This window comes from Geminicoccaceae bacterium, from assembly GCA_020638465.1.
In the GTDB taxonomy this organism is placed as follows: Bacteria; Pseudomonadota; Alphaproteobacteria; order Geminicoccales; family Geminicoccaceae; genus JAGREO01.
The window spans coordinates 519,044-749,729 of record JACKIM010000002.1 but is presented as its reverse complement, the minus strand read 5'-3'; the positions used below and the strand labels follow the sequence as shown (position 1 = coordinate 749,729).

Below are 230,686 nucleotides of genomic sequence, written 5' to 3'. Positions count from 1 at the left end.
CGGTCACATCCGGCGAGGTGGTGACGATCCTCTGCGCAAGAATGCTGTCCGACCTGGCCAGCCCATCGAGGATCTTGCCGAAACCGGTCTGCGTCGAAATCTCGGCATCGTCGAGACGTACCGCCTCACCCACCGGAATGCGGCCGGCTTCCAGACGGCGGCGGCCGCTGGCAAAGAACGGTACACGGTCGAGAAATGCCTGCAACTCGTCTTCGTCGTGGCCCGTCGCCTCGAACCGGTCCCACTCATGCCCCTCCCGAACCCCCATGGCCTTGCGGAAACCGTCCATCTGCTGCGGTGTCATAAGTCCGGCATGATTGTCCTTGTGGCCGGCCAGCGGCGTACCGTGCCCCTTGATGGTATAGGTGACGAAGACGGTCGGCCGGTCATGATCCACCGCATTGAAGGTGTCGACCAGCGTCTCAAGGCAGTGGCCGCCGAGATTGGTCATCAGTTCCTGCAGCTGGTCATCGCTGCGCCGCCCGATCAGCGCCGTGGCATCGCCCTGATCGCCGATCTCGTCGAGCAGGCGCCTGCGCCATGCCGCTCCCCCTTGGAAGGTCAGCGCCGAATAGAGGGCATTGGGACAGTTGTCGATCCACCGGCGCAGGCGCTCACCACCCGGCTCCGCAAAGGCCTGACGCTGTAGTGCACCATGCTTGACCAGCACCACATCCCATCCAAAGGCCCGGAAGATCGCCTCGATGCGCTGGTAGAGTCCCTCATGCACCACGCCGTCGAGCGACTGGCGGTTGTAGTCCACGACCCACCAGCAATTGCGCAACCCGTGCTTCCAGCCCTCTTGCAGGCATTCGTAGATATTCCCCTCGTCGAGTTCGGCATCGCCGACGAGCGCGATCATCCGGCCTTCCCGACGCCCGGCCGCCCATGGCCTCGCCCGAAGATAGTCCTGAACCATTGATGCAAAGGCGGTAATCGCCACGCCGAGACCGACCGAACCCGTCGAAAAATCGACGTCGTCGATATCCTTCGTCCGGCTTGGATATGACTGGGCGCCGCCATATCCCCGGAATGCCTCGAGTTTCTCGCGGGTCTGCTGGCCCATCAGATACTGGAGAGCATGAAAAACCGGCGAGGCATGCGGCTTGACCGCCACCCGATCTTCCGGCCGCAGGACCTTCAGGTAGAGTGCCGTCATGATCGAAACCATCGATGCCGACGAGGCCTGATGACCGCCGACCTTGAGCTGGTCAGCCTTTGGCCGGATGTGATTGGCGTGATGGATCGTCCAGCAGGCAAGCCAGAGAACCTCTTTTTCCAGCGCCCTCAAGATGGCATTGTCGTCCATTGTCGAATCCCTCCCCGTTCAGCGAAACCCGCCGATCCGTTGTAGAGCGTTTCGTCACCCACCGGAACGCCGCGGATCGACATTGCGCCACCGGTGCAGCCATGCCCACCACGATCCTTGACCCCGACCGGTGCTTGTCTACACAGAAGGCCCGTTTTCATCCCGCGACCTTTGACCAGATGCGGCCCGCGCCGGAGACCGTTCTTGCCGATATCGTTGAAGCACCTGTCCGTCAGCACCGTGTCGGCGGGTTTCCTTTCCGCCCTTGTCGGGACGGCGTCGTCGTTCACCATCGTCGTTCAGGGACTGACATCGATGGGCGCCTCGCCGGGACAGGCGACTTCCGGCCTGATGGCGGCCTCCCTGGCCATGGGCCTGTGCGCCATCCTCCTGAGCCTGCGCAGCGGTCTGCCCGTCAGCATCGCCTGGTCGACACCGGGCGCCGCCTTCCTCGCATCGCTGGCCGCTCCCCAGGGCGGCTTCGCAACGGCCGTGGGAGCCTTTGTCGTCACGGCCCTGCTGATCATCCTGGCCGGACTGTGGAAGCCCCTGGGGCGCGCCGTGGCCGCCATTCCCACATCGCTGGCGAGCGCCATGCTGGCCGGCGTCCTCCTGCCGCTCTGCCTGGCGCCGTTTCATGCGATCGCACAATATCCTTTTCTGGGTCTGCCGATCTTCGCCGTCTGGCTGATCGTCAGCCGGTTCAACAGGCTGTTCGCCGTACCGGCGGCGGTGGCCACGGCCGCGATCCTGATTGCCATGCAGTTCGGCGACCAGCTCGAAGGAGCCAGCCTTGCCTGGTCGGGCCTCGAACTGACCCGTCCGCAGTTCTCGCTGCCCGCGATCACCGGCATCGCCCTGCCGCTCTTCATCATCACCATGGCCTCGCAGAACATCACCGGCATCGCCGTGCTGGCCAATTTCGGCTTTCATCCAGCGCCCGGACCGTTATTCAGCTGGACCGGGCTGTTCAGCCTCGCTGCCGCTCCCTTCGGCAGTCACGGGGTCAATCTGGCGGCCATCACCGCGGCCATCTGTGCCGGCGAGGAAAGCCACGCCGATCCCGCGCGCCGCTACTGGGCGGCGGTGATCGCCGGCGCCATCTACATCGTCTTCGGTCTCGGCGCGGGCTATGCCGTCGCCTTCATGGGCATCGCCCCGCCGGTGCTGATCGCTGCCGTGGCGGGCCTCGCACTCTTGGGTGCGATGACATCATCGCTGATGGGAGCGATGGCCCGCCCCGAGGACAGGCAGGCCGCACTGATCACCTTCCTGATCACCGCCTCGGGGCTGACCTTCTTCGGCATCGGCGGAGCGTTCTGGGGGCTGCTGGCCGGCGGAGCCATTCTCCTGCTTGAGCGCTGGAAAACGTAGACTCACCACGGGCCCGCGAGGATATTCAGCCGTTGAACCACCAGCGCTCGGCGTTGCGATGGCCATCCAGCTCCCAGTTGTTGGCAAGCTGTTCGGGCAACCCGACCCTGCTGCGCACGGCCTGGGTATAGGCCATGAAGAGAGGGATCAGCGCACCGCCATCGTCACTGCAAAGCTGTTGCATTTCCACATACATCTGACGGCGTTTGGTCGTATCCAGCTCGGCGCGGGCCTCGATAAGGAGAGTGTTGAAGCGTTCATTGTCCCAATGCGACTCGTTCCAGTCGGCACCCTTGGAGTAGACCTGCGAGAACATCCAGTCCTCGGTGGGACGCCCGCCCCAGTAGCTGGCGCACCAGGGCTTTACCAGCCAGACGTTCGACCAGTAGCCGTCATCCGGTTCGCGCTGCACCTTGATCTCGATCCCGGCGGCCTGAGCAGACTGGCTGATCAGCTCCGCTGCATCGACCGCACCTTCGAAGGCCGAATCGGCCGTGTGCAGGGTCACGGCGAGTCCATCGTGCCCGGCCTGCTGCAGGTGCCATTTCGCCTTGTCGGGATCATAGGGACGCAGTGGCAGTTCTTCAGGTGTGGCGCGATAGATGTTGGCCGGCCCGATCGGGCTGTCATTGCCGACCTCACCCAGTCCCTTGAGGATCTTCTGCAGCAGCTCCTCGCGGTCGACCGCATATTTGATCGCGAGGCGGATATCGACATTGTCGAAGGGCGCCACGTCGCAGAGCATCGGAAAGGTACAGTGCTTGTTGCCGTTGGTCGGGACGACCGCGATGTTCGGGTCGCGCTTGAGCAGGTGCAGCGTCTTGAGGTCGAGATTGGCGATCGAATCGAGTTCGTCGGAGCGCAGGCCGTTGGTCCGGGCAGCCACATCGGCAATGAACAGGTTTTCGACCGAATCGAAATAGGCCGCGTTTTCCTTCCAGTAATTTGGAAATCTCTTTGTGATGGTATTCACGCCGGGATCGAAGTTCTCCAGCATGTAACCACCGGTACCGACACCGGACTGCCAGTCCATCGTGCCGTCGTCCCTGGCAGGACAGACCGCCAGGTGATAATCGCTGCAGATGAACGGAAAATCGGCGTTGCCGCCATCGAGGTCAAAGACCACCCAGTCGCCATCGATGCGAATGTCGGTAATCGCCTCGACGATGCCCTTGGCGGCCGATCCTGCATCCTCGCCCCGATGATGGTTGAATGAGGCGACGACGTCCTCGGGTGTCAGACTCTTGGCGTTGTGGAACTCGACACCCTTGCGAAGCTTGAAACGCCACCGGGTGGCGTCGTCCGATGCCTCCCAGCTTTCAGCGAGCTCGCCGCGCAGCGAACCGTCGGGCGCCACCTCGGTCAGACAGCTGCGCAACTGGCCGAAACTGACGTTGATCATGTAGGAATCGAGGATTTTCGCAGGATCGAGGACATCGCCGGAACTGCCGCCGGTGAGCGCCTGACGGAAGGTGCCGCCCTTCTGCGGCGTGGCCGCGCGGACAGCATCGAAGCGCCCGAGCGCGAGCGCTGCCGCCGTCCCGAACACCATCGACTGGCGCACGAAATCGCGCCGGGAAATACGTCCCTGGCTTGCCAGCGCATCCAGCGATTTCACTGTCAACATGCGTTCCTCCACGGGTGATTTTTGCTTCCCATCATGGACTAGGCAGTTTGTCGGGAATGGACAAGGAAGATCACATCCGGGTGAGCATTTGCCAAGTGGGAATGAAGCCGCTAGCCTCCTGCACAAGACGACCAAGACAAGTAAACAGTCGGGAAACCGGGAAGAACCATGCACCCAATCCTCAAGATGGTGTTGCAGCGCCTTGGTCTGGGCGTTCTCACGTTATTCGTTGTTTCTCTGATTATTTTTCTGGGAGTTGAACTACTTCCAGGTGATATTGCTCAGGAGATTCTCGGACAATCCGCGACACCGGAGACGGTCGCCGCCCTGCGTCGGGAGATGGGGCTCGACCTGCCCGCCTACGTCCGTTACTTCGACTGGCTGGGCGGCATGCTCCATGGCGATTTCGGCCGGTCTCTCGCCAACAAGCGCGAGATATCCGAGTTGATCTCGATGCGCCTGTGGAACACGCTGTTCCTCGCCGGCCTCACTGCCATCGTCGCCGTCCCGATCGCCCTGACGCTGGGCATCCTGGCCGCCCTCTACCGCAACAGCATCTTCGATCGCACGATCAACGTCCTCACGCTGTCGTCGATCAGTTTTCCCGAGTTCTTCGTCGCCTACATCCTCATCCTGTTCCTGTCGGTGAAGCTCGGCTGGTTCCCGTCGATCTCCAACGTCAGTCCCGACACGCCGTTTTTCGAGCGCATCTATCGAAGCGTCCTGCCCGCCCTGACGCTGACGCTGGTGATCACGGCGCACATGATGCGCATGACCCGCGCCGCCATCATCAACCTTCTTGCGAGCCCGTATATCGAGATGGCGCGCCTCAAGGGGATACCACCGGGAAAGGTCATCGTCAGGCATGCCGTCCCCAACGCCCTGGCACCGATCATCAACGTGGTTGCGCTGAACCTCGCCTATCTCGTGGTTGGCGTGGTCGTGGTCGAAGTGGTGTTCGTCTATCCCGGACTCGGCCAGCTCATCGTCGATTCGGTGAGCAAGAGGGACCTGCCGGTGGTGCAGGCATGCGCCCTCATCTTCGCGGTGACCTACATCCTGCTGAACCTGCTGGCAGACATACTCTCGACGGTCACCAATCCGCGCCTCCTCCATCCGCGTTGAGATCTGCATGCTGCGTTTACTCAAGTCCGCCCCGCCCACGGCATGGTTCGGCATGCTGGTCATCGCGACCTACATCGTCGTTGCCGTGTTTGCTCCCGTCATCGCGCCCTACGGCGAAACCCAGATTGTCGGGCCGGAATACGACCTGTGGAGCGAGGCCCATCCGCTCGGCACCGACAATCTCGGCCGCGACATGCTCACGCGCCTCATCTACGGTGCGCGCAACACGGTGGGCATCGCCTTCGTCACCGCCATTCTCGCCTTCGTACTGGGCGGTCTGGCAGGGCTGCTGGCAGCGACACTGGGAGGCTGGATCGACCAGCTTCTCTCGCGGCTGGTCGACATTCTCATGGCCATACCACAGTTGATCTTCGCGCTTTTGATCCTCACCATCGTCGGCACCTCCATTCCCGCAGTGATCATCGTCATTGCGGTGCTCGACTCGACCCGCGTGTTCCGGCTGGCGCGTGCGGTGGCCATGAACATCGTGGTGATGGATTTCGTCGAAGCCGCCAAGCTTCGCGGCGAGGGCCTCTGGTGGATCATCCGTGCGGAGATCCTGCCCAATGCCATGCCACCACTGGTGGCCGAGTTCGGCCTGCGCTTCTGCTTCGTGTTCCTGACCATCTCCGCCCTCTCCTTCCTCGGCCTCGGCATCCAACCGCCTACCGCGGACTGGGGCAGCATGGTTCGCGACAATGCCACACTGATCACCTTCGGCGATGTCACGCCGCTGCTTCCGGCGGGGGCCATCGCCCTCCTGACCGTCGGCGTGAACTTCGTCGTCGACTGGTTCCTGCACAAGACAAGTGGGCTCAAGGATGTCTGAGTTAAACAATTCCGCGAGCGAACGTCCGGTTCTCCTGCAGATGACCGGCCTGCGCATCGAAGGTCGTACCGAACAGGGGTGGAACGAGATCGTCCATGGCGTCGATGTCACCCTGCGGCGCGGCGAGGTCCTGGGACTGATCGGCGAATCCGGTGCGGGCAAATCGACGATCGGGCTTGCCGCCATGGGTTACGCACGCGACGGTTGCCGGATATCCGGCGGGACCGTGGTGTTCGACGGGATCGAGCTCACCACCGCCAGTGATGGGGAAAAGCGTCGGCTGCGCGGATCGCGGATCGCCTATGTCGCCCAGAGTGCGGCGGCGGGCTTCAACCCCGCGCACCGGCTCGTCGACCAGTACTGCGAGGCTCCGGTGGAGCACAACATCACGAGCCGGACGCAAGCACAGCATGAAGCCATCGACCTGTTCGGACGTCTCAGGCTGCCCGACCCGGAGGGAATCGGTTTTCGCTATCCGCACCAGGTTTCCGGCGGGCAGCTGCAACGGGCGATGACGGCCATGGCCATGGCCTGCAAGCCCGACCTCATCATCTTCGATGAGCCGACGACGGCTCTGGACGTCACCACCCAGATCGAGGTGCTGGCAGCCATCCGCGACGTGGTCGAGCAGTTCGACACGGCAGCCATCTATGTGACCCATGACCTTGCGGTCGTTGCCCAGATGGCCGATCGGATCATGGTGCTGCGGCACGGCAATCTCGTCGAGGAGAACGAGACCCGGGCCATGCTGGCTTCGCCGGCGGAGGACTACACCCGTGCCCTGCTGGCCGTGCGCAGCTTCCGCAAGGAGACGAGCGAGGCTTCCTTGCACGATGTACCAATTCTCGCCGTGGATAATGTTACCGCTGCATATGGTGACATACCCGTTTTGAAGAATGTCAGCCTTGCGATCCACAAGAAGAGAACAGTGGCCGTTGTTGGCGAGTCAGGGTCCGGCAAGAGCACGACGGCCCGTGTCATCACCGGCCTGCTGCCACCGCGTTCGGGGCGCATCCTGTTCAAGGGCGAACCGCTGCCAGCCGACTACCGCCAGCGCAGCCGCGACCAGCTGCGCCACGCCCAGATGATCTACCAGATGCCGGACACCGCGCTCAATCCGAAACAGCGGATCCGTGACATCATCGGCAGACCGGCCGCCTTCTATCTCGGCCTGTCCGGCAAGGCGGTAACCGAACGCGTGCGCGAACTGCTGCGGCTGATCGAACTGGAACCGGATGACTATATCGACCGCTTGCCGACCGAGCTTTCGGGCGGACAAAAGCAGCGGATCTGCATCGCCCGCGCACTCGCGGCAGAGCCCGAGCTCATCATCTGCGACGAGGTGACTTCCGCACTCGACCAACTCGTAGCCGAGGAGATCCTCAAGCTGTTGCAGAGTCTCCAGGACGAACTCGACCTCTCCTACATGTTCATCACCCACGATATCGGTACCGTACGGGCGATTTCCGATGATGTCGTGGTGATGCTGCAAGGCGAAGTCGTGGAGCATGGTCCGCGCGACGAGATGTTCCGCCCGCCCCATCATGCCTACACGGAGCTTCTCCTCTCGTCGGTTCCGGAAATGGACCCCGACTGGCTGACGCGATTACTCGAAGAACAGTCGGGGAAATAGCTACAGACGCGAACAGGGCGGCATCAAATAACGAATGCGTTGCATCGAATTCGATCGCATTCTATGAAATGATTGCTTCAACCGTGGAGACTAATCGTGCCGACAACTATTCGACGCCTGTTTCTCTGGACAATAGCTCACGTTAACAATTTCTGACACTGGAAGGCGTTTCATTCCATTGGATTGCCCTCTCAAAAGTGACAGGCCAGAAATGATAACAACAGATGTATGCGACAACGCTTCCGCTGGTAAGCTGCCCGGTTCGAGCTATCACTTTCGCGTCATCGCCGGTCCGACGATCGACATTGGCCGTGCCCCGATTGAACGGACTTCCCGCCATTCCGCGATATCAGTACCGCGCATTCGCGACTTCGCTCCCATTATTTTATGCCAATTAGCGAAGTTGCCTACGCTAACTAGTCGGAATTATTCTACATGTGAACAGATGTTACAGATGAAGACAGATGTATCAAGCGAGGCGAACGAGAGCCATGAACAAGTACTCGCCAGAAGCGTGTCTGTTGCTGGCTGACAACATCTACCAGCAAGAGAAAGATCCGGTGTCTGATGTCGATGACAAGAACCGCAATCCCCAACTGGGGAATTCATCCGGCAGGGGCCCCAGCTCCATGATGACGTCGTCGAACGACGCCCGGGAGATGAAGGAAAATTTCCGCAGGAATGTTCGCAAGCACTGTTCAGCCCCTGGTTCCATTGCCCGTATCTGTCGCAAGGCCGGCATCAACCGGCAGCAGTTCAACAAATACCTGAACGGTCATTCCCTTCCCTCGCTGTTGACCGCGCAGACGATCGCCAATGCCCTTGGCGTGCGCATCGGCGACCTGCTGGCCGGCGAGGGAGATCACCGCCGACAGCGCCACTCGTTCGATGCCCTGAGCCATTCGCTCGTTTCATCGAAGATGAACATCTTCACTCCGGGGTATTACCTTGAGATCAACCGCTCGGAGGTCGTCCACAACTACGTCCTGATCTCCCTGTCATCCGTCATCTTCGAGAATGGGAACATGCGCTACAGGCGCAAGTCCCCGATTCAGAACATCAACGGTTCATCAATGTTGTGGAGCTATGACGGCGTTGCCTACAATACCAGCAATTGTGGGAACATCTTTTACATCAACTCGACGATCCGCCTCTATTTCGGCGCCTACCTGCTGGAAGCGGCGAGCCTCTACAACAAGGATCTCGTCGGCATCAAACTGGCATCGAGCAGCAATCCGCGCGGTACACCGTTCGCAGCACCGATCTATTTCATTTACCTCGGCGAGAAGCCCAACCTCTTCAGCTTCCGCAACCAGATCGGCCTGCTGCACGAGGAGGCATTGCCGTCCCGGATTGCCAAGGCCGTACAGATCCTCGACGAGGTCATCGGCCAGGATGCCGGCATGCTGAAAGTGTCGGCCTGACAGACAACCCCGGCTTTTCCAGTTCAAGGTTGCCCTCAAACTCCGTCGGGCCGTCCTCGCCATTCCCCCCGAGGATGCAGGCCCTGCGGATTTGGGCCCGGGCGTTTCCCGATCCGCCAAGAGAGAGATGCCCGGGCTCCTTCTTTCTTTACAACCCGCCTGTCCGGACCGTTCCTTACCGAACTGCCCCCTCACGCCATATGCCAACGCCGAGGGGGCGGGCATTGCGGAACGAACCGGATTTACTGGCGGCGCATGGCGGCGTCATGCGCGGCAATTGCCCCCAGATTGAGAATGTCTGAAACAGTGGCATTCATCGAGATGATCTGCACCGGTTTTTCGAGACCGGTCAGAACCGGCCCGATCACCGTTCCGCCCCCGAGCTGCCGGAGAAGCTTGGAGGCGACATGGGCCGTATGCAAGGCCGGCATGACCAGCACGTTGGCCGGTCCGGTCAGGCGGCAGAACGGATAGAGCGCCATCAACTCGGGATCGAGCGCAACATCGGCCGCCATCTCGCCGTCATACTCGAAATCGACCTTGCGCCGGTCCATTTCGGCAACGGCGTCGCGCACCCGTGCCGCCTTGGAGATACGCGGGTTGCCGAAGGTGGCAAACGACAGGAAGGCGACGCGCGGCACGAACCCCATGCTCTTGGCAAAGGCTGCCGTCTGCACGGCAATGTCGGCCTGTTCTTCCGGCGTCGGCAGTTCATGCACGGTCGTGTCCGCGATGAATACCGTCCGTCCCCGCGCGACGATGATGGTGATACCGAACATGCGCTGGTCCGGCATTGCGTCGACAACCAGACGAATATCCTTCACCACCGTATTGAACCGTCTCGTGAGGCCGGTGATCATCGCATCGGCATGGCCATGCGCCACCATGCACGCACCGAACACGTTGCGGTCCTGATTGACCATGCGCTGACAGTCACGGAACAGCATGCCATTGCGCTGCTGGCGGTTGTAGAGGTAGTTCGCATAGCGCGTATTGTGCTCGGAAATGCGGGCATTGTGGATCTCCAGCCCCTCGGGCTGACTGATCCCCATACTCGCCAGCGCTTCGAGAACACGCTCCTCGCGCCCCACCAGCACCGGCGTACCGAGGCCGCTGTTGCGCCAGGCGATCGCTGCCGAGAGCGTCTTCTCTTCCTCGCCCTCGGCAAACACCAGCCTCTGCGGCTCCGCCCGGACCCTGTCGATGATCATCTGCATGCGGCTCGCCGTCGGATCGAGACGGGAACGCAGATTGTCGCGATAGCGCTCGCTGCTGACCAACGGCCGGCGCGCGACACCGCTTTCAATGGCAGCCTTGGCGACCGCCGGCGGGACGTGAGTAATCAGACGCGGGTCAAAAGGTGTCGGAATGAGATATTCCCGCCCATAACGCAAGCGTTTGCCCTGATAGGCCGCCGTCACCTCCTCCGGCACCTCCTCGCGCGCCAGCGCGGCGATGGCATAGGCTGCGGCGATCTTCATCGCGTCATTGATCGTCGATGCCCGCACGTCGAGTGCGCCACGAAAGATGTAGGGAAAGCCCAACACGTTGTTGACCTGATTGGGATAATCGGAACGACCGGTGGCGACGATCGCATCGTCGCGAATCTCACGGGCCTCCTCGGGCGTGATCTCCGGATCGGGATTGGCCATGGCGAAGATGATGGGATCCTTCGCCATGGAGGCGATCATCTCGCGCGAAAAGGCTCCCTTTACCGAGAGTCCCATGACCACGTCGGCATCCTTCATCGCGTCGGCCAGAGTGCGCGCATCCGTCGCAACGGCATGGGCCGACTTCCACTGGTTCATGCCCTGCTCACGGCCCTCGTGGATGACGCCGCGGGTGTCGCACAGGATGACATTGTCGTGCGATACGCCCATGGCCTTGATCAGCGAGGCCACGGCAATTCCCGCGGAACCGGCACCGTTGATCACCATGCGGGTCTCCGCAAGCGTCCGCCCGGTGAGATCGATGGCATTGACAAGGGCGGCCGCGGCAATGATCGCCGTACCGTGCTGGTCGTCATGAAAGACCGGAATGTCCATGCATTCGCGCAGTTGCTGCTCGATGATGAAGCATTCGGGCGCCTTGATATCCTCGAGATTGATTCCGCCGAAGGTCGCGCCGAGAAGCCGGACACAATTGACGAATTCGCCGACATCCTCGGTCGAGACTTCAAGATCGATTCCGTCGATATCGGCGAAACGCTTGAACAGGACGGCCTTGCCCTCCATCACCGGCTTGGCGCCAAGCGCTCCCAGATTGCCGAGACCAAGAACGGCGGTGCCATTGGAAATGACTGCTACCGTGTTTCCCTTGGCCGTATAGTCATAGGCTTTTTCGGCGTTCTGCTGGATTTCCAGACAGGGGGCCGCGACGCCGGGAGAGTAGGCCAGCGACAGGTCGCGCGAGGTTGCAAGCGGCTTGGTCGGAGCGATCTCGAACTTGCCTGGCCGGCCGCCGGAATGCAGCGCCAGCGCTTCCTCGCGGGTGACTCGCCCGCCCGAATCCGATCCCGATGCCACGCGTATGGTCTGGTCTGAGCCGCTCATGACGTCCTCCACTGTCTTCTTGTCCCCGTTCTAGCCGGGTTTGCATGACGGCTACAACAACGCGGACAGGAACTCGCAGGTGAACACGGCATGAAAAGCACAAATATGGCTCGTCAAGCCCTCGTATCGCCCCTCATGGGCGTTCCCGGGATTCGCGGACAGGGAAGCAGTGGAACCCGTCCCGTTCAGAACCCGGAGAGGATGTCGACGGCTTCGAGGACCTTGCCGGTGGCCCTGCCAACCCGAACGATGGCGCCATCGACCACGCCGTAATAGCTGTCCTCCGGCGGCGGTGGCAGACTGTCCCGCAGGCGGCGGGGCAAGGAGCCGATCCGGACATCGGCCGGCAATATCTCGCCAACCTCGTAGCGTTTTCCGGCCTGTCCCGGCGGCAGGCAGCCGTTGTTCTTCCTGGCAAGCCCGGGAGGACAATGCCCGCCCCTGGCCTCGGTCGCGTAGTAGCCGCGCACGCGTTCACGCACCGCCTGATCGAAGACACCATGCCCGGAGGTGACTGCCTGCCCGGGCATCTCCGGCTTGCCATGCTGCCCCTTGCCCTGTCGATCCTTGTCAAGGGTCACCAGCTTCTTGGGCATACCGACGTTCTCGGGCTTGCCCTTGGCCAGCGCCGGGCCGGCCAGGATGAACAAGGTAGCGGTGAGAAGCGCGAAAGAACGGACCATGCGAGCCTTCTTCGGATAAATGACAAAGCCCTTACATGGACGACAAAGGTTAAGAAAACGTTAACCGGACAGCCATTGCGGACCGCGGGCGCCTCTCCGCTCACGATCCCCCGTCGCCGGCCAGACGCTTTCGGGCCTCGGCCGGGTCGGTGGGCAGGACGGCATCGAGAAGCCTTTTCGTCACGTCATGTCGCGGTGCGGACAGGACGGTGCGGGTCGCGCCCTCCTCGACAATCCGGCCATCGCTGAGCACGGCTACCCGGTCCGTGAGATGGGCCACCACCGACAGATCGTGGCTGATGAGCAGATAAGCCATCCCGTAGCGCTGGCGCAGGTCGACCATCAGGTTGAGGACCTGCGCCTGAACCGACACATCGAGAGCCGATACCGGCTCATCGGCAATCACCAGGTCGGGACGGGCGACAAGAGCACGGGCAATGGCGATCCGCTGGCGCTGCCCCCCCGAGAAGGCATGCGGATGTTTCCGCAGGTCATCGGCAGAAAGTCCCACGGCTTCAAGAGCCTCGACCACCCGCTCGCGTTTGCGCCCGGCTGTTTCACGGTCAAGATGGAGCGCCTCGGCGACGATGCGCTCGACATTCATGCGCGGATCGAGTGAGCCGTAGGGGTCCTGGAAGACCATCTGCACCCGTCCACGACGAACCACCCGTCCGGAGGTCGGCTGATCGAGACCGGCAACGATACGCGCCAGCGTCGACTTGCCGGACCCCGATTCACCCACGATGCCCAGACTTTCGCCTGCCGCAAGGCGTAACGAAACGTCATCGACCGCGCGGTGGACCGGTGCGGGCGCCACAAGGCTCTGCCGCGGCAGCCGATAGTCTCGGACCACATGGTCGAGTTGAAGAATGGTTCCATTCCTGCCGCTCACGAGCCGCTGGTTCCTGCAGGATGAAAACATGCGGCTTCATGCCCCGACGCAACCCGCCACATGGGCGGCTCCTGCACATGGCAGACAGGGGAGACGCGTCCACAGCGCGGGGCGAAGGCGCAACCGCGCGCACGTTCCCCCGGACGCGATACCGTACCAGGTATGACGTGCAGCCGCTCGCCGACACGCAGAGGCGACGGCAGAGCATCGAGCAATCCCCGCGTGTAGGGATGAGCCAGCCGCTTCAACACCGAATCGGTTCCCCCCGCCTCCACGACCTGCCCCGCATACATGACCATCATCCGTTCGCACATGGCCGCCACCACACCGAGATCATGGGTAATAAGCAGCAGGCCCATGTCGCGTTCGCGCACGACATCGCGAATCAGTTTCAGGATTTCGAGCTGGACGGTGACATCGAGCGCCGTGGTGGGTTCATCGGCGATCAGAAGGTCGGGTTCGAGAGCCAGCGCCATGGCAATCATGATCCGCTGCCGCTGCCCGCCGGAGAGCTGGTGCGGGTAAAGGTCCGGCGAAAAGCGCGATGTTGGCAGCCCGACGCGGTCCATCATCGCCCGCACCGTTGCGGCGATCCGCCCCTCGCTCACGGTCCGGTGCAGGCGCATGCCCTCGGCGATCTGCCTTCCCACCGTCATCACCGGGTTGAGAGCGGTCATCGGCTCCTGGAAGATCATGGCGATACGACGCCCCCGGATCGCATTGCGCTGACGTTCATCCAGCCGCAGGAGCTCAGAGCCGTCGAAGCGGATCGAGCCGCCGGCCACCGCACGATCCGGCAACAATCCCATGATCGAGAGGGCTGTCATCGACTTGCCCGATCCGGACTCTCCCACGAGCCCGAGTACGCTGCCACATTCCATCGAAAACGAGACGTTCGATAGAATTGGAACATCGCCAATACGAACGCCGAGATCGCGAATTTCGAGAAGGGTCATGACCATCGTCTCATGCCCGCTCCCTCAGGGTCGGATCGAGCAGGTCGCGCAGGCCATCGCCCAACAGGTTGAGACCAAGGACCGAGAGCACAATGGCCAATCCGGGGAAAATCGCCAGATGGGGAGCAAGATACATGAGCGTCTGCGCCTCGTTGAGCATCTTGCCCCAGGAGGGATGAGGCGGCTGGGTACCCAAACCAAGATAGGAAAGTCCTGCTTCGGCGAGAATCGCCAATGCGAACTGAATGGTTGCCTGCACGATGAGGATCGGAGCGATGTTGGGCAGGACATGCTCGACGATGATACGCGCGCCCCCTTTGCCCGCGAGCCGGGCCGCCAGGATCATCTCGCGGGCCATGACCGCCATCGAGGTGCCACGCGTCAACCGGGCGAAGACCGGAATGTTGAAGATGCCGATGGCGATCATCGAATTGACAGCACCGGGGCCGAAAATGGCCGTGATCATCACGGCGGATAACAGGGCCGGGAAGGCGAATGCGAAATCGCTCATCCGCATGATGAATTCGTCGACCCAACCGCGCCGCCACGCGGCCACAGCGCCCAGTGGAATACCGATGCCGGCACCAACGGCGACAGCGATGACGGCAACGAGAATCGAGTTGCGCGCGCCCACCAGCATCATCGAAAAGACATCGCGCCCGAGCTGGTCGGTGCCGAGCCAATGCGATGCCGCAGGAGGCTTCAGCTTGTTGGCGATGTCGATGGCGGCGAACGGATAGGGCGTCCAGACGAGCGACAGCAGGGCCGCAGCGAGCAGCAGCATGCCGAGGACCAGTCCCGTCACGAAACCTCCATGCCTCCACCACGCCATCTCAATGGCCTCCGCTGCGCAGGCGCGGATCGAGCCACAGATAGAGAAGGTCAACGATGAAGTTGACGATCACCACGGTCGCAGCGAGCAGCACGACCAGATCGCGCACGGTGATGAGATCGCGCTGGGCGATGGCCTGGAAGATCAGGCGGCCGATACCTGGCAGATAGAAGACATTCTCGATGATGATCGTACCCGCCAGAAGAAACGAGAATTGCAGCCCCATGATCGTGACGACCGGGATCATCGCATTCGGCAGGGCATGGCGCAGCAGCACCTGCCGACGGTCAAGTCCCTTCGCCCTCGCGGTGCGGACATAGTCCTCACGCAGGGCCTCAAGAACGGCCGAGCGCGTCAGGCGCGCGAGAATCGCCGCCTGCGGCAGGGCCAGTGCGAAGGCCGGCATGAGCAGCGATGCGAGCCCTGCCCAGAAACCACCATCATATCCAGCAAATCCACCCGCCGGCAACCATCCCAATTGGACAGAAAACAACAAAATTAGAAGGATGGCGAACCAGAAATTGGGGATGGCCACCCCCAGCTGACTCAACCCCATGAGCAGCGTATCGAGCAGCCGTCCGCGATGCGCCGCCGCCCATGCCCCCACGGGAAGGGCGATTGCCGTCGAGATGACGATCGCCATCACCGCCAGGGGCAGGCTCACCCACAACCGCTCCGCGATCAGATCGGCCACCGGCACGTCATAGGTGTAGCTGCGGCCGAGATCACCGCGCATCAACTCGCCGAGCCACATGACGTAGCGTTCGGCCACCGGAAGATCGAGGCCCATCTCCCTGCGCAGCGCCGCCAGCGTATCGGGCCGCGCGTTGACGCCGAGGATGACCGCTGCGGGATCGCCCGGCAACAGCTCAAGCACCACGAACACCACCAGCGATGCTGCCAGCAATGTCAGGATCAAGGTCAGGAATCGACGCGCGAGCAGAAGCGACAAGGATGGAATGTCCGCGATCGTGGCGTTCTTCGGCCACCAAGCTGCCACCATCGACGCGTCAAGACTACAGGCGATTCGCACGCATGCCTCGCGAGCGCGCTGTCGTCATGGCGCCGTCATGCTGGTAGACCAGAGCCGTGACCGTGCGTCATGCCGCAACCCCGAACGTCAGAGGAGACCTGTCCTGACCGTCACCCCCTCCCGCCTGCGCCTGGATCAGCTCGTCGTCGAACGCGGCCTTGCCGGGACGCGCAGCAAGGCACAGGCCCTGATCATGGCCGGGGAGATCTTCAGTGGCGAACGGCGCATGGACAAGCCCGGCACGATGGTCGCCACCGACGCTGACCTGCGACTGGCCCATGAAGGCCCCTCATGGGCCAGCCGCGGCGCGCTCAAGCTCATCGAGGGGCTCGACCGCTTCGCCATAGACCCTAGCGGGCTCATCGCCATCGACGTCGGAGCATCGACCGGCGGCTTCACCCATGTGCTGCTGGAGCGCGGAGCCCTGCGGGTCTACGCTGTCGATGTCGGGCATGGACAACTCGACTGGCGATTGCGCAACGATCCGCGAGTGGTCGTACTGGAGCGTACCAATGCGCGCCATCTGAGCCGCGAACAGATACCAATGGAACCCGCACTGGTCGTGTGCGATGCCAGTTTCATCTCGCTGACCAAGGTCCTTCCGGCTGCACTGGCCCTGTCCGCCGGCGATGCCCGCTGCGTGGCACTGATCAAGCCGCAGTTCGAGGCCGGACGCAGCGAGGTCGGCAGGGGTGGCGTGGTTCGCGACGAGACCGTCCGCCAACGCGTGTGCGAGAAGGTCCGGGAATGGCTGGAACTCGCCGGCTGGACCGTGGATGGAATTGTCGAAAGCCCGATCACCGGGCCGAAGGGCAATCACGAATATCTGGTGGCGGCGAAAAAGACGCCAGCAGCGGAGAGCCGCAATCCGATTTGCTTAACCGAACCTTGACCATTGCCCTGCTATGATCGTGCCTCGTTCGTGGCAGTACGGGGAATTGAACGGAAGATGGGCTGGCTGCATCTCGGTTTCGGGAAAAGGCGCGCGACGGATCGGTTGGGGGCGGGTGAAATCAGCGGGCACGATGCAGCGGCTGCACCGCCGTCGCTGATGGCGAGACTTGCACAACCGTTCCGCATGGTTCTGAAGCGCTGGAACAAGGCCGAGGCAACGATCACCGACGGCTTTGACGATCCGTTCCTCGATGCCGCGCTGACCGCCATGCGCACCATGAACGTGAAGCCCACCCCGGCGGCCTATACCCTGTTCTACACTCATGTTTCCGGTGAACGCCTCCCGCTTTCCGAGGAAATTCGCCGGCTGAAGACGACCGAAGAACCGGTCACGCCGGTTCTGGTGGCCGAAATGTACGAGCGCCATTTCGGTGCCGAACAGGTGAGCCAGACTGCCTACGAGGCAAGCCGCAATGTCGAGCGGCTGCTGGGCGTCGTGCACGAGACCCTCACCAGCGCCGGCGACAGCACCGCCGATCACGGCGAACGGATATCTGCCCTGCATGATGAACTCAAGCAGCAGGACAAGGTCGCCGAAATAAGAAGGGTAGTCGAGAGCATCCTTTCCGAAACCGCAAGCATGCGCCGGTCGATCACCAAGCTCGAACGCCGCGTGGTCCACAGCGCGGCCGAAATCGCGAGCCTGCGCGACCACCTCGAACAGGTTCAACGCGCCTCAAATTCCGATCCCCTCACCGGCGTCGGCAACCGCAAGGCACTCGAAATGGAGCTCAAGCGAGCAGCCAGGGACTCCATCGCCAGCAAGAAGCCATTCAGTCTCCTGATGGTCGACATCGACCATCTCAGGCTGTTCAACGAGGAGTTCGGCCCCCAGATCGGCGACGATGCGCTCAAGCTGGTTGCCAGAACCCTTTCCAGCGCCGTCAAGGGACGCGATCTCGTCGCTCGTTTCGGTGGCGAGGAATTCGGCGTCGTTCTCGCGGAAACTCCTCTTGAGGGTGCAATGAAGCTTGCCGAGATCCTGCGCGGCCAGGTGGAATCCGTCCACGTCGACGGCAAGGATACCACCTGCAAGGTTCGCCCTGTCACCATCTCCATCGGCGTAGCCCAGTATCGAGAACCCGAACCGCTGAAGCGGGTGGTGGGTCGCGCCGATCGCGCCCTCCACCGCGCCAAGGAGGAGGGCCGCAACCTGGTCCTGAGCGAGCGCGACATCGAGGTCCACGGACGCCCGAAAAAGCGCTCCAAGACCCCGGCCTGAGCATGGCGATACGATGATACCAATCGAGTCCGTCAGGGAATCCGCTGGCCCATAGAGGTCTGGTAGAGGTCGAACCAGATCTCGCGATCAAGATTCCCCGCCAGTTCGACGGCCCCCAGCAACGACCTGAACCGCTCGATGCGGGTCGTGCCGATGACGGCTACGGGGACGGTAGGATGGTGCATCGCCCAGGCCAGCACGAGAGTGGCCGGATCGCAGCCCAGCCGGCCGGCATAATCCACGAGTTTCTGCCGGAGTTCAGGGCGAGCTTCATCGCCCAGCGTGGCCGCTGCCGCCAACGGCGACCACAGCATCGGTCGCCAGCCCGTACGCTGGGCATGATCGAAGGTACCATCCATCAGCGCCTTGCCATGTACCAGTGAATGCTGCACCTGGTTGGTCACCAACGGCGCATGCATGTGGGCCTGCAGCATTTCCATCTGCGACGGAGTGAAATTGGATACGCCGGCATGGGCAATCAGTCCTCCGGCGACCAGTTCATCCAGCATGCGACCGACGGCAGGCGCATCGAACAACGGATCCGGACGATGGATGAGAAGCAGGTCGAGCCGCTCGACACCGAGCAGCCGCAGGCTGCGCTCGACGGAGGTCCGTACATGTATTGCAGTGGTATCATAGTGGCGGATGCGAGTCTGGGGCCTACCGGGCGATACCATCTGGATACCACATTTGCTGACCAGTCGAACCGCCCTGCGCCGCTCGCCGAGCAATGCGGTGGCACGGCCGAAATGCTCTTCCACACCATGCTGGCCGTAGATATCGGCATGGTCGAACCAGTCGATACCGCAATCGAGCAACTGGTCGATGAACCGCGCCAGCCCCTCGACGCTGCGGGTTTCCTCCGATTGCAGCAGACGCATCGCACCAGCGACGATCCGGGTCATCGACGGCCCACCCTCGCCCACCGTCACCTTTTCCAAGGCTTGTCCCCCTTTGTTTTCACAGCGATATAATGGAATTTCAGCAGTAGCGCTCAACGCCGACGTTCTGGGCTTCCGAATAACGGTCGCCATGGGCGAAACCGACCGGCAGCAGCCGTTCGATGGCCTGCATGTCGCCGGCATCCAGGGCGATGTCCGCCGCAGCCGCATGTTCTTCCAGATGAGCCGGAGAACGCGTACCGGGTATGGGGATGAGATGATCGCCGCGATGCAGCAGCCACGCCAGCGCCAGGCTGGCAGGTGCCATGGACCTTTCGCGTGCAAAGGCTCTGAAGCCCTCGACGAAGGCAAGGTTGGCGGAGAAATCCGGTTCGAGGAAACGCGGGTTGTTCTTGCGGAAGTCGAGTTTGTCGAACGTGGCCGGATCGGGTGTACGACCGGTGAACATCCCCCGCCCGACGGGCGAGAACGGAACGAAGGCGATCCCAAGTTCCTTGCAGGTCTGGACCATCCCCAGTTCGGGCAACCGGGTCCACAGCGAATATTCACTCTGGACAGCCGTCACCGGATGCACAGCATGAGCGCGCCGCAGCGAGGCCGGGGCAATTTCGGAAAACCCGATGCCGCCGATCTTGCCCTCCTTGAGGAACCGCACCAGCGTCTCCATCACCTCCTCGATGGGCCGCTGCTGCTCGCGACGGTGGATGTAGTAGAGGTCGACATGCTCGACGCCGAGCCGCCGCAACGAACCTTCGAGCATCTCGCGAAGATAGGCCGGACTGTTGTCGAAGGTTCGCTCCGTGCTGCCCGGAGACCGCCTGATACCGCCCTTCGTGGCAATCCGGAAGCGACCGGGACAATCCTTGATGAAACGACCGATGATCTCTTCCGAGACACCGGCACCATAGACATTGGAGGTATCGAGGAAGTCGATGCCAAGATCCAGCGCACGGGACAGCGTCGCATGACTCCGCGCCTCATCGGTCGGGCCATAGGAACCGGCAAAGCTCCAGCATCCGAGGCCGACAGCCCCGACCGCCACCCCGTTCATGCCCAGTCGTCGCCGCTGCACCCTGTTTTCCTCCCGCTGCCAGCATCCATCGACGGACACTATATCCGTGTTGCCGGATACTGACGAGCGTACAGGGAACGATGAAAACCACGGAAACGGCGCGATGCACGGCCGCTCATGCGGCCTGCGGGTTCAGCGAATCGACCACGGCGATGTGTCGGGCGATGTGGCGTCCCGCCAACTCGCCGTGAGTGAGCGGCAGCATGTGCCCGGCATGGCGAAGATTGGCGGGCATCGCGGTCGGCATGTTGCCGACAATGAGTTCGGCAATACGCCGCGTTGTCGCCGGCGTATGGCTGCCGGTGAGGATGAGTGCGGGGGTCGGGATCCTCTGCAGGTCTTTCGGACGCAACGCATCCTGCATGGTCGCCCAGAACTCGCCCACGACCATGGGCATGCGGGCGGAGAGCGCATCGCGGCGCCGGTCCGACATGACTCCCCAACTGCACCGACCGTTCCAGTAGTCGCAGAACCGTGCGGCCGCCATGGCCATATCGCCACTGGCGACCCGACTGCCGACATCATTGGCCAGAGCTGCGGCTTCGCCGAAAAGGCGGCGATCACGCAATGCCCGATTGCGCAGCAGATGAAAGGAAACCGGCTCGATCAGGGTGACGCTGGAAAAAAGGTCCGGCGCGTCGTGGGCGGCGCGGAGAGCGACGGCGGCACCAAACGAATGGCCGACCAGATGCGTGGTCGACCGACCGCCCCAGCATCGGGCCTGGGCGATGACCCGGCGGGCTTCGGCTTCCAGGGACATGGGCGCAGCCTGCGGAACGTCACCACCCCGGGAACGCATCCAGCCTACGGAAGCATGGACAAAGCTGACCCTTGCACCTTCCAGCTCGCGCTCGATCTTTTCAAAGATGCGCGGTGTAGCCCCGGATCCCTGTACGGCGACGACGCGTCGTGCAGGAATGCCGGTCGTGGCAGGCGGCAAGTGGACAGGCCAATGTTTGAGGCTCATCCTCACTCCAGATATATTCGACAATCCACGAACGTAACGAACAGTCCCAGGGCAGATCAATTACGACAACCCGGATGTCAAAATCCGTCATTCACCAAGACATCGTCCTGACATCGGAAGGACCTTTCGAGACTATTGACGACAATCTTGTTCATTTGTTCCGGCATTTTTGCGTGAATTGCGCGAAAAATTCATCCCGGTTTCAGGAATTTGACTCGAATACGAGGATTTTTCCCGCATGAATTTTATTCGTGATTTTTTATATCGCCTAATGCGTTAAATAGAATATTCTCCACCGGAACAAAATACCATTAGAGATAATTCCACGACATCGAACTTGTACAAGATTCGAAATGCTGGCCTCGGACACCAGTCGCCGCTATCACCAGCCTGTCACAATGAGAAGTTACCCCGGCAGCGGGGCGAAGCCCGTGGAAGCGGTTTCGCAAGATCGAGGAGGAACCTATGCGAAAGAACGGTGTTGCGCTGGTGGCCGGTACCGTCGCCGTGCTTGTGTTCGCGACGGCAGCCGAGGCGAAGACGCAGTTCCAATGGTGGCATGCCATGTCGGGCGTCAACAATGAGCGCGTCGACAAGATCGCCTCCGATTTCAATGCTTCACAGGACGAATACGAGATCGTTCCAACCTACAAGGGCAACTACACCGAAACCATGACGGCCGCCGTCGCGGCCTTCCGCGCCGGTGAGCAGCCGCAGATCGTCCAGGTCTTCGAGGTCGGCACCGCGACGATGATGAAGGCCGAGGGGGCCGTCTATCCGGTCTTCGAGCTGATGGCGGAAGCCGGCGAGCCCTTCAACCAGAACGACTACCTGCCGGCCGTGGTCAGCTATTACACCACAGCCGACAACAAGCTCCTGTCGCTCCCCTTCAACAGTTCGACACCGGTGATGTGGTACAACAAGGACGCGTTCAAGGCGGCCGGCCTCGACCCGGACAACCCTCCAAAGACATGGCAGGAAGTCGGCGAGGCATCGAAGGCTCTCAAGGCCAGCGGCCTGCCTTGCGGCTTCTCGGTGGGCTGGCAGAGCTGGGTGCTCGTGGAGAACATGTCCGCCTGGCACGATCAGCCCGTCGGTACAAAGGGCAATGGTTTCGAAGGTACCGACACGGAACTGGTCTTCAACAAGAATGCCATCGTGCCCAAGCTCATCGCCCAGCTTGCGGAATGGCAAAAGGACAAGACCTTCGACTACGGTGGCCGACGTGGCGACAGCCTGCCCAAGTTCACGACCGGTGAGTGCGGCATGTGGCTGAACAGCTCGGCCTATTACGGATCGATCAAGGAACAGGCCGGGTTCGATTTCGGGATCACCATGCTGCCCTACGACAGCGATGTCGTCGATGCGCCGCAGAACTCGATCATCGGCGGCGCCACGCTCTGGGTCCTGAAGGGCGGAACGCCCGAGCAATACAAGGGCGTAGCGAAATTCTTCAATTACCTCTCTTCGCCGGAAGTACAGGCCTGGTGGCATCAGGAAACCGGCTACGTGCCGATCACCCTGGCGGCCTCCGAGCTCAGCCGTGAACAGGGCTTCTACGACAAGGCCCCCGGCGCCGACACCGCCGTCAGGGAACTGAGCCTGAACATCCCCACCGAAAATTCCAAGGGTGTTCGCTTCGGCAATTTCGTGCAGATCCGCGACGTCATCAACGAGGAGCTCGAAGCGGTCTGGGCCGGCAGCAAGTCAGCCCAGGACGCGCTGGATACGGCTGTCGAGCGCGGCAACGAGCTGCTGCGCAAGTTCGAACGCTAGGACTGCGGCGGGAACATCCCCGAGAACGGGGCGTTCCCGCCAACTCCGCTCCGCGTGGAAAAGCGTATCGTCTTCCGTCATCGATGGCTGCCCTACCTGCTGGTGGCACCGCAGGTCGTCATCACGATGGTGTTCTTCATCTGGCCGGCCAGCCAGGCCCTGATGCAGTCGATGCTGGTGCAGGATGCATTCGGTCTGTCCACCGAATTCGTGTGGTTCGAGAATTTTGAAATCCTGCTTGCCGACCCCAACTATCTTCATTCCTTCGGCGTCACGATCGTCTTCAGCGCAGCGGTTGCCTTCTTCGGTCTTTCCATCGCCCTTCTGCTGGCCGTCATGGCCGACCGGGTGGTGCGTGGAGCCACCCTCTACAAGACCCTGCTCATCTGGCCCTATGCCGTCGCACCGGCGGTGGTCGGCGTGCTGTGGCTCTTCATGCTCAATCCCACCATCGGCATGGTCGCCTACGCATTGGACTCCGTGGGCATCGACTGGAATCACCAGTTGAACGGCACCCATGCGATGATCCTCATCATCGTCGCCGCGGTATGGAAACAGGTATCCTACAATTTCATCTTCTTCCTGGCCGGTCTGCAGGCCATCCCGAAATCGCTGATCGAGGCCGGAGCCATCGACTGCGCGGGACCCGGTCGACGTTTCTGGACGATCCAGCTGCCGCTGCTCGCCCCCACCACATTCTTCCTTCTGGTGGTGAATGTCGTCTATGCCTTTTTCGAGACCTTCTCGATCATCGACGCAACGACCGAGGGCGGGCCAGCACGGGCCACGAACATCCTCGTCTACAAGGTTTTCCACGACGGTTTCCAAGCCCTCGATCTGGGCAGTTCGGCAGCTCAGTCCGTGGTCCTGATGGCCATCGTCACCATGCTCACCGTGCTCCAGTTCCGCTATGTCGAAAAGAGGGTGCAGTACCAATGATCGAGCGGCGCCCCTGGCTGGACGTTATCGCGCACCTCGTTATCCTGTGTGGCATCGCGCTGGTCGCCTTTCCCATCTGGGTGGCGTGGGTCGCCTCCACCCATGCGCCCGAGGCGCTGTTCAGGGCACCGATCCCCATCCTTCCGGGTGGGCACATGATCGAGAACTACCGTGCCATCCTGGTCGATGGCAGTGAGAAGGCGGGCGGCGGGCCCATCGGAGCGATGATGCTCAACTCGCTGATCATGGCAGTCGGTATCGCCGTGGGGAAGATCGCCATTTCGTTCCTTTCGGCCTTCGCCATTGTCTACTTCCGTTTCCCACTCCGGATGCTGTGTTTCTGGACCATCTTCCTGACACTCATGCTGCCGGTGGAAGTCCGGATCCTTCCGACTTACGAGGTGGTTGCCGATCTGGGACTGCTGAACAGCTATCCGGGCCTCATCATTCCGTTGATAGCTTCGGCAACGGCAACCTTCCTCTTTCGCCAGTTTTTCCTGACCGTGCCCGACGAACTGGTGGAAGCGGCCCGCATCGACGGAGCGGGACCGCTGAAATTCCTCAAAGATATCCTGCTGCCCCTGTCACGCACCAACATGGCGGCGCTGTTCGTGATTCTCTTCATCTACGGCTGGAACCAGTATCTGTGGCCCCTGCTCATTACCACTGACGAGACGATGTACACCGTGGTCATGGGGATCAAGCGCATGGCCGAGGTAGCCGAGTCGCTGCCGCTGTGGAATGAGGTGATGACCGTCACCATTCTGGCGATGATCCCGCCTGTGGCGGTGGTGGTCGGAATGCAACGGCTGTTCGTCAAGGGCCTCATCGAATCCGAGAAGTGAAGCATGGCCGAAATCAGCCTCGACAACGTCAGGAAAGTCTATCCGGGTGGCGTGGCAGCCATCCAGGGCATCTCGCTCGACATTGCCGATGGCGAGATGATCGTTCTGGTGGGACCGTCAGGTTGCGGCAAATCCACGTTGCTGCGAATGGTTGCTGGCCTGGAGACGGTGACATCGGGCGAAATCCGCATCGCGGGGAAGCGGGTCAACGACCTCGAACCGGCCGATCGCGACATTGCCATGGTTTTCCAGACCTATGCCCTCTATCCTCACATGACGGTATTCGACAACATGGCCTATGGGCTGCGCAACCGGGGCACGGCTACGGCCGAGATCGACAGGAGGGTGCAGGAGACCGCACGGACCCTGCAACTCGACCATCTGCTCCAGCGGCGCCCACGGCAGCTTTCGGGCGGTCAGCGTCAGCGCGTGGCCATGGGTCGCGCCATCGTGCGCCAGCCGGCAGCCTTCCTGTTCGACGAGCCGCTGTCCAATCTCGACGCCAAGCTACGCGTGCAGATGCGTATCGAGATACGACGATTGCAACGCAAGCTGACAACGACCAGCCTGTACGTGACCCATGACCAGCTGGAAGCGATGACACTGGGCGATCGCCTGGTCGTGATGAATGGTGGCAGGGTGGAACAGGTCGGCACGCCTATGGAAGTCTATTCCCGTCCCGCCTCGGTATTCGTTGCCGGTTTCATCGGATCGCCGGCCATGAACATTCTCGATGCTCAGACCATTGGCAAAGGTATCAGAATTACCGCTCAGCCCGACACCGTCTGGACCGGCCCGAACGGCACTCCCGCCCTGCCGCAAAACCTGCGTCTGGGAGTGCGCCCGGAGGATCTGTCGATCGCAGCTGCCCATGAAAGTGCCGATACGACGCCAACCGGTACAATTTCGCTGCGGCTGACAGTGACAGGCGTGGAGCTCATCGGTCATGAGAGCTTCATACACGGCCTGCTCGACGATGGTCACAGCGAACTGGTAGTCCGGATACCGGGGCAAGCCTCGTTCGAGTCGGGCACGAAGCTGATGGCTCAAGCCCGCGCTTCGGCCTTTCATGCGTTCGATGCGGACCGTGGTGCGCGTCTCGCCCTTGCCTGAGGCCGATCCTGGCGTAGGTTGGTGGCTGACGGACACCACAAGTCCACCGCGCGGGAAAAGGCTCATGAATTATGCCACCTTCGGTCAGCGTGTACTGGCCCAGATCATTGACCTGTTGTGGATGGTGCCGATGGCCCTCATCCTGCAGGTGCTTCTCTACGGGAACGCGGCCTTCGACCCCGACCTTCACGCACGATACGGGGCGGAACTGGTGAGCTGGACGGTTCCCGCCGTGATCATCATCGATCTGTGGATCCGCTATCAGGCAACGCCCGGCAAGATCGTGATGCGAATCCGGATCGTCGATGCGGCGACGGGCGGAGCTCCCACCGTGTGGCAGTATGTCAGTCGTTACGCCGGCTACCTGATCTCCGGACTCATCCTCGGTGTAGGCTATCTGTGGGTCCTGTTCGACGAACGAAGACAGGCCTGGCATGACAAGATCGCGGGCACTGTGGTGGTCCTGGCTGACTGAACCCGGCAAGAAAAGGAACATAAAAACAATAACTTGATGTGAATATGCAGCCAAGTATCTGAATGGGCTGCGAGATTGGCCAATTTATTTTCACATGAAAAATATGTGTGAAATTTTATATATTGACTTTTTGATGTGAAATAATCCATCCATCGCGCATACAGTGTGCAATGGCTCGGAGACGCCCATGCGCTACTATCCGGTGTTCGTCGATCTCGACCGCGCGCCCGTGCTCGTGGTGGGAGGGCAGGAAGCGGCGGCCCAGAAGGTCCGCCTCCTGCGCAAGACCCGTGCGCGGATACGCGTGGTCGCCGACCGCCCGTGCGAAGAACTCCACCAGCAGGTCATGGCCGGCACGATCGAGCATCTGGCGTTGTCATTCGAACCCGCGCTCGTTGACGGTTGCCGCCTCGTCTTCGCGGCCACCGGCGACCGGCTGCAGGATGCGGCCGTATCCTTTGCCGCCCGTTCGCGCAACATCCCCGTCAATGTCGTGGATGCTCCGCAAATGTGCAGCTTCACCACGCCTGCCATCGTCGACCGCGACCCGGTGGTGGTGGCCATTGGCACCGAGGGTACAGCGCCGGTGCTCGCCCGGCGCATCAAAGCACAGCTTGAGGCACTTCTGCCCTCGCGTCTCGGCACGCTCGCGCGGATCGCCGGCAGGTTGCGTGACCGCGCCTCCCTCCTTTCCGGGGATGGCAGCCTGCGCCGCAAGGTCTTCGAACGTTTCTTCGACAGCGATATCGCCCGCAACGTGCTTGCGGGACATTCCGATACACTCGAAGAGCCCGACCTGAGCAGCATCGACGCACTGGCAGCACGAAGCGCAGAACCCGGCCGGGTGACACTGGTCGGCGCCGGTCCGGGTGATCCCGACCTCCTCACCTTCAAGGCCATGCGCGCACTTCAGGAAGCCGATGTGATCGTCGTCGACCGGCTGGTTCCCGATGCCATAATCGAGGTTGCCCGCCGTGACGCCCGGCGTATCGCCGTTGGCAAGACACCCCATGCTCCCTCGACCCGTCAGGAGGACATCAACGCCATTCTCGTCCGCGAGGCCCGCGCAGGACATCGCGTGGTGCGTCTCAAGGGCGGCGACCCGCTGATCTTCGGCCGGGCCGCCGAAGAGATCGAGGCCCTCCAGGCGCATGGCATCGAGGTCTCCATCATTCCCGGCATCACCTCGGCACTGGCCGCAGCCGCCAGCGCGGGGGCCCTGCTCACGGAGCGCGATGCCGCCCGGTCGCTTACCATCTTGACCGGTCATGCCAGCGACGGTCCGGCGCAGCATGACTGGGCGACCCTGGCCCGCCCGGGACAGGTCCATGCGATCTACATGGGCATGGGCGCCGCATCATCGATCGAACGCGGGCTGCTCGATGCGGGCATCGATCCGGCGACTCCCGTCACCATAGTCGAACGGGCGACACTGCCCGACGAGAACATCGTGCAGACCCGGATCGACGCGCTGGCACGCACTGCCACAAGCGGGAACGTCAGAGGTCCCGCCATCATTCTCATCGGCGCACGCGCGCTGCTCGCCCGTCCTGCCGCCCTACCCCAGCTTGAGGCCGCCTGATCCATGAAGATCCTCACTGCCAATCACCTCGCAACCGGCGACGTCGTCTACCTTTCCACCGATGGCTGGCGTCCGTTCGTCCATGAGGCACGAATTGCCGACAATGACGACAAGGCCGACGAACTGGTCTCGCGCGGCAACAGCGACGCCCGGGCCAACATCGTGGTCGAACCCTATCTCATCGAGGTGGAATGCCACGGCGATCTCGTCGTGCCTGTTCATTATCGTGAAAAGTTTCGCGCCTCCGGCCCGTCGGTACGCACCGATCTCGGCAAGCAGGCCGTCAGGCAGGGATAGCAGCGCATGTATCGCTATGACGAGTTCGATCACCGCTTCGTCGAGGAACGCACCGCACAGTTCCGCGATCAGGTCAGGCGCCGGCTGGCCGGCGAGATCACCGAGGACGAGTTCAAGCCGTTGCGGCTGATGAACGGTCTCTATCTGCAGCTTCATGCCTACATGCTGCGGATTGCCATTCCCTATGGTACGCTCAATGCCGCGCAGATGCGCAAGCTCGCGGACATCGCCGACTGCTACGATCGCGGCTACGGCCACTTCACGACGCGGCAGAACCTGCAACTCAACTGGCCGAAACTCGAGGATGTACCCGATATTCTCGACGAGCTGGCGTCGGTGGAGATGCATGCCATCCAGACGTCGGGAAACTGCATCCGCAATGTCACCACCGACCAGTGGGCCGGAGTGGCCGGCGATGAGGTAATGGACCCGCGTCCGTGGTGCGAACTGCTGCGCCAGTGGTCATCGCTGCATCCCGAATTCAGCTACCTGCCACGCAAGTTCAAGATCGCCATCACCGGCGCTCCGCATGACCGTGCGGCGGTGAAGATTCACGACATTGGCCTGCGCATGTGGCGCAACGCGGCCGGCGAACCCGGTTTCGAGGTGATCGTCGGCGGCGGCCTGGGACGCACCCCCATCATCGGCAAGACAGTACGGGAATTCCTCCCGGTCGACGAATTGCTGCCCTATGCCACCGCCATCGTGCGCGTTTACAACCGGCATGGGCGACGAGACAACAAGTACAAGGCCCGCATCAAGATCCTTGTCCATGAGCTGGGGCTCGACGCCTTCCGCGAGCAGGTGGAGGCCGAATATGCGGCCGGCGATCATGCCGAAGGCATCGCCATCGCCCGCGACGAGATCGAACGCATCCGCACCTATTTTGCGCCGCCACCCTATGAACGGCTTCCGGAACGCGATGCTGCCCATGATGCAGCCGTTTTCGCCGACAAGGATTTTGCCCTGTGGGTACGTAGCAACGTCGCCCGCCACAAGGTACCCGGCTACGCCATCGTCAATATCTCGCTCAAGCCGATCGGCGGTATTCCCGGCGATGCGACATCCGACCAGATGCGCACAGTGGCCGACCTCGCCGGCTGGCATAGCCACAACGAGATCCGCGTGACCCACGAGCAGAATCTCGTCCTTCCCCATGTTCGCATAAGCGATGTCCATGCCGTATGGCAGGCCCTGGAGAAGGCCGGTCTGGCCACACCCAATCTCGGACTGGTCTCCGACATCATCTCCTGCCCCGGCATGGACTACTGTGCCCTTGCCACGGCCCGCTCGATCCCGGTGGCACAATCCATCAGCCGCCGCTTCCAGAGCCTGCAACGGCAGCACGAGGTCGGCGAGATGAAGATCAAGATCTCGGGCTGCATCAATGCCTGCGGCCATCACCATGTCGGTCACATCGGTATTCTCGGCCTGGAGAAGAAGGGCGTGGAGTCCTACCAGATTACACTGGGAGGAAATGCCGACGAGGACGCGGCGCTGGGCAAGATCCTCGGACCGGGCTTTGCCTATGACAGAATCACCGATGCCGTTGAGACGATTATCGAGACCTATCTGGCCGGCCGCACCTCACAAAAGGAGAATTTTCTCTCATACTATCGTCGTGTCGGTGTGCAACCCTTCAAGGAGGCGCTCTATGCCACTGCTTAAAAACGGAAGTTTTGTCGAGGACCGCTGGATCCATGTGGCGGACGATGTCACGCCGGCCTATGGCGCCCGCGTCATCGTGACCTACGAGCGGTTGCTCGGGGTCGAGGGCGAGGACCTGTTCCAACGGGGATGCTGCGTCGGCGTGGTGGTCGAACCACATGAACGGGTCGAGGCGCTGGCCCCCTGGATCAAGTGGCTTCAGGTGATCGCCCTGCGCTTCCCGAAATTCTCCGACGGAAGATCCTATTCCTCCGCCCGTATCCTTCGGGATCGGATGGGCTACCAAAACGAACTGCGCGCCATCGGCAACGTGCTGGTCGACCAGTACGCATTCATGCGCCAGTGCGGCTTCGATTCCTTCGAGATTGCGGAGGGTCGTGCTTTCGAAAGCTGGCACAACGCCAATATTGACATGACCCTGACCTATCAGCTCGACAGTAACGCCATCGATCCCGCAAACATTCTCGAAGCCCGGCATCGCCACAAACGTGCCGAGGCAGCCTGAACGACCGGAGCCGATACGTCATGTGGGCGAAGGACGGCCCATGCATGACGGCCTGCCAGCGACCGACGCATCGATCCGACAAATCATGCCGGCTCAGAGCCCGCCGCGATGGTGGATAGCCACCAGTTGACCGCTCAACGGCGCGAGGTCGTAACCGGCCCGCGCTGCAAGATCGACCAGTTGATCGGCCGCAACGTCCGGCGCACTGGCCAGGGCCCACAGGTTGCACGACCGGGTGCCCGTACGGCAATAGGCGAGCACCGGTCGTTCGGCCGATGCCAGCGCCTCGCGCATGGCCACGACATCCGCGGCCGTCATGCCACCAGAAATCACAGGCAAGTAAATGTATTTTAATCCATGAGCGCTGGCGGCAGCCTCGGCACGATCCGATGACATCTGCCCGGAACCCTCGCCGTCCGGGCGATTATTGATGATCGTGCGGAACCCCTGCTCCCTTGCCTGGACGAAATCCTGCTCGACCAGTTGAGGGGCGACGGAGAAAGTATCATCAAGCCTGCGAAAATTCGAAGCTGACATCGGCATTCCCACCTTGTTGCAAGCCCTGACGGTCAGCGTCACCGCTGGCCCTGCGGTGCATGAAAAATGTCAGACAGTCGACCGCCAATTCCATGACCGCCTTCTTACGCCGGTAACGACACGCGATGAAGAGAGAAACAACCCCACACGTCATCGATCCCGGGTCAGTTCTTTTCCCGCTGCCGTCCGAACCCGATGGGAAAGGGTGCCCGCCGGCAGGCACCCTTCTCACTCAAGACGGGAACAAAGGATCAGGCGCCAACCATCTGATGGAGACGCTGAACGGTACCGGCATCGAGACCAAGACCGTTTGCGAGTTTCTGCAGGTATTGCTCCTCGGCCTGAGTATCGACCTTGATGGCGAGAAGCGACGCGGCATAGACCTGTGCCGCCACCTGGGTGTTGGGAACCTCACTGATGAGCCCTTGAAGGTCGAGGGGCTTGGACATCTCCTGAACGACGAAACTGCGCTCCTCTTCGCTGATGCCGCCTTCCTCCAGCTTGCCGACGATGCGCTGCATTTCGTCATCCTGGATCTGGCCATCTGCCTTCGCTGCGGAGATCATCGCCTTGAGGCACAATTCGGCCGTCTGCGGTGCAGCCATCTGCTGCGCTTCATGCTCGGTGATCTGCACCGGCTGCGCCTGAGCCGCTCCCTGGCCTGACTGTCCGTGTTGCCAGTTCTTCAGGGCAGACAGGGCAAGCGTCCCCAGCAGCGCCATGGCACTCCCGCCGATCGCCCCCTTGACGGCACCGCCACCACCACCTAGCAGGGCACCGGCAATGGCACCGATGCCACCGACCTGCGCATTACTCATGCCTCCCGACCCGCCGGAAGACTTGCCGCCGAGCAGGCTGCCGAGCATGTCCCCGAGGCCACCGCCCCCCTGCTGGCCACCGCCAAGCATCCCCGCCAGACCGCCCAGTCCGCCGGCACTCGACCCTCCCTGTCCACCACCCCCAAGAAGGCCGCCGAGGATCTGTTCGAGGCCGCCTCCCTGGCCGCCGATACCGCGATCGCCAAGGGCATGGGTCAGACGGCCCTGTGTCTGGCCGGACATGCCTTGCTGCAACAGCTGGCCAACGATGTCTCCGAAATTCATACTTGCTCTCCACGTCGCCCGCTCATCCGAACAAGCGGCTCCGATAGGGGTGTTCCCTCGAAAAGGTTCGTGTGACGATGGTCTTGGCCTGGCGCGGTACAATTATCGTTGCCGGTCTGCATACCAGCAGATTGGCCGTCGGTCGACGCCGATGACCATCGCGCGGTCACACTGCATGGTGCCTGCAGGGCTGAAGACGATACCGCGATACGACCAATCCTCAGCCATCCTTCATCAGCACATTGAGACGCATGGGTTGGTTGAACACCATGCCCTGATCGCAAGGAGTTCCCAATTCGCGATACAAACATTCCATGGATTCACGTACAGTGTGGAGTTTTTCGGCCCGCTGCGGATCGGCGGCCAGCAGATGCCCGATCACTTCATCGAGCGAGGTCTGAACCAGATGGGTGTCGTAGTGGATTTCATGCGTCTGCCTCAAGCCGTGGCCAACCGCGCGGCGCAAGGCGGCCAGAGCGTGGCCGCGGATCCCGGTCTCGTCCTCAAGCGGCTGCATGAGACGAAAATGCCGGCCTTCGGCGAGCGGCTCGACCACGACGATTCGTCCCTGTGCCTGAACCACCCGGGAAGCCTCGGCGATGGCCCGATCCATCATCGCCACCGGAACGTGATGCAGGCTGTTGAAGAACAGGGCGATGTCCAGGCTCTCGTCGGCCAGCGGCAGGCTTTCTGCCATGGCAGCAATCGAAGGGCGCAGGGCCGCCTGGGGATCGATACCGACCGCATTCATGCCCTGCTTCCTGAACCAGCCCGCCAGCGCCCCGCGTCCGCAGCCTATGTCGACGATTGCCCCCTCCAGCGGAGCGACAACCTCGCGCAGGACTTCGGTGTGACGGCGAAGAGGATAGTCCACGGTGCGTCCATTCTCCGGGCAAGGTTGATGTTCGGCCCGACAAGGCCTACAGCTTGGTTCCACGTTGGTTCAATGACAATCTTCAGGACCCGATAGTCTTGCGTGGAATGCTTTTCACCATTTTCGTTCTTTTCGCGTTGCTCATCTCCAGCGCAGCCGTGGCCTGGTATGTGTGGACCGAGATCGGCGATGTCGAGATCGGCCTGCATGGCCAGATCGCCCTCCTTGCCGGCGTATCGGCGACATTCCTGCTCGGCGTGGGACTGATGTGGCTGGTTTATTACAGCCACCACAAGGGATATGACGACGAAGCCGGGCATGACTGAACCCGTTCGATCATTGACGGACGCGTACTGCTACCCCGAACCGCCGCCATGGCTAGTGCCGGAGACCATGCAGCCATGCCATTGAGTATTTTCACCCTGCTGTCGGTGGCAGTCGGCGGAGCCATCGGAGCGGTCAGCCGCTATCTCGTCTATGTGACCGTGGCACGCACCATCGGCACCGGCTTTCCGTTGGCCACGCTGGTTGTCAATATCGCCGGTTCGTTCGTGATGGGCGCCTTTGTCGAACTATCGGCAACCCGCCTGCAGGTTACACCGGAGGTCCGCAGCCTGATCGCTGTCGGCCTGCTCGGCGCGTTCACGACGTTCTCCACCTTCTCCCTCGACGTGGTGGTTCTCTACGAACGCGGGCGGCACCTGAGTGCAGCCGCCTATGTCCTGATGTCGGTGGTCTTCTGCATTGCCGCCCTTGGCCTCGGCATGGCCGCATTCCGGCGATTGTAGCCACGACACGACAATCGCCGGGGCATCGGGAGTACAATGGCACCGACCCGGGAAATGGAAAATACAGACATTATCCCGTAATTACACACTCTCGAAATGGCATCACGCGAGGTCATCGCGTTTCGCGGATGCGCTCAACTTTCGTTATTTTTATATTATGATCCAGACACTTATTTATTTGCCATCCTACATTGGAAATGCGATGCCATGCTGTTAAAAAAGCAATATCATTTTGAAAGGGTCCAATCGACTGCTTGAGAGGCAGATCGCCAAAATGTCCAGCGACCGCGCCAAGAGACACTCCCACGATACGGACGGGCCGTCTCCTGCCGATCCCCGGATCGGAGCGGATCAGTGGCGCCGGCGCGCTTCCAACCTCGCCATTGCAGCCGGTATCATCGGCTATCTCAGCGGTTTCATTCCGGCAATGGCCGATACCAATTTCGATACGGCATTCCTGAACCATCTTGCCGTTCGAGGGATATCCTGCGCATTCGCAACCCTGGCACTCCTTGCCGGCATCATCATTACCCGGCCGACAAGCAAGCTTCCGTGGATCATGCTCCTGATCCTGATTGCGAGCTTCACGCTGAGGCCGCTGACGATGCATACCGGCCATATCATGCTGTGGAATGGCTGGCTCATATTCATGATGCTGGCCCTCCAGGGCGGTGCGGCCGTGGCAGCACTTGCAGCAGTCATACGGTTACGCAAGACCGACAGCATCACCGATACCCGGCTCGAAGTCGCGATCATCCTGATTGCCTATACGGCAGTGGTCATTCCCTTCGTGGCCGTTCCGGGCTGGATGGCATATGACCTCCTGCCGCTTGCCCTTGGCCTGGGCGTGGTGGCTCCGGCCGGATATGTCTTCATCACCGGGCTCGTTGCCCGTTTGATCTTCATCGATATCCTGCGCGGCCGTGCCTTTCGGCTTTTGATGGCCGGATGGCTACTCATGATCGGTGGCGACGTGATTGTCCACAACGTCATCGAACTCTCGGGATGGGCCATCGGCGCGGCAGCATTCGATGTCTATCCGCTCTCGTCCTTCCTGTGGGTGGCCGCCTGCCTCGCCCCGTCGGCCGAAGATATCTCCAGACCGGCGACTGAAGCTCGCGGCGACTGGTCCGCGATCCGGTCGTTTGCCATCGTGACCGCTGCGGCCCTTCCGCTGGTCGTCGGAATATTTGCCGATGATGCCAGCATGGTGGAGGAAATGATCGTCGCCACCCTTGGCATCGTCATCCTGGTGCTGCTGATCATTCGAGCACGCATCGCCGTCGCCGCATACGCAGAGTCGGAAAAGAGCCTGATCGAGCTGTCCCGAACCGACCCGCTCACGCGATTGCTCAACCGTCGCGGCCTGATCAACCATGCCATGACGGAAACACGCCCGATCGGCGTCGCCTACATCGATATCGATGGCTTCAAGCTGCTCAATGACGTTCATGGTCACGACTATGGCGACCGATTGCTGATCGAGGTCGGACAGCGCCTCGACAGCATTGCGAAGCCCGTGGTGGCCACGGCACGCATCGGCGGTGACGAGTTTGCGACATTGTTTGCGAACACGTCGAAAGGAGCCGTCGACCAGACGCGCCGCGCGATCGAAAATGCATTCAAGGCCGAATTCCTCATGTGCGACCGGCCTGTGCGCGTGACGGCCAGCACTGGTCTTGCCACTGCAGACTACAGCGGCCATGCAGACGATGCCCCGCCCGCGCCGACACGACACGAGCTCCTCGAATTGCTGCGCAAGGCGGACATCGCGCAATATTACGCCAAATCGAGTGGAGGCGATTGCAGCCGTTACTACACGGAGGCGATGCACGTCGAACGGGCACGCCAGGAACGCATCATCGACGCCCTCAAGGTCGTCGGAAATGACGACCTGTTCTACCTGGACTATCAGGCTATCGTCGATCTTGGCGGCGGAGAAATCGTCAGTGCGGAAGCGCTCGCACGCTTGCACTCGCCTGATCTCGACAACGTCTCCCCAGACGACTTCGTCCCCTTGGCGGAAAAGCATGGATACATCAACGCGTTGGGTGACTGGGTCTTCCACTCCGTGCTGACCTCCGTCGAGCTGGCCGTCGATACCCTACCCGGAAACTTCCGCATATCGGTGAATGTTTCGCCCCTGCAACTCGGATCGGACCATCTGGTCCATGCAGCCCTGTCCGCTGCCATCGACAAACCGGAGGCTGCGGCCCGGATCCGGATCGAAGTCACCGAATCGGCCTTTGTCGATGACGACAGTCTGGCACGACTGACAAAACTCAAGAAAGCTGGCTATTCCATTGCGATTGATGATTTCGGCAGCGAATACGCATCCCTGCAATATCTTGCCCGCCTCGATGTCGACACACTGAAGCTCGACCGGTCGTTCACAAGCCTGATCACCACCGAGCTGCGGACGAGGAAGATCGTCCAGCACATCATCGATCTGGCGTCTGAAATGAACATCATCGTGATTGCCGAAGGAATCGAGACGGCGGCCCAGCACGAAACCCTCGCCTCGATGGGCTGCCATTTCGGTCAGGGATTCCTGTGGGACCGTCCTGCCCGCAGTCTTGATCGGATTCTGGCAAAGTATCGGGGCGGCCCCTCACCCTGGCGGGCCGGTACACGGATGGCGCAACCCACGCCGCCTGTCCAAAATCCGGCAAATACTATCGGAGCGACAAGCATGATCCGACGTCACCCATCCCGCTCGGGCCCTACCTGACGAATGGATCGAAACAGGGTGAGTCTTCCGCAAACGGTTCACACCTTGGAACCGCCTTTGATCCATGACGGTTCGCCGTCGGGTTCGATCAGTTCGATGATGCCGTGGGCTTGCGGCCTCAGGTCGATAGTCGCGGGTTCACCGGTGCAGGTCACCGCAATCGCGGGAATGCAGGGAACAAACGATACAGGCAGGTTGATGACCGCACGGCAGGCAGCCTGGTTCAAGATTGCGATGCGCCCCCGTCCGGTCATCAGCAGCCAGCTGCCGTCCCCCGTGCGTCGTGGCTCGATGCCGCTGAAGGCTGCATAGCGTCGCGCCGCTTTGTCCGCATCCTCGACGCAGATGGCAATATCGCTCAGCGATTGCCAGCCATTCGCCTGCGGAGACCATGGCGGGCACCAGACATATTCAGGTGTGTGGTGCTGGCAAATCTGGATCCTCCCCTCGGACATGGCATTGGGAGGCACGCGCACTACCGAGAACCGTGCCACGGTGTCGGCATCCGGCTTCCCCTCGATTTTCACGGGGCGTTGCAGATTCACCAGAGGCAGGGGCTCGAAACCTCCAGTCTTGAGGCGCTCATGGTCTGCTTGCGCATTATCGCTACCGAATGCGATCAGATGAAACCCACGGTACCGATCGATTCGCTCGCGCATCTGCGAGGCCAGCGGTGAATCAGCGATCGGCGTCAGGAATTCGAGATAGCCTCGGGACAGAACCGCGAGCCGGTTGGCAGTTCCGGCAGCCGCAGGCTCACCGTCTGGCCCACGGTTGTACTGCGGCGTGAAGGGTGTCAGCCGCAGACCCAACCCTTCGAGCCGCTTTGCCAGTGCATCCAGATTATCAGTAAACAGTCCCACATGGTCGATTGTCAGTTTCGGCATGTTCTCCCCCATTTCCCGGCTTGTCGTCATGCTCTGCTCTCCCAGTCAAATCCGACGCTGCATGCAGGCAGCCATGATACGAAAGGGCATGGATACCGGCGGGCGCGCATTCACGCCGTGCGCAAGACGGTGGTCGGCCAGGCGGGCAAGCGTGAAGGCAGCCATGGCCGTTCGTGGCGGCGGGCGGCCAGCGCGGGCCCGCCGGAGATAGTTGCCGGCCTTCTCGCGGTCCCGGGGATCGCCACTGAGCGACAGGCTGTATGCAGCACCGACGGCCGAAGCGCGCCGCACCAGACCCGCGTCGCCAACTCCCAGCGTTTCGGCAAAAAGCCGCTGGAGCCTCGCCGCGGTACGCGTGGCAACCGACGCATCCACGTCTCCTGTCCGCTCGGGCATCTCGAGCATCGACGAGAACAGGTCGATGAGATCATAGAGGCCATCGCGATTCAACGCGGCGATATCCAGCAGGTCGGGCAGAAAATCAGGCCCCGCACGATCATTTGCCGCGAGCCGATCGCGCCACCATTGCAGGCGGATCAGGCCAAGGAAAGGTTCGCTTGCAAGGTGGGGAATTCTTCGCAGTTCATGATGAAACAGGATGAGTGCGGTCAGCTGTCGTCGCGATCCAGCGGGCATGAAGGGGACCGTTGCGATCGAGATGTAGCGGTCGAGATCACAATCGGCCGCGGCTTCGGCCATGGCAGCCGGGTTTGAATTGCGCTTGTCCTGTTCAACTGTAATGTTCCCGCCCATGAAACCCGTAACCACCTCGAACCGAAATCGTGCCCGCGACAACCTCGCACGCCTGACATTCGGCCGGGACAGCCTGATCTGTCATGAGGCCCGAAACTTCGGCCAGGCCAGGCAGGAGTTGTTCGTTGCCACCTATATGGCGATGCGGATGATCGATGACCATGTCGATCATCAGCCGGCTTGCGATCGCGGCCCTGAAAGCCCGACCCTGGCACGCATCGCGTCGTGGCGCGAGAATATCCGCACTGCTGCATCGGGAATCGCTCCCGGGACCCACGACCCGCTCGAAGCCGATATACTGTTCGAACTTTCGCGCACCCTGCCCGGCGCGGACCTCGGCCCGCGCCCCTGGGATGCCCTGGCCCTGGCCATGCGAGCGGATGCACTCGGACAGCTGATGCCGACATTCGAGGATTTTCTCGCCTATGCGGAAGGTGCCACTGTGGCGCCGACCTATGTCTTCACCTGGCTGCTCGCCGCCGACGACAGCACATGCAATCTGTCTTCGAACACGAGCAATGAGGAAATCTGGGATCTTGCCCGCCCGTTGGGAATCAGTTGCTATCTCACGCACATCATGCGCGACCTCGTGCAGGATGCCCGCGCCGGCCACAACCTTCTCACCATTCCACGGGAATTGTGGGACGATCTGTCGGATGATCGCGAGGCGCTCGCAAGCCGGCTTGCGGGAGAAGGTGCGCGGGAGGTGATAATCCTCCGCCATCGCCTGTTCGAACGATTGTCGACTTTCGCCAATGCCACGAATGAGGCACGCAACCGGCTGATGCAGATTCTCGCCCCGGAGAACCAGCTCATTCTCAAGCGAATTCTTGCTCATTATGCGAATTGTGCCATTCAAATGACGTCTTCGCGAGGAAATGAACGGCATATCCGCGCTGAAACCTGACCCTTGGGCCTTCCCACAAGCGCCCATTGCTCCTATCTAGCGGGTTGGAGACCGCTATTTCCATCACGATCGAAAAGATGAGGAAACCATGGCATTCGAGCTCCCAGACCTACCGTACGACTATGAAGCGCTGGCTCCCTACATGTCGTCGCAGACCCTGCACCTGCACCACGACAAGCATCACCAGACCTATGTCACCAATCTCAATAACCTGATCGAAGGCTCGGGACTCGAAGGCAAAAGCCTTGAGGACATCGTCGTTGAGAGCTCCAAGGACCCGGCCAAGGCGGGTATCCTCAACAATGCCGGTCAGCACTGGAACCATTGCCTGTTCTGGCGGGTAATGAGGAAGGGCGGTGGCGGCAAGCCCGGCGGCGAGGTTGCCCGTCGCATCGACAACGATTTCGGCGGCTACGACAAGTTTGCCGAGGCGTTCAAGCAGGCTGGCGCCACCCAGTTCGGTTCGGGCTGGGCCTGGCTGGCGCTGGATGGCGACAAGCTCAAGGTGACGAAGACCGCCAACGGTCTCAATCCGTTGGTCGATGGCATGATCCCCCTGCTTGGTATCGACGTATGGGAGCATGCCTATTACCTGGATTACCAGAACCGTCGCCCGGAATATCTGGCAGCATTCCTGAACAATCTGGTAAACTGGGAAGCGGTCGAAGGCGAACTCGCCAACGCCACCGCCTGATCCCCGAAGTCCTGCCGGCCATTTGGTCGGTCGCTTCGATCGAAAACGGGGCCGGCTTTCGGCCCCGTTTGCCTGTCGAGGATGATATTGCTCATGGATCTGCACAAGACACTCATCGCCCTGGCACTCACGATGGCCATCAGCGGTTGTGCCGCGACGTCAACGAGCATTGCCAAGCGCAATCTCGATGTGCAGACGAAGATGTCGGACACCATTTTCCTGGATCCGGTGAGACCGTCGGCAAGAGTTGTCTATGTCGAGGTTCGCAATACCTCCGACAAGCCTGACTTCGACATCGAACGCGACATCATCGAAAAATTGAATGTCAACGGCTTTCGGGTGACGGGCGACCCGGATCGTGCACAGTTCATGCTGCAGGCCAATGTGCTACAGGCCGGGAAGACCAGCCAGACAGCCGCCGAGGAAGCCAATCGGGGTGGGTTCGGCAGTGTCCTCACCGGTGGGGCCGTCGGCGCCGCTGCCGGTTGGGGTCTCGGCAAGGCCGGTGGCAAGGATAGCGTCTTGACGGCCGGCGGTGCATTGCTTGGCGCGGGTATCGCCACAGTGGCCGATGCATTCGTGCAGGATGTCACCTATTCGATCATCACCGATATCCAGATCTCGGAGCGCGTGGCCCCTGGCGATTATGTGAGCCAGGACGAGGAACTGAAATCGTCTCAGGGATCGAGCGGTTCGATCAGCCAGTATTCGAGCGGTCAGGGCCGATGGAAGCGCTATAGAAGCCGTGTGGTTTCCACGGCCAACCAGGCCAATCTCGACTGGCCGGATGCGGCGCCACAACTGGTTGATGGTCTCACCCGTTCGATTGCGGGCATTTTCTGAGTCCGGCGATACAGGGTGCACCGAGCCGGATGGCAAACTCCCCGACGGAAATCCGCCATAGCAAATCTTCAACTATCGCGTCAGATTTGCTATGCCCTTGTCAACGTTCAGGCTCGATGGTTCTTTCCCGACATGTCACGGAACTGCCCGAATTGCGGTGCTCAGCTCGAAACACGTATTCAACGGTTGAAAATCGTCACCTGTAACTATTGCGACAGTGTCGTCATGCTTGAGGACGATGCCTTGCGACTGGCCGGCAGGAGCGGCACCATGGCCACCGTACCATCGCTCATCGAGATGCACCGGAGCTTTTCCTGGCGTGGTCGCAGTTTCACACCGATGGGGCATGCGCGGATCGATTACGAGCATGGCTTCTGGGATGAATGGTGGGTGGTCGAACACGGTGATGGCGTCTGGATCAGCGTCGACGAAGGCGATCTCGCCTTCGAGCGCCCCCTTCCTCACGACTCCATCCAGCTCGACGACTGGTCCCGCATGCGGCTCGGCAACGGTATCGTCGTCGCGGGTCGAACACTGGTTGTCAGCGAGATCGGCACGGGCATCGTGCGTGCCGTGCGCGGCGAACTGCCGGAAGTTCTCATGCCCGGCCAACGCTTCGATTATGCCCATTTGAGTGGCCCGCTGTCGCAACTGGTGACCATCGAAAACGAAAATGGCGACATTACCGGCACCGATGGATTATGGGTCGATCCCTTCGAGATCGAGATCGCATGATCACCGCTCCGGAAACTCTGCGATCAATCCAGTGCACTTCCTGCGCGGCACCCCTGCCGCTTAAAGGGGGGCATCAGGTACGCAGCCTCGTCTGTTCCTATTGCGGGGCCGTAATGGATGCACATGCCGACTTTGCCATCCTGGCCCAGTATCGCAATCTCGAACGTCCCTCGAGTCCGTTCGGTATTGGCATGGAGGGGCAGATCAAGGGCGTACCGTTCGCAATCATCGGCACGGTCGCTTATCGTAGCCGCGATGAGTGGGGTGTGTATGACTGGGTCAGTTACCAGATCTTCTCCCCCACCCACGGTTATGCATGGCTGACCTGGAACGATGCCCATGTCATCTTCAGCCGACGGGTTCGTGACCTGCCCGATCCGCCCGTCTTGTCAGACTTCCATCGCAAGGGCACTGTGACATTCCGTGACCGGATCTACAGGCAGTACGAGCGCTACGAGGCGAACATCACGTTCGTCGAGGGTGAACTGACCTGGCTCGCGCACCTCGGCGACACGACAAGTATCGTCGAAGCCATCTCCCCGCCCTTCGTCTTCGAATACGAGCAATCCGGCAGCGAGCTTGAATATACTCTATCGGAATATATCCCTCGATCCGAGGCTGAAGCGGCATTTGGTGTCGATCTCGGCGCCTCACGCAGTGCGGACATTCACCCCGCCCAGCCCTTCGAGGAAAGTGCCTTCACCACGGCTATTGCCAGCGTCGGTCCGTTTGCCACAGCCGCAGCCCTATGCGGCCTGCTCATGACATGGGTCATCGGAGGCGGAACGGTCGTCTTGAATGACAGTTTCGGCAACCCTGCCAGTGGACTCAGCCCGCTTTCCTTCGAAATCCATCGCCCGAATCAACTTGTGAATCTCGAAATGCGCTCACCGGTCGACAATGGCTGGGCCTATTACGACGTGTCCATAGAAGACGACGAAGGCGAACCCATTCTCGAACTGGGATCCGAGATTTCCTATTATCACGGCTATGACGATGGCCATTGGAGCGAGGGATCGCAAACGACCTCCACACTCTTTCGCGTTCCGGCCGCCGGTCGGTACAACATGGAGATCGAGCTCGATCCGGAAAGCGTCCAGGTGCCGCCGCTGCAGGTCCGGATCCTCGAAGGTGCGATGCCCCGGCGTTACTTCACAGGCTTGCTGGCAATCTCGATCCTTTGTATGGCCATGCCTGCATACAGGCGGTGGAAATTCGAGAAGAAGCGCTGGGACGACACCGATGACTAGACTCGTGGCGACCGTCTTCATCGTGATAACGGCCGGTGTAACCTATGCCACCTGGTACGGTGTGGGGGCTGAAAGCAGTACGGTGGTCCGCAGCGTCCGCTCCGGCAGTCTGGGCAACGGCACAAGTTTTGGCGTCAAGTAACGGGTAGAGGTTCCATGGATATCCTCGACGGCATCAGGTTGAGCGAGTTGGTCGCCACGATTGTCTACACCTTTCTGGGGTTCGGGCTGTTCCTCGCCTGTTTTTGGATTCTCGACAAGATCACCCATTTCTCGATCCAGAAAGAGTTGATCGAGGACCAGAACATCGCCCTTGCCATCCTCATGGGCGCGGCCGCGATAGCCCTTTCGATCATCATCGGCAACGTCATCCGATAACCCGCGAACAACCCTGATCGTGGATGCCAATCCCTACCTGCCGCTGCTCGTCGCGACTTTCGTCATCGCCACGGCGGGTCTGGTCTACGAGTTGATCGCCGGGACCGTCTCCAGCTATCTGCTGGGCGATTCGGTCTATCAGTTCTCGCTCGTCATTGGCCTGTTCATGTCGGCCATGGGCATTGGTGCATGGCTCTCGCGTCATGTCGAACACATCGAATCGGCCTTTATAGTGACCCAGGTGGCGTTGGCAACGGCCGGCGGACTCAGCGCATTGGCATTGTTCAATGCCTTTGTGCTGATCGACAATTATGATGCGCTGCTGTTCACGCTCTGCATACTCATCGGGACGCTGGTCGGACTGGAGATTCCGCTGGTTCTTCGGATTCTCGAACGTCGCGCCGAACTGCGTATCAACATCTCCAACATTCTCACCGCCGACTATATCGGCGCACTCGCTGCGGCTCTGCTTTTTCCATTGGTACTGGTGCCGCAGCTGGGGCTGATCCGCACCGCCCTGGTGTTCGGACTGCTGAACCTCGCCACAGCCCTGCTGGCTGCGCGCCTGTTCCACCTGCCGCGAACCCTTTGGTTGATCCTGCCCAGTCTGGCCGTCCTGTGCACGGCCTTCGTCAACAGCGAGCGCATGGTCGGCTTCATCGAGGCAAGGCTGTTCGATTCGGAAATTATCTTCAGTGAGGATACCCCCTATCAGCGACTGGTGGTTACAGCGGAAAGGGACCGCGTGCAGCTGTTCCTCAATGGCAACCTGCAATTCGACACGCTGGATGAATATCGCTATCATGAGAGCCTCGTCCATCCCGTCATGTCGCGAGCAAGTCGCCGCAACAATGTGCTCATACTGGGTGGCGGCGATGGGATGGGCGCGCGTGAGGTGGAACGTTGGCCTGACGTCGATCATATCACCCTGGTCGATATCGATCCGGTGATGACATCCCTTTTTCGTGACAATGACCGGCTGGCTTCGTTGAATGGCCGATCCCTGAACGATCCGAGGGTGGAGATCGTCAACGAGGATGGCTGGAAATTTCTCGAAAGCAACGATCAGCTCTACGACGTCATCATTCTGGATCTGCCCGATCCCCACGACCTGCAGATTTCGCGCCTCTACAGCCGCAGCTTCTACAGCCTGCTCGCCGGACACATGTCGCATGACGGGTTGCTCGTCACCCAGGCAACGTCGCCGTTGTTTGCCCGGGAGGCGTTCTGGTGCATCGAGGAAACCCTGGGAGCGACGCTTTCCCCCTTGGACAAGGGAGAGACGTTCTACACCCTCCCTTACCATGCCTATGTCCCCAGCTTCGGCGAATGGGGATTCGTCATGGCCGGCATGCGTATTCCGCGCAATCCGCATGCCGCCATACCGGATGGATTGCGCTTCTTCGAACCATCAATGTTCGAAGAGATGCAGTATTTTCCTGACGATATGGCGAAGGTCGATATTGAGGAGAACACCATCATCGACCACCCGTTGCCAGCCTATTATGAAAAGGGCTGGGACCACTGGTTCCGCTGACAGCACTGCCCAAGTCATGTCAACAATGGTCAGCATGGATATGAAGTCAGAACGGAGGTCCGGACTCCATATCCACCCTGCTCAGTCGTAGACCATCACCGAAGGATTGGTCGCCGTCGTGCTGCTGTGTCCGCCGCGCATGGCATCGAAGAACTCCCTTCCGACGCTGCGCCAGGCCTGTTCGAGGGGGTCATCCCAGGCCTCGCCAATCATCTCGGCCAAGAGCGAGATCCATGACTGCGCCAGTGTATCGTAGTCCCGGCTGCGCACCCCCAGAACGGCCAGATCCCGACCGGAATTGCGCAACATGGGTTCGATGTTCTGCCAATAGAGAGCACATCGTGCCGCCTCAAGCAATGCGATCGCCAGTTGCTCCGACGGCTCTCCACGCAATCTTCCGGCAAGCTCCGGAAGTGATTTTCCCACTCGGTCGACAAGCCCGGCAGCGAGCACGCTTCGTTGACCGGCAAGAAGAACGAGACTTCGACGCAGATGATGATAGTCGACCTGATTCATTGTTCCGGGGTCCAGCTTGATCCATGCGGGATCACCATGCACCCAAGGGGTTTAAATGTTCGTGAACCCCGAAGCCGATTCCGGCCTGCCAACGTCGAGCGTGACGATGTCACCCATCCCGGGATCGAAGACAGCGTCCGAGCATCGCAACGGCCTTTTCGCCCGGCACATGGACCAGATCCGAGATCTTCATCATTCCAAGACTGTCATGAAAGCGTAATGATCGTGGATTGGGCGGCAGGGTATTCACCTCGCAGAACAACCATTGGGCATCATCCGCGAAATCCTCGACGAAACGATCATAGAGAGCTCGGCCTGCCCCCAGGCCACGTGCGGCCTCGTCGATCATGATCCGGTCGACATAGATGAACCGATCGTAGCGCTGGTTGAACCAGAGATAATTCGGACTGCGATAGGCAGCGCCTTCACGCATGCCGAGCAATACACCCACCGGACGATCACCCATGAATGCCGCTCCCAGCCAGTGCGGCATCGCAAGGCGCTCCATAAGCCCGGCATGGTCCATGCTCCCTACCTCGGGAACATTGGCAGCGTTGATTCCCAGTATCCAGTCGTGAAATTCCGGGCCGATTCGGCGTACAGTCACACTTTGTCGCGGAATTTTACGCGAATCAGACACTTCTTCTCCTCAAATCCCAGAATATTCGAGCTGGTCCCGAAGAAGGCCCAGTTCGGCTACTTACCAACGCGTATCAATCGGGATCAAGCCAGACCTTTTCGAAATGCATTTCATAGGCCGGATGCATAGCATCATTGTGAACACCGGGCACACAGTGTTTTGACAGTGATTTCCAATAGGGCTGGATAATCACACCCGATCTTTGAAGAATAAGTTCCAGATCCCTCATGACTTCCCGACGCCTGTCAGCATCCGCGATGGACATGGCCTGCTTGAGTTTCCTGTCGAACTCCGGATCGCTGAACCCCGTCTCGTTCCACGACTCGCCGGTCCTGTAAGCCAGTGCAAGCACCTGAACCCCAAGCGGGCGCATGTTCCAGTTCGTGATCGAAAAAGGGTATCGGGTCCAATTATTCCAGTAGATATCTCCTGGATAGACGGTACGGCGCACATTGAACCCGGCCTCACGCAACTGAACCGCAACCTCGTCAGCCGTATCCCGCCTGTCCTCGTCGTCGATGGAAACGAGCTCATGTCCGAAGTCGAGCTGCCCCGCTTCGGCCATGAGCGCCCTCGCCTTGTCGAGATCGCGCCGGACTCTCGGCAACTCGGCGTATTCGGGGTGTATCGGACTGACATGATGGTTTTCGGCGACAACCCCGAACCCCCTGCAACTCGACATGAGCACCCTCTCGTTGTCGACGGCGAACTGTAGGGCCTGCCGGACACGGATATCGTTGTAGGGCGATTGATGGATGTTGGTACGGATCACCACGGTGTCCGCCGATACGGCATCATGCCGTGTCAGGCCGAGCGCATCCATGACAGCGATGTTTTCTCCCGTTGTCTCGTAGTTCGTATGGATATCTCCATTTCGAAAGGCGGCCGCTATGGCCTGCTGATCGCTACCGAAGTCGATCCACTCGATACCGTCGAGAAAGACGTCACCACCCCACCAGCCTTCGCGACGACTGACAGACGCCGATATCCCCATATCGAGATGATCGAGCTGAAACGGTCCGGTGCCGACAGGCCATGCCGAAAGCCTGGCACCAGTACGGTCGAAGTCGCGATGAACGATCAGTGCAGGATAATCCGACATCCCGGGAATGATGGTGATATCGGGAGATGACAGATGAAGCCTGAGTGTATGGTCGTCAACCCGCTCGACCGCATCTGCGTAAATGCGGTCGGTCTTAGGGTCAATCAGCGGTGTCATGCGCCCGGCCATCGAATTTCCGGGGACAGTCCGGTCACACCAGCGTTCGATGTTGAAGATCACGTCATCAACATTGAACGGATCGCCATTGCTCCAGGTGACACCCTTGCGCACATGCAAGGTATAGTCCCGCGCATCGTCACTTATGTCCCATGATTGGAGCAACCATGGCTCGAAGGTGAAGCTGGTCGTGTACCGCACCAACGGCTCGACGAATTGCCGGGCGATATTGGCCATCTCGGACCACGCGAAGACTCGCGGGTCTCCAAGCGGACGAACCCGCATGGCGACCTTCAGCACCCCGCCCCTGACACCGGACGAGGCCTGAGCCAGGCTCGGTACCGCCTGGCCGATCAACCCATATGCCGCTGCGGTGGTTGCACCAAAGGCTGTCGCAAGTGCAAGAAACTCGCGCCTGTTCAGCCTTCCCGCATGGATATCCTGCCTGAAGATGTCGATGAACGGATGCCGTCCCGAAGATTTATCCATGTCATGGTCCCTGCAATCACCGTTTCATACTGAAGGCAACGAACCACAGCACCATACCTTCAGCATCCCGACAGGATAACCAATGCTGGTTTACAAATCATGGATACGGATATCTTTCCCCGACAGGAGATATGCGGCTGTCCGCTCCATGCCGCACGTCACGGGGATATTTGTCAGGCAAACCACCAACGCTGGAACGAGCGGGCACCGTCGAGTTCCCAGTTCCCCGCGAGGTTCGGGCCATGCAGCAGGTTCGAGCGGCGAGCATAAACCCGATTGCGGAAGAACGGCACGATGGCACCGCCATCGTCGCGGCAGAGTTGCTGCATCTCGCGATACATTTCCGTTCGCCTGCCATTATCGAGTTCGGCCTTGGCCTCGTCCAAAAGCATGTTGAAACGCTCGTTGTCCCAATGGCTTTCGTTCCACGGGGCACCTTTCTTGTAGGCCAGCGAGAACATCACATCAGGCGTCGGCCGCTGCCCCCACTGAACCACCACGAACGGCTTCTTCAGCCAGACATTCGACCAGTAACCGTCATTCGGTTCGCGTATCACATTGATATCGATACCACATGCCGCAGCACTCTCCTTGAAGAGAACCGCCATGTCGACCGCACCCGAGAAGATGAAATCGGCCGTCGACAGATCGACCGCCAGCTTGCTGAGCCCGGCCTGCTTGAGGTGGAACTTCGCCTTGTCGGGATCGTAATGACGTTGTTCGAGGTTGGCCCAGTATGGCAATGACTGGCCAATCGGGTGGTCGTTTCCGACGGTACCATGTCCCAGGAGGATCTTTTCGACGACCGCGTCGCGATCAATGCCAAACTTCAACGCCAGGCGAACATTGACATCGTCGAACGGTGCGGTGTCGCAGAACATCGGGATCGTGACATGTGCCCCGCTCGGAACCTCGTCGACCTCGATGTTCGGATCGCGCCCCAGCAGTGCCACCGTCTTCAGGTCGACATCGCTGATGGCGTCGAACTCTCCGGTCACGAGTGCGGTCTGCCGCGCATTGACATCATTGACCACCGTGGTCACGACCGAATCGAAGAAGGCCTGATTCTCGCGAAAATAACCGTCATGTCGGGACAGTTCCGTACGCACCCCCGGGTCGTGCGCCTCGATCTTGTAGGGTCCTGTCCCGATGCCACTTTCCCAATCGACATTTCCTTCGCCATCGGAAGGCATCATCACCAGGTGATAGTCCGACAGGAGATAAGGAAGATCGGCATTGCCGCTTTTGGCTTCGACGATCAACGCATGTTTTCCGTCGGCACGGATGTCTTCTATGTCTTCCAGCAATGGCTTCGCCGCCGAAGGCGAATTCTCCTTTCGATGGAAATTGAGCGAATCGACAGCATCGCTTGAGGTGAACTCCTTGCCATTGTGAAACTCCACTCCTTTGGCGAGTTCAAACCTCCAGGTTCTTGCCCCGTTGGAGGCTTCCCAACTCGCAGCCGCATCCGGTCCTATCTCGTTGGTATTCGTGATTTCGGTAAGATAGCTGCGCATCGCGTGGTTCAGCTGGATCATGTAGACGCTTTCCGTCGTCCCGGGATCAAGCTTGTCGGTGGTATTACCATCATGCATGCCAACGCGATAGTTGCCTCCCCGCTTGGGCGTCTGGGCTTCGACACTGCTGGCCCACATTGCAGTTGCTGCACTCACGGTCATGCCTGTCGCCAGCGCATCCCGCATGAATTGTCGCCGGCCGATCGTTCGCGAACGACCGCGTTCGATCAGATGGTCAATGAAGAGGTCTTTGGAATTCTGCGTCATGTTTGACACGTCCTCTTGGAAGAGTGGTCATTCATGCGACGCGATCAGACGCGTCACGCGGAGGCGCTACCTGGTACGCAGGCAATCGCTCGAACCCTATGTCATGGGCGGCATGACGTCAAATCTGCCCGGGAAGCCCCGATTCAGCGGTGCCCGTGTACAGGAGACATCTCAAACATTGCGCAGGCGCTCCGGCGTGCAGATGGAACGTTGGGTCGCTTCGCGGATGAACGATACGATCTCCATGACCCGGGGGCGGTCGGCAAACAGTTCCGCAACTTCGGCCAGCCTGTCGGCAAACGTTCCCTCGCTTTCGAACATCATGCGGTAAGCCTGACGCATGACGATGATTTCATCATGGCCTATGCCCCGACGTTTCATGCCGACCGTATTCAGGCCCGAAAGATGCGCACGGTTGCCCATGACCGAACCATAGGGAATGACATCGCGCTCAACCCCGCTCATGCCGCCGATCATGGCATGGTGGCCAATCCGCACATATTGGTGGATGGCAGACAGGCCACCGAGAACCGCGTGATCTCCGACATGGACATGACCGCCCAAGGTGGCATTGTTCGCCATGACCACATGATTGCCAACCTGACAGTCATGAGCAACGTGGGTTGTGGCCATCAGCAGGCAATCCGTCCCGACGCGGGTGACCATGCCACCGCGTTCGGTGCCGGGATTCAGGGTTACATGCTCGCGGATCACCGTGCGTGCGCCGATGAAGAGTTCCGACGGTTCACCACGATATTTCATGTCCTGGGGCGGCTGGCCGATGACTGCAAAGGGATGGACCCGGCACTCCTTGCCAAGCTGCGTACGGCCATCAATGACGACGTGTGAAATCAGCCGACAGTCATCGCCGAGAACGACATCGGGGCCGACGATGCAATAGGGACCGATCTCTACCCCCGGCGAGATTGTTGCACGAGCATCAACAATCGCCGTCGGATGGATAGATGTCATTTCATGCGTCCAGCACCTTGGCTGTAAACAGGGTCTCGGCCACCACATCGTCCCCGACCCTCGCCGTGCCCGCAAAGCGCCAGATACCGAGTTTCTGCCGTTCCTTGCACACCTCGAAGCGAAGCAGCACGCCCGGCCTGACCGGCCGGCGGAAGCGGGCCTGGTCGACGGCCATGAAGTAGACGCCGTCGCCCTGCCCCAAACGGTTGCGCGACGACACCACCAGGACAGCCGCCGTCTGGGCCATGGCCTCGATGAGCAGCACTCCGGGCATGATCGGGTCACCGGGGAAATGGCCCTGGAAAAATGGTTCGTTGAGAGTGACGCCCTTGATCCCGACGGCCCGTTCGAAGGCGGTCATTTCCGTGACCCGATCCACCAGCAAAAACGGATAGCGATGCGGGATACAATCGATGATCTGATGTGCCTCAACATCGGCGAGCACGGTCCCCGGCTCGAATGCTGGCTCGGTCATGAGAGTTTTTCTCCGTTCTTTCGTTCAAATCCCGACAGCAACCGACGCAATACCGCAATCTCGCGACGCCAACGACCGATCGGCTGCGCCGGGAACCCCCCATACACGACACCATCCGGAACGTCTCTCGTCACACCGGAACGGGCAGCAAGCCGTACGCCCGAACCGATGCTCAAATGCCCCGCGACCCCGGTCTGCCCTCCCAGGACCGATCGATCACCAACCTCGCTGCTTCCCGACAACCCCGTCTGGGCAACGATCACCGCTCCGGTGCCAATGCGCACATTGTGGGCGACCATCACCAGATTGTCGATCCGACTATGGGCTCCGATCACGGTATCCTTGAGGCTGCCCCTGTGAATGGTCGTATTCGCACCGATCCGCACGCCATCCTCGACGATAACACGACCGAGTTGGGGAATATCCTCGAATGGAAACTGCCCCATGGCAAAACCGAACCCGGCTTCGCCAATGACCGCGCCGGCCTGAATGACGACATCATCGCCGATCAGCGCATGACTGACCTTGGCCCCGGCCCCGACAGCGGTTCGCGCACCGATGACAACGCCGGAGCCGATGACCGCATGAGCCGCAATCCGTACCCCTTCCCCGATTTCGGCCCCCGCGTGAACGACGACGCCCGGAGCCAGGTGAACACGCTCATGAACAACGGCATGACGATCGACGAAAGCCTGCCCGAAGCGTTCATCGCGTTTGAAAGGCATGTCCCGTGGGCAGGGCTCCGGATGAAACGCCCGGGCAATGCGACCAAAAGCCATTTGCGGGTCAACGACGACAATGGCCAGTGCCGAAGGCGGCAGGCTCGAACGCTGTCCTTCCGCCACGACGATCAGGCCAGCCCTTGATACCGCTGCCATGTCACGATAGCGCGGAGCAGCCAGGACGGACACATCGTCCGGCGCAGCATCGTCGAGTGCTGCGACACCGTTGAACGGTCGGTTTACGGTCTCCCCGCCAACCAGAATTCCGCCCGAATGGTGCAATAACTGCGGCAAGGCCAGAGGCCCCGAATGACCGAAAAACCTCGGGTCGGCCATCGTCAGTCGGCGCTGGCGTCAGAAAGCTTCACATCGGGCAGTTTGGCGTCGAGCCGTGTCAGCACTTCCTCGGTCAGATCGATGCGCGGCGAAAAAAGGAGCACGCCCGAGCTCGGCAACACAACGTTGAAGCCGGCCCGCTCCGCCAGATCGCCTACTACCTCGATCAGGGTATTGCGCACCTGGGAAAGGGCTTCGGACGAGACATCGTCAAGCTGGCGTCGCCGTTCCTGGACCATTCGCTGGACTTCGCCGACATCGGCCTCGAACGCCTGCCGCTTCTCTGCATAGGCTTCGGCAGACAGGATCGTCCGCCGCTTCGTCAATGCCTTGTCCTCTTCATGCAGACGCTGCTCTTCCCTGGCGATCTGGTCCTGGTAACGCTTTCGGCGCGCCTCGACCTGGTTGCGTATGCTCTGGGCTGCCTTGGCATCTCGCAGGATACGCTGATAATCGATCACCGCGGCAACAGCCGGCTCCAGAGGCTCCACAGCCTGCGCCATGGCCACTGCAGGCAACAAAGTCCCGACAAGCCCCACAACGAGAAAGAGGAGTCGAACCATGGGTGTTACCTCAGAACCTTGTGCCGAATGAGATTCTGAAACTCTCTGTCTGGTCTTCATCCTTCTTGACCACGGCCTGCGCAAAGTCGATCGACAAGGGGCCAAGCGGCGAAAGCCAGGACAAGCCAATGCCCGCACCGACCCTCGGATCGCTGTTGTCGATCAGGGTCGGACCGTGCACGTCGATTTCATGCAATGAACCGACATCGACAAATGTGCGTCCGAACATTCTCAACTCCTCGGGCAGCCCCAGAGGGAAACGAACCTCGGCCGTTCCCGTATAGTACAAGTTCCCTCCCAGCGAGTCGTCCGTCTCCGAGTCGCGCGGCCCGATGCCGCCTGCCTTGAATCCGCGCAGGCTCGAACCACCGATGAAGAAACGGTTGGACAAATGAACATCCTCGCCAGTCAAGCCGTGAATGTAACCGAAACCCGCGCCCAAATTCAACACAACGTCAGGGTAAATCTGATAGTAGTAATCTGCACGGCCCTCATTCATGATGAATTTGTTGTCACCGCCGAGTCCTGCCAGTTCCTGATCGAGCCGCAACAGGTAACCTTCAGATGGAAGAAAGCGAGTGTCACGCAAGTCATAAGTGAACGTTTCGCCTATGGAAGATGTTATACGACTGCCTTCCTCTTCACGGATGAACACCGAAGCTGAATTCGAGACACTTTCGATCTTGTCCTCGCGTAGTGTGTACCGGACCGAATGGTGCAGATGTTCGGTGAGCGGATAGTCGGCACGAAGCACGCCGCCGGTCGATGTCTCGTCGAACGAACTTTCCGATTGAAAATCGGTCCTGCGCCGGAAGACGTCGATTCCCGCAGCCAATTCCCGATCGAGGAAATAGGGATTGGTGTAGCTGAACTCGACGTCCTGCCGACGGCCTGAAACGGTAAGGTTCGAGGAGATGCTGTTTCCCGTACCGAGAAGATTGCGTTCGGTCAGACGGATATCGAACAACGGACCATCGCTGGTCGAAAAGCCGGCACCGAACGAAAGTTCACCTGTCGATCGTTCCGAGACCTTGACATTGATGTCGATGCGATCGGCAGCCGCAGCCTGACTGGTGGTCACATCGACACTGTCGAAATAGCCCAGATTGCGAATGCGTTGCTGCGAACGCCTCAGCAGCGCCACATTATAGGCATCTCCTTCGGACAACCGCATCTCGCGACGGATCACTTCATCCAGCGTGCGGACGTTCCCGGTAATGTTGATCCTGTCGACATAGACCCGCTGCCCCTCGGCGATCGAATAGGTAATCGCGATCGTCAGCGCATCGCGATCAATCTGCGTCACCGGATCAATATTGGCAAAGGCGTAGCCCAGTTCGCCGGTCTTGTCGGTGAGCGCCTGGATGGTACTTTCCACCTGGTTGGCATTGTAGACCTCGCCTTCCTCGGTCTGGACCAGTGATCGCAGGTCATCGAGTGAAAGGTCACGTATGGAGCTTTCGAGATCGATCTTACCGAAATGGTAAAGGTCTCCCTCGTCGACCGTGAACGTGATGTAGAAAGCACTGCCATCCGGCGTAAGTTCAGCGATGGCCGAAACGACCGCGAATTCGGCATATCCCCGTTCGAGATAGAAACGACGAAGCAATTCCTGATCGAAGGCGAGACGGTCGGGATCGTAGGTATCCGCGCTGGACAATATCCGCCAGAACGCGCTTTCCTTCGTCTCGATCACACCCCGCAGGGTGTTGTCCGAGAACTTCTCGTTACCGATAAAGCTTATGCCGGCGACCTTGGTCTCGGGACCTTCCTCGATCTCGAAGACGAGATCGACACGATTCTGGTCAAGTTCGATGATCTTTGGATTGACCTGCGCGGCATAGCGACCGTTTCGTCGGTATAACTCAAGGATGCGGGATACGGCTGTCTGCACACGCGCTCGGGTGTAGACCACCCGTGGCCGGATCTGGACCTCCGATTCGAGCACGCTATCCTCGATACGGAGATTGCCTTCGAACGCGACCCGGTTGACGATCGGATTCTCGACCACCGACACGACGAGATCATTCCCCGTCCGGCGAATGACCACATCGTCGAACAAACCGGTGGCAAAGAGATTTTTCAGGGAATTGTCGAGCGCTGTCGAATCGAAGGTATCGCCGCGATGTATCGACAGATAGCTTTCAACTGTGGCATCTTCGATACGCTGGTTGCCTTCAATGATGATGTTCTGAATGCGGTCGTCAGGCGATTCCGCCCGAACTGGAAATGCAATCGGAAGTTGGGTCGCAAGGAACAGCAAGGCTCCGATAACAGATAGCATACGACGCATGATTGAACCCATGTCTCCAGGCCACGACTGAAAGCACTCCCTTGCCGAGATATAGGGGAGTGGCTCGCCCGCGGCGGAAACCCGGCCATTGGCCCGGAGACGCAGGTGCGTTCAGGCTTCGAATGCGGTTAAAAATCCGCGCCCAGCCTTTGAAATCAGGAGATGAGTCCAGTCACGAACGATATCACGTCAAGATGAACGAGATCGTTCCAAGTGGCGAAAACCATAAGACTCAACACCATCGCCAGACCGACCCGAAAGGCGATCTCCTGACTTCTCTCCGTCAATGGCCGCCCGCGTGCGGCCTCGATGGTGTAGAGCACGATATGACCGCCGTCCAGCATCGGGATGGGGAACAAATTGATCAGCCCCAGATTGATTGAAAGGACCGCTGTGAACCATATGGCGGGAACCAGACCGTCCTGTGCGATCTCTCCCGACATCTGGGCAATGCGCAGCGGGCCTCCCAGTTCGTCCGCACTGCGGCTGCCGACAATCATCTCGCCCAGCGCCTTGAGGGTACCGACGACCATCTTGCCGGTTTCGGACACGGCCTCGAATACGGCCATCCCCGGCGAACTCGTCCTGAACTCGATGGAGTTGCTGGTTATACCAACCAACCCGACCCGGTGCACCTGACCGAAACGATCCTCGATTTCCTCAAGGGCCGGCGTCACGGTGACATCGAACTGCGTATCCCCGCGCCTGACCGTGAACAGCAGAGGCATCTCGGCTGCCGGCCGCACATATTCCTGCAGATCCTGAAAACTCGAAATTGCCGCGCCATCAACCGCCACGATACGGTCTTCCGGAAGCAGACCTGCCTCGGCAGCCGGACTGCCGTCCCGGATCTCCGCCACGACTGCCGGAGTGTACGGGCGGCCACTGATCATGAACAGTCCGGCAAGGACGGCAATGGCGAAGATGAAATTGGCTGCCGGTCCGGCAACGACGACCGCCATCCGCTGCCACACCGTCTTTGCCGGAAAACTGTCCGGATCCTCGGCTGTCGCGGCATCCGCAGTCGCACTGGTGGCATCGGCGTCACCCAGCATCTTCACATAGCCGCCAAGGGGTATCCAGCTGACCTTCCAGCGGGTGCCATGCCGATCGTTGAAGCCGAAAATCTCCTGCCCGAAACCGATAGAGAAAGTCTCGACCTTGATGCCGTTACGCCGTGCGACCCAATAGTGACCGTATTCATGAATGAAAACGACCACGGACAGGATAACGACAAAAGGAATCACATAAGTGACGAACTGATGGACCAGGTCCATGTGGGCCCTTTCCCGGATCTAGACAAAGATTGAGGTGTGACGTTCGACCCTTGCCCCAGCATGACGACGTCCGGCCGCATCGTAGGCCAGGACTTCTTCAAGAGACGTTAACGAGCCCCCGTCTGCCTGGGCAAGCACGTCCTCAACGATGGCCACGATATCGAGAAAGCCGATACGTCCCGCGACAAATGCAGCCACCGCAATCTCGTTGGCCGCATTGAACAGGATAGGAGCAGGCCCACCCGCGTTCAAGGCCTGCCGCGCCAGGCGAAGAGCGGGAAAAGCCTCGTCATCGGGCTTCTCGAAGGTCATCTGGCCAAGCGCCGCCAGATCGAGTCTTGCAGTGCTCACCGACAAACGCGACGGCCAGCCCAGCGCATGAGCGATGGGGACCCGCATGTCCGGCGGGCTCAATTGTGCCAGCGTCGACCCATCCTTGTACGTGACAAGACTGTGAATGATCGATTGCGGATGTACGACGACCTCCACCGAGGTTTCATCGACATCAAAAAGATAGCAGGCTTCAATGAGTTCAAGAGCCTTGTTCATCATCGTGGCACTATCGATGGTAATCTTGGTACCCATGGACCAGTTGGGATGGGATAATGCGCTCTCCAGCGTCGCACCGGCCATCCGCTCACGCGTCCAACCGCGAAAGGGACCGCCCGATGCCGTCAGGGTCAATGTTTCCACAGAACTTGAACATGATCCTTCAAGAGATTGAAATATGGCACTATGCTCTGAGTCGACAGGAAGCAATTTTGCACCATGCCTGCTAACTTCGGCGAGCAGTAACGGTCCGGCACAAATAAGACATTCCTTGTTGGCAAGACCAATCAGGGCACCCCGTCGAATGGCCGCGAGTGTCGGCGCCAGACCGGCTGCTCCCACGATGGAGGCCATCACGAATGCGGCATCAAGTTCCGCCGCATCGACAATGGCCTGCTCGCCAGCCATCGCTTCGATGCCCGTTCCCCCAAGAAGACTTTCCAGCCTTGGCAACAGATCCAACTGCCCGATTACCGCCCTTTGGGCACGGAACTCAATCGCCAGACTTGCCAGTTCCTCGACACGCCCCCAGGCTGTCAGTGCTACCACCTTGTAGAATTCCGGCGATTCGCGGATGACTTCAATGGTGCTCCTGCCCACCGACCCCGTCACACCGAGAATCGTCACGCTGCGTGGATGGTCAACCGATGGCGGCTGGACATTTCGGGTCATGCAACACCTTTGGTAACGAGGACGAGGGCCAGCGCGGGCAGGGCCAGCATGTAACCATCGAGCCGATCAAGAAGTCCGCCATGCCCGGGAATGATACGACCGCTGTCCTTTACTCCGGCGCGCCGTTTGAGCCAGGATTCGAACAGATCGCCACCTTGGGCAATCAACGCAAGGACACCGGCCAGAAGAGCTGCCGAATACCAGGTGAAGCCGATCAGGTTGCAGGCGATGGTACCCACGGCCATGGCCGACACGAGACCACCGACCAGACCCGACCATGTTTTTCCGGGGCTGATCTTCGGCGCAAGCTTCGGGCCACCGACCGACGAGCCGACGAAATAGGCACAACTGTCCGTCACGATAATCACCACCACAAGCCAGACGACGATCTCGAGCCCCCGCTGGTCATCACGCAACCACAACAAGGAGAGAAATGGCAATCCCAGATAGATTCCACCACAAATGCAACTCATACGCTGACGAAGCCCTCGATATCCCAACAGGGCAACCGACAAGGCCATGACCACCAGAAGCACGATCAGACCGGGCAGGAGCCCGTCACCGCGCCAGCCGTCGAAACTCGACGCGAGGGCGAACAGAACGACAACGAGAACGGGTGCTGCAGCAACAAGCACATCGTCCCGCCAGCTTGGTGCTGACTGCGTCAACCGGGTCCACTCATGCGCGAGTCCGTACAGGAGAAACGGGAGTACACCCGCCAAGACCCAGCCACCGAAGCCGATTTCGACGGCTGCGATCAAGGCCACGACCGCACCGCCGAACAGGCGTTTGGGAAGGTCCGGCCTCACCGGCTAGCCTGAACGGGCGCCATAGCGGCGCTCACGTGCTGCATAGCGTTCGATCGCATCACACAGATGTTGCTCGGAAAACTCCGGCCAAGCGATATCGAGAAACACGAATTCGGTGTAGGCAAGCTGCCAGAGAAGAAAATTGCTGATCCGCTGTTCGCCGCTGGTGCGAATGAGGAGATCCGGATCCGGCACACCGCGAGTATAGAGGAAACTGGCGAACGTCTCTTCATCAATCAATTCCGGGTCGAGTCTTCCGGCCACCGCCTCCCGGCCGACTTCACGGGCCGCCTGCACGAGTTCGTCACGCCCCCCGTAACTCAACGCCACCATCAAGGTCAGCCGCTCATTCGCCTCGGTCTTGGCCTCGGCCCGCTCGATGAGATTCCTGATGTCGGCATCGAGACGGCTACGGTCACCGATGATCCGCACACGCACACCATTGGCATGAAGGGCGTTGATCTCCTTTTGCAGATAGAACCGCAAAAGGTTCATCAGTTCGCCAATCTCGCCAAGCGGCCGGCGCCAATTTTCCGACGAAAACGCGTAGAGAGTCAGATACCGTACGCCGAGTCGACAACACCCCTCGACAGCCCGGCGCACCGATTCGGCACCCTGCTTGTGGCCATAAATCGGCGGCATGCCACGTGCACGCGCCCAGCGCCGGTTCCCATCCATGATGATCGCCACATGAGCCAGCGGAACTGCACCACCACCCGGATTTCCTGCGACCATGGCTGGAGAACTCAACGCATTCGGCCTCAAACCGTCTTGATATCCTGCTCCTTACCTTCGAGCAGCTCATTGATCGTCTGGATATGCCTGTCCGTCAGAGCCTGAACCTCATCGGCCCACATCTTGTGCTCATCCTGCGATATTTCGCCATCCTTTTCCATACGCTTGAGCTGGTCCATTCCGCCGCGGCGAACGTTGCGGACCGCCACGCGGGTCTCCTCGGCATATTTATGGGCGACCTTGACCAGTTCGACCCGGCGCTCCTCGCTGAGCTCGGGAATGGGCACGCGAACCAGCTGACCATCGGCCGCCGGATTGAGGCCCAGAGAAGCATTGCGAATAGCCTTCTCGACCGCCTTTACCAGCCCCTTGTCCCATACCGAAACGGATAACATCCGCGGCTCGGGAACACTGATACTGCCGACCTGGTTGAGCGGCATTTCAGCGCCGTAAGCCTCGACCACCACGGGTTCGAGAAGGCTCGCGGACGCACGTCCGGCCCTCAGGCCGGCAAATTCCTTGCGCAGCACATCAACCGCACTATCCATGCGCCGTTCGATGTCGTCGAGATCGAGCTCACCCTCGCTCATGACCGTCCTCCCATACCCGTTTCTTCGGTTATGATCGTATGCGGCTCCTCACCGCGAAGAACCCGGGCGAAGGCACCGGGTGCGTGGACCGAAAACACGATGATGGGGATATGATTCTCGCGCGCAAGGGCGATTGCGGAAGCATCCATGACCTTGAGATCGTTGGATAATACTTCGAGATAGGTCAATCGTTCCAGACGACGGGCACCAGGGTCCTTTTTCGGATCGGCCGTATAGACGCCATCGACCTGCGTACCCTTCAGCAGAAGGTCACAGCCCATTTCGGAGGCCCGCAGTGCTGCTGCCGAATCGGTGGTGAAGAAAGGATTTCCCGTCCCGGCGGCGAAAATCACGACCCGCCCCTTCTCCAGATGCCGAACCGCGCGGCGACGGATATAGGGCTCGCATACCGCCGACATCGGTATGGCAGACATCACCCTCGTGGGAATGCCAGCCTGTTCGATAACGCTTTGCACGGCGATCGCATTGATGACCGTCCCCAGCATCCCCATGTAGTCAGCGCTGGTCCGTTCGACACCGGCTTCAGCCAAAGACGCACCACGGATGATGTTCCCGCCGCCGATGACGATGCAGATTTCAACGCCCAGAGCATAGGCTTCGGAAACATCGCCCGCGAGCTGCCGCAGGACGGCACGGTCATGACCGAATCCCTGACGGCCCATGAGCGCCTCTCCGGACATCTTGAGGAGCACACGCCGGTGACCTGTCTTCGATGCCTCGCCGTCGCTCATTCTTCTTCGTCCAATCCGTCCCGTTCGAACCACCGCCGCCGCATGGCCCGTCATAGATAGTCCACGACGGGCCATATATGCAAACGGGCCAATCAGCTCGTCAGCTTGGCAACCTCGGCAGCGAGATCGTCTTCCTTCTTCTCGACACCTTCACCCAGAGCCATCCGGACAAAGCCCTTGATCTCGACATTCCCGCCAATGGACCTGGCCGCATCGGCCACCGCCTCCTTGACCCGCTTGTCCGTGTCGATCACGTAAATCTGCTCGAGCAACACGCTCTCTTCGTAGAACTTGCGCAGGCGTCCCTCGACCATCTTGTCGATAATGTTCTCGGGCTTGCCTGACGCCCGTGCCTGCTCGGCCAGAACGTTGCGCTCGCGCTCGACGACAGCCGGATCAAGCCCATCGACATTGACTGACTGGGGACTGGTGGCGGCGACATGCATGGCTATCTGACGCCCCAGATCGGCTATCTTTTCCGCGTCGCCAGCCGACTGAAGAGCTACCAGAACGCCGATCTTACCCAACCCGGGAGCTTGCTGGGCATGGACATATCCAGCCACGGCACCCTGATCGACTTCGAGATAGTCGGTACGGCGCAACTGGATGTTCTCGCCAATGACCCCCACCGCATCGGCAATGCTGTCGGCCACGCTCTTGCCCGTGGATGGCAGCACCTGTGCGGATAATTTCTCAAGATCGCCGCGAGCCTCGATGGCCACACCGGCGATCGATGTCACCAGATCCTTGAACTGGTCGTTGCGGGCAACGAAGTCCGTCTCGGAATTGACTTCGACGACCGCGCCGCGCGTGCCATCGAGAGCTACGGCGACAAGCCCTTCGGAGGTTACGCGACCCGACTTCTTGGCGGCGGCGGCAAGGCCCTTCTTGCGCAACCAGTCGACGGCGGACTCCATGTCGCCACCCGTTTCGCCCAACGCCTTCTTGCAGTCCATCATGCCCGCTCCGGAACGCTCGCGGAGCTGCTTGACGAGAGCAGCAGTGATCTCAGCCATGATATTCGAATCTCTTTCGATAGATGAAGTGCAGGTTCAGGGGTCAGCCGGCGGCCTGCGCCTGTCCGTCCTCCCCTGCAGATACCGGATGCGAAACCGGATCGGATTCTTCGGCGGGAGCGGCCTCGACCACATCCTCGCCAACAAGCTCCTCGACCTCGCCCAGATCGACACCGCTGGCCGACATCTCGGCCTGAATGCCGTCGAGCACGGCCGCGACCATCAGATCGCAATAAAGGTTGATCGCACGACTCGCATCGTCGTTGCCCGGGACCGGATAACGGATACCTTCAGGATTGCTGTTGCTATCCAACACCGCGACAACGGGAATACCCAGCTTGTTGGCCTCGGCAATCGCGATCGACTCCTTGTTGGTATCGATCACGAACAGGATATCGGGGACCCCCCCCATGTCCTTGATGCCACCGAGAGAGCGTTCCAGACGCTCCTGCTCACGCTGAAGCTGCAACAACTCCTTCTTGGTAAAGCCGCTCTGACTGTCGCTCAGGCGACTCTCAAGCTCGCGCAGACGGCGAATCGAATTGGAAATGGTGCGCCAGTTGGTCAACATGCCGCCCAGCCAGCGATGATTGACATAATACTGACCACTACGGGCAGCTGCCTGCGCCACCGGTTCCTGTGCCTGGCGCTTTGTCCCGACGAACAGAACACGACCACCACCGGCGACCACGTCGCGAACCGTCTTGAGCGCGCGATCCATCATCGGCACGGTCTGGGTCAGGTCAAGGATATGGACACCATTTCGCACACCGAAGATGTACTCGTCCATGCGCGGATTCCAGCGCCGGGTCTGGTGGCCGAAGTGAACGCCAGCCTCAAGCAGCTGACGCATCGTGAAGGTCGGGAATGCCATGATCGTTCAGTCCTGTACCGGTTGATCCACCGCGGGTGCTGGATCCGGAACATCCGGACACCGGTGAGTGCCGCAGGGCTGCGACCCACCCGCGTGAGAGGTCGGCGTCTATGTAGGCTCACAATCCCGCAAGCGCAACCCCACCGGGCATCATCGTCACAGCCGTCAAGGCCGCACCGGGCTGACCGCATGGATCATGCAGTCGGCCTGACGCAGTTGCTCTCCGGCGATAAACGGCGGCACACAAACAGTCCAGCCGGAACCGGATGCCTAGATTGATGCCAGCAGATCTTCGCGACCCAGGGTAAAATCACTGTCGATCCACTGTTGTTCCATGTCGCGCAAGACCTTTCCGACAGCAGGTCCGGGCGTCATGCCGAGGGCCAGCAGATCCTTGCCGCTGACGGGCACGGCCGGATAGCGGAAATCGTCGAGTACAGCCCGTGCCGCATCAAGGCCGGCTGAATCGAGCCGTTGCCGGGCATAGGCCACCAGCAGCAGCAGCCTCGCCCGCACGGCGCCGATACCGTAGGCCCAGGCGCGAAGCGCGGCATCCGTTTCGCCAAGCGGCGGCAGATCCGCTGTGCAGCCAAAAACGAGATCGTCACTCTCCTGCCGCGAAAACCTCAGACGTTCACAGAAGGACGCCGGATCGAGACGATCCCTGACCAGCACGACCGCCCTCGTCAGCCAGTCTGCTCCCCTTGCGGGGCCGTCGAGATACTGCAGGCCCGCAAGATCCCCGTCACCCCCGAAAATGCGGGTGAACACTCCGGTCGCCATCATCGGTGCAATGGCCCCGCTGGCAAATTCGTATGCCAGCATACGGCGAATCTCCGCCGCGATGCGTTCACCCGAAAGCCGGTCGAGTCCACCAAGATGGCTCGCGACGGCGTCCACAATAGCAGGGTCGAGCGGCTCACGGGCATAGCGCGGCAAGAAGCGAAACAGGCGCAGGATGCGCAAATAGTCTTCGCGAATGCGGGTTGCCGGATCGCCGACGAAGCGCAACCTTCCGGCACGCAGGTCTTCCCGACCGCCGAAATAGTCGTGAATGCGACCATCAGGCTCGCAACTCATCGCATTGATGGTGAAATCCCGCCGGGCAGCATCCTCGGCAAAATCGCCGGTATATTCCACAACCGCATGTCGACCGTCGCATGCCGTGTCGCGCCGCAGTGTGGTAACCTCGAAAGAAGCCCTGCCCAACAGCACGGTCACAGTGCCATGCTTCAGTCCCGTGGGAATGCTGCGATCGAACAAAGCCATCACCGCCTGCGGCAGAAGACTGGTGACAATGTCGATATCGCCACCTGAGACCACCCGGTCGAGCAGTGCGTCACGCACGCAGCCCCCCACGAAGCGGGCCCTGCCGCCCGCACCGGCGATCCGGTCGAACAGTACGGCACTTTCCGGTGTCCGCAGCCAGGAAACACGTTCTTGAGAAAGGAATTCAGGGTTCTCGGACATGGCCCGGCACGATCAGTCCGTTTTCAACATGGGGAGGAACGTAAATTCCGTTCGGAGAGCCTTCCGTCTGCAGCCCGAGAGCAAACAGCGCCACCACCACGAACCCGAGGCCAGTAACGGTCAGCACATACCAGGGCGTATCGTCGAGAAAGTCCCGTCCGTTGGACACCAGCCAGCGCCATCCGAAATAGGCCGCAAATGGAACGAGAAAGGGCAACAGGTACTGGAGCAGGATTCGCAGCATGTGAAAATGGCCCGTTTAATGGCAAGAACAGCCTGTTCAGGTTTGTCCGTTAAGCAGGCGGCTGAAATTCACCAGCATGCCGGCCGTCGCACCCCAGATATAATGAGGACCGTAGGGTATGGCCCAGAAATGTCGGCGTACACCATCGCGCAGGAAGGAATCACGCCGTTGATTGGCCGGATCGATGATGTAGGCGAACGGCACCTCGAAGAGTTCATCCACTTCGAACGGGTCGATCGAAAAATCTACTGGCGGCCTGATCCAGCCCACGACCGGATGAACCCGAAAGCCGGTCACCGTGTCATAGGTACGGAGCCCGCCGAGGATATCGACCGCCTCTGGATCGAGGCCCACCTCCTCCTGCGCCTCGCGCAGAGCGGCTGCCGGCGCATTCGGGTCTTCCGGCTCCATGCGGCCACCGGGAAGGCTGATCTGCCCCGCATGGGCATTGAGATGAGCCGTGCGCCGGGTCAGGATCAGCGATAGCCCGTCGGGACGATCTACGATGCCGATGAGCACTGCCGCCGGGGTAAGGCGTGTTCGCTGCCGGTCGCGCGATTCATCACCGGCGATGTGATGGCTCGACACGTCGCCAGCCGCTTGCCGGATGATCAGGCGAAGCTCCTGCGCCGTCAGCCCCCCCGCCCCTCTCAACGAGCACCCAGCACATGGAACGTGCCGCAACTCCACACCCCGATTTCTCCCTCATGTTCAACGGCCATGTCGGCCATTTCATAGAATACGGCCCGGGCGACCCGGCCTTCGAGCCGGTCGCGGATCGTGACATAGGGCGCAAGGCCGCCTCCGTGGGAACGTTCCCGCATGACCAGGGGATATCGATCGTCGATGGTGACCCACTCGTCGGTATTGCTTCGCAGCCGGATTATCTGCCCATTGCAGCCGGTCTCACCTTCGAGTGCGAGTTCCAGCAGCACGAAAGGTACATCCTCGACTTCGATACGCCCCTGTTCCACAGGTGTGACCAGCCAGTAGCTGCCGTCATCCGCCTTGCGCAGAATGGTGGAGAAAAGCCTGACCAGTTCGATGCGTTCGATGCGCCGCCCTTCGTGAAACCACTGCCCACGCGAATCGATACGCATGTCGAAATGTTCGCCGTCGCGACCACTGGCAAGGAGGTCGCGCAAGATGCGGTCAGGATCGAATGCGCGCTTCATGGCGAAGGTGAGTCCACGAGATTTCGTCCGGGGCACGCTTGCATTAACGTGAAAACAAAACACTCTTGCTCTATTTATAGACGAGATACACATGATACCAGCCCCGCATTTGTGTGAAAGGCTGGTCATGCGGAACATCCTGGAAGGCGTGGGCGACGATGAGGAGCAGGACGTGAACGACGTGACAACCGACCAGCTTGAGCGGCAGCTCGACGATGCCGTCGACGTGCTGGGCCGCGTGCGCGCCGAAATCGGCAAGGTCATCTTCGGTCAGGAACGGGTGGTCGAGGAATGTCTCATCACCATTCTCTCAGGCGGCCATGCCCTTCTCGTGGGCATACCTGGCCTGGCCAAGACGCGATTGGCGGCAACTTTGGGAACCGTGCTGGGACTGGCTGAGAAGCGCGTGCAATTTACTCCCGATCTGATGCCCTTCGATATCTTGGGATCGGAGGTTGTCGATGAACTTCCCTCAGGCGAGCATCAGTTCCGGTTCATCAAGGGGCCGATCTTCAGCCAGCTGCTGATGGCTGACGAGATCAACCGGGCGAGCCCACGCACGCAGGCAGCCCTGCTTCAGGCGATGCAGGAGGGCAAGGTCACCGTCGCCGGAACCGACCATCCGCTGCCGGTACCGTTCCATGTGCTGGCGACCCAGAACCCGATCGAACAGGAGGGTACCTATCCCCTTCCCGAGGCACAGCTCGACCGTTTCCTGCTGCAGGTCAACATTGACTATCCCTCCCCCGAGGCCGAGCGGAAGATGATGATTGCCACGACCACCGACAGCGAAGAGGCCGTCGGTCGGGTCATGGACGGGAATGCGCTGATCGCGTTGCAGGCACTGGTGCGCCGGTTGCCGATCGGCGAACGGCTGATCGATGACATTCTTCATCTCGTACGGGCCGCCCGTCCGGGTGCCGGAGCGGATGAAGAACTCGCCCGCCATATCGCCTGGGGGCCCGGCCCCCGCGCCAGTCAGGCCCTGATGCTGGCCGTGCGCGTGCGTGCGCTGCTCGATCAGCGTCTCGCTCCGTCACGCGAGGATCTTCGGGCAATGGCACCCCCCGTCCTGCGTCATCGCATGGCGGTGACCTTCGCCGCACGTGCCGAGGGCATCGGCGTCGACGATATCATCGAGCGGACCTGTGCCAGGGTGCTGGCCTGACGATGCCCGTTGAAATCCGCTCCTCTCTTTCCCGGGACGGTCTCGATGCCATCCGTGCCCGCTCGCAGGTCTACGGAGACCGCCTGCCCGGGCTCCTCGTCGAGGCCGAACGCGTCGCATCGACGGTCATCCAGGGCATTCATGGCCGCAGGCGTACCGGCACAGGCGAGACATTCTGGCAATACCGCCCCTACCAACCGGGTGAACCGGCCACGGCCATCGACTGGCGCCAGTCTGCACGCTCGCGTCATCTGTTCGTCCGCCAACAGGAATGGGAGGCAGCACAGAGCGTATGGTTCTGGGTCGATCAATCGGCATCCATGCGCTTTCGCTCGATCGCCTCCACCGCCTTCAAGCACGAACGCGCACTGTTGATCGCCCTGGCGCTGGCCAACCTGTTGGTTCGGGGCGGCGAACAGGTTGCCGTGCTGGGCTCGGATCACAGGCCGTCGGGGGGACGCCATGCCGTGGAGCGCCTGGCACAGGATCTCCTCGACGCGGCCATGCGCGATGAACCCCTGCCTCCCGTCGCACGCCTTCCCGCGCACGGCCGGCTGGTAATGCTGTCCGACTGGCTTCAGGCTCCCGAGGAAGTGGAGACAAGCCTGCGCAACATCGCTTCGCTGACGGTCACATCCGTACTCCTGCAAATCATCGATCCGGCCGAGATGGAGCTACCATTCAACGGCCGTACGCTGTTTCGCGGGCTGGAAGGGGACGGCGAAGCGCTGTTTGGCAGCGTGCGTGACATACGCCAGCGCTATTTGCAGTTGTTCGACGCTCACAGCAACCGACTTGCCTCCCTTTCGCGAAAGCTCGGATGGACCGTGCTGAAGCATCGAACCGACCGCCCGGTTCTCGGCGGATTGTTGCCGGTCTACGAACTCATGAGCGCTGCAAAGGGACATTGAGGCGATGCTGACACTGGGACCGCTCGCATTCGCCCATCCCTGGCTGCTGATGGCCCTTGCCGGATTGCCTGGGCTCTACTGGCTGCTGCGCTTGACCCCGCCGGCGCCAAAATCCGTCCATTTTCCGCCGCTAAGGTTGCTGCTGCAACTGGTTACCCGTGAGGAGACACCGGCTCGCACACCCTTATGGTTGCTGCTCCTGCGCATAGCCGTGGCGATGCTGGTCATCCTTTCCGTGGCCCGGCCGGTGCTCAACCCGGCCCCGGCCCTGGAAGGCAGCGGACCGGTCGTGATCGTTCTCGATGACGGGTGGGCAGCGGCATCCCATTGGAATCAGCGAATATCGACGCTGGACACCGTTCTGGTGCAGGCAGAACGCGACAATCGGGAAATCGTTCTCGTACGTTCCGCTCCCGGCGAGAACGGAATTGCTGTCCAGCGCTTCGATGCCATCACGGCGCGCGAAAGTCTGGTGGGCCTCGAACCTCGCCCATGGCCCGTTGATCGGGCAGCGACGGGCCAGGCGATAGCCGAGTTGGCCCTCCACGAAGCGACCTCGATATGGCTGACAGACGGACTGGTTGCCGGTGAGGCGACACCGGGCCCCGCCATCCAGCTTGCGGAACAATTGGGTCAACTCGGATCGCTGACGATCGTGACCCCCGCCGATGGAGAACGCGCGATCCTCCTCGACGTACCTGAACCTCAATCCCAAGGACTTCTGCTGTCGGTGGAACGGGCCGGCAGCGAGGGCGAACGGCCTGTCAGCCTGAACGCCATCGGGCCGGACGGCGAGGTTCTCGCACGTGTCAGGGAGAGTATTCCCGATGGCGACAGACAGCTCGACATGCAGCTCGACCTCCCGGCCGAACTGCTCGGTCACGTGGCCCGCATAGAAATAACCGGCGAGGAGTCGGCCGGTGCCACGGTGCTGTTCGACGAGCGCTGGCGGCGGCGAAGCGTCGGCATCGCTGCACCGTCGCAAAGCTCCGTCGCGCAACCCCTGCTGGCGGAGTCCTATTATCTTTCGCGTGCCCTGTCGCCTTTTGCCACGGTAAGGGAAGGTTCCGTCGAGGAGTTACTCGACCAGCCCATATCGTTACTCGTGTTGACCGACCAAAAACAGATCGAGTCTCACGCCCGTTCCCTGCTCGATCCCTGGATGAAAGCCGGTGGCGTGGTGCTGCGCTTCGCCGGTCCGAGACTTGCCGATGGTGATGACGATTTTGTACCGGTCCCGCTGCGTCATGGGGATCGCAGCCTGGGCGGAGCACTTTCCTGGTCGACTCCTCTGATGATGGCCCCCATACCCGCGGATAGCCCGCTGGCCGGTATCGACATCAGTGACGAGGTGACCGTCACTCAGCAGGTGCTGGCCCAGCCTTCCGCCGAACTCGCCGGTGCCACACTTGCCAGTCTCGAAGATGGCACCCCACTCATCACCGGCAAGCGCATCGGCGCGGGATGGTTGATCCTCGTGCACACGACCGCCAACACCGCGTGGACGAACCTGCCACTGTCGAGCGTTTTCATCGACATCCTGCGCCAGATTCTCGCGATGGCACCGGGCGCGGGCGGTCTGCAATCAGGGTTGATGCGAATCGATCAGGTACTCGATGGCTTCGGGCGCCTGGTCGACGCAAAGGTGGATATCGAACGAATTGATGGACGAGACTTTGCCAGCCAGGTGGCCGGCCCGCTCACTCCACCGGGCTTGTGGGCCCCTGCCGACAGCCTCGAAACCACGAACGAACATGCGCGTGTCGCCCTCAATATTCAAACCGCCATCCATGGTATCGAACCCATGGACCTGCGTGATCTTGCCACCCATTCCCGGAGATACGACGCCGCGCAGGAAACCGACCTGCTACCCTGGCTGTTGGGCATTTCCCTGCTGCTGGCCATGGTCGATCTCACCATTTCCTACGTCTTCCGCGGCATTCTGCCCGAACCTGCACGCATGTCGCGAACAGCCTCGATCGCGATCGTCGTCGCCGTGGTGCTTGCGAGCGCACCATCCGTGCAGGCCCAGGAAGACGATACGGCAAAGCTCACCTCGATGACACGACTGGCCTATGTCCGGACAGGACTGCGCGATGTGGATGACATGAGCCGGGCAGGCCTTGTCGGGCTGGGCCTCGTGCTGGAGCAACGGACGACGATAGAGACCGGAGACCCGGTCGCGGTCGACCTCTACTCGGACGATCTCGCCCTGTTTCCGTTACTCTACTGGCCAATATCGCCCGAACATCCGCGAATCCCCGGAGAAGCGATCACCCATCTGGACGACTACATGCATCATGGCGGGCTGGTCCTCATCGACACCGGCGATGCCGCCCGCATGCTGCCCGGCCAGACCGCCGCAGGTCCGGGCGAGTTGCGATTGCAGACGATCCTGCACGATCTCGATATCCCACCGCTCGAACCGGTGCCGCAGGATCACGTGCTCACCCGGTCATTCTACCTGCTGCAAGATTTTCCCGGCCGCTTCACCGGCCGGCCTGTATGGGTCGACCAGACTCCCTCGGGCATCAACGATGGCGTCGCCAGCATGATTGTCGGCTCGAATGACTGGGCTGGAGCATGGGCAACCGATGAATATGGCCGTTCTTTGCTACCCGTCGTGCCCGGTGGCGAACGCCAGCGGGAGATGGCACGTCGGTTCGGTGTCAATGTGGTCATGTATGCCCTCACCGGCAACTACAAGACCGATCAGGTCCATGTGCCGGCACTGCTTGAAAGGCTGGGTCAATGAGTTCGAGCGAGATCAGCATCGCACCCTATCTACCCGTGTGGCTGCTGACGACCCTTGCATTGGCTGCCATCGTTCTGATCGGCGTCGGATTGCTCAGGAATGCCCGAGGCTGGGTCTGGAGAACCCTCTTCTTCGCCATCGCGCTCACCATGCTGCTCAATCCGCAGATTATCACCGCCGAACGCGAACCTCTCGACGATACGGTCTTGATGCTGGTCGATCATAGCGCCAGTGCACGCATCGATGGACGTGACAAGCTGATCGAGAATGCGCGCCTTGCGCTGCACAAGAAGCTCGACGACATCAGGGGGATACGTGTCGAGGAAGTGATCGTCGACGATGACCGGAACGAAGGCAGCGCCTTGTTTGCAGCCCTTCGCGCCAGGCTCGCTGAAATCGATCGAACCCGGCTCGGCGCAATCGTCGCGCTCACGGACGGCATTGTCCATGATGTTCCCGATGATCCCGGCAAGCTCGATCCGGGAACACCATTCCATGCCCTCATTGCCGGCCGGCCGGACGAAACCGATCGCAAGCTGGTGATCGAGAAGGCCCCGACTTTCGGATTGCTCGAAGAGCCGCTGGCGATCGTGCTCAAGGTCGACGACTACCCGCAGCCAAGTGCAGCCGGCATACCCGTCACTCTTCGCAAGGACGGGGAAGTTTTCGAACAGATCCTGGCCACTCCCGGCGAATCGATCGCTGTACCCATCAATCTCGACAAGGCCGGAAAGAGCGTGATCGAAGCCGAAGCGGCACCGATGGATGGGGATGGCGAACTGACCCTGCTCAACAACCGCGCCACGGTGACGATCAACGGTATTCGCGACCGTTTGCGCGTGCTGCTCGTCTCCGGACAGCCCTATCCGGGCCTGCGCGTCTGGCGCAACCTGCTCAAGGCCGATCCGGCGGTCGATCTGGTTCATTTCACGATCCTGCGTCCTCCGGAAAAGCAGGATGGAACGCCGATACGCGAACTGGCGTTGATCGCATTTCCCAGCCGTGAACTGTTCGAAGTCAAATTGCCGGAATTCGATCTGGTCATCTTCGACCGCTACGCCCGTCGAGGGCTTCTGCCACTGGTCTATCTCGACAATGTCGCGCGATATGTCGAACAGGGCGGTGCATTGCTGGATGAAGCCGGTCCCGAATTTGCCGAAGCGATGAGCCTCTATCGCACGCCGCTTTCGCGTGTACTGCCCGGTCGCCCTTCAGGTGAGATTTTCGAACGAGGCTTCAAGCCAGCGGTCACCAGGGACGGTACATTGCATCCGGTGACGGCCGGTCTGGGCGATCCAGAAAACTGGGGCCGATGGTTTCGGCAGATCGACATCGAGAACGATCGTGGACGTACTCTGATGACCGGTGTCGCGGACCGCCCGTTGCTGGTGCTCGACCGGGTCGGTGAAGGCCGAGTGGCACAGCTCCTGTCGGACCAGGCCTGGCTGTGGGCCAGGGGATTCGAGGGAGGCGGTCCGCAGGCCCCCTTGTTGCGGCGGTTGGTACACTGGCTGATGAAGGAACCAGAATTGGAGGAGGAAGCGCTTTCGGCACGCGCCGAGGGGGACGGCTTGACCATTGAGCGACGCAGCCTCGAAATCACTGGTGACAATCGCACGGTGACAATGACGGCCCCCTCGGGAAAGCAATCACAGGTTGATCTTTCCATAGATGAAAATGGCATCTTCACTGCATATGTGCCCGCCACGGAAGATGGAACCTATCGCATCGTCGATGGTGATCTCGTGGCCTACGCCTCGCCGAGGCGACTTTCCCGGGTCGAGCTCACCGAACTGCGCGCCACAGGAGATGAACTCGCCCCGGTTGTCGATGCTACCGGTGGTTCGACCCGGTGGCTCGATGTCGACGGCATACCTGAATTCCGGATTGTCGGTGACGGAAGGGCCAGCGCCGGCCGCGGCTGGATCGGCATCCGCGAACGCAATGCGCACAAGGTGACCGGTGTTACTCAGAAGGCCCTGCTGCCCCCCTTGCTGGCACTGATCCTGCTCGTCGGAACGCTGTGCACGGCGTGGTGGCGGGAGGGCCGCAACTGACGGATTGCCAACAGTCGGAAAACCACAAAACCACATCGACCGTTTGGAACCGGATGTCCGGTTTGGCCTCACATGCGGGCCAGGACAGCCCCCCAGGCAAAACCGCCACCCATGGCGTTCATCAGCACGAGATCACCATTTCCGATTCGTCCATCGCTGCACGCGGTATCGAGAGCCAGAGGGATGGATGCGGCCGAGGTATTCCCATGTCTTTCCACCGTGACGACCGTCTTTCCATCGGCCAGCCCCAATCGCTTGCCCACCGCCTCGATGATGCGGATATTGGCCTGATGCGGAACAAGCCAGTCGACATCGGCAATGGTGAGCCCCGCCTGTTGCAGGACCTCGCTGGCCGCACCGGCAAGGCGGCCAACGGCATGGCGGAAAACCTCGCGTCCGTTCATGCGCAGGTGACCGGCAGTACCTGTGGATGATGGACCGCCGTCGACATAGAGTTCATCGTAGTAACGCCCGTCGGCCGACGCCGTACAGGCAAGAATGCCCGCATCGTCGCTGGCAGAGTCAGCGGTGAGCACCACGGCACCAGCGCCATCGCCAAACAATACGCAGGTACCGCGGTCTTTCCAATCGAGGATGCGCGAGAAGGTCTCCGCACCGATTACGACGGCAAGATGAACCTGTCGCGTACGGATCAGGCTGTCCGCGAGCATCAGGGCATAGGCAAAGCCGGCACAGACCGCCTGCACGTCAAACGCCATGCATGGTCCTACCCCGAGTTTGCGCATGACCGCCGTTGCCGTCGCCGGGAAGGTATGGTCAGGAGTGGCGGTGGCCACGATGATCAGGTCGACGGCACCAACCTGAACACCGGCGCGCCGCAACGCTTCGCGGGCGGCATTCGTCGCAAGATCCGAGGTCAGTTCGCCCTCGGCCGCAACATGCCGCTGGGCAATGCCGGTACGTTCGCGAATCCAGCTGTCCGAAGTATCGAGAGTTTTCGAAAGTTCGTCATTGGTCAACACCCGATCGGGCAGGTAGGACGCGACCGAACGCAGAAGGGAACGGGTTGTCTGGCTCACCGTGCAGCAGCATCCGCAGAATTGGACTCCGAGACGAGTGCGCTCATCTCCTCGATAATGCGCTCATTCGTTCCCCGCCGGGCAATATCGGCCGCGGCCTTGATCGCCGTGGCGAATCCAACGGCGTCGGTACCACCGTGGCTCTTGACCACAACACCGTTCACACCGAGGAACATGGCTCCATTGTAAAGCCTGGGGTCGAATTTTGCGCGCAGGCGGCGCAGCGCCCTGCGCCCGAACAAATAAGCGACCTTGCCACCGAGAGAACTTCGAAATGCATCGCGCAGGGCACCTGCATACAGTGAGGCGGTGCCTTCCGCGATCTTGAGTGCCACATTGCCTGTAAAACCGTCGGTAACGATCACATCGACCGTACCGTCGATCACGTCGTTCCCCTCGACGAAGCCCGCATAATCGATATCGAGGCCACTGTCTCGAAGAAGTGCCGCGGCCTCACGCACCACATTGTCCCCCTTGACCTCTTCGGTTCCGACATTGAGCAGGGCAATTCTCGGTTTTTCGATATCCAGCACTGCCCGTGCATACACTTCCCCCATTACAGCGAACTGGAGCAGGTTTTCGGCACTGCAATCGACATTGGCCCCCAGATCGAGCATCACCACGGGCCGCTGCCGCGACGGCAGGACCGACGCAATGGCCGGGCGGTCGATGGATGGCAGGGTACGCAGCACAACCTTGGCCATGGCCATGAGTGCACCGGTATTACCAGCCGACACCGTCGCCGCAGCCTTGCCATCACGCACCGCATCGATAGCCAGACGCATCGAACTGTTGCGCCCCTGTCGCAGGGCGACGCTGGGCTTGGCATCGCCGGCGACATATTCCTCCGTGTGCAACAACTCGCACACGGACCTCAGTTCGGCATGCTGGTCGAGCATAGGCTTCAGCCTGCGCTCGTCACCAACGAGGAGGAACCGGATATCCGGTTCGCGCTGATGGGCCAGGGCCGCTCCATCGATCACCATCTGCGGGGCATCGTCGCCACCCATGGCATCCAGGGCTATGATCAGGCTCATCCGTTCAGTGCCCGCCGTCACGCAAGCTGCGCAGCCTGGCAAACGGGCCGTTCGGATCAATATTGTCTTCCTGAAACCTCCGCATCATCTCATCGGCGCCCGGCGAGCGGGGATAGGGATCGAGTGAAAGGGAAAGTTCCTCGACGGCTATCTCACCCACATCGAGCAGGCCGTTGACCAAGGGTTCGGGCTCCTCATTGTCAATGCCTACAACGATCTCTTCATCCTCCCCGGCATGGTCTCCATCGTCGTCCGAACGACCGCAGAGGCTGAAATAGCGTTCAATCGGAATCTCCATGATCATCGCCACGGGATCGAGCGTGACCACACAGGTCTGGGTGGCGTCGATCTCGAGATTACCTCGCAGGATGACGATACCCTCTCGGGGACCGTGCGAGAGATGCAAGCGGGCTTCGAACCGGCCCAGACCGGCAAGGTCGAGCCTGCGGGCGATTGAAGCCCGTTCGACCGGATCGGCGAAAATCTCCATCGTTCGCCCAGCTACCGGCAAATCCTCAAGTGAAGCCAGTCGCGTCAGTTCATTCATTTCCGGCCGACTCCGCTCAAGCCTGCCATGGCATCATCGCAAAACCACCTTGAAGCGACCACAATGCAGCTTTGCCTGCCCGCAACCGGCGAACAGAAGCGACCTGGTATCGCACCCGTCATGTTCTTCGCCCTTTTCGCACTTTGGGAAAGACCGTTAGGCATTCGCCTCAACCGGGTCAATCACTTTGCCTTTGCTCGGGAAGAGTTCCCATTTCAAGTTGTCCGAATGGCCACTCGTTCAATTTTGAATCATAATCGATCACTGCCCGGGCAACCCCAGCCATGTCGTTCGTGGTAGCGATATTTCTCCGGATCGTCGCCGTGAGTGCTACCATATCTTCATTGGCAAGTGCCATTTCGAGATGTGCTGTCTGCGCGATGAATGTGGCAGCCGCCCTTTTCACGTGCTTACCCACGGAAAGGTCGCCAACACCCTGCTCGCGAAAATTGCGATCGATATCGGCAAACATCAGGTCGAACAGCGCCTGCGCGAGTTCTTCACCCCTTGCGCCATCGCGTTTCAGCCGACGAATGACCAAAGCGGCGGTGATCATGATCATCTCAAGCCGGCCATCACTTGTATCAGGTACACCAAGGTGCGAATAGAAAAACGAACGTCGTGCTTCACGCACGACATCAGTGTATAATCGAGCCGCGCAGTCGCGCAACCTCGTGCGGTCCCTGTGCTTGCTCCAGAACCGGTAAAACCACCCTGCTTGTCTCAATCAACTCATCCGTGCTAACGCGCGATCAATCCTGGCAGATAAAGGATGCACAACTTGCTCCACCGAGACGTTGGTCCAGTTTCGACAGCGGGAAATAGCCGGCGCGTGGCCTTTCTCCGCCATGCGGGCATCGCCCTTTCCCTGGCGGTGGTGATGACGGCATGTACGCCCACGGTCAAGCTGCATGGCTATCGGCTCGACCGGCAATTGCTTACGGAAGTCGTCCCGGGCGAGACCTCGAAGGAGGAGGTGCTGCGGGTCATGGGGTCGCCTTCGTCCATTGGTACGTTCGATGACAATGACTGGTATTATGTTTCCCAGACTACGGAACAGGAATCATTCTACCAATCGGAAATCACGGCACAGGATGTGGTGGTCATCGCCTTCGATGAGCGGGGTATCGTCAACCGCATCGATCAACGCACCCTCGATGATGCCGTCGACGTGGTACCGTCGTCGGACGAGACGCGCACGCTGGGCAAGGAACTTTCCCTTGTCGAACAGCTGGTCGGCAATATCGGTCGTTTCAGCGATCGTGATGGACCGGTTGGCGGCAATTGACCATTTGCCATCTTCTCCACGGTGATGAATGACCTTGTCCGATCGTGGATATGCGAAAAGGCCCGGTCCTCATCGACCGGGCCTTTCTCCACTTGGCAACCTGCCGTATTTCCCGATCAGTGGCCGACGCTGAGCGCTGCCAGGATGATCAGGGCTACAATATTGATGATCTTGATCATCGGATTGACGGCTGGGCCGGCGGTGTCCTTGTAGGGATCGCCGACAGTATCGCCGGTAACGGCCGCCTTGTGCGCCTCCGAGCCCTTCCCGCCATGATGGCCTTCCTCAATGAGCTTCTTGGCGTTGTCCCAGGCACCGCCACCTGATGTCATCGAGATGGCGACGAAGATGCCTGTGACGATGGTCCCCAGAAGCATCGCACCCAGGGTAGTGAAGCCCTGCGCCTGACCGGCGATACCGGCGATGACGAAATAGACCACCACCGGAGCAAGAACGGGCAGCAGCGAAGGAATGATCATTTCCTTGATGGCGGCCTTGGTGAGAAGGTCAACGGCGCGGCCATAATCAGGCTTCGACGTACCGGCCATGATCCCGCTGTTCTCGCGGAACTGCCGGCGTACCTCCTCGACAATCGAACCGGCTGCCCGGCCCACGGCCTGCATGCCCATGGCACCGAACAGGTAGGGGAGAAGACCGCCGATGAAGAGACCGACCACAACGTAGGGATCGCTCAGTGAGAAGTTGATATTCAGATCGGGGAAGTAGTGCCGCAGATCCTCGACATAAGCTGCGAAGAGCACCAGTGCGGCAAGACCTGCCGATCCGATGGCATACCCCTTGGTCACGGCCTTGGTGGTATTGCCAACGGCATCCAGCGCATCCGTCGTGACCCGCACCTCGGCCGGAAGCTCGGCCATCTCCGCAATACCACCGGCATTGTCAGTGACCGGACCGTAGGCGTCGAGCGAGACGACGAGACCCGTCAGGGCCAGCATGGTTGTTGCCGCAATGGCAATCCCATAGAGCCCCGCCAGCAGATAGGCAATGAGGATACCGGCACAGATCACGAGGACCGGCATGGCGCAGGCTTCCATGGAGATGGCGAGCCCCTGGATCACGTTCGTGCCGTGGCCGGTGGTCGACGCCTGAGCGATGGACTTCACCGGGCGATATTCCGTGCCCGTGTAGTATTCGGTGATGAACATCAGCGCACCGGTAACCGCAAGGCCGACGATGGTGCAGAAATACGCGTCCATGCCGGTAAATACCGTACCGGTATTGGTCGTGTATTCGGTTCCGATCCCGAGAACCAGTGCGGTGAAGGGGAAGAGAGCCACCAGTGAAATGCCGGCAGCTGCCCAGAACCCCTTGTAGAGCGCCTTCATGATGTTGTTGTCGGAACCCAGCTTGACTAGGTAAGTGCCGACGATGGATGCGATCAGGCAGATTCCGCCGATGATCAGAGGATAGACCATAAGGGTGGAGGACGACTCACCGGTGAAGAAGATCGCCCCCAGGAGCATGGTTGCGACAACGGTCACCGCATAGGTTTCGAACAGGTCGGCTGCCATGCCGGCACAGTCGCCGACATTGTCACCGACATTGTCAGCGATCACGGCCGGATTGCGTGGATCGTCTTCCGGAATTCCGGCCTCGACCTTTCCGACCAGATCGGCACCGACATCAGCACCCTTGGTAAAGATGCCGCCACCCAGACGGGCGAAGATCGAAATCAGCGAAGCACCGAAGGAAAGACCCACGAGGGCCTCGAGAATCGTGCGCTGTTCCGCACCGAAGATCAGCAGGGCGCCGTAGTAGATGGCCACGCCCAAAAGGCCCAGGGCCACCACCAGCATACCGGTGACGGCGCCTGCCTTGAACGCCACGTCAAGCCCCTTCGCAAGCCCCGATTCCGCTGCTGCCTGCGCGGTGCGGACATTGGCTTGCACCGATACATTCATGCCGATGTAGCCGGCACAGCCCGACAGAACGGCACCGATCAGATAACCGATACCCACCGGAATACCGAGAAAGACCGACAAGAGCAGGAAAATGACCACGCCGACGCCGGCAATCGTCATGTACTGACGGTTCAGGTAAGCGCGCGCGCCCTCCTGGATGGCGCTGGCAATCTCCTGCATGCGCGGATTGCCAGCCGGCATCGCAAGCACCAGATTGCGGGTGACCACACCATACGCGACCCCCGCAAAGCCACACCCCACCACGACCACGAAAAGGAACCACTCAAGCCCCGACATACGTTCTCCCTCGATAGTCCTTACCGGCCGGCCCTGACTTGGTCGTTCCGGTGTGCTGACAGAAAAACCGGTAGCGGCCCGAAAGATCGGAGGACCGAAACCTGTACCCGCCCTGCCGTTTAACCTCGTGGATGGGTGATGTCCATCGCCGACCGCGTAAATCCGGTTTGAAGTTGCCGGGCGATAACGCATGGAATCGTGGACTCAATCCACGAAACAGTCCCTCTCAGACTGGGCCACTCGCCTCTGTCACAAAGTGGCAGGCAAGAAACCGTCACGACCGATCCCTGATGAGATCGGCCATCATCGCTCGCTCCTCCTCCGTCAGATCGACAAGAGGCGAACGCACCGGGCCGGGCCGAAAGCCGCGTAACGCCACGCCCGCCTTGATCGCCGAGACGGCATAGCCGGCCTTGCGATCGCGGATCCTTGCGAAGGGATAGTAGAAGTCGCGCAGCATCGCCTCGCATTTTTCATCGTCATGAGCCTGAAATGCCTTGTGGAATTCCAACGCCGTTCGGGGAACGAAATTGAAGACAGCCGACGAATAGGTGTCGACCCCGGCTCCGTGGAAGGCCTGAGCGAAAAGCTCATGCGTCGGCATGCCGCCGATATAGGCCAGCCGGTCACCGTTCTCGATGGTGATGCGCCGCACTGCATCGATGTCGCCGGTACCGTCCTTAAACCCGATGAGGTTCCGGCAGCTTTCGGCCAACCGCGCCAGTGTCTCGGCCGACACACGGCTCTGGCCGCGGTTGTAGACGATGACGCCCATATTGGTAGACTGGCAGACGGCGCGGATATGCGCCTCGATCCCGTCCTGTGGCGCACTGATGAGGTAGTGCGGCAAAAGCAGTATACCGTCACCACCCGCTGCCTCGATGCCGCGTGCCATCTCGCACGCAAGCTTCGTGCCATAGCCACAGCCGGCAAGGATCGGCGCGTCGGGCTGCACCTGCTTGGCGGTCTTCACGATGTTCACGACCTCGGCAGGCGTCAGCGAGAAAAGCTCTCCCGTCCCACCTGCGACAATGAGCCCCGCGACCGGATAGGTCGAAAGCCATTCGAGATGTTCCGAGAATGCCTCTGGGTCGAATGTGTCGTTCTCGTCGAACGATGTCACTGGAAAAGACAGGAGGCCGGTACGGATGATGGAACGCAGTTCGTCTGGAGCAATCATGGAATCGTCTTCTTTTCAACGGTCAGGATCATCGAAGCGGCACCGCATCGTCACCCTTTCAAGTCCTCTGTCAGCAGTGCCATGGGGACGTCCTGAAATGACACGGGCCGCAGGAAACGACGGATGGATAGCGTTCCGACGGAGGTGTGCCCGAAGTTTGTCGAGGCTGGATAAGGACCTCCGTGAACCATCGCATTGCAGACCTCGACGCCAGTCGGAAAGCCATTGGCGAGTACCCGGCCGGCTTTCCGCTCGAGAATGGGCATCAGGCGCTGGCCGAGACCGGTGTCGGACTCGTCAAGATGCAGCGTACAGGTCAGCTGTCCTTCAAGACTGCGGGCGACTTCCTCCATCTCGTTTGCATCCTTCACCCTCACGATCAGGCCGAGGGGGCCGAAGACCTCCTCCCCAAGCGCGTGGTTGGCAAGCCAGTTTGCCCCGGTCGTGGCAAAAAGATAGGGCGTGGCTGTTCTAAGATCGCATGTCGAGGTCAGCACCGCCTGTACGCCGCTGGTTCCGGCAATGCGGTCACGCCCCTGCCGGTAGGCAGACGCGATGCCGTCAGTCAGCATGGTCTGGCCAGACGTGGGATCCAGCGCCTCTGTCGCAGCCTTGGTGAAGGCTGTCGCGTCAGGCCCCTCTATGACCACGACAATACCGGGATTTGTGCAGAACTGGCCCGCACCCATCGTGAGGCTTCCAGCCCAGCCTCTGGCGATCTCCGCCCCCCGCGCAGCTAGTGCGCCCGGCAGCAGGAACATCGGATTGACGCTCCCCAATTCCCCGAAGAACGGAATGGGATCCGGGCGGCCCGCACATAGATCGAAAAGCGCGCGCCCTCCAGCAAGCGAGCCCGTGAAACCCACGGCCCGTATCAAGCGATGAGTGACGAGGGCAGTGCCCACGTCACGCCGCCCCCCTTGAATGAGGGAGAAGGTCCCGGGATGAATACCGCAGGACTTGATCGCGGCATGCACAGCCTCCGCCATGACCTCGCTCGTGCCAGGATGGGCGGAATGCCCCTTCACCACGACCGGGCAGCCAGCGGCAAGCGCTGCCGCCGTGTCACCTCCGGCGGTCGAGAAGGCGAGCGGGAAGTTCGAGGCTCCGAAGACAGCCACCGGACCGATGGGGCGCTCGACGAGCTTGATATCCGGTCGCGGTAGCGGCTGACGGTCGGGCAACGCCGGGTCGTGGCGGCGGTCGAGATAGTCGCCCTTGAGAATATAATCGGCAAAGAGCCGGAGCTGACCGGTCGTGCGGGCCCTCTCGCCCTGCAGCCGGGCTTCCGGCAAGCCAGTCTCCGAACTGCCGATCGCGGTGATCTGGTCACCCCGTGCCTCGATCTCGTCGGCAATGATGTTCAGGAAGGCCGCACGATCCTCGCGCGATGAATAGCCATATGACCAGAATGCCTCTTCCGCGCCTTGAACCGCACGATCCACCAGATCCACCGTACCAACGGAGAAGTCATGTGCGTCCCCGTGCGCCGGCTCCGAGGAAAACGTCGCCCCACCACCGACCCATTCGCCCGAAACCAGATGACGTCCATGAGGTGTGAAAACCTTGTCAAGCATGTCCTCGATCCTTCCTTCAATCATCGCCTGGCAGAGTGGGCCCATTCCGTTCCGGCAGTTCAGGTGGCGCCATGTGATAGCCACGCCCTTCGTAATCGAAACCGTGCAGCCTGTTTTCGGCCATGGTCCTGTCCACCGGGCTGGCGTAATAGGCGCGAATTTCGCGTATCCTTGTGATGTCCTCGTTGAAGGCGTACCACTCATCGCCGCGCAGTACTTCGCCGATGGCCGTCTTCCAGTGTGTCCACTCGATCACCGCTTCACGTCCGTCGGCCGCACAGAGCACCTTTTCGATGGTCCATTTCGAGCCAAGTGCCTCGACGCATCGCACCCATCCATCAGCGACCGCCCCGGCTCCCCGCCAAGGCGCACCCGGCAAACCAGGCGGGAAATAGTGCGTCCCGTCGGGTGTAAAACAGTCGATCAGACCCTGCCGGTCGCCGGCATTGCACATATCGAAATAGTGCCGGATCAGTGCCTCGGCTTTTGCAGCGGGAGTCATAGCCTGTTGCCCGCCTTCTTCCATGCCTCGAATTCGGCCAGAGTCGCCTCGTTTGCAGGGTAATTGCCCCATAGCGGCTCGCCCGCATCAATCTTCGTGAAAAGGAATGCCTCGCGCAGTTCCTGCTCGCACCCCTCCTCGGCCACCTCGGCAGCGATCGCCCGGGGAATCACCGTCACACCATCGGCATCACCAACGACGATGTCACCCGGATAGACGGCCACCCCGGCGCAACCGATCGGTTCATTGATCCCGACCGCACGATGGAACGCGGGCCGTGTCGAGGCGGTATTGGCCCGGGCGTAGGCGGGGAAAGGCATCTGCGCGATCTCCGCCCCGTCGCGGAAGGCGCCGTCGGTGACCGCGGCCGCGACTCCCTTGCGCATCATCCGGGTCATCAGCATGTTGCCGGCCGATGCCGCGCGCGGATCGTTGCGGCTATCAATCGTCAGGACCTGCCCCGCTTCGATGGCTTCTATGGCCTCCCATTGCAGATTGTCCTCACCGCGCTTCCTCAAATCACCAAGATCCCAGTCCTTGTCCTCGCGCGAAGGGATGAAGCGAAGCGTGAAGGCTTCCCCCGCGAAGCGGCCCGCATTCCTGTTCATAGGCGTGATGCCCACGAGAAACTGCTGACGGTAACCGCGCCGGAAGAGTTGCGTCGTCAAAGTGCCCTGACTGCATTTTCTCAGTTTGTCGAAAATGTCGGACTTGATATCAATCATCGTCATACTGCCTGCAATGGACTCGTCGGATAGCTAGAGCGAATGTTGCAAGATGTTCATCCTTCGTGCATGGCATGGGAAGAGACCGATAACTGTCTCACCGACTTGACCTGCCCGGCAGCAAAATTCTCACAGACGGTCATCTTGCATGCTTCCTCGGCAATCTCGTCGACGATATCATCGAGGAAGCCCCCGACATTGCCGCGACCGGTCATGAGCTCTTTCTGTTATCCTGTTCCATATGTCGCCCTTCATTCCTTGACAACCTTGCCCGTCGACCATGTACCCTGCGTCCAATCGCGCGCCTGCCCGCTGAATGTCAGGCCAAGCCCCGGACCTGCAGGCACGGCGACACGCCCGTCCCCGATCTTCAGCCGCTCCTCGAAAAGCGGTTCGAGCCATTGGAAATGCTCGATCCATGGTTCCTCGGGAAAGGCTGCGGCAAGATGGACATGCAGTTCCATTACCCAGTGCGGCGCAATCTGTACACGACAGGCTTCGGCCATGGACATGGCCTTGAGAAACGGCGTCACGCCACCGATGCGCAGCGCATCGACCTGGCTGATGTCGCAGCCGCCAGCCTGTACCAGCTGGTTCGCCTCCGCCAGCGAGGTCAACATCTCGCCGGTAGCGATGGGCGTAGCCAGGGAATCGGCCAGCATCCGGTGCCCCTCATAGTCGAGTGCGTCGAGCGGCTCCTCAATGAAACCCAGCCCCAGGTCGTCCACAACCTTGCCAAACTGTAGCGCGTAACTGCGGTCCCATTGTTGATTGGCGTCGATCATCAGCGGAATTTCGTCGGGAAGGTGATTGCGCAGCATGACGATCCGCTTGAGATCTTCCTGCCCGTCCGGCTGGCCGACCTTCATCTTGATCCCGCCGATGCCCATCCCGATCGAACGGTCGGCGGCGGACTTGATTTCGGCAACGCTGGCCTGCAGATACTGACCTTCGGAGTTGTAGATGCGCAGGCTGTCGCGATGCGCACCCAGCAGTTTGGCCAGAGGCAGGTCCGCTCGTTTCGCCTTCATGTCCCAGAGCGCGGTGTCGAAAGCCCCGATCGCCTGGTAGGACATGCCCCCGCGCCCGAGGCTGTTGGTCTGCCAGCGGAGAAGCTCCCACAGCCGATCTATGTCATTCGGATCATGCCCCATGATCCGTGGCGCGATCTCGCAGGCCAACGCGAACATTCCCGCTCCGCCAGCGCGCAATGTGTAGGAAAAGCCGATACCCTGATGCCCCGTCTCGCTGACCGCCTCGACCGCGAGAATATCCACTGCCGACAGCGGCGACTGGCGTCCCGTCAGTACCTTGGCATCGGACAGCGCAAATTTCAGCGGAATCACAATATGGCTGACCTTCAACCCGGCAAGCGCGTCCTGGCTGGCAGGGCCACGTATATTGCTTCCAAAGGGTTGGCGGGCGGGTATACGTCGCCTGGAAAGATCGAGTGCCATCAGTTGATCGCCGATTCTGGAATGGAATCACAGGATTTGGAACGAGGAATGGGCTCACTGAACTCCTGCCCGGAATCCTCTTGGATCATGTGGGAACAGTGACTGAACGATCCGAGATCGTCGCGTGCCATCCGACGGGCCGATCCCCGTTTCTCGTCGTTCTTCCTCACCGTCAGGCGCTCCCGATGCTCTTCGCCAACCCGAACATGATGAAGCATATTGCCCCGGCGACCACGAACCCCATCACATAGGGCCAAACCCCATAGCAGTTCATATCGTCCTTGCTGTCGCGTCCGATCATCTCAACACCTCACTTCGCAAGTACTTCAGGTAGCCAAAGAGCGATCTGGGGGAACATCATCACCAGCACCAGACCAAAGATCTGCAGGGCGATGAAGGGCAGGACCGAAATGAATATCTCCTGCAGGGTCACGTCCTTGGGAGCCACCGACTTCAGCCAGAAACAGGCCGGGCCGAAAGGTGGCGAAAGGAAATAGATCTGGATGTTCATCACGAAGAGTATGCCGAACCAGACCTTCGCCTGATCCGCAGTCAACCCAAGTTCCGGGGCAAGCGACATGACCACCGGCGCGAAAACGGGTACGGTGATGAAGACGATCGCAATCCATTCCATGAACGTGCCGAGAACGACGAGAACGGCCATCATCACGATGATCGTACCCATCGCCGGAAGACCAAGACCGAGGAAGATATCGCGCATGTACTGGCCGCCACCGACGAGGTTGAAGATGCCGACGAAGCTGACCGCCCCGAGCACCAGCCAGACGATCGTTCCCACCGTGGCCATCGACCCGACGAAGGCCGGTTGCAGTATTTCCCAACGGAACTGATTGCGAACGGCAGCCACGAACATCGCGCCAATGACGCCGAGTGCGGCGGACTCCGTGACCGAGGCAATGCCGGCGTAGATCGAACCCATTACGCTCGCTATCAGGATGATGCAGAGGATCACCGCCGTCATCCGCTCTTTCGACAGCCTGTTCTCCTTGCCGGTCATCTTCGCAACCTCGGCGGCGGTAGGAGCGAGCGAATGGTTGAGATTCACGCGGACGAGGACGTATCCGGCATAGAGAGCGGCAAGCATCATGCCCGGCACGGCTCCGGCCATGAACAGATCACCGATGCCGACCTCGGCCGAGAGGCCATAGACGATCATGATGATGGAAGGCGGGATGAGCGTGGCGAGCGCACCGGACGCACAGATCAGGCCGATGGTCAGCCGCCTGTTGTAGCCGAGCCGAAACATCTGAGGCAGGGCGACAAGCCCCAGCATCACGATCTCGCCGCCCATGACACCGGACATCGCGGCGAGGATCACCGCGACGACGACTGTCTGCACCGCCACCCCACCGCGCAGGTTGCCCGCAAAGATCGACATCGCATCGAACAGATCCTCGGCGATGCCCGCACGTTCAAGGATCGCCGACATCAGGACGAAGAACGGAATTGCGACGAGCGAATAGTGTTCGAGAAGCCCCGCAGCATTGGTTGCGACAAGGTAGAGGCCGCGTGGGCCAAAAAATGCGATGGCCATCAGGACCGACACGATGAGCGTGACGATACCAAGCGGCATCCCCGTCATCATCAGCGCAACGAGAATCGCGACCATGACAAGCGAGATGAAGCCGAGAGAATGACTGCGCATGTCAAGTGCGGCAGAAGGATCCATCGCCGTCGATATGGCGGTGAACCAGTGCGTGACCATCCCTGCCACGCCGCCATCGCCACCCAGGAAGGCGACGATATGGGCGATGAAGTAGATGAGCATGACCGCAGCGACAATCTTTACCACAAGCCGCCACTTACCGGTGACATGGCGGTGCAGGTTCGCGGTGAGCTGGGCGAGGTAGAGGAAGCCGCCGACCATGAGGAGTGACTTCAGCATCATCGGCATGGGCGAATTGAAGGCAGAGCCCGTACGCTCAACTTGTGCAATGGAGGAATAGGCGCGGATGCTCGCGTCGCTAAGGAGCAGGAACAGCGCGATGATCCCGACGATCATCGCAAAGAGATCAAGCCACCAGCGCCCGAGATCACCCGCAAGCTGATGGAACACAGTGATACCGATATGACGTTGCTTGAGCGTGATATAGCCTGCCGACCCCATCCATGCGGCAGCACAGAGAACCATGACGACTTCGAACGCCCAGAACGTAGGCGCATGCAGGACGTAGCGGGAGAAGACCTCCCACAAGGTGGCACCCGCGGCAACGACATAGACCATGCTGATGCCAAGGCCGGAAAAGTGACTGATATGATCGACGATGCCGTAATCACGACGGTCGAGCACCACCTCGTCATGCAACGGATCGTCGGCTGCGATCTCGACCTCCGTATCTTCGATATCGACGGCTTTCGAACTCATGGCACTCCCCTGCCTGCCCGGCCCCGTTCCCCGAAGCTGACGATGAGGGCGGCAGAACCGCCCGGATGCCGCGTCCGGCCGAGACCGGCCGAACACGGTGGTCGCAAGCTTATTCCTTCAAAAGCCCGGCACTCTTCATGTAGTCGACCTCGGAGTCGTAGGTTTCCTTGGCGAGCTCCGACGATGCCGCGAAGTCGGCCCAGGCGCCCTGGGCGATTGCACGAAACTTGTCACGTTCCTCCTGCGGCCAGTCGATGATCGTGAGATCGCCGGCGGCCTTGTCACGCGCGACAAGCCGACGATCCTCCAGATCGACCGCACGGCGCAGATCGTTGTAGGCGGACTCATACCAGACCGTCAGGCAGGTCTGCTCTGCGGGGCTCATGGCATCCCAGGCTGTCTGGCTGACGGTGAACTGCAGCACCGGCGTGGAATGAATGCCGGGGAAGATCGGAAATTTTGCGACCTTGTGCAGACCATTGGCATCGTTGTTGGCGTAGGCGGAGTTGTCGGCAGCGTCGATCACGCCTTTCTCGAGTGCCGTGTAGACCTCCGAACCAGGCAGGGACACCGGCGCGGCCCCCGCACGCTGGAACACGTCCGCAGCGAGTCCTTCCGGCGAACGCACCTTCACGCCCTTGAAATCGGCCACACTCTCGATCGGCACCTTGGAGACGAACGCCTCCTTGGCATAGGCACCGCAGCCGACGACATGAACACCCGGAACGTATTTGTCGTAAAGCTTCTGCAGCATCTCCTTGCCGCCGCCATTGGCACAGTAGTTCTGGATCTGATCGGCCGAGTCCCAGGCCGCGATCAGATCACCCATCAGCGCGAAGGCCGGATCCTTGCCGGCGAAATAGTTGATGGAGGTAAGGTCGCCGTCGAGAATCCCCATCGACACCGCTTCGGGCGTTTCGCGGTGCGGTACCACGGATTCGATCGGCAACAGTTCGATCTCGAGCGATCCGCCCGTCATCTCCTTCAGTTTCGGCACCCAATGCTCATTCAGGTAGGCGAGCGAGAAGTGACTGGCGGTCGCCGAGGTCTGAACCTTCAACGATTTCGCATCCGCCGCCGACATTGCCGCGACGAAGACGGCGAGCGTCGCGATTCCAGTCGTCAGGCTGCCCCTGAGCGCCTTGGCTTTCATATTTTCCTCCCTCCAGGTCTTGCGTCCAGCGGAGCTGGCCCGCGGGTAGCATGCTGATATATTAGTATCTCAGTTGAATCAATCGGCTTTCGCTCATAATCTCGGTAGCAATATCAACCACCCGCACTTGTTTTCAGCGAAGCGGAGACATGCAGCCGGAAGTCGGAATGAACCGGATCGACACCGATATCGCGGAAGCCCTTGCACACACCACCTCACCGGGGATCTCTGGTACTCTACACGGCTCAAGAGCTTCTCCAGCAGTCCAGCGGGTCTATGGAAGACTGCGTGAACGGATCATCAGTCTTGATCTGCCACCAAATACTGTCCTGTCGCGTGCCAGTCTTGCCCGTGAATACGAGGTCAGCCAGACACCGTTACGCGAAGCCCTGCAGAAGCTGGAAGCCGAAGGTCTCGTCCACATCTACCCACAATCGCGCACCATGGTATCGAGACTGGTCACATCGGAGATTCACGAGGCGCATTTCCTCAGGGTCGCAGTCGAAACCGAGGTAATGCGGCGGCTCTGCATTTCATGCGATCCGGCGGTCATCAAGCGCCTGCAGACGATCGTGACCATGCAGGAAACGCTGGCCCGAGATCCCGAAGAACTGCAATCGTTCCAGAAGCTGGACGACATCTTTCACCAGACCCTGTTCGCCGCTGTCGGCCAACCCGGGCTGCATGGCCTCTTGCAATCCCGGTCCGGTCACCTCAATCGTCTGCGTCGCCTCGACCTGCCGGGGTCGGGGAAAATCGCGCACGTTCTCCAGGACCATCGTACCATCATCGGCGCGCTTGAAGCCGCCGATCCGGAAGCGGCTCAGGACGCAATACGTGAACATCTGAGCCAGACGGTGAAGCGGGTCGAAGTCCTGCGTGCCGAAAAACCCGAGTATTTCGCCTGATCTCGCGTTTGCGGGGTAGCGCGTGGACTGCACGCCGCCCTTGCCATGAAACCAAACGACATTGATCGTCGCGAGTTGGCAGGTTTCAATTGAGGCCATATCGTCAACACTATGGGAATTTCTACATGTAGATCTGTTCAGGCCGTCAACATATCCATCCCTTGCCAACCATCGACATTTCCTCCGAGGCAAGAGGTGACACATGCAGATCGGCAACAGCAGTACAGGTTACGGCATTGTGCACATTCTGCTTCACTGGAGCATCGCCGCACTGGTCCTGTTGACGGCATTGGTCGGCTTCAGGATGGGCAATCTGCCACGCATGGATCCGTCCACCTTCGAGACCTACAATTTCCACAAGAGCCTCGGCATCACCGTGCTGGGGCTCGTCATCGCACGATTGTTGTGGCGATTCGTCCACGGGACACCCGGACTTCCAGCTGCGATGAGCCCTTACGAACGTTGGGCGGCCGCAATCGTCCACCGGGCGCTCTACGCACTGATACTGCTCGTACCCCTGCTGGGCTGGTTCGACACTTCTGCGGCGGCCATTCCGGTCAACTGGTTCCGGCTTGTCACCCTTCCGCAGCCGATACCTGCCGACAGCCGACTTCAGGAACTCCTGGGCACCCTTCACGGCCTTGCAGCCTGGACCTTGCTGTCACTTATCCTCCTGCATGCCCTTGCCGCGCTCAAGCATCAATTTATCGACAAGGACAATGTCCTGCGGCGAATGATTGTGCCAGAACGATCAAACAGGTGAGGAGAGCCTGCCCACCCGCCCATGCCTGGCCCCGGCTTTCGCCGTCAGCAACCCGGAGATCCGTCTTGCTCAAAGCCCTGCTCGCCACCATGACACTGCTGCCGATCACAGCCGCAGCGCAAAACTGGATCGTCGATGAAGCCGCCAGCCGCATCGGCTTCCGTTTCACCCAGATGGGATCCCCGGTCGAAGGGCAGTTCGACCATTTCGGGAGCGACATCCGGTTCGACCCGCAGGCTCTTGATGACGCCCGGGTCCGCACGGAAATCGAGGTCGATAGCGTGAATACCGGTAATGAAGAGCGCGATTCCGGCATCCGCAGTCAGGCCTGGTTCGATGCATCGAACAATCCGCAAGGATTGTTCGAAAGCATACGCTTCGAGGACAAAGGCGATGATCGCTACGACGTGCGTGGCAGGCTCACGCTGCGCGGGACGACTCGCGAGATCATCCTTCCCATGACCATCCGCATTGACGGCAGGACCGCGAGGGCGGAAGGTTCAGTGACGCTCGACCGGCAGGACTTCGGCATCGGTCAGGGAGACTGGGCGAGCGACAAGGTGGTGGGTTATGAGGTTCCTGTCGACATCGTGATCGTCGCCCACCGGCCTTGATCACCACTGGCGGTCATTGGATGAAAAGATACCGGGGTCGAGAATGAAGCTGACGCAAGGCACCATCGAGCAGGCCCGCAAGGTCGTCTATGCCTCCATGCGGCCCACACCGCAGATTGCCTGGCCCCTGCTCGCCGAGCGGGCTGGCTGCGAGGTCTGGGTCAAGCATGAGAATCATACGCCGATCGGAGCGTTCAAGATCCGCGGCGGCCTCGTCTACATGGACTGGCTCAAGCGCAACCATCCGGAGGTCACGCGCGTCATCACCGCCACCCGTGGCAATCATGGCCAGAGCATAGCCCGCGCGGCGACAGCCCTGGGGCTGGCTTCGACAATCTATGTTCCTCGCGGTAATTCGGTCGAAAAGAATGCCGCCATGCGTGCCTTCGGCTGCGATCTGGTCGAATTCGGCAGCGATTTCGACGAAGCACGCGAGGAATCAGCGCGCAGGGGGGAGGAATTGGGGGCATGGCCCCTGCCCTCGTTCGACGAGCGACTGGTCGAAGGCGTTTCGACCTACGCTCTGGAACTGTTCGAAGCTGTCAGCGATCTGCATACGGTCTATGTCCCCATCGGCATGGGATCGGGCATGTCGGGACTGATCGCTGCGCGCGACTTTCTCGGCCTGTCGACCAGGATCGTTGGTGTCGTCATGGAACAACTGCCCGCCTATGCGCTGTCATTCGAGGCCGGCGAGGTCGTGACGACACCAGCGGCCTCGACCATTGCCGACGGGATGGCCACACGCGTGCCCCATCCCGACGCGCTGGCGATTATCCGTGCGGGCGGGGAACGTGTCGTCAAGGTGAGCGAGGAGCAGGTACGTACAGCCATGCGTCACTACCTCACGGATACCCACAATCTGGCAGAAGGCGCCGGAGCGGCTCCGCTGGCCGCCCTCCTCTGCGAGCGTGAGGCCATGCAGGGCAGGAAAGTCGGCGTGATCCTCTCCGGTGGCAATGTCGACATGGAGTGGCTCAGACCGGTCATCGCCGGGGAATGATCTCCGATCGGCCGCAATGGCAATCAGTCAACCGTTTACGATCTGAACGAACGAATGAGTGCCGCAGCTGCAACCAGCGACATTGCCGAGGCAAAGATCGCATTCCATACTGACAGGGAAAGTCCCGCGAAGGAGAAGGCCACCTGATCGCAGGTCGGCGGGGCCGATGCAAGCTGTGCGCGCAGTTCATCGACCGTCAATGCCGTCACCGAAGAACTACAGCCCTCAGGCAGGGCGAAGATACCGGCCTCTACCCCACCGTGGAACCAGGCAATGGAGGCATCCGTGATGAACAACATGAGTACCGCCACCAGGCCGAAGCGCCACCATCCTGCCATTGCGGCGATCAGTGCCACGGGGATGATGGCGAAATAGGGATAACGCTGCAGCCAGCACAGATGACAGGGTTCCAGCCCGAAACCATATTGCAGGACGTAGGCGGACAGGAGCGCGCCGGCTGCAGCCAGCGCCGAAAGGATGAGCGTTTTCCGTACCATGGTCAAAGCAGCTTCAACAATGCAAATCCCCCCACCAGAAGGACAAAGAAGACAACCGTGAGAAGTCCCAGATAGCGCTCGATGAACGACTGGATCTGCGGTCCCCAATACCAGATCAGTGCCGCAACGATGAAAAAACGCAGGCCGCGGGCAAGGATCGAGGCGATCAGGAAGACACCGATATCGAGCGCGCTGACACCACTGGCGATGGTGATCACCTTGTAGGGAAACGGCGTTATCCCGGCACCGAACACAATCCAGGCGCCGTACTCGTTATACATTCCCTGAAATTCGGCGAACTTGTCGAGATAGCCGTAGAACTGCAACAGTGGCTGACCGATCGTATCGAACAGCAACGCTCCGATGGCATAACCGGCAAGACCGCCAAGCACCGACGAGACCGTGCAGACCGTGGCGATCTTCCATGCCTTCTCGCGCTGGGCGATGATCATGGGAATGAGCAGGATGTCGGGCGGTATGGGAAATATCGAGCTCTCGATGAACGAAACGAGAGCAAGACTCCACATTGCATGCGGAGCAGACGCCTGCCGCATGGTCCAGTCATACAGGCCTCGTAGCAAGGCACCACCTCAACATCCATGACGATCCAGTCCCGCCCTTAGCCTTTCGTTCGCCCACAGGCAAGTGAATGACGCTGGGGTTGATGTCATTTGTTCTTATTTAACCATATGCATATAATCGAATAGGCATGGTGCATCAATTCGAGGCAATGACATGTTTGTAGCCGATATCCTGTCCGGTTCCGGCTTTGTCATGGTGATGGTCGCACTGGCCGTCATCATCGTCTTCATGGGCGTGAAACCCGTACCGCAAGGCGAAGAATGGACGGTCGAGCGCTTCGGCCGGTACACTCACACCCTTCGCCCGGGTCTCAACCTGATCGTGCCGCTGATCGACCGCATCGGCGACAAGCTCAACATGCGCGAACAGGTGCTCGATGTCCCCTCCCAGGAAGTCATCACGCGTGACAATGCCATGGTCACGGTCGATGGCGTGGTGTTCTTCCAGATTCTCGATGCCCCCAAGGCCGCCTACGAGGTGACATCGCTGGAACTTGCCATCCTCAACATCACCATGACCAATATCCGCACGGTGATGGGTTCGATGGATCTCGACGAACTGCTTTCCCGACGAGATGACATCAATGCCAAGCTGATGATCGTCGTCGACGAGGCAACCACTCCCTGGGGTGTGAAAGTCACCCGCATCGAGATCAAGGACATCACGCCGCCACAGGATCTCGTCGATTCGATGGCCCGGCAGATGAAGGCCGAGCGCGACAAGCGTGCGAACATCCTTGAGGCCGAGGGCTTCCGGCAGGCTGCAATCCTCAAAGCCGAAGGTGAAAAACAGTCCGCCATCCTCAATGCCGAGGGCGAGAAGCAGGCGGTCATCCTCAGCGCGGAAGGCGATAGGGAGGCTGCGTTCCGCGAGGCCGAGGCCCGCGAGCGGCTGGCCGAGGCCGAAGCCAAGGCCGCCGCCTACGTATCGGCTGCGATCAGCGAGGGCAATGTCCAGTCGATCAATTATTTCATAGCGCAGAAATACGTCGAAGCCCTCACCGCATTTGCCACAAGTCCCAATCAGAAGACGCTGATCCTGCCGATGGAGAGTACCGGTGTGATCGGGTCGATTGCCGGCATCGCCGAGATCGCCAAAGAGGCATTCGGCAAGGATGCCGTTCCGCCCATTCCCGGGAGCTCCGAACCGCGTGCGGCACGTCCACCGGCAACGCCACGTCCATGGGGCAGTGACACGCCATGAATTTCACACTCTGGCACTGGCTGTCACTAGGTGGCATTCTGGCCATCATCGAGATCTTCGCACCGGGATTTGTCTTCATCTGGTTGGCAATCGGCGCCTTCCTGACCGGTGCTGTTGTCTTTTTCGCTCCCGAGATCGACTGGCAAACCCAGGCGCTGATCTTCGCGGCTCTGGCGCTCGCCAGCATTCTTGTCTGGCTCGCCCTGCGCCGCCGTGTCGAAAGGAACAGCGACCAGCCCAATCTCAACAAGCGCGGCGACCGACTTGTCGGGCAGGTATTCGAACTGGTCGAGACCATCAGCGACGGTCGTGGCCGGATCCGCGTCGGCGACGGAACCTGGCTGGTCAGTGGCCAGGATCTGCCGGCGGGAACACGAGTACGGGTAATCTCCGTTCAGGGAGCCGTACTGGAGGTCGAGGCCGCCACCCCCGAGTGACCGGATGTCCGCTCCGTAACCCGTCACATCATTTCCTCGCCAAATGATCGATGACCATTGCAGGCGAATTTTGTTTGGTCTATGGTATACCACATACGGTAAGACCATGACCTCACGGAAAGGGGGTCAGGCTCGAAATCAGGGAACGGCAATGCCGACAAGGCTGGACATACAGCCCATTCAGGAAAGTTTCAGCCTCAAGGATCATATCTACGAGGTGCTGAAGAACGGCATTACCGGCATGGATATTTATGCCAGTGATGCGGATCTGCGCCTGGATGAGCGTCGCCTGGCCGAGCAGATGTGCATCTCGCGTACCCCGATCCGAGAGGCTCTTGCCCGCCTTGAGCAGGAAGGACTGGTCAACATCATCCCCCGCCGTGGCGTTTTCATTGCCCGCAAGTCGGTACATGAAATTCTGGAGATGATCACGGCGTGGGCTGCTCTTGAAAGCATGGCCGCCTCGCTGGCGACTCATCACGCGAGCAACGAGGAAATCGCCGGGCTGCGCGAGCTGACGGGCAATCCCAACGGTCGCATCGACGAGTACTCCCAGAAGAACATCGCCTTTCACCAGCGTATTCTCGCCTTGTCGAAATGTGGCCTGCTGTCGAGCATGGCGGCCGGTCTCTTCCTGCACATGCGGGCGATCCGCGCACGCACCATGCAGGAAGACGACCGTGTACGCCGTTCGGTGGTCGACCATATGCACATCATCGAGGCACTCGAGGCCCGCGACGGCGAACTCGCCTCGCGGCTGGTACGCGAGCACACCATGAACCTTCACGCCCATGTCGAACAGCACTGGGTTGAACCCGAGAGCACGCCATAACACTGCCGGGATCAAGACTTTCCCGACGGTTGAATTGAGAGGAATGATCATGTCGGATACAGCAAGCGATACACTGGCGAAGAAGACCACCGACGGAAGCGTCATCTCCGGAGGCCATCTTGTGGCGCGTGCTCTCAGGAACGAGGGCGTGGACACGATCTTCACCCTTTGCGGCGGTCACATCATCGACATCTATGATGGCTGCGTCGACGAGGGCATCAAGATCGTCGATGTCCGCCATGAGCAGGTAGCAGCCCATGCCGCTGACGGCTATGCCCGGCAGAGCGGCAAGCTCGGTTGCGTCGTGACGACGGCTGGCCCCGGCTGCACCAACGCCATGACCGGCATCGCCTGCGCCTTCCGTGCCGAGACGCCGATGCTGCATATCGGCGGCCAATCGTCGCTGACCCAGCACAAGATGGGTTCTCTGCAGGACCTTCCCCATGTCGACATGATGTCGCCGATCACGAAGATGGCGGCCGGTGTCTTTTCCACCGAGCGGATTGCCGACATGGTGTCGATGGCTGCCCGCGAGAGCTTCAACGGCGCCTATGGCCCGAGTTATCTTGAAATTCCGCGTGACATTCTCGACCGAGAGATTCCGCTGGATAAAGCGGTTATCCCCAAGCCGGGACATTATCGCTTCTCGACGAAGTCCATCGGCGATCCCGCCGATATCGAACGGCTGGCCGATATTCTCGTAAAGGCGGAAAGGCCGGCGATCCTGTTCGGTACCCAAGTGTGGAATTGTCGTGGTCACGAGCAGGCCGTGGCCCTTCTGCGCCAGCTCAACATTCCAGGCTATTTCAACGGATCGGCCCGTGGAATCCTCCCTCCCGGCGATCCGCACTACTTCAATCGCACCCGCAGTCTCGCCTTCAAGGAAGCCGACGTCATCGTCATCGTCGGTACGCCGTTCGACTTCCGCATGGGCTATGGCAAACGCATCCGCAACGAGGCGACGCTGGTCCAGATCGACCAGTCCTACGCGACGGTCGGCAAGAACCGTGACATCGATCTGGGTCTCGCCGGCGATCCGGGGGCGATTCTCGCTGCCGTCGCCGCTGCCGCCTCCGGTCGCGCGGACAACGGTGCCGCCCGCCGCCAGGGCTGGCTCGACCATCTTCGCGCTGCCGAGGAGAAGGCCACCGAAAAGCTGATGCCGCTTTTCCTGTCGGACAAGAGCCCCATCCATCCCTATCGGGTCGCATGGGAGATCAATGAGTTCCTCACCGATGACACCATCTATATCGGCGACGGCGGCGATGTGGTGACAATCTCGGCCCAGGCGGTTCAGCCCCGGGCTCCGGGACACTGGATGGATCCGGGTGCACTCGGTGCACTGGGCGTCGGTACCGGCTTCGCGATTGCCGCCGGCTGCGTCCATCCGCAAAAGGAGGTGCTCTGCTATTACGGTGACGGTTCGTTCGGCATGACAGCCTTCGACATGGAGACCGCGAACCGCTTCAACGTTCCCTACATCGCCGTCGTCGGCAACAATTCGGCCATGAATCAAATCCGCTTCGGCCAGATTACCAAATACGGCGAACAGCGCGGCAATGTGGGCAACAAGCTGGGCGACGTTCCCTTCTCGAAATTCGCCGAGATGCTCGGCGGCTATGGCGAGGAAGTGACCGAAGCCGATCAGATCGCCCCCGCCCTGCGTCGTGCGCGCGAGGAGGTGAAGAGCCGCGGCAAGTCGGCTGTCATCAATATCTGGGTCGATCCCAACGAATATGCACCGGGCACCAAAGCCCAGACCATGTACAAGTAATCGGGAGCCCTGCGCATGAAAGCACTCGAAGGCGTTCGTATCCTCGACATGACCCATGTCCAGTCGGGGCCGACCTGCACCCAGCTTCTCGCCTGGTTCGGCGCGGATGTGATCAAGGTGGAGAGGCCGGGTGTCGGCGATGCCACCCGCGGTCAGCTTCAGGATATTCCGGGTGTCGACAGCCTCTATTTCACGATGCTCAACAGCAACAAGCGATCGATCACGCTCGATACCAAGAGCGAAGCAGGCAAGAAGCTGTTTGCCGAACTGATCAAGAGCTGCGACGTGATGGTCGAGAATTTCGCCCCGGGTGCCATCGACCGGATGGGCTTTCCATGGGAGAAGATCCAGGAAATCAACCCGCGAATGATCTATGCCTCGGTCAAGGGCTTCGGACCTGGTCCCTATGAAGACTGCAAGGTCTATGAGAATGTTGCCCAATGCACGGGAGGTTCGGCCTCGACCACGGGCTTCGACGATGGCCCACCGGTCGTCACCGGTGCCCAGATCGGCGATAGCGGCACGGGCCTGCATCTGGCGCTGGGTATTGTCACCGCCCTGTTCCAACGGGAAAAAAGCGGTCGCGGGCAGCGGGTACTGGCCGCCATGCAGGACGGTGTCCTCAATCTCTGCCGGGTCAAGCTGCGCGATCAGCAGCGTCTTGCCCATGGCCCTCTCAAGGAGTACCCGCAGTTCGGCGAAGGCAAGGAATTCGGTGAGGCCGCACCTCGCGCCGGCAATGCCTCGGGCGGCGGTCAACCCGGCTGGATCGTCAAGTGCAAGGGCTGGGAGACCGATCCCAATGCCTACATCTACGTCATCACGCAGGCGGCCGTCTGGAAATCGATCTGTGACGTGATCGGCAAGCCGGAATGGAAGGATGATCCGGCCTACGCCACACCACCCGCGCGCCTCGACAAGCTCGGGCACATCTTCGACACGATTGAAGGATGGACCAAGACCAAGAGCAAGTTCGAGGTCATGGATATCCTCAATCCGCTCAACGTGCCGTGCGGTCCTATCCTTTCGATGAAGGAAATCGCCGAGGAACCATCCCTGCGGGACACGGGAACGGTTGTCGAAGTCGATCATCCCACACGCGGCAAATATCTCACCGTCGGCAATCCGATCAAGCTGTCCGATAGTCCCGCCGATGTCCGACGTTCCCCGCTCCTGGGCGAACATTGCGAGGAGATCCTCAAGGGTCTCCTCGGTTATGACGACAGGCGCGTCGCCGAAACCTGGGAGTCGGGTGCCATGGGCTCGAAGGAACAGACGCAGCAGGCAGCGGAGTAGGTCATGCGTATCGTTGTTCATGGCCAGCAGGCCTTCGGCAAGGCGGTGCTGGAAAAGCTCCTGGAGCGCGGCGAGAATGTCGTGGGCGTGTTCTGCGCCCCCGACAAGGAGGGGCGCCCACGCGATCCCCTTGCCGAATTCGCCGAAGAAAAGGGATTGCCCCTGCATCAGCCCACGTCATGGAAGACGCCCGAAGCGCTTGAACTGATGCAGAGTTTTGAGCCCGACGTGTGCATCATGGCGTTTGTTACCCTGTTCGTGCCACAGCCGGTCATTGACGCTCCTCGCCTGGGGACTTTCCAGTACCATCCCTCCCTGCTGCCGCTGCATCGCGGTCCGAGCTCGATCAACTGGCCGATCATCCAGGGTGCGACCCGGACCGGACTTTCCATTTTCTGGCCGGACGAAGGGCTCGATGAAGGTCCCATCCTGATGCAGAAGGAAGTGGAAATCGGCCCCGATGACACGCTGGGTTCGATCTATTTCAAGAAGCTCTTCCCGATGGGTGTGGATGCATTGATCGAAAGTCTCGATCTGGTTCGCGATGGCAAGGCGTCACGGGTCGATCAGGATCACACCCGGGCGACTTATGAAAGCTGGGCCGGGAAGAAAGCCGGTGCGGTCGACTGGTCACTGCCGGCTGCAGCGGTCCACAACCGCATTCGTGGCTGTGACCCGTCGCCCGGCGCCTGGACGATGTCGGGCGATACCGAGATCGCCCTGTTCGACAGCACCCGCGGCGGCGCGAGCGAAGGAGATCCGGGAACGGTCGTAGCCATCGACGATGCTGGCATGACAGTCGTCTGTGGCGACAAGGGCACGGTGATTCTGGGTCGCATCCGACCCAAGGGCGGTGCCAAGGAAACTGCCGTGCAAGCTGCAGGAAAAGTCGGTCTCGAGAAAGGGGCCAGGCTCGGTTCGGCCCAATAGAAGCGGGCGCAAGTCAAACAAGGGACGCAAGTCATGGCCAAGTCAGACATCGAGATCGCCCGCGAGGCGGTCATGAAGCCCATCGCTGAAATTGCGGCGAAGGTCGATATTCCCGAATCGGCACTGGAACCCTACGGCAAACATATCGCCAAGGTCAGCCTCGACTTCTGTGATGAAGCCAGGTCGCGCGACACCGGCAAGCTCATACTGGTCACAGCCATCACCCCAACACCGGCAGGCGAAGGCAAGACAACGACAACGGTGGGCCTTACCGACGGCCTTTCCCGCATCGGCAAGAAGGCCATGGCCTGTCTGCGCGAGCCGTCACTGGGTCCATGCTTCGGCATGAAGGGTGGCGCCGCCGGTGGCGGCTATGCCCAGGTCGTACCGATGGAGAACATCAATCTCCACTTCACCGGCGACTTCCACGCCATCGGCTCCGCACACAATCTTCTTTCGGCACTGATCGACAACTCGATCTATTGGGGAAACGAGCAGAAGATCGACTCCCGTCGCGTGAGCTGGCGCCGCGTGATGGACATGAACGATCGTGCCCTGCGTTCGATCACCAATTCGCTGGGCGGTGTCGCCAATGGCTATCCGCGCGAGGACGGCTTCGACATCACGGTGGCATCCGAGGTCATGGCGGTGTTCTGCCTGGCTGACGGCATTGCCGACCTCGAACGTCGGCTTGGCAAGATGGTGGTGGCGCAGACCCGCGAGCGCGACTACATCACCGCTGCCGACATGAAGGGTCCGGGGCCGATGACCGTCCTTCTCAAGGACGCCGTCCAGCCCAATCTCGTGCAGACGCTCGAAGGCACGCCAGTGTTCATTCACGGCGGTCCATTTGCGAACATCGCCCATGGCTGCAATTCCGTGATGGCTACCAAGACGGCATTGCAGCTTGCCGACTACGTGGTGACGGAGGCCGGTTTCGGTGCCGATCTCGGTGCCGAGAAATTCTTCGACATCAAGTGCCGCAAAGCCGGGCTGAAGCCCCAGGCCGCCGTGGTCGTCGCCACGATCCGCGCGCTGAAGATGCACGGCGGCGTCGCCAAGGATGCGCTTGGAGCCGAGAATGTCGAAGCGGTGAAAAAGGGGCTCGCCAATCTCGAACGCCATATCGAGAATGTACGCAAGTTCGGCATCAAGCCCGTTGTCGCCATCAATCATTTCGTCACCGATACCGATGCGGAGCATGAGGCGGTCGCCGCATTCTGCCGGGACAAGCTTGGTGTCGAAGCGGTCACCTGTACCCACTGGGCGAATGGCGGCGCCGGTACCGAAGAGTTGGCGAAAAAGGTCGTGGCCATCGCCGATAGCGGAGAGAGCCAGTACAAGCCGCTCTATCCCGACGATATGCCCCTGTGGGACAAGATCGGCACCATCGCCAAGGAAATCTACCGGGCATCCGAAGTGACCGCCGACAGCAAGGTCCGCGGGCAGATCAAGGAGTTTCAGGAACGTGGCTTCGGCCATTTCCCGATTTGCGTGGCCAAGACCCAGTACAGCTTTTCCACCGATCCGAACCTCAAGGGTGCGCCCTCCGGCCATTCCCTCAATGTCCGTGAGGTCCGGCTATCCGGAGGAGCCGAGTTCATCGTCGCGATCTGCGGCGAGATCATGACGATGCCGGGCCTGCCGCGCGTACCGGCGGCTCACTCGATTCATATCGATGATGCCGGTCTCGTTCAGGGTCTGTTCTGAAGGACGATTGCGTGGGGATCCGGTCAGTTGCCGGATCTCCACATTGCGTCAGCGGCGAAACCTGCGAAGAATGCCAACCGCATTCGACGATCGGTCTTCGAAGTGGGGAGAGAGGGTGTCATGACGATCCGAACCGTTCTGGTTCCGGTACGAGGCGACGGCAAGGGCGAAGGCGTGCTCGATCACGCCCTGTTCGTCGCCAGGCCATTCAATGCTCACATCGATGTCGTTCATTGTCGCCCTCGTCCGCAGGACATCCTGCCCTTCGGATTCTATGTGCCGGCAGCCCTCAAGAAACAGATCGCCAGTTCGGCAATCCAGGTCGCCGACGATGAGGAACAGCACCTCAAGACGATCTTCAATGCCTACTGCCAGCGCAACGGAATGGAGCCCGAGACCTCCCGTCCGTGGCCACTCGACAGGTTGTCGGTGTCGTGGCGCGAGGAGACCGGCAAGATGCCGGATGTCGTCGGCAGTCTCGGCCGGCTGAGCGATGTCATCGTCATCGCTCGACCGGATCCCAAGGCCAATATCGGCTTCAATACGCTGCAGGGCGCCCTGTTCGACGCAGGTCGCCTCGTGCTGATCTGCCCGCCCCGGAAGCCGGAGATGGTGGGCAGGTCGATCGCCATCGGCTGGAACGGCACGACCGAGGGAGCTCGTGCCATTGCAGCCGCCCTGCCGGTCCTGCGCAAGGCATCGAGTGCTGCAATCCTGGTCGGTGACATCGGCGAGCGGAACGCTCTCGATGCTGCGGCATTGCAGGACTACCTGCAAATCCACGAGGTCACGACGTCCGTCCATATCTTCAAGTCAAAGGAAACGGCCGTCGGCCAGGCATTGCTGCGCGAGAGCGTGGAGGCTGGAGCCGATTCCCTGCTGATCGGTGCCTATCACCACAGCCTGCGAAGGGAGCTCGTGTTGGGTGGCGTAACCCAGCACATCGTCGAAAATGCGCAGATACCGGTCTGGATGGCTCATTGACCGGCAGTCGGATACTGCTGTTTTCTCAGCAAGAATTACCGCACCCGATGACAGTCATGGGTATGGTAGCGTGTGGCCCGGCCGATTGACCGGTTCGGCTACTGACAATCAATGAAGCAAAACTCAGGGAGAAGTTGAATGAAGAAGCTCAACGTGACGGCCAAAGTGTCGACCTTGGGAATTTGCCTCGTGGCGACCGCCATGGCCGCTGCGGGTGATGCCCAGGCGGAGTGGCAACCGCGCAAGCCCGTCGAGCTCATCATCATGGCAGGGACCGGCGGCGGTGCGGACCAGATGGCTCGTTTCATCCAAAGTATCATCGACGAGAAGGGATTGTCGCCACGCCCCTTCATTCCCATCAACAAGCCGGGCGGATCCGGTGCCGAGGCCCTGCGTTACATGCAGGACAAGGCCGGCGACGACCACACCGTGATGATCACGCTGAACAGCTTTTATACGACCCCCATCATCCAGCCAAATCTCGGTGTCGACATTACCAAGTTCACGCCGATCGGGCGCATGGCCCTTGATACCTTCCTGTTGTGGGTCAATGCCAAGAGCGACATTCACACACTTGATGAATATGTCACGGAGGTGAAGGCAGCCGGCAAGAACTGGAAGGTCGGCGGGACCGGCTCGGGACAGGAGGACTCGATCCTGACGGCCATGATGGAGGCCGAGTTCGGCTATGATGTCACCTATATCCCCTTCTCCGGGGGTGGAACGGTTGCCAAGAACCTTATCGGGGGACATGTCGACTCCACCGTCAACAATCCCTCCGAGCAGAGCGAGTTCTACCGGGCGGGGGAAAGTCGCCCGATCGTACAGTTCACCAGCGAACGCATGGAAGCCTATTCCGACATTCCCACGGCCAAGGAAATGGGGCACGACATCGAATACTACATGCAGCGTTCGATCAATGGTCCGCCCGAAATGTCGGCCGAAGCGCAGCAATGGTACATCGACCTGTTCAAGGCCGTATTCGATTCGGACAACTGGCAGACCTTCTGCTCCGACGAGGGCATCTACTGCGACAAGTGGATGGCGGGTGCCGACCTGGCCGCGTTCAACGAAGTCCAGTTCGAGCGCCATAAGCAACTGATCGACAAGGTCGGTGCTGCCGCCATCACCGGCGAATAATCGACCGCTACCGACCCTTCGGGCTCGGCATCCGCGACAGCCTTGCCGGCTCGAAGCCGTCGGTAAACTTCGAACGGGAAATCAGGAACGCTTCTCGACAAGCGGCATCGCGAGCAGCTGGTTGCAGCCGCCCGGTTGCGCTGTCTGTCCAATGGGTGACCAGGATGAGTGTCAGAACTGCTGAACTGCTCATGGCCCTTCTTCTCACGGCGGCTTCGATCGCCCTGATGTTCAAGAGTGCCGAGCTCAACATCGGATGGGTCAAGGATCGGGGGCCAGGAGCCGGCGCCTGGCCATTCTGGCTCTCGACCATCATGCTGCTGTCGTGCCTCGCCATCCTCTGGCGCTGGTTTCGCGGCACCAGCGAGGAATCCCGCTCCGATGCGCCCTACGTCACGCAAAAGACGCTCTATCTGGTCGGGACGGTCGTTCTCGCATTGGTCGCCCTGCTCGTCGGCACGCAGTATATCGGCCTGTACCTCTCGCTGGTCGTGTTCATGCTCTTCTTCCTGCGGATCATGGGGCGGCACAGCTGGACTTTGACATTGATCCTGAGCCTCGCCACCCCTGTCGTCATCTTCGGCTTCTTCGAGTGGGCCCTGCAGATCCCGCTGCCCAAGGGAATGTCCGAACCGTTGTTCTATCCCATCTACGACCTGATGTACTGAGCGGGAGATCCTGACGATGGAAAGCATACTCATACCGCTCATGGGAGGTTTCGCCGAAGCCTTCCATCCGCTCAACCTCTCCATGCTCATCCTGGGTTGCGGCGTAGGCCTGTTCATCGGTGCCATGCCGGGACTGGGAAGCGTCAACGGTGTGGCCATTCTCCTTCCGGTGACATTTCTCGTTCCGCCCAATGCCGCCATCATCTTCCTGGCAGCCATCTATTATGGCGCCATGTACGGGGGGGCGATCAGTTCGATCACGCTCGGGATACCGGGAGCATCGACAGCCGTCGCCACGGTGTTCGACGGACGGCCGCTGGCGGTGGCCGGCAAGGCCGATCAGGCGCTGGTCACCGCCGCCGGCGCCTCGTTCATCGGCGGAACGGTCTCGATTGTCCTGTTCACCCTGTTCGCACCACCGCTTGCGAGCTTTGCCCTGCGCTTCGGTCCGCCGGAGGAGTTCGCGCTGATGATCCTCGCCTTTGCGACATTTGTCGGACTAGGCGGCGACGATATACCAAAGACGATCTTCTCCATCTGCGTCGGTCTCGTCCTGGCCACCGTCGGCGTCGACATCATCACGGGCAGCCCGCGCCTGATCTTCTTCGACATCTCGGGCTTTTTCCATGGCGTCAACTTTCTCGTGCTGGCCATTGGCATCTATGGTATCGGCGAGATGCTGTGGACCCTGGAGCAGACCCAGGGCGACGTGATGATCCACAAGGTGAAGTCCGGATTTTCCTCCATCATGTCCCATCTTGGCAAATTCCGCCACTTCCTCGGGACAACTTTCCTCAGCGGACTTCTCGGTTATTTTGTCGGCATGTTGCCGGCTGCCGGTGCGACACCGGCTTCACTCATGGCCTATGGCTTGTCGAAGACCTTCTCCAAGGATCCGGACAGCTTCGGCCGGGGCAATCCCGCAGGTGTCGCCGCTCCCGAGTCGGCGAATAATGCCGCCTCGACCGGGTCCATGCTGCCGATGCTGACATTGGGCATTCCGGGATCTCCCACCACCGCTATCCTTCTCGGCGGCATGATCATCTGGGGCCTGCGTCCCGGACCGCTGCTCTTCACCGAACACCCCGATTTCGTCTGGGGTCTGATCGGCAGTCTCTATGTGGCGAATCTTGTCACACTGATCATGAACCTCGCCTTCATTCCCCTGTTCATCCGGGTTCTTCAGCTCCCCTTCACCATTCTCGCTCCGATCATCTTCATCCTGTGTGTCGTCGGCGGCTATGCCCCGTCCCAGACCCTGCACGATGTCTGGCTGATGCTCGGCTTCGGCATCATGGGCTACCTCCTGCGCAAGCTGAACTATCCGGTGGCCCCCGCCGTCCTCGCCATCGTGCTCGGGCCGCTGGCCGAGAGTTCGTTACGACAGAGCCTGCTCAGCTCGCAGGGCGATGCGTCGATCTTCTTCACCCGGCCGATATCCGGCATCTGCATGTTGATCGCCCTGGCACTGGTCCTCTATCCGGCATTCCTGAACTGGAAGCGAAAGAGGGAGGCTGCAACTGCCTGAAATGGCGTCACGACCTGACGGTCCGAATGGCCTCCCAGATGCGATGGGGGGTCATCGGCATGTCGATCGAACGTACACCCAGCGGCGCCAGCGCATCGAGTACCGCATGAACAACCGGAGCCATGGCTCCGGTCGGCGACAGCTCACCGGCTCCCTTGGCACCCAGCGGGTTCATGCCCGTGGGCGATGGCGCGAAATGACAGTCGAACATCGGCACATTATCGGCTCGCGGCATCGCATAATCCATGAATGTGCCATTGAGCAGCTGTCCCGCCTCGTCGTAGATCGCCTCTTCGAGAAGAGCCTGCCCTGCTCCCTGCGCAATACCGCCATGGATCTGGCCGCTGCCGATCAGCGGATTGAGAACGCGGCCGATGTCATCGACACCGCCGAAGCGTTGCAGTGCGACCGCGCCTGTCTCGGGGTCGACTTCGACCTCGGCGACATAACAGCCATTGGGAAATGTGGCATTCGGGCCGGAATAATCGCAACCGGTCGAAAGTTCCACCCGGTCGGCAAGTTCGAACAATGTGATGGACCGATCCGTCCCGGCAACGGTGAAGCGGGCAGCCTCGAAGGTAAGATCGACCGCTGCTGCCTCCAGCGCTGCTGCAGCCTGCTCGCGAGCCTCATCCAACAACATTTCGGTCGTTCGAACGATATTGTGGCCGGCGATGGTGAGCGAGGAGGATCCTCCTGTACCGCCACCATCTGCCAATATGGACGTATCACCCTGGCGAACAACGACCCGCGATGGGTCGATGCCGAGCCGCCCGGCAACGATCTGGGCGAAAACGGTCGCGTGCCCCTGTCCGCCCGCCTGGGTACCGGTGAGCAAGATTATCCGTCCGTCGGCATGGACTTCGAGCACCGAGCGCTCATTGGCAAAACCGCCCGAGCAATGCATGTGCATGCCGATCCCGATGCCGCGCAGGAGCCCCGCCTTCAGGCTTGCATCGCGTCTTGCGGAGAAACCGGCAAAGTCGGCCACTTCGAGTGCTGTTTCGAACAGAGCTGGAAAGTCGCCGGATTCCAGGACCTGTCCCATCGGCATGGTTCTCGGCAAGCTGTCCTGCTGCACGAGATTGCGCCGCCGCAATTCGATCGGGTCGATACCGCTCACCCTTGCAGCCTCATCGATCACCCGCTCGACGGCGTAGACGATCTCGGGTTTGCCGGCACCCCTGTAAGCATCGACCGGCACGGTGTTGCTGTAGACCGCGCGCACGCGTGCCGCGAGCGCATCGAAGGCATAGGTATGGCCGAGGACCTTGGTCCCGCTCGTGCTGGGCGTGAAGACCGCGAAGCCGGCCGTATAAGCACCCATGTCGGCGACATTGTCGACGTGCAGCGCAATGAACCGCCCCTCTTCGTCGAGGCCGATCTCCGCTTCGAGCCATTGGGCGCGGCCATGGGCATCCATCAAGGCGGCTTCACGGCGCTCCCCCACCCATTTGACCGGCCGGCCGGTCAGCTTCGCCCCCAGCAGGCACAGGGCCTGTTCGGGATAGGCCTGCAGCTTGATGCCGAATGCGCCGCCGACATCGGGCGTACGGACGGTGAGCCCGTCACGTTCGATGCCGAAGACCGGGGCAAGCATTTCCAGTTGCTTGTGCGCCCCCTGGCTGCAGGTGAGCAGTTCCATGTGACCGCTGTCAGCGTCGACGCGGGCCAGTGCGGCACGTGGCTCAAGTGGATGGACAACCAGTCGCTGGCTCGGCGTCGAGATACGGACCCGCCAGCGTGCGGCAGCCATGCCGGCTTCGAGCCTGGCCATGTCACCATGTTGCCACAGGTAGACCGTGTCATCGTCGGGAGCTTTGCGAAAGTCCACCAATCCGGGCAGGGCATCGATCTCCACTTCGACGAGAGCCGCGACATCACGGGCGGTTTCAAGGTCATCGGCCACCACCATGGCGAGGATTTCCCCGACATGACAGACTTCGCCACGAGCCATGACCGGCCGTTGCCGCGTGCGCTGACCGGGCATTTCTCCCAGGGCAGGAAACGGGTTCAGCGCCAGCACCGCATCATCCATGCAGGTCGCCACCAGGCGCAGCCCCGGCACATCACCGATCGCATCCGTCGACACGGAACGGATGATACCCCGCGCCACATCGCTACGCACGAAAACGGCATGTCCCTGATCCGGCCAGTCGAAATCGGCGGTATACCGGCCCTCACCGCGCAGAAGTCGCTCATCCTCGAGGCGGGGCACCGCTCGTCCTATGAGGTCATTGCTCTCGACCGTCTTGAGAAGATCACTGATAGTGGCGATGGGCATGGGCAGTTCTTTCAAATCGACTACAATGGACTACGCCGTCGGCGTGATGGATCCTACACATTCGCTATCCAGCGAAACAGCACAGCATACCTGTTCGGAAAATCGTGAGGAGAGGCAGCATGGCAAGCGTGACCGTGCATTCGGGTGGTCAGGAACGCAGGATCCATCCCGGATCGGGCCGCCGCAAGGCACCTGATCATGGCAAGGGACGGCAGCTGGAGGATCACGCGCTCGTCGAGGTTGCCAATCTGCTGGGAACGCGCCCGCGCTCGCGGGATCTCCTGATCGAGCATCTGCATTTGCTGCAGGACGAATTCCGGGGCCTGCATGCCAGGCACCTTCACGCCCTGGCCGAGCTGATGCGCCTGCCGATGTCGGAAGTTTATGAAGTTGCCTCGTTCTATGCCCATTTCGACATCATTCTCGACGGTGAGCCCGACCCGGCCGAGCTGACCATCCGTGTCTGCGACAGTCTCTCCTGCGAAATCAGGGGCGCGCGCCAATTGCTGACAGCGCTGCAGGACGAGGCCGACGGCCGCAAGCTCCGCGTGGTCCGCGCTCCGTGCATGGGACGTTGCGACGCCGCACCGGTGGCCGAGGTGGGCCATGCCTTCGTCGACCATGCAACTGCCGATGGTGTCATCGAGGCAGTCCGTGCCGGACATGTACATACGCTGATTCCGGACTATGTCGATCTCGGCGACTATCGCGATAAGGGCGGCTATTCCCTGCTGGAGACTTGCCGCGCGGGGGAAAGGAAAGCCGGGGATGTCATTGCCGAACTGAAGGATTCCGGTCTGCGCGGTCTGGGGGGAGCCGGTTTCCAGTCGGGCCTCAAATGGGAAATTGTACGCAGACAGAAACATCCCCGGGTGATGGCGGTCAACGGCGACGAGGGCGAACCTGGTACCTTCAAGGATCGTCACTATCTCGAAAGCGATCCGCATCGCTTTCTCGAAGGCATGCTCATCGCCGCCTGGGCTTGCGAGATCGCGGATGTCTATATCTACATCCGTGACGAATATCCCGCCGCCATGGAAATTCTCAAACGCGAGATAGCGGCCATTGAATCCCGCGGAATCACTGGCAAAGTGAAGATTCACCTGCGTCGTGGCGCCGGCGCCTACATATGCGGCGAGGAAAGTGCCATGATGGAGAGCATCGAGGGCAAGCGCGGACTGCCCCGGCACAAGCCGCCCTTCCCTACCGAAGTCGGTCTGTTCGGCAAGCCAACACTCGCTCACAATGTAGAAACTCTCTATTGGGTGCGTGATATTGTCGAGAAGGGTGCGAAATGGTTTTCATCCCACGGTCGCAACGGCCGCAAGGGCCTGCGTTCGTTCTCCGTCTCCGGCCGTGTCCGCGATCCCGGCGTGAAACTTGCACCGGCAGGCATCACCATCCGAGAGCTGATCGACGAATATTGTGGAGGCATGGAGGAAGGTCACGAATTCAAGGCCTACCTTCCCGGTGGCGCATCGGGTGGAATTCTCCCTGCTTCGAAGGATGACATCCCGCTGGATTTCGACACATTGCAACCTCATGGCTGCTTCATCGGATCGGCTGCAGTTGTCATCCTTTCCGACCGGGATAACATGCGTGATGTGGCGCTGAACCTGATGCGTTTCTTCGAGGACGAAAGTTGCGGCCAGTGCACGCCCTGCCGCAATGGAACCGAGAAGGCTGTCATGCTGATGCAGAAACCCAAATGGGACATCCAGCTTCTTGAGGAACTCTCGACGGTGATGATGGATGCCTCCATCTGCGGTCTCGGGCAGGCAGCGCCCAACCCGCTCCTGTCGGTGATTCGCCACTTCCAGGACGAGCTTTCGGCGACGGCCGGCGCGGGAGAAACGGCATGAGCGAAACTATCACCTTCACCATCGATGGCCGCGAGGTCAAGGCGGCGGCAGGCGAAAGCATCTGGCAGGTGGCACGACGCGAGGGCATCGAGATCCCGCATCTCTGCTACAGTCCCGAGCCCGGCTACCGTGCTGACGGCAACTGCCGGGTATGCATGGTCGAAATCGAGGGCGAACGCACGCTGGCAGCATCCTGCATGCGCATGCCGACCCCGGACATGAAAGTCGCAACCCGGGGCGAACGGGCAAAAAAGGCCCGCGCCATGGTCATGGAACTGCTCGTCTCCGACCAGCCGTCGCGTGAATCCTCTCCCGATCCGGACAGCAAGTTCTGGCAGTGGGCTGATCGACTCAATATCGAGCACAGCCGGTTCGAGGCCGGCAACCGCACCGAACGCGATATCAGTCATGTGGCGATGGCCGTCAACCTGGATGCCTGCATCCACTGCGGACTGTGCGTCCGGGCCTGCCGCGAGGTCCAGGTGAATGACGTCATCGGCATGGCCTATCGCGGACATGGTGCCAAGGTTGTGTTCGATTTCGACTCGGTCATGGGCCAAAGCACCTGCGTTGCCTGTGGCGAATGTGTCCAGGCATGTCCCACCGGCGCCCTGATCGAAAAGTCCCTCGTCGACGATACCGGCAAGCGGACCCAATGGGCAGATCGCACGGTCGACTCGCTCTGCCCGTTCTGCGGCGTCGGATGCCAGACTACGGTCCATGTCAAGGATGACAGGATTCTCATGGTCGATGGCCGCAACGGCCCCTCCAACGAGAACCGGCTATGCGTCAAGGGGCGCTTCGGCTTCGACTATGTTCATCACCCGGCACGGCTGACGACACCGCTCATCCGCCGTAAGGACGCGCCAAAGCGCTGGGACATCCAGATCGCCGATGGCGACTGGTCGTCCATCTTTCGCGAAGCGACATGGGAAGAGGCCCTGGAAGTCGCGGCAGGCGGTCTGCGCACGGTTCGCGACCGCGCCGGTGCATCGGCCATGGCCGGTTTCGGCTCGGCCAAGGGCTCCAACGAAGAAGCCTACCTGTTCCAGAAACTGGTACGCACTGGCTTCGGCACCAACAATGTCGATCACTGCACCCGCCTGTGCCATGCAAGTTCGGTGGCGGCACTGATGGAATGCGTCGGCTCCGGCGCCGTCTCCGCACCCTTCATGGCTGCCAACGATGCGGAACTGATGATCATCATCGGTGCCCGCCCGGCGCAGAACCATCCGGTTGCGGCGACCTATTTCAAACAGGCTGCCAAGCAGGGCAAGAAGCTCGTCATCATGGATCCGATCCGCCAGCCGCTGGCCCGCCATGCATGGAAGAACATGCAGTTCAAGGGGGGCACCGACGTCGCGATGCTGAACGCGATGATCTACACCATCATCGAGGAAAACCTCTACGACGAGCAGTATATTCAGGCGATGACCGAGGGTTTCGACCTCCTGCGGGAGCGGATCAGGCCGTTCTCTCCGGAAAAGATGGCCGATGTCTGCGGCATCGATGCGCCGACGCTGCGCGAGGTGGCGAGGGCCTATGCGAAGTCCGAGGCATCGATTATCTTCTGGGGCATGGGAGTTTCCCAACATGTGCACGGCACCGACAATGCCCGCTGCCTGATCACCCTGGCGCTGATCACGGGCCAGATCGGCCGTCCGGGCACCGGGTTCCATCCGCTGCGCGGCCAGAACAATGTCCAGGGTGCGTCGGATGCAGGGCTCATTCCGATGGTTTTCCCCGATTACAGGTCTGTGGAGAACGTGGAAATTCACCGCCAGATGCAGGAATTCTGGGAAACGCCGCTCGACGACAAGCGCGGTCTGACCGTGGTGGAGATCATCAATGCGATCCATGAGGGCACCATCAAGGCCATGTATGTCGAGGGCGAGAATCCGGCCATGTCCGATCCCGACCAGAAACATGCCCGAGAGGGTCTCGCCATGCTGGAACATCTGGTGGTCCAGGACATCTTCCTGACCGAGACGGCCTGGCAGGCCGATGTCGTGCTGCCGGCATCAGCCCACGCCGAAAAGCTCGGGACCTTCACCAATACCAATCGACAGGTCCAGATGGGCCATCCGGTTGTATCTCCTCCCGGCGATGCACGACAGGACTGGTGGATCATCCAGGAAGTCGCCAGGGGTATGGGCATGGACTGGAATTATGCCGGTCCGGCAGAGGTATTCAGCGAGATGGCCCAGGTCATGCCATCGCTCAGTCATATCAGCTGGGCAAGGCTGGAGCGTGAGGACTCCGTCACCTATCCGTGTCCGGGTGACGACCAGCCTGGCAGCGAAATCGTCTTTGCCGAGAGTTTCCCCACGGCGTCCGGCCGGGCAAGGATCGTACCGGCCGATGTCCTGCCGCCGGACGAGCTTCCCGACGACGACTACCCGCTCATCCTCACGACGGGAAGAATGCTGGAACACTGGCACACGGGTGCCATGACGCGCCGAGCCAGCACGCTCGACTATCTGGAACCTTCCCCAACTGTCGGCATCAATCCGAAGGAGCTTGCCCGTCGCGGTCTCCGGGCCGGGTCACAGGTCAATGTGTCCACGCGCCGGGGCAGTATAACCCTTACCGTGCGAGCCGATCGCGATGTGCCGCCGGGCGTCCTGTTCATCCCGTTCTGCTTTGCCGAGGCGGCTGCCAATCTGCTCACCAACCCGCAACTGGACCCGTTCGGAAAGATTCCTGAATTCAAGTTCTGTGCCGCCAGACTGGAAAATTTCGAGGACGTTGCTACCGACTGATGGCCACACATTACCCAAGGACAACAACAGGAGAGCCATGAATATCGCCATGTGGTCAGGACCGCGCAATCTGTCGACTGCCATGATGCGCAGCTTCTCGCAACGAACCGATTGTACGGTCGCCGATGAACCATTCTATGCGGCCTATCTGCAGGCGACCGGCCTCGACCATCCGATGCGGGACGCGATCATTGCCGCGGGCGAGACCGACCCCGCAACAGTTATGGCCCAGTGTGCCAGCCCCGGCCCGAAGGCACATTTCTACCAGAAGCACATGACCCACCACATGCTGCCGCAATTCGATCTCGGCTGGCTGGGATCGGTTCGCAATGCCTTCCTCATCCGGCATCCTGCGCGGGTCGTCGCAAGTTACAACGCCAAGCGCGAGGACCCGACGCTCGATGACCTGGGCTTTGTCGAGCAGGAACGCATATTCGAGCGGGCCTCGGAACTGGAGGGACGATCACCGCCGGTCATCGATGCGGCCGATGTTCGCGCAAATCCGCAGCGTGTGTTGGGTGCCTTGTGCGAGGGACTTGGCATCGCGTTCGATCCAGCCATGCTGAAATGGCCTCCCGGTCCCCATCCCGACGACGGTGTCTGGGGATCGCATTGGTACAAGGCCATATGGGAGTCGACCGGATTCGCGCCGCCAGAGACAGGAGAACATTCCATCCTGCCCGATAATCTGCGAAGGCTCGTCGATCAGGCCATGCCGATCTACGAGCGCCTGAGCCGCTACAGGATCGGTGCCGACTGACACCGATCCCCGTATCCGTGTCGACGAATCTCAGCCGCGTGGACGACTTCGCGGTACAAATACGTGGCCCGTCACCGGCCTGACACTCGGCGTGGGCATATCGCTGGCGACAGGCACCGTGCCGTTTTGCGGGACCGTCTCGCCCGTGCCGCGATCGCCGGCCGAGTAGCCCGACGACGGCGCCACCGAAACGGCCGGCCCCGGTTGTTGCATCAGGGGTTGCGGGTCGGCGTCGAGCGGGCGCCCCATGCCATCCGCCCCATCCACCGGCAGCGGACGCATCGAGCGCATCCGCGCACGCAGTTCCTCGCTGACATTCTTCGCATCCTCGGCATTGCGGATGATCTGCGGTGTGATGAAGACAATGAGCTCGGTTCGCGACGCCTGATTATCGGTCGATTGGAAGAGTTCGCCCACGGCGGGAATATCGCCGAGCAAGGGTACCTTGTTGTTCGACCGACTCTCCGAATCCTGGATGAGGCCGCCCAGCACCACAGTCTGCCCGGACTGGACATTGATCCGGCTGGTGATCTTGCGCTGGGAAATGGTCGGCGTGAGACTGTCCGAACTGGTCGTCTCGCTGGCCACGCGCGAGACCTCCTGCGCCACTTCGAGAGCCACGATATCGTTCGAACTGATCCGCGGCTTCACTTCGAGAATGACGCCGGTATCGCGATATTCGATGTTATTGACCACGGGCGCGTTGGTATCGTCGACACTGACCGCACTTCGCGTGGTGATCGGAACCTCATCGCCGACATTGAGCACGGCTTCGCTGTTGTCCTGGACCACGATCGAGGGCGAACTCAGGACCTTAACATCGGTAATTCGCGACAATGCATCAATGGTGACATTCGACGACCCCGGCGTCATCACGAAGTTGAAACCGGGAAGCTGTGCGAGCGGATTGAGCAGGTTCGGGTCGATGACACCGCTGCTGGTCGGCGTGGTCGTGTTGAACCCGGCCTTCACCGAGCCGGTATTGAGGTAGTATTGCACACCGTAGCGGAGCCGGTCGTTGAGCGTCACCTCGGCAATCGTCGCCTCGATCAGGACCTGCAACGGCGGCTGGTCGAGACGGCGCACTGTCTGCTCTATCATGTCGTAGGCTTGCGGCGTCGCGCGAATCAGAAGGGTATTGTTGAGCGGGTTGGCAACGATCTTCACCCCCTGCAACAGATTGGGGCCGATTTGCGCCCTGGTGTCACCGGATGACATGTCGCCGGCAATGTCATCGGCTGCCGTGACGTCGACCCCGGCGGGTGCGGTATCGCCTCCCGGAGCGTCGGTTGCGTCGATCGGGCCCGCGAGTTCCGGAACATGCGGCTGAATGGTCGTGGCGGTGGACGGTGAGCTTGCCGCCGAAGGTTCATAGGTGCTGAACGTCTGATTCAAAATCTCGGCGACTTCAGCCGCCGGAACGTGCTGCAGCTGATAGACGAAGAACTGGATACCGACGACATTGCCACGGTCCAGGCGCGTCACCCATCGCTGGACTTCGACGACCTGCTCCGGCTGGCTGGCGATGACGAGTACGGCATTCAGGCGCGACATCGGCATGAAACGGACCGTCTCGCTGGCGGTCTGATTGCCACTCAGCGGGTTGACCAAAGCTTCCAGCTCGGGGATCACCGCCTCGGGTGAGGCCATCTTCAACGGGAAGATTCCGACCGAACGACCGGCCATCCAGTTCACGTCGATCTCCGACAGGGTATCGAGTACCGCCTGTCGCTCTCCGCTGCTGCCGACGAACAGCAACAGGTTGCGATTGTCGTCGGTGCGTATCTGGTCGGGACGGGTCAGCAACGGCTGAACGAACTGGGCAGCAGCCATGGCACCGATATAGCGCAGTGGCACGATGGTGACACCGGTGCCGGGAGTGGCATGCGGTGGCGACGATCCTCCCAGCGGCGTGATCTCGGACAGACCGCGTGCCATGTCCTGCAGCAGCACGGCATAGCTGCCGTCGGGATTGCGGGACAACCCTGCACCATGCATCTGCAGGGCCGTCTCCAGGACCCCCAACAACTGCTGGTCGTTCAGCGGTCCGCTGGACGAAAGAACGACCTGGCCCGTCAAGGTCGGATCCAGCGTGTAGGTGACACCCAGAATGTCGCCAAGGATAACCTTCACCACCTCGCGCAGTTCGGCGCCATCGAAATTGATCTGAACGCCATCAGCAACGCGCTCGACCTCCTCGTTTTCCTTCGCACGCAGATTTCCCTCGTTCAGGAACACCTGAGGCCTGGCACTTCCCGCGGGCACGTCGCTTGCAGGCAGGGTCGACTGCTGCTGCGCCACCCTGCGGCTGGCGGGAGGCTCGAACGATGTGCCTGCGATCTTTTCCTCGACGGCCGAAGAACGCGGAGCATACTGGTCGCAGGCTGCCAGCAGGAGCATGGCCGCAAGAACGGCCAAGGTCGGCAACGAGCGAAGTAGACTGGGAAGACGCATTGGATCCCTATCGAATGCTTGTTATCTTTACCAGACGCCCGGACAGCAACAGTTATTCCGCCATTCCGTGCGACATCTGGCGAACCGCCTGAATGGCCGTCGCGCGGCGTAGCCGACCCAGAGTGGACGCCGACCCGGTACGCATTCCACAACAACACCATCGAATGCAAGGGTCGTGCGCGCTACCGACACCGTTGTATCGTCTCGCAGCATTCCAGACAACAAGGATACGTTGAAGACAATGACATCGAAGAAACCGTTTGGTGATCCCGTTTGTGCGGTCAGGGAGGCTCATCAGAAAAGCTGACGTAGCCTAAAACGTGAGATGGAAAGATCCGGTATCCAGCTAACGTTTTGATATACAATGATACACAATTGACAACATCCTCGACTTATGCCTTTTTGCGTCGTCCAAAATCAAGACTAAACAACCAGGAGTTGATCGTGCCCAGGACTCCCTCAGTTGCCGCAGGAATGGCAAAAGTCCCCTTGTGGTTCGGCGCAACTGTCATCGCGCTTGTGCTGGCTGCATCTCCGGCCGAGGCCGTAACCAGTATCGTTCTCAAGCTCCGCGCCGAGAATGGCTCGGACTTCTCACGCTACAAGATCCGGATCAACAATGAGCTCGTGGCCGACGCCAGGGTCACCAGTTCAGCCTGGACCGAGGTGAGCTTCATCGTCGACAGCGTCAGGCCCCTGGATCGCAATCAACTCGCGATCGAACATTACTACGATACCGATAGCCGTGCCCTCCATGTCGACCGGATCAAGGTCAATGGCGCGGTCTTCCATCCCAGCGATGGAATTCAGGATGCGGGGCCCCAGGACGGCAGGAATCTCCGCACGGGAAGCCATGCCGGTCATTTCCCGTGGAATGGAATCCTGCGCATTGACCTGCCTGCAGAGATCCTTGGCACGAAAGCGGCGGGCGGTGATGCCGGTCAATCCGGTCCAGAGCCTGCGCTTGACGTCAGCGACTCGTCGCAACCGGCTGTGGTCGAGAATATTTCAAGCGATGGCAGTGCCTATTTCCGTCCACCGGAGCCACTTCCAAACCTGCGGATCTACAATGTCCAGCCAAGCGGTCGGCAGAGTGTCAATGGCGGGCCCGACGAGGATCTCCTGCTGGTCAGCCCCAACCGAACGATCGACGGAAAGTTTCTGCTCGAAGTCAATGGCTTTCGTGGAATTTACTGGATCGGTGCGACATTCAACCCACAGCCCATGGGATATCTGATTTCTCCCAGGGGCAAGAGGGTGAATGGTGTTGGTGCGCTTGTGCGGATCCGTCCCCATGCGAATTCGAAGGACCGGCCGTTCGTCTATCTCGATCGGATGCGATTGAAGACGGACAATATCACGTTTGGCGACTTTCTCCAGGTTGGTGGGGCAGCGAAGATCGGCAACTGGAGCTACTGGCCCGACCTCTATCGCTGCCGGATGAAAGCCGACCCGCTGTTCGGCTGGGCGACCTATCATGGCGGATCATTCTCGAGAAATGTATCGAAAAGCGATTTCACCAAGCTCGACATGGGTGGCATTCATCATTCCTATGCCGCACGAATGGACATCACCTGGGGATATCAGGGTGAATACGTCATTCCCACATGGGCGACCAACTACAAAGGCTACAAGGGACCCGATGGCAACGGTCGTGCCGAATATTGGGACTACGTCGCCCGCGCCGCCACCAATCCCGCAATCGGATCCGTGCCCCAACCCAAGACTTTCTTCCTCGCACGCAGTTCCTCGGAGGTCGTCGCCGGCGAGAACCACACCTTCGTCTTTCACGAGGGCGGAAGCGATGGCCGCGGGGTCTTCAGTGTTCCCGTGGGCAATTCCGGTTCCGCCAAGCCAACAGTTCATCCGGGCGGTGGCGCCTACGCGCCAAAGGATCACGGCACCTATCTGTCGTGGCCGACAGGCTCGCAATATCCCTTCGTCATAGGTCGGCTCAAGAATGGCGCAAGGCAGGCCGTGCCCTCTGTCGTCTCCGAAAGCGAGATCGGCTTCAAGCATCGCGTCTCCAGCCGTACGACCTTGCTTGCCGCCATTCGCGCAGGGTGCGGGCGCAACTAGCGTGTCCCGGCCAAATCCGCTCGACCCGTCGCTCCAGGTCCTTGAACTGTCGTCGTATTCTTGCCGTTCGGGGAATTTCACCTGAACGGCAAGAATGCTGGAACGATCAGACCGCTACTGGCAGGACCGGTCAAGAGTGCATTGTTTATCGGAAAGTTGACGGAACCCGCCAGTCGGTTGTTGCGAAGGTGGCAACGATCACGATATCCATCCATTCCGTTGCCGCCTCGCTCGCGTTGATCGTACCATCGACATGAAGCACGTCTCCCACCACCGGGGATCACTCCCCGACAGCAACTTGCAGGCACTGGGTTGAGCACTCGAAGCCGTCACGATGAGCCGACTTTCGTCGAGCTCTTTACACCAAAACTGGTAACCGTGCTGCGCGAGGGCTATGGCCCGGGCGCTCTTCAAGCCGATGTCATGGCCGGCCTCACGGTGGCGATCGTCGCCCTCCCGTTGTCGATGGCCATTGCAATCGCCAGCGGCGCAAGCCCTGCCCAGGGGCTCTATTCGGCAATCATCGGCGGGTTCATCGTCTCGCTTCTCGGTGGCAGCCGTTTCCAGATCGGGGGGCCAGCCGGAGCTTTCATCGTGCTGGTCTCGGCCACGGTACAAAACCATGGCATGGATGGCCTTCTGCTGGCGACATTCCTTAGTGGCATCATCCTGACGATCGGCGGCTATCTCCGGCTCGGGTCCTATATCAAGCTCATTCCCTACCCGGTCACCGTCGGCTTCACCGCCGGTATTGCCGTCATCATCTTCACAAGTCAGGTCAAGGAGATCTTCGGTCTGACACTGAGCGGACATGAACCGGGGAACATCCTTGAGAAGTTACCCGTCCTGTTCGCCGCGCGCGATACGATGCAACCGGCCGCGATGATGCTGGCGCTGGCGGCCATTCTCATCATCGTCGGTCTCAAACGTTACCGCCCTGGCTGGCCCGGCATGCTGATGGCAGTCATGGTCACGGCCCTGGCGACAGCCTTGCTGAACCTTCCCGTCACCACCATCGGATCCGCCTTCGGCGGCATTCCCTCAGGTCTGCCCACCCCTACCCTCCCCGATCTGCGCGTCGAGAAGATCATCGAGGTCCTGCCCAGTGCGATATCCTTCGCCCTTCTCGGCTCGATCGAATCGCTGCTGTCGGCCGTTGTGGCCGATGGCATGAGCGGACGGCGACACCGCTCGAACTGCGAACTCGTGGCTCAGGGTTTCGCCAACATGGCAGCCAGCCTGTTTACCGGTATCTGCGTGACGGGAACCATCGCGCGTACCGCCACCAATGTCCGGGCGGGCGCACGCGGTCCGATATCCGGCATGCTGCATTCCCTGTTCCTGCTGGCATTCATGATCGTTGCCGCCCCGCTTGCGCGATTCATTCCACTGGCCGCTCTGGCGGGCGTGCTTGCGGTGGTCTCGTGGAACATGGTCGAAAAGCACGCGTTCGCGCTGTTGCTCAAGGCATCGCGCGGTGACGCTGCCGTGTTGCTCTCGACCTTCCTTCTTACCGTCTTTCGCGACCTCACCGAAGCGATCATTGTCGGCTTTGCGCTGGGATCGTTGCTCTTCATCAACCGGATGTCGAAGGCAGCCGCCGTCCAGACCGACCATGGTTTCATCGCCGCAGATCGGGCAGACAACAGCAATGGGGGACGAGTACCCTATGATGAAGGTGTAGCAAGCGACCCGGATATCGTCATATTCCGCATATCGGGAGTTTTCTTCTTTGGTGCTACCGGTGCCATCGGTACCGTGCTGGACCGCATTCCCGACAGTCACAAGGCGCTGATCGTCGATCTCGCGGCCGTTCCATTTCTCGATTCATCCGCTGCCAACACGATCGAGGGGCTGGCGCTCAAGGCCCGTGCTCACGGCAAGGTGGTCTACCTCACAGGCGGATCAGCAGACATTCTCGCCTATCTGAAACGCCACCATATCACAGAACCGCTGGTCCGCTTCGCCGATACCATCGACACGGCCAGACAACTGGTCCATGCAGATCTTACACAATCCGGGCATGACTGAAACTCCAGCCACCGGTTTTCGTGGCAACTGCCGAACGGCCATCCCTCTTGCGGCACAGGCGTTATTTGTCAGCAACCTGGAAATAGTCCGCGTGGCCAGGCTATCGAGGTTCGGATTACGAAGTCGGGGAAGTAGCTTCCGCGAAGGACGGGCGACCGCCACCAATGCCGAGGAAATCGGAGCAGCCGCGCCGTCGCAGCGCTTGTCGGTTAACCTACCACTTCCTCGCTACTGCAAGGAGCGCAACTGGCTTTCAAGTTTTCCATTTCCCGTACAGGGTTGATAGAATTCCTCGTTGATAAACGGATTATGATAGCGGCCATGATACTTGATCGTGAACATGGTCGACGATCCCTGTTCCCGGGGTTCGACCATGGCATCAAGACCGATGCGCACTTCCTCGACCCGGGCAAAGGCGAAACGCTTGTCATGATCATCTATCGGAGTGGGCTCAGCATCCGGGCAATTGGCATAAGCCAGGGCGGAAGGCCCGCTTAGCGACGCCGTTATGCTCGGGCTGTCAGAGGTATCGGTACCGGGCTGGACCTGCTTTTCAATCGTAAAGCCCAGTTGTGTCAGATCATCCTGCAATGTCTGGAGGCGGGCGTCTGTCGGATCTGATGACGAAACCTCAAAGATCGCCGGCGCTTTGGTCGATTGCACGGACTGGCATGCGGCAAGTGGCAGCATGACCGCCGTCACAGCCAAAACGGCCGAATGTCGAAAAAACCTTTTCATGGCGTATTCCCCCTAAATACAATGCTATCTGCGTGTCCACTGAACCGCTGATTCTGGAGTTGATCGTTGATATGTGTCAATACGATCAATAACAGCTTTGGCAGTGTGATCCATGATCCTGATCGCCGTCACCGAGAAGGACTTTGGACTCCCCCCACCAAGTTTTTGATGTTACAACCTCGCCACGAGGAAAAGCGCGCTTTTGGACTCCGAGGAGTTAATGACAAAAGCGTGAAAAATTTAAATGATTTCAAAGATATGCGCGCCTAGCTCAATTGGTAGAGCAGCGGACTTTTAATCCGCGGGTTCAGGGTTCGAGTCCCTGGGCGCGTACCAACAAAATCAAAGAGTTACATCGATTTTTATACAACTGAATGTTCGTTTGGCTACCATTTTGGCTACCACGATTCAGTTTCTGGCGAACCTTCAGGCTTTCGACGAGGTTCGAGTTTCTGGCAATCTCGGAGGAATGCGCATTGAACAGCAATCCAGCGACCTTCAGCCCAGCCCGCAAATCGATCCCCCTGGAGCTTCCGGCCAATCTGCGGGAAAGGCTGATTGGTGCGGGACGACGTGAGCTGACTGAAGCGCAAGTTGCGCGAATGGTGCATGCCCTTGAGAGCTATTCTACCACTGTGAACATTGGATCACAGCTGGCGACGAGCCCCGAGATTCGCGAGTATCTCCTGGCTCTCAGAAATGCCTGCCGGGAATTGGAACAGCGTATCGGAGCCGGAGGTAAATCACTTGGCTGCGACGCCATGGCGGATGCGATGCTCGGTGCAGACCAGCTTGAGGCGCTCCACTTGCTGCTGGCACAGCTGACCCTGAAATGTGATGCGGCCCTCCGCGACCTCAAACCGGTCGACAATCGCGATTTCGCCGGTTTTACAGGTTTTGTTGTAACTGTAGCGATGATCTTCCGGGAGGCAGGTGGCAAAATTACGGCACAATCCAATCAAGCGCATACCGACACGCCATTTGTAGCATTGATTCAGCAATTGCTTGATTGTTTCCCGGAGAAACCGACACGGCCAGAGTCGAGGGTTATCGTACATCGAAAGAATCTTGGTAAGGCGCTTCTCGATATCATCCAAAAACATCGAGACAATTTTAGTTAGTTTTTAACACTCTACCCCCTTCGAAAAATCTTGGGTCGAGTGATTATCCATACTGATTTTGTAGTCGTATGTGGGCGGACATCAGTAAACCTGAGAGGTAAATGATGCCCACAAACGAACTTCTGCAAACGATCATGGAACCTGAAGCTATCTCTGTTGCGGAGGCCGCGCGACGAGCAGGCCTTGGTCGCTCGACCTTTTATGAGGCGATTGCCCGAGGTGACGTACCAACCATCAAGCTTGGCAAGCGCCGACTGGTACGGCTCGAAAGCCTGCGGGCCTGGCTACGAGAACTGGAGCAGCTTCAGGCCGTACGTCCGCAGGTGCGGTCATGACGATTCGCACTGAAGTGATCACCGGGCCGCTGCGGACCATCCGCACGGCCTGTCCTGCTTGCAACAAAGGACCTTACGACACGGCGCTGGCCATTACCTCGAAGGGATGCGGCGGCTTCGTCTGGTTTTGCCACCGTTGCGGCATGCGCGGCGCCGCGCGCGGCGACAACAAAGGGGGACTCACTTCTTACCGTCAGTCGAAGTCCCATGACCCTCTGAGCGAGCCATCACGACAAAAGCGAAGGATGGACAAGATATGGCGCAAAAGCCTGCCGATAGGGCCGAAATGCATCGCCGCTCGCTATCTGCAGGCAAGAGGATGCATTCTTCCTCCTGACGATTCGGATCTCCGCTGGCACCCTCGCCTGTTCCATCCTTCCGATTGGTACGGTCCCGCTCTCGTCGGGCGCGTTACGCATGCTGTGAGCGGCGAGCCAATGACGCTGCATCGCACTTGGCTCGCTCCTGACGGCAACGGCAAAGCACCAGTCAAACCGACACGGTTGATGTTCAAAGGACTGCCGAAACGTCAAGGCGTGATCCGCCTTTGGCCAGAAGAGAACGTGACCGAGGGGTTGGCAATCGCGGAAGGTATCGAAACGGCGCTCACGGTGGCCCTGGGTTTTGTTCCGGTCTGGGCCTGTATCGATGCCGGCAATCTGGCGGTGATGCCCGTTCTCAAGGGTGTAGAATCGCTCACAGTCGCTGTCGACAACGATCATGCCGGCCACAAGGCCTATGACGAGGTTTCGAACTCATGGAAGGCTGCCGGCCGCGAAATCCGTCGCTGGATTTCAGATCGATCCGGGATGGATCTCAACGATCACTATGGAAGGGGTATGTCTGATGAGCCCCAATGACATCATCCGTGCCGACGCTGACCGACTTCCTGTCGACCGGATAAATCTATTGGTTGGTGAGGGAATCCGCGAAGCCCCAGCTTGTTCCTGGCCAGAACCGGATATGACAGTACTGTCGGCGAACCTTGAGTCTGCTCCCGAGTTCCCGGTTCATGTCTTCGGTCGTTTCTGGTCGCAATTTCTTATCGATTCCGCGATCTGCTCCGGTGCGGCGGTAGAATTCGTCGCCATGCCATTGCTCGCTCTCGCGGGATCGCTCCTTGCAAATGCCCGGCGGGTTCAGGTCTGGGACGGCTGGGTAGAGGCTCCGATCATATGGACAGCGTTGGTTGGCTTGCCTTCGACCAACAAAAGTCCTGCCATCGACCGTGTACTGGACATAGCGATGCAACTGGAGCAGTCGCTCAACATCGACTACGAGGATCGTCGGCGGAGATACGCAACCGAGCGACAGGCGGCTGAAATTGCCCGTGCAGTATGGGAAAAGGCGGTTACAACCGCCGTCGAACAGGGAAGAGAATCTCCACTGCTACCTTCGGAGGCCATCATTCCCACCCCACCTGCACGCCATCGCATCCGCCTGATTGATTGTACAATCGAGAAGGCTGCACGGCTGGCCGCAAGCAACGGATGGGCTCTACTGCAATGTCGTGATGAGCTTGCCGGCTGGTTGGGTAACATGAACCGCTATAGTGGTCACGGAGGGGATCGTGCGTTCTGGCTTGAGGCGCATCGCGGTCGATCCTTTGTGGTCGATCGCATGCGCGACGACGAGCCGGTGATCGTACCATCCCTTGGCATCAGCGTCGTGGGCGGAATCCAGCCCGAGCGACTTTCTGAGTTGCTGCTTGCCACCAGCGATGACGGGCTTGCTTCGCGATTCCTCTATGTCTGGCCCGAGCGGATCGATCCTATCCGGCCGGACCGATCACCGGACGCTGAACTCGCCATAAGAGCAATGGAAAAACTCGTGATGTTACCTGTGGGAAGCAAGGACGACATTGCTCGACACAAAATCCTTCATCTTTCGCCACCAGCGGTTGATGCGGTCGTCCGCTGGCGTCAACATTGGTCTGACATGGAAGGACGGACAAGTGGCCTGATGGTTTCCTGGCTTGGAAAGCAGGCCGGAAACTTGCTTCGTGTCGCGATCATTCTCGCATTTCTTCGCTGGGTCGGCGACGAATGGAATACACCAGAGCCGGCAGAGATCGGGAAATCAATCGTCGAGGACGCTGCCGCGCTGATTGAATCCTCACTGCTTCCCATGGCAAAGCGAACGTTCGGAGAGGCCTCGCTTCCCGAACAGGAAAAGGACGCGTGCTACCTGGCACGTTGGATTTGCTCTCACGCCGGGACAATCGAGATCATCAATCTGCGCACGCTCAGAAGGAAACGCGTACTGATGACCAAAGAAGCGCGGCGCTACGACGCTGCTGCAACCGAGCTCGTCGAGGCAGGCTGGCTGCGCACAATGCCGACCGCAAGCGGCGGTCGGCCGCGGAAGGAGTTCGAGGTCAATCCAGGGATCATTGCGCAACTGCGCGTTTCCGGTCGCGCCGAATCCGAATAATCCCCTGTGCCAAAAGTGCCAAATGGTGCCAAAAGGATCTTTTGGCACCATTTGGCACTTTTGGCACAGGATCGGTCTACGTTTCATACCTGCTTGAGAACAAACAGGATCAATGGAATAGACTGATCGCGCGGGCACTCGTCCGGTGGTTGTTCGAGAAGACCGACCTTTCGACTGTGTTGTACGATGGCGCCGACCTGTTCCCCGAAGTGAGGACGCGGTTTGCAGAGCAAGCAGCCGGAAGCAACGTTGCGATGTGTGCATTTTTGGTTATATTGAATACGCAAAAATTCTCTGGAGCCATTTCATGTCCCGCACCACGACCATGACCGTACGCCTGAGCGGAACGCTCAGTGACTTTGTCGCTGCTAATGTGGGGGAGAATGGCGCTTATGAAAATGTCAGCGAGTATATTCGCGATCTGATCCGCCGCGACAAGGAGCGGATGGAGGCACAGGCATTCGACCGCCTGAAGACCGAATTGGAGCATGCCTTCTCCGCACCGGATTCGTCCTATGAGCCCCTCACCGCGGCTGAGGTGATCGCCCGCAACCGGTCCTGACCGGATGGCCAACATTCGCATTCAGCAGGCGGCATCGTTCCGCCTCGACGAAATCTACCGCTACACCCGGGGTCGATGGGGACCAGCTCAGGCCGACCGATATATCACCGGGTTGTTCGCAGCTTTTGACAATATCGAGTCCCGCGGTGTCACCTCCAGACCTATTCCGGCCGAATTCGGTGTCAACGGCTATTTCTTTCGCTACGAGAAGCACTTCGTCTACTGGCGATGGCTTGCAAACGGAGATATCGGCATCGTCACGATTCTCCACGAACGCATGCACCAGATCCCCCGCTTCCGCGAGGATTTCGGGCTGGAGTGAGACAAAGGCTGCGTCTGGTGGGCGCTACCATGACGCCTTGATACACGTTGATCTCAACGCATCCATGCAATGCTGGGCTATTTGTCAACTTCGCATGAGCCGTATTCCTTCCCTTGATGTTGCTTGTTCTCAATGGAAAGTTCCACCTCCTGATGACCTCATCCCTGCGTGCGCAGGGGAGCCTACGCGCGTTCCCGCTTAACTATGGCTGACACGGGTTCATCCCTGCGTGCGCAGGGGAGCCGGTGGCGATGACGACGAGGACATCGTCGACGAGGGTTCATCCTTGCGTGCGCAGGGGAGCCCGCCTTGACCCCAAGACGCGCTTCGCGCTGGAGGGTTCATCCCTGCGTGCGCAGGGGAGCCGGCGAAAGCCATCTCCACGACGTCGGGTTTCGGGGTTCATCCCTGCGTGCGCAGGGGAGCCGGTCTGAGCTTGCCAAAGTAGAAAAAAGGCTGGGGTTCATCCCTGCGTGCGCAGGGGAGCCGGTGTCGTCATGATCACTCTACAATTTCACCCGGGTTCATCCCTGCGTGCGCAGGGGAGCCTAGCCATAGATCCCGTTGCGCTCCTTATAAACAGGTTCATCCCTGCGTGCGCAGGGGAGCCTATGGCTATGTCGGGTCGACCGTGGACCTTGTGGGTTCATCCCTGCGTGCGCAGGGGAGCCCGATCAACCGCGACCTGACGGCCATATCACGTGGGTTCATCCCTGCGTGCGCAGGGGAGCCGCAGATGCTTCAGCTCTTTTACCTCCTCGACAAGGTTCATCCCTGCGTGCGCAGGGGAGCCCCTGCTCGTCGTCGCCGATATCGCGGGAATAAGGGTTCATCCCTGCGTGCGCAGGGGAGCCGCTTTGTTGCTCCGCTGGATCTGCCACATGGTGGGTTCATCCCTGCGTGCGCAGGGGAGCCTAGCGGGTGGCGAATCCAGTGAATTCATCAGGGGGTTCATCCCTGCGTGCGCAGGGGAGCCGAAAGCGTATGGACCGTCACAGACTGCTTTGGGGGTTCATCCCTGCGTGCGCAGGGGAGCCTTGCCTTGCGGCTTGGGGTCTCGGCCCGGACGGGGTTCATCCCTGCGTGCGCAGGGGAGCCGGGTACCCAGTCTCCACGACCGTCTTGGCCGCGGGTTCATCCCTGCGTGCGCAGGGGAGCCGTGTAGCCGCAGCCGCGTTGTCCCAGTGCTTGAGGTTCATCCCTGCGTGCGCAGGGGAGCCGCCGGCGTTTCGCTCTTTGTGTTCCGAATGACGGGTTCATCCCTGCGTGCGCAGGGGAGCCGATAGCCGCGTCGTTCATGCCTCGAATGATCAGGGTTCATCCCTGCGTGCGCAGGGGAGCCGCCAGCGGGTAAAACCCGGTGAGCCTCTTTGCGGGTTCATCCCTGCGTGCGCAGGGGAGCCAGTCTAGGCCTGCAAGATGGAGGACATCCCTCGGGTTCATCCCTGCGTGCGCAGGGGAGCCGTGGCATTAAGCTGCGTCACTGTTCCGGTGTGAGGTTCATCCCTGCGTGCGCAGGGGAGCCGCGCTGTCATCGATCAAATTCAGCGCAGGCGGGGGTTCATCCCTGCGTGCGCAGGGGAGCCGGCTCGTCAGTATTCAGCATGTGGCAGGCGTAGGGTTCATCCCTGCGTGCGCAGGGGAGCCCACCACCGCTCAGAAAAGGCGGTGGACGATGGGGGTTCATCCCTGCGTGCGCAGGGGAGCCGAGCCCATGGAATAGAGCAACCCGGCAGGAGTGGGTTCATCCCTGCGTGCGCAGGGGAGCCAGTGAGATGGAGCGACATAGGTGACGAGTGTCGGGTTCATCCCTGCGTGCGCAGGGGAGCCGGGCAGACTCTCACTATCTCTGACGGCGTCTGGGGTTCATCCCTGCGTGCGCAGGGGAGCCTTAGCAGCAATCTGCGCGATTGACCAATCACCGGGTTCATCCCTGCGTGCGCAGGGGAGCCGCAGATATCGTCGTCGACGGATCGGCGACTGAAGGTTCATCCCTGCGTGCGCAGGGGAGCCAGAATTTCACACCCGGCGCGGCGGACTTCAGTGGGTTCATCCCTGCGTGCGCAGGGGAGCCTTCATCGATATGGATACACGGCGCAAGGTATTGGGTTCATCCCTGCGTGCGCAGGGGAGCCGATAGGAAACCACGCGGCCAATTCTACTGATGGGGTTCATCCCTGCGTGCGCAGGGGAGCCTGGGCTACCCGACCGAGAGAATTACAGATGTGAGGTTCATCCCTGCGTGCGCAGGGGAGCCACCACCACATCATTGAAGATGGAGGGGTGACTGGGTTCATCCCTGCGTGCGCAGGGGAGCCGAGCCAAACGGGCTGCCGTCCGGCGGCTCGGAAGGTTCATCCCTGCGTGCGCAGGGGAGCCCCCTCGTGCCCGTTGGTGCCGACGGTCCCGACGGGTTCATCCCTGCGTGCGCAGGGGAGCCATTGCTCTTGTCCATGGTGTACCCGAGCCACCGGGTTCATCCCTGCGTGCGCAGGGGAGCCGTCGTCGATCAGGTCGACGCGGAAACTGGAAAAGGTTCATCCCTGCGTGCGCAGGGGAGCCGGCCATCTACCTCAACGCGATTGTCCATTCCAAGGTTCATCCCTGCGTGCGCAGGGGAGCCCGCAGATTCAGGTGTGCGCCCTTCGGATATCGGGGTTCATCCCTGCGTGCGCAGGGGAGCCTCGCCGCGCTGTGGTCCGGTTTGATATCTATGGGGTTCATCCCTGCGTGCGCAGGGGAGCCCACTCGCTAATCGTCACAAAACCTTAACGTGCGGGTTCATCCCTGCGTGCGCAGGGGAGCCACGACGAATGGCCGTGGGATGACCTCGGAAACGGGTTCATCCCTGCGTGCGCAGGGGAGCCCATGAGTCTGTTTGCGGAGTATGACGGTATGGGGGTTCATCCCTGCGTGCGCAGGGGAGCCTGGCTCGCTGTCCGTCACCACGCCCATCGACAATGGTTCATCCCTGCGTGCGCAGGGGAGCCGGAAGCAGGGGGTGTCGGATCTACTTGATACTGGGTTCATCCCTGCGTGCGCAGGGGAGCCGGTTCTCGGGTCAGCCTCATCAAGCCGGCCATTGGTTCATCCCTGCGTGCGCAGGGGAGCCGACCTCCTCTTTCGTGCGACGAAGGATGCAGGGGGTTCATCCCTGCGTGCGCAGGGGAGCCTGGGGTACGCATCCCCTACGCGACGGGGAGTAGGGTTCATCCCTGCGTGCGCAGGGGAGCCCGAGTGGACGGCGCGGCGTTCGCCGGAAGCTGGGGTTCATCCCTGCGTGCGCAGGGGAGCCCCGGGGATGTATGAGATCCGCCCGGCTCGGGAGGGTTCATCCCTGCGTGCGCAGGGGAGCCTGGATGACGATCCGGTCACCAGACGACGCCCCGGGTTCATCCCTGCGTGCGCAGGGGAGCCCCGGGATTGAGTTTCGGGAGGATACTGTCACGGGGTTCATCCCTGCGTGCGCAGGGGAGCCTCCGTACCGACAAGCCCCGTGGCATGCGCGACGGGTTCATCCCTGCGTGCGCAGGGGAGCCATGCCAAAACAAGCGATACCTTAAACAAACAAGGGTTCATCCCTGCGTGCGCAGGGGAGCCTGCAGGCCATGGCAAGTACTTGCATTGCCTATGGGTTCATCCCTGCGTGCGCAGGGGAGCCTATCACGTGCGCGGCCTTTGATGAAAATCGAGGGGTTCATCCCTGCGTGCGCAGGGGAGCCGATGCCATTGATCTAGCGAAATCAACCTGTTTGGGTTCATCCCTGCGTGCGCAGGGGAGCCCTGCATCGGTAGCACTCTCAATCGTCCTGACGGGGTTCATCCCTGCGTGCGCAGGGGAGCCCCTCGCTGCAATCACCATCGTTGCGATGGGCGGGGTTCATCCCTGCGTGCGCAGGGGAGCCTCGAATTGTGCCAGTGAGGCGAAGATATTGAAGGGTTCATCCCTGCGTGCGCAGGGGAGCCGTGTTCGTTTGCAGATCGAGAACGGGCGCGCGGGGTTCATCCCTGCGTGCGCAGGGGAGCCGACAAAGCCGTCTTCGCCACCGACGAATACAAGGGTTCATCCCTGCGTGCGCAGGGGAGCCTAGACGTTCAGGCCGGCCCGAAGAACACCCCAGGGTTCATCCCTGCGTGCGCAGGGGAGCCTCTGGGGCTTAAATCACTGAATGGTCTACGATGTCAAAGAGCATCGACGCGTATAAATATCAAATTTTACACGTCACAGTTGTAACCAGGCCGCCATCAAGTTCCGCGAATGTTCGATCCGGCAGACCGAGTGTGGCGATGCCTTGTCCGCATGGTTCGCCTGAATCGCGCCAAGTCATGACGATGGAGCTACCACCGAACTGTTCGTACCACTCACGAAGTACGGTCCAGACACGTTCACGAACGGCTCTCGACATGCGGGGAGCCGTGTAAACACCCGGAGCGATCTCCAGCATACAGGAAGCGAGGAAGCCACGGAAGCGGTCGGCGACGTTGCTTGTAACGATGACGACCATCATTTGTCCTCCTCGAAGAGCTGCTTGATCCGCTCGATGAGTGTATCGACCAGCTTCTCCTTGCGAAACGCCTCGCTGGCAGCACGGCGTATCTCGCGTTCCAGCAGGAGAGCAGGATCATCGAGGCAACGTCTCGCTGTGGCAAAGGCGACCGGCACGGTTACGGTCGTGCGGACGAGATCGGTGATGTCGAGGATGAATGCCCGTGAGCTGTCTTCGTGGATGAATCCGAGTTGCGGAATGGTGGCGGTTGCCGCAACCGCAATGGAGGCAGCAGCCTCGACGCAGGTGACGGCGTGATTGATCGCCTGATTGGGAATGTCGGCAGCATTCGGATTCTGACGATCATATCGACGGCCCTTCCATGGAATGCCGTGACGCTCGGCGAGGAGCTGATAGGCTTTCTTGATACGTGCACCCTCGATTCCTCTGAGCACATCCGCGTCCTGATGCGGAAGCACCTCATCGAAACGCCAGACGAACATCCGCCGGGCCATGGCGATGCGCGTGTCGGGATCTGCCCACATGCGCGCGTGCCGCCGGGCCAGACGGCTGTCGTCGGGGCCGAAGGGCTGGGCCGTGTAAAAGCGCGTCCCGCCCGATCCGATGGCGAGCAACGCGGTTCCGTGACGGGCGAGAAGGCGAAGGGCATCGTGACTGACCGATCCGCCGGGCCCGAGCAGAACGGCCGAGACTGTCTGGAATGGAATGGCATATTCTCCCGCATCCAGATGTTCGCTTGCCGCTCCCACAAAGCGCAGTGTGCCATCCTCGACGAACAGCCTGCCGCGTTCGAGCCACACCAGACCGTGTCGGTCGACATGTGGGATTCGGGCGGTTTCGAGGCCGAGACGACCGGGCAGTGTCATGGGATCACCTTGTCCGTCGCAAGAGCAATAGGCCGTAACCGAAAGCACGATGCCGGCCGATACCTCTTGCAAGAAGATTCATGAACGCATCGGGTTCGATCACTTCGAGGCGACCGTCGATGACCGCATCCGGTCTGCGCGCGGCCTTGCGTTTTCCCGCCATGAGCTGCCGTGGCGGGCCGTCTGCAGTCCCGGTTCGGCTTTGGGGGGAGGCATGCCGGCGGCGCGTGACCCCGGCAAGATGGAAACGCACAAGCCCTGCATCGATCAATCTCGCCCCACCCGACGCGAGCCGCTCGGCCAGCCACCGCAGATAGACATCGGCCCGGTCGATCTTCTCATCCGCCGGGATGCCGAGAGTGGCGTGCAGGAACGCATCGAGTTCGCGCGATCGGCCGCCATCGCTGCTGCGGGTCTGCACGATCGGACAGACACGGGCGGAAAAGCCGAAGATACCCGCCGGCGAAAAGCTGTCGGGCAGGCGCTTGGCGGCAAGCCCCGAACGGGGGAAGATCGAACGGACAGGCTCGCTCGCCCGGGCGAGATTGTCCGCGAGAACCTCGTCGCTGACGGCCGAATACCCCAGGATGTGGAGGCTTTGATTTTGTCCCGCAGCCCCTGTCTGATCCGGTTCGAACACCCGAAAGGGCTGCGGCGCATCGCTGGAGAAAGCCTGACGAAGAGCGAGGTGCCAGAGATAACCCGGATCGGCGGCCGGCAGGCGTTGATCGTGGGCAAAGCGGGCGAGTGCGCGGGCGTCGGGCCGGATCCGAACGAGATACAGACTCATGATCCCTCCTCACCTGCAAGCGATTGTGGCGGCGATGACAGGCGTATCTCCCGCCGCCTGCTGAAACCGGCATGAAATCCGAGGCGCCAGTCGCGGCGGTCAGTGACCGTGATCGAGCGGCCGGCAGGCTCGTTGGTGTCGTCCTCGGTCTCGATCGGCCCTTCGCCCGCGAAACGATCCAGCGCCGCCGCCAGCGATTCGGCATCGACAGTATCGTACAGGATCCGGCTGGCGGGTGGACATCCCTTGCGGCCAAGGAACAGCGGGCGCTCGGGCCTGAGCAACGCATCGGCGACAGCCTGCAGGCCGGGTTGTTCCCCGGCCGGATCGAGCGTGAGCGCCACCATCACCCTGCTGTCGGCACGATAATGCCGATAGCGGAGGGCCGGACCGCTATAGGTGTCGCCGCCGCCATGTCTCTCGCCGCGAACGCCGCGCGTCGTCCAGATCGGATCCTGCTTGCTCAACTCGGCGGTCTGGAAGTCGACGATCCCCCTTCCCTCCCGATCCAGCCGCGCGGCGAAGCGCAGCCGTTCCTGCAGTCTCGTCAGCAGATCGACATCCCCGTGCTCATAGCCGAGCGCATTGGCGATCAGGCCGGCAAGCAGCGAACGGCCCGGCAGCCTCCGGGTCGGGCAGATTTCGTCGATGGCCGTATCGCCGAAACTCATCAGCGGGCCGCAAAGTTCGAGAATGAGGCAGCGCATCAGCCATCTCCGGCGATCGCAGCGGCAACCTCGCGCGCAAGCTGGCCGAAACCGACGGCCGCTGCCTGTCCGGCGGTCACATCGTGGCGGGTCGACAGCCAGCGCCTGGCGCTGCTTTCATACATCTTGTCGATAATCTGGATATGGCCAGAAATGGCGTCAGCGGCCCTTGCGTCAAGCGGACAGCCACGCACGGGCGAGATGAAGGCATTGGCGAGCGTCCGCGGCTGCTCGTTACCCGCCTCGACCAGAACCAGCGAGGCGTAGTCATAGGGTGCGGTCGAGCCCTTCTTCGCGCCAGGCGTGACCTTGGCGATCAGATGCAGGAGCGATTCCACCGTCTTCGCGGCGAGGGTTCGATCCGCGTCGAGCCATTCCGCGCGCCGGCAACCTTCGAGATTGGAGACGAGCAGCGGAACATCGACAACCACATAGCCGTAATAGACCCCCGACGTCAGATCGGCGGTGTTGAGGTGCCCAGCACCCGAGCCTTGCTCCTCGGCCTGCAGATCGTCCACAGCGGTAAAATAGTCGGGCTCGGAGGCCTGCTCGTCGACCGTAAAGGCGTGGGCGACATGCACCGCCGCGTCCACCCGGGCATCACGGTCGCCGGAAACGAAGCGGCCGAACATGGCGGCATCGATACCCGCACCGGCGCGCAAGGCGTGGAAGTTGGCCTTGAGCGGCTTGAGCTCGTCTTGAATGGCCTTGTCATCCCCGCCCGCAACGCCCGCGACACGCCGCGCCTCACTTGTCAGATAGTCGATCTCCGGCCGCCCGAGAACGACGAGTTCCCCCCGTTCGAGATTGATTTCCGCCTCCTTGCCCCTGGCTGCTTTCGCTTTCTTGCTCTGGCCGTAAAACAGCGCCTGCATGGCGGCCAGAATGGTGTCCACCGTTTGCGGATCGAGCCCCTCGGCAACAAGCGGATCGCGTATGAGCACCTTCCACGTCCGGCGCGAACGCGTCGAGGTGCCGATTGCCGGATCGATCAACCCGAGCGCGTGATCGTCATCGGCCATGCGCCAGTGCCGCTTGAGGCATTGCGAGGAGATTCGCAGCCGTTCGACGCCGCCGAAGGGAAGCCGCTTGGCAAGACCGGCATCGTCGCGATTGAGGAGCGTGCCCGGATAGCTGTGCAAGGTGTGGATCTGGATGAACTTCGGAACGTTCATGCGGCTTTTTCCTCGGCTTTCTGCTTGTGAAATTCCTGGCGGTAATAGTCTTTGGCAATGTCGCGGCGGATCTTGCCGGCACCCTCGCGATAGAAGGCCAACGCGAAGATACCGTACCAGTTGAAACACCCGTCTTCGCCCTTGCTCGCCATGAGCCTTGCAAGGCGCCGAACCTCGCCGGGCAGATCTCCACGATCGCTGCGAAGCAGACGCAAGAGGCGCATTTCCGCCACGGCGCAATCGGCGAGTGCGGTGCCGAGCGAACGCCGGTTTTCACTTCCATGGAACGGGAATGCGATGGCCATTCCGTTCACGGTCACGGCCAATGCACGCTCGGCGGCAGGATTGCCGAAGGCATCCGGTGCATGTTCCTCAAGCAGGAACCAGAACGCACCAGCGTCACGCTGCTCGACATCGAGGCGGCGAAGCGCTGCGAGACTGCCCGCCGGATATGTTTCACGCGCCATGTGAAAAGCCATTCCATGCACAGCCTTCCGCCATCGGTCGGTTTCCTCATGCAACGGCACTCTCCTTTTGTGATGTTGGAAAATAATCCTTGAAATTCCGGTAAAAGAAGCTTTCGAGCTTGTCTTCGGCAATCGCGAGTGCCTTGATCCGGCGCATGCCGGCAATTGGCAGAGAAAGTGCGGCGTCAGCAAAAGTCTCGCGCGCAACGGTTTGAAGGAAGCGCGCCCAGCGTTCATGTGAGCCAGTCTCGACAATCGTGAAGAGATGGTCGAAGAAATGCTCGTCGATCCGCAAATCAGCCCGCTCGAGCCAGGGCCGCGCCCAAGCCTCCGCCGTTTGGTCGCCGAGCTTCACATCGCGCTCGCCTCCCTGAACAAGGGACATGAGTGGAAATTTCAGGACCGGATTCTGGAGCCTTCGAGCATTGTCGATCATCTCCCTGGCGAGTTCCGCCGCGCGATCCTTCTGCGCCGGATCGAAGAGGGTCTTCCACTGGTCGGCATCGGCGATCGGCACTTCGCGACGATGGTGGCCTTCTGTCGTGCCCTGACCGCGCGAGAGCACATCGAACCTCGCGGTCATCGGCACATTGTCCACACTCTCGTGCCACTCGAGCAGAAACGGCCGCTTCCATTCCCGCCCCTCGAACAGCACAGCACTCATCACCCGGTAGGCCGGCTTCTGATTGTATGCAGCTCCCTCCTTCGCCAGATTGACCGGAATCCACGGGTCACCGACATTGCCTTTGAGTTCCTTCGCCGCAATCCGTGCGACCTTGCTGCCAGCGGCCTTCGCGACGATGCGCCCTTCTCCCGCTCGCCCCAGCCTGACGCGGCGGCAGATCTCGATGAACCACGGATCGAGCTCGTTCAATCCAAGCTGGCGTTCGCCGTCCCAAGGGCGGCACCAGAGCAGTGCTGTGCCGTCATGCTCGGCGAAAGCATCGTATTCACGCAGCTGCGCCTCGCGATTATCCAGCAGCAGGCCCACATCCCGCCGCCAGTGCGCACCTGCACCGCCTTGCGGAACGAGGCCGACGAGCGGCCGCGTGGCAAAGCCTCCGTTCATGCGGGCGACACCATAGTTGCCCGAACCGAGGAAACCTCCTGTGGTCTGCAGCAACACCAGCGCAACGACCCACGCGGAAGCATCGGCATTTTCGGCCGTCGCCTGCTTCACGCCGTGGTTCTTCGACGTCACCAGCACATCGAGATCGTCGGGCGTTTGAATGGTCGATTTGTACGGATCGGCACTTCCTGCCGGTATGGGCGGCTGCATGAACGCCGGTTCGTGCAGATCATCGACGACCAGACGCCAGGGCTCGTCATCGGGCCATTCGGGCGTCAGCCCGCGCAGAATTTCGCGCCAATGGTCCGGATCATCGGAAATATCGCGCGATCCCGAACGATGCAGGGCGAGCGCCGCCAGCTGCACCATGAACGCATGCCACGGCATCTGCTGGTGCGGCCGCAGAAACGGCAATTCCCGCACATCGTCGCGAGCAAAATTTGCGAAAAGGCCGGGGAGGTCTGTCACCTGCGGGCCGCTTTCCCCGCAAAGCGATGGTAGCAAAGGGTCGCTCAGCAGATTCATCGATCCGGTTCCTTTGCGCGAGAGAGCCCATGCCTCCCGTATGCGAGTGTTTGGTCGCCCAGCTTCAGGGTCTCGTCGCCGATAACCTCCAGAACCGCCTCCTCCTCCGGCAGATCATCGGGTGCCATCCAGCGCGGCACCCTGAGATGGGTAAGCCGATTGCCGAAGGGGGAAGTAAAGGGACGGTCGAGCGGAAGCAGGAGATCGCGAAGCCCGAGACGCGTTGCCAGCTTCTCGGCGGAATCCGGCCATACCGTCTTCGAAAAGTTCAGGCTGTAATCGATGCTGTTTGCCTTGCCGAAGAGGCCTTGCTGGAGATTTCTCCCGAAATGATCCTGCCAGCTCGACATCCACGAAGGCCCGAGCTCTTCCGCCAGGTTCCTCAGGATCCCGGGATGGGTTCCCTGCTCGACCAGTCGGCGATTGTCGGCCGGTATGCGCCAAACAGGCATTTCGGCAGCCAGCCGTCTCGAGGCTTCGACCGAAACAATATTGCTGTAGGCGCCTTTTGCACCGATCCCGTGCCGGCCCCGATGCAGAAAATCCGACAGGTTTTCGACATCCGGCACCAGAACCACGCATCGAGGCGTCGCGAAACCGGACGGACGATCGCCGCGAACATGCCGGTGCAGGCGCCCGATACGCTGCAGCAGCACATCGACAGGAGCGAGATCGGTAATGAGCAGATCGGCGTCGACATCGAGCGATTGTTCGAGCGTCTGGGTCGATACGACCAACGCCGCGCCCGCCGGCGCGCTCTTGCCGAAGCGCGCTTCGACAGCAAGATCCAGCAAGCGCCTGTCTTCGGCCGCGAACCGGCCATGATGCAGCGTCGCCATGCCTTCGACCCGGAACAGCGCAGGATGATCGGCCACGAGGAGCCTCTCGATATGTTCCTGCGTCTCGACCGCGGTTGCCACGCTGTTGCGCAGGACGATGACACGAGCACCATCCGCGGCGGCCGCCGCCGCAAGCTCCGCCACCGCACCCGGATCGTCCATCAGCGGCCGCGGCTCGATCGCCACCGCCTTTTCCGCGATCGTTTCGCGAATATCAACCGGATCGCGGTAGTTCGGCGTGATGCGCGGATAGGCCGTGGTCATCGCCTCATGCGCCGCCGGCGGCGTACGCATGCCGTTCACGAGACGCTCCCGTGTGCCTGAACCGAGCGTCGCCGACATCAACAGCACATGCCCGCCGCATGCCCGGAACAGGTCGATCAGCCGCTCGCTCAGAACCGTCATGTAGCTGTCGCTGGCATGCACTTCGTCGATGACGAGCAGATGCCGAACGAGGCAAGCCGCACGAAGATGGGCATGTTTGACGGCCAGCGCTGCCATCAGCGCCTGATCGATGGTGCCGACCGCGAAACCCGCCGCCATGTAACGCTTGGGCTGCTCGGCCGCCCAGCGCGCACCCGACCGATCTCCCGTTTCGTCATCGCTCCACTGCACGCGAAAATCCGGCAGGCTTTTGCCCTTGGCCTCACCCATCCGGAAATATCCGGGCACGGCGAGCAACGCTTCGACCGTGCCCGCGCCCCAGGTCCGGTTCAGCCATTCCTGCATGCGCCCATGCAGTTGGACAGCAGCGGAACGGAGCGGGACCGCAAAGTAGCAACCATCGACCCGGCCGGCTGCCATGAGACGGCTGGCCCAACGCAGTGCTGCCTCGGTCTTGCCCGATCCCGTCTCGCTCTCGATCAGCACGACCGAGCCTGAACCGTCCGGCAGATCGAGCCCGTCGATCGCGGCCTGCGCGGGCCTCGGGGACGGGACTGCAAACTGGAGGCTGAAATCCACAAGCGGCGTCGGCACCGGCGGCGTGAGAAAACCGATGTCCCGCAATACCGTCTCGGCGCGAGCTTTCGCGAATGCCGGGCGCGGCGGATCGCCCGTCTCGGAGAACCGAAACCATGCGCTGTTGGAGCCGATCCAGTCGGCGAGCATGAGCAGGCCGGCAAAAAGGTGCTGAAAGGCCGGAGCGCCGGGCAATGCCGGAGCCTCGATCCCGAAAGCGCCCGTAAACTGCGCTCGCCCGGCCGCCGCCAATGCTTTCAGCTGCGCAAACGGAAGCCCATTGTCAGCAAGCCAGCTCTCGACCAGATAGCCATCCGAACCCGGACGAAACTGAAGTTCCGGAATCTTGCCATGATGCGCGAACACAGCCTCGAGATAATCGCCAATCGCACGTCCACCCCAACGCTGAAGTTCCGGCAGGTCGACCGCTTTTGCAAACCTGTCGAACAGCCGGTCATCCAGCAGTGGCCGAAGCGCACTGAGATGCCCCACCGGACGTACGGGATGATCCAGACACCTTGCCTGAAACCCGGCGGAACATTTACCCAGATCGTGCAGAAAGGCGAGAAACGCGAGACGCTGCTTTTGAACCGGCCCCAGGGGTGCTGAACCAGCAGCACGGGCGAGCCTTTTCTCAATGATCGGGACGTCGAGCAGGACAGCGAGAACACAGGCCACATCGAAACTGTGATCGACGAGCGGATGCCACTGCGGCTCGGCAGCATCACCGCCCGCAAGCTTGCCCCACAGATCTCCCGGTCCGGGACAACCTTTCACGGTACAGCTGACAACAGATCGCGGGATAGCCGTACGAACCGGCCAGCCTTCCCGAACGCCCGGAGTGCGCGAGTATCCTGCATCAACTCATCTGCGAATCATTTCTCCACCCGATCAACGTAAAGGCTATCCACTTTGGCATTTCCGTCAACCGGAGAATCGCCACAGTCCCGGTGACGGCACTCGCCGTTTCTGCGACTATGAACAGGAACGACAGTCAACAGCGAGCCCATCATTCCTGCATGAACCGGACGAGGGAACGAAGTCGTGACCGAACAGATGAATACTGCTCCAGCTGAACAGATTTCAGCCCGGGTGTTTCACGAAATCATGTCTTGCAATAATTCCACGATGTTTTTCTTTCAAGTCATGCACGCTTGACGATATACGTCAGCCTTCTTGTGATATCCAAGCTTTCGATGCACCTCAAGTTCAAAAGAAGCCCTGACAACAGGCAGACAAAACTTTTCCCAAACAATCCACTCTACATTATCCTGCCATCCAAGATGAATATTTAACCATTTTCTATTTATTTGATTTTCAATATCACTAAATATTTCTACTTGAAAAGTCCCACAATTTCCTCGAAAAAAATACGACCGAATATTCTCTGTTTCTTCAAACTCAGGACTTCCATTAAATGCACTTCCAAAAAGCTGACCCTCTAATCTTTTCATTACCGATAAATCTGCTATTATATCTAAATCATTTGGTTTTATTTTAATACCCCTCATAAATAGAGAAAACGAACCGAGGATTGCCCAATTCCCCATTTCCAATTGTATTTTATCAAAAAAACCCTCCACCTCCTCATATTGCCTCATAGTTATTCGAATTTCATACTTGCGAACTTTCTTTGCCAAGAAGCGTTGAGGGGTTCGCGATATCGATTCCAGATCGGATCAGGTACGACAGGAACCATGGAATCGGCTATACAGAATTTTGTAAATATATTTGCAAGAAAATCGCATCGATTATTCTCTAAACTATAAATATCACGATCTATTTCCCTCATCATTCGAGATGATTGACACCAAGCAAGCGTCTCGGACACTAGGTCAGTCGCAACAATAGCAGATAAAAATACGACAAAAATTTGAGCCAACCCGACATCATTGAATGGGATAAGGATAAGAAGAATACTAACAGGAACTAATATGATAGCAAAAGTCACACACCCATATAGATAGAAGCATTTTTGAAATATTGATGTGTTAAAATGGGCATCTTCAGCGATTATAAAAGCAAACCTTTTGCTAGAATATTGTAACGATTCTGCTGAATATTTCGATCTATTATTATTGCATTCTAGATTTCTATCTTTTTTTATTTTGTTTAATATCAAAGTATCTACATTTTTTATAAGATGCGAATAGTCAATATCCAACGGTTTGCCAAAGGCAAGATTAAGGCGCGATAAACGATTAAAATCTCGCGCCGTAGAGCAATATTGATATAAAATAGATCTACAGAAGATGATGAAAAATTGAATCAAAATGGCTAGAATAGCCAACGAATATACCACCTTTTTTTCAAGGAACAATGAAATAATAGCCAACAATACGACGATAAATTGAGCTAACCATTTATATCTCTGTATTATTTTAGCTTTTTGAAAATATGGCCCGACAAATAGGCGCGGATCAAAATTATTTTGAAGAATATTTTCTCCATTAGTAAATATCCCCCGGCAGAGCCGGGGGCTTTGGTTGAGAGCCGCTCAAAGCGGCGGTTTGCGGCGCTGCGCGGCCGCAATCCGTTCGCCGCCTGAAGGCGGCATGTTCAGGGTAACAGCGCGAGTTGATCGAGCCGGCGATCTTCCTTCTCCTGATTGCGAATGTAGTCGCGGATGACCGTTTCGTCTCGCCCGACCGTGCTGACAAAATATCCTCTTGCCCAGAAATGTTGGCCAACGAAATTGCGTCGGCGTTCGCCATAAACACGGGCTAAGTGAATGGCGCTCTTCCCTTTGATGAAGCCGACGACATTGGAGACAGCATATTTGGGGGGAATGGCGAGCATCATGTGGACGTGATCCGGTAGCAGATGACCTTCTATGACCTTGCTCTCCTTTTGTTTGGCTAGCTGTCGAAAAACCGCGCCGAGATGTGGGCGCAGGCCTGTATACAGCGTCTTGCGTCGGCATTTCGGGATAAAGACGACATGATATTTGCAGTCCCAAACGCTGTGACTTAGGCTCTGATACGTGTCCATCGCTGACGTTCCTTCCGTATGCGTGGTGGCAAACGAAAGAAACCCGGCGATGGACTGCCGGAAACGTCAAACTCGGGCTGCCGCCCCGGCATAGCCGGGGGATCTCCTATTTTAGTTTAGTCATAACCTAATCTCCCGAAATCAAGCCTCTCAACTGTAGAAATTAGAGTTATCCGTGGCGGAAATCAACCCAGCATACTCGCTCCTGATCGTTCGTATGGAGCACTCGAAGACGAGCCCCGCCTTCGACCGGCTGGCCCTGGCATCCGCAAGCGGGGAACCGCCCGACACGCTCGTCATCTCACCGGATGAGTACAATTTCTCCGGAACCGGAAGGCGGGTTCTCCGGCTTGCCGCGAATATCGCGGGCGGCTGGCATGGTGGAGCCCTGCCCCATCGAGGTTTCTGGGGACACGGTACCCCGCTGCCTCGCCTCGAAGAGGTCTTGCACTTCCTGTCAGACCACGCCTGAAAAGCATATCGTTCTCGCCGGATCCAGTGCAACGATATCTGGCTTCATGTCACCGCACGCACCGGCCACGTCTCAATCCGCTTCCTTCAGCGGATGCTGTCCGGACATACTATTCGTCCAAGCCTTTGGACACCCTGAGTCTCAATCCACTTCCTTCAGCGGATGCTGTCCGGACTCGCTGTCGGCGACTACTGGTTCGCAGAGTTGATGTCTCAATCCGCTTCCTTCAGCGGATGCTGTCCGGACAGTCCCTCTGCATCCCATTGATTCGAAACGCTTTCATGGCGTGTTTTCCAAAGGGAAGGTCATTTTTTCGATTCGCGCCCCTTCCTTCATGGTCCTTCCTGCAAAATCTTGCTCATTTCCCTAGCAAAATCAAGATGATTGAGGAATTCCAAGGGGAAAATGCCCTGTAAACCGTCGATTCACTCATTCGGATAGTCCGGCAGAAACAGGAAATCGTCGTGGCCCACCTGATCGCTGACCCGATTTCCAGCACGTCCGACATTCGGTGCATGAGGCCCCGCACCTTCGCGGTAGGTCTCGCAACTCGCACGTTTCTTGATCGCCTGATAGGCATCGAGAGTGCGTTTGGCACGATCCTTTTCGTCGCCGTATTCAGGGAAGCGAAGTGCCGATGCCACGGCCTTGCCAACCGCCGGATTGCAGGTGGCGAGCAATGCGCGGATGTGCGGCAACGCGTCGAATGCTTCGACGCTACCGGCGACATGCTCCTTGAACGCCGTCACGCAGGCATCGAGATCAGCGACAGGCTTACCGTCGATGTTGGCGATCAGCGTGTGCCCCGCGATCTCGACCCTGACCTGTCCGCAACCGAAAGCCTTCGCCCGCCCGATCATGTGCCGAAGCTCCGGTCGCCCGGCGCTCCAGCGGCCCGGATCGATGGCAAAAAGAATGGCGCCGAACTCGGCGGGAAGAACATTGTGCAGTCGGACGGTTGAAGTGAAGGTGAGCGGGCGACCATCTTCCCCCTCGTTGTGGAGAAAGAGCAGATCATTCCCTGTCCGGCTCTCGCCACTCGATGGAGGACGCGGCCATTCATTGACGGGAAGACGCTCCCCGCGCACGGGATAGCGCTTGCGTCCGGCAAGGCGCGCGCGAGGGTTCGACCAGTCGACCGGATGCTGAATATCGTGAGAAAACCGCTCCGGGCGCAAATAGTACGGAAAGAACGAGGGGCGGGGTTTCATGGTGACGACATTGGGAACGCCCTTCTCCCGCGGCTCGCAGCTTTTGTCGAGAACGGCCATTCCGATGCGAATCCGTGAGCGCCAGGCCCGCTCCCGACCCTTGCCATTGCTGGATGCCGCCTCCTTCTGCGGTACATGCCCGAACAGCGCCTGAACGAAATCCAGTTCGTTGTCGGCAAGCGCCTTCTGGCTCAGGTCGCGAACCTCGTGGACGGAAAAGACGTGGGGGACACGGACAAAGCGGGTTAATGACATGAAGAACTGAGCGGGCCCGCCGCGCCCTCTGGACGCACTGGCGGGATCTCCCCGGAAGAAGACCGGAACTGCCTGACCAACCTCGAAGTGCGGTTTCCAATATGACCAGTTTTCTTCTGCCGGTCCGCTATGGTCAGCCCCATCTTTCGGCTGTATGGCGATAAATGCCTCGACTGCGGCCGCACTCAGTTCCCAAGTCTCGATATTGCCATCAAGAAACGCAACCTCACGCACCTTGTTCGCCGTAATTGGCGTGCCTGCTTTTCGTTCGTCGATCGCCGTCTTGATCGCGCCCGCGACAACGAGCGTTCCTTTTACACCTTTCAGATGTGAAGAAAGCGTACCTAGATCAATAATGCCGGCCAGCCCGCCTTTGTCGAGCGCATCCATCCGGTCATGCAGGCTCATGCAATGCCAATCACCGCGATTCCCCAAACCGAGCTTCGCGACAATGTCATCGATGAGGATTTTCTCGTGTTCGACCTTGACCTTGGTCAGCCGATATTTTCCAACTCCGACTTTCTGAAGCCACCCGGCAAAGGGGAGTTTTGCGGTGATCCACTGACCATTCGGCCTTTGCACCTGAACCGGAATGTGGGCCAGATCATCGTCGTTGATCGCTGCCTTGGCCCATGTTGTCGCCTGGAAGTCCCGGATCCCGAAGAGATCGTCATCAATGAGATCGAGGTGGGCATTGGTCGCCGCTTCCAGAAAGCTTCGAAACAGCCCACGCTGCGACGCCGCAGGAATGATGTGTCGATCGTTGAATTTCACCGGCTCGTTGTTGTTGGCACCGCCTATCAGCATCGGCTGTTCGAGTTGCCACTTCAGCTCGATCGTCCCGCAGATGCCATCCTTGTGCGGGCGACCGAGATCCGGACCTTCCTTGTCCCACGGCGACGGAACAACCGTCGTGCCCAGAGGAACGAAGGAATAAGGCGCTCGTCGTGGTGGCTGTTGCCCGGCTGCGGCAAGAAACTCCTCTCGCGTTACCATTGTCAGCACGCCTCCACCGTAAACCAGCCAAATCCCTTCGAACCGCCGTGGCCGAGTTCAAGAATGTGGCCGTCGGTCAACTGATTCACCAGCTTGCGAAAAGCGGTAGCATCGCTGTCTTTTGAACGGGCGGGATCGAGCGAAAGATCGAGTTCGAATGTGACGTTCTCGAAGACCTCCTCGGTGAATAACCGCTGATCCATTGCACCGCCCGTGAACCTGTCGATGGATACCGATTTCAGGCAAACTGTCCCGCTTGTTCCGACGGGCTCGAGACGGTCAACCCTGATGAGACCACGCCACCCGCTGACGCCAAATAGCCTTTCTGTACTCGTAAGCTTGGAAAGTTCCGAAGAATTGACGACTGTTTTTCCCATGTCGTCGCAAGGCAGGACGTCATCTTCTTCGCTTTCCACCGATCTCATTTGCTCGAGTTCGGCGAACCAGGATGCCGCTGACCGTAGGGATCCCAAAAAAGACGAAGGCCACAGATGGGGACGCCCGTTGCGCCGAAGCGGTTTCGTGACCTCGCGATTGTCCTCGCCTTCAGGAACCTTGGCCCGGATCGAAATGAATGGGCCGTCGCAGATGAGCCTCAACTTGGCACGATGGGTGGTGTCATCACTTGAGCAGGGCTTCGACGCGATCTCAGCGATCCTGCGCTCGACATCCGGGCTGGGCTTTGGAACCAGCGAGAGAGTGCTGACATCAATGGCGTATGCGGTACACGACATCGCCTCAAACACCAGACGTCCCGCCCCATGCCGCCTGTCCGCACCGATGGCAAGCCCATCAGGCGACCATAGAGGGGCGAGCAGACTGGCGACCTGAACGATCAGCGCATCGCGCTCGGCTGCATCCTTGCCCTCCCAGAAGAGAGTGAGTCTCCCGCCAAATTCCGGATCGGCTTCGATCCACTCCTGATTGTAGAGCTTCTTGTCGTCAACGCTGCCCGTCTTGCGGTTGATGGCATTGCCGGTTCGAATATAGCCATGGTCGACGAGGCAACCCTCCTTGGCCAGCTCAAATGACTGGCCGTCGCTGTTCTCGTCGACCCGAAACATCCCGATCCATAATCGCGCAATATTGCTGTCGCCGGGCTCATTTCCACTCTTGCCGAGAAGATCTTCAACCTCCTCCAGTTCAAGTCGCGTGGCCTGACGCAGTGCGCCTTTCAAGCCGGTCGACGTCAGGACCGGACAATCCGCCGAGTCCCTGACGATCTCCGAAAATTCGGGTATCCCGTCATCTTTCGGATCGCCGAGTTGTTCTTTTTGTGAAAAATGACCGCTGCCGATATGCAGATCGCTCAGGAGTTTCAGTTTCAGCCCGATTTCCAGTCGCTCGCCGAACATCATGGCTCAACCCTCACGGGATTTTTGAACGCACGGTGATCTATGGCGTTGAGCATGACTTCACCGTAGCCGTTCTGGCATTCGAACGGAAAATCCTCCCAGGTTCGGTCGCTCAGCCACGATGCCGGCGGAAGGCCACGCAGCAGAAGATCCTCGACAGCGAACTCTGACTTGTCCGGTTCGACAAGGAATACACTGCCGGGATCCGTCAACAGCCAAGGTTCGACACGGTCGCACCGGGGCGGATAGCGGAGGGCGATGTAACCGCCTTCGAGGTGCTGGGTCGCAAAGTAGTCAACGAGCCGGTAGCCGAGACCGTTCCAGTAGGCTTCATAGTCGCACTTGAGCGGTTCCCCCTTCGACAGTCGCTCGACATCGTTCAGCACGGCCGGCGTTTGCAAGGTCAGCGCGAACGGACCGTTGGTGCGCAATCGTTCCCTCTTGTCCTTTTCGTCACAATACGGCTCCGCCGACGTTATCCAAAGACGCGCACCGGTCTTGCCCAGACCGACAATCCCCTGTTCCAGTAGGGCAACGATCTTCATTTGTGCGGCAGCATCGATCCCGTCGGGGAAGAGAAGCCGCCCCGTCCAGCGAACACCCTTGTTCTTGACCGCTGCAACGGAAAAGACCTGCCCCGCTTTGGCCTTGAAATCGTAGGCTGCCGAGCCCCGGTGCGAGTCGATGGCCGTTCGCGTGCGGACGTCACAATCAAGCTTATTCCATTTATTCTTGAATTTTTCCCCAATATACCAAGCGTCTTTATGCTTCCAATCGCGAGCAAATGCCCATCGAGCCGCCTCGTCGTTGATCGTCAGATCGTTACTGGCACTCCTGCCGAGATGGTCGGCAACATATGTGCCTGCATTCCCCATGGAGGCAACTGCCAAGGAAAGGGGAAGATACCGAAGTGGAAGCATGTCATCGCCAAGGACCGGGAAGGCATGACCGACAGTCATCGCGGCCAGCAACTTGCTCGTTTCCTCACCCAGCAAGTTCGCGCACTGCAGGTTTCGGGCGATACAGCCCTTGATTGCCCCGCCGGGGATAACCTTGTCACCGGAGAACAGGTTGTCGGATTTCATCGCACCGCCAACAGCAATCGGGCGGTCAGCTTCGTAGGTCACCTTGAGCACACGATCGACATGCCTGGAAGTTCCGAGCATGACGGGCACCATTTCGCCGACTTTCGATCCAACAACCTTCCCGAAGCCAACCGACTTCATGGCACCGATGGCGGGCACGAGTTGGAGTGCCGCATCAATCAATTGCCTGACACGATCCGGATCCGGACCTTTGTCACAGGGAAGCAGCCTCAGGATGCCGCGAAAAGTGACCGGCGTGCCTATGGGAAAAGGCATGCCGACAAAGGCGAGATATCCTTCCTGAACCGACCCGGTTTTCTCATCGACCCGAATCCGAGCATAGCTGGCTCTCGCTGCCGGCATTCGCCGCAAGCCGGTTTCATCGATAACCAAGTCTTCAAACAACAACACACCGCGCTCGGGATCATTCGATACGCGCCAGTCTTTGCGCGTTTTGCCTTCCCGTTTTTGCGATTCCGAACCCAACAAGGCGTCAATCTCCGCCTGCAGGCCAGAAACCTTGTCACCGAGACACTCCAGCGCACCCCGCACGACACCCTTCACCAGCGTTGCCGGCAGAATCTCCTTGTTCTCCGCATTGAGGGCGAGCGGCATGTCGATGCTCGCCCGGTCAACCACCATTCCCCGCGTAATGAAGGGGCTCTCCAGCGTCAGGCTGACGCTCATCTCGTGACGGAGAACAGTCATCATGCCGCGTCTTTCTCGACTGCCTCGTTCTTGGCAGCAGGAATGTCGATGACATAGTCGGCGAGACTGAGGACGTGATGCATTGCAATGAAAGGCCAGTCGGCGGCGCCATGAGCGAGGAGGTCGCTCTCGCCGCACAGGCTGGCAGCATGTCGCCATGCATCAGGGAAATCCGACAGCCTGTTCTTGACGTACTCGGCCCACTTTCCGGCGTCGGCATGCCCACTATCGAGCTTCAGGACATTGCTGACCCGATCCGCCTCACCATCCGCCGAAAAGTTCTCCGCATCGACATAGAACCGATGCAACTGGCTTCTGCCGACATCCCTCGAAATGGCACTGAATTCCTGTGTGATTTCCTCCCACCGCCCCCCATCCAGAGCGAACGCTCCGGGATTGTCATCCACCAGCTCACCAGCAAACATACGCCACCTGATCGTCGAAGGATCCATCTCGGCCTGATCGAGCCCCTCAAGCGCCATGACCTGGACCATCGAGCGCTCATTGTCGGCGCTTTTTGCGGCATCACTCAGGCTTGATGCCATCTCCCGCAGATCCCGGATCGGGGATTTGTGGTGCGCGAAGGCCATTCCGACGGCAAACGTCACCTTCTGTCCGGGATCGGACGATCCGGGCGCGAACGGAACGCGCATCCCGGCAAATATCTGCAAGAGCTTGCCGACAAGACTCCAGCCCAGCCATGCGGGACATACAAGACAGACTTCGTCGCCGCCGAACATGAGCGTCTCGAAGCGCAGTTCCCGACCCTTCGACCGGTGCCGCCAAGCCCAGTTCTCTTCGCGCTCCAGCAACCAGTTCAACAAATCGGCGAGCAGGAGGCCGCCATTGGCAGTCAGTACGCGGCTTGCCCGTCCGTAATGTTCGATTGTCTCGTTGAGCCTGCCGACGGCCGCTGTCTCCCGGCGAATGCCGAATTGATTGCCGTCGAAATAGATGACAGCGAGCTTGTTGCTGACATTGGGCGGCAGATGCTCCGGCGGAACGTCGACCATCTCCTGGAAACTGCCGGCCAGCGCAACACCCTGACGCTCAAGCGCCTCCCGCGCCTTGGCCAGACGCGCGAACCTACCGTCAGCACTGTCCACGCCGAGCATCTTGAGCGCATCGACCGCGCGATCGATCTCCCGAATATAAAGCTCCGTCTTGATCTCGCGTCCATCGCAACGCCGCTCTGAAGCGCTCGACGAAATCGGCCGGCCATCCTGCTCGAGCAATGCCGGTTGCCGCTTCATCGTGTAGGCGCAGAATGCCGTTTCCGCCCCGACATCAGCCCCGCCGGCAACAAAACGGCTGATGCTCCAATGCTGCAACTGGGTTCGCCGCAGGCGGCTGTCGAGCATCCGGAGAATGTCACGAAGGCCGGTTTGCGAGCGCGGGCCTGCGGCGACTTCGGACTGATCCACACTGGACCATGCGAAGGTGAACCAGCGCGATGACGGAATTTCGCTCAGACACCGGTTGATCTCGTCACCAACGGTTTTGACACTGTTAGTCCACGGAGCGGCCTTCTCGTCCTTCGGCCAGTAGAAACGCAAATATTCTTCTGTCCGCTCGAGTGACCAGCTTCTGCGGGCATCCTCGTCGATCCGCTCATGCAGCTCTCGCGCCGCTTCGTCGAAAGACACTTCCGTCGATCGTCCGGCAGCCGTCTCGCACAGTTCGAGCCAGCGCGCCTTCTTCATGCCATGCGGTTGCCCGCGCGGCCTCTCTCCTGTTGCCTCGCCAGCATCGTAGGAGAGCCGCAGAACAAACTCCGATGCCGCGGAATAAAGCAGGGTCGCTTCGGGAAGTCTGGCGAGATCTTGCGCAACACGATCGACGATGACAAGAAGCTGCGCCGAAGAACCACGAATGACACTCAGATCATTACTGTCGAATACGGTCGCGCTGAAATTGACTGCCGCAAATTTGACCCAAAGCCATGCCACCGTCTGCCTCCCCAAGGCCAGAACCATAAAACGACATGAGGGCAATTCATTTTAACCTGAACGCTAATCGCTCCTACGCACGGGGTCAATCCGCTTCCTTCAGCGGATGCTGTCCGGACGGCGTACTTGGTGTTCTGCAGGGCATCTACCCGTCTCAATCCGCTTCCTTCAGCGGATGCTGTCCGGACATAATTGCGGAGGTAAAAGCGGCGGAAGGAAAGTCTCAATCCGCTTCCTTCAGCGGATGCTGTCCGGACGTCTCGCTGCGCTTCAAACACGAGACCGACGAGGTCTCAATCCGCTTCCTTCAGCGGATGCTGTCCGGACAGCCTCTCCACAAACCCTTGGCCTGCTTCGATTTTCCATTGCCCTTTCCAAAGGGCGGGCGATTTTGGCGGTTCGTCTACGATCTCCTTCCCCTGATTCGTGTTTGATGGCAGACGGTAAATGATGTTACATCAATTGCTTACCGGATTTCCAAGCGGAAAAGCCAAATTAATGACCGAAATTCCACCGTGGGAAACCTCGCCGACTATGACCCTTCGACGGGAAGGGATCAACCTTTTCGAGCAGGCGACGCGGCTCGATACACTGGAACAGGCATGGCGTCGCGTGCACGCCAATCACGGCTGTGCGGGCACCGATGGCGTCACGGTCGAGCGTTTTGCCGAGCGCGCGTCACAGCGTTTGCTCGGTCTCTGCAACCGCCTTCGCGACGGAAGCTATCACCCCGAACCATTGCGCGTCTTCGATGTGCCGAAGGGCAATGGCGAGTTCCGGCGACTGGCCATCCCGTCCGTGCCTGACAGGATCGCGCAGGGTGCTGCAGCACAGACCCTCATGCCGCTACTGGATCGGGAGTTCGAGCCGAACAGCTTCGCCTACCGGCCCGGCCGTTCGGTCAACCAGGCTGTGGCCGCTATCCGCAAGTATCGGGACGAGGGTTTCGTCCATGTCGTCGAGGGAGACATCGAGCGATATTTCGACCAGGTGCCGCACGATCGCCTGCTCGACCGGCTGGAAACGACGATCCGCGGCTTTCACGGGATGAATGCACTGCTCGACCTCGTCGCACTCTGGCTCGAATCGGCCGGCGTCGATCTCGATACGCCCGGTCTCGGCATCCCGCAGGGTTCGCCACTCTCCCCGCTGCTCTCCAACCTGTATCTCGACTGTATCGACGCCCATTTCGCCGACAATATGACCGGTCTGCGGATGATCCGCTTCGCCGATGATTTCGTCATTCTCTGCCGGCGGGAGAAACGCACCCGGGAAGCACTTGCGCAGATGGAGAAGCTGCTTGCCGAACAGGGATTGCGTCTCAATCCCGACAAGACGCGCATTGCGGATTTCGATCGCGGGTTTCGCTTCCTCGGCAATCTGTTCGTCCGCTCCATCGTCATGCCTTCGAAGGAAGATGCGGGATCGGGCGACCGTAACGAGAGCCTGCAACTGCTACGCTGGATTGCGGGCGAAGATGCGGCAGCGGACGAAAGGGAGGCACTCGAGGAGAAGCGCCGCGAAGCCGGTCTCGATGCCGGCCTGCGGATCCTCTATCTGCACGAAACCGGACGGGTTCTCGCCACCCGGCAATCCCTGTTCACCGTCGAGACACCGCAAGGCGAGCTTGCCGGACGGCGGGAGATACTTGCCATCCCTTGCGATCGGATCGACCGCATCGAAATCGGTCCGGCCGCGAGCGTCGAAGAGGATGCATTGCGGCTCGCGCTGCTTTCCGGAACACTCTTGCACCATGTCAATGGGGTGGGCGAGACCATCGGCGTCACGGCCTCCCCTTCGAGCGACCACGGCGGTCTGCATCTCGCCCAGGCAAGGATCGCCCTCGATGCTGAATTGCGCCTCGACCTTGCCCGACGGATCGTCGATGCCCGTATCCGCAACCAGCGCGCCACACTCAACAAGCTCAACCGCAAGGTGCGCTCGAAAACGGTGATCGGCGCTTGCAAGGATCTCGGCACCCTGATCCGCAAGCTGCCGATTGCAACCGACGTGCCAGCGCTTCTCGGCTACGAGGGAGCGGCCGGTGCCACTTACTGGCCGTCGCTCGCCTTGCTGGTCAAACCCGCATTTGCCGTCAATGAGCGGCGTTTCAAGCGGATCCGCCAGCCTCCGCCCGACCCGTTCAATCTCGTTCTGAACTATCTGTCATGGCTGCTCGCACGCGATGTCGGGACCATCGTTCGCCGCCATGGCCTGCATCCGGGCTTCGGCGCCCTGCATTCGGCAGCGGACGGGCAGGATGCCTGCGTCTACGATCTCATGGAGATCTATCGGGCGTCACTGGTCGAGGGGCTTGCCGTCTATCTGTTCAACAACCACAAGCTCGACGAGGTACATTTCGAGATCCGCGAGAGCGACGGCGCCCTGCGTCTCGCCAAGGACGGACATCGGTCGATCATCGGCGGATATGAGGAGCGGATGAAGCAGGCCATGAAAAGCCGCCGCAGCGGGCGGAACCTGCGCTGGCGCCGCCTCATCGAGGAAGACGTGGTCGCGTATGCCCGCCATTGTCGCTCGAACGGGATCGGCGATGCGGCCTTCAGTCCCTGGAGGGTGGATTACTGATACCGGAGCTATGAGATGGCCACCGCGGAAATGCTCACCGTCTTCACATATGACATCGCCAACGACAGGCGGCGACGCCGGATCGCGAAGATCCTCGAGGAAAAACTGGCGCGCGTTCAGGAAAGTGTTTTCGAAGGGCGGCTGACGGCAAGGCAGGCAGATGCGATTCGCAAGCGCATCGAAGCATTGATGAAGCCGGATGACAGTCTCCGCGTCTACGCAATCGCGAAGGATGCGCTCCCGCGCTGCCACCAAACGGGCGGCGTCCCGGTTCTCGACGACAGCGACTACTGGCTGCTTTGAACCACCCGCCTTCATTCAAGGCCGGTATAGTGATACCGGCAGGCGATGATATCCAGTCCTGTGCCTGTGTGGCGGTATACCAGCCGGTGTTCCTCCGTGATCCTGCGGCTCCAGCATCCGGACAGCTGACCACGAAGCGGTTCCGGCTTGCCGATGCCATCGCCGGGCGACCGGGCGGCTTCATCGATGAGGCGGTTGACGCGGGCGAGCATCTTTGCCCCCTGCCGGGTGCCAGCCTCATTCGCCCATTCGAGATAGTCGGACCATGCCCGTGAGGAAAAGGTGAGCGTCATGCATCCATGTCGGATGGCCGGAGCAGGTCACGCGCTTCACCCTTGCCCGCATCCAGCTCCCGCAGGGAATCCAGAAGATGCGCGGCGTTCTTGGGCGAACCAAGCAGATAGAGGGTTTCGCGCCAGGAATTGAAATCCGCCTCGGACATGACGACGAAATTCGACGCACCCGTGCGGGTGACCAGCGTCACGTCGACGTCGTCGACAAGCCGGTCGGCTTCGGCGGACATGTTCTTGCGAAAGTCGGTCGCGGAAATGGTGCGCATGACGAGCCTGCTTTTCTTGAAGCTCATTGTGTACGTTATCGCGTACATTTCTTCAAGCGCAATGTTCACGCTATCCGGCCTGTCGACTGAGCCCACTGACGCTCATCCAGACAACCGGGTTGAGTCTCAATCCGCTCCCTTCAGCGGCTGCTGTCCGGACATTGCTCGATAAAGCCAAGGCTGAAGGTGACAGTCTCAATCCGCTTCCTTCAGCGGATGCTGTCCGGACAAATATACGGACCGTTCGCGCTCCTTCGCGCGGTCTCAATCCGCTTCCTTCAGCGGATGCTGTCCGGACCGATTCAGCTGGCGTCTCGGGCAGATAGAAGTCTCAATCCGCTTCCTTCAGCGGATGCTGTCCGGACTGGTTGCAGGGCCGTCATCCGTGGCGCGAAGTCTCAATCCGCTTCCTTCAGCGGATGCTGTCCGGACCATTGGAAGAATTCAAGTATCGCAATTATCGTCTCAATCCGCTTCCTTCAGCGGATGCTGTCCGGACAGCTCCTCCACAAACCCTTGCACAGCAAAGATTTTTCATCCACCTTTCCAAAGGCAGCATCGATTCCGGTTTTCAGTCTGCACCTCCTTCCCTTCAATTTTGCCTGATCTTCCGATCATCTGCCTGAAACAGATAGCAAATCTGTGTTTCCAAAGGGAAAGGACTGAATCGGGCCTTCCTTTCCACCCGCAAACTATGCACCCCGATGTTCTTTCGGGCAAGGATTCAGGATACCGGCAAGCATTTCGAGCGGATGTTTTTTCCGGCACACTGAATATGTCACGCTGGCACGGGAGGAAGATGTGGTCATGTCGACGATCGAGGCAAGACTGGCGGCACCGGCGAGGCGGTTGACACCCGAAGAACTTGCATCGACGTGGTTTGTCGCGTGCGCCGGGCTTCGCGTCGCCGGCTCCGGCGGTCTTGCGACGGACTGGCGCTTTCTTGGCAAGCTGCGCGGCGCGCTCGGCGAGGTCCTCCGCCGGTCCGCATCCGACGATGCCATCGCCGGCCGACCATGCCCCTGGTCGCATCCCTGCGGCCTCGACGTGCTTTTCCGCTGTCAGGGACACATGACCGGTGCGCTCGAGATACCGAAGCCGCTGCTGATTTCGGCCGACGCCGTCGGAGGGGATCTGATCGTGCGCATTCAGCTTGTGGGCTTTGCCAGCGACTGGCTGGAAGAAGCGCTTGCTGCGATGGTGCTGGCGGTTCGCGAGAGACTGCGGCCCTTGCGCGGAAGAGAGATCGTTGATCGTTCGGTTCATGTCTTCGAAGCGATTGAAACCCCGCGACCAGCCGACGAAGTCATTCTGCGTTTCATCACACCACTTGAAATCGCCTTCAGGAACGGCGCGCCGGCTCATCCGCGCGATGCGATCCGCAGCCTGATCCTCAGCATGGGCAATCGCGTGAGCGGAATGGCGCGCTGGCAGGATGCGGAGATCGAAGCGGACTGGAAAGGGATCGCCGAAGATGCAATCGGCCTGGATGTCTCGGTTCTCGGCGAAACAAGTGACGATTGGCGGCGATATTCGAGGCGGCAGCAGCGCTGGATCCCGATGAGCGGCGACCGGCCAGTTCTACTCCTGCGCGGCAATCTCGACCGGATCGCACCGCTGCTTGCACTCGCCCAGACCATTCATGCCGGACGCCATGCATCACTCGGCATGGGCAGATTTGAACTGTTGTCGTCCGATGAATCTACAATCGCACCGGATCGGCTTGCGATACCTCACTCCGGTCTGAATGCGACGCCTGTTGGCTGATGTGTTCGACCTCAACCGCCCATGCCTCGAGGGCCTGCCGTTTCTCATCCTCATAGGCATGCCTTTGATAAACCCGCGCCAGAGGTCCGGCTGTCGATGTCGCATGGTTGAGCACGCGCTCGACGATGTGCGGATCGAAACCGAGCCGGGCCATGCCGGTCGCCGCCGTTCGGCGCAAATCATGTATTCGCCAATCCTCGACACCGCAAAGCTCATCGATCCGCCGCTTGGCGACACTCCAGCCATTGATCGCGCGCGCAGGCGTCCGTCCCCAAAAGATGAACTGATCGCTTGCGGGAAGCCGGTCGAGAATGGCGAGCGCAGAGCTGGACAGGGGAACGAGGTGTGGCCTGCCGCTCTTGTTGCGCTCGCCCGGTATCGTCCAGATGCCGTTTGAACGATCCACCTCATCCCAACGCATGCAACTGACTTCTTCGCGCCGCTGCCCGGTCAACAGTAGTATCTGCACGGCTGGCCCGATGGGAAACCTCATTGTCAGGCAGGCGCGCCAGACATTTGCGATCTCCACCTCCGAAAGCACGCGATCACGAGGACGTTCCTTTGCCGGAGGCCGGATCCCCGCAGCCGGCGAATGTTCGATGACCCCGCGCTCGACACACCACGTCATGAAACGCCGTGTATGGGCCAACGTGCGATTGGATCCCTGAGCCATGCCGTTTCGACGCAACGAATCCAGCATGCGTACGATATCGGGGCGTGTGACCGCCGAAATCGGCTTTGTTCCCAGCCGCGACACCAGGTGGTTTTTCAACCGTCCGGCTGTGTCCTTCCAAGACCGTTGATTGGGCTTCGCGTGAAGCTCAATATAGGCTTCGACAAGTTCGCCAACAGTTGAACGACCGGAAAAGCCTGCCTCTCCCCGGGGTGATCGAAGACTATCCGCGGGATCAACTCCCCGCATCGACAGAGCCTTCAATTTTCTCGCAGACCCGCGAGCATCGGCGATATTCATGGATGGAAATTGCCCCAGTACCAGCATTTCCTGCCGCTCACCATGTCGTAACTTGAGAACGAATGTCCGTCTTTTTGCTCCGACCCGTACACCGAGCCCAGCTTCTGCGAGATCCCAGAGAACAACGCGCTTGCCGTCCGGCGCTCGGAACCTCTCGATCATCAAATCGGTCAATCTCTTCGAATTGGTCACGCTGGTATCCAAAAACATTTTGGCTACCAAATTGGCTACCAAAATTTCCACGATACAGCCAGTCCGGTTCGGATGCTCGTGGATGCATATGGATTATATTACGTTGTTTTATAATGATTTTATTGGATATCAGCGGACATCGGCGGACGGTACAAAATTGATACACCTCGGACTTTTAATCCGCGGGTTCAGGGTTCGAGTCCCTGGGCGCGTAACCGGTGCAAAAGTCCGGGCGGACTGGATTTTTGAGGCTTGATCTGCGCGCATGGAATAAGAATATGTTCTCGATTCCCAAGAGCGATGGGACGTGATTCAAGTTTGTTATGTCCAAGCCCAATGCCACCAACCTCGCCACACTCGGCCTTGATGATCTCCGCGATTTGGTTGCGGCGCTGCTGGAGCGCGTCGCTTTGCTGGAGGCGGAGAATGCAGCATTGCGGGATGAGATTGCCCGGCTCAAGGGGCTGAAAGGGCGGCCGAAGATCAAACCGTCGGGGATGGCAGCGAAGGCCGGAACATCGACGGCCACAGGCAAGCGAGGCGGCAAGGGCAAGCGGGGTGGTTCGTCGAAGGCCAGCCGGCGGGTTCCTGTGGTGAGCGAGGAGCAGAAGCTCGGGGTTGAGGCGCCGCCCGGCTCGCGGTTCAAGGGGTATGAGGATTTTGTCGTGCAGGATCTGCGGCTGGAGAGCCGGGTGATCCGCTATCGCCGGGAGCGCTGGATGACGCCGGACGGGCGAACGGTGACAGCGCCGTTGCCCCAGGGCTTGTGCGGGCATTTCGGGCCTGAACTGGTGCGGTTCATCATTCTGCAGCACGTCCAGGGCCAGGTCACGACGGAACGCTTGACGGCGATGCTGAACGAGATCGGCATCGTCATTTCCAAGTGCCAGGTCATCCGGCTGTTGAACAATGATCCAGGCGATTTGCATGACGAGGCCACGGAGCTGTTCCGCGCCGGTCTCGAGAGCGCGAAATGGATCACCGTCGATGACACCGGCGCCCGGCATGGCGCCAAAAACGGCTTCACCACCCAGATCGGCGATGACCGCTTCACCCACTTCGCGACGACGTTTTCCAAGAGCCGGGTGAATTTTCTCGAACTGCTGCGCGCCGGTCATGGCGGTTATGTCCTCAATGACGACGCCTTCAGCTACATGCGCAAACATGCGCTGGCAGGCTCCGTGATCGCCCGGCTGGAGGCGCATGACACCAGGACATTCGCCGATCGCGGCGCCTTCTCGGCCCATCTGGGCGAACTCGGTATCGATCAACTCGATGTTCACCCCGACCCGGTCAAAATCGCCACCGAGGCCGCACTGTGGGGCAGCATCCACCACCACGGTCTGCTGAACGATACCGTCATCGTCTCCGATGGCGCCGGACAGTTCCGCGTCGGCCAACATGCACTCTGTTGGGTTCATGCCGAGCGCCTGATCCACAAGCTCGTCGGCTTCAATGAAAGCCAAAGACGTGCCATCGATCTCCTCCGCCAGCTCGTCTGGTGGTTCTACGCCGATCTCAAGGCTTACAAACAAGCCCCGCAAAGGTCGCGAGCTGCCCAGCTCCGTGCCCGCTTCGACCGCATCTTCAAGCGCAAGACCGGTTTCGCCACCCTCGATCGCCTGCTCGCACGCCTGCATGCCCGCAAACCGGAACTCCTCCTGGTCCTCGACCGCCCCGAAATCCCCCTGCACACCAATGGCTCCGAGAACGACATCCGCTGCCACGTCACCAAACGCAAGATCTCCGGCGGCACCTGGTCCGATGCCGGCCGTCAGGCACGCGATACCCTGCTCGGCTGCATGAAAACCTGCCAGAAACTCGACGTCTCCTTCTTCCAGCTCCTCGGCCACCGACTCGCCGTACCATACACGACAGAAATCCCACCACTCGCCCAGCTCGTCACCGCCGCCAAGGTCTGATCGCCCGGACTTTTGCACCGGTTACCTGGGCGCGTACCAAGTCATTGAAATACTTGACTATTTCTTGGTTGAAAGTCTGCGTATCCAACTCAACCTTCAACGTATTCAACTTTTCGCCGCGGACTGCTCAAAATCCGGCCTCCCGGTTCTCCGGCGAGACGGCACGGAAATGCTCTCTCGCGGGCTTTGCTAACGTTATAGCCTTCCGGCTGATTTTTTGCTACATCTCGCGTAGAGTGGCTGAGCGGGGGAATATGATGCATTGTCCGAAATGCGGTTCGGAGGTCCGGACGAAGGCGGGGTTTATCGGTGAGGTTCAGCGTTGGCTGTGCAAGTCGTGCGGCTGCAAATATACGCGCAGTACGAGGCACGGGATGGGAGACGGGATCAGACGTCGGGCGTTGCAGCTCTATCTCGAGGGCATGGGCTTTCGCGCGATCGGGCGGGTTCTGGGTGTTTCGAATGTCGCCGTTCTCAAATGGATCCGGGCTTTTGGCGAGGAGGTCGAGCGGATGCGCAGGCCCGGTCCGCCGCCGAAGATCGCGATGATCGACGAGATGTGGCACTTCGTTCATGCCAAAAAAACGAATGCTGGCTGTGGATATCGATGTGTTATCTCACAAGATGTATCCTCGGCGTTCATGTGGGCGGACGAAGCGCCGACGACCTGAAGAGCTTTCTCAAATCGTTTCCCCAAGCCCAGGGGCGCATCACCTTCACCGACGATCTCGCCGCCTACGCGGCCGTGCTGCCGAAAGGCGCCCATTTCACCGGCAAGATGCACACGCAACGGCTCGAAAGCCTCAACGCCAACGTCCGTCATCATCTCGCCCGATTCCGCCGCAAAACACGATGCACCACCAAATGCCCGCGCATGGCCTACCTCTCCGCGCTGCTCTTCATGCAGGCGCATAATAAAAAGCTATTTAGTTAGCAAATCCCTCTCGCGGGCAACCGCCCGTGAATGTCAAAAGCCAGTCAAATAAATTGGCTCAGTTCGCAGTAAATATCCCCCGGCAGAGCCGGGGGCTTTGGTTGAGAGCCGCTCAAAGCGGCGGTTTGCGGCGCTGCGCGGCCGCAATCTGTTCGCCGCCTGAAGGCGGCATGTTCAGGGTAACAGCGCGAGTTGATCGAGCCGGCGATCTTCCTTCTCCTGATTGCGAATGTAGTCGCGGATGACCGTTTCGTCTCGCCCGACCGTGCTGACAAAATATCCTCTTGCCCAGAAATGTTGGCCAACGAAATTGCGTCGGCGTTCGCCATAAACACGGGCTAAGTGAATGGCGCTCTTCCCTTTGATGAAGCCGACGACATTGGAGACAGCATATTTGGGGGGAATGGCGAGCATCATGTGGACGTGATCCGGTAGCAGATGACCTTCTATGACCTTGCTCTCCTTTTGTTTGGCTAGCTGTCGAAAAACCGCGCCGAGATGTGGGCGCAGGCCTGTATACAGCGTCTTGCGTCGGCATTTCGGGATAAAGACGACATGATATTTGCAGTCCCAAACGCTGTGACTTAGGCTCTGATACGTGTCCATCGCTGACGTTCCTTCCGTATGCGTGGTGGCAAACGAAAGAAACCCGGCGATGGACTGCCGGAAACGTCAAACTCGGGCTGCCGCCCCGGCATAGCCGGGGGATCTCCTATTTTAGTTTAGCTATTGTTCATGCTATGTCCCTATAAATTTGGGAGAACCGACTGATGCGCAACGAGGAATTCGAACTCCTTCTTTCGATGGTTGCTCGCCTTGACGTTGAGCAGAAACAGCGGCTCGAAGCGGCGCTTGCCGGTGGCGGGGACGAGGCGGTGGTGATCGGGCTTCTGGAAGCTCGCCTTGGCCCGGAGCCAGCCTGCCCGCATTGCCGGGCGGAAGGTTCGCGGCCGTGGGGCAGGAGTCACGGGTTGCGGCGTTTTGGTGTGCGACCTGCGGCCGGACGTTCAACGCGCTGACCGGCACACCGCTGGCGCGCCTGCGCAGGAAGGCGCAATGGTTGAGCTTCACCGCCTGTCTTTCCCGAAGTGACACTGTTCGCAAGGCAGCGAAAGTGTGCCGGGTGGCGGTGGCGACGAGCTTTCGCTGGCGGCATCGCTTTCTTCGGGCGGGCGTGGCCGATGCCGAGGCGCTTTCGGGTATCGTCGAAGCCGACGAGACCTTCTTCCGGCGTTCGTTCAAGGGGTCGCGGGGGCCTGTCAGGACTTTCGTGTACGGGCCATGATGATGGAAAGAGAGGAACCATCACATGCCTGCACGCAAGAAGCCTGTTTTGTCGGATGAACTCGTCGACCAGTTGATGGCCGGCCGTGACCCGTCGACGATGTTCGACAAGGGTGGGTTATTGGATGATCTCAAGCGCTCGATCGCCGAGCGGGCTTTGAATGCCGAGATGGACCATCACCTAGCCGCTGAGGTGGCGGATGGTGGCAGCAATAGCCGCAACGGCTATGGCAAGAAGACGGTGATCACGGACAGCGGCAAACTGGGGATTGCCGTGCCGCGGGATCGCCTTTCGACTTTCGAGCCGCAGCTCATCGCGAAATATCGCCGGCGACTGCCGGGCTTCGACGAAAAGATCATCTCGATGTACGCCCGCGGCATGACGGTCCGTGAGATCCGCGGTCATCTGGACGAGATTTATGGCGTTGACGTCTCCCCCGAGTTGATCAGTGCCGTGACCGACGACATCCTGGACGAGGTTGCCGAATGGCAGAACCGGCCGCTGGAAAGCCTTTATCCGCTGGTTTTTTTCGACGCCTTGAGGGTCAAGATCCGTGACGAGGGAATGGTCCGCAACAAGGCGGTCTATGTCGCGCTCGGCGTTCGGCTCGACGGCCAGAAGGAGATCCTCGGGCTCTGGATCGAACAGACAGAGGGCGCGAAATTCTGGCTGCGGGTGATGAACGAGCTGAAAAACCGGGGCATCGAGGATATCCTGATCGCGATCGTCGATGGCCTGAAGGGGTTTCCGGAGGCGATCACGGCCGTGTTCCCGCAGACCCAGGTCCAGACCTGCATCGTTCATCTGATCCGCAACTCATTGGATTTCGTCAGCTACAAGGACCGCCGGGCCGTCGCCGCCGAGCTGAAGACCGTCTACCGGGCCAAGGACGCCGACGCCGGAATGGCGGCGCTGGAGGCGTTCGATGCTGGAATTTGGGGGCAAAAATACCCGGCCATTGCCATGTCCTGGCGTCGCAACTGGCAGGCCGTCATTCCGTTCTTCGCCTTTGCCGACGACGTTCGCCGGATCATCTACACCACCAACGCGATCGAAGCCCTGAACAGCAAACTGCGCCGCGCGGTGCGAACCCGTGGTCATTTCCCGAATGACGAGAGCGCCATGAAGCTGCTCTTCCTGGTCTTGAACCTGGCCGAAAAGGAGTGGAGAATGCCGCCACGCGAATGGGCCATGGCCAAGGCACAGTTCGCCATTCTCTTCGAAGACCGCCTCCGGGCCGCCTGAAAATCATGATCAATTCATCGCCCGTACACGAAATTCCTGACAGGCCCGCGCCGATTGCCGCCCCAAACGTCGCGGGCGCGCCCGAACCGACGCGCTGCCGAGCGACGCCTACGCCGAGGCCAAGCCGCTGCCTCGCATGGGGCGGCCGCCGAAACACGATCCTGAAACATGGACCGTCATCGACGACTGGCCCGAGCGTGTGCCTGTCACCGACGCCGAGATTGACGTGTTTAAGGCGTGGTTCGGTGATCTCTTCGATGAACTGTTCGGGCCGTCCCTATGACCTGAGAAGGAGACACATGTCATGACCGTGCCGTTACGCGCCGCCCTTTACCTGCGTGTCTCGACGGCGCGGCAGGCCGAGCATGACGTGTCGATCCCTAACCAGCGCCGACAGGGCGAAGCCTATTGCGAACAACGCGGCTATCAGCGTGTCGAGACCTTCATCGAGGCTGGGGCGTCAGCCACCAACGACAAACGCCCCGAGTTCCAGCGCATGATTGAGGCTGGCACAATGAGGCCCGCCGCCTTCGATATTGTCGTGGTCCATTCGTTCAGCCGGTTCTTCCGCGATCACTTCGAGCTGGAATTCTACGTCCGCAAGCTCGCCAAGAATGGTGTCAGGCTGGTGTCGATCACACAGGAAATGGGCAATGATCCGATGCACGTCATGATGCGGCAGATCATGGCGCTGTTCGATGAATACCAGTCCAAGGAGAATGCCAAGCACGTCTTGCGGGCCATGAACGAAAATGCGCGCCAGGGTTTCTGGAACGGTGCGCGTCCGCCCATTGGCTACCGCACTGTCGCCGCTGAGCAGCGCGGCGCGAAGATCAAGAAGAAGCTGGAAATCGACCCGCTCCACGCTGACACCGTGCGGATGATCTATCGTCTGTTTCTCGAAGGCGACGGCACGTCCGGCCCTCTGGGCGTCAAGGCCATCGCCAGTTATCTCAATGAGCACCGCTTCTTCACCCGCGATGGCGGGCGTTGGGGGCTGGCGCAAATCCATGCCATCCTGACCCGCACCACCTATATCGGCGAGCACAGGTTCAACACGCGGTCGCACAAGAACCGGGAAAAGAAACCGGAGAGCGAAGTCGTCATCACGGCGGTGCCACCCCTGATCGAGCGCAAGGTTTTCGAGGCAGTGCAAGCGCGCCTGAAATCACGCAATCCCATGGTGACGCCCGCGCGTGTTTCCAGCGGCCCGACGCTGCTGACCGGCATCTGCTTCTGCGCCAAATGCGGAGGCGCGATGACCTTGCGTACTGGTCGGGGCAGCACAGGCCGCACATACCGCTACTATACCTGTTCGACCAAGGCGCGGCAGGGCCAGACCGGCTGCAAGGGCCGCACAATTCCGATGGACAAGCTGGACCGTCTTGTCGCCGACCATATCGCGGATCGCTTGCTCCAGCCGAAACGACTGGAAACCGTTCTTGCGAACGTCATCGACCGCCGACAGGAACGCGCCGAGCGTCGCCGTAAACACCTCGCAGAGCTTCACAGGCGAATCACGGATGCCGACCGGCGGCTTGGCCGCCTCTATGACGCCATTGAATCGGGCATGGTCGACAAGGATGATGAGATGGCGAAGGAGCGCATGGCCAGCCTCAAGGCATTGCGCGATCAAGCCACGGCAGATGCGGAGCGCACACAAATCGCCCTCGAAAGTTCAGGCAATCAGGGTGTCACCCCCGATATGCTCAAGAGATTCGCAAGCAAAGCCCATGAACGGATGAACCTCGACAATGGCGGCTATCGGCGGGACCATCTGCGCGCGCTGGCGCAGCGTGTCGAGGTTGCCGACGATGAAGTGCGGATCATGGGATCGAAGTCTGAACTGCTGCGAACGCTCGCCGCCGCTTCAAGCGAAAAATCGGCGGCATTCGGCGTTCATACTTCTGTACTGAAATGGCGCGCCCGACAGGATTCGAACCTGTGACCCCCAGATTAGGAATCTGGTGCTCTATCCTGCTGAGCTACGGGCGCCTACGGGGAGTTCTATAGCAGTGGGTTGGCAAAGGCGGCAACTGGTTCGGTGCTTGGCCATGGAGGTTGCGGGCTTCATGTGTTCGTGGGGTCATCCAGGGCCGGCGGCGGGATCGGGGCAGCAGATCGTGCGCATCGTCGATGTCGACGACGCGGCTCAGCTTGTGGCGGACGATGGATCGAGGTTGAGGCTCGCACACATCGAGTTTCCCAAACGGGAAACCGGAAGCAGGCATTGGACTGTCGCTCGACCCGAAGTGCTGGATTGGCTGCGGTCACGCGTCGTCGGCCAAGAACTGACGCTCGACCCGGCAAGGTCGTCCTTCGATCGTGGCGGCAGGATGCTGATCGATATTTCCATTGATGAAGGGCAGCCGCTGGTGGCGGAATTGCTCGCCGAGGGGTTTGGAATCCTTCGCCCCGACCTCGGTACCGTCACCGATCCCGAAAAACTGCTGGCCGCCGAGAAGCAGGCACGTGGGCGCAGGTCCGGGATATGGGCCGGGGGACTTGCCGGGCCTGTCGATCATGACGATGCCGGCAGGCTCATAGGCCATTACGGCCTGGTAACGGGACGGGTATTGCAATCGACGCCAACCCGTTATTACGTTTACTGCAATTTCGGAAAACGCTGGCGCGAGGATTTCACCGTGCGCATCCCGACAGAGGCCGCCAGACTGTTGTCCCGGCAGGGACTCGACGTCACGAAGCTTGGCGGGCGCAAGGTGATGGTGCGTGGCTGGCTGTTCGAGGAGGACGGACCCATGATCGAAATGACCAACCGCCACGAGATCGAGATTCTGGAATGACGGGTCTGCGCGTTCGCGCCGCCACTCTGGCACTGGTTACAATTCTGGCACCACTGGCCGGATGCTCGACCTCCCGGTCGGACGGCAGTCTCAGCCTTGCGACCGGTGACATCAAGGATGACATCCGGGAGGGACAGCAGGAACATCCCAGGATTCTGCAGCAATACGGCGGTGCCTATGATGACCCGAGGCTGCGGGCGTATGTCGACATGATCGGCAACAGGATGAAGAATGTCTCCGAATACAAGGACATCCCCTTCACCTTTACCCTGCTCGACAGCGATATCGTCAATGCGTTCGCCCTGCCTGGCGGTTATGTCTATGTGAGCCGCGGTCTGCTGGCGCTGGCCGATGACGAAGCCGAGGTTGCCGGCGTGATCGGCCACGAGATCGGCCACGTCACCAGCCGGCATGGTGCGGAGCGCCAGACCGCAACGGCGATCGGCGGCATTCTCAATGTGCTGGGTACCGTCGGTGGAGCCATACTCGGTGGCGATGTCGGTGCGCAACTCGGTTCGCAACTGGGACAGGTCGCCGTCAGCGGCGGGCTGGCGCAATATTCGCAAAGCCAGGAGTTCCAGGCCGACAAGCTGGGGGTCCGCTATCTTGCCCGGGCGGGCTATGACCCCGGCGCCATGGCTGATTTCCTGGAAGCACTTGAAACAAGCGCACGGCTCGAAGCGAAGCTTGCCGGTCAATCGGCTTCGGCAAGCAACATCGATCATTTCTTCGCGTCGCATCCCTACACGCCGGATCGGGTGGTCCAGGCACGAGAACGGGTCACCGAGCGCGGAACGCACGGAGACGAGCGCGACCGGAGCCGCTTCCTGAGCGAAATCGACGGCATGGTCTATGGCGAGAGCCCGCAACAGGGATACGTCCGTGGGCGCGAGTTCATCCACCCCGCCCTGCGCTTCCGCTTTTCGATGCCGGAGGGGTATACGCTCCAGAATACCGCATCGGCGGTCTTGGGCCGCGGGAACAAGCGGGTGATCATCTTCACGATGGGCCAACGCTCATCGAACGAGCCCCTCACGCGATACGCTGCCGAAGGCTGGGCAGACATGAGCCGCATGAACGATGTCGAACGCCTGAGGCTCGACAGCGGCCTTGAGGCCGCTGTCGGCTATGGTCCGGTCAAGATGCAGGATGGCACGGCCGAAGGAGGCTTTGTCGTCATCGGGGACGGTGGAAGTCAGGTCTATCGCTTCGCCCTGCTCACTGCCGATTTCGGGAGTGCGGACCGTCGCGCACTGATCTCGACCGCCCAGAGCTTCGCGCGCATGAGCAGCACGGAGGCGGCAGGGTTCAAGCCGCTGCGCATCAGGATCGTCGAGGTGAAGAGTGGCGACACCATCGACAGTCTTGCCCGCCGCATGGAGGTTGAGAAATTGCCCCGCGAACAGTTCATCATGATCAACGGGTTTGATCGTGGACGCGAGTTGCGCGCAGGCGACAAGGTCAAGCTGATCGTTCGCGGATGAAGCTGCCCGGAACCCGGACATATCGAAGCCGTTCGGAACTGGTTGCGAGCAGGGGCTTGAGGCATGTCCCGACCGGATGACATCGTTGCATCGGAAACAATGCCGGTGCCTCCATGTCAATGGACGGTAATGCGCTCGATCGTGGATTGCGGTATCTCGTAGAGCTTGCGCAGGGCGGCTTCGAATTCGAAGAAATAGAATTCCGAATCCTCCACACGAACGAGGTGAAGCTCGCGTACGGGTTGACGGGCTTCCATTTCCACCTTGTGCTTTTGCTCGTGGTGTCGCGCCAGTCTTTCGCGGATCGAGGCAAGAGAGGTCATGGCTGTTCCTTTTCAAGCATGTCAGCGGCGTGTCGTCGTTGTCTTCCACACCTGATGATAATAGGTCATCGAATGAGACGCTTGCGTGACGCGTATCACTCTGCCGACCATTCGCGTGACCGATGTCACCAGGCGTTCTGACCTCCTTGAATACCCTACTATTGGTTGAATATCCACAAGGCTGTTGACCCAGACGTGCTACAACACGTCCAGTTAAGAAATTCTGAATGTGTAGCCGACCGCTTCATTAGGTATGGCGCAGGCATACTCGATGACAGAAGATGGGCACCACCCGTAGGGGGACAGGGGTCCATGGATGCAGGAGGAGCATGGTGAAGGCAGTTATCGAGAAAATCGATGCCGATTTCGAAGACAGCGTGGCGCGTCTTTGTGAACTGTTGCGCATTCCGAGCATTGGCACCGATCCGGCCTACGATCCCGATACCCGCCGCGCCGGAGCCTGGCTGGCCGAGCAACTGGCCGGGCTCGGTTTCGAAGCCAGGCTTTGCGAGACGCCCGGACAGCCCATCGTCCTGGCCACATACAAGTCGGCCGGCGACAGTCATCGCCACCTGCTCTACTACGGTCATTATGATGTCCAGCCCATCGATCCCGTCGAACTGTGGGATCATCCGCCGTTCGAACCCACGATTGTCGACGGACCTGACGGTCGGCGTGTCGTGGCACGCGGTGCGGTTGACGACAAGGGACAGGTGATGACCTGGATCGAGGCGTTCCGGGCGTGGATCGCCATTCACGGCTCCCTGCCCTTCGACATCACCGTGATGATCGAGGGAGAGGAAGAAGGAGCCAGCGTCAATCTCGAACCGTTCATGCGCGAGCATTCGGATGTCCTTCGTGCGGATGTCGCGGTCATTTCCGACACCGGCATGCCCGGACCGGACCGTCCGGCCGTGACGACCATGCTTCGCGGCATCGTCTACACCGAAGTCACTCTGACCGGCCCTTCCCACGACCTGCATTCCGGAATGTACGGTGGTGCCGTAGTCAATCCCCTGAATGCGCTGGTCGATCTCCTTGCCGGACTGCACGACGGGAATGGCCGGGTGATGCTTGACGGCTTCTATGATGGCATCGTCGAAATCGGCGCCGATCAGGTGAGCGACTGGCAGAAAAGCGGCTTCGATGCCGAGGCTTTCCTGGCGACCGCCGGACTGAAGCATTCTCATGGCGAAGCCGGCTACAGTGTGCTGGAACGGATCTGGGCCCGCCCGACACTCGATGTAAACGGCATGTGGGGCGGATATATCGGCGCCGGCCAGAAAACCGTCATTCCATCGAAGGCCTCAGCCAAGATAAGCTGCCGGTTGGTGCCCGGTCAGTCCCCGGAGAAGGTGCTTCAGAGCATCATGACCTATTTCGAGACGAACAAGCCCGAGGGAACGACGGTCACCGTGGCGGATCTCGGGCTGGGTTCGCCGATACTGGTTTCGAAGGATACCGAGATTGTCGGCGCGGCGCGACGTGCGGCAAGCCGGGTTTTTCCCAACGAGGCGGTAACCATCGCTTGCGGCGGGTCGATCCCGGTCGTGGCGTCGATCTCCGGAATTCTCGGGATGGATACATTGCTGCTGGGCTTCGGACTCGACGACGACAGGGTTCACAGCCCGAATGAGAAATTCGACCTGATCTGTTTCGAAAGGGGCATCAAGACCCACGCCTTGCTGCTGGATGAACTTTCTTCACAGTGACAGGGTCGTCGATCAGGGAAATTCGCATGACACCGACAAGTAACCTGAACGGGAACACGGAGGTCGCGAGCCGACCATCAACGTGCCGTTAACGATTCGTTAACCTTGTGCCTTCAGGATGAGGAAGCACAGACCGTTCCATCTTCAACCGGAGTGTGACCCATGCGAATTGCATCCATGCCGGGTCCGAGCCGTGCGGAGCGGCGACAGGCGCTGAATCGCACGGCATCGACGGGCGCAAATGCATTTTCCCAGAGTGCGGCGCGCACGCAAGGCGCAACGCAGGCACCGGTGGAGCTGGCAGGTGCCGCTCCCCTGGCATCCCTGGGGTCGATCATCGCGGCCCAGGGTGCCGAAGACGTCGAGGAACGTCACGAGCGGGCCAGACAGCACGGCAGCGACACACTGGACATGCTGATGGAGCTGCGCGATGCCTCGCTCGGGCTGGGGGTCGCAGCATACAATCCTGACCGCTTGCGCCAGCTCGTTGAAACCGGCTACGAGGCGACGGGCGATGCCCGCCTCGACTCGACGCTGAACGAGATCGACATCCGGGCTGCGGTCGAACTGGCGAAGATCGACCGCGAGGTCTGATCGCGACCGCCCGTACGGAACCCCGTCAGTTCATGCAGTTGCCGCCATCGACATTGAGCGTCTGGGCAACGATGTAGTCGGCATCGGAACTGGCCAGGAACACTGCCGCACCGACGATATCCCCGGGATGTCCCATGCGGCCGTAGGGGACCGCCTCGCCTACCTGTCTTTTTTTCTCGCCAACTGGTATATTTTCATATTTGGCAAACAGCCCGTCGACGACGTCCCACATGGGAGTATCAATGACGCCGGGGGCAATACCATTGACGTTGATACCATGCTTGATGAGCCCCTGCCCCATCGACTGGGTAAGGCTGATGATCGCAGCCTTGGTCGCACAGTAGACGGCGACCAGGGCCTCGCCGCGACGGCCGGCCTGACTGGCAAAATTGACGATCTTGCCCCCCTTGCCGCGTTCCACCATGCGTGCGGCCACCGCCTGGCTTGTGAACAGGGTGCCCTTGACGTTGATGAGGAACTGCCTGTCATAGCTCTCCTCGGTGATTTCGAGGAAAGGCGCCATGTCGAAGACAGCCGCTCCATTGACAAGAATGTCGATGCCACCGGCGACATCGACAACCCTTTCGACCATGTCATCGATGGAACGTCGGCTGGTGACGTCGAGCCTGACACCGATGCCACCGATCTCGCGGGCGGTAGCTTCTGCCTCCTCGGCCAGAATGTCGGCGACGAAAACCCTGGCTCCCTCTTCGGCATATCGCCGGCATATCGCTGCGCCGATTCCGCGTGCGCCGCCCGTGACGACAGCAACCTTGTCCTGCAACTTCATTCCTCGTCCTCCTACCAGCAGGTATAGCCGCCGTCGGCGACGACAATGGAGCCGGTGAGCAGGCTGGAGGCATCACTGGCAAGGAACAGGACTACCGATGCGATTTCATCCGGTTCCCCGCAGCGATGCATCGGGGTCATCTCCATCCAGGTCGGATACCACTGCGAATTCTCGATCCCACCCTTTGTCATTTCGGTCACGATATAGGTGGGTGCCACGGCGTTCACTCGAACTCCACGCTGGGCCCATTCTCCCGCCAGCGACTTCGTCAACATGTGGACGGCGGCCTTGGACGCATTGTAATGGGATTGTTCCTGGGGCTTGTTCGAGGCGATGCCGGACATCGAACCGATATTGACGATCGCACCGCGGCCGGCTTCCAGCATGTGCCGACCGAATGCCCGATTGCACCAGTAGACACCGTTCAGATTGATGTCGATCACCCGGTTCCAGTTCTGGTCGCTACAGCTCTCGCCCTTGTCATTGCTGGCAATACCGGCATTGGCGACAAGGATATCGAGGCGCCCCATCTCCTCCCTCAGGCGGTCGGCAAGCGCGGTCACATCGTCCGGTTTCGTGACATCCAGCAACTCGAAGCGCGCGTCGTGCCCCTTGCCTCGAAGTTCTTCCGCCGCCGTCCGGCCAACATCGGCGAGAATATCGGCAATGACGATGCGGGCTCCGTTCTCGGCCAGCGCATGGGCTGTCGCCAGCCCGATTCCGCGACTGCCTCCGGTAATGACGGCGACGCGATCGGCAAGATTGTATTTTTCCAGATACATGATGCTGTTTCTCCCCTGTGGCTCATCATTCAAGAACAAGGCTTCGCCCGAGGGCGCTCCTTGATTGACCCTGATGGTACGCCGTCACTATCGTTCAAGCCAAGGTATCTCTGGAATTTCGATCAGGCACGGAAGACGTTTGCGGCAACGATACCGATTGCCGCAAACTGTGCCCGGCCAACTGAGGAAGAAAGACCGATGACCGCACCGATCCATTTCGAGGAGCTCGAGGTCGGCTTCGACGTGCCCGCCGTGCCGGGCATGGACGAAAAGGACATTCAGACGCCATGCCTGATTCTCGACCTTGATGCACTGGAACGCAATATCAGGAAGATGGGAGATTATGCCAGGGCGCATGGCATGCGCCACCGCGCCCACGGCAAGATGCACAAATCGGTCGACGTCGCCAGGTTGCAGGAACGACTCGGTGGCGCAATCGGCCTCTGCTGCCAGAAGGTGTCGGAAGCGGAGGTCTTTGTCCGCGGCGGCATCAAGGATGTGCTGGTGACAAACCAGGTCCGCGATCCTCGCAAGATCGACCGTCTTGCACGACTTCCCAGGTCCGGCTCGCACATCACTGTCTGTGTCGACGATATCGACAACGTGGCGGAACTTTCGACAGCCACGCAGAGAAATGACACCCACCTCGGCTGTCTTGTCGAGATCGACTGCGGTGCCGGGCGTTGCGGCGTGACGACATCGCAGGACGTTGTTGCGCTGGCGAAAGCCATTGATATTGCACCCGGCCTGAGCTTCGACGGCATACAGGCCTATCAGGGTGCAATGCAGCACCTCGACAGATACGAGGACCGCAAGGCGGAGCTCGACATTGCAATCGAGATCGTGGAAAGCGCGGTGAAGGCGTTGAAATCGGTCGGGCTCGAGCCCGGACTGGTTTCAGGAGGCGGCACCGGATCCTATTGCTTCGAGGCCGGTTCGGGCATCTACAACGAGTTGCAGTGCGGCTCCTACGCCTTCATGGATGCCGATTACGGGCGCATTCTCGACAAGGACGGGCAACGCATCGACCAGGCCGAATGGGAAAACGCCCTCTTCATCCTGACCCAGGTCATGAGTCACGTGAAAGCGGACCTGGCAATCTGCGATGCCGGCCTGAAGGCCCAGTCTGTCGACAGCGGCCTGCCATCCGTTTTCGGCCGTGACGACATCCGGTACGTCAAGTGTTCCGACGAGCATGGTGTGATTGAAGACAAGCGGGGCATCCTCAAGGTTGGCGAGAAGCTGCGTCTGGTTCCAGGTCACTGCGACCCGACCGCCAACCTCCATGACTGGTATGTGGGCGTTCGTCACGGAAAGGTGGAAACCGTCTGGCCGATATCCGCACGCGGCAAAATCTATTGAGCGACACATTTCCGCCCGGACCGGGATCGATCCGACCGGGTTGATCGCCAATTTTTCGACAATATCCCCACCACGTGAACTATATTGCCCGCGCAAATTGGTGCGACCGGTGAATAACATGGGCCAGAAATGCCGAACTCTGCAGCTGCCAGACATCGCCAAGTTTCGAATACCGATATTCTTGGCCATATTCACAACATGCTGCCAACATTGTCGAAGACCCAGAGCAAGATTGCCCTGGCCATCTTGTCCTACCCGCGCCAGTTCGTCGGCAAGCCTATCGAGGAACTTGTCTCTTGGATCGGTGTTTCGGCACCGACGATCACCCGCTTCTGCAGGAGTGTGGGATGCGACGGGCTTCGCGACCTGAAGCTGATGGTCATGGAAACCATGAGCATCGGAGCGCGTTATCTCGAAGGATCGACTCCTCCCACCACCTTCGAGGACATGCGCGAGTATACGGTCACCCGGGCCCGGCACGGCCTCGCGATTGCCCTCAGGATTCCGGGAAATGTCATCGAGCAGACCATCGACAGGCTGCTCGCGGCACGGGCGATCTACGCTTTTGGAAGCGGCGGAGTATCCAGCTGGCTTTGCGAGGAAGTGCAGAACCGGCTGTTCCGTATCGGCCTGACCGTCATTCCCTGCCGCGACGGCATCATGCAATCAATGTTCGCAGCAACGACCCGCCGCGAGGACGTCATTCTCTGCTGCTCGCTGGGCGGCAACAACCACGCGACACTCGAGGCGATGCGAATCGCGCACGAATACGGAGCCTACTGCATCGCCATCTGTCCGCCTGAGTCGCGAATCGAAGAGGCCGCCGACCTGGCGATCCCGGTCGACACTCATGACGAGGGGGATGTCCTCTGCCCGACGTCGGCGCGATATTCGATGCTGCTTGCGATCGACATGATCGCCTTCGGCGCCGCCATGCGCAGCCGCAAGAACTCGACGGAATCCCTCCGCCGCATCAAACGCCAGTTCGTCGCCCATATCGATCCGGATCAATGGCGCCCCCTGTCGGATTGATCGAAAAATGAAGATTCTTTCTTCATTCGGTTGAATTTTCAAAGAGAAACTTGCCAATATATCATATATTTTTCATAAAAATGAAATTTTCAGTTGTCAGTCCTGTTGTCGATGGGCAAGTCTGGACAAATCGGAAAGGGCGTTTGCGCCACGGAGCAAAAGAAGCGAAATCAACAAGGAGGTTGCGGCCATGTTCCATCAACTCGATCGCTTTCTCACCTCGCGCCGGCGGATTCTGCAGGGAGGCGCTGCACTGGGGGCGGCGAGCCTGCTTGGAAGGCGCGCACATGCGGCTCCGGCCGACCCTATCGACTTCATCGGATGGCAGTTCCAGCCGCAGATGGTCGAGGAGAATGTCGGCATCTTCATGGATCTCTATGACGAGAACGTCGTTTATGAGCTGGTCAGCGGCGACTATCACCCGATCGTCGAGACCAAGCTGATCGGCGGCCAGAAGATCGACATGCTGTACGCCGAGGAAGATCGCGTGGCACGCTGGAATACGGCTGGCTGGACGCGCGATCTCGAAGGCCTGCCGGGCGTGGACGAGATCAAGGCCGGTCTGTTCCCGGCCTCCCTGTCATCGCTGTCGCTGCCCGATGGCCGGTTCGCGGGCATGCCCTATTACGCCGGGCACCTGGCCTTTCTCTACAATGAGGAAACCCTGGCCAATACCGGTACCGAGGTGCCGGCCAGCTTCGAGGCGCTTCTCGATACCTGCCGCAAGTTCAAGAAGGATGGCGTGTCCGATGCGCCATTCAACGGTGCCTGGGGCCAGAAATGGCCGGAACTGTCATGGTCGCTGTTCGGGTCATGGTATGCCGAGGGGGCGGAAGTCTTCGATGCCGATGGCAATTTCGTCGATCAGCCCGAATTGCGTACCGTGCTCGAGTTCTACCGCACGCTCTATGCCGAGGGGCTCGTCGCGGAAGACATCATGACCCAGCCCAATGAAGGCATTCCGGCCTATTCCTCGGGCCGCCACGTGTTCTGTTTCATGCACGACTACAATCAGAGTGTCGTCAATAATCCCGAATTGTCGAAGATCGCCGGCAAGGTCAGCAACGCCCTGATGCCCGGCAAGACGCATTCCACCTTCGCCTGGACCGCCTGCTATCTGATGGGGGCAGACGCCGATGCCGAACGGGTGTGGAACATGCTGCAGTTCTTCGGCGGCAAGGCCGAGGACGGGCAGTACCACGTCTGCAAGAAGTGGGCCTTGTCGTTCGGTCTCGGTTCCGGCCACAAGGAGTTGATGGCCGACCCGGACGTGGTTGCGAGCTTCAGGAAGTGGCGCAATCTCGATGTTACCAACCAGCAGATCGAGAAGGCCACGGCGCGTTCGGTTGCCAAGGAAATCTGGTTCCCGGAATGGGACCTGTTCATGATGCAGCGTGTCCAGGAATATATCCGCGGCGCCGGTGACACCGACGGGATCGTCGCCCTGCTTGCCGAACAGGCCGAGGCGTTGAAGACCTCATACCAGTAAATAGAGGTTGATCCCAACAGGGGGAAACCCTTGATTACGGTAAAAACAAACAGCCAGGCGGCGGTCGCACGGCCGCGACCGCCGTTGTTTGCCTATCTGTCGGTCGGTCCGACGCTGTCGATCGTCGGGTTGATCGTCGGCTTGCCGCTGCTCTATTCGATCTGGCTGGCATTGCACAAGGCCAACCCGATCACCCGCAAGAACAGCTTTGCCGGGCTCGACAATTTCCGCTTCGTGCTGTCGGACAACAGTTTCTGGAATGCCTTCGGTCGCACGATTCATTTTGTCGGGTTTTCGCTGGTGGGAACAACGGTACTGGGGATCGCGATTGCCCTGGTACTGAACGAGTCGTTTCGCGGCCGGGGTTTCATGCGTTCGGTGATGCTGGTGCCATGGGCGATGGCACCAGTATCCATCGGTGTCTTGTGGTCATTCATCTTCGCCGGTGACATCGGTGCGCTGAACGGGCTGCTGCATGATCTGGGTCTCGGCTTCCTTGCCACTGCCTGGCTCGGCGATGGCGGTCGGGCGCTCAACCTGGTGGCACTGACCCATGTCTGGAACCAGACCCCCCTGACCGCGCTCATGGTCCTTGCGGGGTTGCAGTCGATGCCGGCGAGCCTGCACAAGGCCGCCATGATGGATGGTGCCGGGCCGATCACCCGGTTCTTCAAGATCACCCTGCCCTGGCTGAAGCCGAGCCTGCTGTTCGTGACCATCATCGCCACGATCAATGCCCTGATGGCCTTCGACATCATCTGGATCATGACCCGTGGCGGCCCGGGCGAGGCGACCACCGTCTTTGCCTGGCTCGGCTACGTCTATTCATTCCAGTTCCTGCGCTTCGGCGAAGGTGCCGCGATGCTCTACCTGCTGACCGGCATGTCGTTCCTTCTGGCAATCTTCTACGTGCTTGTGCTCGGCCCGCGCCGGACCAGGCGCCGAGCCGCCGCAGTATCCGCACCCCGGGACGGCGATGTCGCCGTTCGCATCTCGCGCCCCTACAGCATTCCCGCACCGGCGGTGAAGCCACCTCTCCTGTCGCCGGCCGTCCGTGCGACCCTGGGCGGGCTGGGCTTCCGTCTTCTGGTACTCCTGATCTTCCTATGGTCGGCGATGCCTGTCCTGCTGCTCGTGCTGATGAGCGTGACGCCGGCCAGCGACCTGATCCGGATCCCGCCCTCGGTCATTCCCTCGGCCCTGACCTTCGACAATTTCAAGGCAGTCCTCTTTCCTGACGGTGGCACCACCTCGGTTCAGGCCAAGCGTGTCCCGCTGTCGCTGCTCAATTCCTTCATCGTCGGTGCGGCGAGTGTCGGCACCGCTCTCATGCTGACCCCCTTCGCCGGATATGTGTTCGCCCGCTGGCCACGCAGCCGCGTCTTCCAGGCCGGACTGTGGTCGATGCTGTTCACGCGTATGACGCCGGCGCTGACCCTGGTTCTGCCGTTTTTTGTGATCTTCCGTTCAATCGGGCTGATCGACACCCATGTCGGCCTCGTCGTGGCACACCTGTCGATTCTCCTGCCGCTCATCGCCTGGATGATGAAGAGTACTTTCGAGAGTGTACCGCAGAGCCTCGACCGCGCCGCCAGGATCGATGGCTGCAGCTATTTCCAGATGATGTTGCGCGTATTGCTGCCGGTCATCCGCCCCGGATTGATGGCGGCTGCGATCTTCGGCTTTCTTGTCAGCTGGAACGAGTTCCTCTTTGCCGTGATCCTGACATCGACCCCGGAAGCACAAACGATACCGGTCGTACTGTCAGGTTTTCTCGCTCAGGCACGCTTTCATGAATATGGTCCCATGTTCGCGGCTTCCGTACTGTCGGTATTGCCGCCGGTCGTGGTGGCATTCGCTTTCCAGAGATATCTCATCGAAGGGGCGCTTTCGGGCGCCGTGAAGGGCTGAGGAATGTCCGCTTCAATCACCATCGAAGATGTCGTCAAGGACTATGGCGCGACCCGGGTCCTGCACGGGCTCGATCTGGATGTTCGCGAGGGCGAGTTCGTATCGCTGCTCGGCCCGTCGGGCTGCGGCAAGTCCACCCTGCTCTATTGTGTCGCCGGACTGGAGCAGATCAGCGGCGGCCGTATCCTGTTCGACGGCCAGGACGTCGCCGCTCTCAATTCGCGGGAGCGCAACATCGCCCTCGTCTTCCAGGACTACGCACTCTACCCGCACATGACCGTGCGCGAGAACATCGCATTTCCACTGCGTCGGCAGAAGGTCGAGAGCAAGCAGGTCGACGGTCAGATTGCCTGGGCCTCGGAGACCCTCGGGCTGGCCAACCTGCTCGAACGCATGCCCTCCGATCTCTCAGGCGGGCAGCGCCAGCGGGTCGCCGTGGGGCGGGCCATCGTCCGAAATCCCACGGCGCTGCTCATGGACGAACCGTTATCCAATCTCGACGCGGCCCTGCGGGTGCACATGCGCACGGAGATCAAGCGTCTGGCCCGTGATCTCGGTCTCACCGTGCTGTTCGTGACCCACGATCAGGAAGAGGCCATGGTGATGTCCGACCGCATCGCCGTACTGTCGCATGGTCATCTGCAGCAGTTCGCAGCGCCGATGGATGTCTATCGCAATCCCGCCAATCGCTTCGTGGCGGAGTTCATCGGCTCGCCGAAGATGAACCTGTTCCCTTCCACCGACCAGGCCGGAATCCTTCTCGGACTGCGTCCCCACGACCTCAAACCCGCCGACGAGAAAGATGACCCTGACGTCTTCAGCGTGACGGGCGAAGTGGCGCTGATCGAGCCGGCCGGTCCTTTTTTCTTCCTTGACGTCCTGGTGAATGGAGAACTCATCAGGGCGACCACGGACGAGATCGGCGGTCTTGCCAGCGGATCCGAAATCAGGCTCTCAGCGCCGGCCCAGCGGGTTTACCGGTTCAACGAAGAAACCGGGCTGGCAGTCTGATGAACACTCTCTTGCGGCGACAAGAACAAAAAGGAAGCTCCTTTCATGAAATTTGATCTGGTGCTGCGGAACGCACGCGTCATTGACCCGTCGCAGGGTCTCGATGCCGTGCATGACATTGCGCTACTGGATGGCAGGGTCGCCGGAATCGGTCCTTCGCTCGCCGGTACGGGTAATGAAGAAACCGACTTGACCGGCATGATCGTCACACCCGGCCTGATTGACCTGCATACTCACGTCTACTGGGGTGGAACCTCTCTGGGTGTCGATGCCGACGCGTTCGCCCGAGTGTCGGCGGTAACAACCCTCGTCGATACCGGCAGTGCCGGCCCGGGCAACTATGCCGGCTTCAGGAAGCATGTCATCGAGACATCGACGGCACGGATCCTCGCCTATCTCCACGTGTCCTTTGCCGGCATATTTGCCTTTTCCCGAACGATCATGGTGGGCGAAAGCCACGACGCGCGGCTGATGGCACCAAGGGAAGCGGTTGAGGTCGCTCGATCCGATCCGGACAACATCATCGGCATCAAGGTTCGCATCGGACGCCATGCCTCGGGACCATCAGGCATCGACCCGCTCGTCATCGCCCTGCAGGTGGCCGACGTGACCGGACTGCCGTTGATGTGTCATATCGACGAGCCGCCGCCAAGCTACGAGGCGGTGGTCGACATGCTGAGACCGGGCGACGTGCTGACCCACTGTTTCCGTCCGTTCCCCAATGCCCCCCTGACCGGCGACGGCAAGGTGAAGCCCGCCGTGCTGGCAGCCCGCGAGCGCGGCGTGATCTTCGATATCGGGCATGGCATGGGTTCGTTCGGCTGGGATACCGCGCGCGGAATGATGGCCAATGGATTCCCGCCCGATGTCATTTCCTCCGACATCCACGCCCTTTGCATCGATGGTCCAGTCCACGACCAGGTGACGACGCTCTCCAAGTTCCTGCCACTCGGCATGAGCCTTCCCGAGATCATCCGCGCCTCCACCGAGACTCCGGCCCGGGCGCTGCGGCGGCCCGATCTCGGTACCCTGCGCCCGGGATCGGCCGGTGACGTGTCGGTGCTTTCGATGCGCAAGGGAAACTTCGATCTCGTTGACGTGGCCGGCAAGGCGGTCACGGTCGACGAACGCCTGTTCGCCGAGGGCTGCGTGATCGGCGGCAGCTGGTTCAGCAGGGTCGGCGCTGCAGGCGCCGGGGCATGATGGAGGCGAAGACAGATGACGGATACTCGGGAAACGGGTGGGATGATCAGACTCTCGGCGGCACTGGCAGCACTTGTCGACGAGCTTCTGCCCGGCAATGACGACTGGCCTTCGGGATCGACGGTCGGTGTTCAGCACGCCATCGTCGAACGACTGGCCGGCAGGGAGGGCGACTCGGGGCTGGAGCATCTCGCGCATCTGCTCGACGGGATCGGTGCACCGTTCGACGGGATGGATGCGCAAGCTCGGATTGCTGCCGTCCGCAGTTTGGAAAGCGGCGAGCCTGCCCGGTTCAACTGGCTGCGCAACGCTGCTTTTCATGCCTATTACGAGAATCCGGCCATTGTCGCCCTGATCGATGCGCGCGGCACGCCCTACCGGCGGCGACCGCACGTGCAGGGCTACGACCTGCCGAAGTTCGACCCTGCGACGCAGACGCCCACGCATGGCCGGGGGCACTGGATCCGGACCGGGGATGTCCGGCGCATCGATATCTCGAAACTCGATCTCGACAGCGAACGCACCGTGAAATGGGGACTGGAGCGATGAGCGGCGGCAACGATATCCATGACGTCCTGATCATCGGCTCCGGCGCAACTGGCTCTATTTCCGCAATGGTCCTCGCACAGGCGGGACTCGATGTGGTCTGTCTTGAACAGGGCAACTGGATCGAGCCGGGTGGTTATGCCCACCTCCATAACGACTGGGCATGGCAGCGGGCGACGAACTGGAACCCGGATGTCAATGTCCGCACGCATCCCGATGATTATCCGGTCGATTCCGATTCCAGTCAGGTGTTGATGTGGAATGCCGTCGGCGGTTCGACCAATGCCTACGGCGCCATCTGGCCGCGCTACCGGCCCTCGGATTTCCGCAAGGGGGACGAGCACGGCCTGCAACCGAACTGGCCGATCGCCTACGAGGACATCGCTACCCATTACGACCGGGTCGACCGTCTGCTTGGGACAAGCGGCCTTGCCGGCGATCCCGCCCAGCCGCCGCGGGACACCTGCCCCACCGGGCCATTGCCCTTCACCAAACCGGCGCGCCGTCTTGCCGGTGCCTTCGACAAGCTCGGCTGGCACTGGTGGCCCGTCGAGGCAGGCGTGGTGTCCGAAGCCTATGACGGCCGGCCCGGCTGCAATGGCTGCGGCATGTGCAACGGCTGCCCACGCGGATCGATGACGCTTCACGCCCGCTCGATATGGCCGAAGGCTATCGCGGCGGGAGCGCGTCTTGTGACCCATGCCCGCGTACTGCGGATCGAGAAGGGTGCGGACGGCCGTGCCACCGGGGCCATCTGGAAGAACAGGATCACCGGTGAACAGGAGCGCACGCGCGCGCAGGTCGTGATCGTCGCTGCCAACGGTGTCGGCACGCCCCGGCTGCTGCTGGCCTCCGACAATCTCGCCAACAGCTCGGGCATGGTCGGACGCAACCTGCTCCACCACACGCTCGTCGCCGCGCAGATCTGGGTGGACGAACCGGTCGACGGACAGATGGGTTATGTTGCCTCGCTCATCTCGCGGGAGTTCGCGGAAACGGATGTCTCGCGGGGCTTCGTCAACGGCTTCAACTTCAACTGCCTCACCTCCACACCGTCGGCCGGCGAGATGACCACCGGCTGGCTGAGCGGTACGACGGCACCATGGGGGCGGGAGCATCACGGCTGGTTCGAGAAGCACTTCGGCCATTCCATCGGCCTGTTCGCCATCGGCGACGATCTGCCGAATCCCGAAAACCGTGTCTGGCTCGACGAAACCCGCACCGACGAGGACGGCGTTCCGGTCATCCGCATGCATTACCGCCCGGGCGAGAATGACAAGCGGATGATGAACTACATGCTCGACCGGCTCGAGGATGTCGGCAAGGCAGCCGGAGCGTTCGAGATCGCCCTGCAGGACTATCGCGATGCCGACGGTGTCTACCGCACGCCGGCATGGCACATGATCGGCACGTGCCGGATGGGATCGGATCCGGAAACCTCGGTGGTCAACGGCTGGCATCAGTGCTGGGACGTGCCCAACATGTTCATCATGGACGGGTCGGTGCTCGCCACCGGCGGTGTCGTCAATCCGACTCCCACCATCTGCGCCCTCGCCCTCCGCGCAGCCGAACACATACGCGACAGCTTCACCGAGCTCTCCACGACCACCCGCACGCTCGCAGCCTGAACGCAACGAGCACGCACCTCTTGTCCCCGCAGCATGCGTGGTGGGGACAAGAGGCGGTCCGGCGCAGGATCCCGTTTCCCCGCCCGAACCACCCCGTGCGCGTGACCACGAGGCGAGGCAGGTTACAATGCCACTGCCAGCTCGTCGGTCGGGACAACGTCCTCGCTCCCCTTTTCGCGAGGTGTCCTTGGCCACGTAAATCCGGCGATCATTCCAACGCCATCCTGCGGCCGCTCGAGCCAGATCTGGCCACCATGCCATTCGACATAGCGACGCGCAATCGCCAGTCCCATGCCGTTGCCAGTGGCATGCCTGGAGTCGCGCAACCGCACCAGCGGCAGAAATGCCTTTTCGAAGTATTCCACCGGAATTCCCGGCCCGTCGTCACGAATCCTGAATTCGAACATGTGGGAAGTGGGATCGTAGCTGCAGACGATGCGCACATGCCCCGGGCGATTCGGATTGTGCATCACCGCATTGGCGACGAGTTCATGCAGGACACGTGCCAGGACCGTCCGCGCTCCCGCAAAGACCGGCGATTGTGACCCGATCCCGAACTCGATGGCGATTTCGTGGCCATGACCGGCGAGCGAATGACAGATACGGTCGAGCATCTTTTCCAGGTCGATCGTTTCGATCTTTTCATGACGCTGGCCGATGCGCGCATAGGTTTGCATGTCTTCGAGCAGGGTCTGCGTATTAAGGGCACACTGCAGCAATGACGTCAGCATCTCGTTGAGATCGACAGGTTCGTTGTGCTCCAGGTCCGTCAGCATCAATTGAATGCCCGATGTGATCGAACGGAGTGGGGACTTGAGATCGTGGGATGCCAGCTTCAGGTAGTTCTCGAGATCGGAATTGACCCGCATGAGCGCCTCATTGTGGGCCTCGACTTGACCGAGCAGACGCTTGAGCGCAGTTATGTCGGAGCGAACCGTCACCTTGCCGCCCGAGGCCATGGTCTTGGTCGTCACCCGCAGCCAGCGGCCGTCATGAAGCGGTAGCTCGAAGGGCGAGTCGCAGGACTCGAACCTCTCCCTGACAAGGGTCGCAAGCCGTTCGGCATTGTCGCCTTGTCCCAGAACGCCACGATCGATCGCGGTGTTCATGACCTTGGCGAAACTGTCGCCGATGGCAATGTCCTCACCCGTCAGGTTGAAATGCCGGAGCAGCGCCTGATTGTACAGGACGAGCTTGTTGTCCTTGTCGAAAATCGTGAAGCCATCCTCGATCATCTTCAAGGAGTCCTCGACGATTTGCTTCCAGTTATCCAGCTCCACCTTGTTCTTCACGTTTTCTGTGACATCGTAGGCGGTAAACAGCAGGAACTGCGTGTCGGCCAGCTCGAAACGCGCCATGTTGAGATTGATGTGAGCCTCGGTCTGGTTGGACGTGCGGATGACGCGAAGTTCACGCATGTCGCAGGACTCGCCGGTCGACCGGTCGATCCATTGCTGGACGGGATGGACATCGTGGTCGGGCGTCGAGAACATCGACGACATCGGCGCTCCGACCATGTTGACAATGTTCCCCTGAAGGATCTGACAGGCCTTGTCATTGCAGGTCAAAATCGTGCCGTCCGTATCGCAGGTAATGATTGCGTTCAGGGCTAGCTGGAAGAGGAGGCTGCGAAGGGCGGTCATTTCGGCAAGTTCGGATTCGAGTTTGCGAATCTGCGACACCTCCTGCATCACGGTATTGCTTCGAAAATAACGCCCATCCTTGTCGAATTGCGCCGATGACGAAACAAGAAAATCTACAGGTGTTCCATCGTTTTTGAAATATGTATATGGAATATTTTCTATATATCCATATTTCCTGTAGTGAAGAAGGATTTCAGGTAGGCGTGAAGCCGTCTCCGATGCCATGAATTCCTGAGTACTTCGACCTATGACATCGCTTCGTTTGTAATTGAGAACTTTCAACCACTGATCGCTGACGGAGAGAAGACGACCATTTGCATCGACCGAATGCATGATTGTCGGTGTCGTTTCGTAGAGCCGCTGGAAACTCCTGTCCCAGTCCTCGTCCTGGCGAGTGGTCGAATTGTCGGGAATGATATCGCTGACGAGCATTATTCCACCGCAGATCGTACCGTGGTCGTCATGCCGGAATTCAAGGCCAACCTCGAAGATGCTGCCGCCGCTGGCCAGTTGGATGTGATCCTGCAATCGGATCTCCGGATTTTCGGACTGCTTGCGGATGACGAATTCGCGAATGACGGCGGGGAGACGATCTTCTCTTCCGTTCCATGACGAGAAGGCGACCTTGCGTTCCCTGGCAGTCTCCAGCAGCTTTTCAGCGGCCGGATTCATGTTCACGACATCAAGATGGGAATCGAGCCAGATCACGCTGTCACGCAGGCTGTCGGTCAGTGCGGAGGGTAACCAGTCATGCCCGACCGTCAGTTGATCGGACAAATTGTCGGACCGTCGGAGAATATCTCGAACCCGGTTGGTTATGTCGGTGATCCCGGTCGATATTGACGACCACAGATGATTGCCCCGGCTTCCGGCAGCCTTGAGGGATCGATCTTCGAGCATTGTCAATGTCCGATCTATTGAAAGCGAGCAAGCAAGGAAAAACTTCGGCATGTCTAGCATAAATAGGAAAATAATTCTATAGCATATGCGCAAAATGCGGGCGCGACGATGTCTTCGAACCACCGCATTCCATCAGTATTCCATCAGGCGGATCGTTCGCCACCGCCATGCAGGAATGGCTGCGGCGAATGGCAGCAATGTCGCACGGGGGGTACTCAGGCCTGTCAAGCCCCATTATAAGCCGGTCATCCTTCTTTCAGGGCGCGGCCGGACGTCAACGCTGCGCCGAACAGCAACCACCCAAGGGGAGAGCGCCTCACATGAGTGACGTCGTTATTGTCAGCGCCACGCGCACACCGATCGGATCGTTCAACGGTGCCTTGAGCGGTGTTTCTGCCCACTTTCTGGGGCAGACAGCGATCACGGCTGCCTTGCAGAGCGCCAATGTCGATCCATCCGATGTGTCGGAGGTGATCCTGGGCCAGATCCTCGCCGCCGGTCAGGGGCAGAATCCCGCGCGCCAGGCTTCGGTCAATGCCGGCGTTCCCGTTGAGGTTCCGGCCTATGGCGTGAACATCCTGTGCGGTTCCGGCCTCAAGTCGGTGGCCCTCGCCTATCAGGCAATCAAGAACGGCGACAGCACCATCGTCGTTGCGGGCGGCCAGGAGAGCATGAGCCAGGCTCCGCATGTTGCGCACCTGCGCAACGGCACCAAGATGGGCAGCCTCGAGATGCTCGACACCATGCTCAAGGACGCTCTCACCGATGCGTTCCACGGTTACCATATGGGCAACACAGCGGAGAACATCGCCCAGAAATGGCAGTTGACCCGCGAAGAGCAGGACAATTTTGCCACCGCTTCGCAGAACAAGGCGGAAGAAGCGGTCAAATCCGGCCGCTTCAAGGACGAGATCACGCCCGTGACGATCAAGACCCGCAAGGGCGATGTCGTGGTCGACACCGACGAATATCCCCGTTTCGGTGCTACCGTCGAAAGCATGGCGAAGTTGCGTCCGGCCTTCAGCAAGGAAGGCACGGTGACTGCCGGCAACGCGTCGGGCATCAATGATGGTGCCGCTGCCATCGTCGTGATGAGCGCGGATGAGGCGGCGAAGCGCGGCCTGAAGCCGCTGGCGAAGATCGTGAGCTGGGCGCAGGCGGGCGTGGATCCCTCGATCATGGGAACCGGCCCCATTCCGGCGTCGCGAAAGGCACTGGAAAAGGCCGGCTGGACCGTCGACGATCTCGACCTGATCGAGGCCAACGAGGCCTTTGCGGCACAGGCGATCGCCGTGAACAAGGATCTCGGCTGGGATACCGACAAGGTCAATGTCAATGGTGGTGCCATCGCGCTTGGCCATCCCGTCGGCGCCTCGGGCGCCCGGGTGCTGACCACGCTGCTGCACGAGATGCAGAAGCGTGACGCGAAGAAGGGACTTGCCACGTTGTGCATCGGCGGTGGCATGGGCATTGCAATGTGTGTTGCCCGCGACTGACGAGAGGCTGATGGCGGCGGATGTCCTTTCCGCCGCCAATCCCCTTTTGTCACATCGCCAAAAACGTGGCACTCTGTGTCCAATGAGAACTCAGGGAAGCCGATAAACGTCCAGATGGGAGAACTTTTCATGTCTCGAGTGGCACTGGTCACGGGTGGCAGCCGCGGCATCGGAGCGGCAATTTCTGTGGCCCTGAAGGAAGCGGGCTACAGGGTCGCCGCCAATTATGCAGGCAATGACGAAGCTGCCGGCAAGTTCAAGGCCGAGACCGGGATTCCTGTCTACAAATGGTCGGTGGCGGACTATGAGGCCTGCGCTGAGGGCATCCGACAGGTCGAAGCCGATCTGGGGCCTGTCGAAGTCCTGGTCAACAATGCGGGTATCACCAGGGATTCGATGTTCCATCGCATGAAGCCGGAACAGTGGAACGAGGTCATCTCGACCAACCTGAACGGCGTGTTCAACATGACCCATCCGATCTGGCCGGGCATGCGCGACCGCAAGTTTGGCCGGGTAATCAACATCTCTTCGGTCAATGGCCAGAAGGGTCAGGCCGGTCAGGCCAACTACTCCGCGGCCAAGGCCGGTGACATCGGCTTCACCCGCGCCCTTGCGCAGGAAGGTGCGAAGGTCGGTATCACCGTCAACGCCATCTGTCCGGGCTATATCGGCACGGAGATGGTGCGTGCCATCGACGAGAAGGTGCTCAACGAGCGCATCATCCCGCAGATCCCTGTGGGACGCCTCGGCGAACCGGAGGAGATCGCCCGCTGCGTGGTCTTTCTCGCCTCCGATGATGCGGGCTTCCTCACCGGCTCGACCATTTCTCCCAACGGGGGACAGTTCTTCAGCTGACGATATCGCGGGCTGCCCTGAGGAAACTCCGGTATCGCTTTCAGGGCGGCCCAAATTCCGGTCAAGGAAAGAATGGCGCCAGTCGCAAGATGCTGGCGCCTTTTGTTATTCGATCGAATGAGACAGCAAATTCTGGTCAGTAATTGCACAGAACGTCGATATCTTCGCTTTTCCTGAAGACGAAGGCGAAGCGCTGGTCGATGTCGAAGCCCATGCGCATTCCGACGGCATGGGGGATCTCGGACGGCTTGCGCAGGGAAATTGTCGAACCATTGTCCAGTCGGATGGACAGGTTGCAGGCCGGCCCGAGACGGCGACAACCGATGATGTGGCCGGAGAGCCCGTCACCACGGTAATCGGCGCGCAGATGGACAGCCTCGGTGCGGAAAAGGACGTCGACATCCTCGCCATCACCCCGCTCGGGGGCCGCCACCATCCCCAGAGGCGTCGTCACCAGCCCGCCCTTGACCCGGCTCGCAAACTTGAGCGTCGGGCCGAAGAAATTGGCGACGAATTCATTGGCCGGCCTGTGGTAGAGTTCGTCGGGTGCCGCGCTCTGGACGAGTAAGCCGTCCTGCATCACATGAACCCGGTCTCCGCTGCACACCGCTTCCTCGGGGTCATGAGTGACGAGCAGGGTCGGCACGCCCGATGTGCGCAAGAGAGCGAGAATATGCTCGCGCACCTCGGCACGAAGGCTGGAATCGAGGGCGGAAAACGGCTCGTCCAGCAGCATCAGGCGCGGGTGGGGCGCGAGTGCGCGGGCAAGGGCCACTCGCTGTTGCTCTCCACCGGAGAGCTGGTGCGGGAATTTGTCCGCATGGCGTTCGAGTTCCACCACCTGCAGAAGTTCGCGGACCCGTGCACGGCGCTCCGGCTTTTTCAGCGATTTCAATCCGAACGCGACGTTGGCAGCGATCGTGAGATGGGGGAACAGCGCGAGATCCTGGAACATGAGGCCGATGCGCCGCTGTTCGCAGCGTATGTCGATGCCGGGGCCGGCAAGAACCTCACCACCGAGCCGGATGGTCCCATGTTGCAACGGAACCAGTCCGGCAATCAGCCGCAACGTCGTCGTCTTGCCGCAGCCCGACGGGCCCATGAGGCAATGAACCTCTCCCGGCTGCATGGAAAAGCTGACATCCCGCACGACTGGAGACAATCCATAGGCGTGCGACAGGTTCCCGACCTCAAGGCCGGAGCCGCTTTCCGCCAAGCCCTGTTTCACTCCCACCGTCATTCCCGGTTCTGATCGTCCTCTTGGTCGATGAAGAGGTCACCATTCGGATGTCCGCCGATCTTCGATGCATCGCAAGTCAAGACCCGGAGCAACAATGCCCCGCGGACCATCACCGAAATACCGCCTCGACAGGTCATATCGTGAATTTTGCCTGAATATCCAGTTGTTCCGTCGTTTTACATGCTTAGAAAATTTCCAACGTGCCCTTTCGGTACACTGTCGTCAGGGAGATGTTCGCGCTAGAGGGTTTTTCGCGACGGCGCATTCACGGGAGCGGCGGGGAAATTGGTCGAGGCGGAAACATTGCGCGAAATCCGGCACGGGCGGGCGAAAAGGCCACTGCGGGTACTATCACTGTTGTCCCTGTTGTCGGCACTTGTCGTCGGTCTTCCGTTGTTGAGTGTCGCCATCGACGCGTTGCAGCCGGCGAGCGATGTCTGGAGCCACGTGGCGGGCCGCCTGATCCCGCGCTACCTGATGAATACCGTCTGGCTATGCCTCGGCGTCGGGGGACTGACGGGCTGCATCGGCGTCGGTGCGGCATGGCTCATCACGACCTATCGGTTTCGAGGTCGTCAGTTGCTGGAGTGGGCGCTGATCCTGCCACTCGCCATTCCATCCTATGTACAGGCCTATATCTACTACGACCTGACCAATGTCAGCGGACCGATTCAGACGGGCCTGCGAAGTTGGCTCGATGTCCGGGCCGACCAGTTTACCCTGCCGCCGCTCAGTTCGGTGCCGGGCGCGATCTTTGTCCTGTCGATCGCACTCTATCCTTATGTCTATCTTGCTGCCCGCACGGGCTTCCTGCAGCAGACCGGCACGCTTGTCGAGATCAGCCGCATGCTCGGTTGTACACCTACCGCAGCGTTCTTTCGCGTCACCCTGCCGCTCGCACGCCCGGCCATCGTCGTCGGCCTGTCGCTGGTGCTCATGGAAACGCTTGCCGATTATGGCGCAGTCTCGCTCCTGGGTGTGCAGACATTCACCACCGGCATCTACAAGGCCTGGTTTTCGATGGGAGACAGGGTGGCCGCTGCCCAGCTCGCATCCATCCTGCTGCTGATCGTTCTGGTCCTGGTCTTCACCGAGCTCAGCCACCGCCGCGGCCAGTTCTTCAATACGGGCAACGATACGCCGGCGGTGGCCCAGCGCCTGGCCGGGGTTTCGGGTGCGGCGGCTCTCGTCGCCTGCTTCCTTCCCGCCTTCCTCGGGTTCCTCCTGCCGGCGGGCTACCTCTTGCACATGCTTGCGGGCGTACCCGACAACCCGTCGATCGGCTTTGGCGATGCGGTCGTCAATACACTGGCGGTGGCCATGGCCACGGCATCGATCGCTGTTGCGCTCGGCCTGTTCATGACCTACGGCGCACGCCTTGCGCCATCGCGGATGATCACCTTCCTCAACCGGGTCGCAGCCATGGGCTATGCCGTTCCGGGGCCCGTGCTCGCCATCGGGACGCTTGTACCGCTGGTGGCACTCGACCATGCCATCGACCAGCTGGCCCAGCGTTTCTGGGGTATCCAGCCGGGCCTGCTGATCACGGGCAGCATCGGTGCCCTGGTCTTCGCCTATCTCGCCCGCTTCATGACCGTGTCGCTGGGAGCGATCGAAGCCGGTTTCGCCAAGGTCAAGCCCAGTCTCGAAGACGCTGCCGCAGTGCTCGGGCTCGGAACCCTCGACCGTTTGCGCCGAGTCCACCTGCGCCTCATCGGCCCATCGATCGCAACAGCGGGCCTGCTGGTCTTTGTCGACGTGATGAAGGAACTGCCCGCGACACTGATCCTGCGCCCGTTCGACTTCGATACGCTGGCCGTGCGCGTCTTCAACCTGGCACGCGACGAACGTCTGGCCGAAGCGGCCCTGCCTGCCCTCATTCTCATTCTGGTCGGCCTTGTGCCGGTCATCATCCTTTCACGGCAGTTCTCGCGGGAAAAGCCGGACTTGTGACACAGCCTTGCCACGGACGGCCCGGCACCCGGATGGCGCACCCCGGCTCTGGCTTTGCCGGGGTACTCCCACTTGACGCTAGTTGAATGCCGCGTCCGTGACCTTGTGGGTCCAGGCTCCCTCCGGCCTTCTGCTGATGACAGGATCGGAACCACCGGACAGCAGGGTGTCCACCGTCCGCTCGTAGTCGGCGGGGTCGAGCACACCGTTGCTGTCCTCGGTGAGCTTGTTGACCTCCCGCATCATGCGTTGCTGGTGCTTTTCGGTCTGGGCACCGGTGGCATCGTTCTCCAGCACGATATCGGCAGCTTCGTCGGGATTTTCGCGAGCCCACTCCCAACCCTTCATCGAGGCCCGCACGAACCGTGCCATGACATCGACGAAAGCCGGATCGGACAGGCGATCCTCAAGCACATACAACCCGTCTTCCATGGTCGACACGCCCTGGTCCTCATACTTGAAGACAACGAGGTCATCCGGCGAAATACCCGCGTCGATCACCTGCCAGTATTCGTTGTAGGTCATGGTCGAAATGCAGTCGGCCTGCTTTTGCAGCAGCGGATCGACATTGAATCCCTGCTTGAGGACGGTCACTCCGTCCGGGCCGCCATCGGTGGGAATACCGAGCTTGCTCATCCACGACAGGAACGGATATTCGTTGCCGAAGAACCAGACACCCAGAGTGCGTCCCTTGAAGTCCTCCGGTCCCTTGATGCCGCTTTCCTTCAGGCAGGTCAGCATCATGCCCGACCGCTTGAACGGCTGGGCGATGTTCACCAGCGGTACGCCCTTCTCGCGCGACGCCAGTGCGGAGGGCATCCAGTCGACGATGACATCGGCACCACCGCCGGTGATGACCTGCGGCGGAGCGATGTCCGGGCCGCCGGGCTTGATGGTGACATCCAGCCCCTCGTCCTCATAGAACCCCTTGTCCGCCGCGACGTAATAACCACCGAACTGGGCCTGGGTCACCCATTTGAGCTGCAGGGTCACCGTATCGGCGGCGAGCGCGGCCTGGGCCGAAAGGACGATGGCCGTGGTGGCAAACAGGGTGGCGAGACGACTGGTCATGCTTGGCTCCCGATATCAGGTACGCATTGATGGATGCCAGAATGTCATGATGCGTTCAATCATCGTGACAAGGGCGTAGAACAGCGAACCTGCCATCGCTGCCACGGCGATTTCTGCCCAGACCATGTCGACGTTCATCCGTCCGACCTCGGTGGAAATCCTGAAGCCCATGCCGACGATGGGTGTACCGAAGAACTCGGCCACGATGGCGCCGATCAGAGCGAGCGTGGAATTGATCTTGAGGGCGTTGAAGATGAATGGAAGGGCGGCGGGCAGGCGCAGGCGCCAGAGTGTCTGCCAGTACGACGCCGCGTAGGTCTTCATGAGATCGCGTTCCATGCGGCCGGAGGCCGCGAGGCCGGCCACCGTGTTCACCAGCATGGGGAAGAATGTCATGATGATGACGACCGCTGCCTTGGACGGCCAGTCGAAGCCGAACCACATGACCATGATCGGAGCCACACCGACAATCGGCAAGGCGCTGACCAGATTGCCGATCGGCAACAGTCCGCGCTGCAGGAATGGTGACCGGTCGATAAGAATGGCAGCCGCGAATCCCGAGCCGCAGCCGAGCACGTAGCCGATAAGCACCGCCTTGAGGAAGGTCTGGCGAAAATCTGCCCAGAGTATCGGAACCGATGTGGCAAGGCGCATACCGATGACGCTGGGAGCCGGAAGCAGGACGCCCGGGATGGCCAGCCCCCTGCACAGCAGCTCCCACAGGATCAGCAGCCACAGGCCGAAGATGAGAGGGATGACAAGGGCCACGAGACGACGCAGCCAGAGCTGTCCCGGGTCGAGGCTTGCGAGACGGTCTACCAGCAGCCATGCGCTCATCCAGGCCGCCAGCATCAACGGCCAGAAGATTGCAGGCGGAGGTTGGTCGGTGACGAGCGTCCAGGCTGTCACATGGGCTGCAAGTGCCAAAGCGGGAATCTCCACGCTTTTTGGCAACTGGCGGCGAAAGGTGACGATGGCAGCCAGCAGCAGGAGGAACGCCGGGAGAAGCTGTCCCGCGCCCATGAGCCCCGGTATGGCGAGCAGGCCGATGAGCAGGGCGGCAATCCGGCTCATCATGACGCCAGTCCCATGCGCCTGAGCACGATGCGGTTGGCCACGTCGACAATGGCAACGAGCATGGCAGCCAGCAGCGACGCGGCGATGAGCGCGGACCAGATCTGGATCGTCTGGCCGTAATAGGAGCCGGCCAGCAGGCGCGCACCGAGACCGGCCACGGCCCCGGTAGGCAGTTCGCCGACAATCGCACCGACGAGACTGATGGCAATTGCCACCTTCATGCTGGTGAAGAGAAAGGGGATGGACGAGGGCCAGCGCAACTTCCAGAACACCTGCCAGCGCGAAGCATTGTAGGTGCGCATGAGGTCGAGATGGATCACCTCGGGCGTCCGCAGCCCCTTCACCATCCCGACGGCAACCGGAAAAAAGCTGAGATAAGTGGAAATGAAAGCCTTCGGTAACAATCCCTGAATGCCGATCGCATTGAGGACGACGATGATCATCGGTGCGATGGCAAGGATGGGGATCGTCTGCGATGCGATGATCCACGGCATCAGGCTGGCATCGAGGCTGCGATTGTGAACGATGGCCACGGCCAGCAGTATTCCCAGCGCCGTACCGATCACGAAGCCGAGAAGGGTGGCGGACAGGGTTATGGCCGAATGGTAGACGAGACTGCGCTTCGAGGTGATTTTCTTGTCCACGGTCGTCGCCCAGATCTCGATGGCCACCTGATGCGGTGCGGGCAGCACCGGCCGTTCCTGGCTCATCGTGTCGACGACGAGTTCGCCCACCGTCCAGTCCGACCTTTCGGCTCGGCCATAGGTGTCAAGCTGGAATGGCATGTTGAGGAAGAAGGTCGCCACATACCAGATGATGGCAATGACTGCGAGAACGACGGCAACCGGCGCGATCCTAGCCATCATAGCTGTGCCCCGCCCTCAGTCCCTCGCGCACCCGATGGGCGATTTCCAGGAATTCCGGCGACTCGCGCACGTCGAGCGTCCTGTCGGGCGGCAGATGGCTGTCGATGACCTCATGGATGCGCCCGGGCCGTGGTGACATGACGACGATGCGGGTGGACAGGAAGACGGCCTCCGGGATGGAATGGGTGACGAATACCACGGTTTTCCCGGTTTTCGCCCAAAGACGGAGAAGCTGCTCGTTGAGGTGGTCGCGGACGATCTCGTCAAGAGCGCCGAAGGGCTCGTCCATGAGCAGCAGATCGGGTTCCACAGCCAGAGCCCGGGCAATCGATGCACGTTGCTGCATGCCTCCGGACAGTTGCCAGGGAAATTTCTTCTCGAAACCGGCAAGGTTGACCAATTGCAGGTTGTCGCGCACCCGCCGCTCGCGCTCGCCCCGGTCCAGCCCCATGATCTCCAGCGGCAGCGCGACGTTGCGCGCTATGTTGCGCCAGGGATACAGCGCCGCAGCCTGGAATACATAGCCGTAGGCGCGGGAAAGTCGCGCCTCCTGCGGCGATACGCCATTGATCGATATGTTGCCGGAGGTCGGCTGTTCCAGATCGGCAATGACGCGCAGCAACGTGGTCTTGCCACAACCCGACGGCCCGATGAGCGAGACGAAGCCACCCTTCTCCACCGCGAGATCGATGCCGGAGAGCGCCTGAACCGGCCCATCCGCCGTCCCGAAGGTCAAGGAGAGATCCTCGACCTCGATCACGTTTCGACATTCCACCCTGGACCTGCCCTCCGTCTTCCTGTTCTGGCGAACGGCCCCGACCCGACAAATACCTTCGTTGGAGACCGTGCATGACAGGAACTAGTTAGCAGTCCTGAAACGAAATGCCGATAGGCTCCTCAATGCCCAAGGTCATGGAAACCGGAGCCGGACCGGCGCTGGAACATCCGGTCCGCCGGATGGCGCAACAGTGAAACCCGGCCATCGATATGACGCGATGACCGGGTTTCACCCGATGGGGAACAGCGGGTCCTGATCGACGGCGCTGATCCTGTGAAAACCATGAAATTTCCGCTATCCGACCTCGACCGTCTCGGCACCGGCCTTGCAGTCGTGCGTCCGGCGTCGGTCCGAATGGAAGGCGACGACCTGATTGCGGCCACCTTCCTTCGCCTCGTAAAGCGCCTTGTCCGCGCAACTGAGCGCCTGGTCCAGCGAGAATGCCCTTTCCCCGCATTCCGCGACGCCGATGCTGACAGTCACGGGAATGCGCTGCGAACCGAACAGGACGGGCTCGGCGGCGGCGATCGAAAGAATGCGGGAGGCCAGGACACACGCATTCTCGATACCGGTGTCCGGCAGGAAAATCGCGAACTCCTCGCCGCCATAGCGACCGAGAACGTCGTATTGTCTCAGGAACTCCGTCCAGCGACGTGCGAGCGTCACCAGAACCTTGTCGCCGCCGTCGTGACCGTATGTGTCGTTGATCGACTTGAAATGGTCCACATCGATGATCAACACGCTGGTGCTGAGTTTCTTGCGGACGGCCCGACCGCACTCCTTCTCGCCGAGTTCCAGGAAACGCCTGCGGTTGAGCAGCCCGGTCAGCGAATCGGTCCACGCCATCGTCTTGAGCAACTGCTCGTAGCGCTTGCTGTCGGTAATATCGATCCGGTATCCGACACTCCCGCCCTCGCGGGTACGGCTTTCGTGAATGCGTACCCAGCAGTCATTCACGACCCGTTGTTCAACCGGCCCCTTCGGCTCCGCATGACCGGCCATGCGCTGTGCCAGCCATGCTTCCTCGCGGCCGAGGGCATCCGGATAATATCCCTTTTCCAGCCCGTTCCTGAGGATGTCGACATAGGCCGTCCCGGGACGGATGACACTGCATGTTTCACCGAAAACCCTCGTGAAGGCGGAGTTGCATTGCAGCAGCCGATCGTCCGCGTCGAACAACGCGAATCCATCGGGCAGGGCCTCGATGGCATCGACGAGACGCTGCTCCGCACGGACGGCCCGGGTGGCCACCTGCCGCAGCTCCAGTTCGTCGGCGATCACCTGGGCCAGGTCTTCCAGCACCGCCGCCTGATCGCGAGAGAGCTTGCGGACACGATTGTCCAACGCACAGAGCGTGCCGAGGTTGAACCCGTCGCGCGACCTGAGAATCGAGCCCGCATAGAAGCGGATCCCGAGATCGCCCGTGACCAGCGGATTGTCGCGGAACCGCTCGTCCCTCGACGCGTCCTCGACGACCATCTGCACACCGCCATGGATGGCATGGCCGCAGAACGAGCGGTGACGGGGAATTTCGCTGACGGGAGCACCGACGATCGACTTGAACCACTGCCGCTGGGCATCGCTCAGCGAGACAAGGGCTATCGGCGCATCGAGCAGGTCGGCAACCAGCCTGGTGATGCGGTCATAAGCTTCCTCAGGGGGCGTATCGAGGATTTCATAGGACTTCAGGCGATCGAGGCGCTGAGGCTCATCGGGATAACATGGAAAGGGAAATGTGGATGGAGGCGGTTCTGCGGCCGTCACATTCATTCAGTGATCTCTTGCGGCTCGTGTTGACATCAGTCGTAAACTCGAATGCAAGAGTAATCTCTAGCGGTTAACATTTGTTTAACGCGGCGTCGGCAAATCCCTCCTGCGACAACGGTGCAATTCCGGGCGGATGAGTCAGGGATAGTCGCGACCCGGCCGGGGATGGAAACGCGGCAGGACGAGCCCCTTGCGGATGGTCAGCGCACGCAGGGAAAAACCGGCCGAGCCGGCCAGCAGGCCCGACAGGTAAAGCGGGACGCCGAACGCGGTCAGCATGACATGCAGAAAGGCGGCCAGCAGTGCCGCCGTCGCATAGATCTCCGGCTTGAGGATGAGGGGAATCTCGTTGCTGACCACGTCGCGGATCATGCCGCCAAATGTGGCGGTCATCATCCCGAGTGCCATGGCCGTGAGCGGATTGGCTCCCTGATCGAGCGCAATCTGCGAACCGAGCACCCCGTAGAAGGCGATACCCACGGCATCGAGCCACAACAGGACAGGATAGCGGCGCTGGATCGACGGTGCCGTGAAGTAGACCAGGACCGCGAGGACAATGCAGACGACGAGCGGCAACGCATCCACCACCCAGAAGACCGGCCGGTCGAGAATGACGTCACGCAGCGTTCCTCCACCGATGCCGGTCAGTGTCGACAGGAGACCGAACCCGGTAATGTCCATCTCGGCACGGCTGGCGACCAGAGCACCCGAAGCCGCGAACACCGCCACCGCGAGAAGATCAGCAATATAGACCGGATTGTCGAACATGCCGACCGGACCTCCCTGCATCGATACACTTCGCCCAACGCCATAGATGCCGATGACCCCCTGGTAAAATACAATCTTGCCCCGGGATTTCCGTGTCCGCCACTCTCCCGTCCCCAATTTTGGTCCAGATCGGCAATGATCGCGTACAGGGAAAGCTCAGCCATTGACATCCCTTCCTCCCCGTTGGCATTCCCGATATCCGTACAGCCGGTCGGGGAGGACATTCGGCATGACGACAGCAGTGACACCCGTGCAGATCGAGGGTCTGGTCTATCGCGCACCAATACGTACCCCATTGCGTACCAGTTTCGGAACCATGCATGACCGGCCATGCGTGCTCGTCCGTGTCACCGACAGCAATGGTGCCATGGGCTGGGGCGAGGCCTGGTGCAACTGGCCCACTGTCGCGGCCGAATATCGCGCGCGACTGATCAACGAGATCATCGCTCCGGCCCTGGTCGGCCGCAGCTTCGAAGATCCGGCCGCCGCCTTCTTCGAGACCCAGGCACGACTGGAGATGCTGGCCATCCAGACCGGTGATGTGGGACCGCTTGCCCAGGCCCTGGCAGGCATCGACATCGCCCTTTGGGATCTCGCCGCACGCAAGGCGGACGTGCCCCTCTGCGCCCTGCTGGGCGGGGCCAGGCTCGATACGATACCGGCCTATGCCAGCGGGCTCAATCCGGACAACCCGGAGAAACTGGCACGGGAACGCTTCGAGCAGGGGCACCGCGCCTTCAAGCTCAAGATCGGCTTCGGTCGCGAGCGCGATCTGCACAATCTTGCGGCCTTGCGCGAAACCCTTGGCGATGATGTCATCCTGTGCGTCGATGCCAACATGGCCTACGACCTCGAAACGGCGATCGCCATGAGCGAGGACATGGCCCGCTTCAATCTTCACTGGTACGAAGAGCCGATCCGTGCGGATGCTTCAGCCGATGACTGGCATCAACTCGCCCGACGCTCGCCGCTTCGCATCGCTGCGGGAGAGAACCTGCGCGGCCGGCAGCTATACGAAGCCATCGAGGCGGGCGGCCTTGGCGTCATCCAGCCGGATGTGAGCAAGTGGGGTGGCATCAGCGGCAACCTGCCGGTCGCCCGCGCGGCAGTCGATGCCGGACGTACATTCTGCCCGCACTGGCTTGCCGGCGGCATCGGCCAGCTCGCATCCCTGCATCTGCTCGCGGCAGTCGGAGGTGATGGCCTTCTGGAGTATGACGCCAACCCCAATCCGCTGCGATCTCAAATCGCCGACGATCATCTCGAACTGGTCGACGGGCGCGTGCATATCCCGGAAAGCTCCGGCCTCGGCGTCATTCCGGATCTCGGGAAGCTTGCCACCTTCGCAGTCGGGCTGACGTGATTGTCCCTCCAATTTCGGACAAATTTTTCGCGATAACGGGTTGGCAAGAGCCGATTCCGTCTGTAATAGAGCGCTCGCTGTTCCTCGGTAGCTCAGTTGGTAGAGCAAGCGGCTGTTAACCGCTGGGTCGCTGGTTCGAGTCCGGCCCGGGGAGCCACCCCTTCCTTGTCCATGCAGGTGACCGTTCCGCCATGCGGAACAGTTGACAAGTTCAGGTCATCACCATTTCGGTAATATCGTAACCTTGATGGGACCAGCCTGTTCGCCGGATGCGGGCGGTTCGGTTCGACGGTCCGATCCTGCCCGGAAGGTTATCGCGACCGACGGTTTCACAACCAATCTGGAATCCCGCCGTTGACGACCTGTCAGCGGAATGTCAGTCGCCGTGCGGCGACATCGGCTCCCGGCCGCCTTCGCGCCCGCCTCACCTTCGAGGCCGCACCGGCATCGTTTCGGAGAACAGGTTCATCGGCGACCGGGTGCTGCCGGCCAGGATCGCTCAGGCCATGCCGATGGCGGACTTGTAGACATCGAGCAGTTCTTCCTGCTCCATGCGGTCATGCGGCTTCATCCTGCGCAGCTTGAGCAGCTGGCGCATGACCTTGACATCGAACCCCTCGCCCTTGGCCTCGGCGAAGACCTCCTTGATCTGCTCGCCCAGCTCGCGCTTTTCCTCCTCAAGGTTCTCCAGCCGCTCGATGAAGGACTTGAGCCTGTCTCCGGTAACGCCCTGAACATCCGCCATGGTTTTCTCCGATTGGTCGAAACTCGTGACGCTGGGTAGATCAAGGAGCTGTCACATGCCAAGTGCAAAGGCGGGACAACGGGCCCGAACCTGCGACTTCAGCCACGGCACTGCCTGAGACGCTCCAGCTTCTCGCGGGCCATGCGCCGGTGGTCATCGCGGATGTGGCGGCTGAACAACGTGATCACGGTGGCAAGCACGGTCGCGTCATCGGTAAAGCCCAGACCGGCAATGACGTCCGGGATCATGTCAAAAGGCAGGATGAAATAGGCCACGGCACCGAACAGCATGCCCTTGACGTGACGTGGCGTAGCGTCATCCAGCGCACAATAATAGGCTGCTGCCAGGTCCTCGGCGAACGGGACATGCGCCGCGACGCGCTTGACCTTGCTCCAGAAGCGACGCGGATCGGGAGCGCCCGCAGGTTCGGGCAGCGTTTGCAATGCGTTTGTCATGGGCATGAGATGGTGGTTCCTGCGCGCGCATGCAAGCTCAGGCGCGAGCGGTCGGTCCGGTCGGCGCCGGCGGGAGGTTTTCCAGCGGCGCACGGCCGGCAAAGCGTGCCCGGCCACCCAGTTCCTCCTCGATGCGCAGGATCGCATTCCACTTGGCCATGCGCTCGGAGCGGGCGAACGAGCCGACCTTGAGCTGCGGCACCGCCCAGCCCACCGCCAGATCGCAGATGGTCGTGTCTTCGGTCTCGCCGGAACGGGCGGAGACGATACCGCCGAAACCATAGGCACAGGCAGCTTGCCAGCATGCGAGTGTCTCACTCAGCGTGCCACGCTGGTTGGGCTTGATCAGGACCGCATTGCAGGTACCGGACTGGGCCGCGGCGCGCACCCGCCCGGCGTCGGTCACGAGGAAGTCGTCGCCGATGATCTGCACCTTGCCACCACAGGCTCGGGTGAAGGCGGCAAAGCCGGCGGGGTCGTCCTCGGCCAGCGGATCCTCGACGGAGAGGATGGGAAAGCGCTCGATCCAGTCGAGCAGCAGTTCGATCATGCCATCCGTGTCGCGCTCGCTGTCGTCGCGGGCGAGACGGTAGATACCATCCCTGCCGAACTCGGAGGCTGCGACATCGAGCGATATCGCCACCTCATCGCCAGGTCGGCGACCGGCCGTCTCGATGGCGCGCATGAGCGTTTCGAGCGCCTCCTCGTTGCTGTCGAAGGCAGGCCAGAAGCCGCCCTCGTCGGCCACGCCCTGCAGGCGGCCACCGTCCGCCATGATCTGCCCGGCGGCACGGTAGATCTCGGCCGTCCAGAAGAACGCCTGGGCAGCGCTGTCGGCGCCGGGGCAGATGACCATGAAGTCCTGGATGTCCACCCGCCGGGCCGCATGGGCCCCGCCACCGAAGATCTGGATCTCGGGCAGCGGCAGCAATTCGACCGGGCGATCGCCCGCCAGCATCCGCCACAGGGGCACGCCGTCCGCGGCGGCGGCGGCATGGGCGCAGGCCATCGAGACGGCGATCATCGCATTGGCACCGAGGCTCTGGCGGTTGGCGGTGCCATCGAGTTCGATCAGCGCGGCGTCGATATCGGCCTGCCGACGCGCATCCATGCCCTCGATCCGCGGCGCGATGCGCTCGGCGACACCGGCAAGGGCGCGGGTGACGTCGAGCCCTCCCAGCGCCTCGCCGCCATCGCGCAGCTCCAGCGCCTCGTGCATCCCCTTCGATGCACCGGCGGGAGCGATCGCCCGGCCGGTCTGGCCACCCTCCAGTACAACTTCGGCCTCGACGGTCGGACGGCCGCGGCTGTCCCACACCCGCCGTCCGCGAATGGATCGGATCTTCATCGCAGCATCTCCTGGCGCCAGAACTGGGGGTAGATCGCAAGCCGGGCAGGTCGCTCGACCAGCAGGGCCGAGGCGATCGCCCGTACCCGATTCTTGTCGGAAGGTTCGGTGATGTATTCCACAGGTGATTTACCGTCAATCCGGCCGAGCATCAGCCCGGCCAGCAGGGTGGCCGCCCTGCCCTCCAGTTCTTCCGGATCCTCGAAATTCACCAGTGGGAGATAGGCTCCGGCAAGAGCGGAAAAGGCATCGAGATAACTGTCGAACCACTGCGGTTTCCACACGCTCTTGAGCAGCATGTGGTTGAGGCAGAACGCCAGATCAAAAGCCGGATCGCCGTACCAGGCGCACTCGGCATCGAGGAACACCGGCCCCTGCGGTCCCTTGAGGATGTTCTTGGGACTGACATCGCCATGCACCAGCGCCTTGCGGGTGGCGGCGGTCCGCCGGGCCAGCTCCTTCAGCGGCCTGGCCACCGCCTTGTTGCGGACGGCGGTCGCGATCAGATAGGGCTCGATGCGGATCGAGTTGAAGATCTCGTCGCTGCCGAAGCGGGCTGCGATGCCGGGCTTGCCGGCCGTCTCCCGATGGATGATGCACAGGGCCTTGCCGACCGCGGCGGCAAACGCATGGTCGATCTCCCCCTGCGCCAGCTGCGTCTTCCACAAGGCGAAGCGTGCCGGGTCGAGATAGCGCATGATGATGGCCGAACCGGCATCGTCCACATGCACCAGCGGCGGCACGGCGTTGGGAAGGATACGTCCCACCTCCTCCATCCAGCCGGCCTCGTAGCGGCTGCGCTCGATGGGTGCGCGCCAGTCGGCCGTCACCTTCAGTTTTGCCAGCGCACGCTTGACGCAATAGTCGTTGTGACCGATCCGGACCCGCCAGATGTCGCTCGACACCCCGCCCGTGAGCGGCTCCATCGGCGGCGGCGGCCCCAGTTCCAGCAATCCGGCCCGGCGAAGAATGGAGAGGATGTCGCTGTTCCAGTTGACCATGAGCCGAAATGCCGTTCCACAATGCAAAAAAGACGGGACCCGCGTCCCGGACAAGAAAGAACACCGGACGCATCACTAACAAGCAGCCGCCCGCTTGGCGAGCGCCAAGCTGCACGCCATGCGGATTCGCGCTGCCGCTCCGCCGGCCGGAAACACGCCATGCGGCAGGATGGCGTTGCGGCCCTGCCGGGAAGCCCGTATTCCTGCACCATGTGTCCGCTTCCGGCCGGCCATGACCCGGCCCGATCCTGAAGGTCCGCCAGCATGAGCACGTTCCTGCCCACCGTCTGTCCGCATGACTGCCCCTCCGTGTGCACCCTTCAGGTCGAACGCACGGAGGACGGGCGGATGGGCAAGGTCCGTGGCAGCAAGATCAATCCCTACACGGCGGGCGTGGTCTGCAACAAGGTCAGCCGCTATGCCGAGCGTTACCATCACAGCGAGAGACTGGCCTTTCCCATGCGCCGCCGGGGCGAACGCGGAACGGGCGATTTCGAGCGGATCTCGTGGGACGACGCGCTGGACCTCGTCGCCGAGCGGCTCCTGCTGGCCGAACAGGCGCTCGGATCGGAAACCGTCTGGCCCTACTGGTATGCCGGCACGATGGGCTTCGTGCAGCGCGACGGCGTCCAGCGGCTGACCCATGCCAGGCGCTGGTCGCGCTTCAAGTCGACCATCTGCACCACGCTCGCCGACAGCGGCTGGCGGGCCGGATACGGCAAGCGCTGGGGGGTCCCGGCCGAGGAGGCGGGCGACCATGCCGACCTGATCGGTGTCTGGGGCTGCAACCCGGTCGCCACCCACGTCAACCTGATGAGCCACGTGGCGCGGGCGCGCAAGCGCGGGGCCAGACCCGTGGTCATCGATCCCTACCGCACCGGGACAGCTGCCCAGGCGGACATTCACATCGCCCTGCGTCCGGGCACCGACGGCGCGCTGGCCTGCGCCATGATGCATGTCCTCTTCCGGGAAAATCTGGTCGACCGGGACCATCTGCAGGATGGACGGATGCGCCTGACGCATTCGAGGCCCATCTTCAGGGCCGCACGCCGCAATGGGCCGCGTCCATCACCGGCCTGCCCGAGGAGACCATCACCGATCTCGCCCCTCTACGGCCGCACCGAAAGGGCCTGGATCCGCTACGGTTTCGGCTTCACCCGCACGCGCAACGGCTCGGCGGCGATGCATGCCGCCTCCTGCCTGCCCGTGGTGACCGGCAAGTGGCACAAGGAGGGCGGCGGCGGACCCTACGCCATGCGCGATGCCTGGCGGCTGGGACAAGACGACCATCGAGGGCCACGACGTCATGGATCCCGCGACCCGGCTGCTCGACCAGTCGCGGATCGGCCCGGTGCTCACCGGCGACAGGAGCGATCTCGGCGACGGCCCGCCGGTCACCGCCCTCCTGGTCCAGAACACCAACCCGATGTGCATCGCCCCCGACCTCGGCCTGGTCCACCGGGGTTTCGCCCGCAGCGACCTGTTCATCGCCGTGCAGGAACAGTTCATGACCGACACGGCCAGGCAGGCCGACATCCTGCTGCCGGCGACCATGTTCGTCGAACACGACGACATCTACCACGCCTCCGCCCACAGCCGCTTCCAGATCGGCCGCAGGATCTTCGAACCGCATGCCGAATGCCGCTCGAACCATTCTGTGGTCTGCGCGCTGGCCGGAAGACTGGGATGCAGCCATCCCGGCTTCGGCATGAGCGAACTCGAACTGATCGAGGACCTGCTTGCCCGTTCCGGCTGGCCTGACGTCGAGGAGGTCCAGAAGGAAGGCGGGTTCGATGCCCTCCGGGACCCGGACAGGGCGCATCACCGCAATGGCTATCCCAATCCGGACGGCAGGTTCCGCTTCCGCCCCGACTGGAAGTCGCTGGGCGACAACGAGGGGCGGATGCCGGAATTCGCCGATCATCTCGCCGCCACCGACGAGATCGACGGCGAACACCCCTATCGCCTCGTCGCTGCGCCCGCCCGGCAGTTCCTCAACACCAGCTTCACCGAGATGGCCAGCGGCCGCGAGCGCGAGGAGCAGCCCAGGGCCCGCATTCACCCGGAAGTGATGCAGCGGCTGGGTATCGCCACCGGCGACATCGTCCGGCTCGGCAACCGCCGCGGCGAAGTCCGCCTGCCGGCCCTGGCCAGCGAGGGGCAGCACGACGACACCATCGTCGTCGAAAGCATCTGGCCCAACGGCTACTGGAAGGACGGGATCGGCATCAACCTTCTGCTGTCGGCCGACCGCGGGCTTCCTGCCGGTGGAGCGGTCATCCACGACACGGCGGTATGGCTGCGCGGGAACTGACCGGCAGGCCGTCTCCATTCCGGCCCGGGACACGGACGCAACACACCGTTCATGGCAGGAAACAGGAATATAAACCTTGACGTTTGGGTGCGGTTCGTAGCATAAGCCATGCATGAAAGGTTTTTTTCGACATGTTGCCGGCCTGCGGGTCCGTGGCATTGCCGGGCAGTCGTTGCGGCTGCTGCGGGCGTGCCGGGAGCTTGCCGGCCGATCCCGCCGGGTGCCCGGACCCGGACGGACGGGCGTTCCGTCCGGACGGGACATGGCGATTGCCGCGTTCCGCCGGGTGGCCGGGTGGCTCCGTCACGGGGCCATGCGATCGGCAGGCGGTGCGCGCGAACCCCGCGGGAATGGTCTTCGTCGGCGTTTCCTGCCGGTTGTCGATGCATTCGTCGAAGCACAGCGTCTTGACCTCGGGCTGACCGCCGGGGAAACGCACTTGTTGCGCCGGGCATGGCTCGAACATGTCGATGGCGGTGATCCGCGCGGGGCGGTGCTGCAATTGCTGACCTCCTTCCGCCAACGGCGCGGCGGGAACGATGAACCCGTCGCCAGCGGGCCGTCATCTCCCGACGGCGGCGACGACGCCGTCCATGCCGCATGGCGGGAGGGGCTGGACGCGTTCCTGCTCGAAGTCCTCGCGCTTGCCGGCCGGGCTGCCTGCCGGCCTGCCATGGCCGTTTGCGCGACGCGGGCACGGATGCGGCCCGTCGTCACTCAATCGCATCGCCCGCGCCGCGGCCGCGACCCGCCCGGACATCCCCGCCGGCATGACGGGACCGTGACCAGCCTGACGACACCTGTCGTCGGGCCGTTCGTGCTGCCGGCGGCGGCGCGCATGCCTGCATCCACCCCTTTCCATCGAACTGTCCCGCGGCTGTCGTCAACCCGTCGAGGTGCTGCTAGAGTGCCGCCAACGAAACGATATCGGCACAACGGGAATTCACTTCATGGCAGGAAGCGTCAACAAGGTCACTCTGGTGGGCAATCTCGGGCGGGATCCCGAAGTACGCTATACCCAGAACAATCAGAAGATCGTCCATCTCAACGTCGCCACATCCGAACGCTGGCGCGACCGCCAGTCGGGCGAGCAGCGTGAGAAGACCGAATGGCACCGGGTGGTGATCTTCAACGAGAACCTGGCCGATGTCGCCGAACGCTTCCTGTCGAAGGGGCGCACGGTCTATCTCGAAGGACAGTTGCAGACCCGGAAATGGACCGACCAGTCCGGTCAGGAGCGCTACACGACCGAGGTGGTGATCCAGCGTTTCCGCGGTGATCTGGTGCTGCTCGGTGGTGCTGGCGATGGTGGCGGACCCCGCGGTGGCGGTGGCGGCTATGGCGGTGGCATGGACGAGATGGATGAGCGCGGCGGCGGGATGCGTGGCGGTGGCCAGCTTGGCGGCGGCGGTGGCGGTGGCGGCAGCCCGTCCGGCGGCGGGCGTCCCTCCGGCGGCTATGACGATCTCGACGACGACATCCCGTTCTAGGGCGGCGGTGCGAGCGTGACCTGCGATCATGTCTCCGTGAGCCATCCTGCCGCTGGCGTGCTGCTCGTCTCCTTCCGAAGGCTGTCGCTGAAGAACGCGCTCTGTACGGCCATGTTGCAGGAAATCGCCACCATTCTCGACGGCGCCGAAGGCGACGATGCCGTGGGAGCCGTGGTCATGACCGGCGGAGAGGTGTTCGCCGCCGGTGCCGACCTCAAGGAGATGTCGGCGAAATCGGCGGTGGACGCCCTGCTCGACCCGCGGGCGGCGGCCTGGCGCCGGATCGCCCAGTTCCCCAAGCCGCTGCTGGCCGCGGTGAACGGCTTTGCGCTGGGTGGCGGGCTGGAGCTGGCCATGCATGCCGACATCATCATCGCCGGCAGCGATGCGCGGCTGGGCCAGCCGGAGGTGAATTTCGGCATCATTCCCGGCGCCGGCGGCACCCAGCGCCTGACGCAGGCCGTGGGCAAGAGCCTCGCCATGAAAATGGTGCTTTCCGGTGAAATCATTGATTCCGGGACAGCCCTGCGGGCGGGACTGGTGGCTGAAGTGGTGGAGCCCGGACGGACGGTCGATCGTGCCGTCGAGCTGGCCGCGCGCATTGCCGGCAAGCCGAGGCTGGCGGTGCGGCTGGCCAAGGAAGCGGTGTTGCAGGCCAGCGACCGGGCGCTGGCCGCCGGCATGGCCTTCGAGCGGCAGGCATTCTCGATGCTGTTTGCCACCGAGGACCGGGCAGAAGGCACGGCGGCCTTTCTCCAGAAGCGCAAGCCTGTTTTCAGGGGACGATGATGTCGGCATTGTCCTGCAAGGACCGCATCGACCAATTGAGCGCAAGTTCCTATCTCGCGGGGAGATCGCCACCATGAGTCTGCATGATTCCATGTCCGCCGTGCCCAAGTTCGGTATCGGCCAGTCGCCGTCGCGCAAGGAGGACCGGCGCCTGCTCTCCGGTGGCGGCCGCTATACCGGGGATGTCCGCGAGGCGGGCGAGCTGACGGGCCTGTTCCTGCGCAGCCCGTACCCCCACGCCCGCCTGCTCGGGATCGATGCGGGTGAAGCGCGGGCGATGGAGGGTGTCGCCGCCGTCTACACGCAGGCCGACCTTGATGCGGCCGGATACAACGATCTCGGCTGTGGCGTGCCGCTGAAGGACGAGGACGGTTCGGACATGATCGTCCCGCCGCACCCCTCGCTTGCCCGCGACCGGCTGCGCTATGTCGGCCAGCCGATGGCCCTCGTGGTTGCCGCCGATGCCGCCATCGCGAGAACTGCCCTCGAAGCCCTCGCCGTCGAAGTGGAAGCCCTGGAACCGGTGACCGGCATGGAGGACGCACTGGCCGATGGTGCGCCGCAGCTGCATGACGAGGTGCCGGGCAACCGGCCGGTCACGTGGTCCTGGGGCGATCACGCGGCGGTCGATGCCGCCATGGCCTCCGCGGCTCATGTGACCCGCCTGCGGCTGGTACACAACCGGGTGCATGTCACACCGATGGAACCGCGCGGGGCGATCGCCGCTTTTGCCGATGGCCGCTGGACGGTGCGCACGGGCTGTCAGGGGGCATTCGGCCTGCGGGCGCAACTGGCCGCCGCCATCGGTTGCGAGGTCGAGTGCATCCGCGTGCTGGCCGAGGATATCGGCGGATCGTTCGGCATGAAGGCGTCGATCTTCCCCGAACACGTACCGCTTCTGCATGCCGCCCGCGAACTCGGTCGGCCGGTGCGCTGGATCAACGACCGCAGCGAAAGCTTCCTTGCCGACTATCACGGCCGCGATTCGGTCTATGATGCAGCCCTTGCCCTCGACACCGATGGCAACATTCTCGCGGTGAAGCTCGATGGCATCGGTGCGGTGGGTGCCTACGTCGCCGGCTTCGGCCCGGCCATCCCGACCATGGTGATCCAGAAGAACCTCGCCAGCCTCTACCGTACCCCGGTCTACGCCATGCGCGTGCGGCTGGCGATGACCAGCACGACCCCGACCACCGCCTATCGCGGTGCCGGCCGGCCCGAGGCGATCTACATGATGGAGCGGCTGATCGAGGCGGCCGCGCACGAGACCGGCCGCGACCCGATCGCCCTGCGCCGCCGGAACATGATCCGCCCCGACGAGTTGCCCTTCAGCGCCGCCTCCGGCCTCACCTATGACAGCGGCGAATTCGAGGCCCTGCTCGACCAGGCGCTGGGCGAGGCCGATCATGCGGGCTTTGCCGCCCGACGGGCCCGAAGCGAGGCGCGCGGGCGGTTGCGCGGGCTGGGCCTTTGCACCTATCTTGAGGTCACTGCCCCGCCCGGCAAGGAGATGGGCGGCATCCGCTTCAAGGCGAATGGCGGTGTCACCATCGTCACCGGCACGCTCGATTACGGCCAGGGCCACGCCAGCGCCTTCGCCCAGGTGCTGGCCGACAAGCTCGGCGTGCCGTTCGACTCCATCGACCTGCTGCAGGGCGACAGCGACGAGCTCATCGCCGGCGGCGGCACTGGCGGGTCGCGTTCGCTCATGGCCAGCGGCGAGGCGATCGACATCGCCGGCGACAAGGTCATCGAACAGGGGCGCAACCTCGCCGCCGAACGGCTGGAAGCTGCCGAAGCCGATATCGTCTTCGAGGATGGACAGTATCGCATCGCCGGAACCGACCGCACCGTTGCCCTTCTCGACCTAGTGAAATCCGATCCTGTGGCGATGAGTGCCAATCTCGTCATCGATACCCCGCCGTCGGCCTTCCCCAATGGTGCGCATATTGCCGAGGTCGAAATCGACCCGGATACGGGAAAGGTGACACTGGAACGCTATATCGCCGTCGACGATTTCGGCACCATGGTCAATCCCATGCTCGTGGACGGCCAGGTGCATGGCGGCCTCGTGCAGGCCATCGGCCAGATCCTCGGCGAGGATGCCGCCTATGACGCGAACGGCCAGCTCGTGGCCGGGAGCTTCATGGACTACTATGTCCCGCGTGCCGGCGACCTGCCGGGCTTCGAGCTGAGCTACCGCCCGGTTCCGGCCCGGACCAACAGCCTTGGGGCGAAGGGTTGTGGCGAGGCGGGCATCACCGCAGGACTTCCCACCGTGATGAACGCCATCCTCGACGCACTCTCGCCGCTGGGCATCCACGATCTCGACATGCCGGCCACGCCGGAGAAGATCTGGCGGGCGATCCGCGACGCCCGGGGCTCCCGATAGGGGGGGCATGCGCAACCGGCAGCACATGCCCCGGCGTTGGGGGCGCCAGGCTGGCGGGGTGATTGCGGGAGGCGACCTCCCCCGCTGGTCCGGACACCCCCGCCAAGGTGGATCACGATACCCTGCTGCAAACCTGGATCCGGGTCGAGTTTGGACGATCTGTCGGTGTATTTCATGCAGCCCCGGCCATTCCGGCCCTTGCCGTCATTCGAAGCGAATGCAGCGAATGTCCGGTTTCTCCTCTACACCTTCATCAGCGCGACACCCGAGGCAATGGCACAGGCGGACAGCCACCGCCAGCCGCTCACCCGCTCCCTGAGGACAAGCGCCGCGATCAGAACGGCGAACAGGATGCTGGACTCGCGGAGTGCCGCCACCAGGGCTATGGGAGCCTGCGTGAAGGCCCAGACCGCGATCCAGTAAGAGCCGAGCGACATCGTACCGGCTGCAATCCCGGTTTTCCACGCCGGCAGCATTGCCGGAAAAGCTGTCGTCCCGCGTGTCCGGAGTGCATAGGCCACCATGCCGATGGCATCGCCGATAACCATCCAGAGAATGAAGCCGGACGATGTTCCCGCAACCCGTGCACCGATTCCGTCAACCAGGGTGTAGCTGGCCGTGAATCCCGCCGTTCCTGCGGCGTAGAACAGGGCTTTCCCGCGCATCCGGCCTTCCGAAGAACCGCGCGCTGCCATGACGAGGATGCCTGCGGAAATGCAGGAGATTGCGAGGATCTCTGTCTTGTCCAGCGAGACACCAAGGACGGCCACGGACACCAATGTGACAATCAAAGGTGCAGTTCCGCGCGCGAGCGGGTAGGCCTGGCTCAGGTCGGCGTGGGCATAGGCTTGCACCAGGAACACCTTGTATCCGGTGTGCAGCACCGCTGCCACGATGATCCATGGCCATGCCCCGTTAGCCGGTTGCGGCACGAAAGGCAGTATGGGCACGGCAATGAGCGCCTGCACGAGAGCAAGCAACAGCACCGTGGAAACCCGATCCAGACCGAGTTTGACGACCGAGTTCCAGCCCGCATGAAGCAAGGCTGCGACCAATACCGCTGCAAAGACGTGGTTCTCCATTTATGGGCACCGAAACGGCTTGGCGATCTCGGTCACGCGCCGGATTTCAGGAATGCCGGCATCCTGCAGTCCGCGGACAGGCAAGCAGGCAAGAATTCGTCGTGTCGCGAGGTTTCGGTACCAGAGGTTCATGACACCGGGCGTGATTGCCCCGGGGACAGTCATGTCGACGTGGAGGAGTGTGTTTTCATGTGCCATGGCGATTTATATTCGTTCAAATGGGCCAAAGAAAAACGATGATTCCTCCAGATTCATGTGATAAAAATGCACATGAAACGAAGCATGCTGCCCTTGACAGCACTCCGCGCATTCGAAGCAACGATGCGCCATGGCCAGATGAAGCTGGCTGCCGGTGAGCTCGGTGTCACCCATGGTGCCGTGAGCCGCCAGGTGAGGAGGTTGGAAGACACGCTTGGCATCGTTCTCTTCAAAGGTCCACGCAACAAGCTGGTTCCCAGTCAGGCAGCTCGCGAACTTCACGCCACGCTTCAGGATGCTTTTGATCGGATCGAAACGGCTGTTGCCCGCGTGCGGCGGCGGGGCCGGCGCACACTGGATATCTCCTGCCTAGGCACCTTCGCCATGCGCTGGCTTATCCCGCATCTGTTTGATTTTCACGAACGGCACCCGGACATAGAGATACGCATGACCGCAGACGATGGGCCTGTAGATTTTGCCCGGGATCGTTTCGATGCTGCAATTCGAGTGGGCTCAGGTCCGTGGTTGCATTCTCGCGCAATTGAGTTGTTTGCCGATCGGGCCGGCCCTGTCGTGAGTCCCGGCATTCTCCCCAAGATCCCTCACATAACGTGGGATGAAATAGCCGAACTCCCGCTTCTGCACACGCGCACACGCCCCCTGGCATGGGCAGACTGGTGCAGAGCGACGGGGCACACGCTTCCCCCGGGAGGAAGGGAATTCGAGCATTTCTACTTCTTGCTGGAAGCGGCGACGGCAGGCTTGGGCGTTGCAATCGCACCGGAAGTTCTTGTCCGGAACGATCTGAAGGCCGGGCGCCTGACCGCTCCCTTTGGATTTCATCCAACCGGAGGGAACTATGTCGTGCTTGTACCAGAAACGGAGAGCGCCGATACCAAAGTATTCATTGACTGGCTGGAGATAATCAACCAAAGAGAAACAACACAAACTGCTGATATTTAAAGAAATTTTCAAGATATTTCAAATGATTGAGCAGACACAACGATAAATCGGCCATTTTCCGATTGTGCGAAGTGACCTTCGAATGCCGATCAAACCTCGCCCAACAAACAAGATCCCGGAGGCCCTGGCGGTGCTGTACACCGCCGAAACCGGTGCGCAGGCAGAAAAGGGAGCGAGGTTGCCAGCTCGCGGTTTGGGTGAAGCGGGCCAGATTGCCAGGCCGATGGTTCGCGGCCGTGGGGCAGGAGTCACGGGTTTCTGACCACGCCCCAACGCTCACCCGCCCTCGCTGACCGCCACCGCACAGCGGCCCATGCCGAAAGCCGTGTGACTGCCGAGATGCAGCCAGGGGGCCAGATGCAGCAGCGGCAGCCAGGGGCCGAGATCGCCCGTGAGCGTGCAACTCCCGAGAAAGCCGTGCATCGGGATCCGCCGCCCCTGACGCGCCGACACACGCTCGAACGCCACCGGGCGCAGCCCGCCCGTATCGAACTCGATCCCCGCCTCCGCGCGCGCCAGCTCCGCCCAGTCCGCCTCGGGCACGATGCCATGCCATGCCATCACCCCGGCGATCCGCGACAACAGGCTGCCCAGCAACATCTCCCGATCGACGGCGAGCGCCCCCTCGCGCTCGAACGCCACCGGCGAAAGAAAGGTCACTTGCGCCACCGAGCCCGAATCCGCCGGTGGCGGCACCGCAAGCTCGCAGCGCGGGGTCATCGCCGGTCGCAGTCGTGCCATGTTTCTGTCTGCGTACAATTTCCCATTTGAGTTAGCCGCCTCGCTGAACGTCCCCGGACGATGAAACGGACCTCCGGCGTGACGTCTTGATGAAATGCACGGTCGACATTTCCATCGGCACCGCGGATCCCGATGGTTCGGTTGAAGACTTGAGAGAATTTTCGCCTTGACCTGCTCCCGCCACTGATTGTTACTGGTAGGTGAATATGGGAAGAAGGCGCTTTTATGACCGCGACAGGCAGCGGCGTTTCCTCGGCGTCGCGAATACATAAACTGGAAGCGACATTCGAACTGGTGACACCGGCCTTCGTCGCTGGCGCCTGCCCCCAGAGAGCCGAACTCCGCCTCCCCTCCATTCTCGGACCCCTGCGCTTCTGGTGGCGCGCCCTCGCCTGGTCCCGCACCACCGGCAGCGACGACGAAGCCTGCCTCAAGCAGATGCGCAATTGGGAATCCGCCCTCTTCGGCGGCCCCGCCGCCTACGACACCAACGGCCGCCCAACCGTCGGACAGGGAAGCTTTATCGGGCGATTGGTTGTCGATGAGGGAACGGTCATTCGCGCGTCGCACAGCATGCGCCATACGCCCGGCGGATACACCCTTGATGAGCTGGAAAATGCCGAAGCATGGGACAGGGGTAGCGGCATCAACTATCTCGCCGGGCAGGGACTCTCGCGGCAATGTATCCTGCCTGGGATGAAATTCACGGTTCATCTAAGATCCCGCGTTCCATTTCGCGATGATCTGATCGAAGCAGTTCGTGTATTTGGACTTATCGGGGGCATCGGCTCTCGTTCCCGCCGGGGTTTCGGTAGCGTAAAGCTAAAAACGCTTGTCGGGACAAATGCAGGGAACGCAGCCGAACAAGTCTCGGAGCAATGGAAAGTTCCGAGCAAGACAAGCGAATATCGAACATACCTTAGCTCGCTTTTACCCAAACCCGACCCCGCGTACGACGCTTTCAATACGCCGTTCACTTCGCTCACACCCGCCAGTCGAATCGTACTGATTTCGGATACAACGTCGGCTCCCCAAATCCACGACCGAATGGGACATTATCTGCATTATTTTCGAAGTTATGGGTACGGCAGCGGAGGTCGCAGGTTTGCGGGTGGTGTTGAGGTAACAAACCCGAATTTTAAGCCCGATCACGATTGGTTTTGTAAAGTCGTTTCCAGCATATCACAAACTGTACCTCCGCTATCGTTGAAGGATACAGGTCCGCAGCGTGCCATTTTCGGACTCCCGCACGGGTATTTCACGAGGGGTAAAAATTGCAACCCCGATTATACAGTCAAGCTCTCCGAGCCAACGACGGATCGCCGGGCAAGCCCATTGTTTTTGCATATTCACAGCTTCGACAACAAGCAGCAAGCTGCTGTGTGGATATTCCTGCCGGGGCAGTTTTCAGCCGCTCATTCTGGAACTCACATTCCGGCTTTGGTCACGCGCATTCAAACCGACAAGATTTGCAAGGATGGGAAGCCCGTCAAGGACAGGAAGGGTAAGACACTTACGAAGAGAGTACCTCACGAACCTCCTTGGGAAGTACAAGTCCCGATCAGCTATGAACCGATCGAGCACTTTCTAAGCCGTGATCGCGGTCCACTGCCAAATGATGCAGTTTACTTAGGTCCAAATCGGTGAAAGCGATCCGCTGGCTGAGAAAGCAGTTCTGCGGCCATTTCAAGAGCGGAGAGGCCGGGCGTAATCGCTCGGATGAACGTTCAGGACCGCAGCTCTTTCATCTGGCCATCGGCCCGGTACAAGGCTTTGTTGCTGAAGCCCGGCGGACCCGCGATCTGTGGGCAGGTTCATTTCTTCTGTCCTGGCTCACCGGATGCGCGATGAAGCGCCTGCCTCATGACGCGCGAATATTGCTGCCTGATGTCGACGGGGATCCGCTCTTTCGATCGCTTCAGACCAGCGGGCCGGGCCACTACCGGCCCAGCCTGCCCAATCACTTCATCGCCGAAGTGCCCGCAGATTTCGATCCAAATATCTGCGTAAGCGAGGTGCAGGACCGTTGGCACAGTCTCGCCAAAGCCGTTCGAAAGGCATTTTTCGATCCCGTTGCAAATGCCGGCCAACAATCGGATGCAATCTGGAAGCGACAGATCGGCACGGCTGATGGCACTCCGCCCTTTTGGGAGATCGCCTGGGTCATCGTCCCGAAGTCCGAGGGCCTGAAGGGTGCCCTCGACGCCATGGAACGGCGCAAGCTCTGGCGAAGCTGGCCGAGCCATGCTGCGGAACCGGGTGACATGTGCACGCTCATGGCCGACTGGCAGGAGCTGTCCGGCTGGAGTCGAGTCAAAAAGGGTAAGAATCAGAAGGAATTCTGGAGACAGCTACGCGAAGGGATCGGAAAGCGTCTTGGCCACGAGGAAGTCATCGACCTGCGCGAAGGCGAACGCCTGTGCGCAGTGGCGCTGGTCAAACGGCTGTTCCCGCTTCTCCCTCCCGACACACTTGAAAAACTGATCGGTTTTCCAACTGAGGTCACCGGGGGCGGAAAACGCATCCTCGACAGCTACCGTCCATCGACGTCCTATCTGGCAGCGGCACATTGGATGAAACGGGCGGTCGATAATGCGGATGTCCCCTGCGGGGATTTTGTTGATACGGTGAATGGTTTGAGTCGCCCACTGGCACGCGCGGAACGACATGCCGATCTCGGCATTCTCGACAGCGAGCATCGCTTTGGTTGGTTGGATGGCCGGTTGTTCTTCGAGGGAGTTTATGACGCCGAAACCGAGTTGCAGAAGCTCGACAACGGTCAAAAAGCGAAGCTTCTGAAGATACTCGGCGAAATTGCCCGGGTGAAGATACAAAACCAGCATCAGCAGGCTGAAGATGAAGAAGAGGACGAGCTTGGCACCGGCACAGTCGGCTTGCCGTCGCCCTACTATGCCATCCTCGCCATGGATGGTGATGAAGCGGGCAAGCTCGTCTCCCAATGCGGAGAGGAGCTTCCGCCGCTTCTCGCGGCCTTCGCGCGGCAGGTCGGGCCAATCGTCAAGACAGCGCATCGTGGCGAATTGATCTATGCCGGCGGTGACGACCTGCTGGCACTCCTGCCCCTAGAGGAAGCGCTGGATGCCGCCCTGTGCCTCCGGCGCGCCTGGCAGGAAAACGTGACGCAGCGTCTCAAGGGGATGAAGGCCACGATCTCGGCGGGCATTGTCTATGCCCACCATCAGGTGGGGTTGCGGCAGGCTCTCGAAGAGGCCAGGCATCTTCTCGAAGATGTGGCCAAGGACGGCAACGGACGTGACAGCGTTGCGGTCTCGGTTTTCGGGCGCAACGGCCGAGCCTGCCTGTGGGTGTCCACCTGGGACAATGGCGACGGTTCGGCGCAAATCGTCGAGGGACTGTCCGATCTCGCACGCCGCAGCGGCAACCAGACGCGCGCGCTTTGTAGCAACCGCTTCGTCCATGGCATAAGTCAGCGACTGGAAGGCTTCTTTTCTCGGCCTTTGGCGAATTTGGCTGACCATCCGAGAACCATCGAGCTTGGATCCGAGGGTTTCGCTGCTCTTGTACGCGCACTTGGCGGTACGCAAGCGAGCGATCTTGACCAGAGCGACATCAAGAAACTCGAACAGATTCTCAGACCGCATCTCCGTATTGGTGACGAATACGAATGTCTGAGTGCCCCCCTGCAGATCGATGCCGCATTGTTGTTGCGGTTTCTTGCCAGGCAGTGGCGAAGGCTCGAAAATGATGAAGACGCTCGCGCTGCGGCCGCTTGATACCCTGTTTTTCAGGGATAACCGGCCGTTCAACCAGGATGATGCGGGTCTTGCCGATGCGCGCTCGATGTTCCCGCCTTTTCCGACTGTCGTCGCCGGCGCCGTCCGCGCCAGCATTGCCCACGCGAAAGGGTGGGACGGTTCAAAATCGACTTTCACGAGCTATAAGGCCCTGATCGGCAATGGCCCGTTCGCGGAATGCGGCAGCCTTCGCTTTGGTCCACCGGTATTGTTGAAACAATCGGACCATGATCCGGAATTCTTCGAGGCCAACTTCCCATGCCCGCTTGCGTTGCTGCTGCGAACAGCTGCCCCCGAGAGAGGCAAGATCACATTTGAGGAGGCTCATGTCTTGCACCCGGGGGACCCGTCATTTGCGTGTGACCTCGGCGGCGATGCGTGTTTTCCATCACTGCCTCCTGAAGATGATGCCTCGCGATTCAAGCTGCACCGCGAAGCATGGATTTCACGCGAGGGGCTGAGGCAATTGTTGACACTCGGCAGGCTCGATAATCCCTCCGGCCATGTGACGAGTCACGAATCGATCGTCAGCGCACAGCCGCGTGTCGGCTTGCGGCGCGACTACGCTGCGCACAAGGCCGCCACCGGTGAGCTCTATTCCGCAGTTCATCAGCGATTGAAGAGAAACTACGCTCTCGGGGTCTCGTATCGCTGGCGAGATGCGAATGAAAAGGACATTCTTCCGGAAACGGAATCCGTTTTCCCGCTCGGCAGCCAGCATCGGGCCGTATCCTGCTTGGATGCTCAAGGTGTTGATCTGACAGACATCCTGCCGGGTGCCGAGTGTTTTCACAAGAGCGATGGGTTCTTCCATTATATGGTGGTTCTGCTCTCTCCAGCGGGCCTGAAGCAGAACGATCACATACCGGAGCTTCATCCACTACCGGGCGAATTGGTATCCGCCTGCACTGATCGCCCGTTGCGCTTCGGTGGCTGGGATGCTGTGGCGGGCGATCGCGGCGACACCCGGCTCTACCACCGCGCAGGCACCACGTTCTTCATGAGGGTTGCCGAGAAGGAAATCTCCGATGCTGAAACACTGCACGGAAAACTGAAAAAGGTACAACAAGCAGGTCTCGGCGACGAGCGAACCACGCGGACAGGCTGCGGCGCTTTCGCAGTTGGCATATGGAAACCGGGGGGAAAGGGCGATGGTTGAAAGCGACACGACAGCAGCGAATATGCCAAATGCCGAAAATTCTACCGGTCACAGACGCCCATTCAAGCTCCTTGGTCTGCATGCCCTGACGCTCATCCACCCGGGAGTCGGGCAGGTCATGGGCGCCATCGACCTGCCGGTCTCACGCGAATCCACGACAGACTTTCCCTACATCGCCGGCAGCAGCCTGAAAGGTGCCTTGCGCGATGTCGCGCAGCGGCAATGGGGGAAACCCGACGAAGACCCGCAAAAACGCGAGAACACAACTTTTGGAAACACTAACGATGCCGCAGGCAGCCTCATCCTGTCGGACGCCCGGTTGTTGCTCCTGCCCGTGCGCTGCATCGACAACGGCTTTCGCTATCTGACCTGCCCGCAAATTCTCACCCGCTTCAAACTCGATCTCGGACTTGCGGACGAAACCCTCGACCTTTTGCCAAACGCTTTTTCAAACCTCGTGGGCGGGTCTGCCGCTGTCTGCGCGAAAAATCCCGACAAGCTGATCCTCGAAGAACTGGTATTTGACGCGGATGACAGCAAGGCTGAACACATCGCAAAAGTGGTCGACGCGATCGCCAAACTGGCGCCAGTAAGCGCGCTCACCAGGGAAGATCTGGAAAAACGAATAACCATTGTCACCGATGATGAATTTGGCTGGTTCGCCCGCAACGGATTGCCGGTTCGGATGCGTAACAGTCTCTATGACGATTCCAAGACCGTGAAACCGGGGCATTTGTGGTCGGAGGAATATCTGGCACCGGAAAGCCTGCTCTACATGCTGGCAGGCAGCCGCAGCGCCGCCTGTGAGCCGCTCGCACGTTTGAAGGAACTGCTTGAGGGCGATGGATATTACCTTCAGGTCGGCGGCAATGAGACACTCGGTCAGGGATGGTTTCTCACCCGCTTTTTCGGCCAGACAGCACCATGACTCCGGATCCCGACGAACGCCGTCTCGATATACACCGCGCCGGTCGTGTCCTCGTCCGACACAGAGAACATCTCGCAATGATCCGCAATGCAGAGCAAGCGAACAACTCAGCGCCATTCATGAGTTTCTGGCGCGACTATGCCAGTTGTGCCAACAGCCTTCCGCCAGCCATCCGCATGAATGGTTTGCTCCTCGCATTTGCCATGTTCGTCGAAGCTGTCGAAAAAGCGGGGGCCGGGAAAGGCGACCTTGCCGTTCTCACCGATCTTTATGATGGACTGCGGATGGTCTGTGGCCGTATCGGCATAGACAGTATCGGAAAGCTCAATCTCATGCCTACCGATGCGCTTGAGGATGAACGGAAAAAGTGTTGTGTCGAGCTTGCGACAGAAATGCGTGACAGGCTGATCGAACTGCCGCAGCGGGACTATCGACTGCTTTTCGAGGAGTCTCTTTCGTACCTTGTCTGGATCAAGACTCTCGCCGGCCCGCGCCGGCAGCAGGAAGAGGTGGATGACAAAAGGAAGGAAAAGCTCGAAGAGAAAGCTCAATCCACCGACGAAGAAAGCAATGCAGAGCCGGAGCAATCCGATGACTGAGACACGGTGGCTGCCGGGCGGAACGAGTGCCGCATTTCCGAATTTTGACGCCGCCGCCAATCTGTCGCTCGTCTTCGCGAAATTTGCCGGCTCAGGAAAGAGCGAACATCGCAGAAAGCATGCTCGCGAGTTCGTCGAACCCGCGATCCCACTCGACGGGGACGCGGAGCAGCGCCTGAATAACGCGCTTGCAACAATGAAACGACTCGCGAGCCAATTTCAGGGCGTTTCAGATCCCTTCAGAACCGTGTCCGCTCTCATCACCGGCATCGGATTGCCCAGCCCGTTGGAAAACGGCATCGAGCTACATCCCACGCTGGGCGTTCCTTATGTGCCCGGATCGAGTATCAAGGGCATGGTCAGGAACTGGGCCGAGCAGTGGGCGGACGATTCCACCGGTGGAGCGACGGACACGACCCGGCGGATTTTTGGCACCCCGGATCATGTCGGCAGCGTGCTCTTTCTGGACGCGCTGCCAGAGCCCGACATCACCATCGAACTCGACATCATGAACGTTCATTATCAGGAATACTATCAGGGAACGTCCGCGCCCGCAGACTGGCTATCGCCCAATCCGGTTCTTTTTTACGTCGTTCCGGCAGGCAAGCGCTTTCGCTTCGCCTTTCTCCCCCGCGATCGTCAGGTGTCCGGCGATATTGAAATCGTTCGCAACTGGTTCGAGGAGGCCGCCATCGAACTTGGTCTCGGCGCCAAGACAAAATCCGGATACGGCAGACTCAAGCCCGCCTAACCTCACAGTTTTGCAAACTCTATCGATGTGGCGTCGACATTGTAGTTTTTGACCTCCCCGTCATTGGTCACATACTGAAACAGGAGATCGGGGGATCGCAGCGTGACATATCCGACGGCGATACTACAGGGTTTCTGCCCACCGGTCGCGTCCATGACAATTTCTTTTTCCGTGCATTTGCGGGTCCGGCGTAAATATTCAATTTCACCAACGATGCAGCCGAAGACATCATCGACATTTTCAAAATCGATTCCCTCTTTCTGAAATCGCAGGAAATCATCGATGTTTTGACCTTTCCGGTGCAGTTCTTCTTTATAAAGATCGTTCAACAGGTCCTTGAAATCCTCTATTTGCTTATGAGAGCCATTGGCTTCGGCGGATGTCAGGATGCTAAACTAAAATAGGAGATCCCCCGGCTATGCCGGGGCGGCAGCCCGAGTTTGACGTTTCCGGCAGTCCATCGCCGGGTTTCTTTCATTTGCCACCACGCATACGGAAGGAACGTCAGCGATGGACACGTATCAGAGCCTAAGTCACAGCGTTTGGGACTGCAAATATCATGTCGTCTTTATCCCGAAATGCCGACGCAAGACGCTGTATACAGGCCTGCGCCCACATCTCGGCGCGGTTTTTCGACAGCTAGCCAAACAAAAGGAGAGCAAGGTCATAGAAGGTCATCTGCTACCGGATCACGTCCACATGATGCTCGCCATTCCCCCCAAATATGCTGTCTCCAATGTCGTCGGCTTCATCAAAGGGAAGAGCGCCATTCACTTAGCCCGTGTTTATGGCGAACGCCGACGCAATTTCGTTGGCCAACATTTCTGGGCAAGAGGATATTTTGTCAGCACGGTCGGGCGAGACGAAACGGTCATCCGCGACTACATTCGCAATCAGGAGAAGGAAGATCGCCGGCTCGATCAACTCGCGCTGTTACCCTGAACATGCCGCCTTCAGGCGGCGAACAGATTGCGGCCGCGCAGCGCCGCAAACCGCCGCTTTGAGCGGCTCTCAACCAAAGCCCCCGGCTCTGCCGGGGGATATTTACTGTAGGGGAACGTCTCGATCCCGCTATCATTCCAGCGAACATGATGATCGATGGCCCGTATCGTCTGCTGCCATGGGTGGTTGTGGCGATCGCTATTCTTGAAACTCTCGACCTTTGCTTCACCCGACAAGCCGGGCAGACTGGCACCAGTAAGGCTGCTTGATGAAGATGAAAGCGCCAGGACCAGCGCCTTTCCATGACGCGCTTCGTCATGTTGCGCGATGTCAGTGTAGACGCTCGCGATCCGCGACTTCATCGCCCGCGTCGCTTGCACGAAACAAAGTGCGAAGCCGAAACCAGCAACCAATGGAAAACAGATCCATAAAACGAGCGCCAACCAGTCGAATGTACCAGGTTTCGCAGTCTCAACCGGTTTGACGCCGGCAATGAACAGTTCGAAGAGCTTGATCGGACCTTCTGCGGCGAAGGCGCCCAAGACAATTGCCCCGATCGACCACCACAGCGCCGACTTCAAGTCGGACCAACTTGGGAATTCACGTGAAGAGCCGCCTTTCCCGGCCATGAGTCCTGCCCCTTTTGCGTATGCCTGACGTGACACACTTCATTTGCGGCAAACCGGCCATAGCCTTGTTCGCCTTTGAGGCATCAAGCTCTCATGAACCGCCATCTCCTGCAATTCCTGAAATCGATAGCGTCCCGCAAAAAAATGAAGCCGGCACCCCTCAGGCCGGGGCCGGAAGGAGTGGCTGAGAGCGCATGCGCGATGCGTCAAGAAACGACGCCAACGCCAGTTTCATCGGCCGGGGCCGGAAGGAGTGGCTGAGAGCGTAACCGCTCCGGCTGGGACGTCGGACTCCTGGTGTTTCATCGGCCGGGGCCGGAAGGAGTGGCTGAGAGCGCCAGAACAGGCACAAAACGGCAATGAAGAAAGTTTCATCGGCCGGGGCCGGAAGGAGTGGCTGAGAGCCTACCCTCTGCAGGATATTGACGCAAGAGATATCATTTGCCTGCCAATCCACTGAGTTGAGATCAAATTGATTTGCATTGCAGCATGAAACAGTATGGATTCTGTATTTTGCTCATAATCAAGTGAAAAACCAGATAGATAGAAAAAATCCACAGGGTTGTTTCATGACTCCGGTACCTGTTGGTTATCTGGTCAAAGGATCTCTATATTCAAGGGGTTGCATGCCGAAATCGGGTGTGGCTGAGTGCTGTTTGCAGCGTGGCTGCCGGGGGAGCCTGTATCAATGGCCTGCTATTTCGTCAGCCGTCATGAGGCGACGCGTATATGGGCGGCGAGGCGCTATCCGGGTGCGAAACTGGTCGAACATCTCGATGTGGCGCGAGTTGCGTTCGGGGATCGGGTTCTCGGAACGTTGCCGGTTCATGTCGCCGCTGCGGTGTGTGCGCGTGGTGCCACCTTCGAACATCTGGTACTCGACACGCCGCTTTCGATGCGCGGTGCGGAACTGGACGAGGCGACCTTGTCCGCTGCGCGGCCGCGGCTCGAACGTTTCGATGTGCAGACGCTGGCAGCGAGCCCGGGCGCTCCGGTGGCTGGAGAAGAAATCGGCATGGAGGAGCGCGCCGGTGAAGGCTGGCGGCGCGCGTTGATCTTTACTGGCGGTTTTGCGCTGCTTACCCTGATCGTCCTGTTGCAGGGCGGCTTGTACGACACGGTGGCGTCACTCGCCGGGCGGCTGGCCGTGCGCAATGCGACGGGCGATCCGGCCGGTATCGGCTGGCCCGACGACGCCTGGGCGTTGCTCGGACGGGCGGCAATCTTGTTCATTCTCAGTGCCGGTGTGGCGGGTCTTGTCTATCGCTGGCGGCATCGGGTGATCAGCAGCGTGATCCGGCGCAGCGAGCGTGTGCGGCGGGCACGAGTGTCGATCCAGGGCCTGTCGGATCTCGCCGGTGAGGGTGGGCGCTTTCGTGAAACAAATCGCGCGAAGCTGAAGCAGGCGCGTGCGATAGCGCTCGATCTATTGTGTTTGTCTGAAGAACAGCAACGCGCAGCAAAGCTCGACGAGCCCAAACGGTCAGCCTTGAATGCTCTCGACCGTTTCCCTTGGCAGCAGAATATTCGCGCGCTGGCACCGCATCTGGGAAAGCTCGATCATGTAGTGGTCATCACATCCGAGCGCTCCGATGCGGAATTCGATGAATTCGCAGCATTCGTGCGAAGCCAGTGTTCGCAGGCCGGGCATGCGGTTCAGGTGCATCGGGCGACCCGTGCGGGTGTGGACTATGAGGATTACGAAATGCTCTCCAGCGCCATTCGTGAAGCGATCAGCCTTGCGCGGCGATTGGGGGCCGACGAGCATGATATCGTCATTGACGCCACTGCGGGCCTGAAAATCTTCAGCATCGCTGCAGCCATCGCCACGGTGAACCGCAATCTCGTGTTCACCTACGTCAACAACAAGGGCGTTGTGCGAGCCTTTGACGCCAGCATGCAGCTCGGCGATTTCGGCTGAACCCCATCCGCGTGGCGACACGGGCGATTTCGGTGATTTGCGGGTGGTGGACAAGTCTTTGAATCCATTGGTGGAGCCGAACGGGATCGAACCGTCGACCTCCTGAATGCAAATCAGGCGCTCTCCCAGCTGAGCTACGGCCCCACGGGCGCGATGTATGGCGGAGGTTGGCAGGAACTTCAAGTGTCAGGATGACATGGATGGAAAACAACTGTCGACCAGCTTGCAGGTTGCCCGGGCCCGATGGCTGAGACAAGACTTTTCCCGAGGTTGCATTTCCGCGAAGGTGCGGGTTTCGCCATCGGGAATGAAAATGGGATCGTAACCGAACCCGCCCGCCCCTCGCGGTTCGGCTATCAACCTGCCGTCAACACGGCCTTCGAAGAATTCCCCATGTCCGTCAGGCCAGAACAGGCACAAAACGGCAATGAAGCTTGCATGATGGTCCGCATGTTCGAATGAGCCAAAACGTTCGATGAGACCATCCCTGATCTTGTTCATGGCCAGGTTGAAATTGCGCTCGGGGCCGGCCCAGCGGGCCGAACAGATCCCGGGCTGACCGTCAAGGCCGCGAACGGACAGGCCGCTGTCATCGGCAAGTGCCGGGATGCCAACAATCCGGCACGCATGTTGAGCCTTCAGCCGGGCGTTCCCGGCGAAGGTTGTTTCGGTTTCGGGAGGATCGTCGATATTGAACTCTTCGGTTGAGCGGATGTCGACACCGAAAGGTTCGAGGAGATCGCGGAACTCCTTGATCTTTCCCGGATTATGCGTGGCAAGAAGCAGTGGTCCCGGTTCGAATAGGCGCGGCGGGGGAACTGTGTTCACGACGTTTTCGCGAGTGCTTCGGCCTGAAACTGCACCAACTCCCTGATCCCTTCACTGGCAAGGGCATACATGGCATCGAGCTGATCGCTGGAAATGGGCCGGTCTTCGGCCGTAACCTGCACTTCAACGATTCCGCCGGAAGCGCTCAGCACGAAATTGGCATCCGCCTCGGCCGTACTGTCTTCGTCGTAATCGAGATCGAGCACCGGATGGCCTTCGACGATGCCGCAGGAGACCGCTGCAACAGCCTCGCGTAACGGCAATGTCGGGAGAAGCCCCTGATCAACGAGCCCCTGCAGTGCCATCCGGGTGGCGACATAGCCGCCGGTAATCGAGGCAGTTCTCGTGCCACCGTCAGCCTGGAGCACATCGCAGTCAACGGTAAGCTGGCGTTCGCCAAGGAGTCCGAGATCGATGACAGCCCGCAATGAGCGGCCGATGAGGCGCTGGATTTCCTGGGTTCGACCACTCTGTTTGCCGCGGGCAGCTTCACGTGCCGACCGGCTGTGGGTTGAGCGTGGGAGCATGCCGTATTCGGCGGTGACCCAGCCTGTTCCCTTGTTGCGCAGGAACGGTGGAACGCGTTCTTCGACCGTAGCAGTGCAAAGTACATGGGTATCGCCAACGCGGATCAGGCAGGAACCTTCGGCATGACGGCTGAAGCCGGGTTCCATGGAAATCTTGCGAAGCTGGTTGGCGGCTCTGCCTGAGGGGCGCATGAAATCTCCGTCGATGTCTGTTGGACAAGGGCAGGCCGTTGAGTAGAGCATGCATCCGCGGAGATCAAACCCTTGCGCAAGCTGTCACCGAATGCGAATGCCGGTGCGGCAAGGTCAACGCCGCATGCCCCGGCGCCGTCACGGCCGTTCCGGGGGTGCGGACAATCGGGGAAATGCCACACAACCAGCCCAGCATGCGGACCAATTGTGCGAAGGTCATGGGTTGGAGCCCGGCAGCAACCGGGATCAGGCCGCCGCTATACGGGCATTCTCCTGGTCCGTACCGTGCCGCGACAGGCGGTGTTCCGAGATGCGCTCCTCATGACCGGCGGTATCGGGATCCTTGAGAACATAGCCCCGTCCCCAGACTGTCTCGATGTAGTGATGTCCTCCGGTTGCTGAAGCTATCTTCTTGCGCAATTTACAGATAAATACATCGATGATCTTGAGTTCCGGCTCGTCAATTCCGCCGTAGAGATGATCGAGAAACATCTCCTTGGTCAGCGTCGTCCCCTTGCGCAGCGATAACAGTTCGAGGATCGAATATTCCTTGCCGGTAACGTGCAGACGACGACCATCCGCCTCGACGGAACGCGAGTCCATGTTGACGACCAGCGAACCGGTCTTGATCACCGACTCGCTGTGCCCCTTGGCGCGACGCACGATGGCATGGATACGCGCCAGCAGCTCCGCCTTGTTGAACGGCTTGGTAAGATAGTCATCCGCACCATTGGTCAGACCACGGACCTTGTCGGTAGTATCCGAGCGACCGGACAGAATGAGCACCGGCGTCTGGATACGGCTGGCGCGCAGCCGCCTCACGACCTCATAGCCATCGATATCGGGGAGTCTCAGGTCAAGCAGTATGATGTCGAAATCATAGAGCTTCGCGAGTTCGATACCATCCTCACCGCGGTCCGTCGGCTCGAAGACGATATTCTCGGTGCGAAGAGCAGTTTCGATCAACTTCGCTGAAACTGGATCATCTTCAATGACAAGTGCCCGCATTCTTGGCTCCAACTTAATTCGCACTTGGATGTGCAGTCGTTCAGTTACCCGTAACCTTAAGCGATAGAACGTTAATCCATTCTTAATTCGGTAAAATTTTTATCCGCACGGCCACTGGATTTAACGCATATATTCATGAAATGTTCGAATACGGCGAGGCTTCATGCCCAGATGTTCCACACGGCCGGCAGACATCTCCACCAAGCCCAGGGAAAATGAACGAGGCGAGACATTAACCCTGACTTTCTGGACCAAAGAATGAATCTTGCGGACGGCTACGGTTTGTTAACTGGCTGCCCTTAAGATGGAGTCATCGAGATCCGGCTTCGATCCGCAGGCATTTCGCGAAACCGCGACGATCGGGTGCGACCACGGCTTTCCAACTGGCGACCATGCCCTGCGACTACAGGGCGCAAAGAGGCAGGCAGAAGGGCAAGAGCAGATTGCAAATCTGGGCAGACAACGAGATTGCCGCATTCAGGGGTGCATTGTCATCCATCGAAACGATGCAGATCGGTGGCACAGCTCACGCCTGTCTGGGCAATCGGGTAACCGCGTACGGTCTCAAGGGGCTGGTCGGCCTCGGCGATACCTGCTGGATTCATACAGGAAGCCCCCACAACCAGCCCCACGATCGGTCGGGCCGCGTGAGAAATGCCGTGCTCGCCGAGGTTGTCGGCTTCACCGAGGAAGGCGTGACTCTTCTCACTTACGACCCTCCGACAGCCATCACCCATGGGGCGCCGGTGCGGATCGACCGGCGTTTCAGTTCCATTCGTCCGGATTCTTCGTGGCGCGGCAGAGTCCTCGATGCCATCGGCGATGCGGCTGATGGCGGTCCTCCCCTCAATCAAGGACCTCTATCCTACCTCGTTCATGCGACCGCGCCACCCGCTCACACCCGCCGGCTCATGGGTGAGCGCATGCGCCTCGGTGTCCGGGCCATGGACCTTTTCACCCCATGTTGCCGCGGCCAGCGTCTGGGTATCTTTGCCGGTTCGGGCGTGGGGAAATCGAGCCTGATGTCGATGATGGCCCGCCATTGCGATGCCGATGTCATGGTCATCGGCCTGATCGGTGAACGGGGCCGCGAACTGCAGGAAATGCTGACCCATACCCTGGGACCGGAGGGGCTTGAGCGCAGCGTCGTGGTTGCCGCAACCTCCGACATGTCGGCGATGATGCGACGGCGTGCGGCCAACATCACACTCGCCATAGCCGAATACTTCCGGGATCAGGGCCTCGAAGTGCTTTGCCTTCTCGACAGCGTCACCCGCTACGCGATGGCGCTGCGCGAAATCTACCTCGCCGCAGGCGAACCGCCGACGGCAAAAGGCTATCCCCCCAGTGTCTTCGGGGAACTGCCAAGACTGCTCGAACGTGCGGGCACGGGTTCCTCGGGTGGCAACATAACGGGCCTCTTCACCGTGCTCGTGGAAGGTGACGACACCAACGAACCGGTCAGCGATACGGTCCGAGGCATTCTCGACGGGCATGTGATCATGGATCGACGCATAGCCGAAGGCGGGCGATATCCGGCGATCGACATTCTTCGCAGCGTCTCGCGTTCCGCGCCAGGCTGCTACGAACCCCACGAGCGCAAACTCGTCCAGCGGGCACGTTCGCTCATGCAGGCCTATAGCGAAATGGCGGAACTCATCGAACTGGGAGCTTATCGCTCTGGCAGCAATCCGCGTGTGGATGAAGCCATCGCCATCCGCCCACAGCTCGAAGCCCTGCTCGCACAAGACCTCGACGATGCCACGGCCACTGCAGGACTCGACCCGTTCGATGAACTGTCGCATATCCTCAACCCGTCGGCGGGTACGGGGAGCAGTCGATGAGCACGCGTGCACTCGACCTGCTGGCTCGCATGAAAAAGGACGAGCTCGACCGACAGCGACAACAACTCGCCGCCGAGGAAGCAGTGCGTCACCAGCTCACGACCGCTTGCGCCGCAACCCAGTCGACCATCCTCCAGGCCATCGACGGAATCAACGCGCCAGGCGCAGGCCCGTCGAATGCGGAACCCCTTCCCTTCGATGTCGTTTCACGGCTGGTCGAGGGCAACCGGAGGCGCAAGCTCGACCTCGAAAAGGCCCTGCAGATCCAGGATCGACGCTGCCAGGCGGTCCGGGAACGGTTGGGCGAACAGATGATTGCCGTCAAACGACTCGAACTGGTCGCCGAGCGGCGACGGCGGGCGAAACGAGTGCGAATGGATCATCGAGAGCAGAACGAGATTGAGGAACTGGCCACCATACGTCATTCCCGCTTGCCACGAAGCTGACCCGCGCTTCACCGCAAGACCCGCCACAGCAACCTCAAAGCCTGAATCGCCGCCTTCAAGGGCGTCGCCACGAAGCACCTGCCGAACGACCTCGCATGGCATCACGTACTCGACAAAAAGCCCGAGGTGCCATACCACCGTGAATGGTTGCGGTTGGCCATCAACAGCTAACAGGAACACAACCTTATCATATGCGAGATGATCCGCCTGCGCAGTCGGTCAGGCAGCCCTGGGCAGGTCGGGAACGCGCTCCATCACCTCGAACGCATCGTGACGAACGAAGTTGTGCTTCATCGCGTCCTTGAGCATTGGCTCGGTGATCGTACCGTTATCGACACATTCCTTGAGCAGACCGAAGAAGAAATTTTCCTGATTGCGGTCGGGATGCGACTTGTAGGTACCGAGCAGGCCGTAGGGACCGAACAGCTTGCGACGGGCAAACATGATCCAGGCAAGCGGCGAATAGGGATTGTTCTCCGCCGGGACGAAATCCACCGGCAGACCGGATTTCCACGGCTGGGTCTTGCGGCGCGTGTTATGGATCATCTTGGTCTGCGGGCTGAGCTTGTCGAAATCGTTCCATTCCGCCTCCAGCTGACCGATCGTTTCCGCCGGCTGGTAGCCCAGGTTCATCCATGTCTTGTATTCGCGCTCGCGCCGGAACAGGGCATCGAAATCCTCGCTGACCTTCCAGTTCGCGAGTTGCGCGCAATCCATCAGCATCACCGAGGAAGCGGGATGGCCCGCCCTGTAGGCGCACCAGACGGCCTTGCCCTGCATGTCGCGGTCGAACAGCTCCTTGACGTCCTGCACGGCGAAGACATCAGGATCCACGACAACGGCTTTGCCCTGGTATCCCATAAGCTCCGGCGGCATGAAGCGCAGCGGTGTGAAGGACTGCAGGTCGTCATTCAGCCAGGTACGGTTCACGCCGTCACGCAGATAGTCACGCCCCTCATACTTGCCGAAGATATCCATGTGATCCTTCAGCTCGATGAGTTCGACGTCGAAGGCATCGGGCGTCTTCGAATTGCGCCGCATCGAGTGCGCCGAAACCAGCGCTCCCATATATTGCTTGTGATTGGTATGGATGAATACCTTCGGCTTCATGATCATGTTTCCTTCAGGCTTTCATGCTCGCTGTCAGGCGCCGACCGCTTCGTTCCGATCGGCATTCTCGTTCCGGCCATAACGGAACCCCGGGAGGAGGTCACGGTCGATCATCGCCTCGATGGTCTCGATCTGGCCATCTTCGAAATAATCGCGATAACCTCCGACCTTGGCCCGCCGAACCTTGTAGGAATTCGGGTTGTCCCGGTCCTTGGCCTTCATGCGGCTACCCGCGGCCCAGAATACCCTCTTTTCCTCGAGTTTGCGCATATTTTCCACGCTGGCGAATTCGACACAATCGGCAAGTTCCTCAGCTGTGGGATCGGCGCCCACGAAACGGAGCACCCGACCGAGCTCACCGGCCGTATCGGAGCGGAGGTCCTCATAGCGGACGATCAGCACATCGCCGATCGAGTCGATCTCGCGAGCCCAGTCATTGAGAAAGCGGATCACCTTGGGCATGCCCGCGCCGTCATGCATGACGAAATCGTAAACGGACATATCCGCACCATGATCCGGATAATCGTTGAGCCCCTTCTTGGCCTCGCGCATGCGATATTTCCACTGGAAGAACTGCGAAACAGCAGTGTCGCGCGGATCACGCACCAAAAGCACCACCTTCTTGCCGTAGAAATCGCGCTTGTCGTCAACGTTGCCCGTGTAATCCTTGAGGTAGTTATCGTGGGTGAAGAACAGGCGCGGAATATGGCTGTCCTTGCGGGTCAGGTTGTCGAAGCCGATGAAGGCAGCATCGGAGAGATGGTAGCGTTGCTGATAGAAGCGCGACATCAGCATGCGCAACCACGTGCGACCACTCTTGCCAAACGAGACGATCACCGCATCGGCAAGGTCGAGCTTCCGCTTTTCCTCCTTGCCTCGCAGACGACGTTCAAGCTTGCGCTTGTCCTCGGGTGACAGAAAGAACGCCAATCGGATGGTCAGTTCACGACTGATTTTTTTCCATAGCACATGCCACATGCAATCTCGTCCACGAGCGCTTCACGGGGTAGGGTTCGGCCATATACACAGGCATCGCCGTTTTCGCAATGCAGGCTCATGACAATGCGTGCTGCAACGCAACATAAAGCACGCAGCGTGACATAATGGTGACCGTCGAATGTCCGGTCATCCGGCCTGGCCCGCGCAAGCCGCTCCAACCAGTGCGCATACGGCAGCGGCTGCTCCATCGACTTCATCGGCGACTGACGTCGATGGTTCGCGGAATGGCTCGCCCAGGCGCACGGCAAGGCCACTTCGGTACAACCGTTCGTGAAAACCTGTCAGGTCGCGACCATATCCGGCAAGACCGCTACGGCGCAGCAGGTCGCCGAGAACCGTGCCCGGCGCCAGCAGGCGCGCAAGCCATCGCTGCGGGTGAATGCGCAGCTTGTTGTCAAGTGGTAGTGGATAGATCGCCAGCGGCTTGCCCAGACCGGCGACCTCGACCTGCATCGAAACGCTGTCACCGGTCACGACAAAGCGGTCCGCCAGGCCAAGGAGGGCATGATAGGGATTATCCTCCGAAGGATCTTCCCCGAAACGATAGATTCGCGATCGTTCCGGGAGATCGCGGGCGAGCGCATGGGTGACGGCCTGGCCGGTGCGGCGGCTGGTCGTGAGATAGAGGGAGCCACCATCGCGGTCGACCACATCCCTGAGCCTGCCGGCGAGTTCCCCGCCGGCGGCGGCATCGAAACGGAACGGGCGCGTCTGACCGCCAACCAGGACAGCGGTGAGCGGTCTCGGCATGTCAGCCAGCCTGTGCCGCCAGACATTGACAGCTTGCGCGACCTTTTCTCGATCTGCGCGCATGAGCGGCAAGTGCAGGCGATAGACGTTGGCTGCCGGAGGCATGTCGTATTGAGGCGGAGCCACGACGAGATCGAATTGCTCCAGCCAGCGTTTCGGCCGGCCCACCAGGACGATGCGGGTCGATGGCGAGCGCTCCTTGATCCACAGGGCGACCATGCTCGGACGCCTGCCGATGGTAATCAGGACATCGGGCCATGGCGGCTCGATCGGGTCGCATGCATGCCGGTCGAGATGGTCGAGCGACGGTACGAATTGCGGCTTGCCGATCTGGAAATCGGGCTTCATGCGGATATTGCGGATTTCGCTTTTCCAGGGAAGCGCGTCGGCAAGTGCCCGCACCTGGGCATTGTCGCCGAGTTTTTCGGCAAGCAGAAGCCACACGCGCGGCTCACGGTCGACCGGAAGATGATTGGCCTGGGTCATGCCGGCTCTATAGCGCGGCTGATCCTTCGACGGCCAGTGAGTATCCCGCCAGTGTCGCCAATGACTATGGGTGACCGTTGCCGAAAGACTGCAATCCATGCAGGTGGATGGTCAGGATGGCAATATGAGCGGACATGCGGGAATGCCTTCGTCCGTTGACGGGCCTCAGGCGGGGCTGGTCGACAGTCTTGCCTGGACTTCACGTTCGTTGGCATCGATCCAGTCGGGAACGGTATCCGCTGCCATTGGCCGGGCAAAGTAGAACCCCTGCAACTGGTCGCAGCCCAGGCCCGAGAGCCAGTCGGCCGTCACCCTGTTCTCGACCCCTTCGGCAACGACGCGCAGACCGAGCCCGTGCGCCAGCTTGACCACCGAGCGCACGACCACAGCAGAGCCCCGGTCGCTGGCCATTTCGTCGATGAACCCGCGATCAATTTTCAGTTCGTCGATGGGCAGACGCTGCAACATCGGCAAGGAGGAATAACCGGTACCGAAATCATCCAGCGACAGGGAGATGCCCTGTTCATGAATCCCGCGCATGACCTCCAGCGTACCATCAGGATCGTTCATGATCGCCGATTCGGGAACTTCCAGCAACAGCCTGTCCGCGCGCCCGTGCCAATTGGCGAGAAGGAGCTTCAGAATCCTGGGAAAAGTCTTGTCCTGCAACCATTTGCCCGAAAGGTTGACAGCCAGGGACAAATCCAGATCCGCATGACGCCACTGCCGCTGCGCTTCAAGGCATGTGTTGAGCACGGCGAGCGTCAACGGCATGATCAAGCCGGTCTGCTCTGCAAGCGGGATGAACTCGGAAGGTTGCAATATCCCGCGTTGGGGATGTTCCCAGCGAACCAGCGCTTCCATGCCCGCAACCCTCCAGTCGCCGCCCATGACCTTGGGCTGATAGAGGACAGTCAGGTCGCCATTGTCGATGGCCGCCTTCAACTGGCGCTGCAAGTGGGTCTTCTGGGTGTCCTGATAGTCCTGCTCCGTATCGAAGACGCAATAGCCTAGTCGACCGCGCTTGGCCTTGTACATCGCAGCATCGGCATTATTGATCAACGTCTCGAGATCGCTGCCATGTTGCGGGTAAACGGCCACGCCGATACTCACGCCCAGATCAAGCGACATTCCCTCAATGCTGAAGGGATCGAGAATCTCCTCGACCAGACGTTCGGCCACCGAGCGGGCCGTGGCGACATCGGTTGCAGGTGGCAGGAGAACGGCGAATTCATCGCCGCCGAGACGTGAAAGGGTATCGGTCTTGCGCAATGGCCCCGACAGTCTCGGCCCGACGGCCTGAAGCAGCAGGTCTCCCACATGATGCCCCAGATTGTCGTTCACCTGCTTGAACTTGTCGAGATCGAGCAACAGAATGGCCATGGGCTTCTTCTGCCGCTCCGCCATCGCCAGTGCCTGGTTGATGCGGTCATGCAGGAGAACGCGGTTGGGCAGTCCGGTAAGCGCATCGTGCAGGGCGAGACGCTCAAGCCGCGCCGTTCTGGCAGCCCGCTCGCTTATGTCTGTGACGCGTAGCGCACCCCGCCAGGCATCGCCCTGCCCTTGCCCGTGAAGCGTAAACTCGACGCTGACCGCTTCACTCGATTCTCGACGCAATTCCGTTTCGACGCGAAGCGGGGAACAGGCTGAGAGGTCCGCATATTGCTCGTCCTTGAGCAAAGGCAGGTAGCGGCTGGCAGAACGCCCGCCACCGTCGTGACCGATCAGCGTCATCGCGGCGGCATTGCTCGAGCGGATTCGGCCTGACCGATCGACGACGAGAATCGCATCGTCGAGCATGTCATGTGAAAAGCCGGTGACGGAGGAATTGCTCCCGACTGTTCCAGTGCTCCCGGCAACAGTCGACGAACGGACCAGACCGACAATTGGCGGCAATGCTGCGATCAATGCCACTTCGGGAAAACCGGCCAGGATGGCGGGCAGGAGCGAAAATGCCGTTGCCCCGATGACAATCGCCGTGCCCTTCACGGTCAAAATGCGTGACAGGGTCAATTGGGCAATGGCCGGACCAGCGAGACTGATGACGATGCCTAAAAGCCAACCAATTGCCATTGGTGACAAAATGAGAAAATCGAAGAAAGGTAAACTTAGCGCGGAACGGAGCGGCTGCGGGACAATGCCCAGTGCAGCGGCACCCGCAAACAGCAAAGCCACCAACCAGATCAAACTCGTGATGATCACATCTTTTCGAGGCACCGGCGCTCAGCAATCCGTTTGTTCATTGACCGGTGCATCAAGGGAAAGTCACCGGCTTTCGATGTTCAAACTAAGCGTTTCAAGTTAACGGCCTACTAACGTCGAATTGCAAAACGCTCAAGAATGTCCCGGTTGATGTTGAAACCCGCGCGAAAGGAAGGGCGGCGTTTTCCCCGGGCCATGGGCTGGGGACGTTCAGACCGGAAGGAAGCAACTGAGCAGAATGCAGCCTCATCCCCATGGTCAGCAAAAAGAAAACAGGGATCACCGGTCACTACCGTCCGGTTGTAAATCCTTTGTTAAACATGTTCTGGCACAGTAACGCCTGCTCCTCAATTTCGCCGCTCACCGCTGTGGACAGGAAAATATGACCGATTGCATCGATATCAGTTTCGAGGTTCTGGCCCTCGAACAAGAACAGTGGCAAGTGAAGTTGGTTACCGAAACTCAGGAAGATGCCCTCTCGGCATCCGTCAACCTGGCGCGCAGCAGGTCAGTCCGCGGCATCCGCGTCGTCAAGGAAATCTACGACCACTCGACCGGGCTGTCGCATGGCCGGACAATCTACGAGCAGCTCAAGGACAAGGAAACCAAGACCAATCGCGTACGAATGGCGTCCTCGGGTTGACCGGAGCAGGACGGGAATGGGCTGGATCTTGCGTATATTGTCAACAATTGCTGATAGTCTTCAGGAAGTTAACCATTTCGACATGCACTTCGACATGAACAATGGCCCGGCTTGCGGGACCGAAACGGATCGAAGCCGTACCGCCAGTCCCGGTTCCCCGCTCCAGCCTCGTTTCCTGCCCGTCTTCCTTCCCATCGCCAGTGTGTCATGACATCAGCCAGCAGCCCGGATCGCGGGATCGTCGCCGAGACGGCGTGGTTCGCCTCGCATGAACTTCGAACCCCGCTCAATGCCATCCGTTCGGCCTCCGAACTCATCATTGACGGGTCCTGCGGTCCTGTCCCCGAGACCATCCGCGATGTTGTCCAGCTCATCGCCGATGCGTCGCGGGAACTCGACGGTCATTTCGACGCGCTCGACCGCCTCGCCCGGATCAATGGCACGCCGCAGGCCCGGCAGGCCATTGCTCCACGGGACCTGCTTGCGCCGTGGTTGTCGGACGATCATCCCCTGCTGGCCGTGACATCGCCGGTGCTGGTCGACGTGGCGGCCTTCCACCGGGCTCTGGACGACTTCATCGACGATCAGCGGGAAAAAAAACCGGGAGAATTTTCCATTCTCGGTGACACTCCTGACGACCTGATCATCGATTGCCAGGGCATGATGCCGGATGTGGAAAACGGCCACGGATCGATACGCCTCGAAGTCCTGCGCCAGACGCTGGAACGTTCAGGTGTCCAGCTTCGGCATATGAAACCCACGGGAACTACTCTTTGGTTCAAGAAAGTCTCATCTCAGGCGTAAAATCACCTGTCAATTGTTGCAGCAGATGCCAATCGCCGGATTTTACTTGATTTTCAATCCAAACCCGGTAGCAGTGAGAGGGTGACGGAACACGAAATCTCCCGAACACGAGCCGATATGCAGATCATTCGTAGTCATGGGGTATCGGGAACTCGCAGCGGGTCGCTGGTGAGGATATAGGTTCACGCCCCGATTTGACGCCCGGCAAGATCGTATCTCCGGTCTGTTGTGCATCTGGCTGTGATTGTTGTCCGTCGCGTTACATCAAGGATCGAAAGTGAACGCGAAAAATCGCTCCATGTTCCCGTACCGACGCGGTTCCGGGAAACATCGAAACAAGATGCCTGCCGCACCGAGGCGAGGTGGTGGTCAGCGGCGTCCGGCGGGTTCGGCTGCGGAACTGCTGTCGCAACTCCAGCCGACGACGAAAGCCCTGGCCCAGATGCTCGCAGGCAACACCAAGGCATCGGGCCAGCTGGTGCATGCGCGCAACATTCTCGACCAGGCGCAGCGCATGATCGACGAGCGCCAGATCGACCGGATGCAACCGGCCATGCGCGAGGAGTTTCTCGAACAGGTTGCCCGACTGCGCCTCACCGTTTCGGACGCGGATGACCTTGAGGAAGAGGCCGTCGCCGCGGACCTGGCAACCATCGAGGCGGTCGAGGATGAGGATAGCCGCCCGCAATCGCCTCCTCCCATATCGATGGACCGGCTGCGCGAACTCGCTCTCAGCCTCGCGGAACCGGCAACGCCGGCAACACCGCCGGAGACGGCTTCGGCACGGGAGCGGCTTGAAGCCCTGCACGATGACGACGAGCCGGAAGGACCCGACGATCACTGGGGTCGTGCGCGCGCGTCGTCACGTTCGTCTTCCCCGTCGGAGGATGTGGTCGAGGAGACAAAACCGGTGGTCGAACGGACAGGCAAGACACGCGAAAAGCTGCGATTGAAGACCGTGACCTACCTGCCCGGCGATTGACCGGGTCGAAGCAGGATCGCCCCATCGGGCAAAAACGGTACCGGCCGCAACGGACACGCATTTCCACAGGAAGCACGGTATGGCGGCCCTTCCGGAGTTCGCAGCCATTCCAGCAGGCCGCATTGGACTTCAGGATCGGCATCGGCCATGAAGCCTCCTCGTTGATCATTGCACGATGGCAATCGTCACATGGCAATCATGGTCGACATGGTGACGAATGCATCGACCGATGATCGTCACCTTTGCAATCAAGGACCGTTCCACTGCTCGGGAGGATGTCATGAGCAACGGCAAATACGGATTCGAAACACTGGCCATTCACGCCGGAGCGTCGCCGGATCCCACGACGGGTGCCCGGGCGGTACCGATCTACCAGACCACCTCCTACGTTTTCGACGACGTCGATCACGCCGCTTCACTGTTCAACCTTCAGCAATTCGGCAATATCTACACACGCCTGACCAACCCGACGGTGTCGGCGCTTGAGGAGCGGGTCGCGGCCCTAGAAGGCGGAACCGCCGCATGTGCCACCGCATCCGGTCATTCCGCCCAGTTTCTCACCTTCCTCAACCTGATGAGCCCGGGCGACAACATCGTCTCGTCGTCCAAGCTCTATGGCGGCTCGATCAGCCAGATGAACCAGACGTTCCCGCAGTTCGGCTGGAAGGTCGCTTATGTCGATCCGCGCGAGCCCGAGAATTTCCGGGCGGCGATCGACGACAGGACGAAGGCCCTCTTCATCGAGAGCGCCTCCAATCCGGACGGCATCGTCCCCGACATCGAGGCGATCGCCAGGATCGCGCATGCGGCCGGCATCCCCCTGGTCGTCGACAACACCTGCCCGACCCCGTATTTCTGCCGGCCGTTCGAATGGGGGGCGGATGTCGTCGTCCATTCGCTGACCAAGTATATCGGCGGGCAGGGCAACTCGATCGGCGGGATGATCGTCGAGGGTGGCAAGTTCGACTGGGCCGCTTCTGGCAAGTTCCCGCTCCTGACCGAGCCGTGCGCCGCCTATCACGGCCTGCGGTTCTACGAGAACTTCGGCGCCTTCGCGATGACCGTGCGCAACAAGGCGATCGGACTGCGCGACATGGGCCCGTGCCTGTCG

The 230,686-nt window shown here is 60.5% G+C and carries 204 protein-coding genes, 4 tRNA genes, 1 pseudogene and 5 CRISPR repeat arrays (2 of these 214 cut by a window edge); of the genes and pseudogenes, 106 read left to right on the top strand and 103 right to left on the bottom strand.

From position 1 onward, the window contains the following. Positions 1 to 1,309, bottom strand: the 5' portion of a protein-coding gene (locus H6851_13875) for a transketolase (protein MCB9944693.1). Its footprint begins 1,076 nt before the window's first position; the window shows 1,309 of its 2,385 coding nt (coding positions 1–1,309); its start codon is at positions 1,307 to 1,309; its stop codon lies beyond the left edge, outside the window. A gap of 216 nt (positions 1,310 to 1,525) precedes the next feature. On the opposite strand from H6851_13875, the gene benE reads away from it, so the two are divergent. After that, a complete protein-coding gene (gene benE, locus H6851_13870) occupies positions 1,526 to 2,683 on the top strand; it encodes a benzoate/H(+) symporter BenE family transporter (protein MCB9944692.1) in 1,158 nt (385 codons plus the stop codon). Between the two features lie 25 nt (positions 2,684 to 2,708). On the opposite strand, the gene H6851_13865 is transcribed toward benE, so the two are convergent. Continuing rightward, positions 2,709 to 4,310 carry an ABC transporter substrate-binding protein gene (locus tag H6851_13865; GenBank protein MCB9944691.1) on the bottom strand — a complete coding sequence of 534 codons (1,602 nt, stop codon included), beginning with the start codon at positions 4,308 to 4,310 and terminating at the stop codon, positions 2,709 to 2,711. A 168-nt stretch (positions 4,311 to 4,478) separates the two neighbouring features. Between H6851_13865 and H6851_13860 the strand changes: the two genes are divergently transcribed. The 4 genes from H6851_13860 (at position 4,479) to H6851_13845 (ending at position 9,321) form a co-directional block, all read left to right on the top strand. After that, complete coding sequence (locus H6851_13860; protein MCB9944690.1) at positions 4,479 to 5,435, top strand: ABC transporter permease; 957 nt, start codon at positions 4,479 to 4,481, stop codon at positions 5,433 to 5,435. Positions 5,436 to 5,442: 7 nt separating this feature from the next. Beyond that, entirely contained in the window at positions 5,443 to 6,264 is an 822-nt protein-coding gene (locus H6851_13855) for an ABC transporter permease (GenBank protein MCB9944689.1), read from the top strand. Continuing rightward, positions 6,257 to 7,897, top strand: coding sequence for an ABC transporter ATP-binding protein (locus H6851_13850; GenBank protein MCB9944688.1), 1,641 nt, complete (start codon positions 6,257 to 6,259; stop codon positions 7,895 to 7,897). Before H6851_13855 ends, H6851_13850 begins: the two co-directional genes overlap by 8 nt. Before the next feature lie 560 nt (positions 7,898 to 8,457). Continuing rightward, a complete protein-coding gene (locus H6851_13845; protein MCB9944687.1) occupies positions 8,458 to 9,321 on the top strand; it encodes a helix-turn-helix transcriptional regulator in 864 nt (287 codons plus the stop codon). Positions 9,322 to 9,563: 242 nt separating this feature from the next. Here H6851_13845 and H6851_13840 read toward each other — a convergent pair whose 3' ends face one another. The 6 genes from H6851_13840 to H6851_13815 form a co-directional block, all read right to left on the bottom strand. Beyond that, a complete protein-coding gene (locus H6851_13840; GenBank protein ID MCB9944686.1) occupies positions 9,564 to 11,873 on the bottom strand; it encodes an NADP-dependent malic enzyme in 2,310 nt (769 codons plus the stop codon). A gap of 185 nt (positions 11,874 to 12,058) precedes the next feature. After that, positions 12,059 to 12,556, bottom strand: a complete 498-nt coding sequence (locus H6851_13835) for a hypothetical protein (GenBank protein MCB9944685.1) — start codon at positions 12,554 to 12,556, stop codon at positions 12,059 to 12,061. Between the two features lie 100 nt (positions 12,557 to 12,656). Beyond that, positions 12,657 to 13,478 carry an ABC transporter ATP-binding protein gene (locus H6851_13830; GenBank protein ID MCB9944684.1) on the bottom strand — a complete coding sequence of 274 codons (822 nt, stop codon included), beginning with the start codon at positions 13,476 to 13,478 and terminating at the stop codon, positions 12,657 to 12,659. Beyond that, positions 13,445 to 14,410 carry an ABC transporter ATP-binding protein gene (locus tag H6851_13825; GenBank protein ID MCB9944683.1) on the bottom strand — a complete coding sequence of 322 codons (966 nt, stop codon included), beginning with the start codon at positions 14,408 to 14,410 and terminating at the stop codon, positions 13,445 to 13,447. The genes H6851_13830 and H6851_13825 overlap by 34 nt, the downstream gene beginning before the upstream one ends. 4 nt (positions 14,411 to 14,414) lie before the next feature. Continuing rightward, entirely contained in the window at positions 14,415 to 15,236 is an 822-nt protein-coding gene (locus H6851_13820) for an ABC transporter permease (protein ID MCB9944682.1), read from the bottom strand. 1 nt (position 15,237) lies between these two features. After that, positions 15,238 to 16,188 carry an ABC transporter permease gene (locus H6851_13815; GenBank protein ID MCB9944681.1) on the bottom strand — a complete coding sequence of 317 codons (951 nt, stop codon included), beginning with the start codon at positions 16,186 to 16,188 and terminating at the stop codon, positions 15,238 to 15,240. 118 nt (positions 16,189 to 16,306) lie between these two features. On the opposite strand from H6851_13815, the gene H6851_13810 reads away from it, so the two are divergent. Next, a complete protein-coding gene (locus H6851_13810) occupies positions 16,307 to 17,161 on the top strand; it encodes a TlyA family RNA methyltransferase (protein ID MCB9944680.1) in 855 nt (284 codons plus the stop codon). A 57-nt stretch (positions 17,162 to 17,218) separates the two neighbouring features. Continuing rightward, the gene (locus H6851_13805; protein MCB9944679.1) at positions 17,219 to 18,445 is read left to right on the top strand and encodes a diguanylate cyclase; all 1,227 of its coding nucleotides are present in this window, start codon (positions 17,219 to 17,221) and stop codon (positions 18,443 to 18,445) included. A gap of 32 nt (positions 18,446 to 18,477) precedes the next feature. Here H6851_13805 and H6851_13800 read toward each other — a convergent pair whose 3' ends face one another. The 3 genes from H6851_13800 to H6851_13790 form a co-directional block, all read right to left on the bottom strand. Beyond that, entirely contained in the window at positions 18,478 to 19,386 is a 909-nt protein-coding gene (locus H6851_13800) for an aldo/keto reductase (GenBank protein ID MCB9944678.1), read from the bottom strand. 40 nt (positions 19,387 to 19,426) lie between these two features. Then, a complete protein-coding gene (locus H6851_13795) occupies positions 19,427 to 20,419 on the bottom strand; it encodes an aldo/keto reductase (protein ID MCB9944677.1) in 993 nt (330 codons plus the stop codon). Between the two features lie 115 nt (positions 20,420 to 20,534). Then, on the bottom strand, positions 20,535 to 21,386 hold the full coding sequence (locus H6851_13790; protein ID MCB9944676.1) for an alpha/beta fold hydrolase: 852 nt from the start codon (positions 21,384 to 21,386) through the stop codon (positions 20,535 to 20,537). Between the two features lie 465 nt (positions 21,387 to 21,851). Here H6851_13790 and ugpB point away from each other — a divergent pair, with 465 nt between their 5' ends. The 9 genes from ugpB to H6851_13745 all read left to right on the top strand — a co-directional run bounded on the left by ugpB (position 21,852) and on the right by H6851_13745 (position 30,586). Then, the gene (ugpB, locus tag H6851_13785; protein MCB9944675.1) at positions 21,852 to 23,162 is read left to right on the top strand and encodes a sn-glycerol-3-phosphate ABC transporter substrate-binding protein UgpB; all 1,311 of its coding nucleotides are present in this window, start codon (positions 21,852 to 21,854) and stop codon (positions 23,160 to 23,162) included. A 54-nt stretch (positions 23,163 to 23,216) separates the two neighbouring features. Next, entirely contained in the window at positions 23,217 to 24,101 is an 885-nt protein-coding gene (gene ugpA / locus H6851_13780) for a sn-glycerol-3-phosphate ABC transporter permease UgpA (GenBank protein ID MCB9944674.1), read from the top strand. After that, positions 24,098 to 24,946, top strand: coding sequence for a sn-glycerol-3-phosphate ABC transporter permease UgpE (gene ugpE / locus H6851_13775; GenBank protein ID MCB9944673.1), 849 nt, complete (start codon positions 24,098 to 24,100; stop codon positions 24,944 to 24,946). The genes ugpA and ugpE overlap by 4 nt, the downstream gene beginning before the upstream one ends. A gap of 3 nt (positions 24,947 to 24,949) precedes the next feature. Beyond that, the gene (locus tag H6851_13770; protein ID MCB9944672.1) at positions 24,950 to 26,059 is read left to right on the top strand and encodes a sn-glycerol-3-phosphate import ATP-binding protein UgpC; all 1,110 of its coding nucleotides are present in this window, start codon (positions 24,950 to 24,952) and stop codon (positions 26,057 to 26,059) included. A gap of 64 nt (positions 26,060 to 26,123) precedes the next feature. After that, positions 26,124 to 26,534 (top strand): RDD family protein, encoded by a 411-nt coding sequence (locus H6851_13765; GenBank protein ID MCB9944671.1) that lies wholly within the window; start codon positions 26,124 to 26,126, stop codon positions 26,532 to 26,534. Between the two features lie 187 nt (positions 26,535 to 26,721). Beyond that, a complete protein-coding gene (gene cobA / locus H6851_13760) occupies positions 26,722 to 28,116 on the top strand; it encodes a uroporphyrinogen-III C-methyltransferase (GenBank protein ID MCB9944670.1) in 1,395 nt (464 codons plus the stop codon). A gap of 3 nt (positions 28,117 to 28,119) precedes the next feature. Then, entirely contained in the window at positions 28,120 to 28,413 is a 294-nt protein-coding gene (locus H6851_13755) for a DUF2849 domain-containing protein (GenBank protein MCB9944669.1), read from the top strand. Between the two features lie 6 nt (positions 28,414 to 28,419). After that, positions 28,420 to 30,081 carry a nitrite/sulfite reductase gene (locus H6851_13750; protein MCB9944668.1) on the top strand — a complete coding sequence of 554 codons (1,662 nt, stop codon included), beginning with the start codon at positions 28,420 to 28,422 and terminating at the stop codon, positions 30,079 to 30,081. Then, entirely contained in the window at positions 30,068 to 30,586 is a 519-nt protein-coding gene (locus tag H6851_13745; GenBank protein ID MCB9944667.1) for a DUF934 domain-containing protein, read from the top strand. Before H6851_13750 ends, H6851_13745 begins: the two co-directional genes overlap by 14 nt. A 93-nt stretch (positions 30,587 to 30,679) precedes the next feature. Here H6851_13745 and H6851_13740 read toward each other — a convergent pair whose 3' ends face one another. The 3 genes from H6851_13740 to H6851_13730 all read right to left on the bottom strand — a co-directional run bounded on the left by H6851_13740 (position 30,680) and on the right by H6851_13730 (position 33,100). Continuing rightward, a complete protein-coding gene (locus H6851_13740; GenBank protein ID MCB9944666.1) occupies positions 30,680 to 31,123 on the bottom strand; it encodes a TIGR01244 family phosphatase in 444 nt (147 codons plus the stop codon). A 251-nt stretch (positions 31,124 to 31,374) separates the two neighbouring features. Further along, positions 31,375 to 32,226 (bottom strand): tellurite resistance TerB family protein, encoded by an 852-nt coding sequence (locus H6851_13735; protein ID MCB9944665.1) that lies wholly within the window; start codon positions 32,224 to 32,226, stop codon positions 31,375 to 31,377. A 220-nt stretch (positions 32,227 to 32,446) separates the two neighbouring features. Then, entirely contained in the window at positions 32,447 to 33,100 is a 654-nt protein-coding gene (locus tag H6851_13730) for a class I SAM-dependent methyltransferase (protein MCB9944664.1), read from the bottom strand. Between the two features lie 98 nt (positions 33,101 to 33,198). Between H6851_13730 and H6851_13725 the strand changes: the two genes are divergently transcribed. The 3 genes from H6851_13725 to H6851_13715 all read left to right on the top strand — a co-directional run bounded on the left by H6851_13725 (position 33,199) and on the right by H6851_13715 (position 36,619). Beyond that, a complete protein-coding gene (locus H6851_13725; protein ID MCB9944663.1) occupies positions 33,199 to 33,426 on the top strand; it encodes a hypothetical protein in 228 nt (75 codons plus the stop codon). 87 nt (positions 33,427 to 33,513) lie between these two features. Then, positions 33,514 to 33,888: a fluoride efflux transporter CrcB gene (crcB, locus tag H6851_13720; protein ID MCB9944662.1), complete on the top strand. Its 375-nt coding sequence runs from the start codon at positions 33,514 to 33,516 to the stop codon at positions 33,886 to 33,888. 274 nt (positions 33,889 to 34,162) lie between these two features. After that, positions 34,163 to 36,619, top strand: coding sequence for an EAL domain-containing protein (locus H6851_13715; GenBank protein MCB9944661.1), 2,457 nt, complete (start codon positions 34,163 to 34,165; stop codon positions 36,617 to 36,619). A 38-nt stretch (positions 36,620 to 36,657) separates the two neighbouring features. Here H6851_13715 and H6851_13710 read toward each other — a convergent pair whose 3' ends face one another. Beyond that, positions 36,658 to 37,536, bottom strand: a complete 879-nt coding sequence (locus H6851_13710) for a VOC family protein (protein ID MCB9944660.1) — start codon at positions 37,534 to 37,536, stop codon at positions 36,658 to 36,660. A gap of 15 nt (positions 37,537 to 37,551) precedes the next feature. Then, positions 37,552 to 38,259 (bottom strand): squalene/phytoene synthase family protein, encoded by a 708-nt coding sequence (locus H6851_13705; protein MCB9944659.1) that lies wholly within the window; start codon positions 38,257 to 38,259, stop codon positions 37,552 to 37,554. On the opposite strand from H6851_13705, the gene H6851_13700 reads away from it, so the two are divergent. The 8 genes from H6851_13700 (at position 38,258) to H6851_13665 (ending at position 44,603) form a co-directional block, all read left to right on the top strand. Beyond that, positions 38,258 to 39,166 carry a squalene/phytoene synthase family protein gene (locus H6851_13700; protein MCB9944658.1) on the top strand — a complete coding sequence of 303 codons (909 nt, stop codon included), beginning with the start codon at positions 38,258 to 38,260 and terminating at the stop codon, positions 39,164 to 39,166. The two genes, H6851_13705 and H6851_13700, sit on opposite strands and share 2 nt — an antisense overlap. Before the next feature lie 88 nt (positions 39,167 to 39,254). Then, positions 39,255 to 39,860 carry a superoxide dismutase gene (locus tag H6851_13695; GenBank protein ID MCB9944657.1) on the top strand — a complete coding sequence of 202 codons (606 nt, stop codon included), beginning with the start codon at positions 39,255 to 39,257 and terminating at the stop codon, positions 39,858 to 39,860. A 93-nt stretch (positions 39,861 to 39,953) separates the two neighbouring features. Next, positions 39,954 to 40,703, top strand: coding sequence for a complement resistance protein TraT (locus H6851_13690; protein MCB9944656.1), 750 nt, complete (start codon positions 39,954 to 39,956; stop codon positions 40,701 to 40,703). Between the two features lie 225 nt (positions 40,704 to 40,928). Continuing rightward, positions 40,929 to 41,438, top strand: coding sequence for a DUF4178 domain-containing protein (locus tag H6851_13685; GenBank protein MCB9944655.1), 510 nt, complete (start codon positions 40,929 to 40,931; stop codon positions 41,436 to 41,438). Positions 41,439 to 41,551: 113 nt separating this feature from the next. Further along, positions 41,552 to 42,688: a DUF4178 domain-containing protein gene (locus H6851_13680; protein MCB9944654.1), complete on the top strand. Its 1,137-nt coding sequence runs from the start codon at positions 41,552 to 41,554 to the stop codon at positions 42,686 to 42,688. Then, a complete protein-coding gene (locus H6851_13675; protein MCB9944653.1) occupies positions 42,681 to 42,830 on the top strand; it encodes a hypothetical protein in 150 nt (49 codons plus the stop codon). Before H6851_13680 ends, H6851_13675 begins: the two co-directional genes overlap by 8 nt. Before the next feature lie 14 nt (positions 42,831 to 42,844). Then, positions 42,845 to 43,066 carry a DUF350 domain-containing protein gene (locus H6851_13670; GenBank protein ID MCB9944652.1) on the top strand — a complete coding sequence of 74 codons (222 nt, stop codon included), beginning with the start codon at positions 42,845 to 42,847 and terminating at the stop codon, positions 43,064 to 43,066. Positions 43,067 to 43,079: 13 nt separating this feature from the next. After that, on the top strand, positions 43,080 to 44,603 hold the full coding sequence (locus H6851_13665; GenBank protein MCB9944651.1) for a polyamine aminopropyltransferase: 1,524 nt from the start codon (positions 43,080 to 43,082) through the stop codon (positions 44,601 to 44,603). Between the two features lie 81 nt (positions 44,604 to 44,684). Here H6851_13665 and H6851_13660 read toward each other — a convergent pair whose 3' ends face one another. The 21 genes from H6851_13660 to H6851_13560 form a co-directional block, all read right to left on the bottom strand. Beyond that, positions 44,685 to 45,119, bottom strand: a complete 435-nt coding sequence (locus tag H6851_13660) for a hypothetical protein (GenBank protein ID MCB9944650.1) — start codon at positions 45,117 to 45,119, stop codon at positions 44,685 to 44,687. A gap of 109 nt (positions 45,120 to 45,228) precedes the next feature. Then, positions 45,229 to 45,726, bottom strand: coding sequence for a GNAT family N-acetyltransferase (locus H6851_13655; GenBank protein MCB9944649.1), 498 nt, complete (start codon positions 45,724 to 45,726; stop codon positions 45,229 to 45,231). A gap of 106 nt (positions 45,727 to 45,832) precedes the next feature. Then, positions 45,833 to 47,467 (bottom strand): ABC transporter substrate-binding protein, encoded by a 1,635-nt coding sequence (locus H6851_13650; protein MCB9944648.1) that lies wholly within the window; start codon positions 47,465 to 47,467, stop codon positions 45,833 to 45,835. A 173-nt stretch (positions 47,468 to 47,640) separates the two neighbouring features. Continuing rightward, complete coding sequence (locus tag H6851_13645) at positions 47,641 to 49,251, bottom strand: ABC transporter substrate-binding protein (protein MCB9944647.1); 1,611 nt, start codon at positions 49,249 to 49,251, stop codon at positions 47,641 to 47,643. Between the two features lie 171 nt (positions 49,252 to 49,422). Next, positions 49,423 to 50,223, bottom strand: coding sequence for an acyl-ACP--UDP-N-acetylglucosamine O-acyltransferase (lpxA, locus tag H6851_13640; protein MCB9944646.1), 801 nt, complete (start codon positions 50,221 to 50,223; stop codon positions 49,423 to 49,425). 1 nt (position 50,224) lies between these two features. Further along, entirely contained in the window at positions 50,225 to 50,698 is a 474-nt protein-coding gene (fabZ, locus tag H6851_13635; GenBank protein ID MCB9944645.1) for a 3-hydroxyacyl-ACP dehydratase FabZ, read from the bottom strand. Continuing rightward, positions 50,695 to 51,756, bottom strand: coding sequence for a UDP-3-O-(3-hydroxymyristoyl)glucosamine N-acyltransferase (gene lpxD, locus H6851_13630; protein MCB9944644.1), 1,062 nt, complete (start codon positions 51,754 to 51,756; stop codon positions 50,695 to 50,697). Before lpxD ends, fabZ begins: the two co-directional genes overlap by 4 nt. 2 nt (positions 51,757 to 51,758) lie before the next feature. Continuing rightward, positions 51,759 to 52,319 carry an OmpH family outer membrane protein gene (locus H6851_13625; GenBank protein MCB9944643.1) on the bottom strand — a complete coding sequence of 187 codons (561 nt, stop codon included), beginning with the start codon at positions 52,317 to 52,319 and terminating at the stop codon, positions 51,759 to 51,761. A gap of 10 nt (positions 52,320 to 52,329) precedes the next feature. Then, positions 52,330 to 54,603: an outer membrane protein assembly factor BamA gene (bamA, locus tag H6851_13620; GenBank protein MCB9944642.1), complete on the bottom strand. Its 2,274-nt coding sequence runs from the start codon at positions 54,601 to 54,603 to the stop codon at positions 52,330 to 52,332. 164 nt (positions 54,604 to 54,767) lie between these two features. Continuing rightward, positions 54,768 to 55,889 (bottom strand): RIP metalloprotease RseP, encoded by a 1,122-nt coding sequence (gene rseP / locus H6851_13615; GenBank protein ID MCB9944641.1) that lies wholly within the window; start codon positions 55,887 to 55,889, stop codon positions 54,768 to 54,770. Between the two features lie 18 nt (positions 55,890 to 55,907). Continuing rightward, the gene (locus H6851_13610) at positions 55,908 to 57,110 is read right to left on the bottom strand and encodes a 1-deoxy-D-xylulose-5-phosphate reductoisomerase (GenBank protein ID MCB9944640.1); all 1,203 of its coding nucleotides are present in this window, start codon (positions 57,108 to 57,110) and stop codon (positions 55,908 to 55,910) included. Beyond that, positions 57,107 to 57,919: a phosphatidate cytidylyltransferase gene (locus H6851_13605; protein ID MCB9944639.1), complete on the bottom strand. Its 813-nt coding sequence runs from the start codon at positions 57,917 to 57,919 to the stop codon at positions 57,107 to 57,109. The genes H6851_13610 and H6851_13605 overlap by 4 nt, the downstream gene beginning before the upstream one ends. 3 nt (positions 57,920 to 57,922) lie before the next feature. After that, positions 57,923 to 58,654, bottom strand: a complete 732-nt coding sequence (locus tag H6851_13600) for an isoprenyl transferase (protein MCB9944638.1) — start codon at positions 58,652 to 58,654, stop codon at positions 57,923 to 57,925. 26 nt (positions 58,655 to 58,680) lie between these two features. Next, positions 58,681 to 59,244, bottom strand: a complete 564-nt coding sequence (gene frr / locus H6851_13595; GenBank protein ID MCB9944637.1) for a ribosome recycling factor — start codon at positions 59,242 to 59,244, stop codon at positions 58,681 to 58,683. After that, positions 59,241 to 59,996 (bottom strand): UMP kinase, encoded by a 756-nt coding sequence (locus H6851_13590; protein ID MCB9944636.1) that lies wholly within the window; start codon positions 59,994 to 59,996, stop codon positions 59,241 to 59,243. The genes frr and H6851_13590 overlap by 4 nt, the downstream gene beginning before the upstream one ends. 92 nt (positions 59,997 to 60,088) lie before the next feature. Further along, positions 60,089 to 61,012 (bottom strand): elongation factor Ts, encoded by a 924-nt coding sequence (locus H6851_13585; GenBank protein ID MCB9944635.1) that lies wholly within the window; start codon positions 61,010 to 61,012, stop codon positions 60,089 to 60,091. A 43-nt stretch (positions 61,013 to 61,055) separates the two neighbouring features. After that, positions 61,056 to 61,886, bottom strand: a complete 831-nt coding sequence (gene rpsB, locus H6851_13580; GenBank protein ID MCB9944634.1) for a 30S ribosomal protein S2 — start codon at positions 61,884 to 61,886, stop codon at positions 61,056 to 61,058. Positions 61,887 to 62,156: 270 nt separating this feature from the next. After that, positions 62,157 to 63,356 (bottom strand): CCA tRNA nucleotidyltransferase, encoded by a 1,200-nt coding sequence (locus H6851_13575; protein MCB9944633.1) that lies wholly within the window; start codon positions 63,354 to 63,356, stop codon positions 62,157 to 62,159. After that, positions 63,340 to 63,597: a hypothetical protein gene (locus H6851_13570; protein ID MCB9944632.1), complete on the bottom strand. Its 258-nt coding sequence runs from the start codon at positions 63,595 to 63,597 to the stop codon at positions 63,340 to 63,342. The genes H6851_13575 and H6851_13570 overlap by 17 nt, the downstream gene beginning before the upstream one ends. Before the next feature lie 39 nt (positions 63,598 to 63,636). Continuing rightward, on the bottom strand, positions 63,637 to 64,290 hold the full coding sequence (locus H6851_13565; protein MCB9944631.1) for a CoA pyrophosphatase: 654 nt from the start codon (positions 64,288 to 64,290) through the stop codon (positions 63,637 to 63,639). After that, positions 64,251 to 64,775 (bottom strand): DUF1285 domain-containing protein, encoded by a 525-nt coding sequence (locus tag H6851_13560; GenBank protein ID MCB9944630.1) that lies wholly within the window; start codon positions 64,773 to 64,775, stop codon positions 64,251 to 64,253. Before H6851_13560 ends, H6851_13565 begins: the two co-directional genes overlap by 40 nt. Before the next feature lie 127 nt (positions 64,776 to 64,902). Here H6851_13560 and H6851_13555 point away from each other — a divergent pair, with 127 nt between their 5' ends. Genes H6851_13555 through H6851_13540 form a run of 4 tightly spaced genes read left to right on the top strand, consistent with a single transcriptional unit; the run spans position 64,903 to position 71,666 of the window. After that, a complete protein-coding gene (locus tag H6851_13555; GenBank protein MCB9944629.1) occupies positions 64,903 to 65,943 on the top strand; it encodes a MoxR family ATPase in 1,041 nt (346 codons plus the stop codon). A gap of 2 nt (positions 65,944 to 65,945) precedes the next feature. Then, the gene (locus H6851_13550; GenBank protein ID MCB9944628.1) at positions 65,946 to 66,854 is read left to right on the top strand and encodes a DUF58 domain-containing protein; all 909 of its coding nucleotides are present in this window, start codon (positions 65,946 to 65,948) and stop codon (positions 66,852 to 66,854) included. 4 nt (positions 66,855 to 66,858) lie between these two features. Next, positions 66,859 to 69,609, top strand: a complete 2,751-nt coding sequence (locus H6851_13545; GenBank protein MCB9944627.1) for a DUF4159 domain-containing protein — start codon at positions 66,859 to 66,861, stop codon at positions 69,607 to 69,609. Continuing rightward, entirely contained in the window at positions 69,606 to 71,666 is a 2,061-nt protein-coding gene (locus H6851_13540; GenBank protein MCB9944626.1) for a hypothetical protein, read from the top strand. The genes H6851_13545 and H6851_13540 overlap by 4 nt, the downstream gene beginning before the upstream one ends. Before the next feature lie 68 nt (positions 71,667 to 71,734). Here the strand turns inward: H6851_13540 and H6851_13535 are convergent, their stop codons facing one another. The 4 genes from H6851_13535 to H6851_13520 form a co-directional block, all read right to left on the bottom strand. Then, complete coding sequence (locus H6851_13535) at positions 71,735 to 72,706, bottom strand: ketoacyl-ACP synthase III (GenBank protein MCB9944625.1); 972 nt, start codon at positions 72,704 to 72,706, stop codon at positions 71,735 to 71,737. Then, positions 72,703 to 73,743, bottom strand: a complete 1,041-nt coding sequence (gene plsX / locus H6851_13530; protein ID MCB9944624.1) for a phosphate acyltransferase PlsX — start codon at positions 73,741 to 73,743, stop codon at positions 72,703 to 72,705. Before plsX ends, H6851_13535 begins: the two co-directional genes overlap by 4 nt. A 4-nt stretch (positions 73,744 to 73,747) precedes the next feature. Next, positions 73,748 to 74,290, bottom strand: coding sequence for a DUF177 domain-containing protein (locus tag H6851_13525; GenBank protein ID MCB9944623.1), 543 nt, complete (start codon positions 74,288 to 74,290; stop codon positions 73,748 to 73,750). Between the two features lie 178 nt (positions 74,291 to 74,468). Further along, positions 74,469 to 74,852: a hypothetical protein gene (locus H6851_13520; protein ID MCB9944622.1), complete on the bottom strand. Its 384-nt coding sequence runs from the start codon at positions 74,850 to 74,852 to the stop codon at positions 74,469 to 74,471. A gap of 270 nt (positions 74,853 to 75,122) precedes the next feature. Here H6851_13520 and H6851_13515 point away from each other — a divergent pair, with 270 nt between their 5' ends. After that, positions 75,123 to 75,578 carry an outer membrane protein assembly factor BamE gene (locus tag H6851_13515; GenBank protein ID MCB9944621.1) on the top strand — a complete coding sequence of 152 codons (456 nt, stop codon included), beginning with the start codon at positions 75,123 to 75,125 and terminating at the stop codon, positions 75,576 to 75,578. Between the two features lie 116 nt (positions 75,579 to 75,694). Here the strand turns inward: H6851_13515 and H6851_13510 are convergent, their stop codons facing one another. The 9 genes from H6851_13510 to H6851_13470 form a co-directional block, all read right to left on the bottom strand. Further along, the gene (locus H6851_13510; GenBank protein ID MCB9944620.1) at positions 75,695 to 77,797 is read right to left on the bottom strand and encodes a sodium-translocating pyrophosphatase; all 2,103 of its coding nucleotides are present in this window, start codon (positions 77,795 to 77,797) and stop codon (positions 75,695 to 75,697) included. Between the two features lie 274 nt (positions 77,798 to 78,071). Next, the gene (locus tag H6851_13505; GenBank protein ID MCB9944619.1) at positions 78,072 to 78,977 is read right to left on the bottom strand and encodes a 5-dehydro-4-deoxyglucarate dehydratase; all 906 of its coding nucleotides are present in this window, start codon (positions 78,975 to 78,977) and stop codon (positions 78,072 to 78,074) included. A 50-nt stretch (positions 78,978 to 79,027) separates the two neighbouring features. Further along, positions 79,028 to 80,554: an aldehyde dehydrogenase (NADP(+)) gene (locus H6851_13500; GenBank protein MCB9944618.1), complete on the bottom strand. Its 1,527-nt coding sequence runs from the start codon at positions 80,552 to 80,554 to the stop codon at positions 79,028 to 79,030. Between the two features lie 16 nt (positions 80,555 to 80,570). After that, positions 80,571 to 81,056, bottom strand: coding sequence for a nuclear transport factor 2 family protein (locus tag H6851_13495; protein ID MCB9944617.1), 486 nt, complete (start codon positions 81,054 to 81,056; stop codon positions 80,571 to 80,573). Then, entirely contained in the window at positions 81,053 to 81,781 is a 729-nt protein-coding gene (locus tag H6851_13490; protein ID MCB9944616.1) for a ribonuclease activity regulator RraA, read from the bottom strand. The genes H6851_13495 and H6851_13490 overlap by 4 nt, the downstream gene beginning before the upstream one ends. A 56-nt stretch (positions 81,782 to 81,837) precedes the next feature. After that, on the bottom strand, positions 81,838 to 81,996 hold the full coding sequence (locus H6851_13485) for a hypothetical protein (protein ID MCB9944615.1): 159 nt from the start codon (positions 81,994 to 81,996) through the stop codon (positions 81,838 to 81,840). 36 nt (positions 81,997 to 82,032) lie between these two features. Beyond that, positions 82,033 to 83,238, bottom strand: a complete 1,206-nt coding sequence (locus H6851_13480; GenBank protein ID MCB9944614.1) for a mandelate racemase/muconate lactonizing enzyme family protein — start codon at positions 83,236 to 83,238, stop codon at positions 82,033 to 82,035. 310 nt (positions 83,239 to 83,548) lie between these two features. Continuing rightward, a complete protein-coding gene (locus tag H6851_13475; protein ID MCB9944613.1) occupies positions 83,549 to 85,624 on the bottom strand; it encodes a TRAP transporter large permease subunit in 2,076 nt (691 codons plus the stop codon). 109 nt (positions 85,625 to 85,733) lie between these two features. After that, positions 85,734 to 86,777: a TRAP transporter substrate-binding protein gene (locus H6851_13470; GenBank protein ID MCB9944612.1), complete on the bottom strand. Its 1,044-nt coding sequence runs from the start codon at positions 86,775 to 86,777 to the stop codon at positions 85,734 to 85,736. A 167-nt stretch (positions 86,778 to 86,944) separates the two neighbouring features. On the opposite strand from H6851_13470, the gene H6851_13465 reads away from it, so the two are divergent. The 4 genes from H6851_13465 (at position 86,945) to H6851_13450 (ending at position 90,065) form a co-directional block, all read left to right on the top strand. Continuing rightward, positions 86,945 to 87,685 carry a GntR family transcriptional regulator gene (locus H6851_13465; protein ID MCB9944611.1) on the top strand — a complete coding sequence of 247 codons (741 nt, stop codon included), beginning with the start codon at positions 86,945 to 86,947 and terminating at the stop codon, positions 87,683 to 87,685. Between the two features lie 202 nt (positions 87,686 to 87,887). Continuing rightward, complete coding sequence (locus H6851_13460) at positions 87,888 to 88,448, top strand: cytochrome b (GenBank protein MCB9944610.1); 561 nt, start codon at positions 87,888 to 87,890, stop codon at positions 88,446 to 88,448. 65 nt (positions 88,449 to 88,513) lie between these two features. After that, complete coding sequence (locus H6851_13455; protein ID MCB9944609.1) at positions 88,514 to 89,062, top strand: YceI family protein; 549 nt, start codon at positions 88,514 to 88,516, stop codon at positions 89,060 to 89,062. A gap of 43 nt (positions 89,063 to 89,105) precedes the next feature. Continuing rightward, positions 89,106 to 90,065 (top strand): threonine dehydratase, encoded by a 960-nt coding sequence (locus tag H6851_13450; GenBank protein ID MCB9944608.1) that lies wholly within the window; start codon positions 89,106 to 89,108, stop codon positions 90,063 to 90,065. A 35-nt stretch (positions 90,066 to 90,100) separates the two neighbouring features. Here the strand turns inward: H6851_13450 and H6851_13445 are convergent, their stop codons facing one another. Further along, complete coding sequence (locus tag H6851_13445; protein ID MCB9944607.1) at positions 90,101 to 90,562, bottom strand: disulfide bond formation protein B; 462 nt, start codon at positions 90,560 to 90,562, stop codon at positions 90,101 to 90,103. 2 nt (positions 90,563 to 90,564) lie between these two features. After that, positions 90,565 to 91,143 carry a DedA family protein gene (locus H6851_13440; GenBank protein MCB9944606.1) on the bottom strand — a complete coding sequence of 193 codons (579 nt, stop codon included), beginning with the start codon at positions 91,141 to 91,143 and terminating at the stop codon, positions 90,565 to 90,567. A 154-nt stretch (positions 91,144 to 91,297) separates the two neighbouring features. On the opposite strand from H6851_13440, the gene H6851_13435 reads away from it, so the two are divergent. The 11 genes from H6851_13435 to H6851_13385 all read left to right on the top strand — a co-directional run bounded on the left by H6851_13435 (position 91,298) and on the right by H6851_13385 (position 103,646). Further along, positions 91,298 to 92,347: an SPFH/Band 7/PHB domain protein gene (locus tag H6851_13435; GenBank protein ID MCB9944605.1), complete on the top strand. Its 1,050-nt coding sequence runs from the start codon at positions 91,298 to 91,300 to the stop codon at positions 92,345 to 92,347. Further along, entirely contained in the window at positions 92,344 to 92,784 is a 441-nt protein-coding gene (locus H6851_13430) for an NfeD family protein (protein MCB9944604.1), read from the top strand. Before H6851_13435 ends, H6851_13430 begins: the two co-directional genes overlap by 4 nt. Positions 92,785 to 92,935: 151 nt before the next feature. Further along, positions 92,936 to 93,616 carry a GntR family transcriptional regulator gene (locus tag H6851_13425; GenBank protein MCB9944603.1) on the top strand — a complete coding sequence of 227 codons (681 nt, stop codon included), beginning with the start codon at positions 92,936 to 92,938 and terminating at the stop codon, positions 93,614 to 93,616. Positions 93,617 to 93,659: 43 nt separating this feature from the next. Next, positions 93,660 to 95,390, top strand: a complete 1,731-nt coding sequence (locus tag H6851_13420; GenBank protein MCB9944602.1) for a thiamine pyrophosphate-binding protein — start codon at positions 93,660 to 93,662, stop codon at positions 95,388 to 95,390. A 15-nt stretch (positions 95,391 to 95,405) separates the two neighbouring features. Continuing rightward, positions 95,406 to 96,686: a formyl-CoA transferase gene (frc, locus tag H6851_13415; GenBank protein MCB9944601.1), complete on the top strand. Its 1,281-nt coding sequence runs from the start codon at positions 95,406 to 95,408 to the stop codon at positions 96,684 to 96,686. Positions 96,687 to 96,689: 3 nt separating this feature from the next. Next, on the top strand, positions 96,690 to 97,616 hold the full coding sequence (locus H6851_13410) for a methionyl-tRNA formyltransferase (protein MCB9944600.1): 927 nt from the start codon (positions 96,690 to 96,692) through the stop codon (positions 97,614 to 97,616). 33 nt (positions 97,617 to 97,649) lie between these two features. Beyond that, on the top strand, positions 97,650 to 99,326 hold the full coding sequence (locus H6851_13405; GenBank protein MCB9944599.1) for a formate--tetrahydrofolate ligase: 1,677 nt from the start codon (positions 97,650 to 97,652) through the stop codon (positions 99,324 to 99,326). A 120-nt stretch (positions 99,327 to 99,446) separates the two neighbouring features. Beyond that, positions 99,447 to 100,310 carry a universal stress protein gene (locus H6851_13400; protein ID MCB9944598.1) on the top strand — a complete coding sequence of 288 codons (864 nt, stop codon included), beginning with the start codon at positions 99,447 to 99,449 and terminating at the stop codon, positions 100,308 to 100,310. A 201-nt stretch (positions 100,311 to 100,511) separates the two neighbouring features. Then, complete coding sequence (locus H6851_13395) at positions 100,512 to 101,450, top strand: tripartite tricarboxylate transporter substrate binding protein (protein MCB9944597.1); 939 nt, start codon at positions 100,512 to 100,514, stop codon at positions 101,448 to 101,450. 164 nt (positions 101,451 to 101,614) lie between these two features. Then, positions 101,615 to 102,118: a tripartite tricarboxylate transporter TctB family protein gene (locus tag H6851_13390; GenBank protein MCB9944596.1), complete on the top strand. Its 504-nt coding sequence runs from the start codon at positions 101,615 to 101,617 to the stop codon at positions 102,116 to 102,118. A gap of 16 nt (positions 102,119 to 102,134) precedes the next feature. Then, on the top strand, positions 102,135 to 103,646 hold the full coding sequence (locus H6851_13385) for a tripartite tricarboxylate transporter permease (protein MCB9944595.1): 1,512 nt from the start codon (positions 102,135 to 102,137) through the stop codon (positions 103,644 to 103,646). Between the two features lie 7 nt (positions 103,647 to 103,653). Here the strand turns inward: H6851_13385 and H6851_13380 are convergent, their stop codons facing one another. Further along, entirely contained in the window at positions 103,654 to 105,930 is a 2,277-nt protein-coding gene (locus H6851_13380; GenBank protein ID MCB9944594.1) for a xanthine dehydrogenase family protein molybdopterin-binding subunit, read from the bottom strand. 119 nt (positions 105,931 to 106,049) lie between these two features. Here H6851_13380 and H6851_13375 point away from each other — a divergent pair, with 119 nt between their 5' ends. Genes H6851_13375 through H6851_13365 form a run of 3 tightly spaced genes read left to right on the top strand, consistent with a single transcriptional unit; the run spans position 106,050 to position 111,314 of the window. After that, positions 106,050 to 107,792, top strand: coding sequence for an NAD(P)H-dependent oxidoreductase subunit E (locus H6851_13375; GenBank protein ID MCB9944593.1), 1,743 nt, complete (start codon positions 106,050 to 106,052; stop codon positions 107,790 to 107,792). Continuing rightward, positions 107,789 to 110,554, top strand: coding sequence for a formate dehydrogenase subunit alpha (gene fdhF / locus H6851_13370; GenBank protein ID MCB9944592.1), 2,766 nt, complete (start codon positions 107,789 to 107,791; stop codon positions 110,552 to 110,554). Before H6851_13375 ends, fdhF begins: the two co-directional genes overlap by 4 nt. 49 nt (positions 110,555 to 110,603) lie before the next feature. After that, on the top strand, positions 110,604 to 111,314 hold the full coding sequence (locus H6851_13365) for an HAD family hydrolase (GenBank protein MCB9944591.1): 711 nt from the start codon (positions 110,604 to 110,606) through the stop codon (positions 111,312 to 111,314). Positions 111,315 to 111,344: 30 nt separating this feature from the next. Here the strand turns inward: H6851_13365 and gspD are convergent, their stop codons facing one another. Continuing rightward, positions 111,345 to 113,768 (bottom strand): type II secretion system secretin GspD, encoded by a 2,424-nt coding sequence (gene gspD / locus H6851_13360; protein MCB9944590.1) that lies wholly within the window; start codon positions 113,766 to 113,768, stop codon positions 111,345 to 111,347. 474 nt (positions 113,769 to 114,242) lie between these two features. Here gspD and H6851_13355 point away from each other — a divergent pair, with 474 nt between their 5' ends. Further along, positions 114,243 to 115,847 carry a hypothetical protein gene (locus H6851_13355; protein ID MCB9944589.1) on the top strand — a complete coding sequence of 535 codons (1,605 nt, stop codon included), beginning with the start codon at positions 114,243 to 114,245 and terminating at the stop codon, positions 115,845 to 115,847. A 312-nt stretch (positions 115,848 to 116,159) separates the two neighbouring features. Then, complete coding sequence (locus H6851_13350; protein MCB9944588.1) at positions 116,160 to 117,878, top strand: SulP family inorganic anion transporter; 1,719 nt, start codon at positions 116,160 to 116,162, stop codon at positions 117,876 to 117,878. 228 nt (positions 117,879 to 118,106) lie between these two features. Here the strand turns inward: H6851_13350 and H6851_13345 are convergent, their stop codons facing one another. Further along, entirely contained in the window at positions 118,107 to 118,568 is a 462-nt protein-coding gene (locus tag H6851_13345; GenBank protein MCB9944587.1) for a hypothetical protein, read from the bottom strand. A 308-nt stretch (positions 118,569 to 118,876) separates the two neighbouring features. On the opposite strand from H6851_13345, the gene H6851_13340 reads away from it, so the two are divergent. The 7 genes from H6851_13340 to H6851_13310 all read left to right on the top strand — a co-directional run bounded on the left by H6851_13340 (position 118,877) and on the right by H6851_13310 (position 123,389). Then, positions 118,877 to 118,952 (top strand) — tRNA-Lys (locus H6851_13340). Positions 118,953 to 119,092: 140 nt separating this feature from the next. Next, positions 119,093 to 119,737 carry a hypothetical protein gene (locus H6851_13335; GenBank protein MCB9944586.1) on the top strand — a complete coding sequence of 215 codons (645 nt, stop codon included), beginning with the start codon at positions 119,093 to 119,095 and terminating at the stop codon, positions 119,735 to 119,737. Between the two features lie 134 nt (positions 119,738 to 119,871). Then, on the top strand, positions 119,872 to 120,072 hold the full coding sequence (locus H6851_13330) for a helix-turn-helix domain-containing protein (GenBank protein ID MCB9944585.1): 201 nt from the start codon (positions 119,872 to 119,874) through the stop codon (positions 120,070 to 120,072). Further along, positions 120,069 to 120,932, top strand: a complete 864-nt coding sequence (locus H6851_13325; protein ID MCB9944584.1) for a toprim domain-containing protein — start codon at positions 120,069 to 120,071, stop codon at positions 120,930 to 120,932. The genes H6851_13330 and H6851_13325 overlap by 4 nt, the downstream gene beginning before the upstream one ends. Continuing rightward, positions 120,919 to 122,505, top strand: coding sequence for a DUF3987 domain-containing protein (locus tag H6851_13320; protein ID MCB9944583.1), 1,587 nt, complete (start codon positions 120,919 to 120,921; stop codon positions 122,503 to 122,505). The genes H6851_13325 and H6851_13320 overlap by 14 nt, the downstream gene beginning before the upstream one ends. Before the next feature lie 307 nt (positions 122,506 to 122,812). After that, complete coding sequence (locus H6851_13315) at positions 122,813 to 123,067, top strand: addiction module antitoxin (GenBank protein MCB9944582.1); 255 nt, start codon at positions 122,813 to 122,815, stop codon at positions 123,065 to 123,067. Between the two features lie 4 nt (positions 123,068 to 123,071). Further along, on the top strand, positions 123,072 to 123,389 hold the full coding sequence (locus H6851_13310; GenBank protein MCB9944581.1) for a type II toxin-antitoxin system RelE/ParE family toxin: 318 nt from the start codon (positions 123,072 to 123,074) through the stop codon (positions 123,387 to 123,389). Between the two features lie 154 nt (positions 123,390 to 123,543). Then, a CRISPR array of direct repeats spans positions 123,544 to 127,538; the repeat unit is 28 nt; unit sequence GGTTCATCCCTGCGTGCGCAGGGGAGCC. Between the two features lie 59 nt (positions 127,539 to 127,597). Here H6851_13310 and cas2e read toward each other — a convergent pair. The 10 genes from cas2e to tnpA (H6851_13260) form a co-directional block, all read right to left on the bottom strand. Further along, entirely contained in the window at positions 127,598 to 127,897 is a 300-nt protein-coding gene (cas2e, locus tag H6851_13305) for a type I-E CRISPR-associated endoribonuclease Cas2 (protein MCB9944580.1), read from the bottom strand. Next, positions 127,894 to 128,763 (bottom strand): type I-E CRISPR-associated endonuclease Cas1, encoded by an 870-nt coding sequence (gene cas1e / locus H6851_13300; GenBank protein ID MCB9944579.1) that lies wholly within the window; start codon positions 128,761 to 128,763, stop codon positions 127,894 to 127,896. The genes cas2e and cas1e overlap by 4 nt, the downstream gene beginning before the upstream one ends. 4 nt (positions 128,764 to 128,767) lie before the next feature. Next, complete coding sequence (locus tag H6851_13295) at positions 128,768 to 129,553, bottom strand: type I-E CRISPR-associated protein Cas6/Cse3/CasE (GenBank protein MCB9944578.1); 786 nt, start codon at positions 129,551 to 129,553, stop codon at positions 128,768 to 128,770. Then, positions 129,550 to 130,260, bottom strand: coding sequence for a type I-E CRISPR-associated protein Cas5/CasD (gene cas5e / locus H6851_13290; GenBank protein ID MCB9944577.1), 711 nt, complete (start codon positions 130,258 to 130,260; stop codon positions 129,550 to 129,552). Before cas5e ends, H6851_13295 begins: the two co-directional genes overlap by 4 nt. Beyond that, entirely contained in the window at positions 130,260 to 131,435 is a 1,176-nt protein-coding gene (cas7e, locus tag H6851_13285) for a type I-E CRISPR-associated protein Cas7/Cse4/CasC (GenBank protein MCB9944576.1), read from the bottom strand. The genes cas5e and cas7e overlap by 1 nt, the downstream gene beginning before the upstream one ends. Further along, positions 131,432 to 131,902 (bottom strand): type I-E CRISPR-associated protein Cse2/CasB, encoded by a 471-nt coding sequence (locus H6851_13280; GenBank protein ID MCB9944575.1) that lies wholly within the window; start codon positions 131,900 to 131,902, stop codon positions 131,432 to 131,434. Before H6851_13280 ends, cas7e begins: the two co-directional genes overlap by 4 nt. A gap of 46 nt (positions 131,903 to 131,948) precedes the next feature. Continuing rightward, entirely contained in the window at positions 131,949 to 133,496 is a 1,548-nt protein-coding gene (gene casA / locus H6851_13275) for a type I-E CRISPR-associated protein Cse1/CasA (GenBank protein MCB9944574.1), read from the bottom strand. Beyond that, positions 133,493 to 136,072 carry a CRISPR-associated helicase Cas3' gene (cas3, locus tag H6851_13270; protein ID MCB9944573.1) on the bottom strand — a complete coding sequence of 860 codons (2,580 nt, stop codon included), beginning with the start codon at positions 136,070 to 136,072 and terminating at the stop codon, positions 133,493 to 133,495. The genes casA and cas3 overlap by 4 nt, the downstream gene beginning before the upstream one ends. A 362-nt stretch (positions 136,073 to 136,434) precedes the next feature. Then, the gene (locus H6851_13265) at positions 136,435 to 136,896 is read right to left on the bottom strand and encodes a hypothetical protein (GenBank protein ID MCB9944572.1); all 462 of its coding nucleotides are present in this window, start codon (positions 136,894 to 136,896) and stop codon (positions 136,435 to 136,437) included. A gap of 958 nt (positions 136,897 to 137,854) precedes the next feature. Then, positions 137,855 to 138,286, bottom strand: coding sequence for an IS200/IS605 family transposase (gene tnpA / locus H6851_13260; protein MCB9944571.1), 432 nt, complete (start codon positions 138,284 to 138,286; stop codon positions 137,855 to 137,857). A gap of 217 nt (positions 138,287 to 138,503) precedes the next feature. Between tnpA (H6851_13260) and H6851_13255 the strand changes: the two genes are divergently transcribed. Next, positions 138,504 to 138,758, top strand: a complete 255-nt coding sequence (locus H6851_13255) for a hypothetical protein (protein ID MCB9944570.1) — start codon at positions 138,504 to 138,506, stop codon at positions 138,756 to 138,758. Between the two features lie 69 nt (positions 138,759 to 138,827). Then, a CRISPR array of direct repeats spans positions 138,828 to 139,005; the repeat unit is 26 nt; unit sequence CTTCCTTCAGCGGATGCTGTCCGGAC. Positions 139,006 to 139,183: 178 nt separating this feature from the next. Here the strand turns inward: H6851_13255 and H6851_13250 are convergent. The 4 genes from H6851_13250 to H6851_13235 are packed head-to-tail and all read right to left on the bottom strand — an operon-like array spanning position 139,184 to position 146,317. Continuing rightward, a complete protein-coding gene (locus tag H6851_13250) occupies positions 139,184 to 141,220 on the bottom strand; it encodes a hypothetical protein (protein MCB9944569.1) in 2,037 nt (678 codons plus the stop codon). 2 nt (positions 141,221 to 141,222) lie between these two features. Further along, positions 141,223 to 142,578, bottom strand: a complete 1,356-nt coding sequence (locus H6851_13245) for a hypothetical protein (GenBank protein MCB9944568.1) — start codon at positions 142,576 to 142,578, stop codon at positions 141,223 to 141,225. After that, the gene (locus H6851_13240) at positions 142,575 to 144,371 is read right to left on the bottom strand and encodes a hypothetical protein (GenBank protein MCB9944567.1); all 1,797 of its coding nucleotides are present in this window, start codon (positions 144,369 to 144,371) and stop codon (positions 142,575 to 142,577) included. Before H6851_13240 ends, H6851_13245 begins: the two co-directional genes overlap by 4 nt. Then, a complete protein-coding gene (locus H6851_13235) occupies positions 144,368 to 146,317 on the bottom strand; it encodes a hypothetical protein (GenBank protein ID MCB9944566.1) in 1,950 nt (649 codons plus the stop codon). The genes H6851_13240 and H6851_13235 overlap by 4 nt, the downstream gene beginning before the upstream one ends. Before the next feature lie 82 nt (positions 146,318 to 146,399). Further along, positions 146,400 to 146,644: direct repeats of the CRISPR family, unit length 37 nt; unit sequence GTCTCAATCCGCTTCCTTCAGCGGATGCTGTCCGGAC. Between the two features lie 207 nt (positions 146,645 to 146,851). On the opposite strand from H6851_13235, the gene cas1 reads away from it, so the two are divergent. Continuing rightward, the gene (cas1, locus tag H6851_13230; protein MCB9944565.1) at positions 146,852 to 148,903 is read left to right on the top strand and encodes a CRISPR-associated endonuclease Cas1; all 2,052 of its coding nucleotides are present in this window, start codon (positions 146,852 to 146,854) and stop codon (positions 148,901 to 148,903) included. A gap of 15 nt (positions 148,904 to 148,918) precedes the next feature. Further along, on the top strand, positions 148,919 to 149,206 hold the full coding sequence (gene cas2, locus H6851_13225) for a CRISPR-associated endonuclease Cas2 (protein MCB9944564.1): 288 nt from the start codon (positions 148,919 to 148,921) through the stop codon (positions 149,204 to 149,206). Positions 149,207 to 149,217: 11 nt separating this feature from the next. Here the strand turns inward: cas2 and H6851_13220 are convergent, their stop codons facing one another. Next, a complete protein-coding gene (locus tag H6851_13220; protein ID MCB9944563.1) occupies positions 149,218 to 149,499 on the bottom strand; it encodes a Txe/YoeB family addiction module toxin in 282 nt (93 codons plus the stop codon). After that, positions 149,496 to 149,765, bottom strand: coding sequence for a type II toxin-antitoxin system Phd/YefM family antitoxin (locus tag H6851_13215; GenBank protein MCB9944562.1), 270 nt, complete (start codon positions 149,763 to 149,765; stop codon positions 149,496 to 149,498). Before H6851_13215 ends, H6851_13220 begins: the two co-directional genes overlap by 4 nt. 123 nt (positions 149,766 to 149,888) lie before the next feature. Beyond that, positions 149,889 to 150,264: direct repeats of the CRISPR family, unit length 37 nt; unit sequence GTCTCAATCCGCTTCCTTCAGCGGATGCTGTCCGGAC. A gap of 308 nt (positions 150,265 to 150,572) precedes the next feature. Between H6851_13215 and H6851_13210 the strand changes: the two genes are divergently transcribed. Further along, complete coding sequence (locus tag H6851_13210; GenBank protein ID MCB9944561.1) at positions 150,573 to 151,532, top strand: hypothetical protein; 960 nt, start codon at positions 150,573 to 150,575, stop codon at positions 151,530 to 151,532. Here the strand turns inward: H6851_13210 and H6851_13205 are convergent. Further along, entirely contained in the window at positions 151,468 to 152,748 is a 1,281-nt protein-coding gene (locus tag H6851_13205; protein MCB9944560.1) for a site-specific integrase, read from the bottom strand. The genes H6851_13210 and H6851_13205 overlap by 65 nt on opposite strands. A gap of 272 nt (positions 152,749 to 153,020) precedes the next feature. On the opposite strand from H6851_13205, the gene H6851_13200 reads away from it, so the two are divergent. The 3 genes from H6851_13200 to H6851_13190 all read left to right on the top strand — a co-directional run bounded on the left by H6851_13200 (position 153,021) and on the right by H6851_13190 (position 155,553). Further along, positions 153,021 to 154,619 (top strand): transposase, encoded by a 1,599-nt coding sequence (locus tag H6851_13200; GenBank protein MCB9944559.1) that lies wholly within the window; start codon positions 153,021 to 153,023, stop codon positions 154,617 to 154,619. 374 nt (positions 154,620 to 154,993) lie between these two features. Next, a complete protein-coding gene (locus H6851_13195; GenBank protein MCB9944558.1) occupies positions 154,994 to 155,290 on the top strand; it encodes an IS1 family transposase in 297 nt (98 codons plus the stop codon). Further along, a complete protein-coding gene (locus H6851_13190) occupies positions 155,227 to 155,553 on the top strand; it encodes an IS1 family transposase (protein MCB9944557.1) in 327 nt (108 codons plus the stop codon). The genes H6851_13195 and H6851_13190 overlap by 64 nt, the downstream gene beginning before the upstream one ends. A 174-nt stretch (positions 155,554 to 155,727) precedes the next feature. Here the strand turns inward: H6851_13190 and tnpA (H6851_13185) are convergent, their stop codons facing one another. Continuing rightward, positions 155,728 to 156,159, bottom strand: a complete 432-nt coding sequence (gene tnpA, locus H6851_13185) for an IS200/IS605 family transposase (GenBank protein MCB9944556.1) — start codon at positions 156,157 to 156,159, stop codon at positions 155,728 to 155,730. Positions 156,160 to 156,323: 164 nt separating this feature from the next. On the opposite strand from tnpA (H6851_13185), the gene H6851_13180 reads away from it, so the two are divergent. From H6851_13180 to H6851_13165, 4 genes are all read left to right on the top strand, one after another. Further along, positions 156,324 to 156,572 (top strand): hypothetical protein, encoded by a 249-nt coding sequence (locus H6851_13180; GenBank protein MCB9944555.1) that lies wholly within the window; start codon positions 156,324 to 156,326, stop codon positions 156,570 to 156,572. Positions 156,573 to 156,613: 41 nt separating this feature from the next. Further along, entirely contained in the window at positions 156,614 to 156,838 is a 225-nt protein-coding gene (locus H6851_13175) for a hypothetical protein (protein MCB9944554.1), read from the top strand. Between the two features lie 24 nt (positions 156,839 to 156,862). Next, entirely contained in the window at positions 156,863 to 158,083 is a 1,221-nt protein-coding gene (locus H6851_13170) for an IS256 family transposase (GenBank protein ID MCB9944553.1), read from the top strand. 304 nt (positions 158,084 to 158,387) lie between these two features. Next, positions 158,388 to 160,031 (top strand): recombinase family protein, encoded by a 1,644-nt coding sequence (locus H6851_13165; protein MCB9944552.1) that lies wholly within the window; start codon positions 158,388 to 158,390, stop codon positions 160,029 to 160,031. Here the strand turns inward: H6851_13165 and H6851_13160 are convergent. Beyond that, positions 160,002 to 160,078: transfer RNA gene (locus tag H6851_13160), tRNA-Arg, on the bottom strand. The two genes, H6851_13165 and H6851_13160, sit on opposite strands and share 30 nt — an antisense overlap. A 77-nt stretch (positions 160,079 to 160,155) precedes the next feature. On the opposite strand from H6851_13160, the gene H6851_13155 reads away from it, so the two are divergent. Beyond that, entirely contained in the window at positions 160,156 to 160,887 is a 732-nt protein-coding gene (locus H6851_13155) for a thermonuclease family protein (protein MCB9944551.1), read from the top strand. Next, complete coding sequence (locus H6851_13150) at positions 160,884 to 162,371, top strand: M48 family metalloprotease (GenBank protein ID MCB9944550.1); 1,488 nt, start codon at positions 160,884 to 160,886, stop codon at positions 162,369 to 162,371. The genes H6851_13155 and H6851_13150 overlap by 4 nt, the downstream gene beginning before the upstream one ends. A gap of 116 nt (positions 162,372 to 162,487) precedes the next feature. Here H6851_13150 and H6851_13145 read toward each other — a convergent pair whose 3' ends face one another. Next, entirely contained in the window at positions 162,488 to 162,694 is a 207-nt protein-coding gene (locus H6851_13145; GenBank protein MCB9944549.1) for a hypothetical protein, read from the bottom strand. A gap of 329 nt (positions 162,695 to 163,023) precedes the next feature. Between H6851_13145 and H6851_13140 the strand changes: the two genes are divergently transcribed. Further along, positions 163,024 to 164,406: a dipeptidase gene (locus H6851_13140; protein MCB9944548.1), complete on the top strand. Its 1,383-nt coding sequence runs from the start codon at positions 163,024 to 163,026 to the stop codon at positions 164,404 to 164,406. 162 nt (positions 164,407 to 164,568) lie between these two features. After that, positions 164,569 to 165,000, top strand: coding sequence for a hypothetical protein (locus tag H6851_13135; GenBank protein MCB9944547.1), 432 nt, complete (start codon positions 164,569 to 164,571; stop codon positions 164,998 to 165,000). 25 nt (positions 165,001 to 165,025) lie between these two features. Here H6851_13135 and H6851_13130 read toward each other — a convergent pair whose 3' ends face one another. Both H6851_13130 and H6851_13125 read right to left on the bottom strand, forming a co-directional pair. Next, positions 165,026 to 165,790, bottom strand: coding sequence for an L-iditol 2-dehydrogenase (locus H6851_13130; GenBank protein MCB9944546.1), 765 nt, complete (start codon positions 165,788 to 165,790; stop codon positions 165,026 to 165,028). An 11-nt stretch (positions 165,791 to 165,801) separates the two neighbouring features. Then, positions 165,802 to 166,572 (bottom strand): glucose 1-dehydrogenase, encoded by a 771-nt coding sequence (locus H6851_13125; protein ID MCB9944545.1) that lies wholly within the window; start codon positions 166,570 to 166,572, stop codon positions 165,802 to 165,804. A gap of 198 nt (positions 166,573 to 166,770) precedes the next feature. On the opposite strand from H6851_13125, the gene H6851_13120 reads away from it, so the two are divergent. From H6851_13120 to H6851_13085, 8 genes are all read left to right on the top strand, one after another. Further along, complete coding sequence (locus H6851_13120) at positions 166,771 to 167,934, top strand: DSD1 family PLP-dependent enzyme (GenBank protein ID MCB9944544.1); 1,164 nt, start codon at positions 166,771 to 166,773, stop codon at positions 167,932 to 167,934. Positions 167,935 to 168,132: 198 nt separating this feature from the next. Beyond that, positions 168,133 to 168,966, top strand: a complete 834-nt coding sequence (locus H6851_13115; protein MCB9944543.1) for a MurR/RpiR family transcriptional regulator — start codon at positions 168,133 to 168,135, stop codon at positions 168,964 to 168,966. A 190-nt stretch (positions 168,967 to 169,156) separates the two neighbouring features. Beyond that, complete coding sequence (locus H6851_13110) at positions 169,157 to 170,455, top strand: carbohydrate ABC transporter substrate-binding protein (GenBank protein MCB9944542.1); 1,299 nt, start codon at positions 169,157 to 169,159, stop codon at positions 170,453 to 170,455. 33 nt (positions 170,456 to 170,488) lie between these two features. Continuing rightward, positions 170,489 to 172,366 (top strand): ABC transporter permease subunit, encoded by a 1,878-nt coding sequence (locus H6851_13105; GenBank protein ID MCB9944541.1) that lies wholly within the window; start codon positions 170,489 to 170,491, stop codon positions 172,364 to 172,366. 3 nt (positions 172,367 to 172,369) lie between these two features. Then, positions 172,370 to 173,377 (top strand): ABC transporter ATP-binding protein, encoded by a 1,008-nt coding sequence (locus tag H6851_13100; GenBank protein MCB9944540.1) that lies wholly within the window; start codon positions 172,370 to 172,372, stop codon positions 173,375 to 173,377. Between the two features lie 45 nt (positions 173,378 to 173,422). After that, positions 173,423 to 174,580 (top strand): amidohydrolase/deacetylase family metallohydrolase, encoded by a 1,158-nt coding sequence (locus H6851_13095; protein MCB9944539.1) that lies wholly within the window; start codon positions 173,423 to 173,425, stop codon positions 174,578 to 174,580. A gap of 42 nt (positions 174,581 to 174,622) precedes the next feature. Beyond that, positions 174,623 to 175,129 carry a hypothetical protein gene (locus H6851_13090; GenBank protein MCB9944538.1) on the top strand — a complete coding sequence of 169 codons (507 nt, stop codon included), beginning with the start codon at positions 174,623 to 174,625 and terminating at the stop codon, positions 175,127 to 175,129. Next, positions 175,126 to 176,754, top strand: coding sequence for a GMC family oxidoreductase (locus H6851_13085; protein ID MCB9944537.1), 1,629 nt, complete (start codon positions 175,126 to 175,128; stop codon positions 176,752 to 176,754). Before H6851_13090 ends, H6851_13085 begins: the two co-directional genes overlap by 4 nt. Positions 176,755 to 176,876: 122 nt before the next feature. Here the strand turns inward: H6851_13085 and H6851_13080 are convergent, their stop codons facing one another. Further along, entirely contained in the window at positions 176,877 to 179,297 is a 2,421-nt protein-coding gene (locus H6851_13080; GenBank protein ID MCB9944536.1) for a PAS domain S-box protein, read from the bottom strand. 320 nt (positions 179,298 to 179,617) lie between these two features. On the opposite strand from H6851_13080, the gene H6851_13075 reads away from it, so the two are divergent. Both H6851_13075 and H6851_13070 read left to right on the top strand, forming a co-directional pair. Further along, positions 179,618 to 180,793 carry an acetyl-CoA C-acetyltransferase gene (locus H6851_13075; protein ID MCB9944535.1) on the top strand — a complete coding sequence of 392 codons (1,176 nt, stop codon included), beginning with the start codon at positions 179,618 to 179,620 and terminating at the stop codon, positions 180,791 to 180,793. A gap of 129 nt (positions 180,794 to 180,922) precedes the next feature. Continuing rightward, complete coding sequence (locus H6851_13070) at positions 180,923 to 181,648, top strand: beta-ketoacyl-ACP reductase (protein ID MCB9944534.1); 726 nt, start codon at positions 180,923 to 180,925, stop codon at positions 181,646 to 181,648. A 136-nt stretch (positions 181,649 to 181,784) separates the two neighbouring features. Here H6851_13070 and H6851_13065 read toward each other — a convergent pair whose 3' ends face one another. Next, a complete protein-coding gene (locus tag H6851_13065; GenBank protein MCB9944533.1) occupies positions 181,785 to 182,876 on the bottom strand; it encodes an ABC transporter ATP-binding protein in 1,092 nt (363 codons plus the stop codon). A 324-nt stretch (positions 182,877 to 183,200) separates the two neighbouring features. On the opposite strand from H6851_13065, the gene H6851_13060 reads away from it, so the two are divergent. Beyond that, the gene (locus H6851_13060; GenBank protein MCB9944532.1) at positions 183,201 to 184,841 is read left to right on the top strand and encodes an iron ABC transporter permease; all 1,641 of its coding nucleotides are present in this window, start codon (positions 183,201 to 183,203) and stop codon (positions 184,839 to 184,841) included. A gap of 78 nt (positions 184,842 to 184,919) precedes the next feature. Here the strand turns inward: H6851_13060 and H6851_13055 are convergent, their stop codons facing one another. The 6 genes from H6851_13055 to H6851_13030 form a co-directional block, all read right to left on the bottom strand. Beyond that, complete coding sequence (locus H6851_13055) at positions 184,920 to 185,912, bottom strand: ABC transporter substrate-binding protein (GenBank protein MCB9944531.1); 993 nt, start codon at positions 185,910 to 185,912, stop codon at positions 184,920 to 184,922. A gap of 15 nt (positions 185,913 to 185,927) precedes the next feature. Then, the gene (locus H6851_13050; GenBank protein ID MCB9944530.1) at positions 185,928 to 186,989 is read right to left on the bottom strand and encodes an ABC transporter permease; all 1,062 of its coding nucleotides are present in this window, start codon (positions 186,987 to 186,989) and stop codon (positions 185,928 to 185,930) included. Further along, positions 186,986 to 187,855 (bottom strand): ABC transporter permease, encoded by an 870-nt coding sequence (locus tag H6851_13045; protein ID MCB9944529.1) that lies wholly within the window; start codon positions 187,853 to 187,855, stop codon positions 186,986 to 186,988. The genes H6851_13050 and H6851_13045 overlap by 4 nt, the downstream gene beginning before the upstream one ends. Further along, positions 187,845 to 188,684, bottom strand: coding sequence for an ABC transporter ATP-binding protein (locus tag H6851_13040; protein MCB9944528.1), 840 nt, complete (start codon positions 188,682 to 188,684; stop codon positions 187,845 to 187,847). Before H6851_13040 ends, H6851_13045 begins: the two co-directional genes overlap by 11 nt. A gap of 243 nt (positions 188,685 to 188,927) precedes the next feature. Continuing rightward, the gene (locus H6851_13035) at positions 188,928 to 190,403 is read right to left on the bottom strand and encodes a diguanylate cyclase (GenBank protein MCB9944527.1); all 1,476 of its coding nucleotides are present in this window, start codon (positions 190,401 to 190,403) and stop codon (positions 188,928 to 188,930) included. Positions 190,404 to 190,538: 135 nt separating this feature from the next. Next, positions 190,539 to 191,168, bottom strand: coding sequence for a trimeric intracellular cation channel family protein (locus tag H6851_13030; GenBank protein ID MCB9944526.1), 630 nt, complete (start codon positions 191,166 to 191,168; stop codon positions 190,539 to 190,541). A 229-nt stretch (positions 191,169 to 191,397) separates the two neighbouring features. On the opposite strand from H6851_13030, the gene H6851_13025 reads away from it, so the two are divergent. After that, the gene (locus tag H6851_13025) at positions 191,398 to 192,531 is read left to right on the top strand and encodes a mandelate racemase/muconate lactonizing enzyme family protein (GenBank protein ID MCB9944525.1); all 1,134 of its coding nucleotides are present in this window, start codon (positions 191,398 to 191,400) and stop codon (positions 192,529 to 192,531) included. An 81-nt stretch (positions 192,532 to 192,612) separates the two neighbouring features. Beyond that, positions 192,613 to 192,688, top strand: a tRNA-Asn gene (locus H6851_13020). Positions 192,689 to 193,030: 342 nt separating this feature from the next. Here the strand turns inward: H6851_13020 and H6851_13015 are convergent. The 4 genes from H6851_13015 to H6851_13000 form a co-directional block, all read right to left on the bottom strand. Further along, a complete protein-coding gene (locus H6851_13015) occupies positions 193,031 to 193,276 on the bottom strand; it encodes a DUF2312 domain-containing protein (protein MCB9944524.1) in 246 nt (81 codons plus the stop codon). A gap of 98 nt (positions 193,277 to 193,374) precedes the next feature. Then, positions 193,375 to 193,731, bottom strand: coding sequence for a DUF1232 domain-containing protein (locus H6851_13010; protein MCB9944523.1), 357 nt, complete (start codon positions 193,729 to 193,731; stop codon positions 193,375 to 193,377). Positions 193,732 to 193,768: 37 nt separating this feature from the next. Beyond that, positions 193,769 to 195,079 carry a phosphopyruvate hydratase gene (eno, locus tag H6851_13005; GenBank protein ID MCB9944522.1) on the bottom strand — a complete coding sequence of 437 codons (1,311 nt, stop codon included), beginning with the start codon at positions 195,077 to 195,079 and terminating at the stop codon, positions 193,769 to 193,771. Further along, entirely contained in the window at positions 195,076 to 196,080 is a 1,005-nt protein-coding gene (locus tag H6851_13000) for an aminoglycoside phosphotransferase family protein (GenBank protein ID MCB9944521.1), read from the bottom strand. Before H6851_13000 ends, eno begins: the two co-directional genes overlap by 4 nt. Before the next feature lie 264 nt (positions 196,081 to 196,344). Between H6851_13000 and H6851_12995 the strand changes: the two are divergent. Continuing rightward, positions 196,345 to 198,394, top strand: a pseudogene (locus H6851_12995) (molybdopterin-dependent oxidoreductase). Positions 198,395 to 198,443: 49 nt separating this feature from the next. On the opposite strand, the gene H6851_12990 reads toward H6851_12995, so the two are convergent. Together H6851_12990 and H6851_12985 are read right to left on the bottom strand one after the other, a co-directional pair. After that, a complete protein-coding gene (locus H6851_12990) occupies positions 198,444 to 198,896 on the bottom strand; it encodes a hypothetical protein (protein MCB9944520.1) in 453 nt (150 codons plus the stop codon). Positions 198,897 to 198,956: 60 nt separating this feature from the next. Continuing rightward, positions 198,957 to 199,256: a hypothetical protein gene (locus H6851_12985; protein ID MCB9944519.1), complete on the bottom strand. Its 300-nt coding sequence runs from the start codon at positions 199,254 to 199,256 to the stop codon at positions 198,957 to 198,959. Positions 199,257 to 199,344: 88 nt separating this feature from the next. Between H6851_12985 and ssb the strand changes: the two genes are divergently transcribed. The 3 genes from ssb (at position 199,345) to H6851_12970 (ending at position 203,065) form a co-directional block, all read left to right on the top strand. After that, positions 199,345 to 199,884: a single-stranded DNA-binding protein gene (gene ssb, locus H6851_12980; protein MCB9944518.1), complete on the top strand. Its 540-nt coding sequence runs from the start codon at positions 199,345 to 199,347 to the stop codon at positions 199,882 to 199,884. A gap of 15 nt (positions 199,885 to 199,899) precedes the next feature. Then, positions 199,900 to 200,673: an enoyl-CoA hydratase/isomerase family protein gene (locus H6851_12975; GenBank protein ID MCB9944517.1), complete on the top strand. Its 774-nt coding sequence runs from the start codon at positions 199,900 to 199,902 to the stop codon at positions 200,671 to 200,673. A 73-nt stretch (positions 200,674 to 200,746) separates the two neighbouring features. Beyond that, positions 200,747 to 203,065 (top strand): xanthine dehydrogenase family protein molybdopterin-binding subunit, encoded by a 2,319-nt coding sequence (locus H6851_12970; protein MCB9944516.1) that lies wholly within the window; start codon positions 200,747 to 200,749, stop codon positions 203,063 to 203,065. A 242-nt stretch (positions 203,066 to 203,307) separates the two neighbouring features. Here H6851_12970 and H6851_12965 read toward each other — a convergent pair whose 3' ends face one another. Beyond that, the gene (locus H6851_12965; GenBank protein MCB9944515.1) at positions 203,308 to 204,147 is read right to left on the bottom strand and encodes an EamA family transporter; all 840 of its coding nucleotides are present in this window, start codon (positions 204,145 to 204,147) and stop codon (positions 203,308 to 203,310) included. Positions 204,148 to 204,417: 270 nt separating this feature from the next. Here H6851_12965 and H6851_12960 point away from each other — a divergent pair, with 270 nt between their 5' ends. Continuing rightward, entirely contained in the window at positions 204,418 to 205,308 is an 891-nt protein-coding gene (locus H6851_12960) for a LysR family transcriptional regulator (GenBank protein ID MCB9944514.1), read from the top strand. 276 nt (positions 205,309 to 205,584) lie between these two features. Here the strand turns inward: H6851_12960 and cas6 are convergent, their stop codons facing one another. Then, positions 205,585 to 206,049, bottom strand: coding sequence for a CRISPR system precrRNA processing endoribonuclease RAMP protein Cas6 (gene cas6 / locus H6851_12955; protein MCB9944513.1), 465 nt, complete (start codon positions 206,047 to 206,049; stop codon positions 205,585 to 205,587). A gap of 225 nt (positions 206,050 to 206,274) precedes the next feature. Here cas6 and H6851_12950 point away from each other — a divergent pair, with 225 nt between their 5' ends. From H6851_12950 to cmr6, 6 genes are all read left to right on the top strand, one after another. Further along, the gene (locus H6851_12950) at positions 206,275 to 207,696 is read left to right on the top strand and encodes a hypothetical protein (protein ID MCB9944512.1); all 1,422 of its coding nucleotides are present in this window, start codon (positions 206,275 to 206,277) and stop codon (positions 207,694 to 207,696) included. Continuing rightward, positions 207,693 to 209,804, top strand: coding sequence for a type III-B CRISPR-associated protein Cas10/Cmr2 (gene cas10 / locus H6851_12945; GenBank protein ID MCB9944511.1), 2,112 nt, complete (start codon positions 207,693 to 207,695; stop codon positions 209,802 to 209,804). Before H6851_12950 ends, cas10 begins: the two co-directional genes overlap by 4 nt. Continuing rightward, the gene (locus tag H6851_12940; GenBank protein MCB9944510.1) at positions 209,773 to 210,984 is read left to right on the top strand and encodes a hypothetical protein; all 1,212 of its coding nucleotides are present in this window, start codon (positions 209,773 to 209,775) and stop codon (positions 210,982 to 210,984) included. Before cas10 ends, H6851_12940 begins: the two co-directional genes overlap by 32 nt. Continuing rightward, positions 210,977 to 211,912 (top strand): type III-B CRISPR module RAMP protein Cmr4, encoded by a 936-nt coding sequence (gene cmr4, locus H6851_12935; protein ID MCB9944509.1) that lies wholly within the window; start codon positions 210,977 to 210,979, stop codon positions 211,910 to 211,912. Before H6851_12940 ends, cmr4 begins: the two co-directional genes overlap by 8 nt. A gap of 77 nt (positions 211,913 to 211,989) precedes the next feature. Next, the gene (locus H6851_12930; protein MCB9944508.1) at positions 211,990 to 212,511 is read left to right on the top strand and encodes a hypothetical protein; all 522 of its coding nucleotides are present in this window, start codon (positions 211,990 to 211,992) and stop codon (positions 212,509 to 212,511) included. After that, positions 212,504 to 213,262 (top strand): type III-B CRISPR module RAMP protein Cmr6, encoded by a 759-nt coding sequence (cmr6, locus tag H6851_12925; GenBank protein ID MCB9944507.1) that lies wholly within the window; start codon positions 212,504 to 212,506, stop codon positions 213,260 to 213,262. The genes H6851_12930 and cmr6 overlap by 8 nt, the downstream gene beginning before the upstream one ends. 2 nt (positions 213,263 to 213,264) lie before the next feature. On the opposite strand, the gene H6851_12920 is transcribed toward cmr6, so the two are convergent. Continuing rightward, positions 213,265 to 213,591: a hypothetical protein gene (locus tag H6851_12920; protein ID MCB9944506.1), complete on the bottom strand. Its 327-nt coding sequence runs from the start codon at positions 213,589 to 213,591 to the stop codon at positions 213,265 to 213,267. Between the two features lie 181 nt (positions 213,592 to 213,772). On the opposite strand from H6851_12920, the gene tnpA (H6851_12915) reads away from it, so the two are divergent. After that, positions 213,773 to 214,204 (top strand): IS200/IS605 family transposase, encoded by a 432-nt coding sequence (tnpA, locus tag H6851_12915; GenBank protein MCB9944505.1) that lies wholly within the window; start codon positions 213,773 to 213,775, stop codon positions 214,202 to 214,204. Positions 214,205 to 214,215: 11 nt separating this feature from the next. Here the strand turns inward: tnpA (H6851_12915) and H6851_12910 are convergent, their stop codons facing one another. Further along, positions 214,216 to 214,833 carry a hypothetical protein gene (locus tag H6851_12910; protein MCB9944504.1) on the bottom strand — a complete coding sequence of 206 codons (618 nt, stop codon included), beginning with the start codon at positions 214,831 to 214,833 and terminating at the stop codon, positions 214,216 to 214,218. A 155-nt stretch (positions 214,834 to 214,988) separates the two neighbouring features. Continuing rightward, positions 214,989 to 215,239: a CRISPR direct-repeat array (repeat unit 38 nt; unit sequence GTTTCATCGGCCGGGGCCGGAAGGAGTGGCTGAGAGCG). Positions 215,240 to 215,521: 282 nt separating this feature from the next. Between H6851_12910 and csx16 the strand changes: the two genes are divergently transcribed. After that, on the top strand, positions 215,522 to 216,754 hold the full coding sequence (csx16, locus tag H6851_12905) for a CRISPR-associated protein Csx16 (GenBank protein MCB9944503.1): 1,233 nt from the start codon (positions 215,522 to 215,524) through the stop codon (positions 216,752 to 216,754). Positions 216,755 to 216,822: 68 nt separating this feature from the next. On the opposite strand, the gene H6851_12900 is transcribed toward csx16, so the two are convergent. From H6851_12900 to H6851_12885, 4 genes are all read right to left on the bottom strand, one after another. Then, positions 216,823 to 216,898 (bottom strand) — tRNA-Ala (locus H6851_12900). Between the two features lie 42 nt (positions 216,899 to 216,940). Beyond that, the gene (gene rdgB, locus H6851_12895; GenBank protein ID MCB9944502.1) at positions 216,941 to 217,582 is read right to left on the bottom strand and encodes an RdgB/HAM1 family non-canonical purine NTP pyrophosphatase; all 642 of its coding nucleotides are present in this window, start codon (positions 217,580 to 217,582) and stop codon (positions 216,941 to 216,943) included. After that, a complete protein-coding gene (gene rph, locus H6851_12890) occupies positions 217,579 to 218,301 on the bottom strand; it encodes a ribonuclease PH (GenBank protein MCB9944501.1) in 723 nt (240 codons plus the stop codon). The genes rdgB and rph overlap by 4 nt, the downstream gene beginning before the upstream one ends. 246 nt (positions 218,302 to 218,547) lie before the next feature. After that, on the bottom strand, positions 218,548 to 219,309 hold the full coding sequence (locus tag H6851_12885) for a response regulator transcription factor (GenBank protein MCB9944500.1): 762 nt from the start codon (positions 219,307 to 219,309) through the stop codon (positions 218,548 to 218,550). Between the two features lie 392 nt (positions 219,310 to 219,701). On the opposite strand from H6851_12885, the gene H6851_12880 reads away from it, so the two are divergent. Both H6851_12880 and H6851_12875 read left to right on the top strand, forming a co-directional pair. After that, positions 219,702 to 221,153, top strand: a complete 1,452-nt coding sequence (locus H6851_12880) for a FliI/YscN family ATPase (protein ID MCB9944499.1) — start codon at positions 219,702 to 219,704, stop codon at positions 221,151 to 221,153. Beyond that, positions 221,150 to 221,599 carry a hypothetical protein gene (locus tag H6851_12875; GenBank protein ID MCB9944498.1) on the top strand — a complete coding sequence of 150 codons (450 nt, stop codon included), beginning with the start codon at positions 221,150 to 221,152 and terminating at the stop codon, positions 221,597 to 221,599. Before H6851_12880 ends, H6851_12875 begins: the two co-directional genes overlap by 4 nt. A 219-nt stretch (positions 221,600 to 221,818) precedes the next feature. Here H6851_12875 and H6851_12870 read toward each other — a convergent pair whose 3' ends face one another. The 4 genes from H6851_12870 to H6851_12855 form a co-directional block, all read right to left on the bottom strand. Then, positions 221,819 to 222,709: a hypothetical protein gene (locus H6851_12870; GenBank protein MCB9944497.1), complete on the bottom strand. Its 891-nt coding sequence runs from the start codon at positions 222,707 to 222,709 to the stop codon at positions 221,819 to 221,821. 33 nt (positions 222,710 to 222,742) lie between these two features. Next, on the bottom strand, positions 222,743 to 223,687 hold the full coding sequence (locus H6851_12865; GenBank protein MCB9944496.1) for a sulfotransferase domain-containing protein: 945 nt from the start codon (positions 223,685 to 223,687) through the stop codon (positions 222,743 to 222,745). Positions 223,688 to 223,834: 147 nt separating this feature from the next. Further along, positions 223,835 to 224,944, bottom strand: a complete 1,110-nt coding sequence (locus tag H6851_12860) for a mitochondrial fission ELM1 family protein (protein ID MCB9944495.1) — start codon at positions 224,942 to 224,944, stop codon at positions 223,835 to 223,837. 165 nt (positions 224,945 to 225,109) lie between these two features. Then, on the bottom strand, positions 225,110 to 226,957 hold the full coding sequence (locus H6851_12855; protein ID MCB9944494.1) for an EAL domain-containing protein: 1,848 nt from the start codon (positions 226,955 to 226,957) through the stop codon (positions 225,110 to 225,112). A 571-nt stretch (positions 226,958 to 227,528) separates the two neighbouring features. Between H6851_12855 and H6851_12850 the strand changes: the two genes are divergently transcribed. The 4 genes from H6851_12850 to H6851_12835 form a co-directional block, all read left to right on the top strand. Further along, the gene (locus tag H6851_12850) at positions 227,529 to 227,789 is read left to right on the top strand and encodes a hypothetical protein (GenBank protein ID MCB9944493.1); all 261 of its coding nucleotides are present in this window, start codon (positions 227,529 to 227,531) and stop codon (positions 227,787 to 227,789) included. A 207-nt stretch (positions 227,790 to 227,996) separates the two neighbouring features. Further along, on the top strand, positions 227,997 to 228,593 hold the full coding sequence (locus H6851_12845; protein ID MCB9944492.1) for a hypothetical protein: 597 nt from the start codon (positions 227,997 to 227,999) through the stop codon (positions 228,591 to 228,593). 340 nt (positions 228,594 to 228,933) lie between these two features. Continuing rightward, on the top strand, positions 228,934 to 229,575 hold the full coding sequence (locus tag H6851_12840) for a hypothetical protein (GenBank protein ID MCB9944491.1): 642 nt from the start codon (positions 228,934 to 228,936) through the stop codon (positions 229,573 to 229,575). A gap of 280 nt (positions 229,576 to 229,855) precedes the next feature. Further along, a protein-coding gene (locus H6851_12835; GenBank protein ID MCB9944490.1) for an O-acetylhomoserine aminocarboxypropyltransferase crosses the window boundary here: on the top strand, positions 229,856 to 230,686 show its 5' portion. The gene runs 453 nt beyond the window's last position; only the first 831 of its 1,284 coding nucleotides appear in the window; its start codon is at positions 229,856 to 229,858; its stop codon lies off the right edge, out of view.

What these genes read in the sequence shown, in the direction of transcription:
- H6851_13670 (MCB9944652.1), top strand. Translation starts at nt 42,845, where the DNA reads ATGGATATCCTCGACGGCATCAGGTTGAGCGAGTTGGTCGCCACGATT.
- H6851_13240 (MCB9944567.1), bottom strand. Translation starts at nt 144,371, where the DNA reads ATGATGACTGTTCTCCGTCACGAGATGAGCGTCAGCCTGACGCTGGAG.
- H6851_13390 (MCB9944596.1), top strand. Translation starts at nt 101,615, where the DNA reads ATGAGTGTCAGAACTGCTGAACTGCTCATGGCCCTTCTTCTCACGGCG.
- H6851_13330 (MCB9944585.1), top strand. Translation starts at nt 119,872, where the DNA reads ATGGAACCTGAAGCTATCTCTGTTGCGGAGGCCGCGCGACGAGCAGGC.
- H6851_13385 (MCB9944595.1), top strand. Translation starts at nt 102,135, where the DNA reads ATGGAAAGCATACTCATACCGCTCATGGGAGGTTTCGCCGAAGCCTTC.
- cas2 (MCB9944564.1), top strand. Translation starts at nt 148,919, where the DNA reads ATGGCCACCGCGGAAATGCTCACCGTCTTCACATATGACATCGCCAAC.
- eno (MCB9944522.1), bottom strand. Translation starts at nt 195,079, where the DNA reads ATGAAGATCCGATCCATTCGCGGACGGCGGGTGTGGGACAGCCGCGGC.
- H6851_13075 (MCB9944535.1), top strand. Translation starts at nt 179,618, where the DNA reads ATGAGTGACGTCGTTATTGTCAGCGCCACGCGCACACCGATCGGATCG.
- H6851_13445 (MCB9944607.1), bottom strand. Translation starts at nt 90,562, where the DNA reads ATGGTACGGAAAACGCTCATCCTTTCGGCGCTGGCTGCAGCCGGCGCG.
- H6851_13380 (MCB9944594.1), bottom strand. Translation starts at nt 105,930, where the DNA reads ATGCCCATCGCCACTATCAGTGATCTTCTCAAGACGGTCGAGAGCAAT.
- H6851_12930 (MCB9944508.1), top strand. Translation starts at nt 211,990, where the DNA reads ATGATCCGCAATGCAGAGCAAGCGAACAACTCAGCGCCATTCATGAGT.
- H6851_13590 (MCB9944636.1), bottom strand. Translation starts at nt 59,996, where the DNA reads ATGAGCGACGGCGAGGCATCGAAGACAGGTCACCGGCGTGTGCTCCTC.
- H6851_13700 (MCB9944658.1), top strand. Translation starts at nt 38,258, where the DNA reads ATGAAACCCGTAACCACCTCGAACCGAAATCGTGCCCGCGACAACCTC.
- H6851_13645 (MCB9944647.1), bottom strand. Translation starts at nt 49,251, where the DNA reads ATGACGCAGAATTCCAAAGACCTCTTCATTGACCATCTGATCGAACGC.
- H6851_13100 (MCB9944540.1), top strand. Translation starts at nt 172,370, where the DNA reads ATGTCCGCTTCAATCACCATCGAAGATGTCGTCAAGGACTATGGCGCG.
- H6851_13030 (MCB9944526.1), bottom strand. Translation starts at nt 191,168, where the DNA reads ATGTTCGACAATCCGGTCTATATTGCTGATCTTCTCGCGGTGGCGGTG.
- H6851_13420 (MCB9944602.1), top strand. Translation starts at nt 93,660, where the DNA reads ATGATCATGTCGGATACAGCAAGCGATACACTGGCGAAGAAGACCACC.
- H6851_13125 (MCB9944545.1), bottom strand. Translation starts at nt 166,572, where the DNA reads ATGTATCTGGAAAAATACAATCTTGCCGATCGCGTCGCCGTCATTACC.
- casA (MCB9944574.1), bottom strand. Translation starts at nt 133,496, where the DNA reads ATGAATCTGCTGAGCGACCCTTTGCTACCATCGCTTTGCGGGGAAAGC.
- cas1e (MCB9944579.1), bottom strand. Translation starts at nt 128,763, where the DNA reads ATGACACTGCCCGGTCGTCTCGGCCTCGAAACCGCCCGAATCCCACAT.
- H6851_13490 (MCB9944616.1), bottom strand. Translation starts at nt 81,781, where the DNA reads ATGATTGATATCAAGTCCGACATTTTCGACAAACTGAGAAAATGCAGT.
- H6851_12970 (MCB9944516.1), top strand. Translation starts at nt 200,747, where the DNA reads ATGAGTCTGCATGATTCCATGTCCGCCGTGCCCAAGTTCGGTATCGGC.
- H6851_13295 (MCB9944578.1), bottom strand. Translation starts at nt 129,553, where the DNA reads ATGAGTCTGTATCTCGTTCGGATCCGGCCCGACGCCCGCGCACTCGCC.
- lpxA (MCB9944646.1), bottom strand. Translation starts at nt 50,223, where the DNA reads ATGACATCTATCCATCCGACGGCGATTGTTGATGCTCGTGCAACAATC.
- cmr4 (MCB9944509.1), top strand. Translation starts at nt 210,977, where the DNA reads ATGGTTGAAAGCGACACGACAGCAGCGAATATGCCAAATGCCGAAAAT.
- H6851_13695 (MCB9944657.1), top strand. Translation starts at nt 39,255, where the DNA reads ATGGCATTCGAGCTCCCAGACCTACCGTACGACTATGAAGCGCTGGCT.
- H6851_13495 (MCB9944617.1), bottom strand. Translation starts at nt 81,056, where the DNA reads ATGACTCCCGCTGCAAAAGCCGAGGCACTGATCCGGCACTATTTCGAT.
- H6851_12870 (MCB9944497.1), bottom strand. Translation starts at nt 222,709, where the DNA reads ATGAAGCCGAAGGTATTCATCCATACCAATCACAAGCAATATATGGGA.
- csx16 (MCB9944503.1), top strand. Translation starts at nt 215,522, where the DNA reads ATGGCCTGCTATTTCGTCAGCCGTCATGAGGCGACGCGTATATGGGCG.
- fdhF (MCB9944592.1), top strand. Translation starts at nt 107,789, where the DNA reads ATGAGCGAAACTATCACCTTCACCATCGATGGCCGCGAGGTCAAGGCG.
- rph (MCB9944501.1), bottom strand. Translation starts at nt 218,301, where the DNA reads ATGCGCCCCTCAGGCAGAGCCGCCAACCAGCTTCGCAAGATTTCCATG.
- ugpE (MCB9944673.1), top strand. Translation starts at nt 24,098, where the DNA reads ATGATCGAGCGGCGCCCCTGGCTGGACGTTATCGCGCACCTCGTTATC.
- H6851_13045 (MCB9944529.1), bottom strand. Translation starts at nt 187,855, where the DNA reads ATGATGGCTAGGATCGCGCCGGTTGCCGTCGTTCTCGCAGTCATTGCC.
- frc (MCB9944601.1), top strand. Translation starts at nt 95,406, where the DNA reads ATGAAAGCACTCGAAGGCGTTCGTATCCTCGACATGACCCATGTCCAG.
- H6851_13555 (MCB9944629.1), top strand. Translation starts at nt 64,903, where the DNA reads ATGCGGAACATCCTGGAAGGCGTGGGCGACGATGAGGAGCAGGACGTG.
- H6851_13115 (MCB9944543.1), top strand. Translation starts at nt 168,133, where the DNA reads ATGCTGCCAACATTGTCGAAGACCCAGAGCAAGATTGCCCTGGCCATC.
- H6851_13345 (MCB9944587.1), bottom strand. Translation starts at nt 118,568, where the DNA reads ATGCTGCCACTTGCCGCATGCCAGTCCGTGCAATCGACCAAAGCGCCG.
- H6851_13050 (MCB9944530.1), bottom strand. Translation starts at nt 186,989, where the DNA reads ATGATGAGCCGGATTGCCGCCCTGCTCATCGGCCTGCTCGCCATACCG.
- cobA (MCB9944670.1), top strand. Translation starts at nt 26,722, where the DNA reads ATGCGCTACTATCCGGTGTTCGTCGATCTCGACCGCGCGCCCGTGCTC.
- H6851_13410 (MCB9944600.1), top strand. Translation starts at nt 96,690, where the DNA reads ATGCGTATCGTTGTTCATGGCCAGCAGGCCTTCGGCAAGGCGGTGCTG.
- H6851_13210 (MCB9944561.1), top strand. Translation starts at nt 150,573, where the DNA reads ATGTCGACGATCGAGGCAAGACTGGCGGCACCGGCGAGGCGGTTGACA.
- H6851_13525 (MCB9944623.1), bottom strand. Translation starts at nt 74,290, where the DNA reads ATGAATGAACTGACGCGACTGGCTTCACTTGAGGATTTGCCGGTAGCT.
- H6851_12880 (MCB9944499.1), top strand. Translation starts at nt 219,702, where the DNA reads ATGCCCTGCGACTACAGGGCGCAAAGAGGCAGGCAGAAGGGCAAGAGC.
- H6851_12940 (MCB9944510.1), top strand. Translation starts at nt 209,773, where the DNA reads ATGATGAAGACGCTCGCGCTGCGGCCGCTTGATACCCTGTTTTTCAGG.
- H6851_13190 (MCB9944557.1), top strand. Translation starts at nt 155,227, where the DNA reads ATGTGTTATCTCACAAGATGTATCCTCGGCGTTCATGTGGGCGGACGA.
- cas6 (MCB9944513.1), bottom strand. Translation starts at nt 206,049, where the DNA reads ATGGCACGACTGCGACCGGCGATGACCCCGCGCTGCGAGCTTGCGGTG.
- H6851_13150 (MCB9944550.1), top strand. Translation starts at nt 160,884, where the DNA reads ATGACGGGTCTGCGCGTTCGCGCCGCCACTCTGGCACTGGTTACAATT.
- tnpA (MCB9944556.1), bottom strand. Translation starts at nt 156,159, where the DNA reads ATGGACACGTATCAGAGCCTAAGTCACAGCGTTTGGGACTGCAAATAT.
- H6851_13715 (MCB9944661.1), top strand. Translation starts at nt 34,163, where the DNA reads ATGTCCAGCGACCGCGCCAAGAGACACTCCCACGATACGGACGGGCCG.
- tnpA (MCB9944571.1), bottom strand. Translation starts at nt 138,286, where the DNA reads ATGGACACGTATCAGAGCCTAAGTCACAGCGTTTGGGACTGCAAATAT.
- H6851_13540 (MCB9944626.1), top strand. Translation starts at nt 69,606, where the DNA reads ATGAGTTCGAGCGAGATCAGCATCGCACCCTATCTACCCGTGTGGCTG.
- H6851_13755 (MCB9944669.1), top strand. Translation starts at nt 28,120, where the DNA reads ATGAAGATCCTCACTGCCAATCACCTCGCAACCGGCGACGTCGTCTAC.
- H6851_12965 (MCB9944515.1), bottom strand. Translation starts at nt 204,147, where the DNA reads ATGGAGAACCACGTCTTTGCAGCGGTATTGGTCGCAGCCTTGCTTCAT.
- H6851_13505 (MCB9944619.1), bottom strand. Translation starts at nt 78,977, where the DNA reads ATGATTGCTCCAGACGAACTGCGTTCCATCATCCGTACCGGCCTCCTG.
- H6851_13130 (MCB9944546.1), bottom strand. Translation starts at nt 165,790, where the DNA reads ATGAAGTTGCAGGACAAGGTTGCTGTCGTCACGGGCGGCGCACGCGGA.
- cas5e (MCB9944577.1), bottom strand. Translation starts at nt 130,260, where the DNA reads ATGCGCTGCCTCATTCTCGAACTTTGCGGCCCGCTGATGAGTTTCGGC.
- ssb (MCB9944518.1), top strand. Translation starts at nt 199,345, where the DNA reads ATGGCAGGAAGCGTCAACAAGGTCACTCTGGTGGGCAATCTCGGGCGG.
- H6851_13825 (MCB9944683.1), bottom strand. Translation starts at nt 14,410, where the DNA reads ATGGTCATGACCCTTCTCGAAATTCGCGATCTCGGCGTTCGTATTGGC.
- H6851_13070 (MCB9944534.1), top strand. Translation starts at nt 180,923, where the DNA reads ATGTCTCGAGTGGCACTGGTCACGGGTGGCAGCCGCGGCATCGGAGCG.
- H6851_13840 (MCB9944686.1), bottom strand. Translation starts at nt 11,873, where the DNA reads ATGAGCGGCTCAGACCAGACCATACGCGTGGCATCGGGATCGGATTCG.
- cmr6 (MCB9944507.1), top strand. Translation starts at nt 212,504, where the DNA reads ATGACTGAGACACGGTGGCTGCCGGGCGGAACGAGTGCCGCATTTCCG.
- H6851_13320 (MCB9944583.1), top strand. Translation starts at nt 120,919, where the DNA reads ATGAGCCCCAATGACATCATCCGTGCCGACGCTGACCGACTTCCTGTC.
- H6851_13705 (MCB9944659.1), bottom strand. Translation starts at nt 38,259, where the DNA reads ATGGGCGGGAACATTACAGTTGAACAGGACAAGCGCAATTCAAACCCG.
- H6851_13095 (MCB9944539.1), top strand. Translation starts at nt 173,423, where the DNA reads ATGAAATTTGATCTGGTGCTGCGGAACGCACGCGTCATTGACCCGTCG.
- H6851_12950 (MCB9944512.1), top strand. Translation starts at nt 206,275, where the DNA reads ATGACCGCGACAGGCAGCGGCGTTTCCTCGGCGTCGCGAATACATAAA.
- H6851_12845 (MCB9944492.1), top strand. Translation starts at nt 227,997, where the DNA reads ATGACATCAGCCAGCAGCCCGGATCGCGGGATCGTCGCCGAGACGGCG.
- H6851_13170 (MCB9944553.1), top strand. Translation starts at nt 156,863, where the DNA reads ATGCCTGCACGCAAGAAGCCTGTTTTGTCGGATGAACTCGTCGACCAG.
- lpxD (MCB9944644.1), bottom strand. Translation starts at nt 51,756, where the DNA reads ATGGCCGACCCGAGGTTTTTCGGTCATTCGGGGCCTCTGGCCTTGCCG.
- H6851_13265 (MCB9944572.1), bottom strand. Translation starts at nt 136,896, where the DNA reads ATGAGGCAATATGAGGAGGTGGAGGGTTTTTTTGATAAAATACAATTG.
- H6851_13685 (MCB9944655.1), top strand. Translation starts at nt 40,929, where the DNA reads ATGCTTGAGGACGATGCCTTGCGACTGGCCGGCAGGAGCGGCACCATG.
- H6851_13770 (MCB9944672.1), top strand. Translation starts at nt 24,950, where the DNA reads ATGGCCGAAATCAGCCTCGACAACGTCAGGAAAGTCTATCCGGGTGGC.
- H6851_13680 (MCB9944654.1), top strand. Translation starts at nt 41,552, where the DNA reads ATGGATGCACATGCCGACTTTGCCATCCTGGCCCAGTATCGCAATCTC.
- H6851_13675 (MCB9944653.1), top strand. Translation starts at nt 42,681, where the DNA reads ATGACTAGACTCGTGGCGACCGTCTTCATCGTGATAACGGCCGGTGTA.
- H6851_12910 (MCB9944504.1), bottom strand. Translation starts at nt 214,833, where the DNA reads ATGGCCGGGAAAGGCGGCTCTTCACGTGAATTCCCAAGTTGGTCCGAC.
- H6851_13000 (MCB9944521.1), bottom strand. Translation starts at nt 196,080, where the DNA reads ATGGTCAACTGGAACAGCGACATCCTCTCCATTCTTCGCCGGGCCGGA.
- frr (MCB9944637.1), bottom strand. Translation starts at nt 59,244, where the DNA reads ATGAGCGAGGGTGAGCTCGATCTCGACGACATCGAACGGCGCATGGAT.
- H6851_13140 (MCB9944548.1), top strand. Translation starts at nt 163,024, where the DNA reads ATGGTGAAGGCAGTTATCGAGAAAATCGATGCCGATTTCGAAGACAGC.
- H6851_13110 (MCB9944542.1), top strand. Translation starts at nt 169,157, where the DNA reads ATGTTCCATCAACTCGATCGCTTTCTCACCTCGCGCCGGCGGATTCTG.
- H6851_12860 (MCB9944495.1), bottom strand. Translation starts at nt 224,944, where the DNA reads ATGACCCAGGCCAATCATCTTCCGGTCGACCGTGAGCCGCGCGTGTGG.
- H6851_13470 (MCB9944612.1), bottom strand. Translation starts at nt 86,777, where the DNA reads ATGAAAGCCAAGGCGCTCAGGGGCAGCCTGACGACTGGAATCGCGACG.
- cas7e (MCB9944576.1), bottom strand. Translation starts at nt 131,435, where the DNA reads ATGAACGTTCCGAAGTTCATCCAGATCCACACCTTGCACAGCTATCCG.
- H6851_13090 (MCB9944538.1), top strand. Translation starts at nt 174,623, where the DNA reads ATGATCAGACTCTCGGCGGCACTGGCAGCACTTGTCGACGAGCTTCTG.
- H6851_13355 (MCB9944589.1), top strand. Translation starts at nt 114,243, where the DNA reads ATGGCAAAAGTCCCCTTGTGGTTCGGCGCAACTGTCATCGCGCTTGTG.
- H6851_13255 (MCB9944570.1), top strand. Translation starts at nt 138,504, where the DNA reads ATGGAGCACTCGAAGACGAGCCCCGCCTTCGACCGGCTGGCCCTGGCA.
- plsX (MCB9944624.1), bottom strand. Translation starts at nt 73,743, where the DNA reads ATGAGCCTGATCATAGCCCTGGATGCCATGGGTGGCGACGATGCCCCG.
- H6851_13585 (MCB9944635.1), bottom strand. Translation starts at nt 61,012, where the DNA reads ATGGCTGAGATCACTGCTGCTCTCGTCAAGCAGCTCCGCGAGCGTTCC.
- H6851_13860 (MCB9944690.1), top strand. Translation starts at nt 4,479, where the DNA reads ATGCACCCAATCCTCAAGATGGTGTTGCAGCGCCTTGGTCTGGGCGTT.
- H6851_12875 (MCB9944498.1), top strand. Translation starts at nt 221,150, where the DNA reads ATGAGCACGCGTGCACTCGACCTGCTGGCTCGCATGAAAAAGGACGAG.
- bamA (MCB9944642.1), bottom strand. Translation starts at nt 54,603, where the DNA reads ATGCTATCTGTTATCGGAGCCTTGCTGTTCCTTGCGACCCAACTTCCG.
- H6851_13220 (MCB9944563.1), bottom strand. Translation starts at nt 149,499, where the DNA reads ATGACGCTCACCTTTTCCTCACGGGCATGGTCCGACTATCTCGAATGG.
- H6851_13480 (MCB9944614.1), bottom strand. Translation starts at nt 83,238, where the DNA reads ATGGCACTCGATCTTTCCAGGCGACGTATACCCGCCCGCCAACCCTTT.
- H6851_13690 (MCB9944656.1), top strand. Translation starts at nt 39,954, where the DNA reads ATGGATCTGCACAAGACACTCATCGCCCTGGCACTCACGATGGCCATC.
- H6851_13835 (MCB9944685.1), bottom strand. Translation starts at nt 12,556, where the DNA reads ATGGTCCGTTCTTTCGCGCTTCTCACCGCTACCTTGTTCATCCTGGCC.
- H6851_13765 (MCB9944671.1), top strand. Translation starts at nt 26,124, where the DNA reads ATGAATTATGCCACCTTCGGTCAGCGTGTACTGGCCCAGATCATTGAC.
- H6851_13610 (MCB9944640.1), bottom strand. Translation starts at nt 57,110, where the DNA reads ATGACCCGAAATGTCCAGCCGCCATCGGTTGACCATCCACGCAGCGTG.
- H6851_13200 (MCB9944559.1), top strand. Translation starts at nt 153,021, where the DNA reads ATGTCCAAGCCCAATGCCACCAACCTCGCCACACTCGGCCTTGATGAT.
- H6851_13025 (MCB9944525.1), top strand. Translation starts at nt 191,398, where the DNA reads ATGACGACAGCAGTGACACCCGTGCAGATCGAGGGTCTGGTCTATCGC.
- H6851_13450 (MCB9944608.1), top strand. Translation starts at nt 89,106, where the DNA reads ATGAAGCTGACGCAAGGCACCATCGAGCAGGCCCGCAAGGTCGTCTAT.
- H6851_13145 (MCB9944549.1), bottom strand. Translation starts at nt 162,694, where the DNA reads ATGACCTCTCTTGCCTCGATCCGCGAAAGACTGGCGCGACACCACGAG.
- H6851_13165 (MCB9944552.1), top strand. Translation starts at nt 158,388, where the DNA reads ATGACCGTGCCGTTACGCGCCGCCCTTTACCTGCGTGTCTCGACGGCG.
- H6851_13375 (MCB9944593.1), top strand. Translation starts at nt 106,050, where the DNA reads ATGGCAAGCGTGACCGTGCATTCGGGTGGTCAGGAACGCAGGATCCAT.
- H6851_13710 (MCB9944660.1), bottom strand. Translation starts at nt 37,536, where the DNA reads ATGACGACAAGCCGGGAAATGGGGGAGAACATGCCGAAACTGACAATC.
- H6851_13215 (MCB9944562.1), bottom strand. Translation starts at nt 149,765, where the DNA reads ATGCGCACCATTTCCGCGACCGACTTTCGCAAGAACATGTCCGCCGAA.
- tnpA (MCB9944505.1), top strand. Translation starts at nt 213,773, where the DNA reads ATGGACACGTATCAGAGCCTAAGTCACAGCGTTTGGGACTGCAAATAT.
- H6851_13135 (MCB9944547.1), top strand. Translation starts at nt 164,569, where the DNA reads ATGCGAATTGCATCCATGCCGGGTCCGAGCCGTGCGGAGCGGCGACAG.
- H6851_13520 (MCB9944622.1), bottom strand. Translation starts at nt 74,852, where the DNA reads ATGATCATGATCACCGCCGCTTTGGTCATTCGTCGGCTGAAACGCGAT.
- H6851_13550 (MCB9944628.1), top strand. Translation starts at nt 65,946, where the DNA reads ATGCCCGTTGAAATCCGCTCCTCTCTTTCCCGGGACGGTCTCGATGCC.
- H6851_13425 (MCB9944603.1), top strand. Translation starts at nt 92,936, where the DNA reads ATGCCGACAAGGCTGGACATACAGCCCATTCAGGAAAGTTTCAGCCTC.
- H6851_13475 (MCB9944613.1), bottom strand. Translation starts at nt 85,624, where the DNA reads ATGAGTTCGAAAGCCGTCGATATCGAAGATACGGAGGTCGAGATCGCA.
- H6851_13080 (MCB9944536.1), bottom strand. Translation starts at nt 179,297, where the DNA reads ATGCTCGAAGATCGATCCCTCAAGGCTGCCGGAAGCCGGGGCAATCAT.
- H6851_13750 (MCB9944668.1), top strand. Translation starts at nt 28,420, where the DNA reads ATGTATCGCTATGACGAGTTCGATCACCGCTTCGTCGAGGAACGCACC.
- H6851_13280 (MCB9944575.1), bottom strand. Translation starts at nt 131,902, where the DNA reads ATGGCGCGTGAAACATATCCGGCGGGCAGTCTCGCAGCGCTTCGCCGC.
- H6851_13830 (MCB9944684.1), bottom strand. Translation starts at nt 13,478, where the DNA reads ATGTTTTCATCCTGCAGGAACCAGCGGCTCGTGAGCGGCAGGAATGGA.
- cas1 (MCB9944565.1), top strand. Translation starts at nt 146,852, where the DNA reads ATGACCCTTCGACGGGAAGGGATCAACCTTTTCGAGCAGGCGACGCGG.
- H6851_13400 (MCB9944598.1), top strand. Translation starts at nt 99,447, where the DNA reads ATGACGATCCGAACCGTTCTGGTTCCGGTACGAGGCGACGGCAAGGGC.
- H6851_13820 (MCB9944682.1), bottom strand. Translation starts at nt 15,236, where the DNA reads ATGGCGTGGTGGAGGCATGGAGGTTTCGTGACGGGACTGGTCCTCGGC.
- H6851_13015 (MCB9944524.1), bottom strand. Translation starts at nt 193,276, where the DNA reads ATGGCGGATGTTCAGGGCGTTACCGGAGACAGGCTCAAGTCCTTCATC.
- H6851_13055 (MCB9944531.1), bottom strand. Translation starts at nt 185,912, where the DNA reads ATGACCAGTCGTCTCGCCACCCTGTTTGCCACCACGGCCATCGTCCTT.
- H6851_13810 (MCB9944680.1), top strand. Translation starts at nt 16,307, where the DNA reads ATGCTGGTAGACCAGAGCCGTGACCGTGCGTCATGCCGCAACCCCGAA.
- H6851_13545 (MCB9944627.1), top strand. Translation starts at nt 66,859, where the DNA reads ATGCTGACACTGGGACCGCTCGCATTCGCCCATCCCTGGCTGCTGATG.
- H6851_13745 (MCB9944667.1), top strand. Translation starts at nt 30,068, where the DNA reads ATGCCACTGCTTAAAAACGGAAGTTTTGTCGAGGACCGCTGGATCCAT.
- H6851_13435 (MCB9944605.1), top strand. Translation starts at nt 91,298, where the DNA reads ATGTTTGTAGCCGATATCCTGTCCGGTTCCGGCTTTGTCATGGTGATG.
- H6851_13850 (MCB9944688.1), top strand. Translation starts at nt 6,257, where the DNA reads ATGTCTGAGTTAAACAATTCCGCGAGCGAACGTCCGGTTCTCCTGCAG.
- H6851_12850 (MCB9944493.1), top strand. Translation starts at nt 227,529, where the DNA reads ATGACCGATTGCATCGATATCAGTTTCGAGGTTCTGGCCCTCGAACAA.
- H6851_13180 (MCB9944555.1), top strand. Translation starts at nt 156,324, where the DNA reads ATGCGCAACGAGGAATTCGAACTCCTTCTTTCGATGGTTGCTCGCCTT.
- H6851_13315 (MCB9944582.1), top strand. Translation starts at nt 122,813, where the DNA reads ATGTCCCGCACCACGACCATGACCGTACGCCTGAGCGGAACGCTCAGT.
- H6851_13035 (MCB9944527.1), bottom strand. Translation starts at nt 190,403, where the DNA reads ATGAATGTGACGGCCGCAGAACCGCCTCCATCCACATTTCCCTTTCCA.
- H6851_13485 (MCB9944615.1), bottom strand. Translation starts at nt 81,996, where the DNA reads ATGACCGGTCGCGGCAATGTCGGGGGCTTCCTCGATGATATCGTCGAC.
- H6851_13575 (MCB9944633.1), bottom strand. Translation starts at nt 63,356, where the DNA reads ATGTCCGAGAACCCTGAATTCCTTTCTCAAGAACGTGTTTCCTGGCTG.
- rseP (MCB9944641.1), bottom strand. Translation starts at nt 55,889, where the DNA reads ATGGACCTGGTCCATCAGTTCGTCACTTATGTGATTCCTTTTGTCGTT.
- H6851_13085 (MCB9944537.1), top strand. Translation starts at nt 175,126, where the DNA reads ATGAGCGGCGGCAACGATATCCATGACGTCCTGATCATCGGCTCCGGC.
- H6851_12865 (MCB9944496.1), bottom strand. Translation starts at nt 223,687, where the DNA reads ATGTGGCATGTGCTATGGAAAAAAATCAGTCGTGAACTGACCATCCGA.
- H6851_12960 (MCB9944514.1), top strand. Translation starts at nt 204,418, where the DNA reads ATGAAACGAAGCATGCTGCCCTTGACAGCACTCCGCGCATTCGAAGCA.
- gspD (MCB9944590.1), bottom strand. Translation starts at nt 113,768, where the DNA reads ATGCGTCTTCCCAGTCTACTTCGCTCGTTGCCGACCTTGGCCGTTCTT.
- cas2e (MCB9944580.1), bottom strand. Translation starts at nt 127,897, where the DNA reads ATGATGGTCGTCATCGTTACAAGCAACGTCGCCGACCGCTTCCGTGGC.
- H6851_13195 (MCB9944558.1), top strand. Translation starts at nt 154,994, where the DNA reads ATGGGAGACGGGATCAGACGTCGGGCGTTGCAGCTCTATCTCGAGGGC.
- H6851_13460 (MCB9944610.1), top strand. Translation starts at nt 87,888, where the DNA reads ATGCAGATCGGCAACAGCAGTACAGGTTACGGCATTGTGCACATTCTG.
- H6851_13010 (MCB9944523.1), bottom strand. Translation starts at nt 193,731, where the DNA reads ATGACAAACGCATTGCAAACGCTGCCCGAACCTGCGGGCGCTCCCGAT.
- H6851_13735 (MCB9944665.1), bottom strand. Translation starts at nt 32,226, where the DNA reads ATGAATTTCGGAGACATCGTTGGCCAGCTGTTGCAGCAAGGCATGTCC.
- H6851_13395 (MCB9944597.1), top strand. Translation starts at nt 100,512, where the DNA reads ATGGCCGCTGCGGGTGATGCCCAGGCGGAGTGGCAACCGCGCAAGCCC.
- H6851_13740 (MCB9944666.1), bottom strand. Translation starts at nt 31,123, where the DNA reads ATGTCAGCTTCGAATTTTCGCAGGCTTGATGATACTTTCTCCGTCGCC.
- H6851_13650 (MCB9944648.1), bottom strand. Translation starts at nt 47,467, where the DNA reads ATGGATAAATCTTCGGGACGGCATCCGTTCATCGACATCTTCAGGCAG.
- H6851_13510 (MCB9944620.1), bottom strand. Translation starts at nt 77,797, where the DNA reads ATGTCGGGGCTTGAGTGGTTCCTTTTCGTGGTCGTGGTGGGGTGTGGC.
- H6851_13500 (MCB9944618.1), bottom strand. Translation starts at nt 80,554, where the DNA reads ATGCTTGACAAGGTTTTCACACCTCATGGACGTCATCTGGTTTCGGGC.
- H6851_13625 (MCB9944643.1), bottom strand. Translation starts at nt 52,319, where the DNA reads ATGGTTCGACTCCTCTTTCTCGTTGTGGGGCTTGTCGGGACTTTGTTG.
- H6851_13250 (MCB9944569.1), bottom strand. Translation starts at nt 141,220, where the DNA reads ATGGTAACGCGAGAGGAGTTTCTTGCCGCAGCCGGGCAACAGCCACCA.
- H6851_13325 (MCB9944584.1), top strand. Translation starts at nt 120,069, where the DNA reads ATGACGATTCGCACTGAAGTGATCACCGGGCCGCTGCGGACCATCCGC.
- H6851_13855 (MCB9944689.1), top strand. Translation starts at nt 5,443, where the DNA reads ATGCTGCGTTTACTCAAGTCCGCCCCGCCCACGGCATGGTTCGGCATG.
- H6851_13310 (MCB9944581.1), top strand. Translation starts at nt 123,072, where the DNA reads ATGGCCAACATTCGCATTCAGCAGGCGGCATCGTTCCGCCTCGACGAA.
- H6851_13660 (MCB9944650.1), bottom strand. Translation starts at nt 45,119, where the DNA reads ATGAATCAGGTCGACTATCATCATCTGCGTCGAAGTCTCGTTCTTCTT.
- H6851_13865 (MCB9944691.1), bottom strand. Translation starts at nt 4,310, where the DNA reads ATGTTGACAGTGAAATCGCTGGATGCGCTGGCAAGCCAGGGACGTATT.
- H6851_13790 (MCB9944676.1), bottom strand. Translation starts at nt 21,386, where the DNA reads ATGAGCCTCAAACATTGGCCTGTCCACTTGCCGCCTGCCACGACCGGC.
- H6851_12885 (MCB9944500.1), bottom strand. Translation starts at nt 219,309, where the DNA reads ATGCGGGCACTTGTCATTGAAGATGATCCAGTTTCAGCGAAGTTGATC.
- fabZ (MCB9944645.1), bottom strand. Translation starts at nt 50,698, where the DNA reads ATGACCGAGCCAGCATTCGAGCCGGGGACCGTGCTCGCCGATGTTGAG.
- H6851_13600 (MCB9944638.1), bottom strand. Translation starts at nt 58,654, where the DNA reads ATGGTCGCAGGAAATCCGGGTGGTGGTGCAGTTCCGCTGGCTCATGTG.
- H6851_13430 (MCB9944604.1), top strand. Translation starts at nt 92,344, where the DNA reads ATGAATTTCACACTCTGGCACTGGCTGTCACTAGGTGGCATTCTGGCC.
- H6851_13120 (MCB9944544.1), top strand. Translation starts at nt 166,771, where the DNA reads ATGACCGCACCGATCCATTTCGAGGAGCTCGAGGTCGGCTTCGACGTG.
- H6851_13560 (MCB9944630.1), bottom strand. Translation starts at nt 64,775, where the DNA reads ATGAAGCGCGCATTCGATCCTGACCGCATCTTGCGCGACCTCCTTGCC.
- H6851_13405 (MCB9944599.1), top strand. Translation starts at nt 97,650, where the DNA reads ATGGCCAAGTCAGACATCGAGATCGCCCGCGAGGCGGTCATGAAGCCC.
- H6851_13465 (MCB9944611.1), top strand. Translation starts at nt 86,945, where the DNA reads ATGAACCGGATCGACACCGATATCGCGGAAGCCCTTGCACACACCACC.
- H6851_13365 (MCB9944591.1), top strand. Translation starts at nt 110,604, where the DNA reads ATGTGGTCAGGACCGCGCAATCTGTCGACTGCCATGATGCGCAGCTTC.
- rpsB (MCB9944634.1), bottom strand. Translation starts at nt 61,886, where the DNA reads ATGGCATTCCCGACCTTCACGATGCGTCAGCTGCTTGAGGCTGGCGTT.
- H6851_13805 (MCB9944679.1), top strand. Translation starts at nt 17,219, where the DNA reads ATGGGCTGGCTGCATCTCGGTTTCGGGAAAAGGCGCGCGACGGATCGG.
- H6851_12840 (MCB9944491.1), top strand. Translation starts at nt 228,934, where the DNA reads ATGCCTGCCGCACCGAGGCGAGGTGGTGGTCAGCGGCGTCCGGCGGGT.
- H6851_13245 (MCB9944568.1), bottom strand. Translation starts at nt 142,578, where the DNA reads ATGATGTTCGGCGAGCGACTGGAAATCGGGCTGAAACTGAAACTCCTG.
- H6851_13155 (MCB9944551.1), top strand. Translation starts at nt 160,156, where the DNA reads ATGTGTTCGTGGGGTCATCCAGGGCCGGCGGCGGGATCGGGGCAGCAG.
- H6851_12985 (MCB9944519.1), bottom strand. Translation starts at nt 199,256, where the DNA reads ATGGAAAGGGGTGGATGCAGGCATGCGCGCCGCCGCCGGCAGCACGAA.
- ugpB (MCB9944675.1), top strand. Translation starts at nt 21,852, where the DNA reads ATGCGAAAGAACGGTGTTGCGCTGGTGGCCGGTACCGTCGCCGTGCTT.